The 230686-nt window shown below is 49.9% G+C and carries 208 protein-coding genes, 2 tRNA genes, 1 pseudogene and 1 riboswitch (2 of these 212 running past the window's edge); of the genes and pseudogenes, 92 read left to right on the top strand and 119 right to left on the bottom strand.

The genetic code is table 11. The annotated features are described in order from the left end of the window. Positions 1-337, bottom strand: partial view of a LytR/AlgR family response regulator transcription factor gene (locus ACJJIQ_RS21405; RefSeq protein WP_445362987.1) — the 5' portion only. It extends 410 nt beyond the left edge of the window; 337 of the gene's 747 nt are visible here — the first part of the coding sequence; its start codon is at positions 335-337; its stop codon lies beyond the left edge, outside the window. Beyond that, positions 334-1491 carry a sensor histidine kinase gene (locus tag ACJJIQ_RS21400; RefSeq protein WP_445362986.1) on the bottom strand — a complete coding sequence of 386 codons (1158 nt, stop codon included), beginning with the start codon at positions 1489-1491 and terminating at the stop codon, positions 334-336. Before ACJJIQ_RS21400 ends, ACJJIQ_RS21405 begins: the two co-directional genes overlap by 4 nt. Positions 1492-1580: 89 nt before the next feature. Here ACJJIQ_RS21400 and argH point away from each other — a divergent pair, with 89 nt between their 5' ends. Next, entirely contained in the window at positions 1581-3005 is a 1425-nt protein-coding gene (argH, locus tag ACJJIQ_RS21395; protein WP_445362985.1) for an argininosuccinate lyase, read from the top strand. Between the two features lie 7 nt (positions 3006-3012). On the opposite strand, the gene cyaY is transcribed toward argH, so the two are convergent. Then, positions 3013-3339, bottom strand: coding sequence for an iron donor protein CyaY (cyaY, locus tag ACJJIQ_RS21390; RefSeq protein ID WP_282930329.1), 327 nt, complete (start codon positions 3337-3339; stop codon positions 3013-3015). A 107-nt stretch (positions 3340-3446) separates the two neighbouring features. Between cyaY and lptM the strand changes: the two genes are divergently transcribed. From lptM to ACJJIQ_RS21370, 4 genes are all read left to right on the top strand, one after another. Then, the gene (gene lptM, locus ACJJIQ_RS21385) at positions 3447-3797 is read left to right on the top strand and encodes an LPS translocon maturation chaperone LptM (protein WP_282930330.1); all 351 of its coding nucleotides are present in this window, start codon (positions 3447-3449) and stop codon (positions 3795-3797) included. A gap of 11 nt (positions 3798-3808) precedes the next feature. Next, the gene (gene lysA, locus ACJJIQ_RS21380; RefSeq protein ID WP_445362984.1) at positions 3809-5062 is read left to right on the top strand and encodes a diaminopimelate decarboxylase; all 1254 of its coding nucleotides are present in this window, start codon (positions 3809-3811) and stop codon (positions 5060-5062) included. 93 nt (positions 5063-5155) lie between these two features. Continuing rightward, positions 5156-5986 carry a diaminopimelate epimerase gene (gene dapF, locus ACJJIQ_RS21375; protein WP_413664046.1) on the top strand — a complete coding sequence of 277 codons (831 nt, stop codon included), beginning with the start codon at positions 5156-5158 and terminating at the stop codon, positions 5984-5986. Positions 5987-6109: 123 nt separating this feature from the next. Next, positions 6110-6847 carry a DUF484 family protein gene (locus ACJJIQ_RS21370; RefSeq protein WP_444926434.1) on the top strand — a complete coding sequence of 246 codons (738 nt, stop codon included), beginning with the start codon at positions 6110-6112 and terminating at the stop codon, positions 6845-6847. 66 nt (positions 6848-6913) lie between these two features. On the opposite strand, the gene ACJJIQ_RS21365 is transcribed toward ACJJIQ_RS21370, so the two are convergent. The 5 genes from ACJJIQ_RS21365 to ACJJIQ_RS21345 form a co-directional block, all read right to left on the bottom strand. Continuing rightward, on the bottom strand, positions 6914-7138 hold the full coding sequence (locus ACJJIQ_RS21365; protein ID WP_108731384.1) for a hypothetical protein: 225 nt from the start codon (positions 7136-7138) through the stop codon (positions 6914-6916). A gap of 383 nt (positions 7139-7521) precedes the next feature. Further along, the gene (locus ACJJIQ_RS21360; protein WP_108731383.1) at positions 7522-7860 is read right to left on the bottom strand and encodes a P-II family nitrogen regulator; all 339 of its coding nucleotides are present in this window, start codon (positions 7858-7860) and stop codon (positions 7522-7524) included. A gap of 87 nt (positions 7861-7947) precedes the next feature. Then, complete coding sequence (amtB, locus tag ACJJIQ_RS21355) at positions 7948-9207, bottom strand: ammonium transporter AmtB (RefSeq protein ID WP_282930335.1); 1260 nt, start codon at positions 9205-9207, stop codon at positions 7948-7950. 54 nt (positions 9208-9261) lie between these two features. Beyond that, positions 9262-9600, bottom strand: a complete 339-nt coding sequence (locus tag ACJJIQ_RS21350; protein WP_282930336.1) for a P-II family nitrogen regulator — start codon at positions 9598-9600, stop codon at positions 9262-9264. 52 nt (positions 9601-9652) lie between these two features. Next, entirely contained in the window at positions 9653-10366 is a 714-nt protein-coding gene (locus ACJJIQ_RS21345; RefSeq protein WP_445362983.1) for a TorF family putative porin, read from the bottom strand. A 438-nt stretch (positions 10367-10804) separates the two neighbouring features. Between ACJJIQ_RS21345 and ACJJIQ_RS21340 the strand changes: the two genes are divergently transcribed. From ACJJIQ_RS21340 to ACJJIQ_RS21320, 5 genes are all read left to right on the top strand, one after another. Further along, positions 10805-11047, top strand: coding sequence for an accessory factor UbiK family protein (locus tag ACJJIQ_RS21340; protein WP_108735120.1), 243 nt, complete (start codon positions 10805-10807; stop codon positions 11045-11047). A 29-nt stretch (positions 11048-11076) separates the two neighbouring features. Continuing rightward, a complete protein-coding gene (locus ACJJIQ_RS21335; RefSeq protein WP_445362982.1) occupies positions 11077-12573 on the top strand; it encodes a YifB family Mg chelatase-like AAA ATPase in 1497 nt (498 codons plus the stop codon). 128 nt (positions 12574-12701) lie between these two features. Next, positions 12702-12989 carry a putative quinol monooxygenase gene (locus ACJJIQ_RS21330; RefSeq protein ID WP_445362981.1) on the top strand — a complete coding sequence of 96 codons (288 nt, stop codon included), beginning with the start codon at positions 12702-12704 and terminating at the stop codon, positions 12987-12989. A 7-nt stretch (positions 12990-12996) separates the two neighbouring features. Next, positions 12997-13440, top strand: a complete 444-nt coding sequence (locus tag ACJJIQ_RS21325) for a MarR family winged helix-turn-helix transcriptional regulator (RefSeq protein WP_445362980.1) — start codon at positions 12997-12999, stop codon at positions 13438-13440. Next, positions 13437-13634, top strand: a complete 198-nt coding sequence (locus tag ACJJIQ_RS21320; RefSeq protein ID WP_282930358.1) for a putative antibiotic biosynthesis monooxygenase — start codon at positions 13437-13439, stop codon at positions 13632-13634. Before ACJJIQ_RS21325 ends, ACJJIQ_RS21320 begins: the two co-directional genes overlap by 4 nt. A gap of 31 nt (positions 13635-13665) precedes the next feature. On the opposite strand, the gene bla is transcribed toward ACJJIQ_RS21320, so the two are convergent. The 6 genes from bla to ACJJIQ_RS21290 all read right to left on the bottom strand — a co-directional run bounded on the left by bla (position 13666) and on the right by ACJJIQ_RS21290 (position 17409). Next, on the bottom strand, positions 13666-14532 hold the full coding sequence (bla, locus tag ACJJIQ_RS21315) for a subclass B3 metallo-beta-lactamase (protein ID WP_445364838.1): 867 nt from the start codon (positions 14530-14532) through the stop codon (positions 13666-13668). 15 nt (positions 14533-14547) lie between these two features. Next, complete coding sequence (locus ACJJIQ_RS21310) at positions 14548-15498, bottom strand: alpha/beta hydrolase family protein (protein WP_445362979.1); 951 nt, start codon at positions 15496-15498, stop codon at positions 14548-14550. A 146-nt stretch (positions 15499-15644) separates the two neighbouring features. Continuing rightward, positions 15645-16202, bottom strand: a complete 558-nt coding sequence (locus ACJJIQ_RS21305; RefSeq protein WP_445362978.1) for a GNAT family N-acetyltransferase — start codon at positions 16200-16202, stop codon at positions 15645-15647. A gap of 12 nt (positions 16203-16214) precedes the next feature. After that, positions 16215-16718: a GNAT family N-acetyltransferase gene (locus tag ACJJIQ_RS21300; RefSeq protein ID WP_445362977.1), complete on the bottom strand. Its 504-nt coding sequence runs from the start codon at positions 16716-16718 to the stop codon at positions 16215-16217. Between the two features lie 17 nt (positions 16719-16735). After that, a complete protein-coding gene (locus ACJJIQ_RS21295) occupies positions 16736-17188 on the bottom strand; it encodes a YaiI/YqxD family protein (RefSeq protein ID WP_152450565.1) in 453 nt (150 codons plus the stop codon). Positions 17189-17190: 2 nt separating this feature from the next. Continuing rightward, positions 17191-17409: a DUF3565 domain-containing protein gene (locus ACJJIQ_RS21290; protein WP_444895489.1), complete on the bottom strand. Its 219-nt coding sequence runs from the start codon at positions 17407-17409 to the stop codon at positions 17191-17193. Between the two features lie 153 nt (positions 17410-17562). Between ACJJIQ_RS21290 and rep the strand changes: the two genes are divergently transcribed. Next, complete coding sequence (gene rep, locus ACJJIQ_RS21285; RefSeq protein ID WP_444926425.1) at positions 17563-19596, top strand: DNA helicase Rep; 2034 nt, start codon at positions 17563-17565, stop codon at positions 19594-19596. A gap of 92 nt (positions 19597-19688) precedes the next feature. Here the strand turns inward: rep and ACJJIQ_RS21280 are convergent, their stop codons facing one another. The 3 genes from ACJJIQ_RS21280 to ACJJIQ_RS21270 form a co-directional block, all read right to left on the bottom strand. Further along, positions 19689-20099, bottom strand: a complete 411-nt coding sequence (locus ACJJIQ_RS21280; protein ID WP_445362976.1) for a type II toxin-antitoxin system death-on-curing family toxin — start codon at positions 20097-20099, stop codon at positions 19689-19691. After that, positions 20099-20248, bottom strand: coding sequence for a hypothetical protein (locus tag ACJJIQ_RS21275; protein WP_445362975.1), 150 nt, complete (start codon positions 20246-20248; stop codon positions 20099-20101). Before ACJJIQ_RS21275 ends, ACJJIQ_RS21280 begins: the two co-directional genes overlap by 1 nt. 271 nt (positions 20249-20519) lie before the next feature. Continuing rightward, a complete protein-coding gene (locus ACJJIQ_RS21270) occupies positions 20520-20942 on the bottom strand; it encodes a c-type cytochrome (protein ID WP_413665824.1) in 423 nt (140 codons plus the stop codon). Between the two features lie 191 nt (positions 20943-21133). On the opposite strand from ACJJIQ_RS21270, the gene ACJJIQ_RS21265 reads away from it, so the two are divergent. Beyond that, positions 21134-21210 (top strand) — tRNA-Arg (locus ACJJIQ_RS21265). A gap of 814 nt (positions 21211-22024) precedes the next feature. Here the strand turns inward: ACJJIQ_RS21265 and ACJJIQ_RS21260 are convergent. The 7 genes from ACJJIQ_RS21260 to narL form a co-directional block, all read right to left on the bottom strand. Further along, the gene (locus ACJJIQ_RS21260) at positions 22025-22735 is read right to left on the bottom strand and encodes a M48 family metallopeptidase (RefSeq protein ID WP_445362974.1); all 711 of its coding nucleotides are present in this window, start codon (positions 22733-22735) and stop codon (positions 22025-22027) included. Continuing rightward, positions 22732-25995, bottom strand: a complete 3264-nt coding sequence (locus tag ACJJIQ_RS21255) for a type I restriction endonuclease subunit R (protein WP_445362973.1) — start codon at positions 25993-25995, stop codon at positions 22732-22734. The genes ACJJIQ_RS21260 and ACJJIQ_RS21255 overlap by 4 nt, the downstream gene beginning before the upstream one ends. Continuing rightward, the gene (locus ACJJIQ_RS21250; RefSeq protein ID WP_445362972.1) at positions 25988-27277 is read right to left on the bottom strand and encodes a restriction endonuclease subunit S; all 1290 of its coding nucleotides are present in this window, start codon (positions 27275-27277) and stop codon (positions 25988-25990) included. The genes ACJJIQ_RS21255 and ACJJIQ_RS21250 overlap by 8 nt, the downstream gene beginning before the upstream one ends. Beyond that, positions 27274-30018, bottom strand: coding sequence for a class I SAM-dependent DNA methyltransferase (locus tag ACJJIQ_RS21245; RefSeq protein ID WP_445362971.1), 2745 nt, complete (start codon positions 30016-30018; stop codon positions 27274-27276). Before ACJJIQ_RS21245 ends, ACJJIQ_RS21250 begins: the two co-directional genes overlap by 4 nt. Beyond that, positions 30015-30206 carry a methylation-associated defense system helix-turn-helix domain-containing protein MAD1 gene (gene mads1, locus ACJJIQ_RS21240; protein WP_108735118.1) on the bottom strand — a complete coding sequence of 64 codons (192 nt, stop codon included), beginning with the start codon at positions 30204-30206 and terminating at the stop codon, positions 30015-30017. Before mads1 ends, ACJJIQ_RS21245 begins: the two co-directional genes overlap by 4 nt. 637 nt (positions 30207-30843) lie before the next feature. Further along, positions 30844-32085, bottom strand: coding sequence for a molybdopterin molybdotransferase MoeA (moeA, locus tag ACJJIQ_RS21235; protein WP_445362970.1), 1242 nt, complete (start codon positions 32083-32085; stop codon positions 30844-30846). Between the two features lie 41 nt (positions 32086-32126). After that, positions 32127-32792, bottom strand: a complete 666-nt coding sequence (gene narL, locus ACJJIQ_RS21230) for a two-component system response regulator NarL (protein WP_108731363.1) — start codon at positions 32790-32792, stop codon at positions 32127-32129. A 198-nt stretch (positions 32793-32990) separates the two neighbouring features. Between narL and ACJJIQ_RS21225 the strand changes: the two genes are divergently transcribed. Further along, on the top strand, positions 32991-34604 hold the full coding sequence (locus ACJJIQ_RS21225) for an MFS transporter (protein WP_444918765.1): 1614 nt from the start codon (positions 32991-32993) through the stop codon (positions 34602-34604). 54 nt (positions 34605-34658) lie between these two features. Here the strand turns inward: ACJJIQ_RS21225 and ACJJIQ_RS21220 are convergent, their stop codons facing one another. From ACJJIQ_RS21220 to ACJJIQ_RS21165, 12 genes are all read right to left on the bottom strand, one after another. After that, complete coding sequence (locus tag ACJJIQ_RS21220; RefSeq protein ID WP_445362969.1) at positions 34659-35858, bottom strand: hypothetical protein; 1200 nt, start codon at positions 35856-35858, stop codon at positions 34659-34661. Between the two features lie 100 nt (positions 35859-35958). Next, positions 35959-37077, bottom strand: a complete 1119-nt coding sequence (locus tag ACJJIQ_RS21215) for an ATP-binding cassette domain-containing protein (protein ID WP_445362968.1) — start codon at positions 37075-37077, stop codon at positions 35959-35961. Beyond that, entirely contained in the window at positions 37077-37799 is a 723-nt protein-coding gene (gene modB, locus ACJJIQ_RS21210) for a molybdate ABC transporter permease subunit (RefSeq protein ID WP_445362967.1), read from the bottom strand. The genes ACJJIQ_RS21215 and modB overlap by 1 nt, the downstream gene beginning before the upstream one ends. Further along, positions 37796-38578, bottom strand: coding sequence for a molybdate ABC transporter substrate-binding protein (modA, locus tag ACJJIQ_RS21205; RefSeq protein ID WP_444918761.1), 783 nt, complete (start codon positions 38576-38578; stop codon positions 37796-37798). Before modA ends, modB begins: the two co-directional genes overlap by 4 nt. Then, complete coding sequence (gene moaE, locus ACJJIQ_RS21200; RefSeq protein WP_444919262.1) at positions 38563-39042, bottom strand: molybdopterin synthase catalytic subunit MoaE; 480 nt, start codon at positions 39040-39042, stop codon at positions 38563-38565. Before moaE ends, modA begins: the two co-directional genes overlap by 16 nt. 10 nt (positions 39043-39052) lie before the next feature. Next, positions 39053-39298, bottom strand: a complete 246-nt coding sequence (gene moaD / locus ACJJIQ_RS21195) for a molybdopterin converting factor subunit 1 (protein ID WP_444895498.1) — start codon at positions 39296-39298, stop codon at positions 39053-39055. A gap of 21 nt (positions 39299-39319) precedes the next feature. Beyond that, on the bottom strand, positions 39320-39811 hold the full coding sequence (moaC, locus tag ACJJIQ_RS21190; protein WP_444911912.1) for a cyclic pyranopterin monophosphate synthase MoaC: 492 nt from the start codon (positions 39809-39811) through the stop codon (positions 39320-39322). A 3-nt stretch (positions 39812-39814) separates the two neighbouring features. Beyond that, positions 39815-40357: a molybdenum cofactor biosynthesis protein B gene (gene moaB, locus ACJJIQ_RS21185; protein WP_108731355.1), complete on the bottom strand. Its 543-nt coding sequence runs from the start codon at positions 40355-40357 to the stop codon at positions 39815-39817. A gap of 2 nt (positions 40358-40359) precedes the next feature. Next, complete coding sequence (mobA, locus tag ACJJIQ_RS21180; protein ID WP_445362966.1) at positions 40360-40959, bottom strand: molybdenum cofactor guanylyltransferase; 600 nt, start codon at positions 40957-40959, stop codon at positions 40360-40362. A gap of 4 nt (positions 40960-40963) precedes the next feature. Next, complete coding sequence (moaA, locus tag ACJJIQ_RS21175; protein WP_413664021.1) at positions 40964-41941, bottom strand: GTP 3',8-cyclase MoaA; 978 nt, start codon at positions 41939-41941, stop codon at positions 40964-40966. Further along, positions 41930-42080: riboswitch (molybdenum cofactor riboswitch) on the bottom strand. Its footprint overlaps the gene before it by 12 nt. A gap of 195 nt (positions 42081-42275) precedes the next feature. Continuing rightward, positions 42276-43484 carry an alginate export family protein gene (locus ACJJIQ_RS21170; protein WP_445362965.1) on the bottom strand — a complete coding sequence of 403 codons (1209 nt, stop codon included), beginning with the start codon at positions 43482-43484 and terminating at the stop codon, positions 42276-42278. A 143-nt stretch (positions 43485-43627) separates the two neighbouring features. Beyond that, entirely contained in the window at positions 43628-44938 is a 1311-nt protein-coding gene (locus ACJJIQ_RS21165) for an MFS transporter (RefSeq protein ID WP_413664019.1), read from the bottom strand. 403 nt (positions 44939-45341) lie between these two features. Between ACJJIQ_RS21165 and ACJJIQ_RS21160 the strand changes: the two genes are divergently transcribed. The 5 genes from ACJJIQ_RS21160 (at position 45342) to ACJJIQ_RS21140 (ending at position 52215) form a co-directional block, all read left to right on the top strand. Further along, on the top strand, positions 45342-46817 hold the full coding sequence (locus ACJJIQ_RS21160) for a NarK family nitrate/nitrite MFS transporter (protein WP_444926413.1): 1476 nt from the start codon (positions 45342-45344) through the stop codon (positions 46815-46817). A 101-nt stretch (positions 46818-46918) separates the two neighbouring features. Next, on the top strand, positions 46919-48691 hold the full coding sequence (locus ACJJIQ_RS21155; protein ID WP_445362964.1) for a bifunctional protein-serine/threonine kinase/phosphatase: 1773 nt from the start codon (positions 46919-46921) through the stop codon (positions 48689-48691). A gap of 444 nt (positions 48692-49135) precedes the next feature. After that, on the top strand, positions 49136-50590 hold the full coding sequence (locus ACJJIQ_RS21150) for a caspase family protein (protein WP_445362963.1): 1455 nt from the start codon (positions 49136-49138) through the stop codon (positions 50588-50590). Positions 50591-50674: 84 nt separating this feature from the next. Then, entirely contained in the window at positions 50675-51412 is a 738-nt protein-coding gene (locus ACJJIQ_RS21145; protein WP_445362962.1) for a DUF4393 domain-containing protein, read from the top strand. A 95-nt stretch (positions 51413-51507) separates the two neighbouring features. Beyond that, positions 51508-52215 carry a hypothetical protein gene (locus tag ACJJIQ_RS21140; RefSeq protein ID WP_445362961.1) on the top strand — a complete coding sequence of 236 codons (708 nt, stop codon included), beginning with the start codon at positions 51508-51510 and terminating at the stop codon, positions 52213-52215. Between the two features lie 102 nt (positions 52216-52317). Here ACJJIQ_RS21140 and csrA read toward each other — a convergent pair whose 3' ends face one another. Then, positions 52318-52506 (bottom strand): carbon storage regulator CsrA, encoded by a 189-nt coding sequence (gene csrA, locus ACJJIQ_RS21135; protein ID WP_445362960.1) that lies wholly within the window; start codon positions 52504-52506, stop codon positions 52318-52320. 731 nt (positions 52507-53237) lie between these two features. Between csrA and ACJJIQ_RS21130 the strand changes: the two genes are divergently transcribed. Further along, positions 53238-54080 carry a hypothetical protein gene (locus ACJJIQ_RS21130; RefSeq protein ID WP_445362959.1) on the top strand — a complete coding sequence of 281 codons (843 nt, stop codon included), beginning with the start codon at positions 53238-53240 and terminating at the stop codon, positions 54078-54080. Between the two features lie 126 nt (positions 54081-54206). Continuing rightward, entirely contained in the window at positions 54207-54665 is a 459-nt protein-coding gene (locus ACJJIQ_RS21125; RefSeq protein ID WP_445362958.1) for a hypothetical protein, read from the top strand. Between the two features lie 215 nt (positions 54666-54880). Here ACJJIQ_RS21125 and ACJJIQ_RS21120 read toward each other — a convergent pair whose 3' ends face one another. Together ACJJIQ_RS21120 and ACJJIQ_RS21115 are read right to left on the bottom strand one after the other, a co-directional pair. Then, positions 54881-55456: a hypothetical protein gene (locus tag ACJJIQ_RS21120; protein ID WP_444915026.1), complete on the bottom strand. Its 576-nt coding sequence runs from the start codon at positions 55454-55456 to the stop codon at positions 54881-54883. Next, a complete protein-coding gene (locus ACJJIQ_RS21115) occupies positions 55453-56169 on the bottom strand; it encodes an AHH domain-containing protein (RefSeq protein WP_445362957.1) in 717 nt (238 codons plus the stop codon). Before ACJJIQ_RS21115 ends, ACJJIQ_RS21120 begins: the two co-directional genes overlap by 4 nt. 239 nt (positions 56170-56408) lie before the next feature. Between ACJJIQ_RS21115 and ACJJIQ_RS21110 the strand changes: the two genes are divergently transcribed. The 6 genes from ACJJIQ_RS21110 to ACJJIQ_RS21085 all read left to right on the top strand — a co-directional run bounded on the left by ACJJIQ_RS21110 (position 56409) and on the right by ACJJIQ_RS21085 (position 64786). Beyond that, positions 56409-56963 (top strand): hypothetical protein, encoded by a 555-nt coding sequence (locus tag ACJJIQ_RS21110; protein WP_445362956.1) that lies wholly within the window; start codon positions 56409-56411, stop codon positions 56961-56963. Between the two features lie 246 nt (positions 56964-57209). After that, positions 57210-57734, top strand: coding sequence for a hypothetical protein (locus ACJJIQ_RS21105; protein ID WP_445362955.1), 525 nt, complete (start codon positions 57210-57212; stop codon positions 57732-57734). A 1073-nt stretch (positions 57735-58807) separates the two neighbouring features. Further along, on the top strand, positions 58808-59347 hold the full coding sequence (locus ACJJIQ_RS21100; protein ID WP_445362954.1) for an SF0329 family protein: 540 nt from the start codon (positions 58808-58810) through the stop codon (positions 59345-59347). 526 nt (positions 59348-59873) lie between these two features. Beyond that, positions 59874-60566 carry a hypothetical protein gene (locus ACJJIQ_RS21095; RefSeq protein WP_445362953.1) on the top strand — a complete coding sequence of 231 codons (693 nt, stop codon included), beginning with the start codon at positions 59874-59876 and terminating at the stop codon, positions 60564-60566. Between the two features lie 8 nt (positions 60567-60574). Beyond that, on the top strand, positions 60575-60991 hold the full coding sequence (locus tag ACJJIQ_RS21090; RefSeq protein ID WP_445362952.1) for a hypothetical protein: 417 nt from the start codon (positions 60575-60577) through the stop codon (positions 60989-60991). Between the two features lie 708 nt (positions 60992-61699). Next, positions 61700-64786, top strand: coding sequence for a TonB-dependent receptor (locus ACJJIQ_RS21085; protein ID WP_445362951.1), 3087 nt, complete (start codon positions 61700-61702; stop codon positions 64784-64786). 521 nt (positions 64787-65307) lie between these two features. Here ACJJIQ_RS21085 and ACJJIQ_RS21080 read toward each other — a convergent pair. From ACJJIQ_RS21080 to ACJJIQ_RS21050, 7 genes are all read right to left on the bottom strand, one after another. Beyond that, positions 65308-65772 carry a PraA/PraB family alkane oxidation protein activator gene (locus tag ACJJIQ_RS21080; protein WP_413663995.1) on the bottom strand — a complete coding sequence of 155 codons (465 nt, stop codon included), beginning with the start codon at positions 65770-65772 and terminating at the stop codon, positions 65308-65310. 1135 nt (positions 65773-66907) lie between these two features. Further along, the gene (can, locus tag ACJJIQ_RS21075; protein WP_282930420.1) at positions 66908-67555 is read right to left on the bottom strand and encodes a carbonate dehydratase; all 648 of its coding nucleotides are present in this window, start codon (positions 67553-67555) and stop codon (positions 66908-66910) included. Position 67556: 1 nt separating this feature from the next. Next, the gene (locus tag ACJJIQ_RS21070; protein ID WP_282930421.1) at positions 67557-68381 is read right to left on the bottom strand and encodes a peptidylprolyl isomerase; all 825 of its coding nucleotides are present in this window, start codon (positions 68379-68381) and stop codon (positions 67557-67559) included. A 54-nt stretch (positions 68382-68435) separates the two neighbouring features. After that, on the bottom strand, positions 68436-69125 hold the full coding sequence (gene narI, locus ACJJIQ_RS21065) for a respiratory nitrate reductase subunit gamma (RefSeq protein WP_282930422.1): 690 nt from the start codon (positions 69123-69125) through the stop codon (positions 68436-68438). A gap of 4 nt (positions 69126-69129) precedes the next feature. Further along, complete coding sequence (narJ, locus tag ACJJIQ_RS21060) at positions 69130-69852, bottom strand: nitrate reductase molybdenum cofactor assembly chaperone (RefSeq protein ID WP_444906695.1); 723 nt, start codon at positions 69850-69852, stop codon at positions 69130-69132. Positions 69853-69871: 19 nt separating this feature from the next. Next, positions 69872-71419 carry a nitrate reductase subunit beta gene (narH, locus tag ACJJIQ_RS21055; RefSeq protein WP_444918740.1) on the bottom strand — a complete coding sequence of 516 codons (1548 nt, stop codon included), beginning with the start codon at positions 71417-71419 and terminating at the stop codon, positions 69872-69874. 2 nt (positions 71420-71421) lie between these two features. Continuing rightward, a complete protein-coding gene (locus tag ACJJIQ_RS21050) occupies positions 71422-75192 on the bottom strand; it encodes a nitrate reductase subunit alpha (protein WP_445362950.1) in 3771 nt (1256 codons plus the stop codon). A gap of 320 nt (positions 75193-75512) precedes the next feature. On the opposite strand from ACJJIQ_RS21050, the gene ACJJIQ_RS21045 reads away from it, so the two are divergent. Next, entirely contained in the window at positions 75513-77363 is a 1851-nt protein-coding gene (locus ACJJIQ_RS21045; RefSeq protein ID WP_445362949.1) for a histidine kinase, read from the top strand. Positions 77364-77843: 480 nt separating this feature from the next. Beyond that, positions 77844-78521, top strand: a complete 678-nt coding sequence (locus ACJJIQ_RS21040; protein WP_445362948.1) for a CHRD domain-containing protein — start codon at positions 77844-77846, stop codon at positions 78519-78521. Between the two features lie 97 nt (positions 78522-78618). On the opposite strand, the gene ACJJIQ_RS21035 is transcribed toward ACJJIQ_RS21040, so the two are convergent. Next, positions 78619-79818 carry an alginate export family protein gene (locus ACJJIQ_RS21035; RefSeq protein ID WP_445362947.1) on the bottom strand — a complete coding sequence of 400 codons (1200 nt, stop codon included), beginning with the start codon at positions 79816-79818 and terminating at the stop codon, positions 78619-78621. A 379-nt stretch (positions 79819-80197) separates the two neighbouring features. Between ACJJIQ_RS21035 and ACJJIQ_RS21030 the strand changes: the two genes are divergently transcribed. Then, a complete protein-coding gene (locus tag ACJJIQ_RS21030; protein WP_444892517.1) occupies positions 80198-80641 on the top strand; it encodes an SRPBCC family protein in 444 nt (147 codons plus the stop codon). Positions 80642-80842: 201 nt separating this feature from the next. On the opposite strand, the gene rtcA is transcribed toward ACJJIQ_RS21030, so the two are convergent. The 4 genes from rtcA to ACJJIQ_RS21010 all read right to left on the bottom strand — a co-directional run bounded on the left by rtcA (position 80843) and on the right by ACJJIQ_RS21010 (position 84929). Further along, the gene (gene rtcA / locus ACJJIQ_RS21025) at positions 80843-81862 is read right to left on the bottom strand and encodes an RNA 3'-terminal phosphate cyclase (RefSeq protein WP_445362946.1); all 1020 of its coding nucleotides are present in this window, start codon (positions 81860-81862) and stop codon (positions 80843-80845) included. Positions 81863-81908: 46 nt separating this feature from the next. Further along, positions 81909-83069: a slipin family protein gene (locus ACJJIQ_RS21020; RefSeq protein ID WP_445362945.1), complete on the bottom strand. Its 1161-nt coding sequence runs from the start codon at positions 83067-83069 to the stop codon at positions 81909-81911. A 369-nt stretch (positions 83070-83438) separates the two neighbouring features. After that, positions 83439-83510 (bottom strand) — tRNA-Ser (locus ACJJIQ_RS21015). A 189-nt stretch (positions 83511-83699) separates the two neighbouring features. Beyond that, entirely contained in the window at positions 83700-84929 is a 1230-nt protein-coding gene (locus ACJJIQ_RS21010) for an RtcB family protein (protein WP_445362944.1), read from the bottom strand. A 217-nt stretch (positions 84930-85146) separates the two neighbouring features. Here ACJJIQ_RS21010 and rtcR point away from each other — a divergent pair, with 217 nt between their 5' ends. From rtcR to ACJJIQ_RS20995, 3 genes are all read left to right on the top strand, one after another. After that, complete coding sequence (rtcR, locus tag ACJJIQ_RS21005) at positions 85147-86745, top strand: RNA repair transcriptional activator RtcR (protein WP_445362943.1); 1599 nt, start codon at positions 85147-85149, stop codon at positions 86743-86745. 60 nt (positions 86746-86805) lie between these two features. Then, positions 86806-88296, top strand: a complete 1491-nt coding sequence (locus tag ACJJIQ_RS21000; protein WP_444926385.1) for a C13 family peptidase — start codon at positions 86806-86808, stop codon at positions 88294-88296. An 88-nt stretch (positions 88297-88384) separates the two neighbouring features. Beyond that, positions 88385-89167 carry a TSUP family transporter gene (locus ACJJIQ_RS20995; protein ID WP_444906707.1) on the top strand — a complete coding sequence of 261 codons (783 nt, stop codon included), beginning with the start codon at positions 88385-88387 and terminating at the stop codon, positions 89165-89167. Positions 89168-89251: 84 nt separating this feature from the next. On the opposite strand, the gene ACJJIQ_RS20990 is transcribed toward ACJJIQ_RS20995, so the two are convergent. The 10 genes from ACJJIQ_RS20990 to ACJJIQ_RS20945 all read right to left on the bottom strand — a co-directional run bounded on the left by ACJJIQ_RS20990 (position 89252) and on the right by ACJJIQ_RS20945 (position 100916). Then, positions 89252-90478, bottom strand: a complete 1227-nt coding sequence (locus tag ACJJIQ_RS20990; RefSeq protein WP_445362942.1) for a glycosyltransferase family 2 protein — start codon at positions 90476-90478, stop codon at positions 89252-89254. Next, complete coding sequence (locus ACJJIQ_RS20985) at positions 90475-91458, bottom strand: glycosyltransferase family A protein (RefSeq protein ID WP_445362941.1); 984 nt, start codon at positions 91456-91458, stop codon at positions 90475-90477. The genes ACJJIQ_RS20990 and ACJJIQ_RS20985 overlap by 4 nt, the downstream gene beginning before the upstream one ends. Positions 91459-91717: 259 nt before the next feature. After that, a complete protein-coding gene (locus ACJJIQ_RS20980) occupies positions 91718-92761 on the bottom strand; it encodes a DUF5700 domain-containing putative Zn-dependent protease (RefSeq protein ID WP_445362940.1) in 1044 nt (347 codons plus the stop codon). Positions 92762-93008: 247 nt separating this feature from the next. Then, positions 93009-94793: a DUF885 domain-containing protein gene (locus tag ACJJIQ_RS20975; protein ID WP_445362939.1), complete on the bottom strand. Its 1785-nt coding sequence runs from the start codon at positions 94791-94793 to the stop codon at positions 93009-93011. Between the two features lie 205 nt (positions 94794-94998). Beyond that, entirely contained in the window at positions 94999-95736 is a 738-nt protein-coding gene (locus tag ACJJIQ_RS20970) for a YopT-type cysteine protease domain-containing protein (protein ID WP_413663975.1), read from the bottom strand. A gap of 615 nt (positions 95737-96351) precedes the next feature. Beyond that, positions 96352-97089, bottom strand: a complete 738-nt coding sequence (locus ACJJIQ_RS20965; protein ID WP_444915058.1) for a YopT-type cysteine protease domain-containing protein — start codon at positions 97087-97089, stop codon at positions 96352-96354. A 642-nt stretch (positions 97090-97731) separates the two neighbouring features. Next, complete coding sequence (locus ACJJIQ_RS20960; RefSeq protein WP_444911876.1) at positions 97732-98739, bottom strand: fumarylacetoacetate hydrolase family protein; 1008 nt, start codon at positions 98737-98739, stop codon at positions 97732-97734. Continuing rightward, positions 98736-99296 (bottom strand): VOC family protein, encoded by a 561-nt coding sequence (locus ACJJIQ_RS20955; RefSeq protein ID WP_252084079.1) that lies wholly within the window; start codon positions 99294-99296, stop codon positions 98736-98738. Before ACJJIQ_RS20955 ends, ACJJIQ_RS20960 begins: the two co-directional genes overlap by 4 nt. Positions 99297-99310: 14 nt before the next feature. Beyond that, complete coding sequence (gene hppD / locus ACJJIQ_RS20950; RefSeq protein ID WP_445362938.1) at positions 99311-100390, bottom strand: 4-hydroxyphenylpyruvate dioxygenase; 1080 nt, start codon at positions 100388-100390, stop codon at positions 99311-99313. A 274-nt stretch (positions 100391-100664) separates the two neighbouring features. Next, complete coding sequence (locus ACJJIQ_RS20945) at positions 100665-100916, bottom strand: hypothetical protein (protein ID WP_413663971.1); 252 nt, start codon at positions 100914-100916, stop codon at positions 100665-100667. A gap of 348 nt (positions 100917-101264) precedes the next feature. Here ACJJIQ_RS20945 and ACJJIQ_RS20940 point away from each other — a divergent pair, with 348 nt between their 5' ends. After that, positions 101265-102245 (top strand): calcium/sodium antiporter, encoded by a 981-nt coding sequence (locus tag ACJJIQ_RS20940; RefSeq protein WP_413663970.1) that lies wholly within the window; start codon positions 101265-101267, stop codon positions 102243-102245. A gap of 138 nt (positions 102246-102383) precedes the next feature. Next, positions 102384-103370 (top strand): glycerophosphodiester phosphodiesterase family protein, encoded by a 987-nt coding sequence (locus ACJJIQ_RS20935; RefSeq protein WP_445362937.1) that lies wholly within the window; start codon positions 102384-102386, stop codon positions 103368-103370. A 6-nt stretch (positions 103371-103376) separates the two neighbouring features. Here ACJJIQ_RS20935 and ACJJIQ_RS20930 read toward each other — a convergent pair whose 3' ends face one another. The 7 genes from ACJJIQ_RS20930 to ACJJIQ_RS20900 all read right to left on the bottom strand — a co-directional run bounded on the left by ACJJIQ_RS20930 (position 103377) and on the right by ACJJIQ_RS20900 (position 109289). After that, on the bottom strand, positions 103377-103697 hold the full coding sequence (locus ACJJIQ_RS20930) for a chaperone modulator CbpM (protein ID WP_445364837.1): 321 nt from the start codon (positions 103695-103697) through the stop codon (positions 103377-103379). A gap of 5 nt (positions 103698-103702) precedes the next feature. Beyond that, positions 103703-104656 carry a DnaJ C-terminal domain-containing protein gene (locus ACJJIQ_RS20925; protein ID WP_445362936.1) on the bottom strand — a complete coding sequence of 318 codons (954 nt, stop codon included), beginning with the start codon at positions 104654-104656 and terminating at the stop codon, positions 103703-103705. A 142-nt stretch (positions 104657-104798) separates the two neighbouring features. Further along, positions 104799-105167 (bottom strand): hypothetical protein, encoded by a 369-nt coding sequence (locus ACJJIQ_RS20920; RefSeq protein WP_445362935.1) that lies wholly within the window; start codon positions 105165-105167, stop codon positions 104799-104801. A 411-nt stretch (positions 105168-105578) separates the two neighbouring features. Next, positions 105579-106142 carry a TFIIB-type zinc ribbon-containing protein gene (locus tag ACJJIQ_RS20915; RefSeq protein WP_444926376.1) on the bottom strand — a complete coding sequence of 188 codons (564 nt, stop codon included), beginning with the start codon at positions 106140-106142 and terminating at the stop codon, positions 105579-105581. 121 nt (positions 106143-106263) lie between these two features. Next, positions 106264-107973, bottom strand: a complete 1710-nt coding sequence (locus tag ACJJIQ_RS20910; protein ID WP_445362934.1) for a flotillin family protein — start codon at positions 107971-107973, stop codon at positions 106264-106266. Beyond that, positions 107974-108627 carry a YqiJ family protein gene (locus ACJJIQ_RS20905; RefSeq protein WP_282930452.1) on the bottom strand — a complete coding sequence of 218 codons (654 nt, stop codon included), beginning with the start codon at positions 108625-108627 and terminating at the stop codon, positions 107974-107976. After that, positions 108627-109289, bottom strand: coding sequence for a PspA/IM30 family protein (locus tag ACJJIQ_RS20900; protein WP_445362933.1), 663 nt, complete (start codon positions 109287-109289; stop codon positions 108627-108629). Before ACJJIQ_RS20900 ends, ACJJIQ_RS20905 begins: the two co-directional genes overlap by 1 nt. Positions 109290-110025: 736 nt before the next feature. Here ACJJIQ_RS20900 and ACJJIQ_RS20895 point away from each other — a divergent pair. The 10 genes from ACJJIQ_RS20895 (at position 110026) to ACJJIQ_RS20850 (ending at position 124274) form a co-directional block, all read left to right on the top strand. Continuing rightward, a complete protein-coding gene (locus ACJJIQ_RS20895; RefSeq protein WP_445362932.1) occupies positions 110026-111438 on the top strand; it encodes a nicotinate phosphoribosyltransferase in 1413 nt (470 codons plus the stop codon). Between the two features lie 198 nt (positions 111439-111636). After that, positions 111637-113268 carry a TldD/PmbA family protein gene (locus tag ACJJIQ_RS20890; RefSeq protein WP_444892495.1) on the top strand — a complete coding sequence of 544 codons (1632 nt, stop codon included), beginning with the start codon at positions 111637-111639 and terminating at the stop codon, positions 113266-113268. A 35-nt stretch (positions 113269-113303) separates the two neighbouring features. Beyond that, positions 113304-114635 carry a TldD/PmbA family protein gene (locus ACJJIQ_RS20885; protein WP_445362931.1) on the top strand — a complete coding sequence of 444 codons (1332 nt, stop codon included), beginning with the start codon at positions 113304-113306 and terminating at the stop codon, positions 114633-114635. 27 nt (positions 114636-114662) lie between these two features. Next, positions 114663-116294, top strand: coding sequence for a TldD/PmbA family protein (locus ACJJIQ_RS20880; RefSeq protein ID WP_445362930.1), 1632 nt, complete (start codon positions 114663-114665; stop codon positions 116292-116294). 214 nt (positions 116295-116508) lie between these two features. After that, positions 116509-117234, top strand: coding sequence for a DUF4159 domain-containing protein (locus ACJJIQ_RS20875; protein WP_444915070.1), 726 nt, complete (start codon positions 116509-116511; stop codon positions 117232-117234). A gap of 2 nt (positions 117235-117236) precedes the next feature. Then, positions 117237-118235, top strand: coding sequence for an AAA family ATPase (locus ACJJIQ_RS20870; RefSeq protein ID WP_445362929.1), 999 nt, complete (start codon positions 117237-117239; stop codon positions 118233-118235). A 5-nt stretch (positions 118236-118240) separates the two neighbouring features. Beyond that, the gene (locus ACJJIQ_RS20865; RefSeq protein ID WP_445362928.1) at positions 118241-119143 is read left to right on the top strand and encodes a DUF58 domain-containing protein; all 903 of its coding nucleotides are present in this window, start codon (positions 118241-118243) and stop codon (positions 119141-119143) included. 1 nt (position 119144) lies between these two features. Beyond that, positions 119145-120365, top strand: coding sequence for an N-terminal double-transmembrane domain-containing protein (locus ACJJIQ_RS20860; protein ID WP_445362927.1), 1221 nt, complete (start codon positions 119145-119147; stop codon positions 120363-120365). Continuing rightward, the gene (locus ACJJIQ_RS20855) at positions 120358-122586 is read left to right on the top strand and encodes a hypothetical protein (protein WP_445362926.1); all 2229 of its coding nucleotides are present in this window, start codon (positions 120358-120360) and stop codon (positions 122584-122586) included. Before ACJJIQ_RS20860 ends, ACJJIQ_RS20855 begins: the two co-directional genes overlap by 8 nt. Further along, positions 122583-124274 carry a small ribosomal subunit protein cS23 gene (locus tag ACJJIQ_RS20850; protein WP_445362925.1) on the top strand — a complete coding sequence of 564 codons (1692 nt, stop codon included), beginning with the start codon at positions 122583-122585 and terminating at the stop codon, positions 124272-124274. Before ACJJIQ_RS20855 ends, ACJJIQ_RS20850 begins: the two co-directional genes overlap by 4 nt. Here ACJJIQ_RS20850 and ACJJIQ_RS20845 read toward each other — a convergent pair. Next, positions 124263-124826 (bottom strand): lipocalin family protein, encoded by a 564-nt coding sequence (locus tag ACJJIQ_RS20845; RefSeq protein WP_445362924.1) that lies wholly within the window; start codon positions 124824-124826, stop codon positions 124263-124265. The two genes, ACJJIQ_RS20850 and ACJJIQ_RS20845, sit on opposite strands and share 12 nt — an antisense overlap. Positions 124827-124966: 140 nt before the next feature. After that, positions 124967-125743 (bottom strand): ferredoxin--NADP reductase, encoded by a 777-nt coding sequence (locus tag ACJJIQ_RS20840; protein ID WP_413663957.1) that lies wholly within the window; start codon positions 125741-125743, stop codon positions 124967-124969. A 124-nt stretch (positions 125744-125867) separates the two neighbouring features. Here ACJJIQ_RS20840 and ACJJIQ_RS20835 point away from each other — a divergent pair, with 124 nt between their 5' ends. Continuing rightward, positions 125868-126746 carry a LysR family transcriptional regulator gene (locus tag ACJJIQ_RS20835; protein WP_444895550.1) on the top strand — a complete coding sequence of 293 codons (879 nt, stop codon included), beginning with the start codon at positions 125868-125870 and terminating at the stop codon, positions 126744-126746. Positions 126747-126795: 49 nt separating this feature from the next. Here ACJJIQ_RS20835 and ACJJIQ_RS20830 read toward each other — a convergent pair whose 3' ends face one another. The 10 genes from ACJJIQ_RS20830 to ACJJIQ_RS20785 form a co-directional block, all read right to left on the bottom strand. After that, a complete protein-coding gene (locus tag ACJJIQ_RS20830) occupies positions 126796-127290 on the bottom strand; it encodes a hypothetical protein (RefSeq protein ID WP_444895551.1) in 495 nt (164 codons plus the stop codon). 132 nt (positions 127291-127422) lie between these two features. Continuing rightward, positions 127423-129048, bottom strand: a complete 1626-nt coding sequence (locus ACJJIQ_RS20825) for a M28 family metallopeptidase (protein ID WP_445362923.1) — start codon at positions 129046-129048, stop codon at positions 127423-127425. Positions 129049-129224: 176 nt separating this feature from the next. Further along, the gene (locus tag ACJJIQ_RS20820) at positions 129225-129968 is read right to left on the bottom strand and encodes a hypothetical protein (RefSeq protein ID WP_445362922.1); all 744 of its coding nucleotides are present in this window, start codon (positions 129966-129968) and stop codon (positions 129225-129227) included. Positions 129969-129982: 14 nt separating this feature from the next. Continuing rightward, positions 129983-130393 carry an ACT domain-containing protein gene (locus ACJJIQ_RS20815; protein WP_444911866.1) on the bottom strand — a complete coding sequence of 137 codons (411 nt, stop codon included), beginning with the start codon at positions 130391-130393 and terminating at the stop codon, positions 129983-129985. 359 nt (positions 130394-130752) lie between these two features. Further along, positions 130753-131427 (bottom strand): hypothetical protein, encoded by a 675-nt coding sequence (locus tag ACJJIQ_RS20810; RefSeq protein ID WP_445362921.1) that lies wholly within the window; start codon positions 131425-131427, stop codon positions 130753-130755. A gap of 45 nt (positions 131428-131472) precedes the next feature. After that, positions 131473-131952, bottom strand: a complete 480-nt coding sequence (locus ACJJIQ_RS20805) for a hypothetical protein (RefSeq protein ID WP_445362920.1) — start codon at positions 131950-131952, stop codon at positions 131473-131475. Positions 131953-132217: 265 nt separating this feature from the next. Then, positions 132218-132682, bottom strand: a complete 465-nt coding sequence (locus tag ACJJIQ_RS20800; protein ID WP_444934569.1) for an ecotin family protein — start codon at positions 132680-132682, stop codon at positions 132218-132220. A gap of 44 nt (positions 132683-132726) precedes the next feature. Next, a complete protein-coding gene (locus ACJJIQ_RS20795) occupies positions 132727-133923 on the bottom strand; it encodes a biotin/lipoyl attachment domain-containing protein (protein ID WP_445362919.1) in 1197 nt (398 codons plus the stop codon). A gap of 123 nt (positions 133924-134046) precedes the next feature. Continuing rightward, a complete protein-coding gene (locus ACJJIQ_RS20790) occupies positions 134047-134733 on the bottom strand; it encodes a thiol:disulfide interchange protein DsbA/DsbL (protein ID WP_413663932.1) in 687 nt (228 codons plus the stop codon). Between the two features lie 229 nt (positions 134734-134962). Continuing rightward, positions 134963-135622, bottom strand: coding sequence for a c-type cytochrome (locus ACJJIQ_RS20785; protein WP_445362918.1), 660 nt, complete (start codon positions 135620-135622; stop codon positions 134963-134965). Between the two features lie 124 nt (positions 135623-135746). On the opposite strand from ACJJIQ_RS20785, the gene yihA reads away from it, so the two are divergent. After that, positions 135747-136406 (top strand): ribosome biogenesis GTP-binding protein YihA/YsxC, encoded by a 660-nt coding sequence (gene yihA, locus ACJJIQ_RS20780; RefSeq protein WP_445362917.1) that lies wholly within the window; start codon positions 135747-135749, stop codon positions 136404-136406. Between the two features lie 75 nt (positions 136407-136481). On the opposite strand, the gene ACJJIQ_RS20775 is transcribed toward yihA, so the two are convergent. The 4 genes from ACJJIQ_RS20775 to polA form a co-directional block, all read right to left on the bottom strand. Continuing rightward, on the bottom strand, positions 136482-136694 hold the full coding sequence (locus tag ACJJIQ_RS20775) for a hypothetical protein (RefSeq protein WP_444911863.1): 213 nt from the start codon (positions 136692-136694) through the stop codon (positions 136482-136484). A gap of 13 nt (positions 136695-136707) precedes the next feature. Beyond that, positions 136708-137166 carry a hypothetical protein gene (locus ACJJIQ_RS20770; RefSeq protein ID WP_413663928.1) on the bottom strand — a complete coding sequence of 153 codons (459 nt, stop codon included), beginning with the start codon at positions 137164-137166 and terminating at the stop codon, positions 136708-136710. A gap of 735 nt (positions 137167-137901) precedes the next feature. Further along, a complete protein-coding gene (locus tag ACJJIQ_RS20765; RefSeq protein WP_445362916.1) occupies positions 137902-138870 on the bottom strand; it encodes a ribose-phosphate diphosphokinase in 969 nt (322 codons plus the stop codon). A 410-nt stretch (positions 138871-139280) separates the two neighbouring features. Continuing rightward, on the bottom strand, positions 139281-142019 hold the full coding sequence (gene polA, locus ACJJIQ_RS20760; protein ID WP_445362915.1) for a DNA polymerase I: 2739 nt from the start codon (positions 142017-142019) through the stop codon (positions 139281-139283). 334 nt (positions 142020-142353) lie between these two features. Here polA and ACJJIQ_RS20755 point away from each other — a divergent pair, with 334 nt between their 5' ends. Then, on the top strand, positions 142354-142647 hold the full coding sequence (locus ACJJIQ_RS20755; RefSeq protein ID WP_444918683.1) for a hypothetical protein: 294 nt from the start codon (positions 142354-142356) through the stop codon (positions 142645-142647). 55 nt (positions 142648-142702) lie between these two features. Here ACJJIQ_RS20755 and ACJJIQ_RS20750 read toward each other — a convergent pair whose 3' ends face one another. After that, on the bottom strand, positions 142703-143605 hold the full coding sequence (locus ACJJIQ_RS20750) for a metal ABC transporter substrate-binding protein (protein WP_444906758.1): 903 nt from the start codon (positions 143603-143605) through the stop codon (positions 142703-142705). Positions 143606-143726: 121 nt separating this feature from the next. Between ACJJIQ_RS20750 and znuC the strand changes: the two genes are divergently transcribed. The 3 genes from znuC to ACJJIQ_RS20735 all read left to right on the top strand — a co-directional run bounded on the left by znuC (position 143727) and on the right by ACJJIQ_RS20735 (position 148183). Beyond that, the gene (gene znuC, locus ACJJIQ_RS20745) at positions 143727-144518 is read left to right on the top strand and encodes a zinc ABC transporter ATP-binding protein ZnuC (RefSeq protein ID WP_445362025.1); all 792 of its coding nucleotides are present in this window, start codon (positions 143727-143729) and stop codon (positions 144516-144518) included. Further along, entirely contained in the window at positions 144519-145319 is an 801-nt protein-coding gene (locus ACJJIQ_RS20740) for an iron chelate uptake ABC transporter family permease subunit (RefSeq protein ID WP_444895560.1), read from the top strand. Between the two features lie 230 nt (positions 145320-145549). Then, on the top strand, positions 145550-148183 hold the full coding sequence (locus tag ACJJIQ_RS20735) for a TonB-dependent receptor (protein ID WP_444895561.1): 2634 nt from the start codon (positions 145550-145552) through the stop codon (positions 148181-148183). 452 nt (positions 148184-148635) lie between these two features. Here ACJJIQ_RS20735 and ACJJIQ_RS20730 read toward each other — a convergent pair whose 3' ends face one another. The 8 genes from ACJJIQ_RS20730 to ACJJIQ_RS20695 form a co-directional block, all read right to left on the bottom strand. Next, a complete protein-coding gene (locus ACJJIQ_RS20730; RefSeq protein WP_444895563.1) occupies positions 148636-148872 on the bottom strand; it encodes a hypothetical protein in 237 nt (78 codons plus the stop codon). A gap of 85 nt (positions 148873-148957) precedes the next feature. Further along, positions 148958-150154, bottom strand: a complete 1197-nt coding sequence (locus ACJJIQ_RS20725) for a dipeptidase (RefSeq protein ID WP_445362914.1) — start codon at positions 150152-150154, stop codon at positions 148958-148960. Between the two features lie 197 nt (positions 150155-150351). After that, positions 150352-151143 carry a CPBP family intramembrane glutamic endopeptidase gene (locus ACJJIQ_RS20720; protein WP_445362913.1) on the bottom strand — a complete coding sequence of 264 codons (792 nt, stop codon included), beginning with the start codon at positions 151141-151143 and terminating at the stop codon, positions 150352-150354. Positions 151144-151199: 56 nt separating this feature from the next. Further along, positions 151200-151868 (bottom strand): SCO family protein, encoded by a 669-nt coding sequence (locus tag ACJJIQ_RS20715; RefSeq protein WP_445362912.1) that lies wholly within the window; start codon positions 151866-151868, stop codon positions 151200-151202. A gap of 7 nt (positions 151869-151875) precedes the next feature. Further along, positions 151876-152769, bottom strand: coding sequence for a heme o synthase (gene cyoE, locus ACJJIQ_RS20710; protein WP_444895567.1), 894 nt, complete (start codon positions 152767-152769; stop codon positions 151876-151878). Between the two features lie 37 nt (positions 152770-152806). Next, on the bottom strand, positions 152807-153898 hold the full coding sequence (locus ACJJIQ_RS20705; protein ID WP_445362911.1) for a COX15/CtaA family protein: 1092 nt from the start codon (positions 153896-153898) through the stop codon (positions 152807-152809). A gap of 25 nt (positions 153899-153923) precedes the next feature. Then, positions 153924-154562 carry a redox-active disulfide-containing membrane protein gene (locus ACJJIQ_RS20700; protein WP_445362910.1) on the bottom strand — a complete coding sequence of 213 codons (639 nt, stop codon included), beginning with the start codon at positions 154560-154562 and terminating at the stop codon, positions 153924-153926. Beyond that, entirely contained in the window at positions 154549-155325 is a 777-nt protein-coding gene (locus ACJJIQ_RS20695; RefSeq protein WP_445362909.1) for an SURF1 family protein, read from the bottom strand. Before ACJJIQ_RS20695 ends, ACJJIQ_RS20700 begins: the two co-directional genes overlap by 14 nt. A gap of 32 nt (positions 155326-155357) precedes the next feature. Here ACJJIQ_RS20695 and ACJJIQ_RS20690 point away from each other — a divergent pair, with 32 nt between their 5' ends. Then, positions 155358-155582, top strand: a complete 225-nt coding sequence (locus tag ACJJIQ_RS20690) for a DUF2909 domain-containing protein (protein ID WP_413663912.1) — start codon at positions 155358-155360, stop codon at positions 155580-155582. 45 nt (positions 155583-155627) lie between these two features. On the opposite strand, the gene ACJJIQ_RS20685 is transcribed toward ACJJIQ_RS20690, so the two are convergent. Genes ACJJIQ_RS20685 through coxB form a run of 4 tightly spaced genes read right to left on the bottom strand, consistent with a single transcriptional unit; the run spans position 155628 to position 159816 of the window. Further along, positions 155628-156518, bottom strand: coding sequence for a cytochrome c oxidase subunit 3 (locus ACJJIQ_RS20685; protein ID WP_445362908.1), 891 nt, complete (start codon positions 156516-156518; stop codon positions 155628-155630). A gap of 5 nt (positions 156519-156523) precedes the next feature. Next, complete coding sequence (locus tag ACJJIQ_RS20680; protein WP_445362907.1) at positions 156524-157096, bottom strand: cytochrome c oxidase assembly protein; 573 nt, start codon at positions 157094-157096, stop codon at positions 156524-156526. Positions 157097-157099: 3 nt separating this feature from the next. After that, positions 157100-158650, bottom strand: a complete 1551-nt coding sequence (gene ctaD, locus ACJJIQ_RS20675) for a cytochrome c oxidase subunit I (protein WP_445362906.1) — start codon at positions 158648-158650, stop codon at positions 157100-157102. Between the two features lie 20 nt (positions 158651-158670). Then, positions 158671-159816 (bottom strand): cytochrome c oxidase subunit II, encoded by a 1146-nt coding sequence (gene coxB / locus ACJJIQ_RS20670; protein WP_445362905.1) that lies wholly within the window; start codon positions 159814-159816, stop codon positions 158671-158673. 922 nt (positions 159817-160738) lie between these two features. Here coxB and ACJJIQ_RS20665 point away from each other — a divergent pair. Beyond that, the gene (locus tag ACJJIQ_RS20665; protein WP_445362904.1) at positions 160739-162055 is read left to right on the top strand and encodes an MATE family efflux transporter; all 1317 of its coding nucleotides are present in this window, start codon (positions 160739-160741) and stop codon (positions 162053-162055) included. A 208-nt stretch (positions 162056-162263) separates the two neighbouring features. On the opposite strand, the gene ACJJIQ_RS20660 is transcribed toward ACJJIQ_RS20665, so the two are convergent. Genes ACJJIQ_RS20660 through ACJJIQ_RS20650 form a run of 3 tightly spaced genes read right to left on the bottom strand, consistent with a single transcriptional unit; the run spans position 162264 to position 165453 of the window. After that, positions 162264-163094, bottom strand: coding sequence for a hypothetical protein (locus ACJJIQ_RS20660; RefSeq protein ID WP_445362903.1), 831 nt, complete (start codon positions 163092-163094; stop codon positions 162264-162266). Further along, complete coding sequence (locus ACJJIQ_RS20655) at positions 163091-163369, bottom strand: YheV family putative zinc ribbon protein (RefSeq protein ID WP_282930528.1); 279 nt, start codon at positions 163367-163369, stop codon at positions 163091-163093. Before ACJJIQ_RS20655 ends, ACJJIQ_RS20660 begins: the two co-directional genes overlap by 4 nt. Before the next feature lie 35 nt (positions 163370-163404). Further along, positions 163405-165453, bottom strand: coding sequence for a M3 family metallopeptidase (locus ACJJIQ_RS20650; RefSeq protein ID WP_445362902.1), 2049 nt, complete (start codon positions 165451-165453; stop codon positions 163405-163407). A gap of 65 nt (positions 165454-165518) precedes the next feature. Here ACJJIQ_RS20650 and ACJJIQ_RS20645 point away from each other — a divergent pair, with 65 nt between their 5' ends. From ACJJIQ_RS20645 to ACJJIQ_RS20635, 3 genes are all read left to right on the top strand, one after another. Further along, positions 165519-166073, top strand: a complete 555-nt coding sequence (locus ACJJIQ_RS20645; protein WP_444892455.1) for a gamma carbonic anhydrase family protein — start codon at positions 165519-165521, stop codon at positions 166071-166073. Between the two features lie 19 nt (positions 166074-166092). Continuing rightward, a complete protein-coding gene (locus tag ACJJIQ_RS20640) occupies positions 166093-167007 on the top strand; it encodes a LysR family transcriptional regulator (RefSeq protein WP_445362901.1) in 915 nt (304 codons plus the stop codon). A gap of 85 nt (positions 167008-167092) precedes the next feature. Then, the gene (locus tag ACJJIQ_RS20635; protein ID WP_413663903.1) at positions 167093-167611 is read left to right on the top strand and encodes a carboxymuconolactone decarboxylase family protein; all 519 of its coding nucleotides are present in this window, start codon (positions 167093-167095) and stop codon (positions 167609-167611) included. A 32-nt stretch (positions 167612-167643) separates the two neighbouring features. Here ACJJIQ_RS20635 and ACJJIQ_RS20630 read toward each other — a convergent pair whose 3' ends face one another. The 9 genes from ACJJIQ_RS20630 to ACJJIQ_RS20590 form a co-directional block, all read right to left on the bottom strand. Beyond that, on the bottom strand, positions 167644-168045 hold the full coding sequence (locus ACJJIQ_RS20630) for a hypothetical protein (protein WP_282930533.1): 402 nt from the start codon (positions 168043-168045) through the stop codon (positions 167644-167646). Positions 168046-168060: 15 nt separating this feature from the next. Then, complete coding sequence (gene aroE / locus ACJJIQ_RS20625) at positions 168061-168894, bottom strand: shikimate dehydrogenase (RefSeq protein WP_445362900.1); 834 nt, start codon at positions 168892-168894, stop codon at positions 168061-168063. Next, positions 168891-169340, bottom strand: a complete 450-nt coding sequence (locus ACJJIQ_RS20620; protein ID WP_445362899.1) for a DUF6841 family protein — start codon at positions 169338-169340, stop codon at positions 168891-168893. Before ACJJIQ_RS20620 ends, aroE begins: the two co-directional genes overlap by 4 nt. A gap of 30 nt (positions 169341-169370) precedes the next feature. Further along, complete coding sequence (gene hemF / locus ACJJIQ_RS20615; RefSeq protein WP_445355326.1) at positions 169371-170276, bottom strand: oxygen-dependent coproporphyrinogen oxidase; 906 nt, start codon at positions 170274-170276, stop codon at positions 169371-169373. Between the two features lie 28 nt (positions 170277-170304). Beyond that, positions 170305-170871 carry an L-threonylcarbamoyladenylate synthase type 1 TsaC gene (gene tsaC / locus ACJJIQ_RS20610; protein WP_444892450.1) on the bottom strand — a complete coding sequence of 189 codons (567 nt, stop codon included), beginning with the start codon at positions 170869-170871 and terminating at the stop codon, positions 170305-170307. A 307-nt stretch (positions 170872-171178) separates the two neighbouring features. Beyond that, entirely contained in the window at positions 171179-172387 is a 1209-nt protein-coding gene (locus tag ACJJIQ_RS20605; protein WP_445355328.1) for a hypothetical protein, read from the bottom strand. A gap of 95 nt (positions 172388-172482) precedes the next feature. Beyond that, the gene (locus tag ACJJIQ_RS20600; RefSeq protein ID WP_445362898.1) at positions 172483-173925 is read right to left on the bottom strand and encodes a catalase; all 1443 of its coding nucleotides are present in this window, start codon (positions 173923-173925) and stop codon (positions 172483-172485) included. A gap of 128 nt (positions 173926-174053) precedes the next feature. Further along, positions 174054-175220, bottom strand: coding sequence for a DNA-processing protein DprA (gene dprA / locus ACJJIQ_RS20595; protein ID WP_445362897.1), 1167 nt, complete (start codon positions 175218-175220; stop codon positions 174054-174056). A gap of 77 nt (positions 175221-175297) precedes the next feature. Next, positions 175298-176380 (bottom strand): LysM peptidoglycan-binding domain-containing protein, encoded by a 1083-nt coding sequence (locus tag ACJJIQ_RS20590; protein ID WP_445362896.1) that lies wholly within the window; start codon positions 176378-176380, stop codon positions 175298-175300. 183 nt (positions 176381-176563) lie between these two features. Between ACJJIQ_RS20590 and def the strand changes: the two genes are divergently transcribed. From def to ACJJIQ_RS20545, 9 genes are all read left to right on the top strand, one after another. Next, on the top strand, positions 176564-177070 hold the full coding sequence (gene def, locus ACJJIQ_RS20585) for a peptide deformylase (RefSeq protein ID WP_282930542.1): 507 nt from the start codon (positions 176564-176566) through the stop codon (positions 177068-177070). Positions 177071-177146: 76 nt separating this feature from the next. Continuing rightward, entirely contained in the window at positions 177147-178094 is a 948-nt protein-coding gene (gene fmt / locus ACJJIQ_RS20580; protein ID WP_445362895.1) for a methionyl-tRNA formyltransferase, read from the top strand. A gap of 2 nt (positions 178095-178096) precedes the next feature. Next, positions 178097-179404 (top strand): 16S rRNA (cytosine(967)-C(5))-methyltransferase RsmB, encoded by a 1308-nt coding sequence (rsmB, locus tag ACJJIQ_RS20575; protein WP_445355333.1) that lies wholly within the window; start codon positions 178097-178099, stop codon positions 179402-179404. A gap of 30 nt (positions 179405-179434) precedes the next feature. Then, entirely contained in the window at positions 179435-180820 is a 1386-nt protein-coding gene (gene trkA, locus ACJJIQ_RS20570; RefSeq protein WP_282930545.1) for a Trk system potassium transporter TrkA, read from the top strand. A gap of 86 nt (positions 180821-180906) precedes the next feature. Further along, the gene (locus ACJJIQ_RS20565) at positions 180907-182358 is read left to right on the top strand and encodes a TrkH family potassium uptake protein (RefSeq protein ID WP_282930546.1); all 1452 of its coding nucleotides are present in this window, start codon (positions 180907-180909) and stop codon (positions 182356-182358) included. A 97-nt stretch (positions 182359-182455) separates the two neighbouring features. Beyond that, positions 182456-183487 carry an efflux RND transporter periplasmic adaptor subunit gene (locus ACJJIQ_RS20560; protein WP_108731210.1) on the top strand — a complete coding sequence of 344 codons (1032 nt, stop codon included), beginning with the start codon at positions 182456-182458 and terminating at the stop codon, positions 183485-183487. A 46-nt stretch (positions 183488-183533) separates the two neighbouring features. Continuing rightward, on the top strand, positions 183534-184229 hold the full coding sequence (locus ACJJIQ_RS20555) for an ABC transporter ATP-binding protein (RefSeq protein WP_445362894.1): 696 nt from the start codon (positions 183534-183536) through the stop codon (positions 184227-184229). Further along, positions 184226-185386 carry an ABC transporter permease gene (locus tag ACJJIQ_RS20550; protein ID WP_445362893.1) on the top strand — a complete coding sequence of 387 codons (1161 nt, stop codon included), beginning with the start codon at positions 184226-184228 and terminating at the stop codon, positions 185384-185386. Before ACJJIQ_RS20555 ends, ACJJIQ_RS20550 begins: the two co-directional genes overlap by 4 nt. Before the next feature lie 62 nt (positions 185387-185448). Next, entirely contained in the window at positions 185449-186636 is a 1188-nt protein-coding gene (locus ACJJIQ_RS20545; RefSeq protein WP_445362892.1) for an ABC transporter permease, read from the top strand. 32 nt (positions 186637-186668) lie between these two features. Here the strand turns inward: ACJJIQ_RS20545 and ACJJIQ_RS20540 are convergent, their stop codons facing one another. Continuing rightward, positions 186669-187556: a lysophospholipid acyltransferase family protein gene (locus tag ACJJIQ_RS20540; RefSeq protein WP_445362891.1), complete on the bottom strand. Its 888-nt coding sequence runs from the start codon at positions 187554-187556 to the stop codon at positions 186669-186671. Positions 187557-187715: 159 nt separating this feature from the next. On the opposite strand from ACJJIQ_RS20540, the gene glyQ reads away from it, so the two are divergent. From glyQ to ACJJIQ_RS20520, 4 genes are all read left to right on the top strand, one after another. Then, the gene (gene glyQ / locus ACJJIQ_RS20535) at positions 187716-188672 is read left to right on the top strand and encodes a glycine--tRNA ligase subunit alpha (RefSeq protein ID WP_282930551.1); all 957 of its coding nucleotides are present in this window, start codon (positions 187716-187718) and stop codon (positions 188670-188672) included. Next, on the top strand, positions 188672-190753 hold the full coding sequence (gene glyS / locus ACJJIQ_RS20530) for a glycine--tRNA ligase subunit beta (protein WP_445362890.1): 2082 nt from the start codon (positions 188672-188674) through the stop codon (positions 190751-190753). Before glyQ ends, glyS begins: the two co-directional genes overlap by 1 nt. A 56-nt stretch (positions 190754-190809) precedes the next feature. Further along, positions 190810-191361, top strand: coding sequence for a D-glycero-beta-D-manno-heptose 1,7-bisphosphate 7-phosphatase (gene gmhB / locus ACJJIQ_RS20525; protein WP_444906790.1), 552 nt, complete (start codon positions 190810-190812; stop codon positions 191359-191361). A 303-nt stretch (positions 191362-191664) separates the two neighbouring features. Further along, positions 191665-194646, top strand: coding sequence for a S8 family serine peptidase (locus ACJJIQ_RS20520; RefSeq protein ID WP_445362889.1), 2982 nt, complete (start codon positions 191665-191667; stop codon positions 194644-194646). Positions 194647-195017: 371 nt separating this feature from the next. Here the strand turns inward: ACJJIQ_RS20520 and ACJJIQ_RS20515 are convergent, their stop codons facing one another. Beyond that, positions 195018-196013, bottom strand: a complete 996-nt coding sequence (locus ACJJIQ_RS20515; RefSeq protein WP_445362888.1) for a GlxA family transcriptional regulator — start codon at positions 196011-196013, stop codon at positions 195018-195020. Between the two features lie 272 nt (positions 196014-196285). On the opposite strand from ACJJIQ_RS20515, the gene ACJJIQ_RS20510 reads away from it, so the two are divergent. Further along, positions 196286-197473 carry a class I SAM-dependent rRNA methyltransferase gene (locus tag ACJJIQ_RS20510; protein ID WP_445362887.1) on the top strand — a complete coding sequence of 396 codons (1188 nt, stop codon included), beginning with the start codon at positions 196286-196288 and terminating at the stop codon, positions 197471-197473. A gap of 71 nt (positions 197474-197544) precedes the next feature. Here ACJJIQ_RS20510 and ACJJIQ_RS20505 read toward each other — a convergent pair whose 3' ends face one another. Next, positions 197545-199725 (bottom strand): TonB-dependent receptor family protein, encoded by a 2181-nt coding sequence (locus ACJJIQ_RS20505; RefSeq protein ID WP_445362886.1) that lies wholly within the window; start codon positions 199723-199725, stop codon positions 197545-197547. A 230-nt stretch (positions 199726-199955) separates the two neighbouring features. Here ACJJIQ_RS20505 and ACJJIQ_RS20500 point away from each other — a divergent pair, with 230 nt between their 5' ends. Together ACJJIQ_RS20500 and ACJJIQ_RS20495 are read left to right on the top strand one after the other, a co-directional pair. Continuing rightward, positions 199956-200402: a GNAT family N-acetyltransferase gene (locus ACJJIQ_RS20500; RefSeq protein ID WP_445362885.1), complete on the top strand. Its 447-nt coding sequence runs from the start codon at positions 199956-199958 to the stop codon at positions 200400-200402. A gap of 139 nt (positions 200403-200541) precedes the next feature. Then, positions 200542-201222 carry a phosphoadenosine phosphosulfate reductase domain-containing protein gene (locus tag ACJJIQ_RS20495; protein WP_445362884.1) on the top strand — a complete coding sequence of 227 codons (681 nt, stop codon included), beginning with the start codon at positions 200542-200544 and terminating at the stop codon, positions 201220-201222. 221 nt (positions 201223-201443) lie between these two features. On the opposite strand, the gene ACJJIQ_RS20490 is transcribed toward ACJJIQ_RS20495, so the two are convergent. After that, positions 201444-201950 (bottom strand): SRPBCC family protein, encoded by a 507-nt coding sequence (locus ACJJIQ_RS20490; protein WP_445362883.1) that lies wholly within the window; start codon positions 201948-201950, stop codon positions 201444-201446. A 96-nt stretch (positions 201951-202046) separates the two neighbouring features. Here ACJJIQ_RS20490 and ACJJIQ_RS20485 point away from each other — a divergent pair, with 96 nt between their 5' ends. After that, entirely contained in the window at positions 202047-202940 is an 894-nt protein-coding gene (locus ACJJIQ_RS20485; protein WP_445362882.1) for a LysR family transcriptional regulator, read from the top strand. A gap of 249 nt (positions 202941-203189) precedes the next feature. Here ACJJIQ_RS20485 and ACJJIQ_RS20480 read toward each other — a convergent pair whose 3' ends face one another. The 5 genes from ACJJIQ_RS20480 to dnaA form a co-directional block, all read right to left on the bottom strand. Continuing rightward, the gene (locus ACJJIQ_RS20480; protein WP_445362881.1) at positions 203190-204971 is read right to left on the bottom strand and encodes a hypothetical protein; all 1782 of its coding nucleotides are present in this window, start codon (positions 204969-204971) and stop codon (positions 203190-203192) included. 312 nt (positions 204972-205283) lie between these two features. Further along, positions 205284-207704 carry a DNA topoisomerase (ATP-hydrolyzing) subunit B gene (gene gyrB / locus ACJJIQ_RS20475; protein WP_445360808.1) on the bottom strand — a complete coding sequence of 807 codons (2421 nt, stop codon included), beginning with the start codon at positions 207702-207704 and terminating at the stop codon, positions 205284-205286. 18 nt (positions 207705-207722) lie between these two features. Then, a complete protein-coding gene (gene recF, locus ACJJIQ_RS20470) occupies positions 207723-208829 on the bottom strand; it encodes a DNA replication/repair protein RecF (RefSeq protein ID WP_444934532.1) in 1107 nt (368 codons plus the stop codon). Positions 208830-208946: 117 nt separating this feature from the next. Next, positions 208947-210053 carry a DNA polymerase III subunit beta gene (dnaN, locus tag ACJJIQ_RS20465; RefSeq protein ID WP_108731194.1) on the bottom strand — a complete coding sequence of 369 codons (1107 nt, stop codon included), beginning with the start codon at positions 210051-210053 and terminating at the stop codon, positions 208947-208949. A 33-nt stretch (positions 210054-210086) separates the two neighbouring features. Then, a complete protein-coding gene (gene dnaA, locus ACJJIQ_RS20460; RefSeq protein WP_444959779.1) occupies positions 210087-211718 on the bottom strand; it encodes a chromosomal replication initiator protein DnaA in 1632 nt (543 codons plus the stop codon). 511 nt (positions 211719-212229) lie between these two features. Here dnaA and rpmH point away from each other — a divergent pair. The 19 genes from rpmH to ACJJIQ_RS20365 all read left to right on the top strand — a co-directional run bounded on the left by rpmH (position 212230) and on the right by ACJJIQ_RS20365 (position 229432). Next, positions 212230-212364: a 50S ribosomal protein L34 gene (rpmH, locus tag ACJJIQ_RS20455; protein ID WP_020413885.1), complete on the top strand. Its 135-nt coding sequence runs from the start codon at positions 212230-212232 to the stop codon at positions 212362-212364. 29 nt (positions 212365-212393) lie between these two features. After that, complete coding sequence (gene rnpA, locus ACJJIQ_RS20450; protein WP_413663877.1) at positions 212394-212780, top strand: ribonuclease P protein component; 387 nt, start codon at positions 212394-212396, stop codon at positions 212778-212780. Continuing rightward, positions 212777-213010: a membrane protein insertion efficiency factor YidD gene (yidD, locus tag ACJJIQ_RS20445; RefSeq protein ID WP_108735100.1), complete on the top strand. Its 234-nt coding sequence runs from the start codon at positions 212777-212779 to the stop codon at positions 213008-213010. The genes rnpA and yidD overlap by 4 nt, the downstream gene beginning before the upstream one ends. 8 nt (positions 213011-213018) lie before the next feature. After that, positions 213019-214689: a membrane protein insertase YidC gene (gene yidC, locus ACJJIQ_RS20440; protein ID WP_444892426.1), complete on the top strand. Its 1671-nt coding sequence runs from the start codon at positions 213019-213021 to the stop codon at positions 214687-214689. 79 nt (positions 214690-214768) lie between these two features. Further along, the gene (gene mnmE, locus ACJJIQ_RS20435; RefSeq protein WP_444934531.1) at positions 214769-216145 is read left to right on the top strand and encodes a tRNA uridine-5-carboxymethylaminomethyl(34) synthesis GTPase MnmE; all 1377 of its coding nucleotides are present in this window, start codon (positions 214769-214771) and stop codon (positions 216143-216145) included. Positions 216146-217010: 865 nt separating this feature from the next. Continuing rightward, complete coding sequence (gene mnmG, locus ACJJIQ_RS20430; RefSeq protein WP_444934530.1) at positions 217011-218900, top strand: tRNA uridine-5-carboxymethylaminomethyl(34) synthesis enzyme MnmG; 1890 nt, start codon at positions 217011-217013, stop codon at positions 218898-218900. An 85-nt stretch (positions 218901-218985) separates the two neighbouring features. Continuing rightward, on the top strand, positions 218986-219615 hold the full coding sequence (gene rsmG / locus ACJJIQ_RS20425; RefSeq protein ID WP_445362880.1) for a 16S rRNA (guanine(527)-N(7))-methyltransferase RsmG: 630 nt from the start codon (positions 218986-218988) through the stop codon (positions 219613-219615). Between the two features lie 126 nt (positions 219616-219741). Then, a complete protein-coding gene (locus tag ACJJIQ_RS20420; RefSeq protein ID WP_020413891.1) occupies positions 219742-220551 on the top strand; it encodes a ParA family protein in 810 nt (269 codons plus the stop codon). Positions 220552-220563: 12 nt separating this feature from the next. Further along, entirely contained in the window at positions 220564-221466 is a 903-nt protein-coding gene (locus ACJJIQ_RS20415; protein ID WP_282930568.1) for a ParB/RepB/Spo0J family partition protein, read from the top strand. Positions 221467-221668: 202 nt separating this feature from the next. Beyond that, positions 221669-222031 carry an ATP synthase subunit I gene (locus ACJJIQ_RS20410; RefSeq protein WP_282930569.1) on the top strand — a complete coding sequence of 121 codons (363 nt, stop codon included), beginning with the start codon at positions 221669-221671 and terminating at the stop codon, positions 222029-222031. A 49-nt stretch (positions 222032-222080) separates the two neighbouring features. Continuing rightward, positions 222081-223007 (top strand): F0F1 ATP synthase subunit A, encoded by a 927-nt coding sequence (gene atpB, locus ACJJIQ_RS20405; RefSeq protein ID WP_282930570.1) that lies wholly within the window; start codon positions 222081-222083, stop codon positions 223005-223007. 59 nt (positions 223008-223066) lie between these two features. Further along, complete coding sequence (gene atpE, locus ACJJIQ_RS20400; protein WP_020413895.1) at positions 223067-223312, top strand: F0F1 ATP synthase subunit C; 246 nt, start codon at positions 223067-223069, stop codon at positions 223310-223312. Positions 223313-223364: 52 nt separating this feature from the next. After that, positions 223365-223835 carry a F0F1 ATP synthase subunit B gene (locus tag ACJJIQ_RS20395; RefSeq protein WP_282930571.1) on the top strand — a complete coding sequence of 157 codons (471 nt, stop codon included), beginning with the start codon at positions 223365-223367 and terminating at the stop codon, positions 223833-223835. A gap of 12 nt (positions 223836-223847) precedes the next feature. Next, a complete protein-coding gene (locus ACJJIQ_RS20390; protein ID WP_108735091.1) occupies positions 223848-224384 on the top strand; it encodes a F0F1 ATP synthase subunit delta in 537 nt (178 codons plus the stop codon). A 48-nt stretch (positions 224385-224432) separates the two neighbouring features. Then, complete coding sequence (atpA, locus tag ACJJIQ_RS20385; RefSeq protein ID WP_108735090.1) at positions 224433-225977, top strand: F0F1 ATP synthase subunit alpha; 1545 nt, start codon at positions 224433-224435, stop codon at positions 225975-225977. Positions 225978-226054: 77 nt separating this feature from the next. Then, on the top strand, positions 226055-226915 hold the full coding sequence (gene atpG, locus ACJJIQ_RS20380) for a F0F1 ATP synthase subunit gamma (RefSeq protein ID WP_282930573.1): 861 nt from the start codon (positions 226055-226057) through the stop codon (positions 226913-226915). A 53-nt stretch (positions 226916-226968) separates the two neighbouring features. Next, complete coding sequence (gene atpD / locus ACJJIQ_RS20375) at positions 226969-228372, top strand: F0F1 ATP synthase subunit beta (protein ID WP_282930574.1); 1404 nt, start codon at positions 226969-226971, stop codon at positions 228370-228372. Between the two features lie 18 nt (positions 228373-228390). Beyond that, entirely contained in the window at positions 228391-228810 is a 420-nt protein-coding gene (locus tag ACJJIQ_RS20370) for a F0F1 ATP synthase subunit epsilon (RefSeq protein WP_108735087.1), read from the top strand. A gap of 214 nt (positions 228811-229024) precedes the next feature. Next, complete coding sequence (locus ACJJIQ_RS20365) at positions 229025-229432, top strand: Ig-like domain-containing protein (RefSeq protein ID WP_445362879.1); 408 nt, start codon at positions 229025-229027, stop codon at positions 229430-229432. 139 nt (positions 229433-229571) lie between these two features. Here ACJJIQ_RS20365 and ACJJIQ_RS20360 read toward each other — a convergent pair. Then, positions 229572-230526: pseudogene (locus tag ACJJIQ_RS20360) on the bottom strand (IS5 family transposase). Positions 230527-230643: 117 nt separating this feature from the next. Here ACJJIQ_RS20360 and ACJJIQ_RS20355 point away from each other — a divergent pair. Then, positions 230644-230686, top strand: partial view of an NHL repeat-containing protein gene (locus ACJJIQ_RS20355; RefSeq protein ID WP_445362878.1) — the beginning only. 1055 nt of this gene lie beyond the right edge of the window; the window shows 43 of its 1098 coding nt (coding positions 1-43); the start codon lies at positions 230644-230646; its stop codon lies off the right edge, out of view.

The raw sequence follows: 230686 nt of genomic DNA, 5'->3' as shown, positions 1-230686 counted from the left end.
CGCGCAGCTGTTCGACATTCACAGGTTTTAATAGATACCCAACCGCTGAGGTGGCAAAAGCGGGTAAAGCAAACTCATCGTGGGCGGTGCAGAAAATTATTGCCGGCGGACACGCGAAGCTGGATAACTGCTGAGCCAATTCCAGGCCGCTACCACCGGGCATTTCAATATCCAGTAGCACAAGGTCCGGGTCGAGTTCGCGGATCTGTGATAGTCCGACGTCAATATCTGCCGCTTCTCCCACAGCAATACAATTATCGATCCTCTCCAACTGCCGGTGCAGACGGGCACGAGCTAAAGGCTCGTCATCAACAATTAGTACGCGCAATTGGGTCACTCCATCACCTCGATAGTCTTCTTGGAATTTGTGGTGGACTCTATTTCCCGCCGGTCCACTTCCCGGGGAGATAAGGGTAGCTGTAGTATGACCCGGTACCGGCCCTCCTCCCGACGGGCGGTAAATTTGAAGCGATCGCCGTAGTATGCAGTGAGACGCTGGCGAATATTCTCTGTCGCCATGCCATTACCAGTCTTAGCAGGAACTGCACTGTCCTGTGGCAATGGGTTTTCAATAACAACTTTGAACATGCCCCCCTCTTGCGAGAGTTGTACACTGATCTCTCCGCCTACCCGCAACTGTGCCACACCGTGCAACACCGCATTCTCCAATAGGGGTTGTAGCAACATACTGGGCAGCTGAACCTTATCCAGGCCCTCGTCTAGCTGCCAACTCTGGCGCAAACGCTCCCCCAGACGCAGGGCTTCAATCTCCAAATAGCGTTTGGCTAGAGTAATCTCCTGCGCTAAAGGCACCAGCTTTGGATCGGCGAGGCTTGCACGAAATAATGCACATAAATCCTCTACCAACCGCTCCGCGCGATCAGGATCAACAGCGATCAAACTAGCCAGGCTGTTCATACTGTTAAAAAGGAAGTGGGGGCGAATCCGCGATTGAAGTGCCTCGATTCGGGCGCCGAGCTCCGCCTGCTGCTGGTTGTAGAGTTGCTGTTGAAGATAGGCGTAGCGCAATACCACCCCCGCACAAATAGCCCCAAGCAGGCAGTCGCCCGCAAACCCCCAGCTATCAAAGCTGGTCTGCAACAACACCGCGCGCAGGGAGCGCTGCACTGCCATCACCAATATGAGCACCGACAGCACTGCAATAAAACTCAAGCCGCCAGCGAGTTTGTGGGGCATTTTCGCCAGGCTCGGCCGAAGCCGGCAAAGTAGCGCGGCCGAGGGCAATATCACCCATTGGATCACCAGAGAGATCAGCCCCAGGCGCTGCCAACTGAATTCCGGTAAACCATCCAGGGCCAGGACCAGCACCAATGCCAGCAATTCCCCCATCAACACCAGTACCGCCAGAGAGGTGACACTGCAGAGGTCTGGCAGAAACGGAAGCTGCCCAGATAGCGCAGAATCCTTATTTCCTGTGCGATATTTTCGAATTTTCTGCGTTATAATGCCCGACGGCCAGGGGAATGACATGCAGTTGTTATTCTTGATTGTCCCAAAGTTCCAAGCGCAAGATATCACCAAGCTCCCCAGCCTTTCATCTCACTGCAGCCAGGAAAACCATGAGTAACGAAAAATCCCCCTCCGAGTCCGCCAACAATCCTGCCGCCAAACTCTGGGGCGGCCGCTTTAGTGAAGCCACCGATGCCTTTGTCGAGCGATTTACCGCCTCGGTGACTTTTGACCAGCGCATGGCCATGGAAGACATCCAGGGATCACTTGCCCACGCGCAGATGTTGTCAGAAGTGGGGGTATTAAGTGCTGATGAATATCACAAGATAGCCGACGGCCTGAAAGGCATCGCCGAAGAGATAAAAGCGGGAGAATTTCCCTGGTCTGTGCAGCTCGAAGATGTCCATATGAATATCGAAGCGCGCCTAACCCAACGCATTGGTGCCACTGGCAAGAAACTGCATACCGGCCGCTCGCGCAACGATCAGGTGGCAACCGACATCCGCCTGTGGCTGCGTGGGCGCATCGATCTGATTGCTGCCGAACTGACCCGCCTGCAAAATGGCTTGGTCGATTTAGCCGAGCGCGAAGCCGATACCATTATGCCCGGCTTTACTCACTTACAGAGCGCGCAACCGGTGACCTTTGGCCACCACTTACTGGCCTGGAATGCCATGCTGAGCCGGGATTTCGAGCGCCTGATGGATTGTCGCAAACGGGTTAACCGTTCACCGTTGGGGGCCGCAGCACTGGCCGGCACTAGCTACCCGATCAATCGCGCACGCACGGCGGAGCTGCTGGGCTTCGATGCCCCCACAGAAAACTCCCTCGACTCAGTCAGCGACCGGGACTTCGCTATCGAGTTCTGTGCTTTCGCTGCGCTGCTGCTCACCCATCTGTCTAGGGCCAGTGAAGAGCTGGTGCTGTGGACCTCCAGCCAGTTCGACTTTATTGACCTGCCCGATCGCTTCTGCACCGGCTCCTCAATTATGCCGCAGAAGAAAAACCCCGATGTTCCGGAGCTGGTGCGCGGAAAAACCGGCCGGGTTAACGGCCACCTGATTGCGCTGCTCACACTGATGAAGAGCCAACCGCTGGCCTACAACAAGGACAACCAGGAAGATAAAGAGCCGCTATTCGATGCCGCCGATACCGCTCTGGATTGCCTGCGCGCGTTTGCCGATATGGCGCCGGCACTGAAGGCAAAAAAAGAAAATATGCTGGAAGCTGCGGCCAAGGGCTTCTCCACCGCGACGGACCTGGCTGATTACCTGGTACGCAAAGGGGTGGCCTTCCGCGATGCTCACGAAATTGTCGGGCAGTCCGTATCCTTTGCTATTGAACAGGATAAAGACTTATCCGAACTCAGCCTGGCCCAACTACAACAGTTCTCAACAGAAATTGGCGAAGATGTATTTGAGGTGCTGACTTTAGAGGGCTCGGTTGCGGCTCGCGATCATATTGGCGGTACCGCACCAAACCAAGTGCGCGCGGCCTGTAAACGCGCACGGAAAGAGATTTCGCAGCGCGCTTAAGTGCTGTTTAAGCGGATAATCCGAGGGAAACCTGTTCGCCTTGCTGCTCGCTCAATACGCGGTCGAGCAAAGTCGGCAGGTCCTCACCGGTCGTGGTGCACTTCCAACCGGGGTTTTCAAAAGAAAGATGGTAGCCACCGGATTTGGCGGCGACCCACAACTCCCGGTTGGCAGACTGGCGCGAGAGAATTACCTGGCTGCCATTGTCTTCCAGGGTCAGGGTCAGCACCGCATCACTGCGTTCGTAGTCGATATCCCAATCGCAGTGATCGAGTGCATCCTCAATACCGATTAGAGTCTGCTCCACAGCCGCATCATATTCCGCTTGGCTCATCTTTGGTTACTTCTGTTACCGTGTAATGTGTTGAATCAGGTGGGCCGCTATACTATCAGGCTTTTGCCGGTTGCCGCTGCGAATCTCCGACTCTCAGGATGTTATCGATGCTCAAAAAACGACTCTCTCTATTAACCATCACCATCGGTGCCACCGCACTGTTACTGGGCTGTGGCCAAAAAGGTCCTCTCTATCTTCCACAGGACCCCGCCATGCCCGCCTCCAATATTCCAGGTGGCCCGCCGGAGACAGTACCCACCAGCGGTGCGGCACAACCCGGCGAGCCCGGCTCCGCAGCAGAGCAAGCGGTGGAAACCGTTGATGAAATTGAATCTGAAGACGGCTATGGGCCCGACTTTGATATCGATGACACCATTGAGACCGGCCCGACTATCGAAGTCGACGACGAATCGGGCACAGCGGATGACTCCAATGTCGAGGAAGATTTAGAAGAGTAAGAACCGGTCATATGAGAGAGTTTAGTTATCGCGACGGTAGCCTGTGGGCTGAGCAGGTTTCACTGGAACAAATAGCTGAGAATTTCGGCACCCCCACTTATGTCTACAGCCGCGCACACTTTGAACGGCAATATCGGGATTACGCCGAGGCCCTCGGCAATCATCCCGGCCTAATCTGCTACGCAGTAAAAGCCAACAGTAACCTGGGCATTCTGTCAGTGCTGGCACAGCTGGGGGCGGGCTTTGATATTGTTTCCGGCGGGGAACTTGAGCGAGTGCTGCTCGCCGGCGGCGACCCATCGCGAATCGTATTTTCCGGAGTGGGTAAAACCTCAGAGGAAATGCGGCGCGCTCTGGAGGTTGGAGTGCACTGCTTCAATATTGAATCAGAAGCGGAAATTGACCGCCTTGAGCGCGTGGCCACAGAGTGTGGCAAGACCGCCCCAATTTCCATCAGGGTCAATCCCGATGTGGATGCCCAAACCCACCCCTATATTTCCACTGGCCTCAAAGAAAATAAATTTGGTATCGCCATAGACAAGGCGATCGAGGTTTATCAGCACGCAGCGGATTCTGAGCATCTGAAAATTACCGGTGTGGATTGCCATATCGGTTCCCAGCTCACCGAAGTCGCCCCCTTCCTAGATGCCCTCGATCGCCTGCTGGTCCTTATCGATCAGCTCGCCGAGCTGGGAATTACCCTGGAACACCTGGATCTGGGCGGAGGCCTCGGAGTGCGCTATCGGGGTGAGGAACCACCCCCTGTCGGGGATTACCTGGCGGAGGTCCACAAGCGTATCGGCGAACGCAATTTATCCCTGATTCTCGAACCCGGCCGCTCCATTGCCGCCAACGGCGGCGCCCTGCTGACCCGGGTCGAATACCTGAAGCGTACCGAAGAGCACAACTTCGCTATCGTCGATGCCGCCATGAATGACAACCTGCGTCCGGCCCTTTACCAGGCATGGCAGGATATTGTGCCAGTGACACCGGACGAGAGTGAAAGTACCCTGTGGGATATTGTTGGTCCGGTATGCGAAACGGGCGACTTCCTGGGTAAAAACCGCTCCCAATCTCTGCGAGAGGGGCAACTGTTAGCCATGTTGTCGACCGGTGCTTACGGTTTCACCATGAGTTCCAATTACAACAGCCGCTGTCGCGCTGCTGAAGTACTTGTGGATGGCGACAAAACTTACCTGGTGCGTGAGCGGGAGACTTTTGCCGACTTGGTTCGCGGTGAGACCACTGTCCCCAAAAAAGCCTGATCAGCTACTTGCATCGCAGTGGGGTCCATTTTTCAGCCCGGGCCCCAAACCGCAGCTAACGCCGCGGAAAATCAGTACGAACAGAGAAATGGAATGCGCGTTAAATTCAGCAAGATGCATGGGCTCGGCAACGATTTCGTGATGCTCGACGGCGTCAGCCAAAAAATTAAACTGACCCCGGAAAAAACTCGTCGCCTGGCAGACCGCTGCCTCGGCGTGGGCTGCGACCAGGTACTGCTGGTGGAGCCGCCCCGCACACCCGAGGCGGATTTTCGCTATCGCATATTTAACGCCGATGGCAGCGAAGTGGAAAATTGCGGCAATGGCGCCCGCTGCTTTGCCCGCTTTGTACGTGAACGCCGCCTTACCGGTAAGAAAAATATCCAAGTAGAAACTGCCGCCGGTTTACTGCACCTTAGAGTGCTGGACGGGGATCAGGTTAGTGTCGATATGGGAGCACCAGTCCTTGAGCCCCAAAAAGTACCTTTTTCCGCCGATCGCCGTGCAGAGTCCTATCCCCTGGAAGTGGACGGGGAGACCTTCACCATTGGTGCTGTATCCATGGGAAACCCCCACGCGGTTCTGCTGGTGGAAGATATCGCTTCCGCACCGGTAGAAAGACTCGGGCCCCTAATTGAACGCCACCCGCGGTTCCCACAAAAGGTCAACGCTGGCTTTCTGCAAGTGGATACACGCACCGAAGCCCGGCTCAGGGTATTTGAGCGCGGCGTTGGCGAAACTCGTGCCTGTGGCACCGGCGCCTGTGCTGCCATGGTATACGCTCGCCTGCGAAACCTGGTGGATGACAAAGTCCAAATTCAGCTCCCCGGCGGCACACTGACAATTCACTGGAGCGGACCCGGCCAGCCAGTTACTATGACCGGGCCCGCAACCACGGTTTTTCACGGGCAGATTATTCTCTAAACAATTGTCCGGGTATTTGGCAGTAAACCCGCCACAAGCGGGTACGGGATAACTCAGAGAGCAGAACGCTTCGCCACATCAGTTGTCCGATGCCCCATCCCCGTGCCAGAAAAAGCAAACACAATGGAACACACAGACGCCAATCAGCCCCCCGAAGAGATTGCCGGCGACACTCACAAGGAAACCCAGCGTGACGATAAACTGCTGGCACGGCAGGTAGCTCGCTACCTGATTCAAAACCCGGAGTTCTTTGAAGAGCGCATGGAACTGCTGGAAACCATCAAGTTGCCGCGGGAAAATGGCAAGACCGTGTCGCTGATGACCCACCAAACGAATTTGCTGCGTGAGCGCAATATCGAAATGCGCCAGCGCCTCGACCAGCTCTTGCACAACGCACGGGACAACGACCAGTTATTCTTCAATAGCCGCCGACTTATCCTGGCACTGCTGGAAGCTGAAAATATCGGTGAAGTCACAGAAGCTCTCTATGCCAGTTTCGCCGCTGACTTCAATGTTGAGTTCACCAGCCTGACTCTGTTCGAGCCACTATCTGTTCCCCGCCAAAGCCTGGGACAAGTTCAGACCAGCACATTTTCCGATGCCGAGACGGCAATTGGCGGAATAATTCGTAACGGCCGCCCCATCTGTGGTGTTTTGCGCCAGCGGGAAAAAGAATTCCTATTTGCGGAAAAAGCGCAATATATCGCTTCAGCTGCCGTAGTTCCTTTGGGCAATCAACTTGGCACCCTAGCGGTAGGCTCTGCTGATCCCCAGTACTACCGGTCTAGCCTGGGTACTTTATTCCTATCCTATATCGGCGAAGTCCTGGAGCGCCTGCTACCGAAACTGCTCAATCGGTAAAAGCTCTGAGAGGGGTTTGGCCAACTGTCACTCCTCCTGCTGGAGGAGCAACAGCGACCAGAGAGATTAGATAGGGCGGCTGCCGTATTTTGGCTGCGGTTTGCGCGGGGGGTCGGCGGTAACTTCTGGATCAACTTCACTAATCGCGCCGCCACCGGCGAGAAACTCCTCTACATCGGAACTTAACTGGCTTCTGGCGCGCTGGCGAGAGGTGATACTGCGTTCTTCTGCAAATTCCTCGGAGTCCTTGCTGCGAGAGTTCTTACCCTGATCTTCATAACCATCTTTCATAGCTAAAACCCTGTAACCTTTACTCCTGTTACAGAGGGAGTACCTCTGTGCCGCCCCTTTCCCGCGGCATCTACAAAACTGACAACCACTTTTCAGTGGCGATCCCCTACCGCGTCAATAGCGGCGATTAATTTATAGGCAGTTCTCCACCCCCGTGCCAGTAACACAAGGAGGAGGCTGTAGAGTTTTTTGTTGGGAAATGAAATGGGAATATTTCAGTTAGTTATGCAGATTTTTGCGCCTGCACCGATAGCAGGTATTTCAAACAAAATAGATAACAAAGATGGGAGGGAAGATAGCGGGACTTATCAGAAGTGCATATAAAGCCCCTTGCGGGGCTTATGATACTCAATCGCTACGTTATGAAAGAGTTATCAAACAGGTTACACAGCTTCGCTACCGGTTTCACCGGTACGGATACGAATGACTTCTTCGAGAGCCGTGATAAAGATTTTGCCGTCACCGATTTTGCCGGTTTGCGCCGCCTTGGTGATTGCCTCAACAGCGGAGTCCACCATCTCATCATCAACAGCAAGTTCCAATTTTACTTTCGGTAGGAAGTCCACCACATATTCGGCGCCACGATAAAGTTCTGTATGGCCCTTTTGACGCCCAAAACCTTTTACCTCGGTGACGGTCATTCCTTGCACGCCCACTTCAGACAGGGCAGTGCGTACATCATCCAATTTGAAGGGCTTTACTACAGCCGTAATCAATTTCATCTTGAGTATTTCCCCTGATTCGTCCTCGTCGAGAGAACCTTACCCAGGCCACTGCCCCGCCTATGGGGCAGCACCGACACTGTTAACTTACTTGTTCATAAATTCCGGGTAAGCTTCCATTCCGCATTCGGTCAAGTCAACACCCTCTTGCTCCTCATCTTCGCTCACACGGATACCAGTGACGAGCTTGAGCAGGTACCACACTGCGAATGAACTGACGAATACCCAGCCGAAGATGGTCAGTGCACCAATCAATTGCCCGCTGAAACTGGAATCATTGTTAGTCACAGGTACCAATAGCAAACCGAGCAAGCCGACAACGCCGTGTACAGAGATAGCGCCCACCGGATCATCAATTTTCAGCTTATCCAGGGTGATGATAGAGAAGACCACCAACACACCGGCGATCATACCGAAGAGGGTTGCCTGCAATGCAGTCGGGGTTGAAGGCTCCGCAGTAATTGCTACCAGACCGGCCAAGGCGCCATTGAGCAACATGGTCAGATCCGCTTTACCGAACAGGATACGGGCGGTGATCAGTGCAGCAATAGCACCACCGGCAGCAGCGGTATTGGTATTCACAAAGACCATGGCGACGGAGTGTGCACTGGCAGCATCGCCCAGCTTCAGTACGGAGCCACCATTGAAGCCAAACCAGCCCATCCACAGGATAAAGGTACCCAGGGTTGCCAACGGCAAGTTAGCACCGGGAATGGCATACACTTGGCCGTTGGGGCCGTATTTGCCTTTGCGCGCGCCCAGTAGCAGAACACCAGCAAGCGCAGCCGCTGCACCCGCCATATGCACGATACCGGAACCGGCAAAATCAGAGAAACCGAGATCGCCCAAGTTATACAGGCCGAAAACCTCTTTACTACCCCAAGTCCAGGCACCTTCCAGTGGATAGATGAAACCGGTCAAAACTACTGCAAAGGCCAGGAAGCTCCACAGCTTCATACGCTCGGCAACCGCACCGGATACAATGGACATAGCGGTAGCTACGAAAACCACCTGGAAGAAAAAGTCTGAAGCTCCGGAATAAACGGAGTCACCCTCAAAACCATTTTCTGCAGAATCGCTGAGTACGCCTTCCAGACTAAACGCCTCAATACCGGACAATGCCCAGCCACCATCGTACATAATGGCGTAGCCAGTCAGCAGATACATAATGCAGGCAATCGCAAACAGGGCCACATTCTTGGTGAGAATTTCCGTGGTGTTTTTGGAGCGCACCAAGCCGGCTTCCAGCATAGAAAAGCCGGCGGCCATCCACATTACCAAGGCGCCGCACATCAGAAAGTAAAAAGTATCAATTGCATACTGCAATTGAAAAATTTGGTTCTCCATATTCCTCTCCGTTCAAATCTGGATATTTATTAAAATTATGTTTTCGGTTTTTAATTAAATTGCTGCATTACCGGTTTCTCCGGTACGTATGCGCACGACCTGCTCAAGCTCTGCGACAAATATTTTTCCGTCACCGATCTTGCCACTCTGCGCGCTGGAACCAATTGCTTCGATAACCGCATCCAGTTGCGAATCTGCCACCGCTATTTGCAGCATGGTTTTCGGAAGAAAATCCACCACATACTCTGCGCCGCGATACAACTCCGTATGCCCTTTTTGGCGACCAAAGCCCTTCACTTCAGTGACCGTTACACCATTAACCCCCGACTCCCGCAGGGCATCTCTCACAGCATCCAGCTTGAAGGGTTTAATGATTGCAGTGATTAATTTCATGGTATTCCCCTAAAGAAAAACGAGCCCTCGCATTAACGAAGGCCCTTTTGTATTACCAGGTATAAGCCGCGCCGGCGAGCAATGTAGGTTCGCACCAGTCGGTCTCGTAGCACTCTTTATCGCTGACATCGGTGCCCACGAAAGAAGCGCTCAGGCTCAAGCCGCCAAATTCTTTACTGAGGGAAACGGAGTAATCGATATAGGAATCAGATCCATCGAGAAAACCTTCTTCTTCAAAAAGGTTTAATCCCAGATGTAGATCGAGAGAAAGATCTGAGGGAAGAGCGAAACTATATTCCGCATAAGGGTAATAAAACTCACCGGTATCCGCCCAATAATCATCGGAATAGGCAAACCCCAACGTTAAGTCTGAAAAACTCAGGCTGCCGTATATTTCCTGATAATCTTCATCTTCACTTCCGCCGTGATAGGCGTAATAAATGTAGCCAACATCAAAGCTAACGCTGTCATTGATATCCGCACTATAACCGCCGTAAAAATCCTGTTCGTAGTCGGTTTGATCAGTCTCGTAATCAAAATCCACTTGGGATGCCCAGGTGCCAATATAAATGCCGTTTCCAAAATCGACATCGACACCACCCTGTAATGCGGGGCCTCCATCAGTCTGGCTAATACCACGGAATCTATAGTCAGAAACTAGACCCACATTGGCACTAATGCTGGGACCGCCCTCGGCAGCCATCGATAAATTTGCAGCGCCCAGTGCGAGAACGGCACCGGTGACGAGAGTGGCAACTTTATACATTTTATTTTCCACTTTGATCCTCCAAGGCTTTTGAAGCTGTTTTTTCGAGTGCTTTTATGGCGCCGCCTGCAATCAGTCCTTCACTGTCGGGTGTGACAGAGGGTCGCTTGCGTCTCGTGAACTGCTACTTTCCCAGACTCCCAATGATCGTTAATGGGACACCTGCACAGATTGTTTGCAGACTTGATGCCAACACTGCAACCGCAAGCAAAATCAATAAGTTAGGAGTAATTGAATTAGTAAAATTCGTACGAATAGAAACTCGGAGGCAAAGTGCTGCACCAACATGGAACTGCCTTTCTTCCTTTGCACTGAAGTGGGGAGGTAAAGATTAAGGTGCGCTCAGAACGGTGCGCTGTTAGGCTGCTTTTTCCAAAAAATGCACTGGGTTACAATCCCGTGCTATTCAAATCCATCTTATTTAGCGAGGAAATGCCCGTGGCAGCAGATAAACTGCAACAGCTGCTGAAAGAGCTACAACAACAGGGCGCCGTGGTGACCAGTGACTTGCGCAGTGCTCTGGAGGTATCACTGGATAAATTGCCATTGGTCTCCCAGCGAGAGTTCGACACTCAGGTGGAGATACTGCGCCGGACCCGGGAAAAGCTGGCACGACTCGAAGATAAGGTCGAAATGCTGGAGCAAGCCCTGGCGCAGAGAGACAGCGCCGCCAAGGACTAAGCCCAGGGAGCCACTTCAAGGATGAAATCGTGAGCCTCTCAGTCACCTACTCCCGAGCTCAGCTCGGGGTCTCTGCACCTCTGGTTACCGTAGAAACCCACCTGGCAAATGGCCTCCCTGCTTTTCATATTGTGGGTTTACCGGAAGCGGCGGTGCGGGAGAGCCGCGATCGTGTCCGCAGCGCCCTAATCAACAGTCATTTCGACTTCCCCCAGCGCCGTATTACCGTGAACCTCGCCCCCGCCGACTTACCCAAGGAAGGTGGCCGCTACGATCTGGCCATCGCCATCGGCATTCTCAGCGCCTCGGGACAGGTTCCCACCGAAACTCTGGAACGTTATGAATTTATTGGCGAGCTAGCGCTCACTGGCGCCTTGCGGGAAGTGAGTGGTAGCTTACCGGCAGCCGTAGCCTGCACCAATGAAGACCGTAAACTCGTTGTGCCTACCGAGAACGGTGCGGAAGCCGCGCTGGCAACCGGCGAAGTCAGCATTGCCAACTCCCTACTGGAAGTTTGCGCCGAACTTCATGGGCGTGAATCTATGCCCAAAGCTGTTGCAGAGCCTATTGCCGAAGAGCGCCTGTGCGCAGACTTAGCCGATGTGCGCGGCCAACTGAAGGCCCGCCGCGCTCTCGAAGTGGCAGCAGCCGGGAGCCACAATCTGCTTTTTTACGGTCCGCCCGGCACCGGCAAAACCATGCTGGCCAGCCGCCTGCCAGGAATATTGCCCCCGCTGACAACTGAAGAGTCACTAGAGGTAGCGAGCGTTTACTCCAGCGCAGGCCTACCTCACCAGAGCCTGCGCCCTTTCAGGGCCCCACACCACAGCGCCTCCCCAACAGCGCTGGTCGGTGGGGGCAGTACTCCACGGCCCGGTGAGATATCCCTCGCGCACCGGGGAGTCCTATTCCTTGATGAGATGCCCGAATTTCCCAGGCACGCCCTGGAGATACTGCGGGAACCCCTGGAGAATGGTGAAGTGCGTATCTCCCGCGCCCGAGCCCAAGTCACCTACCCCGCCCACTTTCAACTGGTCGGGGCTATGAACCCCTGCCCTTGTGGCTATTTAGGCGAGCCCCGCTGTCGCTGTACCCCAGACCAGATAGATCGATACCGCAACAAGCTCTCAGGCCCACTTCTGGATCGTATTGATATGCAGGTAGAGGTAGGTGCGATGAATGCTGTGCAATTACAGGATTCAGCTCCCGGAGAAACTTCCGATACCGTGAGAGAGAGAGTTTGTGCCGCACGTCAGCAACAAATAGAGCGGCAAGGTAAGACAAATAACCTGTTAAAAGGCGCAGAGCTGGAAAAGCACTGTGCCTTGGGGGAAAAGGAAAAGCACCTCTTACGACAGTCGGTGGAAAAACTGGGGCTATCCGCGCGTAGTTACCATCGGGTCCTTAAAGTAGCCCGAACCTTGGCAGACCTATCTAATTTGGAAAGTATCAGTACTGCACAAATTGCTGAGGCACTGGCTTACCGCAATTTGGATAGACGTCAGGCGGTAATTTCTTCAAGTTAGAAACTATTTATTCAATCTTGCCATTAATCAAAACATTATCCTGATTTAGTACAGAAATCATTATTTTATTGACTATTGGAGCAATATGATTATCATGATAACTATATTATTATTGATGAGTAGTAATCATGAATCACAATCTCTTCATTATTGCCAAGATTTCCCCCAAGGCTGAATTCTTCATACAAGCCAAACAGGCCATCCTGTCCATAGTGGCTAATACATTGGAGGAAGAGGGCTGCCTGCAGTTTTCTGTGCACGAGGACGGGGAAAACCTGTTTTTATACGAGGAGTGGCGTAGTCAGGAAGACTTAGACAAGCATTACGCTATGCCCTATATCGCTCCGATATTCGATGCCTATAAAGAGTGGCTAAAAGAGCCTGTGGAGATCAATAAACTGGAGAGGTTAGCTTAATATCCTTATGTTTTTTCTCAAAGAACTTCCCTCACAACAGATGGTTGAGGGATATTCCAAGCGATTTTCTGTAAAAGATCCCGCTGCCGTTCAGGGCGCCCTTACCATGATGCGGGATGCGAGTCTGTTATTGCGGGAGCTGGAGGGGTATTTTTCTGAACACGGAACCTCCCAGCTGCGCTTCCTGGTAATGATCGTTATCGACCGGGAGCCTCAAAGAGACAGTTTGCTGGCTTCAGAAATCGCAGAGCGCATCGATGTTTCTCGCCCGGTAATGACACGAACCCTGAAAAGCATGATGGAAGATGAGCTCATCGTTATGGAAGCAGACTCCAGCGATGGCAGGGCAAAATGTGTAGCACTTACTGAGAATGGAAAACAATTTCTACAGAAAATCTTGCCCGGATATTTTAAGGCAATTTCTAAATTTATGAAGGAATTGAACAAATGAAGAAACCGATACTACATGCTCTGTGCATCTGGGCATTGGTTTACCCTATTGTTACTCTATTACTTCTAGGGATGCAGGCACTGGAATTGCAAATTGCAATTGGTTTAAAAGCGCTAATAATGACCGCTATTCTGGTCCCACTAATGTATTTCTATCTTGTGCCAAAGGTGCATCAATTTTTGGCCCGGCATTAATATGCCGAGCCATGTTTTGTAGCGCAAATATCTAGTCAGCTGGATCTTTCTCAGCTTCCAGCTTTTCACTTAATTTTTCTTCCGCTTTCTCTGCATATTGATGACAGCTTACTGATTTTTTCTGTATAGCTTTGTTTTTAAACTCCCAGCCGCTGGCAGGTGCATGAGGGGTAAGTAGTAAATCACAAGGTAAATCCCGCACACGGGCAAAGCTTGTGCGGAAGTCCTCGACGATATTTGGATAGCGGCGGTTATCAATCAGTTGATAACCGGGCGCTGTAAGGCTATCCACATAAGCTATATCTTTAGTTTTACCATCAACTTTGTCTTCCCAGGTCCAGGCCATACTGCCTGGTGTATGACCTGGGATAAAATGTACGCGTAGACGCAAATCCCCTAGAACCACTTGCTCGCCATCGTGCAGGATACGATCCGCCTTTATTGGCGGATATAAAAGTTCGTCGGCAAAGTGAATATCATTAGCACCACCGCGAGCCATTAACACCGCTGACTCGGCATTGGTTACTACCTGTGCACCAGTTACGCGCTTTAGCTCCGCTAAGGAACCTATGTGGTCTGCATGAGCCTGACTGTGCAAGATTAATTTGAGATCCGAGGGGGCGACTCCCAACCTGCGCATATTCTCCAATAAATGCTCGGCCGTCTGCTCCATGCCACCGTCAATTAGAATCGATCCCTCTTTGCCTTTTAATAACAGTGAGGTAATTCCCTCGGTACCTACTTGCCATGTGTTATCTGCAATCTTTAGAGGCGCTACTGGCTGACGCCAGGATTCTGGTACTTTGTAGGTTTCCAGTTGTGGTAATTCAGCAAAATTTTCCGCTGCCGAAAAACTGGAATAAGCGGCCATTACTATTGCGGCTAATTGGATTCTTATATTCATTGATCAGTCTCAACTTTTACCGGCATCAGGAATACACCCGGGAGCCCCATTTAGTGCAGCTTTGTTAATCCATCCTGCAATTCTTTCAAAAACTTCTCCCCGGTGATTTACACCATCCTTATCCGTCATATAGTGATCGTAACCGGGGTACTCCCAATAAGTCAGCTCACAACGTCCGGCTGATGCGTAGGCATCTCGTGCTGCTCGGCCGGAACTGACCGGGGCAGATTTATCTTCTGTACCCTGGATCAATAATACGGGGGCATGGCTGTTCAATAAATCGTTAACTGGTACCCGATCGACGACATCGGCCCACCAGCGCATAGAATTACCACCCCAGACTTCCGCGCTTTCTGGGTTAGCTCGGGCATAGGCGAGTTTGGCATCTACCTCTTTAGCTACGTGGGGCGGAACCAAACTCTTTAGCACTTGAGCAAAGGACTCCCCCAATCCACTTGAAAAGACCACTGCAGCATCGGGATTTAGCCTCGGCGCCAGTCGTGCAACAAGATCACCCCCCTCGGAACCGCCGAACAAGACCAGCTTGCCATTCCACCAATCAGCCCCGCGCAGTTCGTCGACAATCTGCTCTACATCTACCGCACGCTGCTCAACGGTATGGTTAGCTACATACGCTTTTGAACAATCCTTTAATTGCTCTTCCGGGCTGTCAGAGTGAGTTACACCATATTTTTCTACCAGCAAAACAGCATATCCTGCCGTCATCTCTTTAGCCTGTTGAATAGTAGTATTTTTAACAGCAGGTAGGCAGCCAGATCCCTGGGCTATCAGGAACAAGCCATATTTCCCTTTATTTGATGGTTGCTCTAAAGACCAGTAAAGCGCTGACCCATCTGGGCGTTTACTGACTTTAAGTAGTGGTTCGGCGGACACGCCGATATGCAAAGCCGCTAGCAGAAAACCAGTTGCCGTTATAAAGGCCGATTTAAGAAAACCCATAGCGAGAACTCCCTGCCCTCACCTGAAATTAATGATGGGGCGATATTTGCTTGGTTATTGTTGGTGAGGGGGTGAACCTCATATTCACCCCCCTATCCGACCCCAAGAAAAAGTAATGGTTCCCGAGCTAATTGAAGCTAATCACATCAAGATTTTTTCCAATCATCAGCACTTAAGCGATAAAGGCAGTGCCGCTGCAGATGGCTGTCGCTGGGGACCAGTGGATGTTCAAAGACGAGAGAATCCCGCCGCATACCCAGCCGCTCCATCACCCGCTGGGAACGAAGGTTTTGTAGTGCAGTAAAGGAAACGACTTCGCTGAGATTCAGGGTATTAAAAGCCACATCCAAAGATGCTTGTGCAGCTTCAGTGGCATAGCCTTTTCCCCAGTGGGGGAAGGCCAAGCGCCAGCCAATCTCTACCGCTGGAGTGAAGGGCAAATCTTCGGTCACATTTTTCATACCGACAAATCCGAGAAACTCGTTGGTGTCTCTCAGCTCCAAGGCCCAAAAGCCCCAGCCGTATTTCTCAATATGCGCAATACTGCGATCCACACCGGCATCACTCTGCTGTCGCGTCAGCAATGATGGGAAGAACTCCATCACCCTTGGGTCGGCATTCATTTCGGCGAATACAGGCTTATCGTCCTCTCGCCACTGGCGCAGCTGTAAGCGTTCGGTCGTGGGTTGTATTAATTCGGGCATGAAATATTCGCGCTATTCAATATTTTGTTTCTGCTGAAGATCTACAGACGGTGCGACCATAAAATCGCACTGATCCAGCCATTTTCGCTGCCCTGGATAAGCTGCTTCCTCAAAACCCAATTTCTGGTAGAGAGTCCGTGCCGCTAGATTAGTACGCAAGACAAATAAAGAGCACTCTATTGCATCCAGGGCTCTGGCTCCTGTTTGTGCAAGCTGTACTACTAGCGAACGTCCTAATCCGGCTCCGCGATGATTGGGGGAGACAATTAAGCGACTTAAGTGGCAGCGACCCAGGTGTTGGTAATACTGCCCAAAAGCCAGCACATCGCCGCTACTGTCCTGAAGTGCGTAGCTGGGCAACTCCGGCCAACGACAATCCTCCATGAAGGACTTCCCCTCGAACGGAAACCTGAAATCGGGACCACCCCACTGTTGGCACTGCTCCCTGTCAGGTAGCCAAGACATCAATGTTGGGAATTGCCACTCTTCCATTGGCTTCAGTCTCAAATTCTCCACAGCAATTCTCCTTAAAGTTACTTGCGACTCTTTGCCAGCCATCTATCTAACTGATCGGCAAAAGCTTTGCGGTCCGCCTGGCTAAGGGCCGGTGGTCCGCCGGTATGCACGCCGCTGGAGCGCAGGGTATCCATAAAGTCCCGCATATTCAGACGCGCGCGGATATTGGCCTTGGTATAGCGCTCCCCACGGGGGTTAAGGGCTTCAGCACCCTTGTCGATCACCTCTGCTGCCAGTGGGATATCGCTGGTAATAATCAGGTCCCCCGCCTCGCAGCGCTGCACTATCTCGTTATCCGCCACATCAAAACCGGCTGTCACTTGCACGGAGCGAATATAGCGCGACGGCGGCACCCGCACCGCTTGGTTAGCAACCAGTGTCAGTTCTGTGGCTGTGCGCTCAGCGGCGCGAAACAGGATTTCTTTGATGGCAACCGGGCAGGCGTCGGCATCGACCCAGAGTTTTGTCATGGCTATACAACCTTTTCGAGCGTATCGGGCGGTGCACCCTCATCGCATTTCTTGCAATTGAGCTGGAATCCCAGCATGGACTCGCGCCCTTGTTCAGTGACTACCCAGGGCCGGTTGGTCCAAGGGGGATTGTGGCGTACATGTTGGAAATGGCCACAGGCGAGCTCCGCCACCCAGTGATTCTCTTCATCCAGGTGGTAGCCGGCGATGGGTTGTTGCATGGGGTTACACAAGCAGGGAATAAGGCGCAGTTATAGCCAATCCCAAGGGCAAAGTATACGTGTGGCCGGTGGTTCGCACTGGTACTGGGATGATTCGAGCCAAGACTGCTAGAATCTCCCGCTTTTCCGCGACGCGAAGATGCAGCCCCATCTATGACCCAGCTCAATCCCCGCCAATCCGAAGCCGTGAAGTACGTCGATGGCCCTTGCCTGGTGCTGGCCGGTGCCGGCTCCGGCAAGACCAGCGTAATCACCCGCAAGATCGCCTACCTGATCGAGCAGTGTGGCTACGCCGCGCGCAATATCGCCGCCCTCACTTTCACCAACAAGGCGGCACGGGAGATGAAAGAGCGGGTCAGCAAACTGCTGGCGGGCCCGGATGGCAAGCGCTCCAAGGCGAGTCACGGTCTCACCGTATCCACCTTTCACAACCTTGGGCTGAATATCCTGCGCAAGGAATACCGCGCCGCCGGCTTCAAGCCCGGCTTCTCCATCTTCGATGCGGAAGACGCCCGCGCCCTGATCAAGGAACTGATGCTCAGGGATGGCGACCTGGATACAGACCTGTTGGATCGGGTACAGAACCAGATCTCCAACTGGAAGAACGATATGCTCACCCCGCGCCGTGCCCTGGAGCAGGCACAGAGCCCCGGTGAGCAGGCCATCGCGGTTGCCTACGATCGCTACTGTGAAGCCCTCAAGGCCTACAATGCCGTCGACTTCGACGACCTGATCCTGCTGCCGGTACAGCTGTTCGACAAAGATCCAGAGTTGCTGCAACGCTGGCGCAAGAAGATTCGCTACCTGCTGGTGGACGAATATCAGGACACCAACAACTCCCAGTACCTGCTGGTGAAGCTGCTGGTGGGCGGGCGCGGCGGCCTCACAGTGGTGGGAGACGATGACCAGTCTATCTACGCGTGGCGCGGCGCGCGCCCGGAAAATATGAGTGCGCTGAAGACCGACTTCCCCAATCTGCGTCTGATCAAACTGGAGCAGAACTACCGCTCCACCAGCCGCATCCTCAAAGTGGCCAACCACCTGATCGCCCACAATCCTCACGAATTCGACAAAGCATTATGGTCCGATCGCGGTCTGGGTGAGGAGATCCGCGTGCTCAAAGTGGCCAATGAAAATGAGGAAGCGGAGCGGGTCGCCAACGAGATCTTCCTGCAAAAGAGCCGTCGCGGCTGCAAGTTTATGGATTTTGCCGTGCTCTATCGCGGCAACCACCAGGCGCGCCTCCTTGAGATGAAGCTGCAGGAACATCAGGTTCCCTATCAAATGTCCGGCGGTACTTCCTTCTTCGCCCGCGCTGAAATCAAGGACGTGATGGCCTACTTGCGCCTGCTGGTGAATCCGGACGATGACAACGCATTCCTGCGCATTATCAATACCCCGCGCCGCCAAATAGGCACCAGCAGCCTGGAAGCCCTGGGCAACTACGCCAAGGGCCGCGAGATCTCCATGTTCAAAGCCTGCTCGGAACTGGGCTTTAAGGAGCATATCAACGAGCAGGGCTACGAGCGCCTGAATCGCTTCGCCCTGTGGCTCGAAGGGGTGCAGCGCAACTGTCGCGATACCACCGCCAATGGTGCGCTTCGCGAGATGCTGGAGGATATCGATTACGCCGGCTGGCTCTCGCAAAACGCCAGCAGCGAGAAGGTCGCCGAGAAGCGCATGGAAAATGTGTATTGGCTGTTGGAAAGCCTTAACAAGATTATGGAGGGCACCGACGATGAACTGGAGCAGGATATTCGCCTGGAACAGGCCATCTCCAAATTGATCCTGCGGGACATGCTGGAGCGCCAGGAAGAAGAGGAAGCCACCGACAAGGTCAGCCTCATGACCCTGCACGCCGCCAAGGGCCTGGAATTCCCGCACGTGTTTATGATCGGTATGGAAGAGAACTTACTTCCCCACCGCAACAGTATTGAAGACGACAACATCGAAGAGGAGCGCCGCCTCACCTACGTGGGTATTACCCGCGCCCAGCGCACCCTCACCATGACTTTGGCAGGCAAGCGCAAACAGTTCGGCGAAACCCAGGACACCACACCCAGCCGCTTTATTGACGAATTGCCGGAAGAAGATGTGTTGTTGGAAGGATTTGGTAAAGCGACGCCGGAGCAGAATCAGGCGAAGGGAGAGGAAACTTTGGGGTCTTTGTTGAGTATGTTTGATTAATTTCTTGTTGATTAAATATTTTCAAATATTGCCGTAACTGCAAAAAGCAGATATCCAAAACAAGAGAAGCCGCCTAATTAGCGGCCTTTCTTTTATGCTGTAAACGATTCCTTGGCACACTGTGCCAACCACCGAGACATCGCCTTAAAGTCAATTCTCCCTTCCGCCAAATCAACTATCTTGTCTGTGAGTAAGCTATTGTTTAACTCAACAGTTTCCCCATTCAATTCAAGAAAGTCCAGCATACAAACTGTAGCTGTCCGCTTATTTCCATCTGCGAATACATGCCCTCGAGAAATAGCTTCGGCATAGAATGCTGCAACATCAAAGATGTTAGAGAGGTCATTAGAATAAGCCAGTGTAAAATGCACCCGGTGTAAAGGAGCTTCAATAGACATATTTTCGCGGTTTCCTGGTAAACCGCCGATACTTTCTATGATCGCATCATGTGTTGCCTGAACATCCTTGGCATCAAGATGAACCAATCCATTGGAATCAAACATTAGCGGTCCTTTAGTGCTTCCAGTGTTTTACGATATTTAGAGAGTGTTTTACTAGTCGCTTTCTTAACTTCAGCAGATGTCGCAACCTTAACAACACGCCCTGCAATTACTTTATCCTGCACTTGAACAGATCCAGTCTTGGTTTTCACGGTATATGTCCTAGTCATTTAAAAACCTATAATCAGAAGCCACTGTATAAATCCAATAGTAGCTTCACTGCCAGATACAACTTTATTTATATTTTGCCTCATTAAAAACCGTTTGTACCACGTTGTAAGGAATCAATCTACATAAATAAAAACTATCAAAACCTTGCGATAGATAATATTTACAAAAAAAAGCCCATTAAGCTCTAGAAGCTAATACACGCAAACAAAAAAGGCCGCTCAATGAGCGGCCTTTTTCCAATAGTGAAACAGCTTACTTGCTGTTATCCACCATGTAATTCACAGCAGCTTTGATCTCGTCATCGCTACAATCCATACACAGGCCTTTGGCCGGCATGGCATTGATACCATTGATGGCATTGTTATAGAGAGTATCCATGCCCTTGGCGATACGCGGTGCCCAAGCTGCGGCATCACCGAATTTAGGCGCCCCAGCAACACCCATTGCGTGACAAGTCTGACAGCTTGCGTTGTAGATATCCTGGCCACTGCGAGCTGCACCGCCGCTAGCACCTTCAGGTGCTGCCGCTACTGCCGCCGCACACTCTTCACCTTTCATACAGGTTTCACCTGCCGGAGCAATTCGCTCTGCGATTTCTTCATTAACAGACTGCTGGGCCACTGCTGTAGCCGCACTGACGGCCAACGCCGCCACAATACCCAAAATACGCTTCATCATATTCCCCCAAAAGGACCGAAGTGAGTTGGCCCACAAACGTTCAAAATATCGTCGCAAACTCCTACGCCGCGCATTATAAGCACTGCACCGCCCCCTGCCAAAGACTATATATACCCGCACAATGTCCTTTAACCCACCCCCCGGCTTCTGTATAATCCGCCTCCCATTGGCACAGATAGCCAATTAAACCGCCCGTAGCTCAGCTGGATAGAGCGTCGCCCTCCGGAGGCGAAGGTCAGAGGTTCGAATCCTCTCGGGCGGGCCATATACAAAAAAAGCCCGCTTATGCGGGCTTTTTTTGTATATGGCTAACTCCCAGGGTTTTGTTCGAACTCAGGTTCGACTCGAAGGCAGCAAAGCTGCCGTAGAGCAGCGAGCCCAAAGGGCGAAGCTAATCCTCACGCACACCACCCGCTTATGCGGGCTTTTTTGTATATGGTTAACTCCCAGGGTTTTGTTCGAACTCAGGTTCGACTCGGAGGCAGCAAAGCTGCCGTAGAGCAGCGAGCCCAAAGGGCGAAGCTAATCCTCACGCATACCACCCGCTTATGCGGGCTTTCTTGTATATGGCTCACTCCCAGGCTTCGTTTTCGAACTCAGGTTCGACTCGGAGGCAGCAAAGCTGCCGTAGAGCAGCGAGCCCAAAGGGCGAAGCTCATCCTCCAGCACACTATCCGCCCGCTTTTGCGGGCTTTTTTGTATATGGCTCATTCCCAGCCTTCATTCGAACTCAGGTTCAACTCGGAGGCAGCCTAGCTGCCGCGGAGCAGCGAGCCCAAAGTGCGAAGCTAATCCTCACGCACGCTACGCGCTTATGCGGGCTTCTTTGTATATGGCCAACCCCCAGGCTTCATTCAAACTCAGGTTCGATTCGTACGTATTCGAGCTAAGACAGTACAAGAAGCCAAAATAGCGAAGCATACTTAAGCTCATGGAAGGCAAATAGAAAGCTTAAGTAGAGTAAAACGGAAGTAAATATGAATTATTAATTTGTAATTTTGAATGTACTGAAGAAGATATATAAAAAAAATCAACAGCTAATTCGCATGCAATGTGCAACAGAAAAATTAAAACACTCACTATAGGTCTAGACTAGCCCCATTATTTTTAAGCCAATTTTTTCGTGCTTTATAGTCTGGAATAACTTTATCCACCTCATTCCAAAAACTATCTGAATGATTTTTCACATGAATATGACAAAGTTCATGAACAACTATGTAATCGATTATCTTAAGTGGTGCCATCATACATTTCCAATGAAAAGAGAGAGCATTAGCTTTCGAACAACTAGCCCAGCGGTAGCCTAAATCCTTCACTCTTACTGAAGTTGGACTAACTCCTACTTTTGGAGCAAAAAGTTCCACTCTATCTTGAATTCGCTTCATGCCCTTTACCGTGTAGTACTGCTCGAAGGCTCGCTTGGCAGCTTCTATACCTCCAACATCGATAAGCGTACGATTTAGGCAAAATCTTCCTTCATGCAGCTTAATGTCACAGATTTGATCAGAAACAAGAGAGAGTCGATAAGACCTCCCCAGGTAGAGAAAAGTCTCGCCATTTACCCACTCTCGGACAACAGCTGTAGCATTCAAGTCTCGCCATTCGGCAAGATTGCGGTAGATCCACATTCGTTTGCTTTCGACAACGGCATCGACTTGTTCTTCGCTGAAGTTTTCAGGGGGGCGTACAACAACCGAGCCATTGCGCTCTATAACGATATCTGTGGTTGAGCGATTAGTGCCGGGCATTAATTGATAGTCGATATCTCGTACTCTTCTAGCGTTCATCATGCGTTGCCTCCGCTAGTGCCTTTGATGAGTTCATCATGTCTGTTTTTGGCCAGTTTCATGATTTCAATGGCAACCCGTTCTCTGTTCTTTTTCAGCTCTGCAATACCCGTTAAGGTTAGAGCGGTTTTTACTTTGCTGCGGGTTTGTTTTTGCTTGTCTGCATTATTCCAAAAGTCGATGCTGCCAATACTGTCTTGCAGGGTATCTACAATGGCCTCCATAAGAGCCTTCATTTTTTCTTTAGCATCAGAAGGTACCTTGCCACCTTTAAAGGCTTCATTGGCAATGTGCTCATAGAAGGTAGTAGCCTCTTTGCTCATGCCTTCTTCGCCAGTTTTACGCCCCTCTATCGCTTCGCCTCGTAGTTTTTCAAGCTCTTCGGCCAGCTTCTCCCAGTCATCCTGGTGCCGATCAATTAGGTTTTCGACTTTCTCCGAGAGGCTTTTATAGAAGGCTGGGTCTTCATCATTGTGGACGGTGCAGTGCTTTCTAATAGCATGTTCCATTTCGCTGGCTTTAGCCTCTGCGTTGCCGCCTGCGTGTCTGTTGAGGTTTTCGATAAAATCGTCGGCTAACAGTTCAACCGGAGCAACTTTAGGGTTGATGCCCAGGCTGATTAGGTGCTCATTAATTAAGTCCTTAACCTTCTCTCCCGCATCACCCAGGCTCAGGCTATTGTCTTTATAGCGTTCTTTGGCGACACGGAGAATATAACCGAATCGCTTGGCTGGAATTCGGTAAGGATGAGCCGCTTGATGAGGGAGGATAATGTCCATGCTCATCAGAAACTTTTTCAAATACACGTCAAAGTCAGCGCGAAGCTTTTCATCTTTGAGTAGTTTCACTGCGTCGTGCACGACAGCTGCATCAGCTTCAACATTGGCTAAATTTCCCTGAACGAATTCTTCGACCTGCTCAATGTTGTTTTCAGCGAACAGCTGCAATAGCCGTTGATAGCGCTCTTCCAGTACCGGCATTTCAGAGGTAATGCTTTTCAGGCCTTGGGCTAATTCCTGTTGCTCATCGGCGGCAGCATACAAGGTTAGGGCTTCGGTCAGGTTTTCTGTCAAGCCAATGTAGTCGACAATATAGCCGCGCTTTTTCCCTTTCTTGATGCGGTTGGTACGAGCGATGGCCTGTAGCAGTGTATGCTCTTTGATTTTCTTGTCGATATACATCACTTGCTCAATCGGCGCATCAAAGCCGGTGAGTAACATATCGCAGACGATTAAAAAGGCGATACCGCTGTAGGCCTTGTCAGGATCATCGTAATCAAACGAACGGCAAAAGTTGTCGACTGCATTCCAGGCTTTGGCTTGTTTTCTCGTTTCCGTGATATAGGCTGCTTCATTGGTTCCATCACCGGAAATCACTACAGCGGCTTTTAGAAAACGGATTTTACTGATCAGCTCTTCATTGGGTTCAGGCTCTGCCTTCAGTGCTTCTACTCGACTTTGTAGCTCATCCATAATCGCTTTTTGATAGCGAACGGCGGCTAACTTTGAGTGGCAAACCACTTGGGCCTTAAACCCATTGGGGAATATCTGCTCCAGATAATGATTGACCATATCTTTAGCGATGGCCTTAATGCGCTCCTCGGCTTCAAGAATATCCCCAGTAGCACCATACTTTTTCTTAATGGCTAACAGTTCTTCTTCTGAGCGGTCTTTAAAGAGGTTTTCGAACTCGGTTTCAAAGCCATGCTTATCATTCAGGGCGGAGTCTGCTGTGCGGCCTTCGTAGAGAATTTGCAGGGTAGCCCCGTCATTGACCGCATCCATTAAACGGTAAGTATCAATATACTCACCAAAGCGTTTATGTGTTTTCTTCTCACCATGGCGCTCGGTTATTAATGGTGTACCAGTAAAAGCAATGCGGGCGGCATTTGGGAAGGCTTCAAAAATGTTATCGCCGAGATCAGAGCCTTGAGTACGGTGTGCTTCGTCAATCATTAGCACGATACGTGCAGAATCGTTGACGACTCCAAAGGTTTGACCTGATGGCATTGCCTGATAGGTGCCCAGTGCTTCAGCGACTTTAAGGGGAAGATTTTCTTCCCGTTGCTGAAATTTATGCACCATGACCATATTAATGTCGGAGCTGTCGGTCGCCAGATCGCGGCGCAGCGTCTGAGTGCTTTCAATCGTATTAACTCTGCCACCAATAATCGTCGCCGTCTCGGCAAGCTGATCTTCAAGGTCTACCCGGTCATTGATGAGCAGAATTTTGTAGTCATTGAGATCTTTAGAGCTGCGTAACATGCGTGCCACAAACACCATGGTTAAGCTCTTACCGGAGCCTTGAGTATGCCAAACGACGCCGCTTTTATCGGCGGCTGTTTCGCCATGCCGTAAACGCTCAATGATCTTATTGGCGGCGCGGAATTGCTGGTAACGACAAATGACCTTAATGCGTGGGCCACCGTCAGTATCCATAAACACTGTGGAGCTGCGTAGTATGCTTAATAGATTGGTTTTGTTGAGCATGCCATTAATTAGCTGCTCTTGCTGATTCATTCCTTCGGCAGTGGTGTCGCCATTGGGCCACTGAGTTTTCCAAGGGAAGAAGTGTTCGATGCCTGAGGTAAAGGTGCCGTAATCTGCCTCTAATCCACAGGTGCGAATCAGCATCATGGAGGTATGGAATAGCTTGGGCTCGCCTTCTTTTAAGCCTTGTTGCTGAGTCGCCTTACGCTGATTCACGTAGCGCTGTAATTGCTCAAAGGCTTCCGGCATGGGGTTGGCGCAATTCGGCCCACCTTTTTTACATTCCACTACAATCAAGGGGATGCCGTTAACAAATAACACAATATCCGGAATGATAAATTGCTTTACGCAGCCCGGTGTATCGATACGGAATTGATTGATGGCATGAAAAGTGTTGTTTTCTGGGTTGGCGAAATCAATCAGCTTAACCACCGGGTCTTGTTCGCCGGTCACTTCGTTGACGTCAACCTGTGCCTTGAATAACAGCTTTTGAATAGCTTCATTCGCCTCTAGCAAGGTACGGTTTGGCTGGCGCGTGATCTGATCGTGCAAATCTTGCAGCTGTTTCTTGCTTAGCCATTCATCGCCAGTATTGGTTTTATTAATACTGGATACGGCGGTATTGAAGATCTCGGGCAGAATCCATTGACGAAAGTTTTGACGCAGACTTTTACTTGGATCTTGTGGGATTTCTTGACCTTGGTCGACACAAAGCCACTTCAGCCCTTCAAGCTGTTGTAGAAACGGCTGCTCAACTTCCGTGTATTCAGACATAGGCAGCCTCTGGTTCTTCTATCTTCACAGGTACTATTCCTGTAAGGAGGTCACGCATTAGCCCATGCTTTTCTTTAATTAACTTGTTTAGTTTGGAAGTTTCGCTGTTGATAACATCCTGCGCCTTATTAAGTCTCTCTACAACTAACTTCTGTTCATTCAGATCTGGCATAGGGGCGACAATTTTTTTCATGTTACCTAAATTGATTCTTGGTCGTGTAACACCTTGCTCATATTTTCTGATCTGGATCCTGGATGCTGATGTGTTAAGGAAATACATCATGTAGGGGTTGATCATTTTTTGTTGATTGCAACGCAGTCTAAAGCAGTCAGCTTTGTTTATCGCGGGGGGTAATGATTCTGGGTATAGACAAGCTCTGCCAACTGGGTACCTTTCTTCGCCAAGGCCTGCAATTAAAATATCGCCACTAGAAACCTTGTTTCTTAAAAGAGTATTTGCGTGTTTAAAGGATACAAATGCTTTATCACGATCGTTATATGCTGTAGCCTGAATGTTCTGAAGTCGGACTACTCTCGCTTCCGGGTCATTTATATAATGCTCTGTCTTCAAATTTGAACCGAATGGCCCATCGACTAGAGATTCTTTTAAAGATTCAATAGCTTCATGATTCCATGCTTTCGGAATCCAGCCAATCGGAGTTTCTTGATACAGTTCTGGCGCTTGTTCTCTGGTGGGGCGGAGTTTGCCATCGGCGGTGATGCCACGGGTAAATAGGTCGTGCATTAAGCCCGCTTTGATTTGTTGATACTTTTCAATTAGGGCTTCGGTTTTTTCGATGGTTTGGTCGAGCTTGCCTAGAATTTTCCCTATTCTGCGTTGGGGCAATATGTCAGGTACATTATCTTTTGCCCTAATGAGATCTTTTGTTGATAAGTGTTTTACTGTTGTTGCAGCAGTGAGATCATTGACTTTCTTAATATAGGGCTGAAGCCAATAGTATATAAATTCAAGATCCAATTGATCGCTATCTGTTACATCGATCTTTAGCACTCGCTGATTTAGAAGGGCGTCCTGATTTCGCCATTTGGCAATATTAAAGTCGCCATCCATTCCGATTAGAATATCTCCTTCCTTGATTATATAGGTTGGGAGAAACGGTCCTTGGTAGTAGGTCTCAACCCTTGAATCGACAATATCTCTAATTCTAATTAAAGGAAAACCCTCATCGTCAGAGAAGTTTTTTGATGGAAAAGGAAAGCCTGATAGAAGCTTTAGATAGCCGCCAATATGTTTAGTATTCCAGTTTTCAGCAATACTCATTGGGCTGCCTCTTCATAACCTAGCCCTACCATAAATGCCTGTAATTGTTCTGATGCAGTATCACGTTCAGCTTCAATAGTTTTTGCAGTTACTGCGTATTTACTCCATAGGTTTTCGATAGCTTTAATACAGGCGCGTTGATCTGCCCGCAAGTAAGCTTGATAGATATTCAGTAGCGTTTGTTTTAAGCGCTCAATAATGACGGTACGGGCTTCATCGTTAGTAATCTTCTCGCGGGCACTTTCTACCAATTCATCCCGCTTATTTTCGATGCCTTTAATAGTGGCTTTGAGGGCTTTGACTTCATCCTCCAACACTTTATGGCGTTCTAGGCTTTCGGTAATGGATTGGGCGCGTTCGAGGCTTAGCTTACCTTGGTTTGTTGCTTCGCTGAGTTGCTCCGAGTATTCAGATTGCAAGCCCACTTCAGTTGCTAAATCTAAAATCCTTTGACCATTATCGAACTGTGGGTCTTTCTGCGTAAGGCCTTCACTGCAATAAACGCCTTTCTTGGTGCCCTTGGGTAGTAACTCCGCTACTTTAATTTCGGCGAAAATATTGCCCGCTAGGTCTTTCACGGCTTTTAGCTGTGCTTTCCAATCGGCATTGGCAGCTTTGAGTTCGTCTTTCTTACTTTTGACGTCTTCACCGGGTAATACGCCAGTTTCTTCGGTGTCTTCAAAGTCTTCTCCGCTGGCGGCTGCAAAGAGCGCTTGCAGTTCCGCCAGTCTGGCTTGTGTCCTCTCTAGCTCTTCGAGTACATCAGGGTATTGGCTTAGCAGTATTTCATTATCTGGGATTAGCTCTGGCCCCCAACCGCTGGCGGCTATCGACTTAAAGTCTGCTTTTAGTATGGCGATATAATTGGCAAATGCACCACGCACTTGTGAGGGGGTAAGCAGGTGTTGCCCAGCAAGTTCCTTTTCGATGTTATCGAGCATGGCGCTGCGCATCATATACACATTGCCTGCATTTTCGTGCTGATTCTCAGGGTCTGCCGCAACGGCTTCAACTAAAGGCAAGCTGCCTTGCCACCAGGCTTCCAGCTGTTGCATCAACGCCTGGTGACGGTTCACCACGCCGGGATGATTGGCGACGAACTCCGCAATGGCTCGTTTTTCACTAATGGCTGGCGCGAGGTCTACGTAGATTTCATCCTTTGGAATAAAACAGTCGTCTCGCAGGCCGGGGTAGTTAGACCAAAAGTGCTCTAAGCTATCAACTTCGACCAAAGGCACGCCGCCGTGCAGGTGGGCGCGAACATCGTGGGGTTCAGGTGGTGGGGCGTTATCCACATAGCGGCGGATGTTGCAGTTGTAATCTTCAGCGGCTATTTCTGCCTTAGGTACTTTTCTCGCGTAAGCGGGAATGTCTTCACCAGAGCGGTAGGCATGGATGATTTTATCAATGTCTTCCGGGCGTAGGTGGTTTTGTGCCTTACCTTCTCGGTACTCACGATCGGCATTGATAAACAGTACATGATCACGTTCAGCCGCACCGGCCTTATTCATCACGAGAATACAGGCGGGGATGCCGGTGCCGTAAAATAAGTTGCTGGGTAAGCCGATAATGGCTTCTAAATAGCCGTGCTCGATAAAGTGCTTGCGGGCATCCCGCTCTTCACCACTGCGGAAGAGTACGCCGTGGGGCATAACAGAGGCCAGGCGGCCGTTATGTTTAAGTACCGATAACATGTGTTGCACAAACATCAAATCAGCTTTTTTGCCTTTCTCAGGCATCATCACCGGGAAGCGACCGGGGAATTTCAAGTCCTTCTTGATGTAGTTTTGGCTAAATGGTGGATTGGCCAGTACTCGGTCAAAGCGTTTTAGTTCATTGTCTTCGCCTAAGTGTTGCGGCTCACGAATAGTATCCTGTTGGCGAATATCGGCATGGGAAATGCCATGGAGCAGCATATTCATCTTACATATCGACCAGGTAGTGCCGATTTTTTCCTGGCCATTGAGAGATAGCTCGCTGGCATCTCCACCATTTTCACGTAAGTAGTCACGCATTTGGATTAGCATACCGCCCGAACCCACGGTGGGGTCATAGACGCTCATACCTTCCTCCGGGTCGCAGATTTCGACACAGATGCGCACCACTTCTTCGGGGGTATAGAACTCACCGGCTTTTTTACCGGCAGAGTCGGCAAAGTACTTAATCAGCCATTCGTAGGCCGCGCCCAGTAGGTCGGGGAATTCAAAGTCTTCATCTTTGAGGGGGATCTTTTCAAAGTTCAATACAAAGTCGGCTAGGGTGTCATCGTCTAAGGTGCGCTGACCGATCTTGCGGTTGAAGTTGATGCCTTTGAGTACATCTTGCAGGGCATCGGGGTTGGCATCTTCAATCGCTTCTAAGGCTTTGTTTAATGTGGTGCCGACGTTTTCTTTAACGTGTTTGAGTGCGGGGTGATGGACGGTTTTAGTTTCGCCATCTTCAATAACTTCTTCATCCCAGCCTTGGTTCCAGCGAGCACGTTCGGGTACGAAAAAGTACTTGCCTGAGTAGCGGTCTGAGTCATTCAGCTCAATTTCAATATCTTCCGCATCCATGCCTTCGGCGGCCAGTTCTGCCCGGATTTCTTCCTGACGTTGGTCAAACAGGTCGCTGGCACGTTTGAGAAACAGCATACCGAATATGTATTCTTTATATTCGGTAGCATCCATACTGCCACGCAGATCGTCACAAGCGGTGAGTAGTAGGTTCTCTAATTTGCCCAAGGTTAATTTAAAGCTCACTTATTGTCCTCGTTGATATTCTGCTTTTGTAGTTCGATCCACTTTTCTAGATCTGACTGCTTAAATCTCCAGCTTCCCCCTACCTTGAAGCCTGGGAGTTTTCCCTCCGCTGCAAGCCGGTATGCGGTCTTTTCCGCAAGCTGTAAATATTCTGCGACCTGCTTCAAGGTTAATATTTGATCAATCATGTCAGGTTCCGCCATTATTCTTGTTGAGAGAATAGGGGAAAATTGAGGAAGTGGCTATCCTGGCTGAGTCAGCGCCTTGCAGACCGTACCAAAAGCCAATTAATTGATATTCGATTGGAAAACTGACCTGCAATATTAGTCAGGTCAAGAGGGCTAAGGGAAGGCTGATAACCTAATAGACGTTCCTAGTTTTATAGGCGTGGCAACCATCATTAATTTAACTGATTGCTCCTGATACGAAATACTCTATGACTCTCTTAAGCTCTACTTGCAAGAGCCCCAATCCATAAGCTCATTCTAAGCCATGGCCGAGGAGATGCTGAACGAGCAAAGTGGCCTGATATAAAGCGCTGGGATTTTAGGGCTTCCAAACTAACGGTCGGCAACGGTTAAAAGCAATAAAAAGACTCCCCGTCCAGAAATTTGGTACAGATATCGACTATCTCATAGAGATAATTGGGCTTGATTGGCTAAGTTACTCCCTAAACTCACCCCTCTTAATATTTTACTATTGCTAATAGTCCAGGGAGCGTTTCCGAGAATATAATGCTGTAAAATAATCTAGACACAGGTAATTTGTGTCTACAGGTATACAGAAACTCCCATCAATCCGCAGTTTTGGGCAGGGGCCACTCCCCTACCCCAACGGCACCCTCAAAGGCTCAATCACCACCTGCTCCCCAGCCTCTACACTGCCACTCTCTCGCGCTAAAACGATAAAGCAGTTAGCAGCAGCCAGGCCGGAAAGAATATGGCTCCCCTGGGTACCAACCGGTTCTACTACCAATATCCCGTTTTCATCACTGCGATATACACCCCGCTGGAAATCGGTACGGCCGGGCTTTTTCTTCAGGGGTTTTAACAGTTTTGCCTGCAAGGTCTGCGGGCCAGTCCACTGATCGCCTTTCATCACATTCAAGGCGGGCACGGCCAGTTGGTAGAAAGTTACCAGGGCGGAAACCGGGTTGCCGGGTAGGCCGAAGAAGGGCGTTCCCTGTAGGAAACCAAATGCAAAAGGTTTGCCGGGCTTCATCGCCACTTTCCAGAAGCCGATCTCTCCCAGTTCTTCCAACACTTCACGGGTGTAATCCGCTTCGCCAACGGAGACTCCACCGGAGGTGATAATAGCATCGGCCTCTTCGGAAGCACGCTGCAAGGCATTGGTAATAGCCTGTTTGTTATCGGGCAATATACCCAAATCCAAAATATCCAGGTCCAGCTGGTCCAGGGCTGATAACAGGGCAATGCGATTGCTATCGTAGATATCGCCCTTACCCAGGGCGTCGCCAGGCTGGCGCAATTCATCGCCGGTGGAGAAAAGTGCGATTACCGGTTTGCGCACTACAGTCACTGTGCCCACACCGGCAGCGGCGAGCAGGGCAATATGTGGAACGCTGATGCTCTCTCCGTCCTTGAGCAGGCTAGCTCCTTCAGCCACGTCTTCACCGCAGCGGCGAACATGGTCGCCAGCGCGAACTTCACAATTTATTCGTATCGACTCCCCCTGGGCATCGACATTTTCCTGCATCACTACCGTATCTGCACCGGCCGGTACTGCGGCTCCTGTCATAATGCGCACGCAAGTGCCGGGGTTCACCACACCGTCAAAAGGTGCACCGGCAAAAGATTTGCCGATCAGTTCCAGCGGCAAGCCACTGGCCAGGTCTTCAAAGCGCAGGGCGTAACCGTCCATTGCGGAATTGTCGCAGGGCGGTAGGTTTACTGTGGAGATAACATCCTCAGCCAATACTCGACCGGCGGCTTGTGCCAGGGGCAAAGTCTCAGTGCCACTGATTGGGCTCAGTGCCTCAAGAAGTTTTTCGCGGGCGCTTTCGATGGGCATCAGGCCCGGTTGGCTACAGCAGTCGATAGTGGGCATGGACAATATCTCTTACTTCATTCCTTTGTAGTTGGGAAAAATCAGTGGCTGCGGTTTTGCGATTCCGGTCGCTTTTGATTAACCATCCACACAGCGGCTTCCACCCGGGAGCGCATACCCAACTTTTTCAATAAGTGTTTAACGTGAACCTTTACAGTGGCATCACTGATATCCAATTCACGGGCGATTAACTTGTTACTGAGGCCATCGGCGATCAATTGCAAGATCTGATATTCGCGACTGGTGAGCGTCGACAGGGTATCCGCACCGGAATTGTCCGGCTTACGCAGAGCGGAGGCGAGGATCTCGGTAAGGCGCTGGCTGATAGCGAGCTTGCCGTGTGTGGCCTGGATAACCTGATCGAGAATATCTTCCGGTTCCATATCCTTGAGCAGGTAACCATCGGCACCGGCACGAATACAGGAAACTACGTCCGCGTTGTTATCGGAAACAGTGAGTATCACGATACGTGAGGCTACATCGGCTGCACGCATTGCCCGCAGGGTATCCAGCCCGTCCATACCGCGCATATTCAGGTCCAATAGAATAAGGTCCGGCTCGTGCTGTTTGGCCAGCTCCAGCGCTTCCTCCCCGCTACTGGCCTCGGCTACCAACTCCAAGCTGGGCTCCATAGCAAACAATTGCTTGAGACCTTTACGAAACAGAGGATGGTCATCAACCATCATTACCGTGGCAGAAGAAGTCATGGGGTGTCCTGCTTCATTGCTGTAAGTTGTACTAATTCTGAACAGTGACTTTAACACAGGGCTCAGTGCCTGCGCTTACCCCCAAATGGGTAGCTATTACGCGCGGGGGCAAAGGGGTTACTTACTGTTGGTAATTGAGCAGGGATAAGCCCCGGCCCATAGTGGCCGGACGAATCATTTCGAGGAGGAGTGGCCGCCGTGTCTGACATCTACGAGTGGGCCCCAGAGGACAGCAAGTTCTGGCAGTCCAAGGGCAAAAAAATCGCAAACCGGAATTTGTGGATATCCATTCCCAGTTTGCTGTGCGGCTTCGCCGTGTGGCTCTACTGGGGCATTATTACCGTTCAAATGCTCAACCTTGGCTTCCCCATTGCCAAAGCCGATCTGTTTACCCTGATGGCAATTGCCGGCCTCACCGGTGCTACTCTTCGAATACCCAGTAGTTTCTTTATTCGATTGTTCGGTGGGCGCAACACCATTGTCTTTACCACGGCCCTATTGATGGTCCCTGCCCTGGGCACGGGTATCGCCTTGCAAAATCCTGAGACCCCATTGTGGGTATTCCAGCTGCTGGCTCTGCTGTCAGGTATTGGCGGTGGTAACTTCGCCTCTTCCATGTCCAATATCAGCTTCTTTTTCCCCAAGGAAAAACAAGGGTTGGCGCTTGGCCTGAATGCGGGCTTGGGTAACTTCGGTGTTACCACCATGCAGATCCTGGTACCGCTGTTTATGACCTTCGGTGCCTTCGGCGCTGCCGGCGGCGACCCCATGACCCTGGTGAGCAGCTCTGGCTCCCTGATTGGCAAAGTACCAGCCGGTTCTGAAGCGTGGATTCAAAATGCCGGTTTTGTATGGCTGCTGTTCCTGATTCCACTGGCCTTTGTAGGTTGGTTCGGTATGAACAACCTGCGCACCGACGAAGTCACCCCGGATGTGGGCAGCTCTATCGGCGCGATGTTGAAGATGACCATGATGTTGGGAATCGGCCTCTTCACCGCAATCACAGGTCTGTGGCTGTTGCTTCCCGAAGCGGCTAACGGTTCAGGCTGGGGTGTGCCCAAGGAAATCGTTCTGGTACTGGTAATCGCCGCTACCGTGTTCGGCTTGAAGCTGCTGCCCGGTGAGATTAAAACCAGCTTGCAGCGTCAGTACCGTATCTTCAACAACAAGCACACCTGGGTGATGAGTGTCATTTACACCATGACCTTCGGCAGCTTTATCGGTTTCGCAGCGGCCTTCCCCCTGGCTATCAAGGTGATCTTCGGATACAGCCACGTGATGGTGGACGGGGTTATGACTCACGATACCATCAACAACAATGGCCCCAGCGCCCTGATGTACGCCTGGATGGGTCCGTTTATCGGCGCCCTGATTCGCCCGGTAGGTGGTTGGATCTCCGACCGCATCGGCGGAGCCCTGGTTACCCAAATCTGTGCTGCAATCATGGTGGGTAGTGCCCTGGGTGTGGCTTACTACATGAAGGCCGCCTACGGCTCAGCCACTCCGGAAGAGTTCTTCCTGCCCTTCTTCCTGCTGTTCCTGGTGCTGTTCGCCGCTACCGGTATCGGCAATGGCTCTACCTTCCGCACCATCGCCATGGTGTTCCCGAAAGAGCAGGCAGGCCCGGTATTGGGATGGACTTCAGCAGTTGCCGCCTACGGTGCCTTCTATATTCCCAAGGTCTTCGGCGAGCAGATCAAAGCCACCACCCCGGAATACGCTCTGGCAGGCATTGCTATCTTCTACGCGGTTTGCCTGGTGGTTAACTACTGGTTCTACCTGCGCAAGAACGGCGAATTCTACAATCCATAATTTGGTCTCACGGGCGGGAAACCGCAGTTGCGGGGAGGTTTAACCTCCCCTTTTTTATTTCACCTGAACCAATATCGGCGTTATATCCGAACCTTCAAGCAGGCTGGAAATCAGCTGTCTATCGGTGTCCCTGCGATAGTAGATCGTCACTTCATCCAAGTCTTCAACGGTTGGCATCGTCGGGCATAGATGCCTGGCAATAGCTATACACATCTGCTCATAAAAATCTAAATCGTGCAGCTTATCCAAATAGATATGGCACCCTGCGATATCCTCAGCACTAATCGTATAGTTGTAACCTATGGGCGGCTGAAAATAGTAGGCCTGCACAGTAATAGACCCATCTGCATTTTCAGTGACTTCGTATTGGACAGGTCTGCCGCAGATACTCTGTTGGTACCCAACAAGATCCTCCGCAACTGAGGCAAGACTGTCATCCGTCTCAATGGTGCTCTCAATTTCACTGTAGGCTTGATGGATAGCTTCAAAGCAGCTCAAGCAAGACTTAACACCCGCTTCTTGCAGCTCTGGCAGCAGTTCTGTCGCCATATCTTCAAGTAATTGCACCAGCTTTTCTGCCGAGATAGCGTCACGAAAATAGTAAGAGCCTTCTCTCTCAAGCGCCGACTGGAAGATTTTTAGCTTGCGCTCCGGGCAATAGAAATCGAGGTGGTAGAGAGGCTGTTCTGGATCGGAAGTGTGGTTATTCAGCTCTACCTTGCCCAAATACGGGATAAAGAAGGTAAAAGACCAGTACTCCGGGCAGTGAATAAATCGCCGGCAGTGCTCTTCGATATAACCGGGCAAATATTGAAGGTCAAAGAAATTGGCCAGATGGTAGTTACCACCCTGGTATTCCGCTATGGAGTCATAGTTATAAAACGGGTGCTCGCCGTGGAAATCTATCTTAACTCTCTGCCCACTGGCTGCACGGCAAGCCAGATGAAAGTACAAGGAATCGTCTTTGTAAGTAGAGCGGATAACGATAGCGTCGCCCTTTCGGCGAAGCTGATAACGGAAAGCATCGATCCGGTAGGGCTCACAATCCTCAAGTAGCTCGGCAATTTCCAGCTCACCCGATTCCAGGCGGTTTACTCGATAGTTGTGCCCGCCTTCTTCTATGCAGCGAGTAAGTACTGGGTGTAGATCCTCAATGGTCACAGCTTTCGCTACAGGTAAGCCCTCGACCTGTGCTTTTTCCCGGTAAAACTTATCGCCCTCGTTAAAGAGGGAAATTCCCAACACAACGCCCATAGGAGCACCACTAAGTTAGCTGATGTTCAAACTTAGCAAAAAAATTGCTGGGGTTTTAGGGATCGAAGCAATGCACTTTCAGAAATTGCCCTGGAACTACCTACAAACCGGCAAGACTACCGGCCTTAAACTGGGCAAAGTAGGTAGTGCCTTCACGCAGTTCTAGGCGCTCGCAGGAGAGACGGGAAATATCTGCGTAGAACACCTGATCAGCAGCGGCTAACTGTAAACGAATGCGGCCGTCGGTAAGGTTCTGCTTAGCAACTAAAGTTACCGGCAGGCAATTGAGGATACTGGACAAGCCCGGCTTCTCTACACTGAGGCTAATATCTCCAGCTTCCAGCAGAAAAGCTGCGGTATCGCCTTTGCGATAATGGCCTGCCACCCTATCTGCAAAGATAGAAATCCCCCCCAAATCCAAAGTCAGCAGACCATCGTTTAGGGATTCCACTCGCGCTTCAATCCGGCTGCGACAGCTATCCCCTACGCCGTGGCTATCCAGGCGCTGGGCAACTTCAGGTAAGGGAAGTGGCGCGGACAAATTGGTAGAACCCATCCACAAACAGCGCTGGGCTAGCAGCTGGATTTCATCAAAGTCGTGACTGGTCCAGATTACCAGCGCCGGATATCGGGCCCAGAAATCCCGCAGGGTCGGCAATAGGCGCCGAAGTACCTGGGCGCGGTCAACCGCTGAAAGCGGCTCATCAAATAATTGCAGCGGCGCGTTGTTATAAAGCTGTCGTAATACAGCCACTCGCTGGGCTTCTCCACCAGACAATAGCTCCACCGGCTGATGGAGTAGCGGTTCAATACCAAAAGCCTTTAACAGCCGATCACACTCCTCCATAGGCAGTGGCCTGCGGCTGTAACGGCGGGCCAGTGCCAGGTTATCTGCCACTGACTGGCCGGCAAACAAGCGGCTGTCCTGAAAGCCCAAAGAAAGCGTTCTTTTGTGGGTAGCCAGGGCGCGGCGTCCGCGCTGCCAAACCGTATTGGCAAAAGTGATATTGCCACGGCAATGGCGCTGGCCAGCCAAAGCAGCCAGTAATGTGCTCTTGCCGCTGCCGGAGGGGCCGGTAAGGCCAAAAACTCCAGAGGCAGGTAGCTCTAATTGCCAGGGAGTCGCAGCGTTAAGCGGAGTCACCAGCCCTGTAACACTCAATCCGGTGGAATCAGAAGTGGTAGACGCAGTACCGAAAAGGGGTAAGGTGATTTCCATTAGCCCAGCACCCCCATTACCGGTTTAACGCGCTCGCTATTTGATCCACGCGGGGCCAAACTATGTCCCAGCCAACGGGCAGCGAGTAGCAGTACCGTAGTAATTCCCATCAACATCAAAGCCAGCCGGTGCGCGGCACCGTATTCCATCGCCTCCACATGTTGATAAAGAGCGATAGAAACCACCTGGGTCTCACCGGGAATAGCGCCACCAATCATCAGCACTACCCCGAACTCACCCAGGGTATGGGCAAAAGTTAAAGCGCAGGCACTCACAATAGCGGTGCGACTCGCCGGCAAAAGAACTTTTAACAATGCCGCCCAGGGCGGTATACCCAGTGCTGCGGCAGCCTGGGTCAAACGCTGACCATTGGCATTAAACGCGGCCAACAGAGGTTGCACCATAAACGGCAGGGAATAAATTACTGACGCAAATACCAGGCCGGTAAAGGAAAACACCAAAGGGCCATCAAAAAGTTGTGACAGCCACTGCCCGGGCGCATAGTTGGGGGAAAATAAAAGCAGTAAATAAAAGCCCAACACCGTGGGTGGCAGTACCAGCGGCAGGGTAATTAATACCTCGATACCGTGGCGCCAGCGGCTCTGCCATTGGCTCAATTTCCAGGCCAGGGGCACGCCGATAATAAACAGGAGTAAGGTGGTTAAGCCGGCCAATTTTAAAGTTAACCACAGGGCCTGCCAGTCGGCAGCGGCGATATTCATAAGCCACTCCCTCCATCTCTACTTCGATCTTGAGTCGGCAAAATACCGTAACCCAAGTGCTGTAGTTGCGCCTGCACTTCCCCTGAACGCAAATAGTTAGCGAGGGATTGTGCCTCTTTAGGTCGGCGACTCTGGGTGGGAATCAGCAGCTGCTGTTCAATGGGTTTGTACAAATGCTGCGGCAGCAACCAGTAGTTATCGCGGCTAGCTGCTTGCATCTGGCTGGCGGCGACAAAGCCCAGCTGCGCATTGCCGGAATCCAGCATTAAATAGGCTTGGCCTGCATTGTGGGCCCGGGCCAATTGAGTTTGTTTTTTCTTCCACAAACCCAGGCTTTGCAGCGCTTGCCGTGCGGCACTGCCGAACGGCGCTACTTTCGGATCGGCTAATACAATTTTATCGGGCCAGGTTTGCAGTAACTGCTCGATATTCGATTCCGATTTTGGGTGCCAGAGGGCCAGTAAACCCAGGGCGTAAGTCTGGCGACTGCTACCCAGTGCCCCACCCTGCTTTTCCAACAGTTCGGGGCGCTCGCGATCCGCAGACAGGAATAAATCGAAGGGCGCGCGGTGCGCTATTTGTTGGTAAAGCACCCCGGAGCTGCCACTGCTGATTTGCACCACACAAGCATGGCGACGCTCAAATTCTGGCAGTACCTCTTCCAGTGCCGGGCGGAAGCTGGCCGCTACCGCCACCCGCAAGGTGCAGTTATCCGCGTTAACCGGCTGCGCGATGGCCACCAGTAAAGCGGATAGCAGCAGGCTCAGCCGGCGGACCACTTTTCCATCTCCGCAGCATCACTGGCCCGGGCTTCGACCCAACGCTCTGAAGGCTTACCGGATTTATCCGCAACCGCTTCGCGCTTCCAGAAAGGCGCCTCAGTTTTGAGGCGATCCATGATGTATTGGCAGGCGGCAAAGGCGGCCTGACGGTGGGGGCTGGTGACGCCGACAAAAACAATCTCATCGTTGATCTGCATGGGGCCAACACGGTGGACGATAGTCACACGCCCCAGGGACCAGCGATCGCGGGCATCATTGATAATCCGTTGCAGGCTTTTTTCGGTCATGCCCGGATAGTGCTCCAGGGCCAGGCCGCAGACATCACTACCGGCATTGAAGTCCCGCACCGAACCCACAAACAGCGCGCAGGCACCATCACCACTGTTGCCTTGCAGCGCAGTATATTCAGCCGCTACGTCGAGGGGCGTTTCACAGACTTCAATACGATCAACGGCTTTCATATTGGCACCACTAACCGCCGGTAACCGGCGGGAAAAATGCAACTTCATCCCCAGCCTTCACCTGGGCTCCGGTTTCTGCCAGCTCCTGGTTCAGGGCCATACGGACATCGTCTCTTTGCAGATGTGAGCTCCAATCCGGGTGCTGTTCACATAGGGTATTGCGCAACTCGCTGAGACTGCCGGAAAAGTCCTCCAGGGTAGTCTCGCCCATGCCCAATTGCTGGCGCAGACGCGCGAAAAACAGAACCTTTACCATCGCTTTACACCTCTGAAATTTTTACGCCTTGTCCGCAGCATCGCCGCGCCAGTGGCCGCGCTTACCGCCGGTTTTTTGCAGCAGGCGGGTCGGGCCGATTTCCATCGCCGGGTCCACGGCTTTACACATATCGTAAATAGTCAGAGCCGCTACCGAAGCTGCGGTTAACGCTTCCATCTCTACTCCGGTGCGCCCGGCCAAGCGGCAGAAAGCAGTGATATGCACATTATGCTTTTCCGGCTGTAATTCGAAATCCACCGCTACTTTGGTCAATGCCAGTGGATGGCACAGGGGAATTAAATCCGATGTTTTCTTGGCGGCCTGGATGCCGGCGATACGAGCTACAGAGAGCACGTCGCCTTTTTTGTGCGCCCCTTGGCTCAGCAGTGCAAAAGCCTCTGCACTCATACAGATGCTGCTCTCGGCCAGGGCACTGCGGTCAGTGATGTCCTTCTCGGTAACATCCACCATGCTGGCTTCGCCGCGCTGGTTTAAATGGGTTAATTGGCTCACAAATTACCCCCGGCTCTCACAGGGCGCGCTGGCAAAGCGCACATGGGGGATAAAGTTACAGGGCTTGTGGCGGGCATCCAGCTGCTCCAGCAATATGCCTTCCCAAGCAGTGCGACATGCTCCGGTGGAACCGGGCATACAACATATCAGTGTGCGATTAGCCAGGCCGGCGAGCGCGCGGGACTGCACGGTGGAGCTGCCGATATCCCCCAGGGAAATATGGCGGAACAGCTCGCCAAAGCCGTCGACGGTTTTATCGAACAACGGGCTCAGGGCCTCCGGCGTGGAGTCGCGATCGGTAAAACCAGTACCGCCGGTCACCAATACCACCTGCACTTTCGGATCGGCAATCCAGGCGGAGACCACCGCGCGCATCTGGTAAACATCGTCCGGGGTAATGCGCTTATCTGCGAGCTGATGGCCGGCAGTTTTGAGGGCTTCCACCAGATACTGGCCAGAGGTATCAGTCTGCTCGTTGCGGGTATCGGATACGGTAAGTACCGCGATATTGAGCGGTACAAATTCTTTGCTTGCGTGTGCGGACATAATCAGTGGTCTCTCAAAAAACTGTTTTCTGGAGTTTTATCCGGCGTACTCAAGCCGAGATAATCTGCCGGCGTATTGATATTGCGATGCCAATCGCCAGCACTTTTTATGGGTATGGATTTGGCCCCCAGGTGACGCAGCAGCGCGCCGACAGAATTGCGCGCACTGCCTTCGACGGCACGGCGCAAATAATCCAGGCAGTCGCCATTTAAAGGCAGCCACAGGGGAAAAAAGAAGTTTTTAAAATAACAGGGCCGGCCACTTGCCTGCCCCTCCGCCAATAACTCTGCGAGGTGCTCCCGCCCGAGCAGGGGCATATCTACCGGGATCACCAGGGCTGCATCGGCACCGGTTGCCAGGGCTACCGAATAAAGGCCGCCCAGTGGACCCCGCTCTGGCACCAGGTCTTCAATCGCTCCGGGGCGGGCGCCGCTGGTGACGACTTTTTCCAGCGGAAGCTCACTCAGCAATGCCTCAGCATGCTGCAAGAAATTGCCCTGCTGGGGGTGGGCCAGCAGGGCCTTGTCTCGGCCCATCCGACTGGAGCGGCCGCCGGCCAGCACCACGCCGATTGTCGATTTACTAACAATAGCCCTGGCCATAACCCTAGCCCCCCAGCATCGCCAGGTTGCGGGTGGCGCCGGTAAAACCTTCGTGCAGCTGGTGGCCTGCGGTCTTATCCACAATCAACTCGCGGATATGAGCTGCCAGCGCCTCGCTATCGCCATCGGCGATGATTTCGCGCATATCAAAGCCCTGGTCGGCGAACAGGCACAGGTGCAACTTGCCCTGGGCCGATACCCGCAGGCGATTGCAGCTTGCACAGAAGTCTTTGCCGTAAGGGGTAATCAGGCCGATACGACCGGCGTAATCCGGGTGGAAATACTCCCGCGCCGGACCAGCATCGCGGGTGCGGATAACCTGCTCCCAGCCTTCCCGCAGCAGCAGGGTTTCTATATCGCCACCGGAGACATGGTTGCTGGCGAAGAACTCGCGGTTATCGCCGGTGCGCATCAATTCAATAAAACGCAGGGTCACCGGAGTCTCGCGAACCCAGGCGAGGAAGTTATCCAGCTCGGCCAGGTTGTACTGACGCATCAGCACTGCATTGACCTTGGTATCGATACCCAAGGCCAGGGCGCGATCCAGGCCTGCTAAGGCTTTATCCAGGCGATTGTGGCCGGTGATATGGTGGAATTGAGCCGGGTCGAGGCTGTCGATACTGACATTCACCTGATCCAAGCCCGCACGGTGCCAGTCGTCAATCTGACTGGGCAGGCGGTAACCGTTGGTGGTGATGGCTAAGCGCCGAATCTTATCGCTAGCGCGCACAGCTTCGAGCAGCGGCACCAGGTCTTTGCGCAGGGAGGGCTCTCCGCCAGTAAGGCGTACCTTTTCCGTACCCAGTGAAGCGAAAGCGCGCACCAATGTGCCCACCTCAGCGACTGAGAGAGGGTTTTCCCCTTCCAGGGAACGCCCGCAACCGATGCCCTCAGGCAGGCAATAGTTGCAGCGGTAGTTGCAGATGTCCGTCACGGACAGGCGCAGGTAGTAAAACCTACGGCCAAAATTGTCTTGTAACATTAAACGCCTTTCCAATGTCGGGAGGCCGCGCAGTTTCCCGCTAGACCCTGGTGGCCGGTACGGCCACGGTCCCGGCACCTTGCAACGTCAATAAAAAACGGCGCTGTTTAGGTAGCGGGACTCGGTGTTTAAACTGATGTCAGTGTATCAAGCTGGTTAATTTATGCTTGGGGCAAAGGTGGTACTCCCTTGGCGCTCGAATTGATGTCCCTCTAGGGACATCAAAATGTGGAGCTTCAGTCGATTATAATTTATAGATCAGAAAATCAGGTTCAAGGTGCGGGGAAAACCCCGGCCGAAGCCGGGGGCCTCGCTAAGGAGTTCTTTCAACCGCTTAGAAATTAGCGGTTACCATGATCCAAAGCTTGTCGGTGTCAGTGCTGTACTCATCAGCACGATAAGTTGCGTACTTAACGAGTGCAGAAATGTCGTCGGTAATTTTGTGCCCGTAGCTCAGGTTCCATTCGTCACCATAACTAACGGAGCCCTCGGCCGCTTCAAAATTGTGATAGGTCAAACCCAGCTTGCCGCCGGCCACTTTCATGGAACCGCCAACATACAGATCTTCGACACCATCAGCAGGGGTTCCCAGGAATTTATCAGTGAAGCCCTGGAATTTATGCAAGGTTGCCAGCGGGGTTTTAAAACCAACGTCATTGTCGGAACCCAAAACTTCATAACCGAGTTTTGCCGCAACTGGACCCAAATCAGCGCCAAGCTCTGCCAGGTAATAATTGGCACTATAGTCATACTGGTTGTCACCAATATCTGACTGGTGCGCATAACTCAGGTTGGCTTTTACCGGACCAAATTTACCTTTGTAATCTACCCCATAAGTGCGGCTGGCATTATCGGTGAGATCTTCCAGGTCCAGATTGTAAACAAAAGCGCTGATTTTATGGTTTTCAGCTACTGGATAAATTGCGTGTAGCAGTTGGATATCGCCGCCCATATCGGAACCAGCACTGTCTTCACCGAAAATACGGTTAACGTTGTAGACGTAGCTATAATCCAACTGGAAGCTATCAGCACTGCCGTACTGATAACGAACACCATCGTAGGTCTGCTCGTTTTGTCTCCAGCCAACACCGCCGACAAATCGCTGCCCGTCCAGGTTAATGCGCTGGCGACCGGCGGTAATTATGGAATTTCCACCACTGTAGCGAATATAGGCCTGGTTAATTTCAGTTCCTTCCGGATCAGCCACTACCGGGTATTCGCCTTCACCATTAACGGTGGAGTTGTAGCTGTCATTGCCAACTGCCGTAACATCATCCATTTCCAGGAAACTGGTAAAGCCACGGTAGCTGCCACTGCGCCAGTTGAGGCGGGTTCTTAAAGTGGATGCAACTGCTTCATCATCAATACCATCCTGATCAACAGCCTCTACGCGGTAACGCAGATTCAATCCGACTTCACCGGATTTCAACGCATCCACCAGAGTGGCATTTTCACTTTCCTGCGCAGCGGCCTGCAATGCGACAGTGCTGCATGCCCCCAACAGTAAGGCACCGAGAATTTTTGGGAATTTGGAAACGGTCATGACGCTTTTCCTTTGCAACAACGGAGTGAACAGTGACAAATTACAATTTTTCAGACTCGACTGAAACCATAGATTTTTTCCTGCTTAATTAATCTTTACTCCCTAGCCTTTACTCAGGCGTAATCCCTTATTGGTAGTGGGCACTACCTATCCGGCAAAGCCTCGGTCTCGCTGGTTTCCTCAAGCAGGAAATTATTTTGCTGTGCGTACTGTAAACGTTGCATATAATTTTCTCTTTGAATCGCCAAATACATAACCAACATACAAATAGCGAGCACACCGTAGAGCAGCATAAAGGCCGCACTGTGGATACCTACTAAGTCCTGAGCGATACCAAAAAGAACAGGCAGGGTAAAACCACCGAGGGCACCAATAGTGGCTACGGTACCGCCAACACTCCCCATATGCGCGGGGAAATTATCGTGCAGCGCTTTGTAAACAGACGCGCGGCCAAATCCCTGGGCGATACCGATAACCAGTAGCAGTAAAGTGAACAGCTCAATACCCACTTCAATATTTAAATGCACATCCCGTTCCACCCCGTGAATTGTCATGCTGGTGGGCGGGTAACTGAGGAAGAAAAGACAGACCAGGCAGGTCCAGAAAACACTCCAATTGACGGTGCGCGCACCGTAGCGATCGGCAAACCAACCCCCTAAAGCGCGCAGTGAACTGGAAAGGGCCACAAACAGCAGGGTGAGTGCCATTGCTACTGGTGTGCTGACTTGGTACACCGACAGATAGTAATTCGGCAACCATAATAAAAGCGCGAGAAAACTGCCAAAAACAAAGTAATAGTAGAGCCCATAACGCCAAACCCGGATTTGCGTTAACGGCTTTAAATGACTGCGCAGATCCGGTTTTCCCCGGCTGCGCATATAGCGGGTTTCCTCTGGTGCAAAAAATTCGAATAAAACCATCATCAGGATAATCCCGGCTCCATAAGCCGGCCCTATCCACTCGCGCCCAAACCAATTTTGAATGGCTGGAGCCAATGCCAGGGTAATTGCAGCTCCGGCATTTCCTGCACCAAAAATGCCCATCGCAGTACCCTGCCGCCCTCTTTCGAACCACGGGCTGATATAGCGAATCCCCAAAACAAAAGACACCCCGGAAATACCCAACCACAGCCCCGCCAGCAAATGGGCCCCGTAGCTATCGATAAAGGGCAACAAAAATAGCACCGGCAGCAACAGCAGCATCTGCAATAAAATCAGCTTTTTCGCAGAAAAATATTCCACCAGTAATCCCACCGGAAAACGCAACAGCGCCCCGCTCAAAATCGGCGCAGCCAGTAGAACCCCGTATTCAGTTGCAGACAGATCCAACTGCCCACGAATCTCTACCCCCAATACCGCGTAGAGCGTCCAAACAGAAAAGTTAGCGGCGAACATGGCCGAGGCAAATATCAGCGCGCGCCCGGCGAGTTGCTGTGTATATTGCACGGCAGGCATCTCCAAAATATTGGCTGTCGAAAATTAATTACCACCCCGGTTATGCACCGCATTGAGCCCCCGCCCTAGAAAAGTGATCACAGAAATACAGCTGGGGCGATAAATCTACAGAGGCAAGCTATTGGCAAGATGCACAAAAAATCGGCTAGCGACAATTACTCCCAAAAACCCTTTTTAATCATTATCAATTTCCGCCAACTACCCCCACAGGGGTAGAAACGCACTAAAAACCGCCCCTACCCACTCCGAGCTACTAACCCCAAGGGGTTACTCCCTTCCATATACAAATCGATTTCCCTTCCACTTACCCCTTTTGCGCACTTTCCCTCTGGCGCTGCTCAAATACTATCGGTCATGACCCTATCCACCTCTAAAAATTTCTGAGAAGCCGGAGAAAATAGTCATGAGTCAATCCAGCGGCCTCAATTTATTTAATTGGGGCGATCCCAAAATAAAGACGCTGCACGTTACTTGGTTTGCGTTTTTCCTGACTTTCGTGGTGTGGTTCTCCCACGCTCCGCTGATGGTCTTTATCAAGGAAGCGTTCGACCTCACCAGCCAGCAAGTAAAAGCCCTGTTAATCCTCAATGTGGCACTCACCATCCCCGCCCGTATCATTATCGGTATGCTGGTGGATAAATTGGGGCCGCGCCTGGTGTACAGCGGGCTGCTGATGACCTCATCTTTAATCTGTTTGGGCTTCGCCACCGCAGACAGTTATGAATCCCTGGCCCTGTTCCGCTTCCTGCTGGGATTTGTGGGTGCCGGCTTTGTAATTGGTATCCGCATGGTGGGTGAATGGTTCCCGGCCAAACAAGTCGGCTTGGCAGAAGGTGTTTACGGCGGCTGGGGGAACTTTGGTTCTGCTGCCGGTGCCATGACCCTGCCCACCATCGCCCTGCTGTTCGGCGGTGAAGACGGCTGGCGCTATGCCCTGGGCCTCACCGGCATCATCGCCGGCCTCTACGGCATCATCTACTACCGCGTTGCCCGCAACACTCCGAAAGGTTCCACTTACTTCAAACCGAAAAAGAGCGGCGGCCTGGAAGTGACCAGCAAGCGGGATTTCTACTTCTACCTGCTGATGAATGTGCCCATGTACCTGGCACTCGCAGCGCTGGCTTACAAACTGTCTCCCAGTGGCGTAGCCCTGCTGAGCCAAAATGCCACCTACGTGATGTGGGGACTGCTGGTAGCACTGTTTGCCTTCCAGACCCGCATGATCTGGAATGTAAACAAAGACCACCTGCGCGAAGGTGTGCCCGAGCTGGAGAAATACAATTTCAAGCAGGTAGCCATCCTCGACCTGGCCTACTTCGTCACCTTCGGCTCAGAGCTGGCCGTGGTTTCTATGCTGCCCCTGTTCTTCCTGGAAACCTTTGAAGGATTGAGCCCGGTGAAGGCCGGCCTGCTCGCCTCTGGCTTCGCCTTTATGAACCTGGTGGCTCGCCCAACCGGTGGATACTTCTCTGACAAACTGGGGCGCCGCCGCAGCCTGATGTTCCTGATCGGCGGCCTGGCAGTGGGTTACTTTGTACTGAGCCAGATCAACGGCGGCTGGTGGATTCCCGCTGCGGTAGTTGCCACCATGTGCTGCTCTTTCTTCGTGCAGGCCGGTGAGGGTGCCGTATTCGCCGTCGTACCCCTGGTGAAGCGTCGCATGACCGGGCAGATCGCCGGTATGGCCGGAGCCTACGGCAACGTGGGTGCGGTTACTTTCCTTACCGCCCTGTCCTACGTCAGCTACAGCCAGTTCTTCCTGATTATCTGCGGCGCAGCAGCGGTGATCTTCTTCGCCTGCCTGTTCCTGGAAGAGCCCAAAGGCAATATCGCCGAAGTGCTACCGGATGGCACGGTGCAGCTGATCAGCGTGGAGTGATCGGAAAGCTATTATCCAGCAACAAACGCAAAGGAGGGCCAATGGCCCTTCTTTGTTTTTCGCCGTTGGTCTGAGGGGACGAAAAGAGATAGGAGAAAGCTGTGAGCGAAACCAATTCCGGGGTGCAAACAGAAACCGAGGCAAACCCCGAAGCCCAGACACCGCGATTGAGCCACGGCCTCTGCACTAGTGCCGGCATCAAACCGCAGAACGAAGACGCGGCAATCTATCACTGGCCAGCCAGCCCGCACTTACAGGAATACCTGGGTGCAGTAGCCGCGCTGGCAGATGGTGTCAGCTCCGCCGAAGCTGGTGCCCAAGCCAGCCACACCGCCACCGAGCAGTTTGTGCGGGACTATTACAAGGTGCCGGATACCTGGTCTGTCGCCCACGCCGGACAGAAAATCCTCGCCTCCATTAACAGCAAGCTATACCGCAAGAGCCATGACTTTCCCCAACAGGAAAAGGGCTTCCTCTGCACCTTCTCTGCCCTGATTTTTAAATCCCGCACTGCCCACTATTTCCATATTGGCGACAGCCGTATCTATCACCTGCGCGGTGACAACCTTAAATGCCTCACCCGAGACCACAACATCACCCTGGCCCACCGCCAGCAGATGCTATCCCGCGCGCTGGGAATGGATACCGGCCTGCAAGTGGATTACGGCCAGCTCAGCCTGGCTAAGGACGATGTACTGCTGATTACCAGCGACGGCGTGCACGACTTTATCAAACAGGATCTGCTACGCGAGCTGCTGGCAGATACCCAAATAAGCGAACAGGAAACAGCGGAAACCCTGGTGCGCCTCGCCGAGGAAAACGGCAGTGACGATAACCTCTCCGCATTAGTGGTAAAGGTAAAAGCATTGCCACAAACCACCCTGGACGACTACAGCCGCCAGCTTACCCGCCTACCCTTCCCTCCGGAGTTGGAACCGGGCATGGTATTGGATGGTTACCAGGTGGAACGGGAGCTGTTCTCCTCCCAGCGCAGCCAGCTGTACTTGGTGCGCGACAGTGCCACCGGGGAAATCCTGGTAATGAAAACCCCCTCGGTAAATTACGAGGACGATATCCACTATATCGACCGTTTTATTCAGGAGGAGTGGATAGGCCTGCGTATTCGCAGCCCCCAGGTAGTGCGCCTACACCGGCAGACCCGGCCGCGCACCGCGCTCTATTACCTGATGGAGTATGTGCAGGGCAGCACCCTGGAGCAGTGGATCACCAACAACCGCTTTCCCAAACCGGCGGAGGCGTTTCGTATCCTTAAGGAAATTGCCACCGGGCTACAGGCCTTCCACGATCAGGAAACCATTCACCAGGATTTACGCCCGGCCAATATCATGATTGACGGCGACGGGCGGGTAAAAATTATCGACTTCGGTTCAGTGTATGTAGCCGGCAGTGCCGAGATTTTCCGCCCCCTGGAACACCCGGAAGCGCTAGGCACCGCCAGCTATTCCGACCCCCATTATATCCTTGGGCACAACAGCGGTATTCGCGGCGATATCTACGCCCTCGCCACCATTGCCTATGAGATGTTTACCGGAGAACTGCCCTACGGCGAGGAGATCGAAAACAGCCGCTCCCACGCCGACTTCGAACGCCTGCGCTACCGCACAGCCAGCCAGTTTAATCCGGTAGTCCCCATCTGGTTCGACCGCGCCCTGGAACGCGGATGCAGTATCGACCTGGAACAGCGCTACTCCACGCTAACAGAGTTTATGCGCGATCTCGCCAACCCAAACCCCGATTACCTAAGGGAAGATCCTACCGAGAAAGGGGATGCGTCTTTGTTTTGGAAGATTCTTTGTGGGATTTGGGTGGCTACTTTGTTGGCGGTGGCGGCGTTGTTTTCGTCTAGTGGTTGAGGCAAGTCTAACGGTACGATAGTACACGTTCAAAAATGAAATGACTCAGGATACCCAAAAAGCGTACTACAGCTGGAGGCAATTTTAGGTTGATATCATCTATCATGTTTTAGTTTGTAATCTCTGCAGACCGCAAAGAATTTGATAAGCTTTTATATCGTGCATGCTAAGGATCAAATGTAACCTCCCATATCTATTGCAACAGATTAAATTCTTCATTTATTCTTAATATCTCAAATCATTAACCAAGATAATTAAACTAAGATTTATTCCATCTGACCTATATACACTAGAGTATTTTTTCACCAATACTGATTTATGTTTTTCTATTCAGCATGCCTTATCATTCTTTGGACATATCCAAAAAAGATATAATGCAGTATATTTTTCCAAATACGCTGTTACGAATCTGAGCCAGAATCTTTAACCTAGGAAGTAATTAAAATGAATTTAGGAATTGTAGTTGGTGTTAGTGACTATATGAATGCATCCAAACTACCAGGATGTGAAGCAGACGCCAGAGCAGTAAAAAAATTATGCGGCCTGACAAACAAATGCAATGATATTTTGTACATTACAGAAAACACAGAAAGCCAAAACGTTAAATCAAAAATCGCTGCATTTATAAAAAAGTATGAAGATGAAGAAGTTGAGGAAGTAATATTCTATTTTAGCGGTCACGGATTATTTACAGATAATGAATTCTTTTATGTGTTAACGGATTATTCAGAAAATAGAATTAGACAAACATCATTAGAAAATAGTGAACTTGACAATCTTTTAAGGAGCCTGAATGCAGAAGTCACCGTAAAAATTGTTGATGCGTGCCAATCCGGAACAAGGTATGTCAAAGATCCTGATGTTTTCAGAAAATATCTTCAAGATTCAGAAAGCGGCTTTAAAAAGTGTTATTTTTTCTACTCATCTCAGAATAATCAGTATTCATATCAAACCTCCGAGATAAGTGATTTCACTCACAGCTTTTTAAATGCATTTATTGATCGTCCAGAGCAAGAGGTTAGATACAAAGATGTTATGGACTCATTAGCGGATGAATTTTCAGGAAACAATAAACAAACACCCTTTTTTGTAATGCAAGGTAATTACACTGAAATTTTTAGCTATATTAGCCAAGAGGTTGCCAATGAACTCATTAAAACAACTAAAATCAATAATTACTCTGAAGATATAAAAGATACACAAAAAACGTTGGTGCAACTAGTTGAGGAAGAAGCTAATCTTTATTGCGAGAAAGATGAAGCAATTTCTTGCGTAGAAAAAATAGAGAAGGTTGTACAAAGTTATAGCTTTAATACTGATATAGACGATCTATTTGAAATAATTATATCTAAAGAAGTTGATGCCCAATTCCCTGTACCAACTGAACATATTGGAAAATCGCTAGAAAACAACACTATTGATTATATGGCTAAGATCAATAAAGAAAGCCGAGTTCGTAAAGTTCCTAAAACCGGAAGACTTGCAGGCCTAATAGCTGCAGGTGCACTTTTAAATTCACAAGAGGTACCTATGGAAGATGAATACTATCAAGTAGCTATTGGAGCCGAGTCTACCGTAGAGCTACCGTTTAAATTTTTAACGGTTAGATTTAAAGCAAAGTACCCTAATGTGAATGATACAGGCTGTATTATTTCCCCTTTCGTATCACAAACAAAGATTAATTTATTTTCAGCTTTCTATACATATAGAAATCGCGAGTGGGATGTAAAAACAATAAACCAAAAATCAGTAAAATGGATTGATTTTGAAGAATTCATTAAGAAGCCTGAAGAGTTGAAAGATAGCATTGAAGTATTACTTGAGGAATTTTCTTCTTTTTCAATTAGACCAATAAAAAAATCATTTAATCTATTAGAAGTTGCACAGGAAGATGAGTAATAGCAAAAGTGGAGAACCTGAGAATTATTTTCACATTGATTCCTACCCGCATAGCACGATCAAATACCAAATGAATTTTAGATTATGAATGACGAAATAAAAAAAATAATTACTGACATTATAGACAGTAAAACAGCTAGCAAAATTTATGATGATGGACTAAAAAATTCAGTATCTGAAACAGGAAATGTCTTAAATGATACTATTAAAACATTGAGATTGTTTTCTGCGCCGTTACAACTAGCAGCAGCTTATCAAGACAGGCTATCTGTATGGATTGATCGAACCATTAGAAAGGTACCGGAGGAAAATAGAATACAAGCAGCACCAGGCATAGCTGGACCAATATTTGATGAGCTTAGATATTTAGAAGATGGAAACATAATATCAGAAATGTATCTAAGCCTATTAGCAAAAGCTATTGATAAAGAAAATATTAATTTAGCTCACCCTGCATTCGTGAAAATAATTGGCCATCTTTCTCCAGATGAAGCCCTGATTCTTCACCATCTGAGGAAGAAACCGTATGAAGAGCACTACCATTCTGTTTATGACAGAGAAAGTAACAGGTTTCATGGCAAAGAAATTATCTATCAAGAATTTCCTACTGATGAGCTAATTTATCCAAGCAATTTTTATGTTTACACATCTCATCTTATGTCATTAGATTTGGTTAAATTTCCAGTTTATAAACAGGAACCGACATTTGAGGATACGGAGCAAAAGCTTCAAAATGGTGAAACTGGCTATGCTTACCTTCACCTAACGGATTTTGGGCACATGTTTGTTCATGCCTGTGAACATTCAGTAAATTCTGGATGAACTCTATATTATAAGGTGCCCCAGCGCAGCTCTGATGCTTTACCTAGCCAGCAAATTGCAAATCATCACACTTTTTATATAAAAAGACTTTAATTATGATTAAGATAGATAAAGACTTAGTTGATCCAGTTGTTGAACCTAGTTCTGAAAAAGCACATCGGATTACCAGAGCAGCCGTCTCTGGAATACCGGTTCTTGGAGGCGCTATGGTAGAAGCTTTCAATGCGCTTATAGAACCACCAATGGCACGTCGAAGAAGCATATGGATGGCTCAGGTCACGGAAGCTATTAACGACCTTTACGAGAAGGGAATTATTACAGAAGAAAACCTTCAAACAAATGAACAATTCTTTACTACTTTAGTACAAGCAAGCAATGCAGCTATGAGAAATCACCAAGAGGAAAAGATAAGTGCTTATAGAAATATAGTACTTAACTCAGCTTTGCCTGGAGCGCCAAGTGATACTCTGCAGCAGCTATTTCTTAATCTTATAGATTCTTGCACTTTATTGCATATCGTACTACTTAAGCTATTTCAAGGGCCACAGGAGTGGGCTGCGGCCAATAGCCATCAATTTCCTAATTGGACTATGGGGAGCATTTCACATGTAATTGAGAATGCTTATCCTCAGCTAAAAAATCAGAAAGCCATATATGAACTTGTTTGGAGTGAGCTTTATCGTAGTGGATTATTTAATACAGAGGGCTTAAACACTACTATGAGCGAAAATGATATGTTTGGAAAACGTACTACAGCGTTAGGCGATCAGTTTATAAGTTTTATCTCAAGTCCAAATCTTTGATATCATACTTAGTAACAAGTAAAGACACCGGAAGTAAAAACCGGTGCTTCACTGCGGTTTTGTCGTAGATGCTTTAAGCCTTCTATATCTGCAATCAATTTTTCAATAATTTCGACCTCCCAAAACTCGTTCCTTTTGCAAACGTATAAATATTTCTTCACGGTGAACAGGTAAAGATTTGGGAGCACGTATTCCTATCTTCACCTGATTGCCCTTAACTTCCAATACAGTGATTGAAACATTGGTTCCAATCCTTAAGTTTTCACCAGTCCGGCGCTTTAAGATCAACATATTTATTTCCTACTGATAGTCAAACCATGGGTAAACCTTCTCTGGTAGAAGGCTGAGAAAGTAACGTTGTGAGGAAATACGGGGTGGTGCGCGGGAACGGTAGGCATAGAAGAAGAAAAGGCAGGCACAACGCCTCTGGAGCTTTGGGAGTCGCTCCAAGCCGCTGAATGTACTCCACTTTATTGAAGACGAGCGGGTTTCTAGCGTATGATCCATATAGCCACTTTGATAGTGATGTTATCAATTTGGTTAGCTGGCCCCTGGTGTTGCTGCACCTTGGGTCAGCGCCTTTTACTTACTGTTACGTCACGCTACCGTTCTCCTGTGAGAAGATGGTTCTTTAGAAAACTCTTAGATGTCTTGATTCTCTCGAATCCCTTTGGTCCTTGGTCATCGGCCTACAAAAGGCCACCCTATTCCGGCCAAAATACCAATAAATATCAATCGATTTTACGCAGCTTTGACACTAAAACAAACTGAATAAAATCCAATAAGATCATTTTTGTGCCTATATTTTTAATGGCGATGCCCGTTCTATTAAGTGCTTCAGGCCTGAATATCCAGTACGTAAGTCCCTTTCTACTCATAAGTAGTTTTTCCAACCCGGACGATCCTATCGATAGATAGTTTTTTTCTGGATAGATAATTTTCCGATTTTTGGAATTAGTGGACCAAATGATATGATGCGATTTCTTTTGAGCATTCTGATTTACCTTCGGTAGGGTGTAAAAGTGTATAAGTACTTCGGGTTATTAGCGTTAATATTTGTATCTGCCTGCGCTACAAATATACCGGTAGAAAAGTTAAGTGGTTTAGTAGCAAGAACACACCTTGATCATGAATACTGGAGCGTCTCACTGCCAGGCAAGTGGAGCTATGAGGATAGTGAGGGTATGATCATCGCCACATCTCCAGAAGGTCAATATGCGCTCTATATCACGGTTTATACCGCCTCAGAATCTGCATCCAGCATAGCCTGGGGCAACGAGGAGATTAAGCATCTTAAGTCTGGAAAATATTCAAGGCCGGGGTATCTTTTTGACTTTCAAAAAGAGCAGAGTTATGAAAAAAACGGCAATGCTTATTACGAGCTTGATGGTATAGACCTAAAGAATGAAATGAGGCTATATAGCAAAGGAGTACATCTGGGCAGTAAATTCTACACGGTATCATTTCATGATTACTATTATACCGACTCACTAGAATCAAACAGTATATTGGAATTGATTCTGAACTTGTTTGAGACAAAAGAAGATGAAATTAAGTGGGAAGGTATAGAAAGCCTAGTCCAAGACAGTACAGCAAGTATAAGTTTTCAGCACAGCAACATTAACTGGCCTCAAATTTCCACCTGGTTGAAAGTAACTTTTGATGATCCCGACCAAAATGGGTTTTATGGCCAAATAAACGAGCTATGGATTAACTGTGAAAAAGATACTGGAACGGTAGTTACTACACGCTACTACGATAATCCAGTGTTTGGCATAAGCGACTGGAAAAAGTTAAGGCACCCCAACAGACCTGTTCAGCCTGAATTAGTATACGAAATATGCAATTCATACAAAAAGGTTTAAACCAAACGCATACAAGACTTATAAATGGGGCGCTTCACTACCCAATCTCCCTTTCTGTAACAAGCTTCAACTGAATTGGTTGTAGGGTAAGCATGATCCTCTCGAATCGACCATAGAAGTAATTAAATGAAGAAAATCATCCCGATATCTGAACAGCAAGCAAAAGCAAGGTTAGCAGAACTTCAGGAAGCAAAGATATCTCATGCCTGGATAGGGCATGGAAGTGCGATCTTTTTAGAATTGGGAGAGCTCACACCACCGAAACGAGGGAATAACCCTTCCGGTGAACAAACAATAATGATCGAATGGTCATGGAGACTAGAAGACAAGCAATCAATAGTACTGGGGAGTTGGAGTGATCAGACTGAAATTAACCAGCTTCCAGCATTATTAGTCGGGAGAAAGATAGAAACGATTAAACTCTTTGGCCGAATACCCGAGTTAGAAATATCCTTGAGCAAAGACCTTTGGTTACTGACATTTATGACAGATAAGAAGTATCCTGAGTGGTCAATTAGGTTTATAAATGGGCAATGGCTGGATTATGATAATGGTTCGTTTAACATTGAAATCACAAAAACTTAATAAAAGTATGAAGCCAAATTTTAGCTCCAAAAACTAGTATTTACTAACACTTATTTAGCACTCTTCTATTCTAATAGAAACACCTTCAGGATAAAGCGTTAATTATAAGACTTCCCAAATTTAGGAGACTCCCTGTAACCAAAGATATTGTGGGGCTTCTTATTAGCCCCACTAGGTTATATTGCTATAAAAGAGCAACGTCGTTTTAACCCAAGTTAGAATGCTGCTACGAGATTCTCCGAGAAGTTCAACCCTTTCAGCTCAGCCTCTTCTACAAGAGACTTGAAGCGGTCTCCACAATAGAGATTCGCACAGCGGTCAAATCGAGTCTTGAAAATTAAATTTGAAGCAACATCTTCATCGGTGAAGCCGATGTTTTTAATTCCCATCCAAAGATCATCTTGAATATCAGCCTCACTTACGGACTTGTCAGCGGAAACCGCATTCAAGCAGTTAAAGATTACATAGGGCTCACCATCCAGGGTAATAGGCAGGAACTCCCCGTACGGCGCAAGCTCTTTAGAAAGCACCGAGTGGGCTTTGGATGAGAGCACCAAGTGTGCTCCATTCCAAGTAGTGATATCAGGTTTAACGCTCTGATCTAAACCTTCTACCTGGATAAAAGCCCCTCCATGATCCTCCCAAATATCCTTGATAGACTTATTGTCCCAAGGATAATTCTTAAAGGCTTTCATACCGCCCATTCGTTTACCCACGGTGAACATTAGCTTCTTGAGGTCAATACTGAGATTCAAAAAGTCTTCGTGGTTAAAACTGATCCTATAAGTCATTGCCCATTCCAATTCTTATCAGAAGGCGCTGTCACCTTCTCCGGTTGAGTACCACTCTTCAGGTGTGTACGAATAATGGTCAACTTAGCGCGTATTTCAGATTCACTATTAAGGTTATTGATTTGGCCGTAAACCCAACGTTCATAATTGTGCGTGTGGATCTTACTATGAGGAGTTGCTTTAGGCATTGCCCAATGACCGTTCTGCTCGCTTGAGCGCGGCATCCACACACCGTTATCAGGATCATTTATCCTAACATCGTGCATGAAAAGTGTCAGTCGGACATCGGCGGTAGCAGGTAGCTTGCCTTTCCCTTCAACAATATGGTGAGCTGTGTACTCTTTACTAGGCTTGGCCCTACCAACTAGACGTAGGTTTGTTTCAAGAACTTCAGTAGGGTGGTGCCTCTCCTGCTCATAGGCTTCTATACGCTCTTCATCGTCCTCTATACCCCGAAACTCATCTCGGTACTGCTGAAGCTGGCTCTGAACCGAAACCATTGACATGATGGTTCGGCGTTCATGCTTTAATTGTTCCATTTCCACCTTGAGACCTGCCAAGCGCTCCTTCCGCTGCTCTTCGGTTTCACCCGCCACTTTCAGCTTACGATAGTGATAGTTCTTACAACGATTCTCATATTGTTGAATGCAAAGGTCTAGTGGGGAGAGCTCCCAAACATGGGGAGTCACACGTCTACCGTGGTCGTATTCCATCAGTCTTCTCGGTAAGGTGGTTTTAACTATGGCTAAATTGTCGATGGACACGACAAGTGAGTCCAGGGACTTAATAGCTTAGTAAGCTCGATATGAGACCCAATTATCAAAAATATCATTATTAGAATAATGTGAAACTAGAAGTATCAGATATGTATAGAATTCGGTGAAAAAATCAGGCTGATTCTTGCACGCTTGTACCGCATAGATAATACACTTTCAAAATGGAGTCATTAGTTATGAGTTATTTAGTTGATAGTGACTTTGAAAAGTATTATTCACTTGCGCTAGATGTCTCAGATCTTGCAGAGAAAATGCCATCCTATAGTCAGCGATTTCGTGCAAAACCGAGGCTAGATAAATGGATAGCTCCCAAAGCGCACTTCTACGCTAGTGATAATTACACAGGTAAAGAAGAATCTATACCAGACATTACTACATGGGCTTTAGGAAATATAGTTCTAAGCCCTAGAGCATTTTCAGCCCTAAAAGATATTCTAAATTCATCTGGTGAGTTCTTACCACTTCTAATTGGTGATGAAACATATTACATGTTTAATACACTATATGTGATTTCAGAGGAGTATGTTGACTCAACTAATACTATTGAAGTGGTGAACTCAGGAGTTCACATGGGGCAAGATTCTGTTAAGTTCATTGACTCAGAATTAGAGGGGCAATGTATATTTAAATCTTATACAAATAAACTGACTTTTAGTTTTGTAACTGAAGAATTTAAAACTGCATATGAGGCGAACTCTTTTACAGGTTTGAAATTTCAAGAAGTAAGTTAGCACACAGATTTGAGAACAATTTAGTACACTCATAGATTGTTCGATTATACAAATATCTTCCAAGTATGGAAACATTACTGGATAACCATATACCAGTAAATGCTTAGCTACATGAATACCTCTTATATTTGGTACAAATTATCTAGTATGACAATCAATATCGCACTATTCAGGCAGCTTTTAAACTCTTGATATTTGCCAGTAAGTGATATGATATGCTTAGTTTGAATACTCTGTGAACTTCAAATGGAAAAGCGCAAGAAATTACTTTGGTTCAGCCTTCTTACTGTCTCTCTAATTGGAATCGGATTCCTACTTGGCATGTTTGGCAGTGCTCTAAAGCCTCCAGCAAATGCTGGTGAACTATCCCCTAGTATAGATATAGCTAACCTGGAGCCGGGTGAAATACTTACTCGGGATGTAAATTATGAGGCGGGAGGGAAGTGGGGCTTTAGATACATAATTTATAAAAACTATGAGTCCGAAATCACAGTTTTTGGCGTTCCCCTCAGAGAAGGCATGGTAAATATGCCAGATATAAAGTGGTGGAGGTGGGGCACAGAATGTAGGAATTTTGGGCCGACCATGAAAAATGGTAAGGTAGTCCCACAAAGCCAGTTCAAATGTCATGATCACGAATTAAATACGTGGTTCGCCAAAGAAAATGTCTGGGATCTTGATGGAAATAACCTCGGCAAATATACAGAAGAAATGGAAAGAGTAAAATTTTCAATAAAAGGTTTTGACCTTATACTACATATGTATTATTAGAAAATAAATCTACCCAGTCTGTCATAGAGCTTTTTAATGTCGGACCCACTTCATGATGCGAGAAGTGAAATTAAAAACTAATATGGGAAGAACAAATTATTTAGTATGTAGACTTAGTATCGCGATGCTATGTGGGTTCATCTCATATTTGCTGGTAGCGATATTTCCAGCTCTTATTACCCTGGAACTAGCAAATTTTTATAGAACACTAGGGTTGTATTTCCTTTATACAGCCGTTGCTCAATTAGCAGGATTGTTATTTCTGATATTTGGGAGAAGGCGATTACTGAATATCGCAAACTTGGTTTTAACCTTGATCTGTTTTATACCTGTAATAATTTACTTTATAAAAATAGCTCCAGATGGCCTAAGCTAACAAAATTGGTGCCATCGAACCTTTTCTGCAGAAATACTAACACTTTTGTTTACAAAGGCCTTGCCGTAAATTTTGGCATTCCATTGGACTGATAAAGATATTATTATGCAAATAAATCCTGTTAACGGTTGTAAGTAATGAGAGCAAAATTACAAGAATTAATTAATGATAAACCCATAGAGCAAAGCCCTCATTATCTTTTGAGTCAAGAATTGGAGTTCGATTTTTTAAGTCCATTTCTACATTCGCTATGGCATTTATAGGCGGTATTGTTACTCTCAAAACTGCTCTTGGTATTGATACACCCATTAGTGAAGGATTCACTTTCTCTTTGGTCGTCGCCATGATATCAGATCTATGTGCCTTTCACGCACAACATGAATTAATTAGCGACCTACGTAATGGTCGAACCCCCAGTAAAATAAAGCAGCTATTCAGATTTTTTCCCGGACCTATCCTCCTTGGGGTGGCTATTGGGTCGGCCTTTACCTATTTCGAAAGCTCATTGCACTAACAGTATTATCTTTATAATTTGTTTAATCACTCTGGTGTAAACGAATAATTAGAATAGGAGGTGCGGAGAATCTGCTGTTTTCTCATCCCCTGAATTTGTGGTAGCTGCTATATTGGAACGAAACAATCAATTACACAACAGCCGTGAACTGATGAATTTATATGTGAGTAGGAATTTCCCCCAATGAAATGGAGCAAGCTGAAATCTCTAGTTGAAGAAAAATTTTCCCCATCCCTGGATGGCCGTATCTCTATCAACAGTACCAGTTATGGAAACTGTTCATGTGGACATGCCTGGTTGACACTTGATAAGGAAGTCATAGCAAATTTCTGTACAAGGGCCTTTTGGAATAGAGCGAGTGGCGATTACTATCGAAAGGATAATCGCTGGGTTACTGATTCCGAAGTGCCTAAGTATGTAAGTAAAAAGCAGAAAATATCCTATGGTGAGATGGAATATGGAGAGTTATCTCGGCAAGATGCCTATCAAGCCTGCTGGGAATTCGTTCATACCCTCAAAATTGATGAAGCTCTAAACTCCGAGAACCCATTGATTCAGTCCCTAGCCACACTGGATAAGCGTTTAGGTAAGCGCAGACTCAAGGAGATTGATACAGCAATTTTACATCCATTAGCAAAGAAATTATTGAGCATAAGATTGGAGTCTGAAGGTATTAAAGCCCCAGCAATCACAGAACAAACCTCTTCAACGCAACACCCGTAGATTATTTAATTATCTAAGTATCCAGCAAGCCATCAAGATAATATTACAAGGTTTAGATAGCAGGGCTGTTTACTACAACACTTAATACCAGGTATATCCGGTACGATAGTCCACTTTGCAGAAGTGTAGTTCCAAATATGGATCACGCGCTATGATTTAACAGAAAACTTTGGGCGAAGATTATCTATCACACCCCACTTTTGTATTTCTTATACTCGGTGTAATGCTTTGTTATTTCTTGCGTTAGTAGCATCAAGGTTAAAAGGCTTCCAAGTGTATACCTACTATTCACCGTACTAACTTTCTGATTCTTAATGATTTATGTCGGTGATTGATAAATATCAAAAATAGAATATGTGAAGTAGCTCCGTTTTTAGAGCGATATTATCAGCCAAAAATACACTATAACAAACTCAGCAGTACAGGATCTCTATTTTCACTTCCTTGACCCTAATTGGCTATTGTCATCTAATCAAATCGTTCTCGATAAGGAAATTACACAATAATAACAACTGGGAAGTTAGGTATGACAAAGACATTTTCACAGCATGCTGTAGACAAGATTAATTCTATTATGAATGATCACAGCAATCATGTTGGTAGCCAGCTTAAAATTGGTAACCCCACAAAATATAAAAATCATATTTCTAGCGATTGTATAACAATGGCAATTTGGGTTCTTAAATATAGTTTTGAGAAACTTGGAAAACTTAATTCCAGCAAGCGAGTGGGTGGACTTGGAGAAAAAGGTACCGAGTTAGCAAAATACTTGATTAATACTCATAACTGGAAAGGAGTATATTATAATCCTGATATTAACCACCCAAGCGATGGTCTGGGTGAACATATTGCAAGCTACTACAACCAGGTAAAGAAAAGCTGTACTTATAGTGTCAGTCGTGTGCCTATAAGCAATACTCTTATTAACTATAATCCGAGTAAAAATAAAGTAACTACCTATTTGAATCTAACAAAGAAAAAAGACGCAGATTACAACACGTTTGCAAATATTCCATTTGGACTGGGAATGTCAAGTGGCGGTAGGCATGTATGGCTTTATTCAAAAGAGTTTGTATACGAATCACACTGGGAAAAAGAAGCTGGCGATGGATTATATACCAAGACACAATTAAAAATGTTTCCCTGGCTCTCAGGAATTATTGTTGTGCCGCCAGACACGCACAACCTTTTAACTATTACTTCCACCAACTGTAAGTAATTATACTTATGCTAAAACCTATAAAAATCCTACTACTATTTTTAATGACATTGTCATCCTTCACCTGTGCTAGCACGGAAACGGATGATGTTAAACTGGACAAAGCTCAAGTTGATGTTGTTTTACGAGAGTGGAACAAAAAAGGATTCGGCGATAAGATTGAAACAACTACATTAACGATAATAACAGCTCCAGATTACAAGGGTGATATCGTTATTTTACGTGAAAATGAACCAAAACGTGGTTTCACTGCGGAAGTTTACAAACCAAAGCCAAATGCACTGAACCCTGAGCTATGGGAATTTGTATCTGGTGATATTGAAAAATCCATAGTGAAACAACCTAATGGCAAATTCCATTTATCCGAGATGGTTGATAAAGGGGTAAGAATAGAAGTTATCGACCTAAGTCATAAAAATAATTAGCTATGTAATTTAGAGTAGCAACCCAGAGCCCCATAGATTTGTCATTTGCATTACTACTTCTATAGAATCTGGATAGCTACTCTATTCATCAGAGCAAGACTATATTCATCCAGCTTAAAATAAGCTCTATTAAAAATCCCAGCATGCCTCTATGGGTATAGTGTTAATAATTCCTATAAATGTATCAGCCGATCAGCCACCTTATTGGGAGGACTATGTTGTTACCTCAAAAAATCAGAAATGGACCGCATTAATAACTAGAGACCATTTCTTATATTCATAGCCTTTCGCTTACCTGTTAGCCGTTTAGATTCACAACACAACTCTTATTATTTTTTATAGAATCTATGTATTAACAGTACCAGAACTTAATTCTGAGACTGAATTAAATGGAATTTTGTATAAATATACGTATAGATATTCCGGTAATATCTTAATCGTTATACATTTATTATGCGGCCCCTTTTCCGGTGCATTCTTCTTTTTTTGTCTTGTTATGAGTTTCACCTCTAGTCAATTTCTATAACTAATTATGTAGATACTGACTAACCATTCAGGCACGGTTTTCAACGCTCAGACTTCAATTGTGCCCAATTCTTGTGCGTTACTTAGAAAAAGTAAAATTTTTAAACTTTTAACCTCTTTTTCATCCCCCCTAATATCATTTTTTTACGTCTTCAATCTAGTTGGGCCCCAAGGAAGGCAGTTTTGGCCTTGAAAAAAAATAATAGTGAGCATAAGAGAGAGAAACTCAGTATGATGATGCGCCTTCGTAAACAAAAAAATTTGATTGCTCAAGCAATCCCCGCCGCAAACCCAAACGACTATTCAACCCCCTGGTACAGTGTGGCAATTGCCTGTTTGGTAATAAATACTGCATCTGTGGCAGCATTTGCCCAGGAGGGGCAAGGGGACAAGCCCAGTAACTATTCTGGTTCGGCTATTGAAGAAGTTACGGTTACAGCACAGAAAATTGAGGAAAGCATTCAAGATGTGCCTATTGCAGTCTCTGCGCTATCTGGGGATAACATGGATGCTTTAAAGATCGAAGGAGGCAATGAACTGTTGCGAGCCGTTCCCAATGTTAATTTCTCCAAAACAAACTTTAGCTCATACAATTTCTCTATTCGAGGAGTGGGAACTCAGTCAATTTCTGCCAGTAGTGATCCTGCCGTTGCAGTAAGCTTTAATAATGCTTCTTTAATCAGGAATCGTCTGTTTGAGCAGGAATTTTTTGATGTACAGCGGGTAGAAGTTCTGCGTGGCCCTCAGGGCACATTATATGGCCGTAACGCCACCGCTGGTGTGGTTAATATGTTACCAATCATGCCGGAAGATGAATTCGCCTCAGAGATTGAGGTTGAAGTGGGCAATTATAATAGTAAGCGTACCAAGGGTATGTTGAATATACCGCTGGGTGAAACCATGGCTTTCCGCTTTTCTGGAGCCATGACCAAGCGGGATGGCTTTGATTACAATACTTATACCAAGAATGATGTTAACGACCGAGATCTCTACTCCACGCGTGCCATTTTTGAATGGACTCCCAGTGATAAGTTTAATGCTAATTTGATTTGGCAACACTTTGATGAAGATGACAAGCGATCCCGCACTGGTAAGCAGCTTTGTACTACTGACCCCGGTGATGACATGGTCGGGAACACAGAGACAACAAGTCTATCAAAAGGTATGACAAGTCAGGGCTGTTTGCCTGGTTCGCTATACAGCGCAGATGCTTTTGATGCACCCAATGGAACGGGGCTCGCCTATATACTTTCAGCAGCGGGGCTGATTGACCCATACCTTTTTGGAGGTAGTTTATCAGACTGGAAAGATCCCTACAGCGGTGTAGAGCAGTCGCGAGATTTACGTGAAATATCTACTAGTTTTGACCCAGTATTTCGTGCGGAAAATGACTTGGTACAGCTGAATTTTGAATGGGCTTTATCTGATACCCTCACCTTTTACTCCCAGTCTACCTATGCTAAGGATGATTACTATTCTTCACAGGATTATAATCGGTTTACCACTGGCGCGGTCTTTAATGACCTAGCAGAAATAGGTGATCAGTGGTCATTGGGCCCCACCCCCGGAGGCATTTATACTGACCCACAACTTGGTCCTTCTGACGGTATTTTGGGAGTTGATATCAGCCGTTCCGATAATGAACAGTGGAGCCAGGAATTCCGGTTGCAGACTGCATTTGATGGGCCCTGGAATTTTTCTTTCGGTGCGAACTACCTGAATTTTGAAACCCAGGATGACTACTTTGTCTTTAATAATATGTTCACCATGATTGCTGAATATGTTTACAGCCGGGGAACAGATGAGGATGGCAATAATATTCCGATCAATTGCGTTGACCCCACCACAGATTTAGTTGGGTCAGACTGTATATATATCGACCCTAATTCCCTGGAAAATATTGATGAAATGGGACACAACTACTTTCTCAGTCGTAACTTAGTAGATACCCGTTCCTGGGCTGTATTTGGGGAGGCATATTGGCAAATCACGGACGATGTAAAACTTACCACAGGCCTCCGGTATACTGATGACGAAAAAACTACCACCCCTATATCCAGCCAGTTATTACTTGGTACGTATCATGAAGATGGTATTACTGTTCCAGGTAACAGCTCAGGTGGCTATACGCATATGGGATATCCTGAAGGGGAGAAGTTTTCTCAAAGCTGGAAGGAGTATACCGGACGAGCGGTGCTGGACTGGCGAACAGATACCCCCTTTACCGATGATACAATGTTCTATGTTTCTTTTGCTCACGGTTATAAAGGAGGCGGCTCCAACCCACCACGGGCGGAGATTGACCCTGCGCGGGTTCAATATCAGCCACTAGACAACACTTTTGAGCCGGAATTCGTAAATTCCCTTGAATTCGGCACCAAGAATGTTTTGCTGGATGGCCGCCTAAACTTAAACGCAACTGCCTTCTATTACGACTATACCGACTACCAGGTTTCCCAGATTGTTGACCGTATCGCATTAAACGAAAACTTTGATGCAGAAAGTATGGGACTGGAGTTAGAGCTGGCATGGCAAATGACAGAGAGTACCAGGATGAATATGAATGTGGGTTACTTAAGAACCCGCATAGCGGAAGGGGAGGAATCCATAGATGTCATGGATCGTACCCAGGGGAATGAAGATTGGACCGTACTGCGGCCCTCCTTGCAGGTACCTTCCAACTGTATTGCCCCAGTCGAGTATGTTGAAGCTGCTATTGCTTTGGAGCCTATGTTTTTCATGACACCCTTATGGGCATTATGTGCAGGCTCAAAGCAGTGGGGCTCATACTCTGATGCGATTGAAGCTCCCCTAAGATATGATCAAATTTTAGCTCTTTTCGGTTACGATCTGCCCCAATATAACCCGCTAACAGATGCCCCAAATGGCGGGCGTGGTTTTTCTGCTGACCTAAGTGGCAATGAATTACCAAATGCTCCTAAGTTAACGTTTAACTTAGCAGTGGAGCATGTTATTCCCCTTTCGGATTGGGAATTAGCTTTACGTGCAGATTACTATCGACAGTCTGAGAGTTATGCGCGGGTTTATAATACCGAGTATGACCGCTTAAAAGCCTGGGATAACTTCAATGCATCAGCGACCCTTACTCATCCGGAATCAGAATTGCAAATGCAGTTGTATGTGAAGAATATCTTTGATGATACGCCTATCACAAGCGCCTTTACCAATAGCGATGACTCCGGCCTTACCACCAATGTATTTACCCTGGATCCGCGTATTATAGGCTTTAGTCTAAATAAGCGTTTCTAATTTTTATATTTCCAGTAAGACACTAATGGTTCTATAGTGTCTTACTGGTATTTCAGACTGGCTATGCTTGAAAATACCTCCATTTCTAATTTTCTTTTCACTCATATAAATCATCGATCAATCGTATAGCGGGCGGTTGGTGATTGTTTGCTAGGGCTAGCCACACACCTCCCAATTGTACTTTATTTTGGGAATACCCTAGTCTCCCTACATTGTCTTCTTATTTAGACCTAAAGTAACTTTGAGGCGAAATGCAAGTTTATACAATCTATAGACAAATAGTTTGGCAAAAACTATATATCTGTACATTTGGTACATTATTAACGTGCAGAGTTAATGAAGCGAACGGGTAAACTAATGGCAGGCATATTAAAAAAAGAGGATGAGAATTTTTTTGCAGATAATGATTGATATTTAGAAACAAATATCTTGTTTTTTTATGAATATACCGCCGGGGAAAAAGTAGAGTAGCCAGTACTTTCTGACTACTCTACTTTAGATATTGGCCTTTTAAAGGTTACTTATGGCACGAAAGATGCCTGGGGATTTGTGGAGATAGTACCGGTTATTTTGCAGTCGCTACCAAAACCTACGCTTGGGAGTACCGCGGCATTAAAAGTAATTTCTCCGGTAGATTGGTTAAAACTACCGGTAATATCACCAAAACAATTGCCGGTAATAGCTGCAACAGTTACATCTTTTAGGGTAACGGTATTCCCTGCATTACCTACCAATGTATAGGGCAGATTGGTAAAGCTAACTGACCCACAAAGGAAACCAGTATTCAATGACAAGCTGCCCACAGAGGCGTTACCTGCTGAATTTGTAGTAGAACTACCAGATAGACCACAAGTAAGGTTTATACCCTTAGATACTTTTATATCACCGACATTGGCCAGGCCAATGGTACCTTGGGGAGACCAGGTGTCAGCGGCTGCGCCGGTGCTAACAATTGCCAGGGCGAGCGCGGTAAGGATCTTTTTCATGTTCATTATTTCCTATTTTTAGTAATTAGAATAGGTAGAAGCATGAATACGCTGGGTATTCATCCCTTACGGGTAATGCATCTACATTAATCATCGCTGGAGAAGCAAAAAATTGGGCCCACTTAAACTGCAGTAATATTCAACTTCCAAGTCCTCTTATCTCCACTCCTATAAGACGCTTTTCTTCGTCAGTTCGGAGGGATACAAATTTTGATAAACATGGTATTTGATGCCAGTTTTAGTTATATTTTTTCGTGAGGATAAATATCGGGAGTGTTTATTAATTTTATGAATTTATAAATTACTTAATGATTTTCATTTATTCGCGAATATATTTATTTATAATAAGTAAGCCACAATCTGGGGGCGCAAAACTCTTTATCTTTGTCTGCTTATCCTTAATTTCTTGTTACTAAATTTGAATAATTTTTAAATATCGAGTCTTCAGTAATCGAAGGTTTTAAGATAAATCTTTTTGTCTCCTATCGATGTTCGAAAATCAGATAGAACTCAGACGATAAAGTGGCATATAAGGTAGCGTTTTAGGAAAAACAGAGTGCTACGGGGAGCAGCAAGCGCAGAATAGGAGAAAGAGAGATTTTAGCGTATAACTCACATATCTAAATTGATGTTCAAATGATCAATTTGATTTTGTACTTCTAAAAGTTGTTCAGCTCGTTCTAGGGTTTAGCCTTCTTTTTTTGCCAACTGATTATCTCCTCACCAAAATCTATCTCTAGCTCTTATTACGCCAGTATCCCGCGATCTTGAGTGCATTGGCTTTATTTCGCAGCTTAAGTAATTCAGGTATTTGAGGGCCCTATCAGTAATAAACCGCTATTTATTTATCATATTAGGGATTTAATCACTGTGTCTTGCACTCAGTGCAGTATTGGGAGTTAGAAGAAATAGAGATAAGCATGGGGCGAACATGTGATTGAGGATAACGGTATTTATGGTTACCTTCTTTGCAGTTTGGAAAGAGACGGCGGTATCGCTCCGCCCCACCTGATGCTGATAGCCGTCTGCTTTAGCAGAAGCCAAGTAGAATCGAACGTAGTATTACTAAAAAATATTTAAACGCAACTGCGCTATTTATACTTATGGTCTCGAAGGGGGTAAAGCAGTTATAAACTCACCCCTCCTCCTGCACCTCACCATAAACATGATAAATCTCTGGCACCTGGCCGCGGTCGTCCATCCGCATTCCCAGATCTCTAATCAGGCCGTCGCGAATATCGTAGATCCAGCCGTGCAGGCTGAGGCGTTGGCCTCGGTCCCAGGCGTGTTGGACTATCTTGGTCATGGCCAGATTTTGTACCTGTGCCATCACATTTAATTCACAAAGGCGCGCTGAGCGGGATTCTTTATCGAGGGATTCCAGCTCTTGCCGGTGGCGAGCGTAAACATCCTTGATATGGCGCAGCCAGTTATCCACCAGGCCACATTCGCTGTGGCCCATGGCGGCCTGTACGCCGCCACAACCGTAATGGCCACACACCACCACGTGTTCCACCTTGAGTACTTCTACGGCGTATTGCAGCACCGAGAGGCAATTAAAGTCTGTGTGTACCACCACGTTGGCGATATTGCGGTGAACGAACAGCTCCCCCGGTGCCATGCCCACAATCTCGTTGGCGGGCACGCGGGAATCGGAGCAGCCGATCCATAAATACTTGGGTACTTGCAGGCGGCTCAGGCGTTGGAAAAACTCCGGGTCCTGTGCCGTCCTATCTTCCGCCCAAGCGCGATTACGCGCGAACAGTTGGCGAATCTCTGCCACCTCAGTGGGCCTCCCCCGATAAGTCCAGGCCGGATATTTGCGCGGCCTGCACCATTTTTTGCAGGTAGTCGCTGGTCATTTGGCGGCGGCGTTTTTCGGTCAGGTATTCCTCGATACGCTCCGAGACATATTCGTATTCCAGTGGGCGGCCCGGTTCGCATTGCTCCACATAAATCAGGTGCACACCGTATGGAGTCTCCACGGGTTCCGCTACCAATCCGGTGCCCTGCTCGAACACTGCGCGCTCAAAGGAGGCGACGGTATCACCGCGCCCTACTTGGCCGAGGCTACCACCGGCTTCGGAGGAGGAGCAGGCTGAGTGGGATTGGGCCAAACGAGCGAAAGATTGCAGCGGATTGGAGTCGGCGCGAATCTGTTCCAGCATATTCTCGGCAGCGGTGCGAGCCTTGGCGCAGGCCTCGGAGTCATCCGGTGCGGCCGGGATCAGGATATGGCGTACTTCTGCGAGGGGATCGGAGCGGAACTTATACGGGTGGGCTTCGAAGTAAGCGCGGCACTCAGCGTCGGTTGCCGGGTTCACCTGTAGCTCGCCTTTTAATAGATCTGAGACTGCGCGATCGAAAGCCTCACTGTGCAAGTCTTCGTCGGCAGCGCAGAGACCCTGCCCTGCAGCTCGATCTCGTAACAGCCAGCCGATAACCAGAGCACGTGCGGCGCAGTAGATCGCCTGACGCGGAGAATCGGCAGGCTGGTACTGCATTTCTTGGTAGATCAGGTCGGCGGGGATTTCAGTTCCGTTAACGGCCACTACCTCGGCCATCTCAAATTCGCCGCCTGCAGCATCAGTGGCCAGTAATGTATTCATGACTCAACTCCACACTGGGCCCGCTCATGGCGGGCCATTTAATAGTTACAGGGATTAGCGCGCGGCTTTGGCGCGAACTACCTGGTAATTGCGGCGGAAGTACTGCACCGGAACACTCCATACGTGTACCAGGCGGCTGAAGGGGAACAGCAGGAACAGGGTCATGCCGAGGAAAATATGCAGCTTGTAAATGATGTTCACTCCGCTGATTGCAGCAGCTGCACCGGCACCATCTAGCGTGACAATGGACTGAGCCCAAGCCATCAGTTTGAGCATTTCAGCACCGTCCATATGGCCAGCAGATACCACAATACTGATCAGGCCGAGGATCAATTGCGCGTAGAGCATCAGCAGTATGGCCAAGTCCATTTTGGAGGTGGTGGCGCGTACGCGCTTATTGGTGAGGCGGCGTTTAACCAGAATGGTGAGACCGATAAAGCAGATTACCCCAAAGAAACCACCGATTCCCATTGCCATCATCTGCTTGGTGGAAGCTTCAATGCCGAGGAAGTGCCACACTGCCTTGGGTGTGAGTAGGCCGACAAAGTGGCCCGCGAGAATGGCGATCACGCCGATATGGAACAGGTAACTGCCGATGCGTAATTGCTTGCGCTCCAACAACTGACTGGAGCCGGTACGCCAGGTGTACTGATCCCGGTCGTAGCGGATCAGGCTACCCACCAGAAATACCGTGAGGGCGACAAAGGGATAAATGGCGAAGAGCAGCGTATTCAGATAGTTCATCTTGTTACTCCTGTGGTGCGGGCTGGGCAGAATTCTGCGCGGCGTTGGCCCAGTTAAGGGGCTGGCCGTCGCGCAGCTGCGCATTGCTGGGCCGCGTTATTGACTGGTCGCAACTGTTGGCGCCGCTAAAGCTAACGGCCTCTTCCTCCCAGATCTTGTCCAGCGCCTCGGGGGTATCGTCACGTTCTTCGTTGGCGACTTCTTCTTTGAGTGCTGTCAGATCGACATATACCCCTGCCATCTGCAAGAGCGCATCCATCAACAGGTGGTAGGGACTCTCACGCTTGGACAAGCGCGCGCTCAACAGGGCAATCACATGGGTAATATCGTGAACCCAGCCGTAGGCTGCTTCCCCCTGGGTGGCACAGAACTCCAAGTAGGTGGGCAAGTAATCCGGCAGTTCGCGCTCATTCAGCTCAAGGCCGGCGCTGCGATAGCGCGCGGTCAGGTCTACCATGGCTTGGCCACGATCACGGGATTCGCCGTGGATATGCTCGAAGATATGCAGGGATACAGCGCGGCCGCGCTCAAACAGACCGTCGTATTCGCTCTGCCAATCGAGCGCATCCATACGCTCGTAATGGGAGATAAATGCCAGCAGCTTGTCGCGCAACGGAGCATCCAGATCCTCGGATTCAGCCAACCAGCTGGTCAGCTCATCCAGGTGCGCCACCAGCTCATCGGACGGGTAATCCAGCAGGCGGGCGATCAGGTTTAGTACTTTCATCGGTATTCTCCGCTCGACCTTAGTCGACTACTTTGGCGGGTATTACTTCGCGCACCGCTTGTTGCTTGCCACCGAAAATATTGGTGCTGTCGTTGCCGGTGCTACAGCCGTTGCCGAAGCTGAAACCACAAGAGGACTTCATGTCGTAGGCGTTTTCGGCGTAGGCTTTATGGCTTGAGGGCACCACGAAGCGATCCTCGTAATTGGCCAGTGCCATGTAGCGATACATCTCTTCTACCTGGGCTACGGTCAGGCCAGCCTCTTCCAGCAATTCGCGCTCCTGAATGCCGTCCACATGGATGCCGCGCATATAGGCGCGCATCACAATCATGCGTTCCAGGGCACGGGCCACTGGCTTCTCGTCGCCGGCGGTGAGCAGGTTGGCCAGGTATTGCAGCGGGATACGCAGGGTGGAGAGATCGGGGATCTCGGCGCCGCGACCCACGGTAACGGTTTCCACTTGGCCGGCCTGTACTGCGTTCTGGATCGGAGACAGGGGTGGCACGTACCAAACCATGGGCAAGGTGCGGTATTCCGGGTGCAGCGGCAGGGCGATCTGCCAGTCGATAGCCATCTTGTACACCGGAGATTTCTGCGCAGCTTCGAGCCAGGCTTCGGGGATACCTTCGGCGCGGGCAGCTTCCTGGACCTTGGGATCGCTGGGGTCTAGGAAGATATCGCACTGGGCCTGGTAGAGCGCTTTTTCGTCTTCTACAGAAGCGGCTTCCTCGATGCGGTCTGCGTCATAGAGCAGTACGCCCAGGTAGCGGATACGGCCCACACAGGTCTCGGAGCAGATGGTTGGCTGACCCGCCTCGATACGTGGGTAACAGAAGATACACTTCTCAGATTTACCGGTTTTCCAGTTGTAGTAGATCTTCTTGTAGGGGCAGGCGGATACGCACATGCGCCAGCCGCGACATTTGTCCTGATCGATCAGAACAATGCCGTCCTCTTCGCGCTTGTAGATGGCGCCGCTGGGGCATGCAGAAACACAGGCCGGGTTGAGGCAGTGTTCGCACAGGCGCGGCAGGTACATCATGAAGGTGTTTTCAAATTCACCGTAAATGTCGGCCTGCACCTGCTCGAAGTTTTTGTCCTTTTTACGCTTCTCGAATTCGGTGCCGAGAATCTCTTCCCAGTTGGGGCCCCATTCGATTTTTTCCATACGCTCACCAGTAATCAGCGAGCGCGGGCGGGCTACCGGCTGGTGCTTCTGCTCCGGTGCCTTGTGCAGATTCTGGTAGTCGAAATCGAACGGCTCGTAGTAGTCGTCGATCTCCGGCATATCCGGGTTGCCAAACAGGTTGGCTAGTACCCGGTGCTTGCCACCAATCTTCGGCTGCAATTTACCGTTCTTCTTGCGGGTCCAGCCGCCGTTCCATTTGTCCTGGTTCTCCCACTCTTTGGGGTAGCCAACACCGGGTTTGGTCTCGACGTTATTGAACCAGGCGTATTCAACCCCCTCGCGGGAGGTCCACACATTTTTACAGGTCACCGAGCAGGTGTGACAGCCGATACATTTATCGAGGTTCAGCACCATGCCTATCTGGGCTCTAACTTTCATTGCTACACCTCCTCTCGCGTCGGCTCTTTGACGTCTTCGCCATCCAGCCAATCGACCTTGTTCATTTTCCTGACCACCACAAATTCATCCCGGTTACAGCCCACAGTGCCGTAGTAGTTGAAGCCGTAGGACTGCTGGGCGTAGCCACCGATCATATGGGTGGGTTTCATCACCGCGCGGGTTACGGAGTTGTGGATACCGCCCCGGGTGCCGGTAGTTTCCGCTCCCGGTGTATTCACGATGCGCTCCTGGGCGTGATACATCATGGCCATACCGTCGGGCACTCGTTGAGATACCACTGCGCGGGCAGCAATGGCGCCGTTGACGTTGAAGATTTCGATCCAGTCGTTGTCTTCAATACCTGCCAACTTGGCGTCGTACTCACTCATCCAAACGATGGGTCCACCACGAGACAGGGTGAGCATCAGCAGGTTGTCGGAGTAGGTGCTGTGGATGCCCCACTTTTGGTGCGGCGTGATCCAGTTCAGCAGGATCTCCTTGTTACCGTTGGGCTTCTGGTTCAACACCGGTTGCACGGTTTTCAGGTTAATGGGCGGCTTGTACACACACATGTTCTCGCCGAAGTCACGCATCCACTCGTGATCCTGGTAGAACTGCTGGCGGCCGGTGATGGTGCGCCAGGGGATCAACTCGTGCACATTGGTGTAGCCGGCGTTGTAGCTCACATGCTCATCTTCCAGGCCAGACCAGGTGGGCGAGGAGATAATTTTGCGGGGCTGCGCCACGATATCGGCGAAGCGAATTTTTTCGTCTTCCTTGGGCTTGGCCAAATGGGTGTGATCGCGACCGGTAATCTCACCGAGGGCTTCCCAGGCCTTCACGGCTACCTGGCCGTTGGTTTCAGGGGCCAGTGACAGGATCATCTCCGCAGCATCTACCGCACTGTCGATACGGGCGCGGCCATCGCGGCTTGAATCCTCAGACCAGGTTCGGTTGAGCTTCTTGAGGAAGTCCACCTCGTCATCGGTATTCCAGTTGATGCCCTTACCGCCGTTGCCGAGTTTCTCCAGCAGCGGGCCGATTGAGGTAAAGCGGTTGTAGGTCTCGGGGTAGTTGCGTTCCACCTCGATCATGCTCGGCGCGGTTACGCCGGGGATCAGGTCGCACTCGCCTTTCCACCAAGCCTGTACACCGAACGGCTGGGCGATTTCTCCGGGGGTATCGTGGTGGATCGGCAGAGTCACCAGATCCTTTTCCACCCCCAGGTGGCCATCGGTCAGGTTGGAGAATTCCTTCGCTATGCCTTTGAAAATTTCCCAGTCACTTCGCGCTTCCCAGGCCGGGTCCACCGCCTTGGTGAGCGGGTGGATGAAGGGGTGCATATCCGAGGTGTTGAGGTCGTCCTTCTCATACCAGGTGGCCGTCGGCAGCACTATGTCGGAGTAGAGACAGGTGGTGGACATACGGAAGTCCAGTGTCACCAACAGGTCCAACTTGCCTTCACTGGGCGTATCATGCCAGGCCACGTCTTCTGGTTTTTTGCCGCCTTCTTCACCCAGGTCTTTGCCCATCAAACCGTGCTTGGTACCGAGCAGATGGCGCAGCATGTACTCGTGGCCCTTACCAGAGGAGCCGAGCAGGTTGGAGCGCCAGATAAACATATTGCGCGGGAAATTCTGCGGGTTATCCGGGTCTTGATTGGCGAATTTGAGCGCACCGCGCTTGAGCTGCTGCACCGTGTAGTCTTTGGCAGTCATACCGGCGGCGGCAGCATCTTTGGTGAGCTGCAGCGGGTTCATACCCAGCTGCGGCGCAGAGGGCAGCCAGCCCATACGCTCGGCGCGGCTGTTGTAGTCGATAATGGACGCCTGCCACTTGCTCTTGTCGGCCAGCGGCGAAACCACCTCGTCCATCTCCAGTTTCTCATAGCGCCATTGGCTGGCGTGGTTATAGAAGAAGGAGGTACCGTTCATATGGCGCGGTGGACGCTGCCAGTCGAGGGCAAAGGTAAGCGGGGTCCAGCCGGTTTGCGGGCGCAGTTTTTCCTGCCCCACATAGTGGGCCCAACCACCGCCGCTCTGGCCAATACAACCGCACATCATCAGCATATTGATGATCCCGCGGTAGTTCATATCCATGTGGTACCAGTGGTTGAGTCCGGCACCCAGAATTACCATGGAACGTCCACGGGTCTTGTCGGCGGTGTTGGCAAACTCACGGGCTACCTGGATGACATTCTCACGACGACAACCGGTCACCTTTTCCTGCCAGGCGGGAGTGTAGGGCTTGTCTTCGTCGTAGCTCTGAGCACAGTTGGGGTCGTCGAGACCGTGCTCGACACCGTAGTTAGCCAGGGTCAGGTCGTAGACACTGGCTACTTTGAGAATCTCACCGTCTTTGTTTTGAACAAGCTTCACCGGCACCTTGTAGTCGATCACTTCATCGTGATCAGTGTGCTGGAAGTAATTGTGCTCGTGGGTCTGGCCGCCGAAATAGGGGAAGGCGACCTGTGCAATTTCATCGGCGCAGTCTTTGAGGCTGAGCTTCAGCTCCAACTCTTCGCCACTGCGACCATCGCGCTGCTCAATATTCCACTTGCCACGGCCTTCTTTCGCTGAGGGCTCTCCCCAGCGATAACCCATGGAGCCCTGAGGGGAAACCAGCAGGCCATCGTGATTAACACCGATGGTTTTCCATTCCGGGTTGTTATCCTGGCCGAGGTTGTCCGCCAGGTCAGAGGCGCGCAGGAATCGGCCCTGTACCAGCTTGCCGTCGCGCTCTTCCAGGGTCACCAACATCGGCATATCGGTGGTGGTGCGCACATACTCGGTGAAGTAGGCGCTGGGTTTGTCGACGTGGAATTCTTTCAGGATCACATGGCCGAAGGCCATCGCCAGAGCCGCATCGGTACCCTGGCGCGGTGCCAGCCAGGTGTCGCCAAACTTGGAGCACTCTGAATAGTCAGGAGTGACCACACAGGTTTTGGCGCCCTTGTAACGTACTTCACTGAGGAAATGCGCGTCCGGGGTACGGGTCTGAGGCACATTGGAGCCCCATACGATCAGGTAGTTGGAGTTGTACCAGTCGGCGGACTCCGGCACGTCGGTTTGCTCACCCCAGACCTGCGGTGAGGCGGGCGGCAGGTCACAATACCAATCGTAGAAACTCAGGCAGTTGCCGCCGATCAGAGACAGATAGCGGGCACCAGCGGCGTAGGACACCATGGACATGGCGGGAATCGGCGAGAAGCCGGTCACTCGGTCGGGACCGTATTTCTTGGTGGTGTAGACGTTGGAAGCGGCAATCAGCTCGTTAACTTCATCCCACTTGATCCTCACAAAGCCGCCCATACCGCGGCGCTCTTTGTAGGACTGCGCCTTGGCCGGGTCTTCGACAATACTGGCCCAGGCCTCCACCGGATCGCTGTGTCTCAACTTGGCTTCGCGCCAGAGTTTTACCAGACGTTTGCGGATCTTCGGGTACTTGAGGCGGTTGGCCGAGTACATATACCAGGAGTAGCTGGCACCACGGGGGCAGCCACGAGGCTCGTGATTGGGCAGGTCCGGACGGGTGCGCGGGTAGTCGGTCTGCTGGGTTTCCCATGTGACCAGGCCGTCTTTGACGTAGATCTTCCAGCTGCAAGAGCCGGTACAGTTCACCCCGTGGGTGGAGCGCACAATCTTGTCGAACTGCCAGCGACGACGGTAGCCATCTTCCCAGCTGCGGTCGTCATTCGTCTTTTCCCCGTGTCCTCCGGAAAAGGGCTCTTTTTGTTTCTTCAGATATTTCAGTCGGTCCAGGAAATGGCTCATGCGGTACTCCCAGGGCATCGGCATGCGGTTAAAGCATCGGTTTACCGGGAATATAAAAGGGAGGGACGGCAGGATCACCTGACCAAAAAGGGGTAGAAAAGCGACGAACTACCCCCGAATGGGTAGGGAAACGACGCCAGGGGGCCGCTATGGTGGAGCCCTATCCCAGCAATAACAGGGCCTCTGTGCAAAAAACAGGCGTCAGGTTAAATTATGTGCAAAACTGGCGATCTTTAGTGGTACCCACAACTTTGTGCGCCAATGGACGGCACAATAGAGATCAGCCATCCACAACCGCCCCAGGGCGAAGTGAATCCGATATGCTGAACCGAATTCGACAGTCCATCGTCTACCGCATCGGCACCCTGATGCTGCTCACTGTGCTGGTAGCACTGAGCTCTATGGTGGCGTCCTATATTATCTCCGATGCCGCCGAAAACGATGCCGCCGCCGTTAACCTGGCCGGCTCATTGCGGGCTATGAGCTACCGGCTCGCGGCCACTGCACCCTCTGGGGATGTCGAAGCCACAGCTGAGTTGGCAGACGAGGTGACCGCACGCCTGACCCGGGTACTCAGTATTTCCGACTTCACCGCCGGCGATAACCTGCCCGCAGCGCGCAATTACCGCAAGGTAATCGAAAGCTGGGAGGGAGAAATCCGCCCACTGCTGGAGTCCATTGCCACCGAGCGCACCTCCATGGACTCCTTGCAGTTGGCCAACCGCCTGGAGCCCTTTATCGGTGATGTGGATACACTGGTGTTCGATTATCAGACCATTGCCGAGGAAAAAATAAGCCTACTGCGTTTGGTGCAGGTGGGTTCACTGTTTGCCATTGTGACCCTGGTGTATCTCTCTTTGTGCATTCTGCACCGCTCTGTGGAGCAGCCTCTCAAGCAGCTGACCAACCGCTCCCTGAGTATCGCCCAGGGAGACTTCAACCAAAACCGCCTGGAGATTAACAGCGAGGACGAGCTGGGGGTTTTAGCACGCACCATCAATTATATGAGCGATGAAATTCATGCGACTCACCGGGATCTTGCCCATCGCGTGGAGTTGAAAACCTCACAGTTACAGAAGAGCCATGAGGCATTGGACTTCCAGTACCGCTTGGCTCGACGGATCAGCGAGGGGCCGCTCTCGGGAGCGGAATTGGGCCAGTGGCTGGGAGAGTTCGCCAATGTCGCCAGCCTGGACAACCTGGATCTGTGCCTGATGACCCCGGAGGGCGAAGCACCCTATGAGCATCTGGTACAGGGGCTCGGCAACACTCAGTGCACGGGTAGTGAATGCCACATCTGCGTAAACACCTGCGGCCCCTCTGATGAAGACCAACAGCGCGTGTACCGATTCCCGCTGGAAGTGGACAAACGCAATTACGGCGTACTCACCTGCACCCTGCCCCGAGGTGAAAGCCTTGATGAAGAACAGCAGCAGCGCCTGGCAACCTTTGCCGACAGTGTCACTGCGGCCATCGCCATTAATGAGCGGGAGGCTCAGGAGCGCCGTGTTGCCCTACTGGACGAGCGCGCGATTATCGCCCGGGAGCTACACGATTCCCTGGCCCAATCCCTGTCCTATCTGAAAATTCAGGTTACCCGACTCAACCGCGCCAATCGCAGTGAGCAGGTGGACAAGTCGAAGGTAGAGGAGATTATTACCGAGCTGAAAGAGGGGCTGGATTCCTCTTACCGTCAGCTACGCGAACTGCTCACCACCTTCCGCCTGCAAATAGGACCCGGCGGCCTGCGCAGTATCCTGGAGCAATCTATCCTCGCTTACCGGGAGCAGCACCCGCAAATTAATGTGCTGCTGGATTACCATCTGGACGAGGTGCCCCTCACTCCCCACGAGGAAATTCACCTGTTACAACTGGTGCGCGAAGCCTCGCAAAACGCTGTGTACCACTCCCAGGGCGATATGGTGCAGATCAGCCTGACCCAGGCCGACAACCACTCCCTCAATGTACGCATCCTCGACAACGGCATCGGTATCAGCAACGCGCCGGAGAAACGCAATCACTTCGGTATGTCGATCATGCAAGAGCGCGCCAGCAACCTGAATGGCAATCTGAATATCCGCCGCCGCGACGAAGGGGGCACCGAAGTGCGCTTCAACTTTATTCCCCTCTACGCCCGCGAGCGGGAATTGGTATGGAAAGACGTGGGGTGATAACTCTCTACCTTTATGAAAGGTCACTTGGGGCGAACACATAAGTGCCGCCCCTATCATTCGAAGTCCGCCAGTATCTTTATTACTAAAAAGGGAGAAGGAGAGAATACACCGCGCTCGGGACCCTATGAGGCATGGATGCCGACTAGGAGCTTACAGGGATGTATTCACTGCGTGTCTCGAGTGCGGTGTATTCTTTCCTTCCACCCCAGTAGTAACTATCTTCAACGACCTTATTACCTATCCAAGCGCTCTTCCATCCTGAAGCTCCTCCGACACCCAAGTAGCTATCGTCAAAAAACTGACTCTTAAATTGACCCCCAAGGGCCAATAGCGAGCCCATATGCTACAAGTACTTATCGCTAGCCTATCCCGTGATTCACACCGATGACATTGGTGAATATCAGCCTCCTCGATGGCCTGGCATCCAACCATTCCATCAAGCAATGACTATATCGATTTAATAGAGAGGAGAGGTTTATGAAACTGAGTTCATTGCCCAGAGCCACTTTCTTAATGTTGGCAGTATTTCTGCTGGCTTATTCTGCATTCACGGTTTCCGATAGCCATAACAAAAAAGAGAAAGATCCATCAGCTGCCAAGCATGGGGCTAGTGGTGAGAAAGCCTGGTCCAAAGCGGGCAATGACAAGATGTTCACCATCTTTAAATCTGACTTAACCACCGCTAATGAGAATATGCTCGGCAAGAAGGTGAATCCGCAAACACCCAAAAATGCCGATGGCTTCTTTATTGGCGCCTACGACAAACAGTCACATATGCTGCACTTTATGGTGGGTTACAGCGATCTATCAAAGGGCGGAGTGGCAATGTCGCACTTCCATATGCAATGTGCAGGCGATGGCAAAGAGCCCCCTATTTGCAAGCCGGGCAAACCCAGTGGCCCAATTATTCAAACTATCTGCGGAATGCCCAATCACCCGGGTATGGTTCCCGACTGGCCAGAGACTAAAACTGACAAGGGCAAGCACGGCCTGGCAAAAAAATGTGCTGAAGGCACCAGTGGATATATCATGGGCAAGTGGATGGTGGAGGAGCCCTATCGCAAGGCGCTAATGGATGGGAAGGTCTTTGTTAACTTGCATACCCAGCTGGACCCCAAAGGTGAGGTTTCCGGCCTGTTAACAATGGATAAGTAGATTGCAAATTTACTGCTGAGACAAGAAAAAGTTGGGCTTCCTTATTTATGGAGCCCAGCTTTTTTATATCTACCTGAAAATTGTTAATTAACAAAAATCAGAATTTTGCTGTAAGCATCAACCAGAGCTTATCGGTATCCTCACTGTAGTCATCTGCATCGTAAGCGGCGTATTTTATTAACGCTGAGAAATATTCATTAAACTCATGACCGTAACTGATATTCCATTCAGTCCCGTAATCTGCTGAACCTTCATTGGCCTCAAAACTGTGGTAAGTAATTCCCAAATCTCCCCCGGCAAGCGCCAGGCTGGCACCGATATATAAATCTTCAACACCATCTGCTGGAGTTTCTATGAACTTATCTGTGTAGCCCTGGAATTTGTGTAGTGTCGCCAGTGGTGTGCTAAAACCCACGCCGTCGTCAGAACCCAGAACTTCATAACCCAACTTGCCTTTTACTGGCCCCAATGGCGCGGCAACTTCAGCAAGGTAATAATCCGCCGCAAAATTACTGGGATTATTGCCGATATCCTCCTGGCGAGCATAACTCAGCTGAGTTTCGAACAGGCCAAAATCTCCCCGGTAAGCGGCACCGAAAGTACGGGATGAAAAGTTCTCAGCGTTATCCAGGTCCAGGTTGTAGAAGAAGGCAGTTAACTTATGCGCTTCTACCAATGGATAGCTGGCATGAAACAGTTGAATATCCCCATCCAGGTCCGACAGGTTACTGTCTTCACCAAAAATACGGTTTACGTTGTAGATATAGCTGTAATCCAGCTGCAACTCCCCTTCCCCGCCAAATTGGTAACGCAGGCCGTCATACGTCTGTTCATTCTGGCGCCAACCCACGCCACCGATAAAGCGCTGATCATCCAGGTTAATGCGCTGTCGACCAGCAATCACCATAGAGTTAAAACCACTGTACTTTAAGTAAGCTTGATTAACCTCTGTGCCCTGGGGGTCGGCAACCACGGGGTGCTCGGTATTGCCATTCACGGTGGAATTGTAATTGTCGTTGCCAATTTCACTAATGTTATCCACTTCAAAAAACGCATCAAAACCACGGTAACTGCCACTGGTCCAATTCAGTCGGGTTCTCAAGGTTGAGGCGATAGCAACATCGTCCATATTGTCCTGATCAACATTTTCTACCCGGTAACGAAGATTTACCCCCGCCTGCCCTGAAGTCAGTGCATCAGTGAGTGTGGCGCTTTCATTCTCTGCTGCAATTCCCTGAGAGCCGGAAATGCCAAGGATGATGGCCGCAATTACGGTAGATAATTTCTGTTGTTTCATTCGCCGTTCCTTTGCAAAAATATTTTGGGTGGAAGGCAACTGCACAAATATGATCGAAACTATTACCGATCACAGCAGTTATCCCTGTGCGAGTGAATTATGCAGGCGGAGTACCCAGCGATTTATTGATGTATATCAGATTGATGCCTCGCTTTTAGAAAGATTCACCGGAGGTTTATGAATAAAAATTTCTTACGGGAAAGAATATTGATTAAGCGCATTTTAAAACACAAAGCTGGCGGCTACTAACAAAAAACGTAATAGGTTTCATATTTACCAGAAAAATTAATGGGCTTAAAAAACTTGTGAAAGTAATGCCAGCTGCTAAAAGTTATATTCAAATTCGCTCCAGCACTGAAAACAAAAGGGAAAGACAATCATGCCTGACTACACCACCTCTTTCTTAAGCCCTGTCACTCAGGAAGAAGCTTACCGGGCAGTTGCTGAAAAGATGTCCCAATGGTGGACGCCAACTAGCGGCCCTTTCCTGGCAGTGGGTGATACCGCCAAGACCGGATTTGGCGGTGAGTCCTACTGGGTGTTTCGCGCCAAAGCTTTGGTGCCGCAGAAGTTAATCGAACTTGAGTGTGTAGAGTCTTATATGGTTTCTGAGCAGGTTGATGATCCCCAAGAGTGGCAAGGCAGTACTCTTCGCTTTGAATTTGCTAGCGAACCCGGTGGTACCCGCCTCACCTTTACCCATATCGGTCTCTCGCCGGAGATGAAATGCTGGAAGATGTGCAAAAGCGGATGGGATTACTATTTGCCAGGAAGTCTTCAGGATTACCTCAAAGATGGGACTGGCAAACCAAATAGCTATTAGTGAGGTAAACGTGCCCCGCAAATGCGGGGAACAAAAGGTGTGAAAGCAGGGCTTTTAATCGCCTTCCGGTTTACCGCTGCATCTACAGAGAACACTAAAACTCTAACCTATTGTTTTTAAACAATTTTTCGACGACTTTGGCAATATCTCAGGGCTGGGGCAACCCAGCCCCTTGTACCTAACATCGGGCTTTCTTTTCTCTTAGCAGTTCTCAACCACTACTCGCCACTGATCCTCTCCCACTTGGTTCAAATCGATGGTCACTCCTGTTATCTGACGCACAACTTCGATATTGGTCAAGAGATGGAGGCTCGGCTTCAGGCTAGTGAAGCTTCCACCGGCCCCCAGCACCAATGGGAGTATCAATTGGTCGGCCAGGTGTTCGCCCACAGGTACGCCGGCGTGCATATAGCGTTGCATCTGCCGAATCGCGCGATCGGCAACTCGCTCAGCGCTAACACCTTGCTGCCCCATAGCCTCGAACACCTCAGTCACTTGCTGGGATTGCAGACGCAGGGACAGCACATTACCAGGCCCTTGGGACTTCACCTGCCTTTGATGCAGACGCTCCGATCGCCATTCACACTTCTTACGTACCTGCGCCAGCTCCCGCTGGGCCACATGAGCAGGAATATGGGCCGAGGTCGCCACAGCTTCAGCATCCAGAAGTTCACCCCGTTCTGTCAGCTCCAGTTTTGACCACTGCGATAGCGGCTGGATACGTGTGCGCCATGAGCCACCCCCAGCAGGGTAGAAACCATAATCATCCAGGACCACTTCCACGCCGGCGCCTATACGAGCCAATAGGGGCAAATATGCCTGGGCTATAAAATCAAAGCTGGGAGCCTTTTTATTGTGAGTGCCGCCTTCAAGACACAGCTCACTGACACCATCGGACAATAACAGCGGTAGCAAGACGGTTTGAAACACCAAACTGGTACTACCGGCCGAGCCAATAGGAAAGTGGTATTTACCGGGACGCACTTTTCCCGGTGCAAAAGTTATTTCCGAAGCACCCAATTGTTCGCCGCTAACTTCGGCATGGCTAATTGCTTTGGCTGCTCGCAAGCAGGCTAGGTGCTGGCGCAACAAACCGGGTTTTTTACGACCCGCTCGAATATTCTTAATTCGAACCGGTACCCCTAAACAAACAGACAAAGTGAGGGAAGTCCGCAAAATCTGTCCGCCGCCCTCCCCCTGGGCGCCGTCTATCTCAATCACTGTTTAATTCCTTAAAATTTACATCTTTTTTTGGTGAATGGCGCCTTTAAGCCGTAGGGCGTAACTTCACCAACTCATTCATCACCCCATCGAGACCGCCATATACGGAAATTTTATCGATGCGGGTACTGACTCTCTCCAGAGCTTCCAGTTCTTTCAAGCGCAACAGTACCGGGTTGTTATCCATCAGCTTGGCGGTATTGTGCAGAGATCTCATTGCTTGGGTTTCTTCTCTGCGCTTAATCAGATTTGCCTCAGATTCCTTCTGTGCTTCTACAACCTGATTAAGGATCATCTTCATGTCGCCGGGCAAAATAATATCCTTGACTCCGACACTAGTAAGCTCGATACCATATTTCACCAGCTTGTCGCGGATGCCGGTCGCAATCACAATGTTCAGCCTGTCCTTATCGGCCAGAAGGCTATCCAGGGTTTGAGTGCCTACCGCCTCGCGCAAGTGCAGCTGCAATTCGCGATAAATAAAACCTGTACTATCGCTGAGCTTTAGCGCTACTTTTTTTGCATCTGCAATTTTGTAAGCACCAGTCAAGTTGATACGCAGGCTGACCCGATCCTTGGTCAGAATTTCCTGGCCGCTGACTTCGATGGTTTTTAACCGCAAGTCCAGTACCTTGACCTCGATAGAGCGGTTGTATTTCCAGTAGCCATAACAGCCGGGCTGTAACACCTTTTCCAACTTACCGTTGACCATTAACAGGCCCACGTGCTCATCGGGAATCTCGTTGTAGCTTACCGCCTGAAGGGCGGTGCGCATTTGTCCAGCACGTACACCTCGCCCCAGTAAGCCCAGGACTTTTTTATCGATGGCGTATTCCTCAGAAATGTCCACGATTTCCACCCGCACGGATTCACTGCCCTTCCACACAGCACGAAAAGTACCCGGTGGCAAAATATCGACCAAGTGATTATCCCGGTAAAACAATCCCACCTGATGGTCTGACAATTCATAGGATTGCAGGTATTCACCAAGGATCTCACCATAGGTGTTTAACAAAAATTTGGCTTTGATTTCACCGAATACCACATCGGTAATATCGTAAGTTTCTGCCCGTACATCACCGGACAATAGGGATATACGATGGCTGCCAGGTGGCAGCACCCCTTCAAAACGGTTGCGGCGAAATAGCAACACTCGCTCGCTATCCGCAACATCCACGTTCTTCCATATTTTGAACAGAGATATCATGGTTCTTATCTTTTATTCCATTTCCATACTGCGCTACCCCAATGGGCCGCAAGGGTGGGGCCCGTCCAGCGACAGGTGGTAAACCGTTTGTGCCGAGCGAGGCCCAGCGGCAGAGGAATTACGATTTTCCCCACTTGGCTCCCCCTGAGCCTGCAGCCAAAATCCTTGGCCTGGAGACACAATCATAAATCTTGCCGCTGGATCGCACAGGGCAGACCCACGATTAACGACACAGTTGCCAGAATGCCTCCGCAGTAAATCGCTAAATCCTATTTACCGTATTGGGAGGCTATCGGACCCCAGGTAGATTTTTAATGGGGAGTCGAACCCCAGGCTCTCGCCTCTTTCCAGGTCGTTTGGAAAACGATGGGACTTTGGCAGGAATCGAACCTGCTACCAATCGATAAGTTATCGACTGCTCTACCAAATGAGCTACAAAGTAAATGTTTGAACTTCTATCCCGTGGGTACACCTGCCGCCATAGGCGGTGATGCCAGGCCGGGATTCAGAACCGGCTCCGCTGACGGGCTAAAGAACTCAAACTCAGTTGCGGCAACCCGGCAAATTCGCCCGGCAACCTGCATGCTTTGGCAATTGCTTTAGTTCGGCCGATCCCTGGCCTAAAACGCGTCAGCCTTTGACGCAAACCACTTGCTTGAGGGTGTAGACGATTTCCACCAGGTCTTTCTGTGCTGCCATAACCTTTTCGATAGATTTGTAGGCAGATGGGGTTTCATCGATCACACCCTCGTCTTTTCGGCATTCCACATCGGCGGTGGCCGCGCGATGCTCATCCAAGGAGACCAGCTTTTTGGCCTTGGTGCGGGACATCACTCGCCCGGCCCCATGGCTACAACTACAGAAGCTTTCCTCATTACCCAGCCCCCGCACAATAAATGACTTGGCGCCCATACTACCGGGAATAATGCCCATTTCGCCGGTACGCGCTCTTACAGCGCCTTTCCGGGTCACCAATACATCCTTGCCGTAATGATGCTCGCGGGAGACATAATTGTGGTGACAATTCACCGCTTCCATACGCGCCTCAAAATCCATCCCCAGGGCCTGCTTCACCGCGTTAATAGTGCGCGCCATCATCACTTCGCGATTGATACGGGCAAACTCCTGCGCCCACTCCACCGCTTGCACATAGTCGTCAAAGTGCTCGGTACCTTCCGGGAAATAGGCCAGGTCATTGTCCGGCAAGTGGATATGCCAGCGCTCCATATCCCGCTTGGCTTTCTCAATAAAGTAAGTACCTATTCGATTTCCCACTCCCCGAGAACCACTATGCAGCATCAACCACACGCTACCCTGTTCATCCAGGCACATCTCGATAAAGTGATTGCCTGTGCCAAGTGTTCCCAAGTGATTGATATTATTAGTATTTTTTAATACCGGATGCCTCTCTTTGAGCAGTTCAAACTGGGCGGCCAGAGGCGCCCAACCGGCAAGTGCATCGTCCGGTGGATTCTCCCAGGCCCCCTTGTCCCGCCCTCTCCCCCGGTGTCGGCCAGTACGTCCGTGGGGCACGGCTCGTTCGATGGCGCTGCGCACTCCAGCCAGGTTGTCCGGCAGTTGCGCCGCCGTCAGGCTGGTGCGAACCGCCATCATGCCGCAGCCAATGTCCACCCCTACGGCAGCGGGAATTACTGCCCCCAGAGTTGGGACTACGCTGCCAATGGTGGCGCCTTTGCCCAGATGTACATCGGGCATCGCCGCGACCCATTTATGGACGAATGGCATCTGCGAGATATTTTTGAGCTGCGCTTTGGCCTCATCTTCAAAAGGCACACCCAGGGTCCAGGACTTAATCGGTACCCCACCTGCCTGCATTACTTCATATGGCATTGGTTTCATCTTCCACTCCTTTTGAAACCGCGCTTGGTATTCATACGTTTCGTTTAGTTATTGATATAGCGAATTGAGTGCCAACTTTTGCGGACAGTTGAAAAATACTTGTAACTTATTGTTTTTAAACGATTTATTTTTTCTCAGGAATTTTTAGGAGATTTTTTAAGATAAGGAATTCATAAATTTCTATCTTTTCTGATAGTTAAATCATATTTTAGATAGCATGAAGACAATCGCTATCAGTATTCTCGGTACCAGCAAGGACCGGCGCGGCAAAGGCGACAAGCGCTGGGATAAGTGGCGCCCAAACATTTCCATGTGCCAGCACGATGACCTATTGATCGATCGGCTGGAGCTCCTTTTCGACAACCACTCAAAAAACCTGGCTGACCAGGTCACAGAAGATATTGCGCGGGTGTCTCCAGAGACCGAGGTGGTCCACCACCGGGTGAACTTCAATGACCCCTGGGATTTCGAGAGCGTGTATAGCAATCTGCTGGATTTCGCCCGCGCCTATAGCTTCAAGCCGGATGACGAGCAGTACCTGGTGCATATCACCACCGGTACCCATGTAGCGCAGATCTGCTTGTACCTGCTAACAGAGGCGGGGTATTTCCCCGGACGTCTGCTGCAAACTTCCCCGGCGAGAAAGAACAGTAGCTTGCCGGGCGAATACCAAATCATCGATTTGGATCTGTCCAAATACGACCAGATTGCCTCGCGCTTCCAGAGGGAACACCAGGAGGGCACCACCTATCTGAAGGGGGGAATCGAGACCAACAATCTCGCTTTTAACCAGATGATCGAGCAGCTGGAGCAGGTATCGATTCGCTCCGACGCCCCCATACTAATTACCGGTCCCACAGGGGCAGGTAAATCCCAGCTGGCCCAGCGTGTCTTTGAACTACGAAAGCAGCGGGGCAAGCTGGAAGGTGGCCTGGTAGCCGTTAACTGCGCCACCCTGCGCGGCGAAAATGCCATGTCCGCCCTGTTCGGCCATCGTAAAGGCGCCTATACCGGTGCCACCACCCACCGGCCAGGCTTGCTTATGGAAGCAGATAAGGGCCTGCTGTTTCTCGATGAAATCGGTGAGTTGGGATTGGATGAGCAGGCCATGTTATTGCGTGCGATTGAGCACAAACGCTTTATGCCTTTCGGCTCTGATAAGGAAGTAAGCAGTCACTTCCAGCTGATCGCCGGTACCAACCGGGATCTGGTACAGCTCTGCCAAGAAGGTAAATTTCGCGCGGACCTGCTCGCCCGTATCGATCTATGGACCTACCGACTGCCCTCTCTACGAGAGCGTATTGAAGACCTGGAACCCAATATAGATTTTGAGCTGGAGGCTTTCTCCAGGAAATCCGGGCATCTTGTCAGCTTTAATAAAGCAGCACGGGAAAAGTACCTGAGTTTTGGGCGCTCCCGCGAGGCCAGCTGGTCTGCGAACTTTCGCGACCTTAACGCCAGTATCCTGCGTATGGGTACCCTCGCCGACGGTGGGCGTATCACGACTCAGGTAGTGGAAGAGGAAATCCATAGGTTGCGAATTAAATGGCAAAACCCACTCACAGATTCATCACTATCCCTTGCCCGTATCGAAGCACTGTTGGGTCGTGACCACATCGAGCAGATGGATTACTACGAGCAAATCAAACTAGCTGGGCTAATTCAGGTTTGTGCAGAGTCCAATTCGATGGCAGAGGCCGGACGCAAGTTATTTCAAGTGAGCCGCACCTCAAAAAAATCCAACAACGACTCACACCGGGTACGCCAACTTTTAGATAAATACGGTCTTAAATTCGACCAGTTGAATAAAACATAGAGGCCCTCTGGCATCTTTTTTTGTTAGTCTGATTCCAAAAGCCGGACGCTGGATCATGGAATGAGATACACCTATTTAACCCCGTTTATTTTCTTACTCAGCGCCTGTGAGCCAACCCAGTTCGCAGGTGGTACCGCCTTGCCAGATGGCTCTGTTTACAAAGGCGAGATGCTTAACGGTCTGTTTCATGGGCAGGGTCAGCTCGAATGGCCCAATGGCAGCCATTATCGTGGCGACTTTCGAGAAGGTCGCATGACAGGTGAAGGTGTATTAACTGGAAGTGATGGCTGTAGCTATGAAGGGGAATTCCTCAATGGGGAGCCCCACGGCAAAGGTCGCTATAGTTGCGATGAAACTGAGTGGGCGGGAGAGTTCCATGAAGGGGAGTTGCAAAGCGGTACTTTAAATTGGGATGAAGGTGGTAGTTATCATGGTGAGTTTTTAAACTTTGATCCCCACGGCGAAGGCAAACTCTCTGCAGAAGATGGCAGCTTTTATCAGGGCAGCTTTGAAAACGGTTTTTTAATACAAGGTAGCTACTCGGATAGCGATGGTCATCGTTATACCGGCAATTTCGAATACGGCTCCTATTCCGGCGAAGGTGAACTCACACAGCCCGACGGTACGATTATCCGTGCTACTTTCCGCTATGGAGAAGCAGAAGGTGAAGGCGTACGAATAAGTACGGATGCTGAAGGAAACACTGTCGAGGAATCTGCCTATTTCTCCGGGGGTACCTATTACCCCAGCGAAGACGCCTGGCGCGCACAGACGGATATTCCCGGTGCCCAAGCAGAAGCCAGGCTCTACAGTGAGAGTGAGCGCTTACAAAGTGCCATAGCCGCCCTCCCCTCACAGCGGCCCGGCGTACGCGATATTTACACCCTACTGATAGGTGGTGATGGCACCTCTCCGGTATTTGCCAGGGAGCTGGACTGGGTGGCAGAGCGCCTCGATGAAGCCTTTAGCATTGACCAACGTATGCTGCGCCTCAGTAACGGCGGCGGATACGGTTTCCCCCTGGCTACCCGCACCAGTATCCAGGAAAGCCTCAATGCTATTGATCAATTAATGGACCCCAAAGAAGATTTACTTCTCATACACCTGGTCAGCCATGGTGCTCGAAATGGAGATTTCAAAATTGCCGAAGGGGAGATTCCCCTAAATGATTTCTCACTGAAAGATGGGCAACGATTGCTGGACAATATTAACGCCCAGTACCAATGGATCGTTGTTTCAGCCTGCTTTTCCGGTCAATGGGTAGAAGCCCTACATAGCCCCAATCGGGTCATCTTTACTTCGGCCGCTGCGGATCGCAGCTCCTTTGGATGTAGCGATGATTCCGAGCGCACCTGGTTTAGTTCCGCGCTTTACGGTGAAGCCCTCAATCAGGGAGTGAATAATCCTGAGGCATGGTTTGAAGCCGCCAAGTTAAAAGTAACCGAGATGGAACAGGAACAGGGGATTAAAAGAAGCCGCCACTCCCTGCCCCAATATTCAGTGGGAGAGAATTTCCTAATGTGGTGGCATGGAAAAAAATCGATTTATTAATTTTGGAATTCCGGTGCAAACCGACTAAAAAATTATTTTTGGTACTAATCACTATCTACCATAATACCAGGCGAAAGGAGATACCTTCTTGGAGTTCGCTAGCCTCTCTGTAGAGTTATTGTTTATATTGTTTTTCGTCGCCGTTATTGCGGGCCTACTTGATACACTAGCAGGTGGGGGCGGCCTGATAACTGTACCGGCCCTTATTCTTAGTGGCGTCCCGCCACTAGCTGCCTTGGGCACCAATAAATTACAAGGCAGTATTGGTACTGCAACTGCCACCTACATGATGCTTAAAAATAACAAGATCAGTTGGGATGGGATTAAAAATCTAATGCTATTTGCCTTTATCGGCGCAGCCATGGGCACAATAGCAGTACAGTTCATTAATACTGATGTTTTGTCATTTATTATCCCTGCTGTTCTTTTATTCATCGCTATTTATTTTATAGTTTCTCCATCCCTTACTCATAGTAGTACTAAACCCAAGGTCTCAAGAAAGAAATACCAATATGGCGTAATCCCATTTATTGGTTACTATGATGGTATGTTTGGCCCCGGAACTGGATCATTTTTTGCCTTATCAGGCGTTGCCTGTAGAGGACAGGATTTACTAACCTCCACGGCCAATGCAAAACCTCTCAATTTTTCCACTAATATCGCATCTTTAATCGTATTCTTATTTGCCGGTCAAATTTTATGGGTTGCGGGAATCTTAATGATGATTGGACAAGTTATAGGTGCCTGGCTGGGATCTCATTTTCTATTTAAAATTAATCCTGGTTATTTACGGGGAATGGTAGTTCTTATGTGTGGTGGAATGTTAATAAAATATATCCACTCTATGGGATGGATAGATTATATCTTCTGAAGGATATGGAGGTGGCTGGAACTCAGAAAAATCAGATTAAACATTAAGACTTTGGATTGTTTTATGGAGCATCTAAAAAGATCTTTAATGAACTTCTTTTTTAAGCTCCATCAACTCCTTCTTGATCTCGGTGATTTGATTCGATAGCTTGTTCTCAAAATCCTCATTGATTATCGACATATACTGCTCAAACCGGCTCTGTTTTATTAGATATTCTAATCTCTCTAGCAATTCATCATTGGAAACTCTTCTCCTGGCTCGTTTCCTGGTAAATTTTATCAGTGGCTTTACCCAGTCAGGCAGTCGATAATAAGTATTTTGAAAACCTCTGCTCATGGAGTATCTAAAACCATTTTGCCGTATATAGCTAGATAGCTTTGATGGTAGCAACCTATAAAATAGATTTAAATATTTACCTATCTTATTGCAGTCAGAATACCACTCTTTCACCAAACTCTGCTTATCTCTGTCCAACTTCAGATTGCCCAAAGCTTCATTAAATTCTCTTTCTGTATATTTTTCGACTAATTTTGATTTGGTTAATAGAGAAATTACTTTTTTATCACCATAAATCGGTCGTAATTCTATCAAATACAGTAACCAACATCCCAAAAGATCATTCTTATAATCCGTATCACTAGCATTTTTTGTTAAGTAGTCAAATACAAAATGGTATTGATTCACCAATCGCTGAACCATTAGATCACTTTTCTTTTCATCCATGTTGACTAAACTATACGACCCAATTTCTGGCAAAACTAATATTGATTTAGCCTTGACGGTTGTTATCCAATGTAGAGAGTGACCATTAACGCAGGAACCCAAAATAAATTCGGATATTTTATTTCCACAAACAAAGTCCCTGCGATAAAACCTCCTGACATTTATAGAATTTATTTTTAAAACAAACCTGGATTTATCACCAATGGATTCTGAGAATTTTTGTAGGGGTGTATTATGGCTAAAAAATACTACATCTGGATTCTCACTATTGACTATATCCTGTAATTTAGGGATCAATGTAGGGTACCAACAATCTCCCTCATCGATAAATCCAACATACTCACCAAAAGTATTTTTTATCCCAAATTCAAAAATTAGCTGGTCATCAATCTGTGAAGTACTCGGAATATGAATACTTCGAATTCTGGGCATTGAACCTGTAAAATTATTAATCCGACTGCACTCATCATTTTCGCAAAAATGAAGAACAAGAATCTCTATATCCTTGTATTGCTGTCGAATAATACTCTGCAGACAGGTGTTGAGATAGACACCGCTAGACTTTGAAATAACGACAATCGAAATCATGCGCATACCACTGAAGTTCGGTAATCTAATACAGAATTAGCAGTATCTGGATCTTTGTCAAAAAGCATTCTCAAATCCGCATTACTCAAAGATAGAAAAGATCTTGTAAACTGAGATTGAAAGCTCCCCCTATACTCTTCGTCAAGATTACGCCAGCACCAGTTAAACAATGCTAACTTGCTTTTAACATACAAGTGGTAAAATCTATCTCTAAGGTTAATATTCTTATTAAAGAAGTCTTCAACCTCATCAAAAACCTGTAATACAGCTATACGCCGTGCATCTGAAATATTTGACAGCCTATTTCCTGTGGAATCTACATTATGAGTACAAAAAGGGGATTCAAATAATGCAATATCTTTAGCATTTGTGAGCAAATTCCAATGTGCTAACACATCATTATGTACAGGCGTTTGTGAAAATCTAAGGGAAACCCTTTTTGCATAACTGGTTTTAATCAATCTATTCCAAGGAAAGGATGTTAAACATAGAATGCTATCATGATCAAAAGTGGAAAAAGTTCTGCTACCAAAGGTTCTAAGCGCTCTGTAGAAAATGAAATTGTCATCACCTGCCATACCGAGATTAATAGTGCTTCCCGGAAATCTACACTGATAGGCCATCAACAAAACATCACTGTTAACTTTTGTAGCAATTGAAACAGCTCGATCCAACATATTTGGGAGGATTAGATCATCGGCATCAAAAAATAAAGTCAGCGGTTCAGCTATTTGATCGAGAGCACTATTCCTACAATAGCCTGCCCCATTGTTACCATCGTTTAAAATAATTTTATGTGGGATTCTATTTTTCTGAAGAAAATCAGCGGCCAACCCAACCGTGGTATCTGAGGAATTATCGTCAGATAAGTAAATTTTTACATCAGTCGTATTATTATGAACAATAGAGTTCAACGTATTAACAATATTATTTTTTTCATTGTATGTTGGTATCACCACCCCAACTTTACTGTTAGGCATACAAATTCTCTTTATAATTCTCTCAAAGCAGCAGAATTAAATACAAACACAATAAGTAAATTAATTTGAATATAATCAAGTCTGATAAAGGCTGTACCACTTAAAGTAGACAGCTATACACCTTTTTTCAAACTTATTAATCGATAATTTGCTTAAGCTAGATGCTTTCGGGAAGGCTAGGGTATGTAACAAGAGAATTAGACGCCTACTCAAGGCGCCTAGATTTTCCAGAACCAACTCTTAGAGTTTTGATTAGGTGTTATATGGCAAGAATAATATCTTCAATCGGTTTATCAAATTTTATTAAATCTTTATTTTTCTCATCTTTATAAAGCTTGATATAAGCTTTAAACATAGCTGAAGGTGATTCCTGCAAAAGTGAAATCAGATAATCCCTACCCTTTAACTCTTCGACTCTATTGCCGATATAGAAACCTACAAAATACAGCGGGCTATCCCATACTGCAGAAAAACCCAAATGATAGATTTTGTCAAAGTCTAAACTTGAGTCAATGCATGCACGAAAAAGCATTGTTTCAAATAAAACAAAGTTACTATCTATTCGCTGTAAATTTCTTTTAAATTTTTTCTTAAACCATTCCGTGTACTCTTTTCCGTCTGTATCATTTAATGGAGAACCCACAATAGAGGCTATACCCTCCAGACGGGTTTGATTTAAGATTTTCTCACAATTAGAGTCTGGATTTTCTCCCTTTCCATAAAAATTGGACTGAGCAACATGATATAACTCATGCGTTGAAAGTGTCAGTAAACCTTCATAATCTCCTTTAAAATACTGCAGCGCAATATAAAAGTTATCATCTTTGGCCCAACCGTCAGAAGTTCCCCCGACTACCATAAAAATATTGGTATCAAAGGAAATATCTTTAGGAGAATAATCACTAATTCCCCTCTTTACACTATTTAAGTATTGCTGAGGATTGCGCTTTATTATCTTGAGTATATCTTCAACTTCGGACAATCGTTCATTTAACTGTTGAAATCTAAAGGGATCATTTTTAACTGGATTACCTTCAACAACATCGATCAAACTAGACCGAAATGACTCAGCATTGGCTTTAATGTCAAATCTTGAGGTTTGATGGATCGTTGCTTGTATACCCTGCAAACTCATCAGCTTATCTAATTGATTATCAGATACTTTGTCTCCAGATAAAATATCAACTAATCTATCCGCGCTTTCAAAATCAATTGTTATATTATCAGTTACTTTCGATGAAGAAAAAGCTGTATAGCTTACCAATGACAAGACTAAAAAAATTACCCACTTAAATATATTCATATTACCTCTCTGAGAAATATATAAGAAGAACAACTAGATATTCAATGTGATAAGAATATTTATTGTGTGATCATTAGACCTTTAAACCTGTACAACCTCCACTTCAAATATGAGACAAATATAGTGTTTTTTGCGCCAAAAAAGGCTTGTATTTTCAACTGTCGATAAGATAGTTTTGCTTACGACAGAGGACATATTGAAAAGGTTGAATCCCACCCACAGGTAGTGAATGGGATTCAGGGTAGGCTTAGGCAGACTTCTGTTCTTCAATAAAGCGCTGCATCTGCTCTTCCAGCATCGAAAGAGGCAAAGCACCATTACTTAGCAGTGCATCGTGAAACGATCGCAAATCAAACTTATCGCCAAGCTCTTTTTCCGCAAGAGCTCGCAGCTGTCGAATTTTAATTTCCCCCATCTTGTAAGATAGCGCCTGCCCCGGCCAGGATATATAGCGATCTACTTCTGCACGTACATTAGCCGGAGAGAGGGATGTATTATTGGAAAGAAAGTTTAATGCCTGCTGTCGTGACCACCCCTGAGAATGAATTCCAGTATCAATCACAAGGCGTGCGGCACGCCACATTTCATAGCTGAGTCGCCCAAAGTGCTCGTAGGGAGTGGTGTACAGTCCCATCTCTTTACCCAGTCGCTCTGAATAAAGGGCCCAACCTTCTCCATAAGCACTCAGGTAAAGATTGCGACGAAAGTCCGGTACATTCTCAAGCTCTTGCGAGAGAGCATTTTGTAAATGATGGCCCGGTACTGCTTCATGCAAGGTAAGAGCAGGTAGCTCATACAAGGGACGCTGGTCCAGCCCGTGAGTATTCAACCAGTAGGCACCACCGCGAGTACCGCCAATGGCGGCTGGATTATAGGAGGCCGTAGTGTAGTTAGGTGCTATTTCACTGGGAACTGGTACCACGCCATAGGGAGTACGCGGCAGTAAGTTAAAGAACTCCGGCAATACATAGTCAATACGCTTGGATATATAGGCCGTTTCCTTGAGCAGCTGTTCCGGCGTTTTAGCGTAAAACTGTGGGTCTGTGCGCAGGAATTGGGTGAATTCTGTAAAGCTGCCCTTAAAGCCTGACTCCTTGATCAGGGCTTTCATTTCCGCACGGATTCTCTTCACTTCGGCAAGGCCCGTGCGATGAATCTCCGCAGGGTCCAGATCCAGGGTCACGTAGTAGCGGATGTTGTGGCGATAGTAGTCACTACCACCAGGCATCTGTTCAGCACCCAAAGTCTTTGTGGCCGCCTTCAGGTAGTCGCCCTCAAGGAAATCCGCTACCCGTCCAAATGCGGGAATAGCTACTTGCTTAATCACAGCTAAACCCTGCTCTCGCAGACGCTTCTGCTCATCGGGCGCGATGATTTGCGGCATCTCAGCAAAAGGCTTATACAAGCTGCTTTTACTGGGATCTTTATATACTTGAGCGCGTACCGTTGGCGCTATACCTTCTACAACGATTTTGGGCAACACAAAGCCAGAGCGAATACCTTCGCGCATATTGGCAATGTTCTCATCGAAGTAGCGACCAAATTCACCGATACGGGCAGTATAGTCCTCGTAATCGGCGATATCCCTCATCGCCAAACCACTATTTGCCTCAAGCGCATTTGCGTAAAAACTTGAGAAGGTGTTTAGGGGAATTCGGTCGAGAAACAGTTCCTCTTCCTCAACCGAGCTGGCAAGAACCCAAGAGAGAAGCTCACTATTGACGCGGTCTGAAGCACTTAACTTACTTTGATCGATAGCCTCAAGGCGCCGGATAAAGGCCTGCTCAGCCTCTATACGACGTTGACGATCCTCTGCAGTTACCCCGGGCAGTTCTCGATTGTAATCGGAAACGCCAACTCGCCCGGCAGTAATTGGGTCTTCTCTCAGCGTGTATTGCCAGTGATCCTTAAGAACACTTTGAAGTTCTTCTGTAGCAGTTGCTGCCCAGGCTGAGGGCATCAATATGCTAGTAGCAATAACCGGTCCTGTTAAGGACTTGAGGTAGTAGGTAAGTGATCTCTTGAATTTCACCCTTGGCTCCGTAGTGCTGTTGGTATCTAAAAAGAACAACAGAGCTTGCTCTCTTAGTTACCCTACAGAGTGGGCGTGGCAAGCTTGTACCAGCACTATACACGAAGGATGGATAATAGTGACTCGGCGGAATAAACATACCGCCACAAGTGAGGTGGAGGAGTATAATTTCCTCCACCAAGTGGTAAAACAGTTGACTAGCAACTTAGGTGGCATGCGCATAACAGCGCACGTCATAGCTCCCACTCAGACCAATGGCATACATAGATGTATTCCAGAAAGAGTTTACAAACCAGTTGCGGAATGCGTTCTTGGTTGGGAACCAGAATTCTCCAAAATTTGGGTCGAAAAACAACACATCTTCCGCAACCCAAGCTGCCATGGCGTGGGCACCCACCTTACCTGAAATACCGATTTTCTTGTAAGAGCCAGCGCTTCTCGTCGGCTCCCTAATAATTTCATCGGCAAGCGCTGCAGAGTTGCGCATAGTAGTTTGCCCACGATCTAACCGAGGGCCTGTGACCACGTGAATTTGGCGCTGACCATTTGGCCCAGCGATACCCACACCGCCATTATTCTGAAGAGGCAGAATATTGTGAGATTGCAGCCACGTCTCTGAGACCTGATCCTGGTTTGGTGCATTTCCACCAATCTGGTGCAAGGTCATCACATGGAAAAGATGCTGCTCACTCAATGTATTATTGGGAAAGAGCCAATTCCAAAGGCTTCCATCCTCTGCGTGAAATTTGATCCAGTGGGCACTCAGGGATTCACAGACTCCGCCAGCAGTATCCTGGTGTATGGTGATCTGTGCCTTCACCGGATCCAAACACTGACTGAAATTATATTGAAGTGTGCCACCGTGCTGGGCCACAGATCTCTGAACAGGACCTACCCTTGTCCCGGTAAGTGCAAGTACTGTTTTATCAAACCAAATCGGCATGTCCATCTCCCCTGTATTCACAATGTAGAAACACTTATTCAGCGAATAGTTAACTGCTTCTGAGAAGTGCTTTCCGGTATATGCATTAGATTGAAACAGAAAATTTACAGGGCAGATAGGTGTCCATTTTTTTTTAAAATCGACTCTGGCACTCTTTTCTCAGGCCATAGATAGCAGTTCGAAATAGATTGAAGCGCTGGTATTTATTTGACTCTGGCACTATTTTTTATGGATAAGAATGTCGTAGCTATTTACGATTAATTGCATGTTAGAACAGACCCAACTACGCTTGCCAGTCAGATTACACGGGTCCTTTAATTCGACTCTGGTACTATTTTTGGTACAAAAAAACTGACCTATGACAAGGAAACTATCTAAATGGAAATATTTTTTGTAGTTGGCGACAATTGGTTTTATCTTTTTAGAGATAGAACTTGTTACCTCCAGATAATTACGACTTGAAAATGAGTCAATGAAAAGAAGTGAAATAGGTAGAAGTGGTAACAACTAAAAAAGGCAGCCGGGTGAACCCGGCTGCCGAGCGCCCATGGGGGAAGGGCTAAGAGGAAAAAATTGGTAGTGGATTGCTAACCACTAAAAACAGCTACTGCCAATTTATGTGCGGCGAGCGTAAGAGCGAACTTCATAGCCACCGCTTAGCCCTACTGAATACATAGAGTTATGCCAAAATGATTGGGTAAACCAATTAAAGAAGGAATTTCTGGATTCAAACCAGAATTCACCAAAGTTGGGGTCAAAAAAAGTAATGTCCTGCGCAACCCAGGCAGCCATTGCATGACCTGCAAAAGTGCCATCAAGGCCTATCTTCTTATAGCATCCAGCACCACCCGTCTGATCCAAAATAATCTCCCTGGCCAAAGCATTGGGAGAGAAAACGCCACTCTGGCCTTGCGCTCTACGGGGATTGTGAATACCCCGGATAGTATTTCCTCCCCGGCCATTCGGGAAAGCTCCACCAAATACATTTTGACTGGTAGGGAAGATATTTTGTGTGCTCAGCCAGGCTTCTGTAGTTCTGTCCTGGTTATTCTGTGTGCCCGCCTGTTGCAGGGTCATTACGTGAAATAAGTGTTGCTCATCCAGTACACCCGCTGGCATTAACCAATCCCACAAGCTCCCTCCATCAGAGTGATGCTTGATCCAAAAGGCGGAAAGCGCTTCACAAACACCGCCAGAAGTATCTTCGTGAATAGTGATTTGTGCTTTTACCGGATCCTTACACTGGCTGAAGTTGTATGTCAGTTGACCCCGATGATTGGCTACAGATTGTTGTACGGGGTTTACGCGTGTTCCAGTTACAGCGAGAACGGTTTTATCGACCCAAATAGGCATATTCGATCCCTCATTTTATGAGATAAAAACGCTGCACAAATCCTTTTTTAAAAACTGAAAATTTGTAGCGCCTGTGAATTGGGCGGGCATTGAACCAGAAAAGTTCCAGGGCCAACAGAGTATAAAAGCGCTTTTTAAATCGACTCTGGCACTATTTTTTTATCCAGCGTTAATCTTGCCTGAATCCTACTTTGTTGAAATCTACTAGCCAAAAATAATCTGGCAACAAACAATATTTAGCCGTTTCTAACTGCGAAGACAAAATAGAGATAAGAAGATATTTTTACTTATAAATATTTATCATTCTTAATCTCAAATAGGACGCATAGCAATTTATAGAAAGTATACTTTTACAAAACTCATCAGTTTAAAAAAGTGGCTTGTAACAACAAACTGCTAGAGTAGGTGTGCAAGTAAAAAGCTATGCAATAAATTGCATAGAAAACTACACAACAACGCCTGTGCCAGTCTCTTTGCCAGCACACTTTTAGCCACTCAATACAGCACTACTAAGTTGGTTGTGAAAAATTTAGGCAGGAATGATTCAACAGCAAAGTGGTAGGTAAGATGCCTCGACCAAATTCTGTCCCTAGGTCGTTAACTCCAGGGGATAAAATTCGGTCGAGGTTTGGCTAAGCGGTGTTAAACCTGCTCTACAGTCTGCTCAATACGTCCAAAGATAGATTGCCCTTGATCATCGAGCATTTCGATGGAAATGGTATTTCCAAAGTCCATAAATGGCGTGCTTGCAGAGCCATTCTGGATGGTCTCAATCATGCGAATCTCGGCAATACAGCTGTAACCAACACCGCCTTCTGCTACAGGCTTACCGGGGCCGCCATCCAACTTATTGGATACCGTTCCAGAGCCAATAATGGTGCCTGCGCAAAGTGGACGAGTTCTGGCCGCGTGGGCGACCAGTTGCCCGAAGTGGAAGGTCATATCCACACCGGCATTGGGCTCGCCAAACTTCTCACCATTCAGATGGGAAACCAGTGGCAGATGCAATTTACCCTCGCTCCAGTTTTCACCCAGCTGTTCAGGGGTTACGCAAACAGGGGAGAAAGCACTAGAGGGTTTGGACTGGTAGAAACCAAATCCTTTGGCCAGTTCCGCAGGTATCAATCCGCGCAGGGATACATCATTGACCAACATTACCAACTTGATATGTGACAGCGCATCCTCAGCGGACACCCCCATAGGAACATCGTCGGTGATCACGGCAATTTCTGCCTCGAAGTCGATGCCAAAGCCATTGCTTTGCGGCATCTTTACCGGCTCGCGTGGATCCAGGAATGTATCGGAACCACCTTGATACATGAGCGGATCGCTGTAGAAGCTCTCCGGCACCTCGGCACCGCGGGCTTTGCGCACCAGCTCAACATGATTCACGTAAGCACTACCGTCGGCCCAGTGATATGCGCGCGGTAAAGGCGAAGCACACAGAGTTTGGTCAAAGGCTTCCCCTTGAATCTCGCCACTTTGCAGGCGCTCGTGTAGCTTCTCCAACTCGCTGCTGACTGATGCCCAATTGTCCAACGCACTCTGCATGGTGGGGGCAATATCGCCAGCTGGCACCATACGGGTAAGATCGTCGCTAACAACAACCAATTGGCCATCGCGGCCGGATTTAAGGCTGGCTAACTTCACTGTGCCTCCCCTTCAGTTTTTTCCACAAATTCTTCTTCCCCATGCATCCAGGCGGCGTGCCTTGGGGCTTTTTTAGTACGTGACCACTCTTCCAACATATCCTCAGCAACCCGCTTCAGCTCTTTATGCATTCCGGGCTTGGCGGTATTGGCGGCCAGCTCGATACGATGGCCGTTGGGGTCGAAGAAGTAGATCGACTGGAAGATAGTGTGATTGGTAGGGCCGAGTACGTCGACCCCGGCCGCTTCCAGTCGCGCTTTGGTCTCAAGCATTTCTTCCATGGACTCTACTTCGAAAGCGATATGCTGCACCCATTTGGGTGTGTTCTCATCGCGCCCCATCTCCGGGGAGTTGGGGATTTCGAAGAAGGCAAGCACATTCCCCATACCCGCATCCATAAAGACGTGCATGTAAGGGTCCGGCTCACCGGTTGAGGGTACCTCGTTTTCGGCAATGGCCAGCTGGAAGTCCATGCCGAGAAGATCGCGGTAGAATTCCACTGTCTCCTTGGCGTCCCTACAGCGATACGCCACGTGGTGAATGCGCTTAATGCCCATTGAAGCCTCCGTTATTATTCCTTTTCTTTAATGACGCCACGCTTGAGCTGGTCGCGCTCAATGGATTCGAACAGGGCCTTAAAGTTACCCTCACCAAACCCTTCATCTTCCTTGCGCTGGATAAACTCAAAGAATACCGGGCCGAGCATATTAGCGGAGAAAATCTGTAGCAGCAGGCGTGGTTGGCCGCCCTCAGTGGTGCCATCCAGCAGGATGCCACGGCTCTGGAATTCTTCAGTAGGTTCACCGTGCCCAGGCAGGCGCTCTTCCAGCATTTCGTAGTAGGTGTCCGGCGGCGGGGTCATAAACTCCATGCCGCGCTCTTTCAGGCGATCCCAACAGGCAATTAAGTCATCACAAGCAAAGGCGATATGCTGGATACCTTCGCCGTTGTACTTCATCAGGAACTCTTCGATCTGGCCGCCGCCACCAGCTGCTTCTTCGTTCAGCGGAATACGGATCTTGCCATCCGGTGCAGTCATCGCCTTGGACAGCAGGCCGGTGTATTCGCCTTTGATATCGAAGTAACGAATCTCGCGGAAGTTGAACAGGTCTTCGTAATACTTGGCCCAGTAATCCATACGGCCGCGATACACGTTGTGGGTAAGATGATCCAGAGTGTGGAAACCACAACCTTCAGGGCGACGCTCTACGCCCTCTTCCCAGATAAAGTCGATATCGTAGATGGACTCACCATCTTCGTAGCGATCAATCATGTACAGGGTCGCACCGCCAATACCTTTGATTGCCGGCAGGTGCAGTTCCATCGGGCCAGTATTCACGTGAATAGGCTGTGCACCTTTACGCAGGGCCTCTTCGTAGGCGAACTTGGCATCTTTTACGCGGAAGGCAAGGCCACAAGCGGAGGGACCGTGCTCTTGGGCGTAGTAATAGGCGTGACTGTTGGGCTCGTAGTTGGTGATGAAGTTGATATCACCCTGGCGCCACAACTCTACTGCCTTGGAGCGGTGACGGGCGATTTTCTCAAAGCCCATGGCGGTAAAAACGGTTTCAAGGATGCCTTTTTCCGGCGCTGTAAACTCTACGAATTCGAAGCCGTTAAGTCCCATCGGGTTTTCAAATAAGTCGGCCATGCGGTCCTCCATTTCTTATCATCGCAGCACTTCAAAGCGTGGCTGCGGATTGTGGATTTAAAGCGCAAACGAAGTTAGTTGCAGATGTAACTAATGTCAAGAAACTCTGGATCAGCTAACAAATGAGTACTTGAAGTGTGCTTTTAGTCACCAGCCTCCAAAGCTAGCGCCTGGGAGAATAACCAGCTGGCAACGGGTCCTTGAACAGGACCGGGAGAGTAATCGGGAGCCGGGTGCGACACAGTTGTTGCGTCACACCCATGCACAGCCGACCTTATTTACGCGTGCATTTTCCGGTATCAGTACGACACATATGATCCTTGTGAAACTTGCCGGTCATCTGGTCGCACTGGGATTTGCTCACATCTCCGGCACAGGCATTTTCGGCATGCTGGCAGCAACCGGTTTCAGCGGTGCCCATCCCTTTATTGCCGTCCATCCCTTCATCTTTCTTGCGCTGTTCGCAGGCAGACAGGGTCAAAACCATCGCCGCGGCCAGTATCCCAATTGAAGCTTTGAGTCTCATAAAGGCCTCCTAAATACCCGGCTTAGCGGCCGGTGACATGGATATCGCGGAATCTGCCGCGCATTGCTTTGTGCGACCCGCGTAGATTTACCCGACATCTCCACCAGCTCAGGGATTTTGCGATTAGGCGCGCCATCCCATTATCACCCTGCAGATTTACCGGGCCATGCATTGACTGTAGCCCACACTGGCAGCGAAACCATCTGACTGACGGGACATTTACGTTAATTTGCCCCTGACAGCCCATCCAAATAACTGAATACCTTTTTGTATTTGTCAGAGCCGGTACAATCGGCCCCCGTTTGTCGGGTAAAAACCCCGCCTGAATGTATTTATTGAGGACCCCCTATGCTTCTCGCCGCTGCTGCCATCATTGCTGGCTTTATTGTGCTGGTCTGGAGTGCCGATCGTTTTGTGGATGGAGCTGCCGCCACTGCTAAACATTGCGGCATGCCCACACTGTTAATAGGCATGGTGATTGTCGGCTTCGGTACTTCCGCTCCGGAGATGGTGGTCTCAGCCATTGCCGCCTTGAATGGCAACCCCGGCCTCGCCCTGGGTAATGCCTACGGTTCCAATATTGCCAATACCGGTTTGATTCTCGGTTTCAGTGCCCTGCTGATCCCACTATCGGTACACTCAAAGATTGTGCGTAAAGAGCTGCCACTGCTGCTGGCAATCACCCTGCTCAGTGGTGCCTTCCTGTGGAATGACCGCTTGGAGCGCTGGGAGGGTATTGTTCTGTTATTCGGTTTCTTCGCCTTGATCGGCTGGAGTATCTTTTCTGCCATGCGCAATAAAGGTGACCAGCTTGAGGGAGAAGTAGAAACTGAGCTGGAAGACAACCCTATGCCACTCGGAACTGCCATATTTTGGTTGGTAGCGGGGCTGGTACTATTGATTGTCAGCTCCCGAATCCTCGTATGGGGAGCAGTAACCATTGCCGAATCTTTGGGGGTCAGTGACCTGGTGATAGGCCTGACTATTGTTGCCCTGGGAACCTCACTGCCGGAACTGGCCGCAACTTTAGTGGCCGCACGAAAAGGTGAGCACGATATCGCCATCGGTAACGTTGTCGGCTCCAATATGTTCAATCTGCTGGCGGTGGTTGGCATTGCCGGCACCATTGCTCCCATGAACAACGTACCCCACGAGGTGCTGTCCCGGGACTGGCCGATGGTTCTGGGCCTCACAATTGCCCTGTTTATTTTTGCCTACGGCTTCAAAGGCCAGGGCCGAATCAATCGCTGGGAAGGCTCCGCGCTGCTAATGGCTTACCTCGTATATACCGGCTACCTGGTGGGAACCATTACCAAAGCTGCACTCTGATAATATTCGGGGTGGTGCCGCACCACCCCATAGTTACTGCCTGAATTCACCATAATTCGCCACCTCTGCGCCCATTTCTCTTCCCAAAAACTGACTAATATCTGCAACACCTTCCAAGGAAAAGTGCAGAGCAGCTTGATGAAGAGAAGCACCATTGGCAAAACCGTAGCGCTAACAGCCCTATTTGGACTCGGTGCAATTTACCTACTCAATGCCTCTTGGCTGGCGACAGCCCAGCAAGGGGAACCGATCCTGATTGCCCATCGCGGCGTCTACCAAACTTACAACCGGGATAATTTGACCCGTGACGAATGCACCGCAGTCCGTATCTATACCCCGGAACACCGCTATCTGGAAAACACGATTCCCTCTATGGAAGCTGCCTTTTCTCATGGCGCGGACATTGTCGAAATCGATGTCCATCCCACCACTGATGGCGACTTCGCGGTATTTCACGACTGGACCATAGACTGCCGCACGGATGGAACAGGTGTCACCCGGGAACAGTCCATAAAGGACTTAAAGAAGCTGGATATTGGTTACGGCTATACCTTTGATGGCGGCAAGACATTTCCCTTTCGTGGCCAGGGGGTGGGTTTACTTCCCACTTTAAAAGAGGTCTTGCTGCACTTTCCCGGCAAGCAGTTTCTGATCAATATTAAGAGTAATGATCCAACAGAAGCAGAACGATTGGATAACTATCTTCGGCAACACCAATTGCCTATTAATTCCCGGCTCATGGTCTACGGTGGCGATCGCCCAATTAAAAGGATACGGCAGTTGCGGCCAAATGCATTGGCCTTCAGCAAGACAAGCGCCAAACAATGTGCTTTGCAATATGCACTGTTCGGTTGGAGTGGCTACTTTCCCGAGTCTTGCCGGAACAGTATTGTTGTTGCACCCAATACCTGGCGATGGGCTTTGTGGGGTTGGCCCAATCGCTACTCTGAACGAGTGGCCAAAGCCAATAGCTTGGTGATGGCAGTGGACCATAAAAATGGCAAGCGGGGCTTGCCCGGTATTTACACACCGGAAGAGCTCAGTTTTCTACCCGAAGAATATAGCGGAGCTATTTGGATTGAGAAGATCGAGCTGATTGGCCCATATCTAAAATCAAGACAATAGATAACCTTAGCGTTTTCGACCTTTCTCCAGCCGTGCCAGATGCGCCTGAAGACGCTCTATTTCTTCCAGCAGCTCTATCGCTAATGCAGCGCCGGCAAGATTTACCCCCAGATCTCGCTCCAGGCTGTAAACCCGGCGCACCCGGCGCACACAAATTCCGCTAAAGCGCCACTGCACTTCCCTGCTACGCGGCTCAATAATTCCCTCCTCAACCAAGGCAATGATGCGCTCCGCCGGCACACCACAAGCCCGACACAGTTCACTCAAAGTTAACTCACTCTCTTCATTCAGGAGAACACCGCTAAGCTGCTCAACCTTTTTAGGCATCACAATTATCCTCCCATGGACTGACGCGGATTGAAGTTGAATGCGTCGCCAAACTGACGGTATGCCTCGCGTTCATTATCAGTAGTGGCTGGCGGCGTAACAGTTTGCATCACTATATACATATCCCCCGGCTGCTTTGCCGGGATACCGCGGCCCTTGAGGCGCAGTTTTTTACCGTTGGTGCTGTTTGCAGGAATGGTCACTTTAATGGGACCATCGGGAGTGGGTACCTGAACCTTGGCTCCAAGCATTATCTCCCAGGGAGCCAAAGGCAAATCCAGGTAAACCGTTTTACCTTCTGTATGGAAAAGGGGATGAGAGTTGAAAGCAATTTCCAGGTAGAGATCACCTGGTTTACCTTCTCCAATGCCAGGCTCACCCTGTCCAGCCAAGCGAATCTGTTGCCCTTCAGTGATCCCCTTGGGAATTTTTATATTAAGAGTGCGCTCACGCAGTTGCGGTCGCCCATCTGCACCCAATACCGAGTGCTTTAAGGTTACTTGGCGTGTACCGCCACGATAACTATCTTCTAGATCTACTGTGATGCGGGCATAGGTATTTTCACCCTGGGCACTGTAAGAGCGGCGCTGCCCCTGCCCATAAGCCCGACGAAACCCGCCACGGCCAAACAAGCTTTCAAAGAAGTCACTAAAAGCTTCAGGATCAGCTTCGGTATATCCACCACCGTGAAACTCAAAACCCTGGTCCCAATTGGGGGGCGGTCGGAAATCCTGGCCAGACTGAAAACCACTACCGAGCTGATCGTAAGCAGCTCGCTTCTCTGGGTCCTTCAATACTTCATAGGCCTCATTTACTTCCTTAAAGTGTTCTTCGGCGCCCTCCTCTTTACTGACATCCGGATGATATTTACGTGCTAATTTTCGATAGGCACGCTTAACCTGTGCCTGATCCGCACTCCGATCCAGGCCAAGTATTTTGTAATAGTCCTTGTATTCCATGGCTTTAATAAAAGCCGATGGTGACGGGATTCGCCATATATTTATGATATAAAATCGGTAAGAAGGTTAGTTGAGATCCTCCCCCTTCAACTAAGATTTAATAATATGGCGCCGATTAGATAAACGACGCCAAGCTGCAGTATTAATAACCAGTCTCGTAAAACATTGATCCATCTAGATACTCGATAGACCCATCGGTATAGTGAATATAGACCTCAGCAGGGTTTGAGGCATAAGCTCGCACTGTCACAGAACAGTACAAACCAGAGCTACAACCTTTAATCCAATTCACAGAATCTATAGATTTTGTAATATTTACTATTTCCCAGCTTCCTGAAGTCGAGGTTCCAAAACTAAAATCCAAACCACCACAACGATTTGTTCCGTTGCCAATTACTTGCCCCCCAGCTTTGACGTTAAGGTTGCATTTAAGATCAGTAGAAAATGCAGGCAATGCAACGGCGGAGCCAACCAGCAAAGACAGTACTATTAATATTTTTTTGACATTCATTTGTAGAACCTTAAGATTATTTATTATTAATTGATAAACCAAAAACAACAAACCTCGTTAATGATGCTATCACCGCCAATAAACACTTCCCATAACAACAAAAATACAAATTAGATAAACAATATGAACTGGCTATCAATATAATTAAACTAATATCCAATAGCATGAAATTTCAAAGGAGACACTTGTTCCGGATACTTGGAATCAATGAACAGCCAAAAAAACTGAGATCCAAAGCCACTTTATAACTAACATTATTCGAATAAGGCAAGAATAAAGAGGATAGATATATAGATAAGTTAAAGGAATTTAACTACAACTACTCAACTTCTACTTATAAAAAATATATTAATGTATTTAACAGAGAACCAAATTTTCTTTGGTTCCTCAAAAAACAACCTCTATCGGAGACTATCGTTCAGCCGAGTAAGGATCTTCCGCATTTAAATAGGCCAAAACATCTGCTTTCTGTTCGGTTGAATTCAGCCACTTGCGAACTTCTTTAGCTTTATCATATAAGTCATCTCCAAATTTACTCCGATACATTTCAGAAAAAGTATCTTGGGCCTTGTTCTCCCTGATCTTTTTCTGCCATTCATGAGTAACTAAAAAGTTAAGTGAGCCAGCAAGCCCTTCAGCTTTTAGTAAATCCCATTCGCCTTTATCTAACCAGACTCCACCGACAACAGTACTGTAATCAATACGATGTTCACTACTAGCTATAATTTTTATCTTTTGCATTATGGAGCCAGACACCGGGCACAAGATAGCTCGCTTAGTATCTTCGGAAACTACATCATTCAGATTACTAATATCTTCTGAAAATTTGTATTCAGGATTTTGTCTTTTCCAGCTTAAGTAATCTTCAATAAGAATCCAGTTACCCTCACAGGAAGAACAAGTATATCCACGAAATAACTCTTCGATAAATCCTGGTTTAAGAACGCCATCTTTACAGCTGGTACAGCGCTTCATATTTTGCACCTTAATAAAAAATAACCCGGATCTACCTATTTAGATCCGGGCTATAAGAATCATTTATTTCCAAAATAATAGTGAGTTTTGTACTATATAATTTAAAAAAATGTACGTTGCTCTAACTATCAATCTCAGTGGTCTTATTCAGGTCACCAACTCCAGCTTCTTTTAAGAGTGAGTCTACCAGTGGAGCCATAGCCCGATGTTTTAGAGCACTACCAACCAAAGCTTCAGGCAAGCTTTGTCCTTTGGATTCAGCATCACCATCTAAAATTCCGCTGCTTGCTCTACCATCAATACCATTTAAGCCCTCAACAGAGATAATTTTCATTCCCTCAATACTTTCCATCGGCTTAACGCTTTCACGGATAATATTGGGCAGATTTTCGTGCAGACTGAGGACCTTCTTAAGTGCAATCTGGGCCTCATTAAGGCTATTAAAAGCCTCATTCATTAGGCGCTGCCCCTCAGCGTCCACCGCATATTTTTCACGATCAGCTTCAACTTTAATACGAATAGCCTCAGCTTCAGCAGCAGCCTGTAAGCGCAATGCTTCGGCCTTATCCTCTGCAGCTGCTTTTTCCGCATCGGCCATTACTTTAATACCCGTGGCCTGACGTTCCGCTACTTTTTGAGCTTCAATAATTTCAATGCGCTTATCACGCTCTGCAACTTCAACATCCTGAGCCGTGCGAACTTGCTCTTCGGCTTTTACTGCTTCAGCTCGAGCTACGTTGGCCTGTTGGTCCGCAAGAGATTGCTCTTTGGACTTTTCTGCAACAGCAATTGCACGTTCCTGCTTGGCAATTTCCACTGATTTCTCTTTGGAAATACGCTGCTCATCGAGAATACGCTCACCTTCAATCTCTTGTTCTTTCAAGCGACGCTCTTTCTCGATTTCCAGCAACTTAGTTGCCTGTTCCGCAGCAATTTGGGATTGACTCACTTCACGCTGGGCTTCAATTTCAGCCTTGCGTGCTGCGCGTTCCTGCTCTGCTTGTTCACGGGCAATATCCGCCTTCTGAGCAGCTTCACGATTTTCCAGCTCGCGCTGCTGCTCCAGATGTGCGTAACGTTTTTCTTTATCAATTTCTAACTTTTGGCGTTCAGCTTCGAGGTTTTTCTTCTCGATCTGTACCATAGTTTCTTGCTCGACATCATTGACCTCTTTACGACGCGTCTCAATAGAGCGGGTCATGCTGGCGAGGCCCTCAGCATCAAACACATTATCCTGATTGAAGAATTCTTTATGGGTTTGATCCAAACCGGTCAAAGATACAGCCTCGAGTTCCAATCCATTTTTTAATAGATCTTCGGAAACTACCTGCTGAACTTTTTGTACAAACTGACTGCGCTGCTCATGCAATTCAGCCATTTCCATTTCAGCTGCTACAGAGCGTAACGCATCAACAAATTTACCCTCGATCATTTCTTTTAATGCTTCGGGGTCTAAAGTACGCAGCCCCAAAGTCTGTGCAGCATTGGCTATCGCATCTACATCCGGTTTTACCCGCAGATAAAATTCAGCAAGTACATCAACACGCATACGATCCTTGGTGATCAGCGCTTGATGCTCTTTACGGGAAACCGCCAAGCGTAAAGTATTCATGTTCACAGGAATAATTTCATGTAGAACCGGTAGTACCAATGCACCTCCATTCATTATGACTTTTTGACCACCCATACCAGTACGCACAAATGAGCGCTCTTTTGAGGCTCTTGTATACAGGCGCGCAAAAATAGTTCCAATAACAATTAAGGCCACTAGTACAGCCCCGGCAATAAATACCATAACCGGTAGGTTTCCTATCACTTCTAGATTCTCCATTTAGTTATTCTCCATAAGATGTATACTGCTGGGGCGAGTTACTCGAAAATGTGCTCCCAGCTCTTCAACCAGTAACACCTTATCCCCCTGATTAAATGTTTCACTTTCATCCGGTTCCACCATTACATAGTGTGTGGTTCCGTATTCATCACTAAAACGCGCTTCTGCTGGTGAACCGATTTCTGCTTTACCGATCGTAATAATCGCTACACGGCCAATAAAGGAATTTCTCTCAACTGCCTCGGATTCATCACCCACAGCAAAGCGCCGCATAATGTTGCCAACAAAACGTACCTGAGGTAGCGCAAGAAAAAATACTGCCACAGCAAGTAAACCGCCTGGCAATAAATATCCAACAAGAGATTCTATGAGCATTTGGGCTACTAGGCCGGTCACTCCAAAGCTAACCAGAAAAGTTACTAACAGTATAAGTGCAGGAACTTCACCGAAACGCAACCACCCAAGCATCTTAGTCATCCCGCCAGACAACCCTGTATCTGGCACGTCAACATCAAAATCTGGTAATAAATTATCCAGTAAATCTGAAATACCAACACCAATCAATGTCATGACGCCTTCAAGAAGCGCTATCATAAACATTAAAATCAGCGCACCGGTAAAGATCAGGTTTTGGTCTTGCAATAAAAATATCATCAGCCCCCCGATTTAATCTTGGCTAAACGTTCTTTCACACGATTATTTCGCGCGAACTCCTCAAGTTCTGCTAATTTGCTGGTATCTATCCCAGAGTCGAATGTCGATATAGCTGTATTACCTACTGCTCGATTAAATGCATCGGTAGCTTGTTCTACCTGGGCTTTTGGCTTTCTATCCCTGCCATATTCATCCGCAGCAACTCTACTATCTATCTTTTTATTGATTGCAATAAATTCTTGTAATTGTTCACGCATTTCACGTTTCTTACCTTGCAGGGCAAGAATATAGGAACCTAGTTCCTTTATTTCTATCTCATTTTCATTGATCGCTTTTTCTAAGATTGGAAGTTGCGCCTCAATATCCATTTGTTTGGCAATGGCGACTTCAGCCAAATCATCACGACCTTCATTTATAGCAATATCAATTTGTTCAGCTAAACGCTTATGACGAGCATTTTCATCGCTTAACGCTCTACTGTTTAGATACTTGGATGCCTCAACTTTCCCTAGCTGATCTCGCACATCTGCAATTGCATCATCCACCTCCCGAATTGCCTGCTCCATCACTGACTCTGGTGCAGTGGCTTCAACCGAGTCCACGACAGCATTGGCGGACACAGAGATTAAACGTGATATGCGCTTTATAAACCCTTCACTCATAACTTATCTCCTGCTCCCAAATACAAGAATCCACCTTATCATTAGCTACAAATTTCAAGTGATGTCGAAACAGTATCCAATCTCTCACCATGGATACTGTTTATGTTTTCCTGCTGTGACGACAAGACAATTTTTCTGCAAAGTATTACGAGTCTGCAGCAGAGTTTTTATAAGTAGCTCAATAGAATTGGAATCAATACTAAATTATATCAATGCCGTATTCTCTACGAGCAATTCCAATATCATTCAAATTAGTAAACTGCGATGACTTTTTCCCAAACGACAAGTCATTAATGGAAGGAACGCTTCTACATAGGAAAGTTATGACCGGGCAGATTTTTTTTGCTCTGTCGAACCTCTCTCTACAGCAACCAATTTACGCATTTTTTACTTTGTGTGACAGCGCTACTGTGATCGATCGACACCATGGTAGGCATAGTCATCCGCCGGTAAACACGCCGAAATTTACTGGAGTCCATTGAGCATGACGTTCCTTTGCCTCACATGCATATAAATGTACACATACCAATAGAGTAGGTCAATCAATAGGAGATAAAATGAGTGGATGACAAGTTTTTAAACGTGGGGCGCTTGCTTTTATGCTTTGCTAAAGTAGCAGCTATTAGCGCTGTAAAACTGAACATTGTGGTTGGCATATAATTCAAAAATCAATTACACGCTATAACAGCAGGCAAATAGTGACATAAAATCGACGCCAACTTATGGTTTTGAAAATATGAACGCGCCCGGCTCTAATTCATCCTTTGAGTGCTTGGGAAATCCTATTCTCAATGTCGATAGCTATAAAACTAGTCATTATCTGCAGTACCCCCCAGGAACATCACATATTAGTAGTTATGTAGAGTGTCGTGGTGGTGAATTTGCGTCGACGGTATTCTTTGGCTTGCAGGCGTTTATCAAGCAGTACCTGAGCACCCCCATCAGTTCTCATCACATTGATGAAGCTGAAAATATTTTAAACCCCCATGGACTACCATTTAACCGTGATGGATGGAATCATATTTTAAATGACCATAATGGTTTAATGCCTCTTGAAATTGCAGCGATAGAAGAAGGACAAGTCATTCCAGTAACCAATGTTTTAGCTCAGGTTGTAAATACCTGCCCCTCCTGCTTTTGGCTCACCACTTATATTGAAACTGCACTTTTACGAAGTATCTGGTATCCATCAACCGTAGCTACCCAGAGCCGCGAAATAAAGAAAATTATCTCACAGTATTTATTTGAAACAGCGGAAAATCTGGATACGCTGGAATTTCGTTTACATGATTTTGGGGCTCGGGGAGCCAGCAGTCTCGAAACAGCCATGCTGGGAGGCATGGCTCACTTAGTTAATTTTAAGGGGACTGATACGATATCCGGAATATTAGCCGCAAAAAGATTTTACAACGCCGTTGTACCTGGAGCTTCCATTCCCGCCGCTGAACACAGCACAATTATCGCTTGGGGACAGCAGCATGAGGAAGATGCTTACCGTAATATACTTGAGCAATTTTCTGGGGAAGGAAAAACTGTGGCTGTTGTCAGCGATAGCTATGATTTCTGGAATGCTATAGAAAAAATCTGGGGAAAAAAATTAAAGGATAAAGTTACTCACGGTGGCGGCACATTAGTAATAAGGCCTGACTCCGGCAACCCAGAAGAAATCGTGATAGAAGCAATAGAAAGGTTGATGCGGATATTTGGCTCGCAGAAGAATAAAAAAGGGTATCGATTACTCCCCCCCTTTATTCGCGTTATACAAGGAGACGGTATCACCCGCTTTGTAATCCCGAAAATTCTCCAAGCAATGAAAGAAAACAAGCAAAGCACAGAAAATCTGACCTTTGGTATGGGTGGAGGATTACTACAAAAAGTTGACCGCGATATGATGGGGTTTGCAATGAAAGCCAGCGCTATCTGTATCAATGGCAGTTGGTACGATATTTTTAAGAATCCGAGAACCGGACCCGAGAAAAGGTCCAAGGGTGGCCGCCTTGCCTTGATTCGCGGCGATGATGGTATACTTCGAACTATTGTGCAGAGCGACCTAAAATCAGAGGCTAACCTGCTGAGGCCCGTTTACCGCAACGGTATCCTGCTTAAGGATATTACTTTCGACAAAGTTCGAAGAAATGCTGCCCTCTGATTCCCGTTCCACCCTCACAACGTCTTACCCCTACGAAACTTCACTTTACCGAGCGAGTACTTTACAACTTTAGGTTGGTCCTGTTAGTTGTGCGTATCCAAAGTCTGACCTCCGCGCACACAAGGCCTCCAGCGTCAGTCGTAATAACAATAAGTACCCGCAGAGAGTGCTCGTGCTCTCGTGGGGTAAAGGTAGCCAATGGAAAGAAGAAAATTCCTCAAGATCGCCGGCGTCGGCTCCAGTGGTATTTTGTTGCCTCTACAGGGCATTCAGGTCAGCGCAGAGCAGCTGCTCAATGAGGGCATGCACAGCTCCCATAAAAGACACCTGGCGGATGTAGTCCTGAATACGGCGCGCAAGGCCGGGGCCAGTTATACCGATGTGCGTATCGGCCGCTATCTGAACCAGTACGTTATGACCCGCGAAACCAACGTGGAGAATATCGTCAACACAGAATCCCTTGGCGCAGGTATTCGTGTGATTGCCAATGGTACCTGGGGCTTCGCCGCCACCAACGACCTTACAGCGGATGGCGTTGCCCTTGCCGCGCGCCAAGCAGTTGCCGTAGCTAAGGCCAATGCGAAGTACCAAACTGAGCCCGTGCGTTTGGCACCAGTAAAAGGGGTGGGCGAGGTTTCCTGGCAGACACCTATCGAACAAAATGCCCTGCAGGTCCCCATCAGTGAAAAAGTCGATTTCCTGATGGATGTTAACAATGGGGCACTCAAAGCCGGAGCCAGCTATATCCGCTCTTCCCTGTATTTGGTGAATGAGCAGAAGTACTTTGCTTCTAGCGACGGCTCCTATATTGACCAGGATGTCCATCGCCTATGGGCACCTATGCAGGTAACCGCTGTTGATAAGCAGAGCGGTGCTTTCAAGACTCGTAACGGTCTCAGTGATCCAGTGGGAAGAGGCTATGAATACCTGGCCGGTCACGACAAAGACAAGATTCGCGGTCAGACCACGCTCTACAAAGCTTCCTATGATATGGCCGAGGATGCAGTGCTTGCAGCCGAGCAAGCCCAAGCCAAGCTGTCAGCCAAGTCCATCGATCCGGGCAAGTACGATTTGGTACTGGAACCCTCACATCTGTGCCTGACCATCCACGAATCTGTGGGCCATCCTCTTGAGCTGGACCGCGTGCTGGGTTACGAGGCCAACTATGCGGGAACTTCCTTCGCCACCCTGGATAAGTGGCGCAGCGGTAAATTCCAGTACGGCAGCGATAAGGTCACCCTGTTTGCCGACAAGGTGCAACCGGGCTCCCTCGGTGCCGTCGCCTATGACGATGAAGGGGTAAAAACCAAGCGTTGGGACTTGGTAAAAGATGGCATCCTGGTGAACTACCAGGCTACCCGCGATCAGGTGCATATGATCGACCAAAAGGAATCCCACGGTTGTAGCTATGGCGATAGCTGGTCCAGTGTGCAGTTCCAGCGTATGCCCAATGTCTCTTTGGCGCCAAGCGAAAAAGAATACTCGGCAAAATCCATGATCCGCGATGTGGAAAAAGGCATTTACATTGTCGGACGCGGCTCTTATTCCATCGATCAGCAGCGCTACAACTTCCAGTTCGGCGGGCAGCTGTTCTACGAGATCAAAAACGGCGAAATCGTCGGCCAGGTTGAGGACGTCGCCTACCAGTCCAACACCCAGGAATTCTGGAATTCCTGCTCGGCGATATGCGACAGCAGCGATTACCGCTTGGGCGGAACCTTCTTCGATGGCAAGGGCCAGCCGAGCCAGGTGAGTGCTGTCTCCCACGGCTGTTCCACCACCCGTTTTGACCAAATTAATGTAATCAATACCAAGCGCAAGATTTCCTGAGCGGCGCACAAGAATAAGTAATTGGAGAAAAGGCAATGGCCATTCTGAGTAGAAGTGAAGCGAAGCGTATTCTCGACAAGGTTTTAAAGTACAGCCGCGCCGATGAAGCCAGCGCGCAGCTGGCCGGCAGCGAAACCGGCAATATTCGCTACGCGCGCAACAGCGTTTCCACCAGTGGTATCGTCAATGATATCGAGCTGGCCGTAGAAGCCCGTTTCGGCAAGAAATCCGGTGTGGCCACTATCAATGAATTCAGTGATGCCTCCCTGGAAAAAGTGATGCGTCGCGCCGAAGAGTTGGCCAAGCTATCTCCGGAAAACCCGGAAGCCATGCCGATGCTGGGACCGCAGAAATATGTCAGCGTAGACGGCTTCGCCAAGTCCACTGCAGATATCACTCCAGACCAGCGCGCCAAGGCTGCGGCAGATTCCATTATTGCAGCCAAGGAAAAGAAAGTGGTTGCCGCAGGTTACCTGGAAGACCAGCGTTCTTTTGCTGCAGTCGCCACCAGTAAAGGCTTGTTCGGCTACCACGCTTCTACCTCTGCCAATTTCACTGTAACTATGCGCACCGAGAATGGCCTGGGTTCTGGTTGGGCCGAAAGTGACGTTACCGATTTCGGTGCAATGAATACCGGCAGCACCTCCTCTGTCGCCATCGACAAAGCGGTCCTGTCCCAGGAAGCCCGTGCCCTGGAACCGGGCAAGTACACCGTGATCCTGGAGCCCAATGCAGTGTCCGGCCTAGTGGGTTACATGATGAGCGGCTTCGATGCGCGCAGTGCCGACGAAGGCCGCAGCTTTATGAGCAAAAAGGGCGGCGGCAACCGTACCGGCGAGAAAATGTTCGACAAGCGAGTAAATTTCTACTCCGACCCCACCAGCCTCGATGTGCCGGCTCAACCCTGGACCGACGGTGATTTTATACAGCTGGGACGCACCGAATGGGTGAAAGACGGGGTAGTGAAAAACCTGGCGCGCAGTCGCTACTGGGCGGAGCAAAGCAAAGGCGAAGTGGTCCCTGAGCCCAACAACCTGATTATGGTCGGCGGTGATAAATCCACCGAAGAACTGATCAAAAATACCCGCCGCGGTATTTTGGTATCCCGCACCTGGTATATCCGTATGGTCGATCCGCAGTCCATGCTCCTGACCGGCCTCACCCGCGACGGCACCTTCTATATCGAAAACGGCAAGATCAAATACCCGGTGAAGAACTTCCGCTTCAACGAGAGCCCGGTAATCATGCTCAACAATATCGAAGATATGGGTGTACCCCAGCGAGTGGGTATGTGGGGCATGTCCGCCATGATTCCCGCGTTGAAAGTGCGCGACTTCACCTTCAGCAGCCTTTCCGACGCCGTATAACAGCCAGCACCCATCGAGGATAACGAAATGGAAAGAAGAAAATTTCTCCAGCTCAGCGGTGCCGGCCTGGGTGTTTCCATGTTGCCGCTGTCCGGCAATCTGGTCGCCGAGAGCAAACTGACGCAAAGCGGTATTGATCTCTCTGTAAAAAAAGAATTTGCCGATGTCGCCCTGAATACCGCCACTAAACTCGGCGCCACTTATGCCGATGTGCGTATTGGTCGCTACCTGAACCAATACGTAATCACCCGCGAGATGAAAGTGCAGGACGTGGTGAACACCGAATCTATCGGCATGGGGGTTCGGGTTATTGCTAACGGCACCTGGGGCTTTGCTGCCACCAATGACCTGACAGCCGATGGCGTCGCCCGCGCCACCCGTCAGGCAGTAGCTACCGCCAAGGCCAACTCCAAGTACCAGCAGGAGCCAGTACAGCTGGCTCCGGTAAAAGGCCACGACGAGGTGAGCTGGCAGACACCCATCCAGAAAAACGCTATGCAGATCCCACTGGCCGACAAGGTGGACCTGTTAATGGACGTGAACAAGTCCGCTATGGATGCCGGCGCCAGCTATATCAACTCCATGTTGTACCTGGTGAATGAACAAAAGTATTTTGCCTCTACCGACGGCTCCTATATCGACCAGGATGTTCACCGTTTGTGGGCGCCCTTCTCGGTCACCGCAGTGGACAAGAAAACTGGTGGCTTCCGTACCCGCCAGGGCCTCAGCCAGCCAGTAGGACGCGGATTTGAATACCTGGATGGCCGCGCCGAAGACAAGATCCAAGCGCAGACAGTGCTCTACCGCGATTCCTACGATATGGCCGAAGACGCGCGACTGGCGGCGCAACAAGCCAAGGAAAAGCTCACGGCTAAATCAGTCAAACCAGGCAAGTACGACCTGGTGCTAGACCCCAGCCACCTTTGGCTCACCATCCATGAATCCGTCGGCCATCCATTGGAGCTGGACCGCGTACTCGGCTACGAGGCCAATTTTGCCGGTACCTCTTTCGCCACTATCGATAAATGGCGCAGCGGCAAATTCCAATACGGCAGTGACAAGGTCAACCTGTTTGCCGATAAGGTTCAACCCGGTTCACTCGGTGCCGTCGGCTACGACGATGAAGGCGTGAAGACCCGCAACTGGGATCTGGTAAAAGACGGTGTGCTGGTGAACTACCAGGCCACCCGCGACCAGGTACATATGCTGGGGCAAAAGAAATCCCACGGCTGCTGCTACGCCGACAGCTGGTCCAGCGTGCAATTCCAGCGCATGTCCAACGTTTCGCTGTTGCCTGGCAAGGAGGAGCTGAGCGTCGACGATATGATCAAGGATGTGGAGAAAGGCATTTATATTGTGGGTGCCGGTTCCTTCTCCATTGACCAGCAACGCTACAACTTCCAGTTTGGTGGACAGCTGTTCTACGAGATTGAAGACGGCAAGATTACCGGCATGGTGGAGGACGTCGCCTACCAGTCCAACACCCAAGAATTCTGGAATGCCTGTTCGCAAGTCTGCGACAAAGATGATTACCGCCTGGGTGGTTCCTTCTTTGACGGTAAGGGACAGCCGATGCAAACCAGTGCGGTATCCCACGGTAGTTCCACTGCACGCTTCGACGGTATCAATGTGATCAACACCAAGCGCAAGCTGGGCTAACCATTGATCCAGGCGGGAGCTGGCCAGCAAACCAGTCAGCTCCCAGCATTGAAAATAAATGGGTAGAAGGAAAGAAGGTGCTCCGTTCGAGACCGTTTGAGGCATGGATGCCGATTACGAGCGTACAGGGATGTATTTACAGCATGTCTCGAACGGAGCACCTTCTTTCCTTTGCTCTCAACAATAAAAACCAACGCAGTAACAGAGTTATCCCGTGTCCCTCACCCGCAAGGCTTTTCTCCAGCGCCTGATCCTGGGTAGCTGCGCCGCAGCGCTGCCGCTGGGCACACGCGCACAAAATACCGCACCGGGTAGTGCGCAGGAGCACTACGATTTTTATTTCACCCGCTTGATGTACGAGTCCGGTGACTGGGATGTGGATCAGCGCATGCCTTCCAACCTGCTCAATTCACTGGTGGAATACACCAATCTCAGGGTTGATCCCAAAGAGCACATAGTGCCGCTGGCCGATAAGAAAATGCTGCTGGCGCCTTTCTGCTACCTGGCCGGACACAAGCTGGTGCAATTCACCACGGAAGAGGCAAAGAATTTTCGCGACTACGTCAATCGCGGTGGCTTTGTATTTGTCGACGACTGCAACCACGATATCGACGGTCTCTTTGCCAAATCCTTCGAAGCACAAATGGCCGAGCTGTTTGGCGAAGACTGCCTGCAAAAGCTCCCAGACGATCACGACCTCTACCGCTGTTTCTTTCAATTCGATGAATTGCCGGTAACCAGCTTTGAATTAAATGGCTGGGGTGATGATCTGGTACATGACTACCTGAAAGCCATTATTGTTAACGGCCGTATCGCCGTGCTCTACAGCAACAAAGATTTCGGCTGCGAATGGGACTACGACTACCGCAACAAACGCTGGCTCGCCATCGATAACACAAAATTTGCGGTGAACATTGTTATTTACGCACTGACGAGCTGATTATGCTGACCACCCTGGAAAATAGTATCGAAGAACAACTGCACAGCCTCGACAATCTTCAACAGGAAATTGCGCGGGTGATTGTCGGCCAAAAACCCGTAGTGGAACAGATGCTGATCTGTCTGTTGGCCGGCGGCCACGCCCTACTCGAAGGGGTGCCGGGGCTGGGTAAAACCCTGCTGGTAAAAACTCTCGCCGATGCCAGTGCGCTGGATTTTAAGCGGGTGCAGTTCACCCCGGATTTAATGCCCGGAGATATTCTCGGCAGTGAGATCCTCGAAGAGGATCACAGCACCGGCAAGCGCTTTTTTAAATTCCAGCAGGGCCCGGTTTTCACCAATATCCTGCTCGCCGATGAAATTAACCGCACACCGCCGAAAACCCAGGCAGCCCTATTGGAGTCCATGCAGGAAGGCTCGGTAACCGTGGGCGGTAAAACACTGAAATTGCCCGATCCCTATTTCGTACTGGCCACACAAAACCCCATCGAGCAGGCGGGCACCTATCCCCTGCCGGAAGCTCAGCTGGACCGCTTCCTGTTAAATATTCATATCGACTATCCCGATGAGCGGGATGAAGTTGAAATCCTGCGCTCCACCACCGGTGCCAGCAGGGTCAAACCCAGTCCCAGCCTGGATGCGGAGCAACTGCGCGAAATGCAGCAACTGGTGCGGGAAATTCATGTCAGCGACGATTTGTACCGCTACGTGGCGGCACTGGTGCGCGCTACCCGTATGGAAACCAGCGACAGCGATACCCTGCAACAGTGGATCAAGTGGGGCGCCGGCCCCCGCGCGGGGCAGGCTCTGATTCTCGCCGCCAAGGCACGGGCCCTTTTGCAACGACGCCTCGCCGTCACCCGCGAGGATATCCGCAGCTTGTTACTGCCGGTACTGCGCCACCGGGTGCTGCTCAGCTTCCAGGCACAGGCCGATGGCGTGCAGATGCCACAGCTGATTGAAGAATTACTGGCAGCGGTGCCGGAACCGGGCCGGGACTGATCAGCGTGGAATACCTGTCCCCCAAAACCCTGGCCAGCTGTCGCGATCTGGTATGGCTATCGCGGCATATTGCCGAGGGCGTGATGCTCGGTGTGCAACACAGCCAGCGCCGTGGCACCGGCTTGGAATTTCACCAATACCGAGGCTATCAAGCGGGTGATTCCATCCGCCATATCGACTGGAAACTGTTTGCACGCAGTGATCGCTACTATGTGCGCGAGACCGAGCAGGAGAGCCGTATGCACGTGTGCTTTGTGCTCGATAGCAGCGCCTCCCTGGGCCAGACGAGCTTTGTCGAGCCCAGTCTGAATAAACTGCATTACGCCAAGTGCTGGATTGCCAGCCTATGCTGGCTGCTCAACGCCCAGGGGGACAGCTTTTCCCTATTGGCATTTAACAGTAGCCGGACGGTTTATGTGCCCGAAGGCCAGGGCGAGAGCCACCAGCGTCAAATCGCTCTTCAGCTACAACAACTCGACGCCAGCGACCACTGGCCAGATCACACTCAACTGGCGCCGCTGTGGCAATACTTTGAGCGGCCCTGTCAGGTGGTGTTACTGAGTGATTTTTTTGAACAGGGTAATGAGATCGGCGATTTTGCCGCACGCCTGCATGCCGCCGGCCGCCCCTGCCTGCCACTGCAATTGTTAATTGAGGCAGAACAGACTTTTCCTTTTGGCGGAGAGCTAAAGCTGCTCAATCCAGAAGTAAGCGCCGGTACGCCCGCAACTTTAGAAGTAGACGCCGAGCGGCAACGCCAGTCTTACCTGGATGCTTTTGCTCAAGCACAGAGGGAGTTAAAAGCACGCTTTGCCGCACAGGAGTGTTCACTACAGACCGACCTTATCGAGCAGCCTGTGGAAAAGTCACTTCGGCAATTTATTCAGCTGCACGGCAGGTTGTGCTGAGATGTTGTGGATAAATAACTTATTTCAATCCCCACAATGGCTATGGCTATTCACAGCCCTGATTATCCCTGTCGCCATTCATTTGCTGCGCCGAAGTAATCCACAACAGGTCTCCTTTGCTGCGCTGCAATGGGTACAAAGATATTCACAGAGTCGCGCGCGCCGCCCTATTGTGGATAACAAGTGGTTGCTGCTATTGCGCCTGCTAATCGTCGCCCTGCTGGCAAGTTTATTGGCAAAGCCGCTGATTAAACGGGAAATTTATCCCCAAGAGGGCGTGATACTGGTAGACCACAGAATTGGGGCGGGCGAAGCGAATACATTTATCCACAATTCACTGCCACAGCTTGTGGGGGAAGGTAATAAAGTACTGTGGTTATCCCCAGAAACGCCTTCCGTAACCTCACCCCCACCACAAAATGTGGACCTGTGGAAAACTCTATCAGTACTATCACGCCGGGCGGATTTGCGCAGGGCTCATATCCTGTTGATAAACAACGGGGTTCCAGCATCCCACCAGGCACTAAGAGTCAGTCCCCATTGGCAGTGGCACGGCCTCAACAAAGCATCCACAGCTCCGAGCCAGGCATTACCGAGTATTGCTTTAATGGGCAAAGCGCCCAGCTGGTGGGCGCCTGTGCTGGAAGACTGGCAAGGCAATATGCCGGGACTATCGGTGCATATTCAGGAACAAGAAGAGACACCCGATGCCGAGCAGGCAGATTGGTTGATCTACACGGGCCCCGCGCCCCTGCCACAAGCCGTGCTGGAATTTGTTTCAGATGGCGGCCTGTTAATCACCGACAACAGTATCCCCCCTGCCGATAATCTCAACTTCGTTGCTGTGGATAACAGCCAGTCAGCTCAAGCGGCCTCAATGGGACGGGGAAGTTGGCTGCGCTACGAAAGTGACTGGTACAGCGAGGCCTTTTATCGCCGCGCAGATTTACCTGAACGTTTATGGCTGCACTGGTCTGGGCAGGACTGGGCTCTGCAACACCAAAATCGTGGCCACTGGTCTGCCAATAAAGTAGTGGCAGACATAGCTGGGGCAGGCCTTCCTGTAGAAGACAGCGAGGTAGAAAACCGCCGTATTGAACAACTGCAACCCTGGTTAATAGCCGCCCTACTGTTACTTCTGGCTTTTGAACGCCTAATTGCCCTATCGCGACCTCCAGCCATCATGGCAACCGATAGTAACGGGGAGGCCGACCATGGATAAGCGTGAGTCCACCCTTAACGCTGTGCGCAGGCACTGGCAACTGACAGCCCTGCGGCCCTATCTCTGGCTTGCCACTGGCCTCAGCCTTCTGGCTGGCTTGGGCATTTTTGTATTCGGCTGGCCACAGTGGCTATTGCTCGCCTGGCTCGGAATTATTGTTGTAGCAATTCTATTGGATCGCAGCTGGCGCCCAAGCCCTGAAAGCCTATGTCGACAGTTGGATGGACAATATCCACAGCTGCAAGACAGCAGCCAGTTGCTTAGCCAACAGAAAACCAACCTAAGTCCATTGCAGCAATTACAGCGCACGCGTATCGAAACAGAGCTGCAACAACTGCTGGAAAGTGGCGACCGGTCGTTTTTCGGTCCAAAAAAACTCCGCAGTACCCTGACAAATGCCTTCGGTGCCTGCCTGGGACTATTGTTATTTGTACTGAGCGATTCTCACTTGATTGGAGATAAAGCTGAGACCACGCAACAAAATACAGCTATTCCCGTTGCCGAAAAACTTGCCATAACGCGCGCGGCAACCCATATCCAGCCGCCCGCCTACACTGGGCTCGCAGCCGATAGCCAATCCCTACAAGTCGATGTGCCGGAGCAGTCTGCGGTCGAGTGGCAACTTGAATTGAATCAACCGGTGCAAGGGCTGGAAATGCTGGCCGAAACTGAGCGCTTCGCCTTTTCTCCACTAGGTGATCTACCCAGTAAAAAATGGCAATTACAACGCACGATCGCTAAAGCAGACTTTTACCAGCTCTCAGTGCAACTCGCGGAGAGCCAAATGCTATTGCCGGAAATTCATAATGTTCGGGTGCAAAAAGACAATGCTCCGGAGTTTACCTTTGAGGCACCCAGCCTGCGCGTCGATACCATTCAAGGGAGCACCCAAGGTATTCCCGTGAAAGTAATCATTAATGATGATTACCAGGTGAGTTCTGCGGATTTATTGGTCACCCTCGCCAGCGGCACCGGGGAAAATTTACGCTTTCGCGAAGAGCGTATTCCACTCACCAGTTTGCAATCCACTGCTTTATCAACAAGCCTCTCGGAAGATAAGAAAGCAGCTCGCTACGATTTCCTCCTGCCCATCCACCAGTTTTCCATGGAAGCGGGAGATGAACTCTACTGGTATCTGGAGGCCAGGGATAACCGCGAGCCCAGCGCCAACGTTGCCAAGAGCCAACACTTTATCTTGCGCTGGCCGCAAGAAGAGATTTTCGGGCTGAGTGACAGCGAGGGGATGGCGATTAAGATATTGCCGGAATACTTCCGCAGCCAACGCCAGCTGATTATTGACACCGAGGCCTTGCTAGCCGAGCGAGAGCAGCTGTATCCGCAGGAGTTTCGCAAACGCTCCGAGGGTTTGGCCTATGAACAGAATTTGCTGCGCATGCGCTACGGCCGCTTTCTCGGCGAAGAGGATTCGGAAGCGGAGCATTCTGGAGCAGAGAGCGAGAAGCACGATGATAAAGAAGAATCCGAACACGGCCATAGCCACGATCATGCAGAACAAGGTGAGCACCAGTCACATGGCGAAGAAAATGCCACTCCCTTTGCACAGCGAGACTCCCATTTCCAACAGGCAGAGCGCATAGCTGCTTCTGCCGGACACCGGCATGACAGCTCAGAGCATGCCACCCTGTTCGACCCCCAAACCAAGGAGCTACTGCGCAACGCGCTGAATGCCATGTGGAGTTCCTGGCGCGACCTGTCGGTTATAGAGCCCCAAGCCTCCCTGCCCCACCAGCACCGGGCTCTGCGCTTTATCAAGGAAGTACAGCAGGCTTCGCGTATTTACTTACAAAGAGTCGGGTTCGAGGCGCCCCCCATAGACGAAAGCCGCCGGCTTAGCGGTGAACGGGAAGACGTAACGCCAGGAACTGTCGACAGTGCCTTTGAACAAAAACAAAGAGCACAGGTACTCGCCCTAATGGCCCAAGTAGACTCTGGCGCCGAACTCGATACCGATCTGCTGGTGCAGATAAATGAGCTAGCTGCAGAGCAATCAATAGATCTCGGCCTGGAACTGTCCAAACAGCTGCGTTTATACCAGCAGCGCCACCAGCAACCGAATTGCATTGATTGCACGAACTCCCTGAATCAGCTGCTCTATCAGCTACTGCCAGCACCGGAGTCTGCGCCTTCACTGCCTTTGCAAACTGAGGCCGACGGCCATTTCAGCCGTTGGCTACACCAGCAAGGGGAGAAATCATTGTGATTGATTTCTTGATACCCGGCCTGTGCCTGTTGGCCTGTTTAATATCACTCGTACTGTTGCGCCGCCGAGGTACCAAGCCGTTCGACTATGGCTTGCAATTGGCGATTTGGCTGAGTGCCTGGATGCTCTGGCAGCCGCCGGCGATCATTCCCACCGAGCGCAATATCTCTATCAACAGCAAACAGCTGGCGAGCTCACATCCAATGAATCTCAATGGTGTGAAAAATATCTCTCTCAGTGGGGAGCCACTCGGCCGCGACAAACTTCGGGACCTGGCACCGGTGCGTCTGGAGTTATCGAAGATCCTGGAATCTGATGGCCGCTGGGAATTGGACTGGCAGCGGCAAATTACCTTGGGTGATTCTTTAAAGTTAAAGGTTCACAACAACCAGCCACTGACTGAAAACGTAAAAATTAGCCTGCTCAATCCCTACGGCCATATTGAAGACAGTCTTGAGCTGAAAGTGGGAGAAACAATTCAGGCACAACTCACTGCCACTCCAAAACTCGCGGGCCCCCAGCTATACCGGGTACGGACGGAAAGCGAAGCCGGCGAAACCCATACAGATCCTTTACCCATCCTGGTGCGAGAACCGCTCCAACCCAAATTATTACTGTGGCTGGCACGCCCCTCTTTTGAGACGGCAGCCCTCTCTCGCTGGCTGCGCCAATCCGGTGTAACAGCACAAGTGATGACCCAGTTGGCACCTGAAATCATAAGAAAAGAAACTCTCAACGGCCTTCCACTTACCGGGTCTGCAGATTTATTCACGAATGAAAGTCCCTTCGATTTAGTGATACTCGACAGCAGTTTGTGGCCACAATTTTCTGCTCTGCAAAAGCGTCAGCTCAACGAGCTGGCCACTACAAAGTCACTGTTGTGGTTAGTCAGTGACGATAGCTCTGAAGAGTTTCTCCAATACGCTGCTGCCCAATCCATGCCTCTACAAAAGGAAGAAGCCACCCACTTACATTCCGGCTTTGGCTACCAAAAAGCGGACAATCCGGAGATTCCCCCACTGCGTAATCTTGGCTTCAAAGTCACACAGCCCGGCTCCTACGACTTTTTACTGGGCAATGGAGAGTCCCCACTTTTCTGGGGGCGTTCGACTGAGACACAACACCTGGGGTTTATCCTATTTAGTGACAGCCATCGCTGGCTAACCGGTGGGTTTGCTACTGAATTCGCCAGCCTGTGGAAGTCCATTATTGATTACCAACTCAAGCATTTGGGTAGTCAGCAGCCAGTAATCCTCTCCAGTGAGTTACCGCGTACACAAGAACGCATCACCCTATGCAGCCCCCTTTTTTCTGATCAGAGTCCATTCTTATCAGAGTTTCAAAATAGCTCCCGTTCTACCAGAGGAATCGCCACAGGCAATAGTTCCCAGGGTCAGTGCTACAGCTTCTGGCCCCAAAATTCAGGTTGGCACCAGCTTTGGACTGAATTGGAAGGGGAGTCGGTACTAGACTTCTATATCTTTGCCAAAGAGGACTGGCCCCTATGGCAGCAGTCCCTGAATGCCAGGGAAACCCAACTGATGGCTGCCGCACGTTTGGGGCCAGAAGCAAATAATCACGCAAACAGAGTACTGCTGGGGCGCCAATGGCCGGCTCTTATATTGTTGTTACTAGTGTGTTTAAGTTGGTGGCGGGAACGCAGGCTTTTGAACAGATCACAACCCTGAGGGCTGTGCCGAGGGTTTATTTCCGGGCTTAGCCTTTTGCTTGGGAAATATCATCTGGTCGACGGGATACCCCAAAGCTTTGGCCTTCTGTAAAAACTGCTCCAACACATCCTTGGGCATGGTTGGGGTGCGGGACAATATCCACAGATAGGATTTATCGTAGCCAGATACCATCGCGTATTGGTAGTCATCCGATAGAGCAATCACGATATAGGATGAGTAAAAGGGGCCAAGAAAAGAGACTTTTAAATGGCCCACATTTTTCGGGCCGACAAACTCGGCCCTCCCCTCCGCCATTTGCCAGGCATCACGCGCTTTTGAATAGCCGGTATTGATCACCGCGACAGAGCCATCATGGTTGAGACTGTAGTCGGCAGTTACCTGGGTCAGGCCGCGCTCAAATGAGTGATCCAATCGAGCAATCTCATACCAGTGACCTAAATATCGCTGTAGCTGGAAGTTTTGGACAGGCTCAACCCCCTCCGGCACCCGTGTACAGGCACCCAGACAGAAAAAGGAAAGCAGTAATACACCCAGTGAAAACAGCTTCATCTAGCCACTCCCAGCAAGCTCCCCCTCAAGTCAGAATAGAAGGCAGGGGTTTCACAAGATCAGGATAGTTTCGGGAATCTGTATTTCACCCATAAAAAAACCACCGCGAGGGTGGTTTTTTTATCGCTGGACTGACCAACTTATTTTTCGACGAAAGCGCGCTCAATCACATACTCGTGAGGTACACCTGCGCGGGTCTCCTTGAATCCCCAGTCATCGAGGATATTGGTGAGATCCTTCAGCATTGCCGGGCTGCCGCACAGCATAAAGCGATCTTCCTCAACACTCGGCTTGGGCACACCCAGATCGGTGAAAAGCTTTCCGGACAGCATTAGATCAGTCAGGCGACCAGTATTCCGATAGGGCTCACGGGTCACGGTTGGGTAGTAAAGCAGTTGCTCGCGTACCATCTCGCCAAAGTACTCGTGTTCCGGCAATTCGTTCTCGATCTGCTCCTGGTAAGCCAGCTCAGAAACATAGCGAACACCGTGAGTAAGGATTACCTGGTCAAAACGCTCGTAGACCGTGGGATCTTTGATGATGCTCATGAAAGGTGCCAAGCCAGTACCCGTGGACAGCAACCACAGGCGTTTGCCCGGCAGCAGGTGGTCCGCCACCAGAGTACCGGTGGGTTTTTGGCTCACGTAGATCTCATCGCCCGGCTTAATCTTCTGCAGGCGGGAGGTCAGGGGGCCATCGGGAACCTTGATACTGAAGAATTCCAACTCGTCTTCGTAGTTGGCACTAGCAATAGAGTAGGCGCGCAGCAGTGGACGGCCATTGTCCTGCTGCAAACCGATCATCGTGAAATGTCCGTTCTCAAAGCGAAAACCCGAATCCCGGGTGGTCTTGAAGCTAAACAGTGTGTCGTTCCAGTGATGGACTTCCAACACCTTCTCTATATTCAATTTGGACATAAACTTAAAACCGGTTATTCCACGAGTCTCTTGATAGTTGAATTTTAGCCCTAGAAGATCTATTGGCAAAGTGGGATATTTCGATATTCCTTATCTATTTTAACGATCAACTGGAGATATCCCTTTGCGCTACACGCTCCGCCAGTTAGAGGTGTTCCTTGCCTGTGCCCATCACGAGAATGTCAGTCGTGCTGCGGAGAGCCTGAGTATGTCCCAGTCCGCAGCCTCCACAGCGCTGAAAGAGTTTGAACAGCAGTTTGAGTTGCGTCTGTTCGAGCGCACCGGTAAGCGATTGCGTCTCAATGAACTGGGACGGCAATTGTGGCCAAGGGCGGAAGAACTCCTGGAGCGAGCCCAGGAACTTGAGCAGACACTGGCCACTCACCGGGAACTGGGAAGCCTGAAGATCGGAGCCACCCTGACCATTGGCAACTACCTGACTGCCAGCGTGATGGCTCGTTATATGGAAGAGCAGCCCGGTACTCAAGTACAACTGGAAGTTGCCAATACCGCAGCGATTGCCGAGAGGGTGCTCAATTTTGAATTGGACCTGGGATTAATTGAAGGAGAGATCAATCACCCGGATCTGGAAATCATCCCCTGGCGCCATGATGAGCTGGTTGTTTTCTGTGCACCAAACCACCCTTTGGCAGGCCGCAAGCGCCTCGCCGATAAAGACCTGATCGGTGCGACCTGGATCACCCGGGAATCGGGCTCTGGAACGCGACAGACTTTTGAACGGGCAATGGCTGGCATACTCCCCAAGCTTCACATTTTACTTGAGTTACAACATACGGAAGCCATAAAACGAGCTGTAGAGACCGGACTTGGTATTAGCTGCTTATCCAGGGTTTCATTAGCTGAGGCGTTTAAGAGAAACTCCTTAATTGAGCTCCCTGTACCACAGAGAAATTTTCAGCGAGAGTTTTATTTTGCCCTACAGCGGCAAAAATATAGAAGTGCAGGAATTGAACGATGGATTGAGCTGTGTAAACAAGCTTAATTAAAAAAAAGCCACCTCAAAGGTGGCTTCCTAACAACTGGCAACGATATTACTTAATTCGTACCAACTGTGATTTAGCCTCTTCCGGCACTTCGTCAATAGAAGCTATATTTAACCCACCGATCGGAGCAACAGCGGTATTTGACTGCAGAGTAACATGCGCAGATTCTGGCAGTTTCCACATTGCACCAGTTGCTGGGTCAACGATCAACCAGCCAATTAAACCACCAAAAAGAATATTACCGATGTACCAGCCATCCATACCCGCTTCAATCAAAAAGCTCTGTTCATTGTAACCAGCCATTTGGTATTTCACCGTATAGCTTGCAGAAGAAAAGAACCCATTAGATGCAGGCAGGGTAATTGTGTCAGGGGTTACACCACTATGAACATCCAAGCCCGCTTCATTAATGATAGTGAAGTTTGCACCGTTCGGAGTGCTGTTGATAGTTACCGGGTAGGAACTTTCACTCACGATACTTGCACAGCCAGTTACTGTCACCAATCCAGCAACAACAGCCCCCAAAGCGTATTTCTTAAACATATTTACTCCTAGTGTTATATATTTTAATTATCGGTAACTAGCCGATAGGTTGCGCAATTTAACATAGACCTATATTCATCTTACAAAAATTACGCACAATTCTTTCACAATTGAACTGTTAGTCGCTAATATCTAATTAGTAGCAAATAGCTCTCCAAAAAAATCCCCTTCATACCAATATGGCCTAGCTTCAGAGTCAGCCACTTCCCTGGCAATCAGGTAGTTCACCTCGGTAAACTGTTTGGCCGCTTCATAGCTAATCTGCTCGTCAGCAGCATCTCCTGGCTTGTGGTATCGCTCACGTAAGAAAGCCATCTGTGCAGCAGTACCATCGATGCTGGAATCTTTGGCCTCCCTTCCAGTAATCAAGTAAATAGAAGGAACTCCGCGACGAACAAAATTATAGTGGTCACTGCGCACGAAGATAACTTCCTCAGGCATGGGGTCGGGACTGAGTTTTAGCCCGGAGCGATTTGCAGCCTGCTCCGCAATTTTCCCCAAAGATGAATGTTCAGCACCGAAAGCAATAATGTCTCGGAATGGATAGAGTAACATGGGCATGTCAAGGTTGATGTTGGCTACGATAGACGCCCGTGGCACTGTGGGGTACTCAGCGAAGTAATCCGATCCCAGCAAACCTTTCTCTTCAGCGGTAACAGCAACGAACAGCAGTGATCTGCGAGGACTCTGACCAGATTCAACAAATAAGCGTGCAGTTTCCAACATAACGGCAATACCGGCCGCATTATCCTGAGCGCCGTAATGAATTTTGCCATCTTCTTTTTTTCCAACATGATCCAGATGTGCGGAGAAAACAACATATTCATCTTTAAGGTGTGGATCACTCCCTGGCAACACCGCCACCACATTGGGGCTGGTTAGGTGCTCATGCTTAGAGCTGCTGATTAATTCTGCACGGTACTCAAGCGTGAAGCCTTTCGGGATCTTTCCTTGCTCAATATCGCTAAAAATACTTTCTAAGCTGCGCTCTGCGCCGTTAAACAGCTTGCTGCCCGCAGCGATACTCAGCATAACTCCCGGGTGCATGCCCGGGATTGCACTACCCGGTATATTGTTCTTTCTCACCCAGTCAAAAGTATCATCAAGGCGATGCTTAGCGTAGTAATCAAATGGGCGGCGCTTCTCCCGCTCAGGCGTATACAGGCGAACATAACCTACAGCACCATGTTTTGCTGCGACTTGACGCTTGGTGCGCGGAGAGGAGTAGTGAGCCCCCACTTCACTGGGCAAGCTCTGCGGGCGCCCGGCAAGTGCAACCACAATCTTTCCCTGCACATCTAGATCGGCATAATCATTAACATCGTAGTCAGGGGCCTCGATACCGTAACCGACAAATACCAACTCGGCATTAATCTGCGAGCGCTCACTCAGTGCGGAGGGCGATGCTAGAAAGTCCTTGCCAAATTGCATGGCGATTTCATCGTTCTGGCCCTCTAAGACAAATTCAGGATCACTCCCATCCCAACTGGCACTGCGAAAAGGCACTTCCTGGAAGTAACCTTGCTCCCCTGCTGGAATCAGTCCCATCTTTTTAAATTGGCCAGCCACATACTGTGCCGCTTGGCGATAACCCTTGCTACCGGTATCGCGACCCTCTAGTTCCGCTGATGCGAGGAAATTGATATCTCTACGGATGTAATCACTATCTGCAATGGGGCCAGTGCTGTTAATGCTGGAGGTGGTACAAGCCACCAATAGTGCCATAGCCAGGGCACCCAATAGACTTTTAACTCTCATGGGGAGTGCTACTTCTCAGGAATACAAAGCGTGATTGTTGATACGGACAGGTCATTTGAAATCGCACCACTACAGGTGCTTGTGGACCGTCGAGCAATTGCGCATCTTACCACGATTTAGGGCAATCTAAGCTGAGGCCCAGTGAGCTGCGCCCTGACTGTGCTCGCTAAACTCATCTATGCAGCCTTCCCCAAACCGGGGAACGCTTGTCCAACCGCATAAGCTACTTTCTCGTAGGCATTATCCGCACAAAAATCTCCATGAGCCGCAAGAAAGTGCAAAAACGGCTGCCTAAGGATTTGTTCGAAGTCGTACTTCAACCACAGCCTGGGATTTTTATCACTTGGTGTCACCCTTGCTCTCCAGGAGGGAGCAATCTGCATACCTCGGCGGATACCAGAAAACCTCAGCAGGTTTTTCCCAAACCAGGTACATCCATTCCATGATTGCCAGTACTGCAGGGCATCACAACTGACCAGTAGTCCGCCACTAAACGGGAGCCATAATACGGCCTCTGGAAACTGACTTTGGGAAAAGACAATAAAGCGCCCCCCCGGTATTGGACAAACATCCTCCTGCCGCAACACCTTATCTGCTTTTGGCGGATAAAAATCTGAGCCACGCTGTGCCCAAAAAGTAAGATCAAAGTGATCTCTGTAGTAGAGATCATCACGTCCATGGTGATAGCCGAGCCGTATCGCGTGACTCACACGCCCAAGATCTTTTAGCTTTTCCTCCTGCTGTGGACGCAATCTGATGGGATTAATCAAGGTAAGGTGATCCTGCCAGCGAGCGATTCCCATATTGCGATTGATAGTGACCCCCGGCGCTAGTTTGATAGTTCCGGGAACATAAAAAAAATTAGGCAACAGTTGGCGAATCTCACCATGAGGCTCTGTGGGGGGGTAGTTGATACGCACTGGCAGGCTACATATCAGCTATATTGAACTCGATTTCGAATACCGCGCAGAATTTTTACTGCAAATTCCGCGCGCTCATCAGGGACAAAAATGTGGTCACGGTGTAGTGTGGATACCACGCTGGTATCTATTCCAGCCTCCATTAATTCCTGGGCGACCACAGGAATAACCCGCACCGCATCAAGACCAGCCAGGATCTGCAAAGTGATTTGGCGAAAGGGGGCGCTTGCGGCAATATCTAATTGCCGAGCCGAACGTTGAGGCAGTATCACACTCATTCCCTCACCTTCTCGGAAGAAACACAAACTCTCTGACAAAATATCTGTAAACCGACTATCTGAAACCTGACAAAATACATAGATTTCATCGTGCAGCTTGGGATACAAAGTTCTCAATGCTCTCACTACGGATAGATCAGCTTTCATGCTTTCTTTGCCGTCTGGAAGTTTTCTCCAACCTGATTAATACGACCGGTTTCTACACGGTCGCACTGCTTTTGGATCAATCTTTCTGATTAATACCTGTTTTCAGGTGAAAATAGTCCAACTCTAAAACTACTTTTTGTGGGCTCTCTATTACCCGGCAGAGTATTTTAATTTGGAAAAAATAAGATCACGCATTTTTTTAGAATTATTTTCCTAACAGAGCTGGCAGTTTAATAACTAAATATTTTTAAGAGTTTTCCTGAAGCTTAGAGAAGTCGGATTTTAGCTGGTGGAAAGTTAAAAATATATTGATGGGATTAATTGTTATTGAGAGAAGTTGACCCAATGACTGTGAGAAGTTACGGATTTCTCAGCTCTTCACCATCAAATTCCGGTTCATTGGGTGCCGGAGTTGTATCCACTTCCGACGAATCCTGTTCAACCTCCCAGCTCTTCAGCACCGCATCAATATCCTTTTCCAGTCGCACACGGGGAAATTTGGGGCAGGGTGAATCTCTATCTGGATCATGCCATGCGGATAGGGGGGCTACAAAAACTACGTAGGATTTATGCAGGCGATTTCGCCCAATACTCACTTCTGTCCATGTTGTTTGCCAGGCAAACTTTCCCCTTACCGCATAGTCGCTTTCGTAGGATTTTAAAGTGAGAAAATAGGGGTAAATCTTCCCTCGCTTGCAAATAATTCTGCGTCCGGTCTTTATATTGGCCATTTGAGTAAATGGATCAAAATACCAATTAATATCGTATCCAAATACGAATTGCATCTCTCCATTTTGCCTTAAAAAAGCGTAGGATCTCCCAGTGCCATCGGGCTTGAGACTCCAGACATGCCGCGCTTCACCATCGCGGGAAATCAGCCAGGCCCCAACCCATTGACTGGCATCGTAGCGTGATTTTGCATGCCAGCCTTCATTGAGTGTTTTTCGTTTCTCTTCACTGGCATTTGCACTTACGGCAAAAATTAGCAGTGGCAGGAAGAGATAGAATTTTATCCATTCCCACCCACTACTCATCTTTTCCACGCACGGATTAAACAGCGTTCGCACGGAAGTAAACTGCTAGCGACTGACAATATCCGGGCAACTTGCACCGGCCTTGGGGGTTCGCCAATCAGCCAACCGACGCTGAAAGCTCAGAAGTCCACCGCCCGCCTGCAGCCAATGACGGCCATCAATCACTGCAAATAGGAGGGTGGCACGGCTCCAATCTCGAAATGCGACAGAAACAACCCCGCCCTTACAGCGCACCGAGGTTCCCGTTTTAACTCGCACCCGGTCACCATCCAATTGCCAGTTAATGGCAAAACCATGGGTCAATAGGCCTTTGGCATTAAATCCATAGGCATATCCGGAGCCATCGGCATGCAGTTGCCACACTAATTGATTATCGCCTTCACTTACAACCAGCCAATTTCCCGCCCACTTTTGCTGGGCGGACTCCGCCGAGGCCCACATTGGTATCGCTAGGAAAATTGCTGTGACAAATGGAACAACCGGCTTGATAAAATGCCGCTTTGGTAAAAGACGCAAAAACTTCATGCGCTGCCCTACGGTATCGGCCCCAGTGCATTACAGGGGGCGGGTTATTCAAAAGACGACTGGGGAAGTCGCCAATTTTCCTTTCCGATTACGGGGCTAAAGCCTCACTTATCGGCATGAAAAAACGCTTCGGCGCTATTTTTCACATCCCTCGAAAAGTAAGGCTAGACGCAATTTACAACGGTGGCAGGTTAAACGTTAAAAATATTCAAATTTACGACAAATTCACAAAAAGAATGCCAAGTCATTTTTACCGGTAGTCCAACTATCTGGATTTTGCTTCGGAAAAATTCTTGTCTGCTCTCCACACCCGATACTTTAACTGCACGCCCTGTGGCAGATATATAACCATTGGCAACTTACTGCTATAAGGCAGCATCAAGCCATCACCGCGCACGGTGATAAATCGCCGGGATTCACTGCCTTGGGCACAGACCTTTTGCGTATCTGTGGTCGGGGTCAAATCGGACAGGACATAAAAGGGGTAACCCCAGCCTGGGAGTATGTCCTTACGCAATGGGGCGCTAAAGCTTTGCAAGTTGCATTCCGCGACTTGGCTTTTTCCCGGTATCAACTCAACCCTGAAGCGACTTTCATCGACAACCTTGGGCAGCTTGATAACGTGACGTAACTTGCCTTCAACCTCCTCTGGAAATGCATCCAGAGGCTCAGAACCGTGGCAATCCAGGGCCAGTAACAACATGAAGGCAGTGGCAACTAATTTTGACATGGTATGGCCTCACTACTGCGCCGGGAAATGGCGGACAAAACTTTTTAAAGTCTAGTTCGCTTTTGTCTTCGCAGTCCCCACCAGAGCAGCGCCCCCAAACCGATTGCCAAAGCAAACAGAGCGGCAGTCCATAGGTATCGCCCCTCCCCCATCGCAGGTGGCTCCAACTTGGAGTGGGCCAGATTGAGATCCGCCCGCAGATTTTGAAATGCTGCAATAACTTCTGTAGAACTGGCACCACCAATCAAGTCACCCCGCAATTGCTGCCATTGGACCTGAAGCTGCTCCACCAGTACCTTGTCACGAATCAGCAGCTCCTGTCGTAACGGCCTATACCCATCACGATAAGCCAGCATTAACTTACCGTATGCCGCTGTTATATCTCCTCCTCGATAGTCCGTCTCCGCCAGCTGCAGCAAGCCAATTGCGCTGATAAGAGGGGGGATCAGAGTGCGTACAAGGTGGGGGTTTCCGCGCCACCACATCAATGCTTGTTGCAGAGTTGGCTCAAGTTCCGCCGGTTTAGTGGTCGCCATTCCCGGCAGTCCCAGTAAGCCGGGGTAACGGGTCGCCAAGTCGGAAGAGGGTGGCAACTGATTTGCCACTGGAAAAGCAGCGACAGTCACCGCTAATGCCCAGCGCTGTAGGCCGGTCAAGTCTCCATCAATGTCGACTGTGTGAATAGAGTCAGTTTCTGGGTCCAGAGTGTTATAAAGATCATAGAGACTGAACCCCGCCATTCTCTCGAGATCATTGAGGGCTGGGCCTTCATTACTACCCTCACCGTCGACACCGTGGCAGATGGCACACCGCTGCTGATAAACAGGCATCATAAAACCCGGCGAGGGCAAAGAGTAACTGGGTGACCGCTGCAGCTGATACAAAGCAGCAAGGCGGTCGGCGATTGCATTGGCTCGACGGCGCACCTCTGCGCCGGAATCCTTATTCTCAATCGCCTTACGCAAGTCCGAGAGGCTTTTCTGCAAACCCTGCCGACCAGGCCGATCGGGGAGTTGAGTGACCAGACGCAGTACTTCTTCTACCTGTTGCTTCTGTAGTTCATACAGAGGAGTGTCCAATCGCTGCCCGTTCTCTACGGCGTCGCCGTAGTCTACCGCTATATAGGAGAGAAGATTGCTAGCCTGAGCGGCCACAGTATTGCTGCTTGAAGTGTCCTGGGCTGAAACAGGTGCGATTAAGCCAGCTAGGAGGGTAAACAGTAAAATCCATTTGAATCCCATTAGTGGCTTCCGGATCGGGCAAGTTTGATCGATGTTAGGAGCCTCTCGACAGATTGCGGGGCACCTTTCTTAGGGTAGAAATAAAAAACCCCGCTCGAGGCGGGGTTTCTCCAATCGGAAAGCTTAGCCGCGATCCGCTCGCTCTTTGGCAATTAGGTAATCCGCCACTTGCAGCATCAGCTCCTGGCCATTGCTCTTACCTTTATATCCGGGGAAAGAGGAACTGATGCGGTATTTACCCGCAACAACAACTTCCGGGGTACCAGTCATTTTGTAAGCGCGCTGATTGGCCATACCTTGCTTAACTTTGCTGTTGATAGCGAAGGAATTCATCAGCTTCGCAGCTTTGGCACCATCTTCACCATGCTTGTTAAACAGAGCCTCGATAGCCTTTAAGTCAGGCACCCAGTTGCGACCTTCGCGGACAGCCAGCATCTGGCGCTGAGTGTAGATGGTGTTAAAGATAGGCGTGTGCATCTTTTCCAGAACACCCATGGAATCTGCTACGTAGTAAAGACGAGCGTGTACATCCATAACCGGCTGCCAAATTGCTGGCAATTTCAGCAGCGCAACATCGCTGGGCATCTTTTCTTTCCAGCGCTCCAGAGTTGGCTCAAAAGTGAAGCAGTGGGCACAGCCGTACCAGAACATCTCAGTCACTTCGATCTTGTCGTTGCTCTTTTGTGGTACAGCCTGCGGCAATACTTCATAGTGCTGGCCCGCTTTGAACTCGCCACTTTCCTGGGCGCAGGCAACGAGGCTGAACATTACAGCAAAAACCATCGTGATCGGGGCGAGAAATGCTCTCATAAGTCTTCTCCAACTTTTATTTAGTGGTGCGAACGCCATCTAGCGGCGGGCTGTCGAGCCACTGAGGACACAATAGACAACGCAGATTATTTAAGTTCCCGGACCCTCGTGCAAGGAAACACTGCAAAAACTGCCTAGTACGTCTATGGAAAGCGGCTTTATGCTCAGGCGACAGGCACAAAAAAGGCCGGTTACAGACCGGCCTCAGTGTACTCAAACCCTGTGACTATTAGTCAGTCAGGCCTGCGATATAGTTGGCCAGCGCCTTGATCTCTGCATCGGAGAGTTGCTTGGCCACGGTGCGCATAGTGCGAACTTCACCGTCATTGTTGCGGGTACCCGCACGGAATGCTTTCAGCTGGGCTTCGATGTACTCTGGATACTGACCGCCCAGACGAGGGTAACCGGCCGGTGCATTGCCCAATCCAGAAGGTGAGTGGCATCCCATACAGGCGGGAACACCAGTCTCCATATTGCCACCACGGTAGATTTTACGTCCAAGCATCAGGCCGTCGACGTTCTCACCGTTGTTTAACATCACGGAAATAGCCTCAGATCCGGTCAGCTGCATTGGCTGCGAGGCAAAGTAAGCGGCGATATCCTGCAGGTCCTGATCGTTGAAATTGTCCAACTGACCAATCATTTGCGGCACATCGCGAGTTTTGCTTTTGATATCCTGTAACTGCTTAAACAGGTATTTTTCACCCAGTCCGGCAATCTTTGGAAAAGCCGGAGCAATACTGTTACCGTCTGCACCGTGGCAGGCTGCACATTGAGCGGCCTTTGCCTTGCCCGCAGCAGCGTCGCCCGCAGCCAGCGCCAAGGGCACGGCGCCCAAGCCGAAAACTAAACCGAGTGCCAGAGCAGTGTTCTTGATAATGCTGTTCATACGTCGTCCCGTTGCGCGCTGAGAGATGGCGTTTCGCACCGCCCCCGATAGTCCTGCGACGCGAAAACGGCGGCATTATATACTTGCGCGCCAAGCGAGTGTACCGAATAAACAGACTTATACGATGTCAAATTCAGAATTTAAAGCCCAACCACCAAAACTGAACTACCGTTCCATACAATTTCTCACCAGTGCCCCCACCCTGACTGAGTGTCCGGAGGACTTTGGTGCCGAGGTGGCCTTTGCCGGTCGCTCCAATGCGGGGAAGTCCAGTGCCATCAATGCGCTCACGGAAAACAACAAGTTGGCGCGTACCTCTAAAACACCGGGACGCACCCAGTTGATCAACTTCTTTCGCCTCTCCGACCAGCAGCGCCTGGTGGATCTGCCCGGCTATGGCTTTGCCAAGGTCGCCCGCAGTATGAAAGATGAGTGGCAGCGCCATCTGGCCACCTACCTTGAGAAGCGAGAGTGCCTGCGTGGACTCGTGTTACTAATGGACATTCGCCAACCCCTCAAGGAGTTCGATCTGCATATGCTCACCTGGGCAGTAGAGGCCGAGCTCCAAGTGCACATCCTGCTAACCAAGGCCGACAAGTTGAAGAACGGTCCAGCCAACAACACTCGCTTTGCCGTAGAGAAGACCCTCAAGGAGCAGGGACTCAATCACGGGGTCACTCTGCAGATCTTCTCATCGACCAAAAAAACAGGCCTGGACAAACTCGAGCGCAAGCTCAATGAGTGGCTGGAAATCCCAGAGGAAGCCGCACCCACCGACGATTGAACGAGCTGGGAGCCCGGGGGCAGCGCCCCCCGAGCAACACAAGCACTTCAATTTTTCTCACACCGGAGAAAATTCCTAAAAGTGAACTCCGGGCACACCAGTTGCCGCTGCTTTGCGCTTCTGTTCGGGGATCAGGGAGCGAAGCAGTACCCGGTGCAGCCGTCGGCGTGCCCCCGGAGTTAAACAATGCAATTCCTCTGCATGTAAGTACCTCTGCGCGAGAAGAGCGGCAAGGGTTTCTTCGTGTATGGCAATCGTCAGCAGACGGGAATTGCCATTGGCATTCATCTTTTCATTCCCCTCAGTGCACTCTGTTTCCGCCATTGATACAGGCGGATATTCTGGCTGTGGAGAACTCGCGTACCTGCTGCTGTGTCTCTCCGGGGTAGAGTGAACTGATGCAATCCGCCGCAACCCTTTGCTTATGGCTATCGCCCAACTCGCGGGCGAGTACTGAGCTGGCGCCGGCAAGTATGTAGTTTCGAAGTTTTTCATCACCCAGCTCCCGGTAGGCAGCCATTAACCAGATAGCGCTTTCACTAAAACGCGTTGCCGAAATGGCATAAGTTGGCCACTGCTTTTCCAGAAGAAAGCTGGCCAGATCGAAGGCGCATCCCAAATAAGGTATTGCTTCGGCGTAATTGCACTCTTCAAGCAAAAGCTTGCCGCGCTCAATCCAATCGAGCCACGCCTTTTCCGCACGATCCGTGTCAGCGGTCAACCATTGGCGATGGTTGGCACACAAGTAACGTAAATTCACCGATAACCCCCCATATTTGATTTAACTTAAAGATAATGCGAACAATTATCATTTGCAAGCGCATTTACGAGCAACTTTTGCTTTCTGCTGTGATGGCGTCATTTACTGAAATAAAAAAAGCCGGCAGATGGGGGCTGCCGGCTAGGGGACAGTGCCCTTGGGGTGGGGCACTTGTCAGACGCACCCAGGGGGACGGGTACGCCTGAGGGTTCTTTTCATCCCAATATTTCTTTACCTGCTTCGATAGTAGGCTGAACTTTCATGCTTCCCAAGCGCAGGTTTAAACCTTTAGGTTAGACCTATGCCATGCCCCCAAAATCGATTATGCCGAAAGTGGATAACAGGTAATGTAACCGTGGAACCCAAGGGTAACTGTGAAAAACCTCTGCGGGAGTCTTGGGGAAAGCCAATCTAAGGACCTGCTCGCCACATACGAAAACTAAAAGTAGCTGAGCGGCTCACCAAACGATTTAAGCGCTTAATTCAAAAAGGAAAGGACAGGTGCCCCGATGGATGAAATTACAGAAATTCACGAAAGACATAAAAAAACCCCGGAGTTGGGGACCATCCGGGGTAGAAAAAGCTAAACGCTTTGGGGTTAGGGAGCAACAATGAACTGATTACTTGGATAGGCTCTCAAGCCCGATGGTTCCCGCCCCTTTGGTAAATAAGTGTAAACAAAATACGTGTTTTGGCGCCTCATACGTTCTTCTATGTAAAGGCGGTCGATTTTTATCAAATTGTTAACTCAGCCACTGGCCCATTGCTGTGCAGGCGGCGAATACAATCTGCAATCAACGGCGCACAATCTATCCACTCACAATTTCCTCGCAGCTGCGACTGAGGAAGAGAATTAGTCACCACAATTGATTCCACCGGCAAGCGCTCCATTGCTGTATGGGCATCGCGACTAAATTGTCCGTGGACACAAAACACCAAAATCCGCCTCGCTCCCGCTTTTATCACCGCGTCCACTGCCCGTGTAACTGTGTGGCCAGTAGCAAGTAAGTCATCGACGATAATGACCGTGGCATCCTTAACTTCCCCAATCAAAGTTCCCCCACTCAACAAAGCACCGCTGCGATACTTCTCCACAAATGCGCTAGCCACCGGCACCCCCAACTGATCCCCAAGGGCCAAACGGAATTTTTCCGCACGCTTTATCCCTCCTTCATCTGGAGACAAAACAACCAGGGGACCCGGGTCTCCGGATAGGCGCATTCGCGCTACTTCAATCAACAGGGGGTTGGAAACCAGGTGAACGGTGCGGCAGCGGAATGCGTTCTCAAAGGCCGCCAGGGAGTGAACATCCATAGTCACGACTACATCCACTCCGGCGGCTTCCAGGAAACTGGCCAGATAGCGACTCGGCAGGGGGTCGCGCAATTTGGTTCGCCGCTCTTTTCGTGCATAGCAAAGGTAGGGGATGACCGCAGTCACTCTCGCGGCACCGGCATCACGAAGCGCCCCAATAAAAAACAGGCAGCGCATAAGTTTCTGGTCAACACAGCTGCTGGTATCGGTGTAAAGGGATTGGACCAGAAAAACATCCGCCCCTTCCACGTCATCCAGTGGCCGAACTTTGTGTTCGCCATCATCGAATTGACGCTCTTCATGGCGAGATACCGGTTCACCGAGACTCGCGGCGACACGTCCTGCGAAGTCTGCTCCCACATCGAGACTGAATAACTTAATGCGGCTCATAAGCTCAGTACCCTGCCTGGCGCCTCACACTCGCTGAGCGCCTTGCCCACGTTTTAATAGAAGTATGGACAGTGGAATTTAGGATCTGGAGTACTGCGGGTGTTGCAGTTGTTGCGGCTTGCGTAGATAGGGAGGATCAGGGCTGAAAGACAGGCAAAAAAATGCCCCGGACTTGGGGGAGTACCGGGGCAAACATCTGACTTCCTTGGGGGATGATGACGCATTCCAACGATCTTGCCTTTTTAGAGGGGCTGTCGCCGGAACAGTTCCACGGAATTTCAAAAAGATTGTAAAAACGCCTAACAAAACACAAAAATTGGCATTTTATTCATCCGTACCAACAAGAGCGCGCCAAATCATTCCGAGCAGCGCGCCCTACCCTCAATTCTTAGATGGTTTCTTCAGTCAAATTAGTGCGCCTGATCCCAATCTCGGCCCTGTCCCAGATCCACAATCAGGGGAACGTGGAGTTCTGCCGCGCCTTGCATCAATTCAACAATGACATCGGCCACAATTTCGACCTCATCCTTGGGTACTTCAAGAACCAATTCATCGTGTACTTGCATAATCATCCGGGTCGCCAGCTTCTTCTCCCTGAGCCAGCTGTCTACAGCGATCATGGCCCGCTTGATAATATCGGCGGCAGTACCCTGCATTGGCGCATTAATTGCGGTCCGCTCTGCTGCTTGGCGCTGCATGCCATTGCGTGAGTTAATTTCCGGCAGATAGAGACGGCGCCCAAACAGGGTTTCCACATAGCCCTTTTCTGCGGCCTGTGCACGGGTATCCTCCATATAGCGCAATACACCCGGGTAGCGCTCAAAGTAACGGTCGATATAAGTTTGGGCGTCAGCCCGGGGGATATCCAACTGCTTGGCCAGGCCAAAAGCCGACATGCCGTAAATCAAACCAAAGTTGATCGCTTTGGCCCGCCGGCGCTGCTCATCAGTTACCTCATCCTGAGCCACTTCAAAGACTTCTGCCGCCGTCGCGCGGTGAATATCTGCGCCTTGAGCAAATGCATCCACCAAACCTTTGTCCCCAGACAGGTGAGCCATAATACGCAGCTCAATTTGGGAGTAGTCCGCAGCGATGATCTCACTGCCACCATTGATTCTTGGGTCAACGGTGAAGGCCCGACGAATACGGCGCCCCTCCTCTGTACGAATAGGAATATTCTGCAAGTTAGGGTCACTGGAGGACAGGCGCCCGGTAGCAGCTACTGCCTGGTGATAAGAGGTATGTACACGACCGCTACCCGGGTCGATCATCTTTGGCAGTTTATCGGTGTAGGTATTCTTCAGTTTGGCCAGGCCGCGATACTGCATTATCAGTGCGGGCAGCTCGTGGTTGTGGGCCAATTCCTGCAATACAGCTTCAGCGGTAGAGGGCGCACCTTTGGGGGTCTTCTTGATCACTGGAATCTGCAGCTTTTCAAACAGGATCGCCCCCAGCTGCTTGGTGGAGCCCAGATTGAACTCTTCGCCGGCTACTTCGTAAGCCTGCTGTTCCAGCTCTCGCATTCGCTGCTCAAGTTCAGCACTCTGCTCCGCCAACATCTTGGCATCGATATAAGCACCGTTACGCTCCATACGTGCCAGAACTGGTAGCAGGGGCATCTCAATTTCATCGAGTACCTTTACCAGAGTTGGCTCTCGCTCCAGACGCGCACTCAACTCATTGTGGAGACGCAGGGTGATATCTGCATCTTCTGCCGCATAGGGGCCCGCTTTGTCCAGCTCGATCTGGTTAAACGTCAGCTGTTTGGCGCCTTTACCGGCAATATCCTCGAAGTGAACCGTGTTCTCCCCCAGGTACTTGAGTGCGAGACTGTCCATATCGTGACGGCTGCCAGTGCTGTCCAGAACATAGGACTCCAACATGGTATCCCGTGCGATGCCGCGCAATTCAATATCGTAGTTGGCCAGGATATGACTGTCGTACTTCAGGTTCTGCCCCACCTTCTTCTGCTGTGGATCTTCCAGCAGGGGTTTGAGTTTGGCCAGTACTTCGTCAAACGGCAGTTGCTCTGGTGCACCCATATAGTCGTGGGCCAGGGGAACATAGGCTGCACGATAGGGCTCCACCGCGAAGGACACCCCCACTAATTTTGCCTGCATATAATTGAGGCTGGTGGTTTCCGTGTCGAAGGCAAAGATGTCTGAACCCTTCAGTTGTTCCAGCCAGGCATCGAACTCCGACATTTCTGTGACGATGACGTAATCGCGCTCAACGGCTTCCGCCATGGCTTCTTCAGCCTCTTCACTGGTTAGCTCTTCTAACCAGCCGCGAAATTCATTCTGCGTGAATAGCTCAACCAGTGCCTCTGTATTGGGCTCTGAATTGTGCAGTTCCTGGGGGTGATAAGGCATCTCCACATCGGTTTTGATAGTGGCGAGCTTATAGGAGAGTTCTGCCGCCTCGCGGTGCTCCGCCATCTTTTTGCCGAGGGTTTTTGAGCCACGGAACCCCAGCGGTGCAATGGCATCCAGGTCGGAATAAATAGTCTCCAAGCCTCCCAGATTCTGTAACAGTGCCAGAGCAGTTTTCTCGCCCACACCAGGAACTCCGGGGATATTGTCTGATTTATCTCCCATCAGGGCGAGAAAATCGATAATCAGTTCTGGACCTACACCAAATTTCTTAGTCACGCCCTCGCTGTCCATTTCGGTATTGGACATGGTGTTAACCAAGGTAACGCCCGGACGCACCAGCTGCGCCATGTCTTTGTCGCCGGTGGAGATTATGACTTGCTGCCCCTGACTCTGGGCCTCCAACGCCAGGGTGCCGATCACATCATCAGCTTCAACACCGTCGACCACCAAGCGCGGCAATCCCATAGCGTCGATGATGTCGTGAATGGGCTGAATCTGCTCACGCAAGTCATCTGGCATAGGAGGGCGGTGGGATTTGTATTCGTCAAACATCTCATCGCGAAAAGTCTTGCCCTTTGCATCAAAAACAACCACTACAGGACTGCCTGGGTGCTCCTTGAGGTGGCGGCGTAGCATACTGATTACACCGCGCACCGCACCAGTAGGCTTACCCTGGCTGGTGGTCAATGGCGGCAGCGCGTGAAAAGCGCGATAAAGGTAGGAGGAACCATCCACCAAAATCAACGGGGCGGCTGAGGTGTTTTGTTTACTCATAGACGATGAATTCTTGCTTGCTTAGTTTGGCGTTCAGGACGCGCGGCAGGCCGATAGGATAACGCCCTTCGCTCTGTTTTTCCGCTTACTGATTCTTTCCAGCCAGACACCGTAGGCAACCTCTGCACAAAAGCCCACTCGACTTACCCCGCCGATTAAAACTATCGGCGCATCGATCTCACCAAATCTCCAGGCTTGGCTAGTCTTGCCGGTAGCGACCTTATGCGTTCGCTACTCCCCGGAAATCAAATTGTCACAGGCTGCCCCCAGGCAGTCAGGGATCTTTTATTTCCAAAAAACTGTGCCACCCGATGTTGAAGGAAGGATTCGAAAGATGAGAGGAGTGATGCGTGCCACCCTGTTGTTTGCCGCAAGTATCTTTGCCATTTCGGCAAGTGCCGGCTCGGATTGCAGTGGAGAGCATACCGCTGAAGCCGAGGCGACTGATGAAACACACTCACAGCAGTCTGAGGTAGAAGGCCATGAATTAATACTCAGGCAAGCTATCCGTGAAAGAGAGAATGATTTGCTGGAGAGACAAAAACAGCAGCTGGAGAAACTGCAAAAACAAGCGGAAAGAGATGCTGCCCGAGTAGAGAAACTACAGCAAATAACCAATCGTTCCTAAAAGCCACCCTACCAGGTCCCGCCCCCTCCCTGGGTAGGCGGGATACATGGTGCCCTCAAGGAGCCTCTGATTTATCCTTGTTGCGGTCGGGAACCTGACTCAAGCAAGTGCGGGCTTGAGACAAGAGGGACTCTATCAATTCCCTGTAATCAGCATTTTCATTCAACTGATCTCCCAGCAGATCCAAAGCGGCGTAACGCAGCCCCAAGTTTTCTGCCAACTGTTGATCTCGTTCATTAGCCGGCATATCTCCAAATAGACAGCCGTCGCCAATCTGTGACAAATCCAGCATTGCCTTGGCACCATAGCCCCCGCCACTGCCATCGCCCAGAGCGTGGGTTTTCACTCCTGCGGAACCAAAAAAGTGACCATAGGCATCGTGCGTAACAACGATGGGAACTTCGCGATATCCGTACAAGGCCCGATCGAGAACTTTCTGCAAGTTGGCCATCGAACTGGAAAACTGCCGTGCACGCCCCATAAACAGCTCCGCCTGCTGTGGCTGTAATTGCGCCAGGCGCTCAGCGATCTGCGCCGCAGCTATTGCCGCATTGCGGGGGCGCAACCAGAGGTGGGGGTCGGTAGCACTGGCTCCCTCATATTCAAGGGTCTCTATATCCAGAAGCTGCATTTGCCGGCCCGCTGGTAACAGCGCTGCCTGTTTTGCCAATACCCCCTCCATTTGCGGTCCCAACCACACCAATAGTAGGGCGCGCTCAAGTGCAGCCCGATCGGAAACCGAAGGGGCATAATGGTGAGGATCTGCTCCCTCAACTAGCACCCGAACCGGAATATCCTCACCGGTTATTTCCCGGGCGATCAAGGCTAAAGGGCGCACGCTGACGACCAGCTCTCCACCACTGTCGGATTCCGGTTTGCTACAAGCCGGGAGAAAGAGCCCGAATAGAAGCACCGTGGAGATTGTAAAAAGACGTTTGAAGGGATACATCAGAGACATTAGGCGGCGAAAAATTGCGATATAATCACAACCAGCGCCAAGCTGCCAGCCTGGTTGTCCATATCCGGTAAAGAAGGTATGGAAGCAAACATCTTAAAGACTTCCCTGCGGAGATTGAATTCTGAATCCACCCCAGCCGCTTATCACAGCTGACAATATCGCCCTTCAGGTGGGCGGCAGGCAGTTACTTAAAGATATTACAGTCGAATTGTCCCAGGGGGAGATTGTCACCTTAATAGGCCCAAATGGAGCCGGCAAAACCACTCTCCTGCGCCTTCTGCTGGGGCTCAGCCAGCCGACCCAGGGCCGCGTGTGGCGACAAACTGGGTTACGTATTGGCTATATGCCCCAGCGGCTTCATATCGATAGCTCAATGCCCATGTCAGTTGAACGCTTCTTGCAACTTGGCCAACCGGCCATAAAGCCCGAGCAAGCGCAGTCGGCATTGGACAGGGTGGGCGCAGGGCAGCTTAGAGGCGCCTCTCTGGCAAATCTATCCGGTGGAGAAATGCAGCGGGTCTTACTCGCTCGTGCCGCATCGCGCAAACCTCAGCTGCTGGTCCTCGATGAACCCACTCAGGGAGTCGATATCGGTGGTCAAAGTGAGTTGTACCAGTTAATTGCCACTCTGCGCGACGAGCTCGGCTGCGGTGTGTTACTGGTTTCCCACGACCTTCATTTAGTTATGGCTGCAACCGACCGGGTCCTTTGTTTGAACCAGCATATCTGTTGTCACGGACACCCGGAGCAAGTAAGCCGCCACCCTGCCTATCTGGAATTATTTGGGGACAAGGTCGCCCCCTATACCCACCAACATAACCACCAACATAAATTAAGTGGAGATATTGCGCCCGCAAGCAGCTGCAATCATCAACACACTCACACAAATACTAAAAACAAAGAGCAAAAATAAGTGGTTGATTTCGGCGAATTACTGCACAGCCAATTTCTCTGGTACGCCCTCGCCGCCGGCCTTATGGTCGCTATTGTCAGCGGCCCTTTGGGCTGCTTCGCCGTGTGGCGACGCATGGCCTATTTCGGCGACACCCTGGCTCACTCAGCCCTTCTTGGAGTGACGCTGGGTTTTGTACTACAGATTATGCCAACGGTGGCCGTCGGTATTACTTGCTGTGTACTGGCACTGCTGCTGATGTATTTACAGCAGCGCCAAAAGCTCGCTGTAGATACGCTGCTGGGCATATTGTCCCACTCCATGCTGGCACTGGGGATTGTCACCGTCAGTTTCTTTAAGATTAAGGTGGATCTCTTATCTCTGTTGCTGGGAGATTTACTCGCGGTCAGTGGCCAGGATCTGGTACTAATGGCCATTGCCGCCGCCACAATCCTGGGACTGCTTTATTTCCTGTGGGAACAGTTACTGGCTTTCACCCTGCATGAGGAATTAGCTTCAGTGGAAGGTGTCCCTATCGAGCGATTACGAATCGCTCTGATGTTGATGCTGGCAATACTGATCGCGATTGCAATGAAAGTTGTCGGGGTTCTGTTAATTACCGCCCTGCTGATTATTCCCGCAGCTACCGCGCGAAAACTGTCGCATACTCCGGAGCGTATGGCAGTACTGGCCTCATTGCTGGGATGCTTAGCGGTAGTACTCGGCCTTCTTGCCTCTATCTTGTGGAATACACCCGCGGGTCCGTCCATTGTTCTGGCCGCAGCACTGTTTTTCCTCACTTCACAACTGCGAGCCAGCTAAAGGTGGGCCGCAGGTTAATTTCATCCTAATTTGTTGTTCGATACCTACATTTGTCGCAAAATGTCGCTTAAATACACCTATTAATGGGATTTCTGTCACCGTTCATCGCAATAAGCTGATGGTTAGCCTCTAGCCAATTGTGTCAGTTTTCTGTCGTTGCTAGTGTTGCCCGACGACCAGCCGTATTAGGCCAGTCACGGATAATGACAAGAAAATGGACGCACAACGATATGGAAAAATTCACTCTCCGTCGCAATCTGTTGGCCTCTGCCATTTTGGCCGCGGCCGCTTCAACAACTCCACAGGCTCTCTTCGCTGCCGAGGAAGGTGCTATTGAAGAGATCACCGTTGTCGGCTCCCGCATTAGCCGCAACTCTGAATTTGAAAATGCTACCCCGATCCAGGTAATGGACCGCGAAAGCATCGAGAGATCCGGTTATACCAATCTGCAGCAGTTGTTTGAGAAAAATCCCGCCGCCGGTAACGGCACCTTCTCCACCCGCGGCAACAACCAGGATTCCACCGCCAACGGCGCAGCTGCGGTGAGTTTGCGCGGTATGGGTGCCGATGCCACGCTGGTATTGGTTAATGGCCGCCGTGTTGCTATCAGTTCCTTTGCCGAGGGGGTAACCACCAACTTCGTGGATATCAACAGTGTTCCGTTGGCCGCTGTTGAACGTGTGGAAGTTTTGAAGGATGGTGCCTCCGCCATTTACGGCTCTGATGCGGTAGCCGGTGTGGTCAACCTGGTACTGCGCAAAGATTTCGAAGGCACTGAAGTTTCTATGGACTACGGCAGTGCAGATGGCTATGACGAGCAGTCTTTCTCGGCTGTTTGGGGCATCAATGGGGAAAACTCCAATTTCACCGTTATTTTTGATCATCATAAAAATAGCCGCCTAGCAAGCACCGAACGTAGCGGCTTGGGTACGGCCAACCAGTCCGGTAATGGCGGCCTGGACCTTCGTTCAGGTCGTGGTTTTCCGGGAAGTTTCATCCTGCCAGGGGCCTCTAAAACAATTGAAGATCCTAACTGTCCAGAAGATCGCATAAAAGTAACCGATAATGGCAATGTATGTGTTTACGATTACGGTCCTTGGACACTACTTACTCCCGAAGCGGAACGTACCGGGTTAATTATGCTTGGTCATAAGCAGTTAAATGAGGACATAGAGTTTTTCAGTGAGATCGCTGTGCAACATAATACTTCTGTAGCCCAAGGTGCCCCAACACCCCTAGATGCTGATGCAGGGCTTTATGTACTGGCCGATCACCCCAACAATCCCTTTGGCGAAGATGTCGATATCGCCTTTTACCGCACTGTAGATGCTGGGGCACGCCAATGGGATATAGAAACCGACAACCTACGTGGTGTTTTCGGCCTGCGAGGTTCTATCGCCGATTGGGATTGGGAGACATCCATTCAACGCTCACGTAGCGAATCAGAACAAACCGGCAATAAATCCCAAGGTTGGGTACGCACCGACCTATTGCAAGAACAGATTAATGCTGGCAATTACAATCCCTTTGGCGGCGTACAAAATCCGGACTCTGTGATTGATGCCATCACCACCAATCTGGTCCGCCAGGGTAAGTCTGATCTAACAAGCTACAATTTCTCAATCAATGGTGATTTATTTGATACCTCCAATGGCACCATTGCTATGGCTGCTGGCTTGGAATACCGTGAGGAAAAAGCCTCCGATATCCCCGACGATCAATTCCAGCGTGGCCTCATTTTTGGTACTGAGTCTGTATCAGCCAGCGCCAGCCGTGATATCTCTTCGGCTTATGTCGAAGTAGCCATCCCTCTTCCCGCTAAGTTCGACCTCACATTGGCCGCTCGCTACGACGATTACAGCGATTTTGGCAGCACCACTAATCCCATGGCCAAGCTGTTGTGGACTGCCACTGAGCAACTATCCTTACGCGCCTCCTGGGGCACCGGTTTTCGTGCGCCATCATTGGCGCAAATAGGGCTTGGCGACTCACAAGAATCAAAATTTTTGACAGACTATTATGGCTGTGAAGCCAATGGCATAGATATTAAAGATTGCACTAAGCTCGATTACACAATTATTTACTCTCAAAACCCGGATTTAGAGGCAGAGGAATCTGAGTCCTTCAACGTAGGTGCCGTTTACGAGCCTATTGAGAACCTGCGTCTTTCCCTCGACTACTGGAATATCACCCAGGAAGGAAAGATCGATGACATTCCATATACCGGCATCTATAGTCTTCATTGTAACGATCAAGACAGCACCGTCTGCCGACGCAATGAACCACTTGCAGGCCAATCTTTAGGACAGCTGCAATCCCTGCTTAGTAGCTACACCAATATTGGCGAACAAGACGTGTCTGGTGTCGACCTTAGCGCTGTATACAGTGGGTTGGAACTAGCCAGTGGAGAGTTAAACCTACGTTTGGATTATTCCTATTTAACTGAGTTTGAGCGTGTGGAACTCAACTTAAACGGTGATGCACTTATGACCCATGATTTAGCAGGGAAATACGAGTATCCACAGCACCGTTGGAATGCCACAGCTGATTGGAACTTTGATACCTTCGGTATAAGTGCCTTGCTCAGCTATATCGGTGAATTTGAGGATACCCCAAATATCTATGGAAACCTCGATTATGGTGATAATGCTTATCGCACAGTGGATTCATTCCTCACTTTAGGTATACAGGCTCGATATACCGGCTTTGAAAATATGGTTTTAAGTCTCGGCGCCGACAATGTCTTCGACGAAGAGCCACCTTTCGCTGTCGGTGACCAGGATGGAGACCTTTATGGTTATGTTCAGTCACAACACGACCCTCGTGGTCGCTTTATCTATGGCAAGATGACTTATAGCTTCTAATCACTATAAGTAGATCAGCACATAAAAAAGGGGAAGCGGTAAGCTTCCCCTTTTCAATTTTCGCCGCTTTGCTTTTTCAGCCGCTATTTATTTGTTCTCTATATTCTGTCTAGCCTTCTTTGCAGCAGCCTCTAGGGAAATTCTCTGTTTAGCCAATTCCAGTCCCGCTTTACGAAACTCATGGATACCCAGCATAATACCGATCAATTCAAACAGTGAGACTGCTATCCCAATAAAAAGCAAGTAAGACTCTGGCACAGTTAGTTCCTGCGGGCCAATAGAGCCGTCACTTTGAAATAGATACCCAAAGTGAGCACGGTTGGAACCCAAAGGGCGGTAAATATGCCCTGCTCCTTATAGCCGCTAAACCATAAACCGGCGGATAATACCAGTGAAACTAAAACTGCCAACAAGATAAAGAAATCTGACGCCTTCAACACCTAGCAAGCCCTCTAATCTTCATCGAACTCCCAAAATCCTATTGCAGCCATCAGTAATCCAAGCACGGTGAGGGCCGCAGGAATTCGCAATCCCAATACGCCAAAAATATCTAACATTGAGGGAATAAAGGGAATAAAACCCAAAATTCCCCACAGAAAGAATACACCGGCAATCGACAACCCAGTCCAACCCACCATCAATCGTACTTTCTTAGATCGAAAATAACCGGCCAAAAGCATTTTCTGCATTAATAATACAAAACAAACGGGCTTTGCCCGTTTGAACATTATTGACAGAATAGTGCAGCCTCAGCTGGTTAGAGGAGTGTGAGTCTCATCCTTTATTGCGCTTGGCGTAATCTTCATTAGCTTGCCAAACTCTAACTAAATTTCCGCCTAGAATTTTTTTAATGTCCTGCTTGCTATACCCACGCTTTAGCAGGCCTTCAACCAAATTAGGATATTGAGAGACGTCTTTTAAGCCGACGGGCAAGCTATCTCCGACACCGTCAAAATCCGATCCAATGCCTATATGATCCACTCCCACTAAATCACGAATATGGTCGAAATGATCAAGAACATCTTCCAAATCTGCATAAATGAACTTCTCAGTTGAAAGCTTATCGGAGTACTCCTCAACTTCTTTACTATCTTTGGATAGACCCTTTTCTTTAGCAAATTTCTCAACCTGATCAGTTATTTCACGATATGAATTCAGTGAATCACCACTAATAAAAGTAGAGCCAAAATTCACCATGATGATACCGCCGTTGTCAGCCAACGCCTTTATCATTTCATCATTCATATTTCGTTCAAATCCCGGCGTAAAATGCCTTGCCGAAGAGTGTGAAGCGATAACAGGAACAGCGGATAAATCAACAACTTGCCAAAAAGCTGCATCTGATACGTGGGAAATATCGATCATTACTCCCATCCGATTCATCTCTCGTACCAAGCGCTTTCCGAATGCACTCAAGCCTTCCCAGGGCCTGTTTTTATCATACGAGGAATCAGAGATATGATTGCTCTTTGAGTGGGCTAAGGTAATGTACTTCACCCCTCTATCAGAGAAATACTTTAAATTGGCAAGGTCTCCCTCAATAGGAGCCCCATTCTCTATACCCAAAGGTAAGGAAATTAAGCCGGCATCGACTTGCTTTTGTAGATCATTTATTGACTTAGGTATTGCAAACTTATCCGGGTGCTGTTTGACCATTGCCTCCACTTTATCAATCAAAGTATCTGCATACGATTTGGCAATACCCTCGTCCTCCTTTTCTGCAGGGACATAAATAGACATAAAGGGGGCATTTAGTCCACCATCTTTAGCTCGAGGGTAATCAAAGTCTCCCTTATCCGTGCTAAGTCCAACATCTTCTTCAGCTTGTTCGAGACGATAGGGAACATCTACATGTCCATCAACAATCAAATACTCTTGAACCAGCTCTTGAGCTAGATCTTTATCTTCACCTGCAAATACAGGGTTGCAAGTTAGTGCACATAATGTCCCAACTAAAAAATAATTTTTCAAATGACAATCTCCCTATTTGTATGAATATATCTAGAAAATTTACCGTAGATGATGCTCATCTAGAATCACATTTCTTAAATACATTACTTTGATTTGTTAATCTACAAAGATTAAATCGTTGTCTTTCTTATAACTGCAGATTGGCTGAATATTAGGGGTAACAATAAAACAATGATCCAAAGCAGATGATATATGGCCTAGCCGGGTAACGGGTAAGGCAACAAGAGCATATGCAAAAGATTTACCCCCCAATGCGTCATTACGCATATCCAAAAATTCTGCCGCAATGTCCAAATCAATGCATAACAGATTGAGGCAACTATCAATAATAGAACTGCGGAGATATCTGTTGACCATCCTCCATGTAGAAGCACAAACACCGTAGCTACAACTGGTACGGATAACCAGCGCCAGCGCCCTAATAGTTCTTCGGTACCCCGCTGTAATATCCACCGGAAGAACCCCTCTTCAGAAATGCAAACAATTACCAAGTTTATCATTACCGCAACCGCGATAGTGCCAGTAAATTTTATCGAAGGCGTATACAGGAGTAGACCCAATGCAACGGGGGTAAATATAGCCAATAAAAGATAGGGTAAGTCCGTAACACGGAAAGTCTGCTTCATGCGCAACATAAAAGCCAATAAGGCAATAGCAATAACTGCTTTACCGCTGTTTATACTGGCATAGATAAGATTACCACTTGCATCTGTATAGGGAGGCAATACCTGGATATGTTCACTACCGGGAAGCAAATTTAACCCCGATACCAGCATTAAAACTGCTACAGAAAGAAAAGACAGCGCTCTCGGCCAACCGCTAGTAGACTCTATTGCTCGCAGGAAAATCCAGATTAAAGGAGCTATAAGCCCACTCCAGCCAAAAGGAATTATACAAAGTGATAGCAAGATAGGTGCAGCCCAAGGACTCACCATACCAGATGGTGTCTGATCTCCTCTTCTCCTTAAGGCAGCAACTTCATTTTGCATCGATTGACCCAGAATTAATATATTATTTGATAACAATAACTCATGCGATTCCTTCACTATCCATTAAAGGTCGCTCGTATTGAACGATAGGTCAACTTCATTTTTGCAGGATCTAAAGGTGCCTTAAAAAAAGCGTGATAATGCCCTCTAGGATTAATTAATACAACTTGAGACCCATGATCGATAGTATAACCGCCCTCAGCAAGAGAAACTTTATTAAAAGGTACATTTAGCTGAGTGGCAAATTTCTTCAGCTTAAAAAAATCACCGGTAATACCACGGAATTCAGAATTAAAATAACGGACATACTGCCCTAACTGCTCCGGCTTGTCCCTGCTTGGGTCAACCGATACGAGTACTACGTCTGTAGATGCTCTGGTACTTTCGTCTAAAGTTTTATAAAAATTATTAAGTGTAGATAGAGTTGTTGGACAGATATCTGGACAGTGGGTAAACCCAAAAAATACCAAAGTCCACTTACCTTGAAAGTCTTTGGTATAGAAATATCTACTGTCATCAGACAATAATTGTATATCTTCTATGATTCTTGGTCTCTGCAGTTTTACAGTGCCGTTAATTCTAAGTTCCTCATCAGTAATAATACGAGGCTGTCCGAGCTTATGTATAAATCCTGCAAGCACAGCAAGAATCAATACTAAAAGAACAATAACCGTAATTCTAATTCCACGTTTCTGTTTATCGATGGCAGAATATTTATTTTCCACTTTTCCCTCACACCTCAATTAAATAATGATCTAATAGCATGATAAAAAATAGTGCCATTAAATAAATTATTGAATATTTGAAAGTCTCCATACCAGCATTGGGGGTTTTTCCAATGAGCATTACAAAGCTCCAATAAACAAAACCAAATCCAAGTACGACAGCTCCCAGCAAATATAACCACCCAAACATCGCGGTGGCAAAGGGCAATAGGCTAACGGCCAGTAAAATAAAGGTATACAAAACTATATTTAGGTTTGTATAGGGTATTCCATGTGTAACCGGCAACATGGGAACATCAGCTTTTGCATACTCTTCTTTTCTATGTACGGCAAGGGCCCAAAAGTGTGGAGGAGTCCAAGCAAAAATAATCAATACTAACAACAATGCATGTCCATGCACTTCCCCAGTAACCGCAGTCCATCCCAGTAGGGGCGGAGCGGCTCCTGCAAGCCCGCCAATAACAATGTTTTGTGGTGTGGCGCGTTTCAGGAACATGGTGTAAATCACCGCATATCCGAGAAGAGATATTAAGGTTAGCCAAGCGGTAAGGGCATTTACAAAAATCAACAGGATAAACATTCCTGTCACACCCAAGATAAGAGCAAAAGCAACCGCTTTAACTGGCTCAACTCGTCCTTTCGCAATCGGGCGATTACTGGTACGAGCCATTTTTGTATCAATATGACGATCAACTAAATGATTTACTGCCGCAGCACTACCCGCACAAAATGCAATTCCCAAATTACCAAATACTAAAATATCTAGCGGCACCATTCCTGGAACAGCTAAAAACATTCCAATAACAGAAGTTAACAGCATAAGCATAACTACTCGAGGCTTAGTAAGCTCATAGTAGTCCCGCCATTGAATTTGATGTATTCCCGTGGAGTTTATGGCCATATTCTCACCTATTTTTATATTTATATACGCTTAGTATCTAATTAAGATTGGATACGGTAGTTAAACCTTCTCCCCGCTCTATTACTTCCACATCGACTACCTCTTGTTTACTTATAATGACGGCATTCATTGTGTATATTCGATAACAAAAAGTTAGCAAACTAAGAAGTAAAAGAGCTGCACTAGCATTGTGTGCCACAGCAATCCCTAATGGTAGAGACATAACAACATTTGCTATTCCCAAGCTGACTTGAAGAAGTAGTACTCCGGTAAGCCATAATGACCAACTTCTAAATCCATATCTCCAAGCTAAAACTGAAAGAATAAGTACAATTGCTGTTGTAATCAGTGCTCCAATACGATGGGCAAGATGTATGGCTGTACGTGCATCATTCTCTAATGCACCACCTAAATAATTTGGGCCAATTTGTTGAAAAATATTAAAGCCTTCCACAAAGTTTGCCTGTGGCCACCATTGGTTATGACAAGTTGGAAAATCTGGACAGGCTAAAGCTGCGTAATTAGAGCTGGTCCAACCGCCGAGTCCAATCTGTAGAATTACTATTGCAACTGCAGTCAGAGCAAGTAGCCGTAATCGCCTTATTCCTGGTAAATACCTCCCATGTAATTGTCTAGGTTTATCAGCCAACCTTTCACAGAGAATCCACAACATAGATAATGTTGCCATTCCACCTAATAGATGAGCAGTAACTACCTGCGGCCAAAGCTTCAAGGTTACCGTCCACATCCCAAAAGCAGCTTGCAGTATAATAATAATTAAAAGAATATGTGTTTGCTTAAAGGTTGGAGCTTGTCGATCTCTCCAAGCAAGATAAGTGAGTAATACAACGAATAAAAGTAAAGTTCCCGCAAAGTATCGATGGACCATTTCCGGCCAAGTTTTACTAACATCTACCGGAGAGTCCGGAAAAATCATATTGGCCGTTTTAATTTCTTTTATATCGTTCGGCCAGGTGAAATGGCCATAACAACCAGGCCAGTCTGGACATCCCAAACCGGCATCCACCAGTCTAGTAAATGCACCTAGAACAACAACTACGACAGCTAGTATACAGGCCGCCCAGGTAATGATATGTCGCCAATTCTTAGGGGTTTCTTGTTTAGACATTACTGAAAATCTCCGAATACTAATCTTATTGCTCGTAGGAGTACTTCAATAATCTTTTAATATCTTTAAGTAATTGGTTTCCGCTATGATGCCGATCATAGGCCATCATTGCATAACCCTCCTGATCAACCAGCAACGCCTTGGTTGAAGTCACACTGTCATGATTAGTTTTCTGTACCAATTGATTAAAGTTTTCATCATCCAAATTAACTATTTTTAGTTTTGGATGCTCAATTTGTATTTGTTCTTGTCGTTTTTCATCCAAACTATCACCAACCACGAGTAGCCTCTCAACCCTATGAGCTTTTTCCCCCAGCCGAATATGAACCTGCCTACTTATATACAAAAGATCTTCACAATCTTTACCACAATCACTGTCACTTAATATTAGATAGCGCCATTTTGATTCTCCCTCTTGTGCCAGGGACTGCTGTTGTCCTTGAAAGGTGATTTTTATTTCAGTGATATCAAATGGGGGCTGTAATAATTCACCTTGATTAATCGTCTCTTTAGGCATGCCTAAGCCCGTATAGTAAACGATATAGGCAGCCGTAATTGGGAGTACGACGGATGCTAGCACTGAGAGTCCTTGAATGAGCTTATTCCCTGGCTTCCTTTTACTCAGATCTCTTTTAGGTGAAACTGGCTGACTATTTGATTTCATTTTGAAACTCCTTTTTCAAACTTCTACTCAACCTACGACGTAATCTAAAAACAATATTTGTGGCTGAATAACCCCATAAAAGCCAGACGGCTATTGCCATCGTGAACCACTGGAAAGCATACGCTTGGTGTTTTTCTGGGCCACTATTGAACAAATTCCAATCAGTAATTAAAGCTGCACCTGAATCCGCAAACAAACGGATCGACCATCTATTGTTGACTAAACCGATAGCCTCAATGAAATTTGAATTTATTTGTTGAATTCTATTTTTAAAAACCGGGTCTATACTAACATTCGAGTAGGATTCAGTATCGATAGGGTATAAGTAGCCCTGAAGTGATTTCACATCAAGTAAAGCTGTTACTTCAGGTAAGCTATCTCGGTCGCCAGCAGAGGGAATCCAACCTCTATTGACAAGCCAATCAGTATTTTCTGTTGAAAATACTTGTAGTACTTCATAGCCCACACGACCGTTTCTGGTCCGGTTATCCAGAAAATATATTTCCTTCTGAAAAACTCCCTCTAAAGTTACAGACGCATACTCTTGATAAGAACTTAGATTTGAAATTTCCTGCGGTTGCAGAGAGAGCCTACTCTCTACCTTTTGCATAAGTTCGATTTTCTGCTTTGCCCTATCAAGCTGCCACAATCCCAGAAAAATAAAAAGGATGAATGCACCCAGAGAAAATATCGTGATGGGCCAATTGCGAATCAGTGGTAAACTGATATCTTTCGCAGAAGCTGATGGAATATCTACTATCATGCGCAACTACATAAATAATGGAAAATAATAAAATGTGGCTGAAGATTGTTATTGTTGTCCTATTCCTTTCCGTACTTGCCAGTCTTTCAAGTGCACTTTTTTTTCTACTTAGAGATATGGGAACACCTCAATCCAAGCGCACACTCTACGCATTAGGTATTAGAATACTCCTAGCGTCACTCTTACTTCTTGCCATTTGGTACGGCTTTGAAAGTGGCATTTTGGCAAAAACGGCACCTTGGGCTGATAAATATTAAGAAAACAAAGGCTTTCTATTAATACGATAGAAAGCCTTGCTCACATTAAGCACCTAGAACATATACAAATATAAACAGCCCGACCCAAACTACATCGACAAAATGCCAATACCAACTTGCTGCTTCAAAGCCAAAGTGATCATCAGGTCTAAAATGATTGGCTATCACAGACCTTAACAACATGATCAACAACATAATTGTACCGAGTGTGACATGGGCACCATGAAATCCGGTCAGCATAAAGAATGTTGTACCATAGATTCCTGACTCAAGTGTTAACCCCAAGTGTTGATAGGCTTCGTAGTATTCTTTACCTTGTAGAAAAATAAACGCCCCACCCAATGCCACAGTGATTGCCAGTAATATATTGAAATTTTTTCTTTGATTCTTTTTCAGGAAAACATGTGCGAAGTGTACAGTTACACTGGAGGTGAGAAGTATGATGGTGTTCCATAGTGGCAAGTGCCATGGGTCTATCACATCTTTAGGCCCCATAAATTTTGCCGTTTCTCCGTTTGCTGCGACGTCAGGAGTCACATATAGAGGCCAGCTACTTTCGAATCCCTCCCAAAGCATATTGGAAATTCCACGATCACCTTCACCACCTAGCCAGGGAACTGTAAAATTGCGTATGTAATAAAGTGCTCCAAAGAATGCAGCAAAAAACATCACCTCAGAAAATATAAACCAGCCCATCCCCCAAACATATGATCTCTTTAACTGTTCACTGTTGAGCCCTGCCATATTCTCCTTGATTACGGCAGCAAACCAAAACCACAAAACTGCGGCCATCGCTAACGCACCGGTGAAGAAAATATAAGAGCTTCCTCCATTAATCCAATTTGCTGCGCCGAACGCTATTAGGAATAGACCTATCGTTGCAAAAATTGGCAGCCTGGATTGTTCGGGCACGTAATAACTGCTTTCACTAGCCATAATTTTTATCCCTCTCGCTCGGGGTCGATATCATTCTTATCGGTTTTATTGGCAAACCTTTCCGTTACATCAAACAACGTATAGGAAAGCGTTACAGTATTAACACTTGCGGGAAGATCTGGATCCACAATAAAACGTAGTGGTAATTCTGCAGTCTCTCCCGCTTTTAATTCTTGCTGGTTGAAGCAAAAACACTCTGTTTTATGAAAGTACTCAGCAGCTTTGAAAGGAACCATACTGGGAATTGCCTGACCAACCATATCCCTAGATGTCTTATTTTCTGCAATAAAAACAGTATCTTTAATTTCTCCAGGGTGTACTTTCAAAGACATCACACTCGGGCGAAACTCCCATGGCATATTTTCATTATTGTTTGCCACAAATTGCACTGTGACCAGCCTATTTTTATCAACCTCAGCTGGCACAGCTTCATAACGACCACCGGTTTTACCATTGAGTCCTGTGATTTCACAGAAGACATCGTAGATAGGCGGCATAATGAAAATTGCAAATACCAGCATGCTGGTCGCCACGGCCAGCAGCTTGATAGTTACCTTTGCATTTGCTCCAACTTTCATAGGTCAACGTACAACCGGTGGCGTACTAAACGTGTGATATGGGGCAGGGGAAGCAACCGTCCATTCCAGTCCCTCAGGATCATCCCAAACCTGATCGGATGCTTTTTTCCCGCCCATTACAGTTCGTACCACATTAAACAAAAATACTATTTGTGCAGCGCCAAACAGGAAGGCACCGATACTGGATATTTGATTGAAATCCGCAAATTGCAGTGCGTAATCAGGTATCCGACGTGGCATGCCGGCCAGGCCAACAAAGTGCATTGGGAAGAAAGTTACATTGAGACCAATAAATGCCAGCCAGAAATGTACCTTGCCCATGACTTCGCTATACATATGGCCAGTCCATTTGGGCAACCAATAGTAAACACCAGCAGTAATTGAGAAGATTGCACCAGGAACCAGCACATAGTGGAAATGGGCAACCACAAAGTACGTATCATGATATTGGAAGTCTGCAGGCGCGATCGCTAGCATCAGACCAGAGAATCCACCGATGGCGAAAAGAATGATGAATGCAATTGCAAAAAGCATCGGGGTTTCAAACGTCATGGATCCCCGGAACATAGTGGAAACCCAGTTAAAGATTTTCACTCCTGTAGGTACAGCGATCAGCATTGTGGCATACATAAAGAACAGCTCACCAGCAATCGGCATTCCCACGGTAAACATATGGTGCGCCCATACGATAAAGCTCAGGAATGCAATTGCTGCGGTGGCATATACCATGGAGCTGTATCCAAAAAGAGGCTTACGAGCGAAAGTGGGAATAATCGCAGAGATAATGCCAAAGGCCGGCAAAATCATGATGTAGACTTCCGGGTGTCCAAAGAACCAGAACACATGCTGGAATAAAACCGGATCACCGCCACCGGCCGCACTGAAGAAACTTGTGCCAAAATGAATGTCCATCAACATCATAGTCACTACTCCGGCTAACACCGGCATTACAGCAATCAAAAGGTAAGCAGTGATCAGCCAGGTCCATACAAACAACGGCATTTTCATCAAGGTCATACCAGGAGCACGCATATTCAAAATGGTAGCGATAATGTTGATCGCACCCATGATGGACGAGGCACCCATAATATGAATGGCAAAAATGAAGAAGGTTACGCTGGGTGGCGCATATTCCGTTGAAAGTGGCGCATAAAATGTCCACCCGAAATTTGGCGCTCCCCCTTCCATAAATAAGGTTGATGCCAACATTGCGAAAGCAAAGGGCAAAATCCAAAAACTCCAGTTATTCATTCTTGGTAATGCCATATCTGGCGCACCAATCATCATTGGTATCATCCAGTTAGCCAATCCCACAAAAGCCGGCATAACTGCACCAAATACCATGATCAGACCATGCATAGTGGTCATTTGATTGAAAAATTCCGGCTGTACAATTTGCAAACCGGGCTCGAATAATTCAGCGCGTATAACCAATGCCATACATCCGCCGAGCAGGAACATCGCAAAACTAAACCACAAATACATAGAGCCTATATCTTTGTGGTTGGTCGTATAGAGCCAACGCTTTATACCGGGCTGAGGAGCATGTGCCATTCTTAAATTCCTCCGGGCGTTTACTGCTTATTCTTAAAGTTGAGGATATCTACGGGTTGGACCGTATCACCCATCTCGTTGCCGAAAGCGTTTCGCTGGTAAGTAATTACCGCAGCCAGATCCACTTCTGATAGCTGCTCACCAAAAGCCTGCATTGCGGGGTTTACCGTAGAACCATCGATAACGATATCTAAGTGGCCATTGAGGGGACCGGTAGCAATTTTTGAGCCAGCAATTGCCGGGAATACTCCGGGTACTCCCTGCCCGTTCGGCTGGTGGCAGGCGGCACATGTGCGTGTATAGACTTTTTCACCCTGAGCAAAAAGCTCTTCGAAGGTAAATGTCTTCGCTGTAAGTTCACGCATTTTTATGGCTTCTGCTGCACGAGAACTCAACCAGTCATCGTATTCAGCCTGTGGTACTGCTTTCACAACAATAGGCATAAATCCATGGTCTTTTCCGCACAATTCAGCACACTGTCCGCGATATATTCCCGGCTCCTCAATACGCGTCCAGGCATCATTGATAAAACCGGGGATAGCATCTTTTTTAACGGCTAGATCTGGGACCCACCACGCATGTATTACATCATTGGCAGTAATCAGGAAGCGGATTTTTTTCTTGATAGGAACAACCAGCGGCTCATCGACTTCTAGGAGGTAGTTAGCACCCTTAGGCTGGAGGTTATCAATTTGAGCTTTGGGAGTGGACAAGCTGGAAAAGAATGAAACATCAGTGCCCCGATATTCATATTTCCACTTCCACTGATAACCGGTGATTACGATATTGAGATCTTCTTCCTCAGTATCGTAAATATCATAGAGCGTTTTGGTGGCCGGAATCGCCATCAGAATCAGGATGACGGTGGGAATAATAGTCCACACCAACTCCACAACCGTGCTCTCATGAAATTGGGCCGCTTGGTATCCCTTACTTTTGCGGTGCCGCCACATGCTGTAGAACATGATGCTGAACACCAATGCCCCTATAGCCACACAAATCCAAAAGATCAGCATGTGTAGCTCGTAGGTGGTCTGGGCGACTTCTGTCACCCCCTGGGGCATATTAACCCCCCAGCGCTCAACGTCCTGCTCATTCGCTAACACCGCTTGTGCAGATAGCGAAGTAGCCAGCAAGGCGAACAGCCGATCAAAGCCTTTCAACATCGCCTACAGATCTCCGTGGTTGCGGGTCTCTCAGGGAAACCCGTAATTTTTATTTTGGCCACTGGCCTTCACGGATAAGCGAATTTTACCTGTATCAACTGCCTAACAGGATTAATTCCACACAAAATTTGTGGACATACTGTAGTAACACAAGACTACATACACTGGGCGAGGAGACCACCTCGCGTTACTGCCGTCAGTGCAACTTGTTATTCTTAGTAAAAGATTTTTTACTCCAGATGCCGTCGTCCGGAAAGGTACAACCAACAACCAGTTTCTTTATTTGTCGCAACTACTGCAGGTACAAAAGGAACACATCGACAAGAAAAAGTCAATCGGGATCATTTTTGAATAACGTTGTCGCTTTGTGAAAAAATTCGGTGATTAACAAATAAATTTAACCACTTCGATAGGATACTTTTCCACAAGTAGAAAAAAGTCGCTCCAAATAGAGACATGGCAATTTATTTGGTGAAAGATGACAACTAATCAAGCATTAATAATGCTGCCACGAGAAGTATAAATCCTCGGGTTCAAGTGCCCCTGATTGCTTTTACACAGATTGACAACGATTTTTAATCTCTAATACTAAATTCTGACTGCTTCACACAACCAAGACAGATTAGTTTCAATAAGCTTGAGGATTGTCAGGCAGATCAATACAGAATCCTGTACTATTTACACTCAATCAAAATGATTTTTCCGCCAAATATTTCGTTTCGATTTTGTAAGCGTTATGAAATGAATTGCTAATAGCAGTATTGGGAGACCGATTTAGGAAAAGTAACTTATCAGCTCTGTACTGACACCATTGGTAGAATCCACCTGCACAGCTTTTCTTTTTCCGATTTCGGCTAGAAGCCAATCTATCCGTTAGTTGTTATGACTTATGCCTTCTTCTACAAAACTTGAATCCCAACCTATGTCTCGCGTCTGGAATCTGGCTTGGCCAATGATACTGAGTAATATTTCAGTGCCCTTACTCGGGATAGTAGATACCGCAATTCTTGGTCACCTCCCATCTGCAGAGTACCTATCCGGTGTAGCTATCGGGGCTAGCGTAATGTCGATGCTTCTATGGGCATTTGGGTTTCTGCGCATGGGTACTACCGGACTGGTGGCTCGGAGTACAGATCTTGGGATTCAATGGTTAGTACGTGCACTAGTATTAGCCATGGGGTTGGGAATCACTCTGTTTATTGTTGCCTCTCCTTTAATCTACTATATCGTTGAGTGGATGAATGCCAGTCAGGAAGCACAACCCCACGCACTGGCCTACCTACAAATACGTCTGTTATCTGCCCCCCTGGCTCTGGCAAACTTTGCCATTCTGGGTTTTTTTATTGGTCGACAAGATAGCCGTGCGCCTCTATATATACTTTTCGCTGCCAATCTTCTGAACATAGCCCTCGATTTCCTATTTATCCTTGGCCTGGGCCTAGGGGCAAAAGGTGCAGCAGCGGCAACCGTACTCGCTGATATTTTTGCATTTCTACTGGGTCTATATCTTCTTACCTGGGTTCATGTTGATATCTGGTCTTATATACACAAAGAAATTGGGCAGAAGAAACTTCTCCCCTGGATCGATTCATCCCCATGGATCAATCTTTTAAAGATAAATACAGACTTATTTATAAGAACCTGTTTGCTCTTGCTAACACTCACTTTTTTTACTGCACAAGGGGCAGCCCAAGGTGATAATGTACTTGCTGCAAATGCTATTCTTATACAGTTATTAATGATGACTTCCTATGCCCTGGATGGTTTTGCTCATGCTACCGAGGCCTTGGTTGGGGAATCCATGGCAAAGAGATCAACGGCTTTATTCAGAAATACCGTTCGCAGTGCAGGTTTGTGGGCCCTGGGAAGCGCTGTCCTGATTACGCTGGTACTAGTTTCAGGGAAACCCTTGATTCTATCCTTATTTACAGATATCAAACCAGTAATCCACCAAGCGGAACAGGTATATTGGTGGCTCTGTGCACTACCTTTATTAGCGGTTTGGAGTTATCAGCTCGATGGTGTTTTTATCGGTGCTGGGAAAAGTCGCGATATGCGTAATACTATGTTTATAGCCTCAGTACTGGTTTTCTTTCCCGCCTGGTGGTTTACAAGGGATTGGGGGAATACAGGCATATGGTTCAGCTTGTTTTTGTGGATCGGAGCACGATCTTTAGGACTCATAGTATATTTTCAATACTACACTGTAACCAATTCCTGGATACGTAAATTACAGTAAAACGTGGCAGGATATTTATAGTTATTTTTAATGTATAAATAACAAATATGACACATTTTGCGATTAAGAAATTAACTATTTCAGTCAGGATTACTCACTATCAAAATAGTAAATCTCTTACGATGCTATAAACGCATTTAAAACTATCGTCTCAGGATGGCAAATACTGAGCGGGCTCAGCAACAAACAAAAAAGCCCACTCACATTTTTAATAGCTTGAAGACTGCACCTGTTTTTGCACTAAAATTTTCTTAAAATTTCCATAAAACGCTCCCTCTCCCTGGATGACAGCATTATATAAGTCTTCAACCTTTTGCTTTAATTCTTGGCTATAAAAATATAGGCTGCCGTTTCGGACACTGTAGGACTTTGGGTTCTCGGCCATGGTTTTGTAAAAAAGGGATACCCTTTCCAGATAAGTATCTGCCTGCTTTTTGGAAAAATTACCTTGTTGGTAATTATCTAAGACCTGAGAACTGATTCTTTGAAGAGTTAATTCGCGCTCTTCATCTGAAAAACGAAAGGCTTTTAATTGCGTGTTGATATCACGCTTTAGGTCTTTCATATAGCGAGCAGCAGCTTCTGCTGATTCATATAGTGCGTGAATAGTCTTTTCCCGCTTCCGCAGAGCACCGCGATCTTTCAAGGTATATATATTGGAGATCTCCTTTTCGGAGAAATCGCCCAGGGGGCGAAAAATAGTGACATGTTGCAAATTGCTATTCCTTGTGAGCTTGTCACAAATCTTTATTGCATGTCTCCACTTTTCAAAAGATTCTCCTTTAAGGATTTGATCAGGTAAAGCTTTTACAGCCACTCCCAACCTATTTTCCTCTTCAATGTAAAAATCTGGATGGGCTTTCCAATCATTAGCTTGTAAACGGAATAACGTAAGTATCCCCTGATTCACACAGCTCGCCAATAGGTAGGCAACTTGTTCTCTCTGCTGCTCTGTTTTTTTTCGATGGCGATCAAGGCCATAGAGACCTATGATCGCAACCGCAATAAAAACCACCAGTATAAAAAATATTTTTTTCACTTTTTACGGCTACTTGTGGGTTGGATAAGTTTCACTGGCTCCTCGTGAATATCTTTCTCTGTATCTTGGTTAACACGAGTAGACAGTTCTGTTGGCGCTGACTGCAATCGAATTTCATCCTTAAACCCACAGGCAACACATTCCCTATAATTTTTCCCATCCTTGTGATAGTTAATAATTTTATCCATTTCGCTACAGCGGGGGCACACAGCCCCTGCAATAAAGCGTTTTTTAACGATCTTACCAGACTCAGCCGAATCTTCTTTCTTCATCATGACTACTACTCAATATTTCATGATTGACTTATCCGTTACACAGGACTGATATTCAGCTCTTGCTGCTCGATACCAGAGTGACGCAATAGGGCATCAATTTGCGGCTCTCGTCCACGGAATTGAACAAACAGCTCCAACGCATCACGGCTACCACCCTGTTCCAAAATACTGTGCAGAAATTTATTTCCCGTCTCTCTATTAAAGATACCATCTTCTTCAAATAGAGAAAAAGCATCTGCCGAAAGCACTTCTGCCCATTTATAGCTGTAATATCCTGCGGCATAACCACCAGCAAAAATATGGCTAAAAGCATTTTGGAAGCGGTTTTCTGCGGCGATAGGCACAACAGCAACCTCTGCTCGTACCTGATCCAGTAAAACCTGAACTTTATCGGCGGTCAATGCCTCTTCGCTGGCATGGAGGCGAAAATCAAAAAGTGCAAACTCCAACTGGCGTACTGTAAACATGGCAGACTGGAAATTTTTCGCTGCCAGCATTTTATTCAGTAAAGCTTCGGGAAGAGCCTCTCCAGTTTCGAAATGTGTAGAAATTATGGAAATAGCCTGGGGTTGCCAACACCAATTTTCCAGAAATTGGCTGGGCATTTCCACCGCATCCCAAGCAACACCATTAATACCAGAAACTGCTGCCACATCAATCTGTGTCAGCATATGGTGGAGGCCATGGCCGAATTCATGGAATAAAGTGGTTACTTCCGTGTGGGTTAAAAGTGAGGGGATATCACCTGCAGCCGGACTGAAATTACACACCAGATAAGCTATAGGCAACTGGAGTCCGTTGAGCGTGTGGCGACGACTACTTACTGTATCCATCCAGGCCCCGCCACGCTTTTTCTCACGTGCGAACGCATCCAAATAGAAACCAGCTATCTTTTCGCCATCTCTCAGCAGCCAAAAGAACTGCACGTCGGCATGCCAAGTAGCAACGCTGGTATCTTCTTCAACTGTGATTCCGAATAATTTGTCCACCACAGTAAAGAGGCCGTCAACGACTTTGGCGTAAGGGAAATAGGGCCTCAATTCCTCTTGGCTGATGGCGTATCGCTGCTGTTTGAGCTTTTCTGCGGCCCAGGCCACATCCCATGGTTGCAACTCTTCAATACTGAGTTGGTCTGCAGCAAACGCTTTCAGCTCAGCCATTTCTCGTTGGGCAGCTGGCCTGGCTCGTTCTGCCAGATCCTGTAGAAATTCCAAAACCCGCTCTGTATTTGGAGCCATTTTGCTGGCCAATGACAACTCCGCATAGCTGTTCATTCCCAGTAAACTGGCCTGTTCAGCGCGCAATGCGAGAATTGCCTCCATCACTTCGGAGTTATCGTATTCACCTGCCTGGGGACCAACTTCGGAAGCGCGACTAATAAAAGCCAAATGGACATCCCGACGCAGAGATCTATTTTCAGCGTGGGTCATAACAGCGAGAAAGCTGGGCCCCTCTAAGGTAATCAGCCACCCATCCAGGCCTTTTGCCTCAGCTGCATTCCGTGCAGCGGCGAGAGCAGTTTGAGGAAGCCCCTGAAGCTGAGCTTCATCATTCGTATGCCAGGTCCAGGCATTAGTTGCATCGAGGACATTGTTGGCAAATTGGCTGGATAACTCAGCCAAACGCTGACTGTTAACGGCAAACTTTTCACGGGCCTCTCCTTCGAGGCCAACACCACCGAGTTCAAAGTCTCTGACTCCCAGCTCCAAAGACTTCTTGCGTGCCTGTGACCAGTTTGCAAATTCGGGCGACTGCATTAATTGGAGATACAGGTCGTAAAGCTCGCGATTTTGCCCCTGCTTTGTCCAGTAAGCCGTCACTTTGGCTAAAGCGGCCTCATAGGGCGCCCGCCAGGGGCCACTTAGAACGCTATTCAGGTGACTGACTGGGGAGAAGGCTCGATTTAGCTGGTCTTCCGCCTGCTCCAGAGGCACCAGCGTATTATCCCAGCTGGGGGTCTCCAATCCCTGTTGAAGGGTTTGCTCACACGTTTTAATCAGTTCGGCGATGGCGGGTTCCACCTGCTCGGGCTCGAGATTATCAAAAGGCGGCAGCAGCGGGATATTCAACAGTGGATTGGACATATAAGACTCTGTGCTCGAATTAGGATAAAGCTATGATAGAGGATTCATTGTACAGGAGCTTATTTATGTCCCCACTGCGCAGCCACGATGATTCCCACGGCGAGAAGTTTCCAGAACTTGGCGACAGCGTATATATCGATCCGCAATCCGCAGTCATTGGTGACGTTACCCTGGGGGATGATTGCTCCGTATGGCCCATGGCCGTTGTGCGCGGTGATATGCATAAGATCCGAATCGGCGCGCGAACCAGTGTACAGGATGGGGCTGTTCTCCATATCACCCATGCGGGACCATTCAACGCCGACGGTTGGCCGCTGACTATTGGCGAAGATGTCACTATCGGTCATAAAGCCTGCCTGCACGGTTGTACCATCGGCAACCGGATCTTAATTGGTATCGGATCTATTGTTCTCGACGGAGCCATTATTGAGGACGATGTCGTACTGGCAGCCGGAGCACTGGTTCCGCCCGGTAAAACCCTGGAGAGTGGTTATCTCTATGTAGGCGCCCCCTGCAAAAAGGCGCGCCCCCTGTCTGACAAGGAAAAGGCTTTCTTTAAGTATTCCGCTGAAAACTACGTGAAACTGAAAGATCAGTATCTCCTTAAACAGCAACCATAGTGACAGCCGGCTCCCCGCTATGCTTAACCTGAATATGGACCAGCTGCATATTTTTGTGCGCTCCTGTGAAGTCGGATCTTTTTCGGCGGTTGCTCGCGAAGTGGGCCGGGCTCAGTCTTCTGTAAGCAGCTTGATTCAAAATCTTGAACTCGACCTGGGGCTGACTCTCTTTAACCGCGAAGGGAAATATCCCCAACCCACCGACGCCGCTTTGGCATTACTGCCATTAGCACGTCAATCGTTGGGGCAGTTGCAGCGCTTCCAACAGGCGGCAAATTCCTTCCAGCGGGGAGAAGAGCCCCAGCTCAATATATTATTTGAAGAGCTGGTAATGCCGGATCGACTCAACGATATGCTGGTAACTTTCAGCGAGCGCTTCCCGCATACTGAGCTTCAGCTCGGCAGTGTTACTGGGGAGGAAGCGGTCCAGCAGGTGACACAGGGTGAAGCCGATTTTGCCTTTGTCACCTCAAGGGATTCCTATCCCAGCTCGCTGGATACCAGTAACCTGGGACAACAGCGGGTACTTAGCCTGGCCTGTCCGGAACATCCCCTGGCCCAGAAAAAACAATCCTCATTGAGTGAAGCGGCCCAGCACCGACAGATCACCACAGCACCAGAATCCCAAAGGTACCGTTGGCAGCTCTCTGCACAGACTTGGCGAAGTGATTCTCTGCTACAGGCCCTAGATCTGGCATGTAAGGGGGTTGGGTGGGTCAATGCGCCCTACGAACTGGCCCGCCCCTTTTTAAAAAGCGGCAGGTTGGTTGAGCTCAACTTAACCGGCTCTCTCAATACCTGGAGCCTCGGTGTGGATCTGCTCTGGTCCAAGCAGACGCCACAAGGCTTAGCTGCGCAATGGTTCGCCCGAGAGGCCCGGCGACTCTACGGTAACTTTTACAGCCCACCTATCGAAATATCCGATAGAAACTAATTTTTACCTATCAGGCTTTTACATAAGACTTGGCGTTGTAGGCCGATGGTCTGTGACTCAATCCGACTTGATTAGGAGCCAAAATATGTCCAAACAGCAATATCTCCAAGAAATGGAGGCCTTCTCCCAAAAGTACCGCTATGACATGGACTACTTGCGCGAGTTTCTTCAGGGCTCTCCTGAAGGCTTTGAAAAATTTAGAAATTTTCAGCCCCTATCCATGCACAGGGAGTTTTTACCTATTGATGTTTTTTGGGTGAGTAAGATAGCGGCAATGCAAGTAGCTGATTGCGGCATGTGCCTGCAACTGAATGTGCGTATGGCCCTAGAGGCTGGTGTTGAACCCCACTTGGTGAAAGCTTGTATCCAAGGCGGCAGCGGCCTGCCTGAGAACTTGCAGGACATTTTTGATTTTGCAACAGCCGTGGCCAGCTACAAAACAATCGACCCTGTTCTCAACGAACGGATAGGTGCACAACTGGATAACCGGCAGAGAATCGAGCTGGGGGTCAGCGTCGCTACCGCGTCAGTCTTCCCCACGATCAAGCGGGCTATGGGATATACCCAAAGCTGCAGCTTGGTTGAGATCGAATTTAAACAGTAATGTGGCAGGCCTTGGCAACCAAGGCCTCCTCACTATTTACCCTGTAGACGCAGCAGTGCCGATGCACCTATGCCGCCAATGGCACAAGCCAAAACGATAACCAGGGGCGTCATTTGTCCCAGTACCAGAGCACCGTAGTCATAACCTCTCTGCGGCAGAAGATACAACAACATCAACCCTGCCGGCACCAGGGATAAGAGGAAGCCCCGTATTAACCAGGCGTTGCGCAAAGGCAACAAAAACAGCAACCCGAAAACTCCACCCCAAACTACGCGCTGGTACAGGTAGGCATTGCTCAGGGATGGCGCCAAATCTACCCCTAGAAACTGGGTGAAGCCATACCGCCCCATGGCCCATAGCCCCACGGCATAGCAGAGCCCACCGAAACACCCCACAGCAAAACAAATCGACAGGTTTCGCACAATATCACGCACAACGCTTTCTCTCTTTTAATTTTCGGTTGTCTGATTGAGGTCCCGGCGCAACTTGGCCATGATCGGCGCTGTTTCAGGACGTACACCGCGCCACAGTAAAAATGACTCAGCGGCCTGCTCTACCAACATCCCAAGGCCATCAGTACTCTCTGCGCCCTGTCCACGCGCCCATTGTAAAAAAGGCGTTGGCTCGGCGGCGTACATCATGTCGTAAGCTTTACCATGACTGGCGACACAGCCTTCAGGAAGCGGCGGCAGCACACCGCCAAGGCTTGCGGAACTCGCATTGATAATCAGGTCGTAGCAGCCTCTCAATTCCTCCAGGCCGCCACCACTTAATTCGCCCAACTGGGAAAATTCTGCCGCAAGCTGTACCGCTTTTTCTGCGGTGCGGTTGGCAATATGTAAATGCGCGGGTTGCTTTGCCAGAATTGGCAGCAGTGCTCCCCGGGCGGCTCCGCCGGATCCCAGCAAGAGAACTTTCCGATCCTTGATTTCCCAGCCCAAGTTGGTGCAAATATCAAATACCAGGCCGGTCCCGTCGGTGTTGTCGCCGAGAATTTTTCCGTTTTTCGCCAGAGTCAGAGTGTTAACTGCGCCAGCGGAAGCTCCCCGTTCAGTCAGGGTGTCTGCCAATTCGAAGGCCTGTAGTTTAAAGGGCACCGTCACATTGAGGCCACAGCCACCCCCAGCAAAGAAAGCCCGTACGAAGCCGCTAAAGCCATCCAGGGGAGCAAGCTGCTTACTGTACTCAACCCCCTCTCCCGTTTGTGCCGCAAAAGCGCTGTGTATCTCCGGTGATAGAGAGTGTTTTATGGGATTGCCCACTACTGCATAGCGATCACTCATGACCCCACCCTCTTACGCGCTCTGACCGCCTCTCGAATTTTGGCACTTTCATCGACAATTATCAGGCCATCTATTTTGAGACCGTCGGCAGCTTCAGCAACCAAATAGCGGGTGTGAGAACTGTACAGCTCTACCGCCTTTTCCTCCCCCTGTGAATGAAGCAGGGTCCAACGCAAGCTCGCAAGGGTGCTGTATTCGTTTAACTCTATCACTTCAGTGACAGTGCCAAGAATCTGACAGACTCCCAGCCGGCGGTAAGCGTTGAGTAATTTAACCACTTGCTGGATAAACTCATCCCTCGCCACAGCGAGCTTTACGCCATCCTCCCGATAGTAATGCAGAGGGAAACGATAAAAGTCGGCAATCTGCTCCACATCTCCCGTTTCAAAATGCCGCCTGTAATCGAGAAACAGGGAGTTGATTCCTTCCAATCGCGATGGGTGCACAACAAACCTCCATTGTGACAAATTGCTTGGCTATACCCAGTCTCTGTGCGGCAGAAAATCAGTGTATAGCTTCTCTTCCGCAGATCCCGGCTCTGGTTGCCAGTCATACTTCCAGCTCACCAGTGACGGCAAGGACATCAGAATGGATTCTGTACGCCCACCACTTTGCAATCCGAACAGAGTGCCACGATCAAAGACCAGGTTGAATTCCACATAGCGCCCACGGCGGTAGAGTTGGAATTCACGCTCGCGCTCACCGTAAGCAGTCTCTTTGCGCTTCTGCACAATGGGTAGATAAGCCTCCAAGTAACTATCGCCAACAGCGCGCATAAGCGCAAAAGCGTTGTCGTAGCCACCTTCGTTAAAATCATCGAAAAAGAGCCCGCCGACTCCCCGAGCTTCATCCCGATGCTTCAGGTAGAAATATTTGTCACACCACTGCTTAAAGCGAGGGTATACCTCGCTGCCAAAAGGCTCACAGGCCTGCTTGGCCGTTTGGTGCCAATGTACGACATCCTCGTGATAGCCGTAATACGGGGTCAAATCATAGCCACCACCAAACCACCAGATGGGCTCAGCTCCTGGCTTTTTCGCCACAAATAGACGCACGTTTGCATGGCTAGTAGGCACGTAGGGATTGCGCGGATGAATTACGAGGGAGACGCCCATCGCCTCAAAAGAGCAACCGGCCAGTTCGGGGCGATTAGCTGTGGCTGACGGAGGAAGTCCATCCCCATAGACATGGGAAAAGTTCACGCCCCCCTTTTCAATCAGGTTGCCCTCTTCCAATACCCGGGTTCGACCACCACCGCCACCGGGCCTTTCCCAATTATCTTCGCGAAATGGTTGGCCGTCTTGTTCACTCAGGGCATCACAAATACGGTCTTGTAGGCCGAGGAGATAGGCCTTTACTTCCTTGGTATCGATATCACTCATAGGCGAAAACTACGTCACTGTTTTGAAATTAAGCACCCGCCCTCAGTACGCGGCCACTTTGCAGATCGCGTATTTCACTGGGGGCGCTGCGGCCACCGGTTGAGCCGCCACCGACAAAGTCGAGATCGCGGCCGAAATAGCGCAGTACCTGGTATTTATTGCGGGCGGGTTGAGACCCGGCCGGGTTTGCTGAAGTGGATACGATAGCACCGCCAAAGGCGCGTGTTAACGCAGCGGTAAACGGATGATCGGTGCAGCGCAGGGCTACAGATTTATGCACCCCACAGACCCAGGAAGGAATCAGGTCCCGATGGGGTACAAGCCAGGTAACCGGGCCCGGCCAGCTGCGATCCAACTGTTCCTTTTGTCCATCACTGAGATCGCTGAGGAGGGGGGCAAAATGTGTTCTATCACCGGAGACCAGGATCAAACCCTTCTCAAGTGGGCGATGCTTGAGTTGTAGCAAGCGTCTGACAGCCAGCAGGTTATTGGGGTCGCAAGCCAAGCCCCATACAGATTCAGTGGGATGGGCAATAACACCACCCGCTGCCAGGGCGCGGGCAGCCTGTTTTACGGAAAGCGGTGAGTACTTCATTTTAACGCTAGTCTTACTTCCCTTTACGCAATTGCAAATCTTGTTGATAGGGAATGTCGAATGTCTCCAGAGCAACTTCCACTACAGGCAGATGGGAGTCCGAATCCATTGAAGTCGCAACACAAGGCTCACTCAATTCAACTCTCTTTACTATCGAAGCGGAAGGATGCTGGCAATCTAGCGGATTGCATTGATTGACACAAGATATTGCTTTATGCCCTAGCCAAGTTGCTCAAAAAACATCCATTCGCTTTTTTTCCAAGCTTAAGTACTTCATGGTTCTCGCTGGCATATTGGCGCCTAACCCTCAATTCAGCCACCACCAGCTTCCCAGCACTATCAGTCGCCGACGTTCCCGAAATCTAGTCCTCTCCAGCTCGGGGATACCTAACGATTTTAGCTTCCTCCTATACTGGTCTTGATCTCGACTATTCTCAGATAGCGCCAAAGCCTTCTTAAAACTACGCTGATAACCCTTGGCTCCGGACTTTAGACGCGCCATTCCCAGTAGAAAATGAAAACGATGGTCTTCCTTCTTTATCGAAATTGCATCTTCAGCCTTATTGGCCGCCAATTCATACAACTCATCTTCGTAAGCTGTAAGCGCTTGACCGTACCAATAGTAGGGGTCCTCCTGTCTATAATCATGTAGTTTTACTGACAGAACATTTGCCATTTGAAGGTCACCCTGAGCCCGGAGAACTTTCTCCAGATTGCTCAACGAAACCAAGTTTGCTCCATCAAGCTTCAACGCTATAGCGTAAGAACTAATTGCTTGTTTGACCAAACTCGCTGAACGATATATGGCCCCCAAATTATTCCAAAGATCGGCTTCCTCTGGCGCCAGTAAAATTGACTTTCGAATATAAAGAAAGGCATTTTTAAAATCTCGATCTACAAGAAACTCCATAGCCAGGTTACTATAGAACTTTGCAAAAGCTTCCTTATCTTCCAACTCTTTTTGATGATATTCTGGATTGTAATCCGTAAAGTTAAAATCCAATATGCGTTGTCTACTACCAGTATCAGCTACAACATTAATGTGCTGGTAAATAAAGGTCTGTTGGCTCTCCAAATATCTCACTTCTGGAACAAAAACCTCATTGAATTTAGCATCCACTCCAAGTCCACGAATCATTGCAACTAAAAAGGCACTAAAGGCCATGCAATTTCCTCTCTGCTGATCAAAAACTTGTGCAGCATTGAGCGTGGCATCTGCATCGTAGAGAATTGAAAAATATTGACTCTGCAATTTATTTATCAGAGCATCCAACCTATCACTTTTTTTTCTGGTACTTATCGATTTTAAAAACAACCTCATATCATTATTCAATGCCAGGATATCAATATCAGGCAAATCAGAGTTACTTATAGAGGAACGCCAAAAATATGTCCCACTAAGCAACTGTTCTTCTGAAAATTCTTGAGAAATAGATATATCTGTTTTTTTTATTTGTGTAGAGCAGCCTCCCAAAACTAGAAAAATAAGGGATAAAGCTACTATGATCTTTTTCATAAGCATGCCTTTAATACATTATTAAATACCAATCCATCAGGATATATTTTTAACACAAAAGACAAGCAAATTAATTACGTATCAAAACACCAGATTCAATTGCTGACCATCGCTAACTTGACGCCCGCGGCATAGTCCGGATGCACCTTGGAAAAGTGTGCCAATTGTCGCTGAATTATTTCATCCGGTACACCCGCCATCGCTTCTGCAATATTGTTATATAAGCGCTGTTTTTGTTCATCGTTGAACAAGTCAAAGAGCGCTCGAACCTGACTGTAATCATCATTGCCTTTGCGGTGGTCATATCTATCTGCCGCACCGGATATTGGTAACGGGGGTTCTTTCGCTTTTGGGTCCTCCTTTGCTCCAGAAAAACTATTCGGCTCATAAAAGGCATCCGGATTGCCACTGCGGATACCCGTGCTATTCATTTCACCATCCCGATAGTAATTATGGACAGGACAGCGCGGTGCATTCACTGGAAGACTCTCATAGTGAGTTCCCAAGCGGTGACGATGTGCATCGGCATAAGAGAATATACGCGCCTGCAGCATCTTATCTGGTGAGAAGCTGATACCCGGTACGATATTGGATGGGGAGAAAGCTGCCTGCTCAATTTCTGCAAAGTAGTCTTGTGGGTTGCGATTCAACTCCATGGTTCCCACCTCGATGGGAGGGTAATCCCCGTGGGGCCATACCTTGGTGAGATCAAAGGGGTTGTAATTTGTTTTGCCGAGGTCTGCTGCAGGCATGACTTGAATCTGGAATGTCCACTTCGGGCATTCCCCGTTTTCTATTGCGCTGTACATCGCCTCCTGGTAACTCTCCCGGGAGCGCCCAATCACAGTTTCAGCTTCCGAATTGGTGAAGTACTTATGCCCCTGCTGGGTCTTGAAATGGAATTTCACCCAGAAACGCTCCCCATTGTGATTCCACAGGGAGAAGGTATGTGAGCCATAACCATTCATATGCACCGGAGATATGGGCAAACCGCGATCGGAGAACAGTATGGTCACTTGGTGAAGACTCTCGGGACTCAGCGACCAGAAATCCCACATGGCCGTGGGGGAGCGCAAGTGAGTACGGGGGTGGCGTTTTTGCGTGTGGATAAAATCCGGGAACTTGTAAGGGTCTCGTACAAAAAAGACCGGCGTATTGTTGCCGACCAAATCCCAATTGCCCTCCTCCGTATAAAACTTCAGTGCAAAACCACGAACATCCCGTTCCGCATCAGCTGCACCTAACTCGCCAGCAACAGTTGAAAAGCGAGCCAGCAGCGGGGTCTCTGCTCCCGGCTGCAGCACCCGGGCACAGGTGTAGTTTGAGATATCACCGGTAACCCTCAAAATCCCATAGGCGCCCCAACCTTTGGCATGTACCGCCCGCTCGGGTATACGCTCACGATTTTGGTGAGCCAGTTTTTCAATAAGCTGATAGTCCTGAATCAACAGGGGGCCATCTGGCCCCGCTGTAAAACTGTTTTGGTTATCGGGAACCGGAGCGCCGGCATCAGTGGTGAGTTTGGGTTTATCCGCCATAATCAGACTCCAGTTTTGGAATCCACTGAGTATTAACGCTGCCATAGAACTGCGCGAATTGATCGGCGGCTACACCAACAACCAAGATGTTTCTGACTGAATAATTTTATAACTTCCTTCTAAGACCTTTAGGGACTCACTAACTCCTCAGGGGTTTTAGCCAGTACCCTCCCGTCCGTGTAGCGGCTTCCCTTCAGAGTTAGCTGGTAAGACCCTGTGAGTTGCTCCACCAAGCCCTCTAGCTCCAATTCCATCAATACAGCCATTAAATCACCCGGCTCAATTCCGGTATCCCGCGATAAAAGTTCGATACTTCGAGGCCCACCGGCAAGCGCCCTGATGACTTGTTGCTGAAGCTCTGGCAGCGGTTTAGCGGGGGGGAGATCAGTAGGTGTGGGGTCTGCCAGTAAACCGCCGAGCTGGCCGGCTACATCTGCGCTGGTTTCAACCAGTGTCGCACCTTCTTTAATCAGGTGGTGGCAACCCCTGGCCATTGGGTTGTGAATGGAACCTGGAATCGCAAAAACCTCACGATTTTGCTCCAGCGCTAAACGCGCCGTGATCAGAGAACCTGAGCGCATCGCTGCTTCTACCAGTAATACCCCCATTGAAAGGCCACTGATAATCCGGTTCCGCCGCGGGAAGTTCTTCGCCTCAGCACTGCTGCCTATAGGCAATTCACTGACCAGAGCACCGCCTGCAGCGAGAATGTCTTCCGCCAAGGGGCGGTTGTGTTTTGGATAAATGCGGTCAACTCCACTACCCAAAACTGCGACCGTGGAGCCCGCTCCCTGCAGCGCCCCTCTGTGAGCAGCGGCATCCACGCCCAGAGCCAGCCCGGAAGTGATAGCAAATCCGGAACCGGCCAATTCCGCAGCGAAGGCCCGGGCATTATCTAGACCCGCCACTGTGGCCTTACGGGCACCCACCATCGCTACCTGCGGTAGATTTAGAGCGCTTCTTTCACCACGAATATAGAGCACAGGCGGGGGGCGTGAAGTCTCAGATAACAGGGCGGGATAATCGGGATCGCTGTGACAAATCAGCTGCACGCCCAGGTCTGCACAGCGGGCCCGCTCGCGCTTAACCCAATCGATGAGTTCACTGGCGGCAGATCGACTAGAAACCCCCCGCCACTGGGTTTGGGCCCGCGGTGATAACTTTTGCAGAAGAGGTTGAGGAAACTGCTGGAGAGCCTCTTCAGCAGTGGCAAAGTGCTCCAGTAATTGCCAGTAGCGAGCCGGGCCAATTCCCTCGAGACGCAGCAACGCCATAGTAGCGGTCAATGCATCCATGCAATTTACCATTTCTGTTTTGAAAGTTGTGCGGCAGGGCAAACAGCAACACCTGCCGCGAGATTTTCTGGGATCGCTTAGGGGTTGCGCACCATATCCATCACTGCCAGCGGGCGACGGGCATCCAGTACCAGGGCTAGGCTCATTTTTTCAAAGGTGCGGAATACCATCAACTCACCAGCGCGGGTATCAGGGAGCTTCACCACGTCACCAGCAATACGGTCGCGTACTGTTGAACCCGCTTTGTATATCGCCAGGACATTACCGGGTTGCAAGCCGTCTCTGTCTCCCGAATTCAAGATAACAACATCAAACTTACCAATTTGGCTTACCCCTTCATCAACACCTACAATCACCCCATCAACCGTGACAACCGGTGCGCTAGGGTGGAACAGCGCATCAATTGAGCGCTCTTCTACGGGCATCAACCGATCTTCAAGACGAACCTCACGAGAAGTGTTGCGCACGCCCATCGTCGCTATAGAAAAATTCGAGTTGTTATCCGGATTGCTATCTGGGTCCAGCTGCAACAGGTCTAAAGTACCTATGCCAAGTGCTTGGCGTCCAAGGACTTCACCAGATACTGGATCAGAATAAATGGGGCCAGGGCGATAGAGCCCGTACGAAGGTAATGGCGCCGCAAAATCACCACGAGCGTAGAGAATATCTCCAGCACCCATCAAAATATGATTTTCTGACCCAGAAACTACATAGGGAGTCCCCTCAAAAGCATCTGGCTCAACGATACGAGTGCGCGATAAAAAAGCGTTGATTGCATCCAGCGGAATCGCCGGAATTGCGTCCTCAACAGCCTGACGGCGGATCGAGGGTGACAAACGGTTGCCATCAACCCCCGGGGACAGTTGATAGGCTCGGGGGCCGCGCTGCAGCTGTAATTGTGGCTGGCCATCAATGTAAACAAGGCGCAGGCTATCTCCTGGATAAATCAGGTGGGGGTTTTCCACCTGTGGGTTCACTTGCCAAATCTCCGGCCAGTACCAGGGTTGCACCAGGAACTGACTGGAAATATCCCAGAGCGTATCGCCCTTTTGCACCACATAAGCGTCGGGGTGACTGGGGTTCAGGCGAACCTGATCCTGTGCTTCGACACCAAGGGCAACCGCTAACATCGAGATCGCGGCCAGGATAATTTTTTTCATGGAAGCATTCCTATGCTCTTTATCGCTATAATTCTCAGCGCCGGGCCACTCCCGTGAAGGGAGCGAGACCGGACCCGGGCGCATAGCGCCAGCAAAAACAGGGGTCCACTCGGTAAATTTTGAGCGCGATCATAATGTTATCAGCGCACGTTCAACGAATACTAGAAGTTTGTCACAGGTGTTATGGCTAAACTCGAGATACTGGAATTTCCCGATCCGCGCCTGCGCGAGGTCGCTAAACCCGTCGCTGAAGTGACCGACGCCCACCGCCAATTGCTCGACGACATGTTTGAAACCATGTACGCCGCGCCCGGCATCGGCCTCGCCGCCATCCAAGTCAATGTGCAGGAGCGCATTGTGGTGGTGGATATCTCTGAAGACGGCAATGAACCGCTCGGGTTTATCAACCCCGAGATCGAAGTGCTGGACCCGGAGATCCACCAGTACGACGAGGGCTGCCTGTCAGTTCCCGGTTTCTACGAAACGGTGGAGCGCCCGCGCAAAGTGCGTGTTAAAGCCCTGGACCGCAATGGCGAACCTTTTGCCCTTGAGGCCGAGGGATTGCTGGCGGTCTGTATCCAACATGAAGTCGATCATTTGGACGGCAAGCTGTTCGTGGATTACGTCTCGCCACTGAAGCGCAACCGCATCCGCTCTAAGCTGGAAAAATCCCAGCGCCGCCGCGCCTGATCTGCGCCAGCCGCAGGAGCTCGGAGCTGCCGACTGACGGCAGCTCTCCCACCCCCCATTACCTGAGAGCAAGTCAGTGAATATTATTTTTGCCGGCACGCCGGACTTTGCCGCTGTGCACCTGCAAGCGCTGCTCGACAGCGAGCACAATGTCATTGCCGTTTACACCCAACCGGATAGGCCGGCTGGGCGCGGTAAGAAATTGCTCGCCAGCCCAGTGAAACAGCTGGCACTCTCCCACAATATCCCGGTGTACCAACCCCTGAGCCTGCGCGATGAGACGGCCCAGGCTGAACTCGCTGCCCTTGAAGCGGATATTATGGTGGTGGTGGCCTACGGCCTGATACTGCCGCAGGTAGTGCTGGATACCCCGCGTCTGGGCTGTATCAATGTGCATGCCTCCCTGTTGCCGCGCTGGCGCGGTGCCGCACCGATCCAACGCGCGGTGGAAGCGGGTGACAATGAAAGTGGCGTCGCCATTATGCAAATGGAGGCGGGCCTGGATACTGGCCCTGTTTTAGTCGAGAGCCGCTGCGCCATTACCGAGTCCGATAGCGGTGGCAGTTTGCACGACAAGCTGGCGGAACTCGGCGGCCCATCCCTCCTCCAGGCCTTGGCTCTACTGGAAAGTGGCAGTGCCAACCCTCAGGTACAAGACGATACGCAGGCTAACTACGCCAACAAAATTACCAAGGAAGAGGCGCAGATTGACTGGCAGCGCCCCGCTGCTGAACTGCATCGATTGATACGCGCTTTTAACCCCTTCCCAGTGTGCTGGAGCACTTATCGGGACAAGAAGGGCGAGCAGCGCCTGCGTATCTATAGCGCAGCCATCGAACAGGGCTGCCACAGTGATCAGCCCGGTACCATTCTCTCCAGTGACGACGAAGGTATTTTAGTGGCCTGCGGCCGCGAGGCCCTGCGCCTCCAATTAATACAGCTACCGGGTAAAAAAGCGCTTCCCGCAGCAGAAATTTTGAAAGGCTACCGGGAGCAGTTCGCCCCGGGTACCAAACTGGGATAATTATGAGCAGAGATGTACGCGCCGAGGCCGCCCGAGTTATCGCCTCACTGCTGGAAGAACGTGGCTCGTTGGCAAGACTTCTGCCTGCCGCCGAGGACAAAGTCGAGGAGCGCGACCGCCCTCTGTTGCGGGAGCTCTGTTACGGCAGTGCCCGCACGGCACCGCGCCTGCAATTGATCGCCGCCAAGTTGCTGCGTAAAAAAGTCTCGGATATTGAGATCAATGCACTGATCCTGCTGGGCATTTACCAGCTCGAGTACACTCGCATACCCGATCACGCCGCCATATCTGCAACCGTCAATGCCGCACGCAGCCTCGGTCTGGACAGAGCGACCGGGCTGATCAATGGGGTGCTGCGCAACGCCCTGCGCAACAGTGAGCAGCTTCAGCGCAAACTGTCCGGCAATCCACAGTTCAGCTCTATGCACCCGGCCTGGTTACAGCAGCGGATTAAAGCCGCCTGGCCTGAGAAGGCGTCAGACATCTTCCGCGCCAACAATGCCAACCCACCCATGACCTTGCGGGTAAATACTGCCAAGATCTCGCGCGCGGACTATTTACAACAGCTCGATGAAGCCGGCCTCTCCGCCGAGCCCTGTACTATTTCCCCGGTCGGTATCACGCTGGTTGAGCCGGTTTCAGTCACAGTGCTACCGGGCTTTGCCGAGGGCTTGGCCAGTGTGCAAGATGAGTCCGCGCAACTAGCGGCGCTGCTGTTACAGCCGAAGGAAAATGCCCGGGTGTTGGACGCGTGTGCGGCACCTGGAGGCAAGAGTTGCCACTTATTGGAGCAGGAATCCAGCATTCAGTTGAGCGCGTTGGATATTGAGGAGGACCGCCTGGTGCGGGTCGAGGAAAACCTCGAGCGCAACGGGCAGAGTGCCGAGCTTATCTGTGCCGATGCCACGTCTCCGAATGAGTGGTGGGACGGGCAGCAATACGACCAGATACTACTGGACGCACCCTGTTCGGCAACCGGGGTAATTCGCCGCAACCCGGATATCAAACTTTTGCGCCGGGAAGAAGACATTGCCGAGTTAGTGGCTTTGCAGGGCAAGATCCTGCGCGCTCTGTGGCCCCTGGTTAAACCGGGTGGGCAGTTGCTTTACGCCACCTGTTCCAGCCTGCCGACGGAAAACAGCGAAGTCGTCGCAGCGTTCATTGCGGAGACAGAGGATGCGAGCGACAATACCCCTGAACTGCTAAACGATAAGCCCTGGGGCGAGAAACAAGTTGCCGGTATGCAGCTTCTACCCCAAACCGGCGGCGGTGACGGTTTCTACTACGCTCTGCTGAGCAAAGCTGAATAACGACGTCGCTAGTCGCGAGTCTCATCCGATATGAAAATTGTCATTCTCGGCGCCGGCCAGGTGGGCGGCTCTCTAGCGGAGGCCCTGGCCTCCGAGCGCAATGATATTGTCCTGGTGGACAGCGACGAGAAAACCCTGCGCGAACTGCGCGACCGCATCGATATCGGCGTGGTACTGGGCCACGCCTCTCACCCGGATATTCTGATGGAAGCCGGGATTGAGGATGCGGATATCCTGGTTGCAGTCACCAATAACGATGAGACCAATATGGCGGCCTGCCAGATTGCGCACTCTCTTTTTCGCGTACCCACCAAAATCGCCCGGGTACGGGCCTCTTCCTACCTGCAATACCCGGAATTATTCGATACCCAGGCCATCCCTATCGATGTACTGATCAGCCCGGAGCAACTGGTTTCAGAGTATATCTCCCGCCTGATGGAACACCCCGGAGCCTTGCAGGTGTTGGATTTTGCCGGTGGTCGGGTACAGCTGGTAACGGTTTTAGCCGTTCAGGGCGGGCCTCTGGTTGGGCACCAACTGCGCTATTTGCGCGAGCATATGCCCAAGGTAGATACCCGGGTTGCTGCGATTTATCGTCGCAACCGGCCAATTATTCCCCAGGGTGATACGGTGATTGAAGCCGGCGATGAGGTGTTCTTTATTGCCGCACGAGCAGATATTCGCGCGGTAATGAGCGAACTGCGTCGACTGGAACACGGTTATAAACGAGTAGTGATCGCCGGCGGTGGCAATATTGGTTTGCGCCTGGCCACTCGGCTTGAGAATCGCTATTCGGTAAAAATTATTGAGCAGAGCCACGAGCGCTGTGTCTTTCTATCCGAGGAGCTGTCTCACACCATTATCCTGCACGGCAGCGCCTCCGATCAGGAGCTGCTGCTGGAAGAGAGCATCGAAGATACCGATGTTTTTCTTGCCCTTACCAATGACGACGAGGCTAATATCATGTCGTCACTATTGGCCAAACGTCTGGGCGCACGCAAAGTGATGACCCTGATCAATAACCGCGCTTATGTGGACCTGGTACAGGGCGGTGAAATCGATATTGCCATCTCACCGCAGCAAAATACGATTGGCAGCCTGCTCACCCATGTGCGCCGAGGAGATATGGTCAACGTCCACTCCCTGCGTCGAGGTGCAGCTGAAGCCATTGAGGTTATCGCCCACGGTGACGAGCGCACTTCCAAGGTAGTGGGGCGCAAGATCGAAGATATCGACTTGCCCGAGGGCGCCTCGATTGGCGCCATCGTACGGGAAACGGAAAATGGCAGCGAAGTTTTGATGGCACACGATGATGTCATTGTGCAGAGCGATGACCACGTGATTGTCTTCCTTATCGACCGCCGCCAGACTCGCCATGTTGAACAACTGTTCCAAGTTGGTTTTGGCTTTTTCTGAGCAAATAATATTTTCGTTTTCCGGCGATAACGGTCTCCGCCGTCCAGATAACATTGCAACAAATAACGATAGGCTGATAGGCGCCAATGCGAATTGCGGTAATTGCGCGAGTTTTTGGAATTCTCTTGACGGTGTTCAGCCTGACTCTGCTGCCGCCGATTGGCGTATCCCTGTGGTATGAAGATGGTACTCACAGCGCATTTGTCGCAGCCTTTGTCATCACTCTGATCACCGGCCTGTTCATGTGGCTGCCAGTGCACGATTTGCGCGAAGACCTGCGCACCCGGGACGGGTTCGTAGTGACATCTTTGTTCTGGCTGGTACTGGGCAGCTTCGGTGCCCTGCCCTTTATTATCAGCCCACAGCCTGACTTGAGTATCACCGACTCTATTTTTGAATCCATCTCAGGGCTAACAACCACCGGCGCCACGGTGATTACCGGGTTGGACTCACTGCCTCCTGCCATTCTCTACTACCGCCAGCAGTTGCAGTGGTTTGGCGGTATCGGCGTAATTGTTATCGCCCTGGCCATCCTGCCGATGCTGGGTATCGGTGGTATGCAGCTGTATAAGGCAGAAATTCCCGGCCCGGTAAAAGATACCAAATTGACTCCGCGTATTGCCGAGACAGCGCGGGCACTAATTGTTATTTATGTAATTCTTACAATCCTCTGCGGCATCGGCTACTGGTGGGCCGGCATGACGGTATTCGACGCCGTTGGCCATGCGTTTTCTACTGTGGCCAATGGAGGCTTCTCCACCCACGATGCCAGTATGGGGTTCTACGCCCACAACCGCGCGATCATGATTATTTGTATCGTGTTTATGTTTACTGCTGCCATTAACTTCGGTCTGCATTTCTTCGCATTTCGCAACAGGACCCTCAGCCACTATTGGCGCGACTCAGAATTCCGCTTCTACGTTATGCTGATTCTCGGTGCCGGCCTGTTGATCAGCTGTTACCTGTGGATATTGAATATCTTCTCCCCCGGTAACAGCCTGCTACACGGTTTCTTCCAGGTGGTCTCGATCAGCACCACTGCCGGCTTCGCCTCGGAAAATTTCTCAGCCTGGCCAGTATTCTTACCCTACGTCCTCTTGCTGTTAGGTATTCTCGGTGCCTGCGCCGGCTCAACCTCGGGGGGCATTAAGGCGGTGCGCGGTATGCTGATTATGAAGTCCGGTATGCGCGAGCTGAATCGCCTGGTACATCCCAATGCGGTTATCCCTATCAAGATCAACCGCAAAATTGTCCCCGATCGAGTTACCGACGCGGTGTGGGGCTTCTTTGCGGTCTATGTTTCATCCTTTTTTATCCTCGCCATTATCGTCATCGCCACCGGTGAGGACTTTGTCACCTCCGTTACTACAGTAGCCTCCTGCCTGAGTAATATCGGACCCGCCCTCGGCGAAGCCGCTGCCCACTATGGTGCGGTTAATGAAGTCGCCAAATGGTTTCTTATCCTGGCGATGCTGATGGGACGCCTGGAAATTTTTACCCTGCTAGTACTACTTACCCCGGCTTTTTGGCGCCACTAACGACACAAGATGTCATGGCCACGCTAACGCGTGGCAATATTTTTTAATTTCTGCCACAGTTGCTGTTTACAGGAAGTAACTAATAAAAACAGGCTGTATGAGCAGAGATACTAGTGCGCTGCTCGGTCAACTCAAAATTGATCGGGAAACAGCGCCCGAACCCAGTTCCCCATCGCGCAAAGTTATATTGGCGGCATCTGTCGGCCTAGTTACTGGCATAGTTATAGGCCTTGCCGGCGCTTCTCTATTTGCAGAAGACAGTACACCAGTGCTCCCCCAAAGTAGCGAACCTCAAGCCAAGACTCTCAGCTTGATTCCCAGGGAGGAAAAATTTCACGAGACCATTCTCAATGCTTCCGGCTATATCACACCGAGGCGCATGGCTACGGTCTCCGCTGAAGTAATGGGCCTGATCAGTAGTGTGGATGTCGAAGAGGGAATGCAGGTCGAGGAGGGGCAGGTTCTGGCCCGCTTGGATGATGCCAAAGCGCGGGTCGCGCTGGATTTTGCCCAGGCACAAATTCAAGTGCTTCAAGCCAAGGAAGCGAGTATTCACGCGAAGTTAAAAGAGGCTGAACGCCAATATCGGCGTTTTGCCGGACTTCGAGACAAAAATTATTCCAGCAAAGCGCAGCTCACCCAAAGTGAATCCTCGGTAGAGGGGTTACGGGCAGACTTAAAAAGTGCCCGCGCCAATATTCAAGTCGCCATTCTTGAAGCTGAGAGGCAGCGCGAACGCCTGGCAGATCATATTATCCGCGCGCCTTTTGCCGGCGTAGTCACGACAAAAAATGCACAACCTGGCGAGATAGTTGCCCCCAGCTCTGCCGGCGGAGGTTTTACCCGCACTGGAATCTGTACCATCGTGGATATGAATTCACTCGAAATCGAAGTGGATGTGAACGAGGCCTTTATCGGCCGGGTTGCCAAGGGACAGAAAGTTAACGCCAACCTGGATGCCTACCCGAACTGGGACATTCCAGCTACCGTTATCGCCATCATTCCAACGGCCGATCGAGCCAAGGCAACTGTTCGAGTGCGAATCGCTATCGATGACAAAGATGCTCGAATCCTGCCGGATATGGGCGTTAAGGTGGGCTTCCTCGCAGGCGAGGCCGCAGCTCCTTAGCAAACACCAATAAAAACACAACAGTATTTATAAGAGGGAATTTGAGATGTCAGAGGAAGTGTTGTTTCAACTGAAGGATGTCAGCAAAAGTTTTACCAAGGGCAAAGAGACCATTTCCATTTTTGAATCCCTGAATATGGAAATTGATCACGGTGATTTCGTTGCCATTATGGGGCCTTCGGGCTCCGGTAAAACAACGCTGTTAAACATGTTGGGCGGCGTCGATCAACCCAGCGGTGGAGAGATATGGTTTGACAGCGAGCGCATTGACTCCCTCAATGAAGGCGCCCTAACCCGCTGGCGAGCGAGAAATATTGGTTTCATTTTCCAATTTTACAATTTAATGCCGATGCTAAATGCCCAGCGCAATGTAGAGCTGCCGCTACTGCTGACAACTCTCTCCAAATCTCAACGCCGCCACAATGTGGAAACCGCACTGGCCCTGGTGGGATTAAGTGATCGGGCAAAACATATGCCCAGTGAAATGTCCGGCGGGCAACAACAGCGTGTTGCCATCGCTCGCGCCATCGTTTCCGATCCAAAACTGATTCTGTGTGATGAGCCCACTGGTGACCTGGATCGGGCCACAGCAGATGAAATACTGGAAATGCTGCAATTGTTAAACCGCGATCACGGCAAAACCATCGTGATGGTTACCCATGATCCCGCGGCTGCAAGATACGCCAAGCGCACCCTGCATCTGGATAAAGGACAATTTGTGCAGAGGGAAATAGTGGCATGAGTGATTTTTATTTGGTTTTTAAAAATATGACAAGGAAGCCCTTGCGGCTATTCCTTACTTGCTTTGCTATTTTTATCGCCTTCTTGATTTTCGGTGCGGTTACCAGCCTCAAATCCGCATTAAATTCCAGCGTGGAACTATCCGCTGATAATCGTCTGGTGGTATTCAATAGAATTAACTTTACCCAGTCACTACCCATTGCCTATGTGCAAAAGGTTGCAGCCGTCGAGGGAGTGAAACATGTAACTCATCTCAACTGGTTTGGCGGTTATTTTCAGGAACCCAGCCGGCAGGTCGTTTCAATGGCTGTGGATCCAGAATCCTATTTAAAAGTCTATGAAGAAATTGTTATTCCCGAGGAACAAAAGCAGGCCTGGTTTAACAATCGGCAAGGGGCTTTGGTTGGGGAAAAACTCGCGCAGATTTACGGCTGGAAAGTGGGCGATAGAATTCCTTTATCCTCCAATATTTTTTCACACAAAGATGGTGGCTACACCTGGGAATTTGTGATTTCCGGGATTTTTAAAGGGGATACGGAACAGTACGATACACGCCAATTATTGTTTCATTATAAATATTTTATGGAGACACAGACTTTCGGTGGCGACTGGATTGGCTGGATGGCACTAACAACCGATGACCCCGCCATCAATGAAAACGTCGCAAAAACTATCGATGACAATTTTGCCAACTCGCAGAACGAAACCGATACCAGTACCGAGAAAGCCTTTAATAAAGCCTTTATTGAACAAATCGGAGATATTGGCTTAATTATTTTTTCTGTGGTGTTTACTGCCTTTTTCACCATATTGGTAGTGGTTGGCAACACTATGGCGCTGGCGATTCGCGAGCGTACCGGGGAAATCGCCGTATTAAAAACCCTGGGTTTTTCCAGCACTCGTATTTTCCGAATGGTGCTGTCGGAGTCCCTGTTAATTGCCTTTGTCGGCGGCCTTTCTGGCCTGGCCGCAGCCTGGCTGCTGGTCGAAGGGGTAAAAACCTTCCTCGCGCGCTTTTTGCCCAACTTGATTTTGGATGGGGATATCGCCCTGCAAGCCATTTTATTTATGTTGCTACTAGGTCTGATTACCGGGCTAATGCCAGCCTTTCAGGCTCTGCGACTTAACATAGTAACTGCATTTAACCGACAACAATAAACTGGTGCCCCGCTGAAACCACGCATGGTTTTCACTGGGGAAGCCTTAAAGGAGAAGAAATTATGGGTTCTCTTATTGCACAAATTGTTTCGGTAACCCTGATGAATCTGGGCAGCCTGCGTCGGCGCCTGTGGATGTCACTGGCCATGGTATTTGCCTCGGCAGTTGTCGTCGCAATCCTACTGGCGTTTCTCGCTATGGCCAAGGGCTTTGAGGCGACCATGAGTGGGGCCGGCTCCAGCCAGATCGCTATCCTGATGCGAGAGGGGTCTGCCAGTGAAATCAACTCTGTAATCCTGCAGGACCAGGTCAACCTGATTGCGGAATCGGCCGGTGTTGCCAGGGATACGAATGGCCCGCTGGTATCACCGGAGCTCTACGTTATTGTCGATGGCCTGAAGAAATCCACCGGTACCGAAGCCAATATCCCCTTGCGCGGTCTCAATGAAACCGGCATGGCCATGCGCAATAACATACGTATGGTGGAGGGGCGTATGTTTACTCCCGGCACTAACGAAATGATTGTTGGTGAAGGGGTATTGCGTGAATTCAATGGTTTCGAAATCGGTAAAGAAGTGCGCTTTGGCAAAAACCTGTGGACAGTTGTTGGGGTCTTTTCCACAGGGGGTAATATATTTGAGAGCGAGCTGTGGGCAGATATCAAAATTATCCAAAGTCACTACAACCGGGGTAACAGCTATCAGTCAGTCCGTTTGCAATTGGAGAATAACGGCGATCTCACGCCCATTCAGGAAACCATTCAGCGCGAGCCCCGTCTGAACCTGGAAGCGCAAACCGAACAGGAGTACTTCGCCAGCCAGGGTAAACAACTGCAATATATCGCTACTTTTGGCTGGATTATCAGCTCTGTGATGGCGCTAGGCGCACTGGCCGGAGCTCTCAACACCATGTATACCTCGGTAGCGGACCGGGCTCGTGAAATCGCTACTTTGCGCGCATTGGGATTCAGTAACTTCTCCGCGTTCTGCGGCACTATTGCTGAGGCAATGGTTTTAGCCGTTGCCGGTGGGCTTTTGGGTTCCCTGGCTGCTTACCTGTTTTTCGACGGTCTCAACACCTCAACTCTGGGAGGCAGTTTTACCCAGGTGGTGTTCAGTTTTGAGATGTCCCCAGACCTGTTTGTGCAGGGCGCCGTATTGGCGCTGGTGATCGGTTTTATCAGCGGCTTCTTCCCAGCCTGGCGCGCGGCACGCATGCCGGTTGTGGTCGCTTTCCGGCACGCGACTTAAATAATTTTATGGGGGGCTTCTATGAAGAGCCCCTACTTTTTCTTGCGGTAAATTTTACTCTTGCCTTCCGGCTGTTTCCTGAAGCGCTTGTATTCCCACTGATACTGCTCTGGTGCCTGGGCAATACAGGCCTCCACTCCCCGATTCATCGCCGCCAGGGAAACTTTCTGCTCATCGCTATAAATGGCCTTTTCCGCAGGAACAAATACCAGCTCAAATCCACCTTCAACGCGCTTGCCGAAACCAAACACCACATGGCAGTTGGTGCGCTGAATCAAGTTGTGGGCTAGGGTCATCGTCAGGGCCGGGCGGCCAAAGAAAGGAGCAAAATCACCGCCCATATCCGGCTCCTGATCGGGAAGTATCAGGGCAAAATTACCGGCTTTGAGAGCCTTAAGTAGCGAGCGAACCCCATGTACGTTGGTGGGAACCATCTTGCCACCGGTCACTTCCCGCCCATTGCGAATAACCGGGTCCAAAGCTTCAATTTTGGGAGGCTGGTATAGCACTGTGCAGGGAGCCAGGGTGCCTACATGCAAGCCAAAAATTTCCCAATTGCCCGTATGCGGCATCAGTACAATTGTGCCGGTCCTGCCTTCTTCACTCCCGTCGAGCAAGTGCTGGTTGCGCACTCCCACAATCGCATTCTTACTTTTGGCCCAGGGGGTGTTCCATAGGGCCGCCATCTCAAAGCCGGTCATTGCAGTACTGATCACGCTCTCTCTGGCGAGCCGTTCGCGCTGCATTGGGTCCATGGCCGGATAGCACAACTCCAGGTTTATACGGCTCAGACGCAGCCCCTCGGAGCGAGTCCACACAGCAATTTTGCCAACGAGTAAACCGAGGCGTCGCGACCAAGATAACGGCAGTTTGCCAATAATTTTCAGTGCCCCTACTGCAAGGCGCCCTTTAATATCCACTGAATTACTTCCTATCCACAAAAGCCATTTTGAGACGGCTATCTAGTTCGAGAATGAACATTGACACCTCCGAAGCGGCTATAGCGCTTTAAGCACAGGAGCCGCTGCCGCTATAATTGCGTCCCTTTGCCCACAGCAGATACTGATCCGGAGATAGCGGTGTCCAAGCAATACGATCTCAGTACCTTTCAGGGACTCATTTTTGCCCTGCAGGATTATTGGGCGCGCCAAGGGTGCGTCATTCTACAGCCTCTGGATATGGAAGTGGGCGCCGGCACCTTTCATCCAGCGACCTTCCTCCGTGCCATAGGCCCGGAAAACTGGAATGCGGCCTATGTACAGCCCTGCCGCCGCCCTACCGATGGCCGCTACGGTGAGAACCCCAACCGCCTTCAGCACTACTACCAATACCAGGTAGTAATGAAACCATCCCCGGACAATATCCAGGAATTGTACCTCGATAGCCTTCGCGCCATGGGCGTAGATCCCGCTGTCCACGATATTCGCTTTGTTGAGGACAACTGGGAATCCCCAACCCTGGGCGCCTGGGGCCTCGGCTGGGAAGTTTGGCTGAATGGTATGGAAGTTACCCAGTTCACCTACTTCCAGCAGGTTGGCGGCCTCGAGTGCTACCCAGTTACCGGCGAGATCACCTACGGTCTTGAGCGTATCGCCATGTATCTGCAAGGTGTCGAGTCTATCTACGATTTAGTGTGGACCCGCAACCCGGATGGCAGCCCCGTCACCTACGGCGACGTTTTCCATCAGAACGAAGTGGAAATGTCCCACTACAACTTTGAACACGCCGATGTGGAGTTCCTGTTCGCGACCTTCGATCACTGCGAGCGCGAGAGCACACGCCTGATTGAGCTGGGCCTGCCGCTCCCCGCTTACGAGCAAGTTATGAAGGCCTCCCACGCCTTCAACCTTCTGGATGCGCGCCACGCCATCTCAGTGACTGAGCGCCAGCGCTATATCCTGCGCGTACGAACCCTGGCCCGCGCCGTGGCACAGGCTTATTACGATGCGCGCCGCGCCTTAGGCTTCCCCATGGCAGATGAAGCACTGCGGGCAGATATTTTGGCGGAAGACATCGAGCAAGAGGAGAAGCAGTAATGGCTCAGGATTTTCTGGTAGAGCTGGGCACCGAAGAGCTGCCGCCCAAGGCGTTACACAAATTAATGAGCGCTTTCGCCGATGGTATTACCCAGGGCCTCAAAGGCGCCGAGTTGTCTTTTGGCGAAGTTAAAGCCTACGCAGCCCCCCGTCGCCTGGCCGTAGCAGTATTCGCTTTGGCAGATAAGCAGCAGGACAAACAAATTGAAAAGCTGGGCCCGGCTGTCAAAGCCGCTTTCGATAAAGAGGGTAAGCCCAGTAAAGCCGCTGAGGGGTTCGCCCGCAGCAACGGCGTAACTGTTGAAGAGCTGGGACGCAAAGAGACCGACAAAGGCGAGCGCCTGGCCTTTATCAGCGAGCAAAAAGGCGCTGAAACCGAATCCCTGTTAGCGGGCATTGTCGAGAAGGCATTGGCGCAACTTCCAATTCCCAAGCGAATGCGCTGGGGTGCGCGCCGCGAGGAGTTCGTGCGCCCGGTGCACTGGCTCGTCATGCTGTTTGGCAACAGGGTAGTCAACGGTGAAGTACTCGGCTTAAAAGCCGGTAACACCAGCCGCGGCCACCGCTTCCACTGCAATCGCGAGCTGGAGATCCACTCCGCCCACGACTATGCACAGGTTCTGCGCGAACCCGGCTACGTAATGGCTGACTTCGCCGAGCGCCGCGAAGCCATTCGCGCCCAGGTGATCGCCGAAGCCAACAACGTCAATGGTGAAGCGGTCATCGATGACGATCTGCTCGACGAAGTGACTGCACTGGTTGAATGGCCTGTCGCCCTCACCGGCCGCTTCGAAGAGCGCTTCCTGGAAGTACCCGCTGAAGCCCTGATCTCCTCCATGAAGGAGCACCAGAAATATTTCCATGTGGTAGATGAAGATGGCCAATTGCTGCCTTTCTTTATCACCGTGTCCAATATCGAGAGCCAGGATGCCGCCCAGGTTATCCACGGCAATGAGCGCGTAATCCGTCCGCGCCTGGCAGATGCTGCCTTCTTCTTTGAGACTGACAAAAAGACCAGCCTGGAATCACGCCGCGAGAAACTGCGCCAAATCGTGTTCCAGCAGCACCTGGGTAGCGTCTACGACAAGACTGAACGGGTAGCCGCCCTGGCCCGCACCATCGCTGAGAAAACCGGAAGCAACGGCGACTGGGCCGAGCGCGCCGGCCGCCTGTGCAAGTCGGACCTGGTTACCGAGATGGTGTTCGAGTTTGCCGATATGCAGGGCATCGCCGGCTACTACTACGCCGAAAATGACGGCGAGCCGTTGGATGTGGCCAAGGCCATGTACGAGCAGTATATGCCCAAGTTTGCCGGTGACGAGCTGCCCGCCAGCGACACGGGTACTGTAATTGCCCTGGCAGATCGCCTGGATACTTTGGTCGGCATCTTCGGCATAGGCCAACCCCCCAGCGGCTCTCGCGACCCCTTCGCCCTGCGCCGCGCCAGTCTGGGTATCATCCGCATCCTCGTAGAAAAGCGTCTCGATCTGGACCTGCGCGAGTTGCTGGAATTGGCCCGCGACAACTACCCGCGCACCGCCCTGGGTGAATATGACAAGGTGGTGGAACAGACTCTGCAATATGTACTGGAGCGCTTCCGCGCCCGCTACGAAGACCAGGGTATCGCCACCGAAGTATTTATGTCCGTTGCCGCGCGCAAACTGTCCCGCCCGCTGGATATCGACAACCGCGTGCACGCGGTCAACGCGTTTAGCCAGCTGCCGGAGTCCGGTGCTTTGGCCGCCGCCAACAAACGCGTTTCCAATATCCTCGCCAAGTTAGACAGTGCTGTACCCAGCAGTGTGGATGAGGCTCTGTTGCAGGAGGAGGCGGAAAAGGCTCTGTTCGCCGCAGTACAGGTTGCCCGCACAGAAGTTGAACCACTGTATAGCGATGCGCTCTTCGCCGAGGGTCTGGCCGGTCTGGCAGGCCTGCGTGAAACCGTAGACAGCTTCTTCGACCACGTGATGGTAATGAGTGATGACGAGAAACTGCGCAACAACCGCCTGGCCCTATTGGCCCAGCTGCGCGCACTGTTCCTCGAAGTTGCCGATATTTCCCTGCTGGTTCCTGCCAAGTAATGACTTGCAGAGGCGGGGCATTAAACCCCCGCCTCGCAAATCAGGGAGATACTAATATGGCAATTATCATTCTCGGCCGCGACGGGGTGATCAACGAAAACCCCGATAAATTCGTCAAATCCGCCGACGAATGGCAACCCCTGCCCGGCAGTATTGAAGCGCTGGCAGCGCTCAGTCAGGCCGGCCATCAACTGGTGATAGCCACCAATCAGAGCGGCCTGGCGCTGGGCCAATTTGATCTGGATGACCTGGAAGAAATGCACGCTAAAATGCGTGCTCAGGTGGAAGATGCCGGTGGCGAAATCGCCGCTATTTTCTACTGTCCCCACGGCCCTGAAGATAATTGCCGCTGCCGCAAACCCCTGGCGGGTCTACTAGATGCCATCGAGGCTGAATTTGATACCAGCCTGCACGACTGTTATTTGGTCGGAGACAAGCTGGCAGATCTTTATCTGGCGTTGGAGAAGGGGTGTAAACCCGTTCTGGTAAAAACCGGTGCAGGTGATCAGACGTTACAGCACCTGATCGAGCAGCCCGATCCCCGCCTGGCTAACACTTCAGTATTTGTTGATCTTTCGCATTTTTCTCAGTTTTTATTATCCCCCTAAACCGCTCCCTCTCTCTTTTCGCTAGATGATTCGAGCGTCCAATATCTAACCTGGCGCACTATTTTTGCGATCAGTTGTTCACCCAGGCGCCAACTTATTGAGCTGTATGGCGCATTCCTTTAAAAGCAACTAGCGGGAGGGCGAGCCCATTGTTGTACCAGCGATTCGTGCCAAGCCAGGGATGGGTGAGGCTTGAATGACGCTCTGAACATTCCTGTCGGGGAAAAGGAGTAATGCCCCCAGCGACGAGCTCTTTTAAGCCTTTTGTTGCCGCCTGCACAAAACAATAAAAGGGATACTCCAATGAAAAGTCAAATTCTTACTGCCCTGACAGCCGGTATGTTGTTATCCAACAGCCTATTTGCTGAGTCAGCCACAAGTAAGTTTGCCCCCAGTCAGGAAAAACCAAAAAAAGTTTATATTGTTCAATTAGACAGCGAGCCTCTGTCTTCCTATAGCGGTACCATCCCCGGTTTGTCGGCCACCAAACCGTCCAACCGTGGCAAACTCGATCCCCAAAGCAGCAGCTACCGGCACTATTCCAATTTCCTTCGGTCGCGGCGGGAACAAGTTCTATCCACCGTTCCCAGCGCACGCACTGTTCATGAATACGACACCGCTTTTAATGGCTTCGCCGCCGTAATGAGCGAAAAGGAAGCGGCTGCTCTGCGCGGTCGCGCCGACGTTAAAGGTGTTTGGGAAGATGAATTACTAAAGCCCCATACTGACTCCACTGCGGACTTCCTCGGCATCACAGATATGCCCAGCCCATGGCTCTGGGGGATTACGGGTGAGGATATTGTTGTAGGTGTTATAGACACAGGGATCCACCCTGAACACCAGAGTGTCGCAGACATAGCTACACCGTTACAGGGCAACCTGGGGCCCCAAGTTCCCTACGGTTCAATACCCGAGAGCTTTACTGGTGACGGTTGCGAATTTGGTAACAGTGACCAAAACCCCAACGACACTGCGTTTACCTGTAACAATAAGCTGATCAAGGCCAAGTCATTTTCCGATGCCTTCCTGACCAACAACGAATTGGCAGATTACGAATTCCTGTCAGCCAGGGATGCAGACGGGCACGGTACCCACACCGCGACCACTGCCGCCGGTAACTATGGCGTTATTACCCCGGATGGAAAAACCCTTACCGGAATGGCGCCACGAGCCCGCATCGCGGTGTATAAAGTCTGCTGGGACGCCCCAGATCCCGACGATAGTGGTTGTTCGTCGGCCGACTCCATGGCGGCTATTGATGAAGCCGTGGCCGATGGTGTGGATGTTATTAACTTCTCGATAGGTGGCGCCAGCACCACCTTTAGTGGTGCCGATGACATCGCATTTTTATTTGCCGCCGATGCCGGCGTTTTTGTCGCCACATCTGCAGGTAACAACGGACCCGGACCCGAGACTATGGGCACTCCTTCGGGAGTACCCTGGATAACCGCAGTCGGCGCCTCAGAGGATGACCAAAGCTTCGGTTTAGCCCTACAGATATCCTCGCCAGAATCCATTTCCGGAATTTATGAGGGGCGTGAGGGCAACAGCACCGTAAGCCTTGAAGAGGTTGGAGCAGTCTCTGCTGAGGTTGTTCTCAGCGAGCCGTTAGAAGCCTGTAGCGAAGTCACTAACAGTGAGTCTTTGGAAGGCGGTATTGCTCTGGTAAGACGTGGAGGTTGTTCTTTTTCCGATAAGTATAATAATGCTGCCGATGCCGGCGCCTTGGCTATCGTCGTTTACAACGACGGTACTGCAGACGATCGCATCAACCCGATTACCATGTCAGCCCCTGATACCCGCATCCCCGGAATGATGATCTCGTACTACGAGGGTGAAACTCTCGCAGCCAGCAGCGAAGTTTCTGGAGTTATCGATCCGTCTCAATTGATCCCCAGGGAAGACCGCGTCGCAAACTTTTCATCTCGCGGTCAAAATGGTGGTGCGCCGGATATTATCAAGCCGGATATCAGTGCCCCGGGGGTTGGCATTATCGCGGGGATTTCTCCAGTGTTAAGCGGAGGAGAAGTATTCGGAGCCCTCAGTGGAACTTCTATGGCCAGTCCCCATGTCGCCGGTGTGATGGCGCTGCTAAAGCAGGCTAACCCGCACTGGAGCCCGGCAATGGCCAAGTCCGCATTGATGACGAGTGCGCGCAATGACCTGCGCAAGTCTTACGGACCAGCGGATGCAACACCATTTGATATTGGTGCCGGTGCCATAGTGCCCCGTGACGCCTTCAAACCAGGTCTGGTTTACGATGCGGGCTTCAATGATTATCTCGCCTTCCTATGTGGCGCTGAACTCCAACCCGAGATGGTTGATAGCGCAACCTGTGATGCGTTGACGTCCCTGGGATACTCTAGCGATTCGAGCGACCTGAACCTCGCTTCTATGGGGGTCGCCGACCTCCTCGGCAGCCAGACCATCAAACGCCGGGTTACTAGCGTCGCCCCCGGCCAGCGTTGGTATTGGGCATCCATCAACGCGCCACTCGGTATCGATGTAGATATCAACCCGAAAGTGCTACGCCTCAGGGAGGGAGAGAGTGCTGAGTTTGAGGTGACCTTCACCGCCACAGAGTCCGCCGAAATGAATACTTGGGTCTTTGGTGATCTCACCTGGCAATCCGTAGGCTCCCAGATCAGTGTGCGCAGCCCAATTGCTATTCGGCCTGTTCCTCTAGCTGCACCACAGCAATTAACTGGCAGCGGCACCGATGGCAACCTCGAACTCAATGTGGGCTTCGGCTACAACGGTGATTTCCAGGTGAATGTCACTGGCCTGGCGGAGGGTGAGGCCACTACAACCACTGTTGAAGATGGCGATGTTCAAGTAATTTTCTTTGATATACCTGAGGGAACAGAGCTTGCGCATATCGCTATGTATGATGCCGATGTGGGCGACGGTAGCGGAAGTGATGACCTGGACCTGGAAGTTTATGGCCCAGCGCCAAACTATCCCGAAGTCGGTACCAGCGGCAGCGCCACTTCCGCAGAGTCAGTTTCCCTGGCTAACCCTTCTCCGGGCCAATATGCAGCTGTTGTTGTCGATTATGCGACATCCGCCGGCCCCACCAACTTCAGCTTATTCAACTTTAATCTGAATGGGGACAACGGGAATATCGCAGTGGAGGCGCCGGCTCAAGCACAGATTGGTGGAGCTGGGGTAGTTTCTTTAGAGTGGATGAACATTACTCCCAATACCCGCCATCTTGGTATTTTGACTCATGGTGACGGAGAAAAAGATTTTTCCGAAACCCAGGTCATGATTAATACTCAATAGGCCTCACACGCTGATAATTGATGGTAGGAAGTGAAAGTCAAAACCGGCCAGAGTTTGGCCGGTTTTTTTATTCGCAATTGAGTGCATTCTGCTGATGAATAAAAGCGCTCGCTATGTCTGGGGATAATCGACCAAAGTGCCAAAAATATTTTGTCTTTCGATTGATATTCAAAGCAGCAGAAAGCTTGTACTCCGGTAGTATCATCAATCCAGAAAATTCTTCCTAAGCTAAAAAATAAGCTTCGGTAAAAAAGAATGAGTAAGTTCAGTTGATATGCGACTTAAAACATCAATTACGTTTTACTGCACTAAATATAAATTTTCTAAATTAAATATTAACAATTGGCTGCAAGTAATTAATAAATATATTTTTAGTGAAAACGCTTTCGATATTCACTAGGCAAAATACCCTTGTGCTTTTTAAAGGCTCTTCTCAATTGCTCTTGGGATTGAAATCCACAGAGTTTTGCCACTTTATCCTGTGACTGATTTTGTTCGGAAAATAATTGGCAAGCTCGTTCCACTCTTATTTGCTCTAGGAAACGAGCAGGCGTTACACCAAGCTCTCGCACAAAGCTTCGGGCAAAATTCCGTGGGCTCATAGCCGCTTCCTGAGCCAGCCTCTCCACCGTTATAGGTTTCTTAATATTCTGGTACATCCATTCAATCAAAGTTGCAAAACGATCGCTGTTTATCTGATTTTCCAATCGCACACTAAATTGCTGCTGTCCTCCATCTCTCTTTAAGTAGAGAACAAGAATTCGAGCCAGGTTGAGTGCCAAGCCCCTCCCATGGTCCTCCTCGATCATCGATAGAGCCAAATCAATTCCAGCAGTAATTCCGGCCGACGTATAAACATTACCGTCGCGGACAAAGATGGCATCCGGATCCACTTCTACCTGGGGGAACCCCTGCAACTCAGGAACATCCGCCCAATGCGTTGTAGCACGCCGTCCATTGAGAATGCCTGCGTTGGCGAGCATCAAGGCCCCACTACAGATTGAACCAATACGAGCAACTTTTTTCTGCTGCTCAGCCAGCCACTCCAGAACAGAACTATTGGTACAAGCGCGCTGACAGGAGTCCGGTGGCATGCCGCTCACTAACAGGGTATGAATCCTCTCAGCTTCATGAAACGGGAGGTCTATAAAAACCTTAACCCCTGTCGAAGTCGTAACCGGACCAGACTCAAGTCCCACCAACTGAATATCATAGAAATCCTGGTTGAAACGCCCTTGTTTGCGCAACTGGTCATTTGCCAAGGCAAAAACCTCTAGGGGACCTGTGATATCCAGGCTAGTAGCACCCGGGCAGACCACCATGGCGACTTTCCTAGCTCCATTTTGTGTTTGTTGGTGCTTATTCATCTCGGCAGTTTTCCACAACGGCTGGGGATAAGAATGATTTACAGGCGCCAGATTCTGCCAGTTATAGCCAGCTTAGACACCCTGTTACCCCAAATTGATAGTCATTTTCTCCGGTACTGACGTATAAACTTTGACGGATATGAGTAACCCTCGGGTGACTATTGGTTCTTAAAGCTCCGAACGAGCCATACATCAGCTTGAGGCTTGACCTTCACTTAGCTGTCCGCACAATTGGCCCCTAATTTGTACACATCAACGGAGATCCCCTTTTGGTGGAGTTAATACTGAATCGAGGCGCAGAGCGCCGACTCAAGCGTGGCCACCTATGGATTTACAGCAATGAGGTGGACACTAAGCGCTCTCCATTAAAGGGAATTGATGCGGGTAGTCAGTGCCAAGTTCACGATAGCCAGGGCAAGCTGCTCGGCACAGCCTTTGTAAATCCGAGCCAACTTATTTGTGGACGAATAGTCAGCCGTAATTCTGACTTTTCCACAGATACTGTTTGTGAGCGCATACAAACTGCATTTGAACAGCGCCAACGGTACTTTTCTCACCCCAGCTACCGGATGGTATACGGGGACTCTGACTGGCTTCCGGGCTTGGTAGTGGATAGGTTTGGGGATTATTTAGTAGTCCAGGTCAGCAATTGGGGAATGGAGCGCTACCAACAAACGATTGTGGATAAGTTGGTGGAGATGGTTAACCCCAAAGGCATCCTGCTGCGCAATGATCATCAGGGTCGCGCAGTTGAAGATATGCCGCTGGTACACACCGTAGCCTTTGGAGATGTACCCGAGATGGTCCCGTTCGAGGAGAACGGCGTTCCACTTCTGGCCCCGGTACACCAGGGGCAGAAAACCGGTTGGTTTTACGATCACCGGGAAAACCGCAGGCTGTTGAATCGCTGGGTCAACGGCAAAAAAGTATTAGATCTGTTTTCCTACGCGGGCGGTTGGGGTATTCAGGCACTGGCCAATGGTGCGGCAGAGGTAGTGTGCGTAGACGCCTCTCGGCAGGCCTTGGACTGGTGTTTGCTCAATGCGGATCACAATGGATTCGCCGACAAGCTCAAAACCATCCAGGGTAAAGCACTGGATGTCCTCAAAGGGTTGGTCGCAGAGGGGGAGAGGTTTGATGCGATTGTGCTCGACCCACCCGCTTTTATTAAGCGGAGGAAAGATCATAAAGCCGGCTTGGCGGCCTATCGCCATATCAATGAACTCGCAATGCGTTTGTTGGCGAAGGATGGGCTGTTAGTAAGCGCTTCCTGCTCTATGCATCTGCAATCCGGTGAGCTTCTCGACTGTATCCGTGGCGCCGCTCACCGCTTGGGGCGCCCAGCCTCAATGCTGGCCAGTGGTGGTCAAGGGGCCGATCACCCTGTGCATCCAGCAATTCCGGAAACCAACTACCTAAAAGCTCATTTTGTACATCTAGGGGGAAACACCAATAAGTAGGTGCTCATGAACCCCACAAGGCCCCGGTAATGACCGGGGCCTTGTTCTCAGATCGATGAGCCTACTTCAGGTCAAAAGACATACTTCATGCCTAAAGTGGCAGTGCGGGGCCGATTTGCACGGGCGCCATCTGGACTGCGACTAATAATAACCTGCTCATCCAACAGATTATCCACTTTCAGGTAACCGGTCAGGTCAGCCATGAAATCATAATGCGCAGCAGCATCTACAACCCAAAGTGACTCGGTATAATCAAATTGGTCGGTATCTCCCCGGTTGCATTGGGTATTAACACACATCTCGTCCTGATAGGCTGCAGTCAGGTTCAAACGCCAAGCAGCGCCGCTATCCAGGCCCGCAGATATCGCAAAGACATTTTCTGGGAGGTATTCGAGGTTGTCGCCGGCAAGCAGGTCATTACCGTCACTATCTTCACTGATTTCTGCATCAGTAAAGGTATAGGTTGCCCGCACCGGTAGTATCCAACCGTTTGTGAGCACCCACTCACTTCCAAGCGTAGCTTCCAGCCCTTTGATTTCTGCTTCACCCAACTGGTAGGTACCACTCTCGGCACCATTGGGACATTTCACCGCCACCGAGCAGTTTTGCACAGCATTTTCATAGTCACTGTAGAAGGCGATCAACTCAGCATTCAGGCTTCCGTTATCGAAGCGAGCACCCCATTCATAGTTTGTGGATAACTCCGGCCCCTGGCCATCGGCTGCACCTGCGCCGGGAGGGGCGAAGCCACGGTGCACACCTGCCAGCAGGCTCCACTGTTCGCTTGCCTGGTAAACAAGTCCCAAACCTGGCAGCCATTCATCCACCTGATTGGTGCGATAACTGCCCTTCTCGGTACGCTCGGCGTCGTTATAACGCTGCTGCTCGGTCTCTATATCCTCGTAGCGAAGAACAGCAGTGAGAGTCAGCTTATCGTTCAGCTGGATATCGTCGTAGATAAAGAACGAAGTTGCATCCGCTTCTTCAACACGGTTATTGCTGCTTTCTTCAGCGGTATCGGGAATATCTGTGCTCAGATACACCAATTTGCCATCAACCTGCTCATAGTTTTCCACAGGCTGGAATCTATCCACCTCATCTCGATGCTGGCGCACTCCAAAGGACAGCTCATGACTAACTGAAGCAGTATTAAAGCGCCAATCGGCACTGATCTGCAGGCCCTTGGCCTCGTACTCACGATTGTTGTGCTTAACACCGAAGGTGTAATCTTCAGTACCATCCAAAACCGCTTGAGGGTCTAAAACTCCATCAACACTGCCGCCGGTATTAACAGCATCTATCAAGTCACCCTCGCTGACCTTAAACCAGTCGCGTTTAAATTTGTTGTAGTAAGCCTGGGTATGCAGGGTAAAACTGTCACTCAGTTCGATACTGTGGTTCAGCTGGATAGTGCTGTGGCGATTCTGCATTTCATCCAGGGCGCTGATACCGTATCGACGGTTCGGATCTTTCTTAAAGTCGGCATCCGTTAGACCCAGATAACTCATGCCAGACTCCTCTTCGGAGTACTGCAGCTTGATGTCCAACTGCTGGCGATACGTTGCGTCTCTATCGGAACTGATACGACCCTTTAACAGATAGTCTTCTTTAGCAATATCTGCGCTGCCGGCACTATCGATTTGTCTGAATCCATCTGCATACTGCTGCTGTGTTTCCAACAACCAGCCAGTATTTTCTGTACTGGCGCCATAATGAGCATGCAAACGGGTCTCACCGAATTCTCCAGCCTCTAGTTGCACCATACCTTCACTGGCGGTGGGAATAGGTGTGCTCAACATATTGACTGCACCACCCACGGTGAATGGGCCATATTGCAGAGAGCCGGGGCCTTTCAACACCTCAATTGCATTCATGCGGCCCGCACTGGGGAAATAGTAAGCTTCTGGTGCAGAGTAAGGAGCCGGAGCCACTAACACTCCATCTTCCATCAAGGAAATTTTGGCGGAGCGTCCCCCTTGGGCACCTCGAATCCCGATATTCGGACGCAATCCGTAGCCATCTTCTTCAAGAATGTAGACCCCAGGAACTGAGCGCATCATGCGATTGATATCTACAAACTCGAACTCGGCTAACTCATCAGCATCAACCAAATGTGCAGAGCCAGGCAACTTGGAAATAGATGAGGAGTCGCCGATTACTGTTACGCTCTCCAGCTGTTGCTCGGCTAAAGTCGGCGCAGCAATAAGAGTGGCTATCGTAAAGGCCAGGGGTGTAAATGGAATGTGCTTCATGAACCCTCCAAGGATTATTAGTAACCTCGAGTCATTGTTTTTATAAATACGAATGATTGTATTTTAACATTCCCATTACACTTTATTTACACTCTTATTTTTGTTGTTTAGCGCCACGAACTTCGTTGGAGTGCCTGCAACTTTAAGGTTTTCTTATAAGCAGATGTTTTCTAGGATCTACTCTTCGATCTGACTAGCATTGGGCTCACGTATCCGCTTCGGGTGTGCCCATGATTAGAAAGGCAAAACTCAAAGAGCTGGACAGGTTGGAGCAACTTTGGCTACATGCATCAGCGAACTCCCACCCCTCCATACCCCGCCAGTTTTGGGTGGACCGTATAGCTCAATTTCGTAAAGACTGCCGTAGTGCCACTCAATGCCTGGTTTATACCGATCGCAACAACGCTGTCGCGGAAGCCTTTATCACGCTGCTTGGTGACGGTATCGTCACTCACCTCTGTGTCAGTCCTTTATTTACCGGTTGCGGAATCGGCACAAACCTCATTTCTGCAATTCGTGACCGGCGTTATCCACTAAAGGCTGAGGTACTTCGTGAGAATCTTCGCACTCGATACTTTCTACAAAACCATGGTTTTGTAGAGGTGGAGCGCAGCTATAACGTGGAGTATGGCCAGCATTCAATCTCCATGCAGTGCCCGAGGGCATCTGCAAGATAAAATTTGCAGCATTATGCCCATTGAATAAGCTTTCCCTTATAACTGAAGCTTATTGAATCACTTCTTTTTATTGTTTCTACGCGACTCTTGAACCGGGTAGCATGCCTCCCATCATAATTTTCCTGAGCGCTGAATTTTTATGGGACCCAACGCTTCCAGCCAAACTTTACAGCCTATTCCAGAACGCACCTTTCATCACGATGCGGATCTGGAGTCCATGAACCTACGTTTCGCTGGCGCCAAGCCTAGTGAAATTATGAAGTTCACCATGGAACACGCTCAGAACCCGGTGGTTTTTACTAATTTCCGCCCATTGGCGATAGCCTTTCTCCACTTGGTTACCCGCGCCAAACCGGATATCCCGGTAATTTGGGTGGATCATGGATATAACACCCCGGAAACCTATCGCCATATCGAAAACGTGGTCAAATCTCTCGATTTGAACCTGCGCACCTACTCACCGAAGATGTCCGCGGCCCACTACAACGCTGTGTACGGGGGAATCCCGCAGCTGGACACCCCAGAGCATGACTTCTTCTCCAGGACCGTTAAATTGGAGCCGTTTAACCGCGCTATGCAGGAATTACAGCCGGATGTATGGCTAAACGGTATCCGCCACGATCAGAATTCGCACCGCAAAAACCTGGATATTTTCACCCAGGGCAACCACGGTACTATTCGAGTGGCACCGATGTTCCACCTGAAGGAAATCGATGTGGAAGAGTATGTTTACGAGAATGATCTTCCCGATAACGATATTTACTTTGATCCAACTAAAGGTGAGGAGCACCGGGAGTGCGGATTGCTGTTGGAAAAATAGAGTGGAATATTCGGCGAGGACTAGCGTACTTCGCCTATCTCTTTAACAAGGCCTTCTATCCCAGCCGTTTATAAAGTAAATACTTTTTACGTATTTACCGAATAATAAAATCTATTAAAAAAGGCGAGTCTCGACTCGCTGTATCTTTTCAAAAAGGAGACTCTTCTATTTACTTCCGCGTAAATCCAGAAGAGTCCTTAAATTACTTATCATGCGATAGGCTAGGCAACTGCCCCTTTTGCAAGATGACCTCCTTTTTCCATGTAAATTTTCAGGTCCTTCAGCATTTGCTCAAATTGAGAGCCAGTCATCTTCTTCACCACAGGACTCAACACGCCTCCTAAAGCATTTAACTCCATATTTGCAGTGAAATTCACTGTTGTGCCTCCACCAACAGAGGGGCTTAATTTAAATTGAGATAAACTCTTTTTAACGGGGAATCCCGGTGGCGTATTTTTAGTTTCAACCGAGATATCCAGTTCATAGTTTTTCTCATCAAACCTTGTAATAGTTTCATCTGCGACAAGACCCGACGGTCCCTTATTTGTCAGCACACAAACCCGGCCTTCTACACTCGCATTTTCAACAGGTTTTCCCTCCTTAGCGAAGGAGTGAGGGATTAACGTCATCCACTCGTAAGCTGTATCAAAATCAACGGCGAGGACTTTCCAGACCTCATCAATTGGGCGGTTAATAGCGATTTCTCGGTTTACTTGGGCTTCTTTCATCTCTGATCTCCTGGGTTTCTCTACGGAGTGCTATTGACGGGAGACAGATTAACTGGACACTATATGCAACGGAATACAGCAAAATAGGACAGTGTGTTGCATAAAGAGTCCATCGATTGGGGAGATATCCAGTTCTTTATCGCGGTAGCCAGGAGTAAGAGCGCTCGCAGCGTTGCTGACAACTTTAAAGTCAGCCATTCCACAGTTTCTCGCCGTATTGATGCCCTGGAGGAAAAGCTCCAGGCCAAGCTGTTTTATCGCAGCTCCAAAGGCTATCAGCTGACGGAGGATGGCAAAGCGATGCTCGACTACGCCCAATCGGCAGAGCAGTATCTAAATGCCGCGCAGAAGCATTTACAGGGCGGGAGTAACCAGCTCTCCGGGGAAGTTCGCATCACTATGCCGGATGTAGTCGCATCGCACTTAATTATCCCCTACCTAAATGACTTCTCACGTACGTATCCAGAGATCAACGTACAGCTACTGGTTACTAGCCACGTTCTCGATTTGGAAAGTCACCAAGCCGACATAGCACTTCGTATTCTCCCCAAAGGCGACGTCGATGTTTCGGATCGACTTGTTGCTCGCAAGCTCGCCGACCTACCCAGTTGCTGTTACGGTTCTCCGGGGTATATCGAGAAATCTGTACCTGACGATGGCCACTGGCTCGGCTGGAGTGGCGATGACGCCACATTGAATTGGGCCAAAGACACGCCCTATCCACAGATGCCTTATCAGCACCAGATTAATCATGGCTTGATACAGCTAGAGGCAGTTAAGAGTGGACTGGGGCTGGCCAGGCTGCCCTGCTTTCTTGCAGATGGTGCTGAAGGAGTCGTTCGGGTCCCTGGGGCAGCTCCATCCAGCCTGCATGAACTGTGGCTAGTCTCCAACCCAGAGCACCGCAATGTTATGCGTTTTAAGGTTTTTAGGGAGTTTATCGTGAAGTTGTTTAGCCGCCTGAATGATAAGTTAATAGGCAAGGCTTAACTGCATCGACTGATATTTTTCTAAAAGTGATGGGATGTATTGTGACTTTAGTGATAACTCAATACTGATTTACACGCTTTTTGGCCATAATTTTTGCCGACCAATACCCAATTTTTGGGAGCTGATTGTCAGAGTGGATACTTGGTAATGGGGTAATCGGCTCATCCACTCTCATCACCAGTTTAATATTGTCGCAAAGCAAGCTCTATTACAGCCTACTTTGCGCCTTACCTAACGCCCATTGGATAATTACATCCTCGTAGTTGAATTCAGCAATACTTCACCTTCCGCGTAGAGTTCACAGCGATCCCTTATCTGGTACTGCTTTCGCTGTTCCTCACAGGCCTGAAGAGCACTTTGACTCGCCTCAGCTTGGGTGCTTCCACCATCTTCGTTAAAACCGGCCACAAATGCGCCACGATAGTCCACAGCCATTGCCAGGGCCTTGTTTCCTGAGTACTTCCTGTAAGTTGACATTAGTTGGCCCAAACCACTGACCTCAGGCTCGAACTCCAATCCCTCTTCCTCCTCCAACTCATCCAGCATCGACTGCAACTGTGCCCGCGAGCCCTCTTCTGCAATTTGCATGAATAGCGGTTGGGAGACTTTTGCGAAAAGATCTTTATCTCGGTCCAGGTAAAGCTCCAGCACATACCACCAAGCAATTCCTGTTTCTCTCGGTGCACGTAAATACGCCTGCTCTAGTATTTCCGTATACTTCTGGCGGGGATACCCTAAAACTTGCATTGTGATCGCCAGTTCATGCCAGTACGCGGGTACTTCCCCACTGGCATTAACTAGTTGAACATATTTATCCCGGATACGTTTCATATTTCCAGGGTTGGGGAACCCCTCCTCCGCCAAGGCAGCCGATAGATCATTTTTTGCCTGGGCTTCAAGATACCAGGTTTCTTCGTGGTACTCCGCCGGAATAGAGTTCAAGACTTCCTCAGCTTGGGAATAATTTCCTTCGCCTGTCAGAGCAATGGCCAGTGCCGAATTTAACGATGGGCTAGAAGCCTGCTTTTCATCTGCATAGGCAATATATTTCTCTAGTACTTCGGAACCCTGCTCTGAAATTGCCATAAAGTAGGCCAGCTCTGCGACTGCGGTACTACTGTCCATCAGGTTTACGGAGGGGGATTTAACGATACCTTTATCAGAAAGCTCCCCCTCGTAATAATTGAAATGACTTCTCGACAGTTTCTTATACTGCTCATTGAGTTCTTCAAAAGTCATTCCCAGAGCTTCAGGTAGGCTCGCAATTGGATCACCGCCGGCGTTGTAAGCCTCCAAATATTCATTTAAGGCTTTATTTCTATCCGTGTCGAAAATCATCCAGTGAGCTAACATCCATCCACTGGCATAAAGTGCCTCGGTATCTCTTACATTCAGAGAGCCAGGTGTGGCTGAAAGGAGTTTATCCAGAGACAACTCTCTCGCTCGATTAAGACTAATCGCTCGATCAACCGGTATTTTCCCAAAGCTGTACTTTGCATTTTCATCAAAATCTACAGTGGAAAATACCTCAGCAATACCTTCACTGAACCAGTAGGGGTAGAGGTACTGGCTTCCGCTGTAGGTCAAAAAATGCGTATATTCATGAAACAACGTCTGACGGGCCGGGTTGTCAGGAAGGACGCGATTTCCGTTTAGGTTTAATAATGCAAAACTCCCATACGCAGTATTATGGAATTGTCCAATGACAGTTCTAGACGACTCACTACCGCTGACTCCTTTAAAGCTGAGCCGGTCATCCAGGGCGTATATCGTCAACTTCTGTTGATCTGCTGAATACCTGATATATCGTTTTGCGAAAATTCGAAATCGTTCCAAGTCTATTGCCAGTTTTTCAACTTGCTTGGGGTTGTCATTGGTAACGATCCGAAAATGCTCGGTTTCGATCTCATACCATTCGGAATTCACTAATTTCTGCGTGCTTGTGCAACCGTATAAAGCCAGTGCAATCACACCACTAGTAACTATCAAACGACGAGCATCGCCGAGAATAGAAGAGATTAGGTTCCCCATAAGCCTTATGGTCCGTTTAATTTTATTTTTTCGTGGAAATAGATAAGTAGAAAGGTTACCTATAATTTTTTTCTTTTTAAAAATACAACAATATTATTGCTTGGCCAGAATTTACTAAAAATTTTACTGTTTACTTTAATGGTTTGTCAGTAATTTCAGGCTTTAAAGGAAGGATAGGTGCCCGATCAGCGTGGCGTTTTTGATAGGGGAGAAAAAAGACCGAATTTGTCGCAAGTTATTTTTAAGCGGAAAAAATATCCACAGTAATTCCCCTTTTGGGAAATTACTGTGGGATTTTCGGAAAAATGGCAATTAGACGTCGAGGTTTTCTACTGCCAAGGCGTTGGTCTCGATAAAGTCTCGGCGTGGCTCTACCTGATCACCCATTAGAGTTGTAAAGATCTGGTCCGCGGCAATGGCATCTTCAACGGTTACCTGCAGCATACGGCGGCTCTCCGGGTCCATGGTCGTTTCCCAAAGCTGCTCAGGGTTCATTTCTCCCAGTCCTTTATAGCGCTGGATACCGTAGCCTCTGCGGCTCTCGCCCATCAGCCAGTCCATCACTTCAGGGAAGCTGCCAACAGGGTGCTGCTTCTCGCCGCGCTGGATAAAGGCACCCTCTTCCAACAGACCTACCATTTTCTCACCTAGTGCGCAGATAGATGCGTACTCAGCGGAATCGAAGAACTCGTGGTTAATCAGGTAGTCACTGCCAACACCGTGGGCCACGATATGGATATGGGGCAGGAATAGGCCGCGCTCGGTGTTCTCCTGAACCGTCACTTCGTGACGACGGGTTCCACCACTTTCTTCGTCACCAAGTTTCTCCTGGAGCTTCTCACTCCAAGCTGCGACTTTCTCCTGGGACTGGAGGTCTTCCTGAGACAAGCTGGGCAGGTAGATCATGCTGCGCAGCACTTCCTCAGGGTACAGACGCGACAGGCGATCGATTGTCGCCAGTACGCTGCGGTACTCACCTACCAGGCTCTCCAGGGAGGCGCCAGAAAGTCCAGGGGCGTCCGGGTTCACAAACAGAGTGGCGCCTTCTAGGGCGGCGTTGGTGAGGAACTGGGTTAGAGCACCCTCATCCTTCAGGTACTGTTCCTGTTTGCCCTTGGAGATCTTATACAGCGGCGGCTGGGCGATGTAGATGTGGCCCCGCTCGATCAGCTCCGGCATCTGACGGAAGAAGAATGTGAGCAACAGGGTGCGGATATGGGCTCCATCCACGTCAGCATCAGTCATGATGATGATGCTGTGATAACGCAGCTTGTCCGGGTTAAACTCGCTCTTGCCGATGCCACAGCCCAGTGCGGTAATCAGGGTACCCACTTCGGCACTTGAGAGCATCTTGTCGAAGCGCGCTTTTTCCACATTGAGGATCTTACCCTTCAGCGGCAGGATCGCCTGGGTGCGGCGATCCCGGCCCTGCTTGGCAGAACCACCGGCGGAGTCACCCTCCACCAGGTAAATTTCAGATAGTGCCGGGTCTTTTTGCTGGCAGTCTGCCAGTTTCCCGGGCAGGCCGGCAATATCCAACGCTCCCTTGCGGCGAGTCATTTCGCGGGCCTTGCGGGCCGCCTCACGGGCTTTGGCCGCGTCGATCATCTTGGTGACGACAGATTTGGCTTCCTGTGGGTTCTCCATCAGGTAGTCTGTGAAGTGGTGGCCCATCTCCTGCTCTACTGCGGGTTTCACTTCGGATGAAACCAGCTTGTCTTTGGTCTGGGAGGAGAATTTCGGGTCCGGAACCTTCACAGAGATAATCGCGGTGAGACCTTCCCTGGCGTCATCGCCAGTGGTGTTCACCTTGTCTTTCTTGCCCAGGCCTTCCCGCTCGATATAGCTGTTCAGGCCACGGGTTAGGGCTGCACGAAAGCCCGCCAGGTGGGTACCGCCGTCGCGTTGGGGAATATTGTTGGTGTAGCAGAAGATGCTTTCCTGGAAGCTATCGTTCCACTGTAATGCCACCTCTACTGCAATGCCGTCTTCACGCTGGCTCTGGAAGTGCAGAACCTTGTTAATCGGGGTTTTGTTCTGGTTGAGGAACTCCACAAAGGCACTCAAACCACCTTCGTATTCATAGACCTCTTCCTTACCACTGCGCTCGTCCTTCAAGACAATACGCACACCAGAGTTCAGGAAGGACAGCTCGCGCAGGCGCTTGGCCAGCACGTCGAAATGGAATTCGATATTGCTGAAGGTGTTCTCTGAGGGTTTGAAGTGCACCGTGGTGCCGGTGGTATCGCTGTCACCCACGACTTCCAGGGGTGCCTGGGGCACACCGTGGTGGTAGGTCTGCTCGTGAATCTTGCCACCGCGACGGATAGTCAGCTTCAGCTCCTTGGACAGAGCGTTTACCACCGATACCCCTACCCCGTGCAGACCGCCGGAGACCTTGTAGGTGTTGTCATCAAATTTACCGCCCGCGTGAAGGACGGTCATAATCACTTCTGCTGCAGAAACCCCCTCTTCCGGGTGAATCTCTGTCGGGATACCACGGCCATTGTCCGATACGGAAATGGACTCATCCGGATGGATGGTTACACGGATCTCATCACAGTGGCCGGCCAGCGCTTCATCGATGGAGTTGTCGACCACCTCGAATACCATGTGGTGCAGACCGGTGCCATCGTCGGTATCACCAATATACATTCCGGGGCGCTTGCGCACCGCATCCAGGCCTTTTAATACCTTGATACTGCTTGAGTCATAGCTTTGCTGCTCTGACATTTATTCGCTCCATTAAACTTATTGTGCGGCCGAAGCTTCGGCACTGATCTTCCCATGTTCCACGTGGAACACTTTCGGGCAATTCCAAGGGGCATCTAGTTGCCGCCAGGGGCGACTTGTAGTGCCCTCCTCAATTCCGGTTACAAGCACCTGGCAGGCACAACGCCCAACCCAATGCGCAAAAATCTGTTGGTTACTGTCATCCAACTCTGCCGGCAAGTCATCTACCAGGAATACTGGCATATCCCCCTGCCTACAGACTACCTCCGCCATGGCCGTGCGCACTGCACACACCAACATCTTCTGTTGGCCTCGAGATAGGATATTGTGGGCCGACTCACCGGCTACGGTAAAACGAATATCTGCCCTATGGGGACCAATACGCGTATGCCCCTGTGAAACATCTGATTCCCGTGATTCAGATAGAGCGCTACGCAGGTCAACTTCTTTACGCCAACCGCGACGGTAACTCATATCGACACGGCTCAATAGGCTCTGTGGTAACTCATCGAGAAGTTGCGAAACAGCGGTCTGCAATTGAGAAAACTGAGCTAATCGCAGATCGTTTACACGCTCGCCACTAAGGGCCAACTGCTCTTCCCATACGCCGATGCTGGCCTCATCGATTTTACCACGACGCAGGAGAGCATTTCGCTGCCGCAGTGCGATTTGATAATTTTTCCACTCCTGGGCAAATAAATGTTCCACGTGGAACACTGTCCAATCCAGCAACCGGCGCCGAACGCCGGGGCCACCATCAAGTGCGGAAAAACTTTCACTGTTTATCAATTGAAGTGGCAGGCAACTAGCAAGCTGTGAGCTGGATTCCGCTGGAGCCTGGTTAACCCTGATTCGGCCCGAGCCATCTGCGAGGCGCTCTACCCCCAAGTTAAGACCTGTATCGAGCTGGGCAAAAACCGTAAGCCCACCAGTATCATGCTGAATAACCGATTTGTGCTGACGAGAGCGAAAGGAACGACCGGTTGCCAGCATATGTACCGCCTCTAGCAGTGAAGTCTTGCCACTGCCATTCGCACCACAAAACACATTAACACCAGGACCCAGTTTGAGATCGGCAGAGCAGATATTTCGAAAATTAGATAAGAGAAGACGGGTCAGCGCCACAGACACCTCCCCCAGAGCGAAGAGCGCGATGCACAGGCATCGCTTTGTTTATCGGCTACCCCACCGAGCGGGGAGGTAGCCTCAATCCATTCAGAAAAGAGCAATGGGTGGGCTGCCTTACAGGCGCATAGGCATAATCACGTACAGCGCATCACCTTCTTCAGGTTGCTGCAGCAGAGCACTGCTATTGGCATCCGCCAAACTGATACGGATCTGGTCACTGTGAATAGCACCAGTGACGTCCAGCAGATAGGAAACGTTAAAGCCAATTTCCATTGGCTCACCTACGTAATCCACCATCATCTGCTCTTCCGCCTCTTCTTGCTCCGGGTTGTTGGCAACAATTTGCAGCAGCCCCTCAGAAACCTGAAGGCGCACCCCACGGTATTTCTCGTTGGAGAGAATCGCCGCTCGGGAGAAGGCCTGGCGCAACCCCTGGCGATCCGCATAGACCACATTGCCCGCGCCTCGCGGCAACACGCGCTCGTAGTCAGGGAATTTGCCGTCTACCAATTTAGAGGTGAAAGTAAACTGACCACTAACCACACGAATATGGTTGTTACCCAGCACGACCTGTGCCTGTGCATCGCTGTCTTCAAGCAAACGACCCAGCTCGAGTACGCCTTTGCGCGGCACAATAGCCTGGATAGGCGTGGCGACATCCAGGCCGGGAGCATCACGATCGCAGAGTGCCAAGCGGTGGCCATCAGTAGCAACCGCGCGCAGCTGCTGCGGGCGACACTCTAGCAGTAAACCATTCAGGTAATAGCGCACATCCTGCTGAGCCATAGCAAAACTGGTGGCTTCTATCAGGCGGCGGATCTCGCGCTGGGAGATATCGAAACGAGTCTGTGCACTGGCCTCTTCCTGGTTCGGGAAGTCCGCTGCGGGCAGAGTCGACAGCTGAAAACGGCTGCGGCCACTGCGCAGAATCAGGCGTTCGCCATCGCGCTCAAACTTTAGTTCAGCACCATCGGGCAAAGAGCGACAGATATCCAGCAGCTTGCGTGCGGGAACGGTCACCTCGCCCTCCATTTCTACACCGTCTACACCGAGACGGCCGACAATTTCCACTTCCAGGTCAGTACCGGTCAGGGAGAGTTCCTGGCCCTGTAACTGCATCAACACATTGGCCAGGACTGGCAGTGTTTGGCGTTTTTCAACAACACCGGCCACCAGTTGTAACGGCTTCAGAAGGGCGTCCCGGCTCACATTGAATTTCATCGGTAGTTTCGCCTTGTTTTGTCAGTTATTCGATTAAGTGGTCAGCGACCGTGTCAGCAATTTAACGTCCTCGCGAATATCCGCGTCGGACTCCTGCAACTCACGTATTTTACGGCAGGCATGCAGTACTGTTGTGTGGTCGCGACCACCGAAGGCATCGCCGATCTCCGGCAAGCTGTGATTGGTCAGCTCCTTGGCCAGGGACATAGCGACTTGGCGGGGACGGGCCACCGAGCGACTGCGCCGCTTGGAGAGCAAATCCGCCACCTTAATTTTGTAGTATTCAGCGACAACCCGCTGGATATTATCCACACTGACCAGTCGATCCTGTAGGGCCAACAGGTCTTTTAGTGCTTCGCGCACAAGGACATCGTCAATAGCGCGGCCGGTAAATTGCGAATTGGCAATTACGCGGCGCAGTGCACCCTCGAGCTCCCGCACATTGGAGCGAATACGCTGCGCAATAAAGAAAGCGGAGTCGTGAGGTAAATCCACACCCACCTGCTCGGCCTTCTTCATCAAAATAGCTACCCGGGTCTCGAGCTCCGGAGGCTCTACAGCCACCGTTAATCCCCAGCCAAAGCGGGATTTCAAGCGCTCTTCCAAGCCGTCGATCTCTTTCGGATAGCGATCACAGGTTAGGATAATCTGTTGCCCCCCCTCCAGCAGGGCATTGAAGGTATGGAAAAACTCCTCCTGAGAGCGCTCCTTACCGGCAAAAAACTGGATATCATCAATCAGAAGGGCATCAACAGACCGGTAGTAGCGCTTAAAGTCGCTGATCGCATTCAGCTGTAGCGCTTTCACCATATCTGCAACAAAGCGCTCGGAGTGCAAATACACCACCTTAGCATTGGGGTTGCGCTCCAACAGTGCGTTGCCAACCGCGTGCATCAAGTGAGTTTTCCCCAGACCCACGCCCCCATATATAAAGAGGGGATTGTAGGCGCCACCCGGATTGTCAGAAATCTGTTGTGCCGCAGCGAGGCCCAGCTGGTTGGACTTACCTTCAACAAAGGATTTGAAAGTAAAGTTGCGATTGAGTGAGCTGCCGTGCTTGATAGCCCCCTCCACCTCAACCTGCCTGGCCTGCTGCTCCGGTACGGAGCGAGCCATACCATTCATAGCCGGTGGTCGCAGATCTGTCAGGGCCAGTTCGCCTGTCGTCATCTGTTCGGCAGTCACCTCCTCAGCCATAGCGGGATGAGGCACCGGCCTGCTGGCACCAAACCCAGATCCCAGCGGTGAAGTCACCGGAGGTGGCGCAGTGGCAACAGGTGGTACAGATACCTGTGGCGGCACTACTGCCGGCTGGACTGGAGGTGGTGGCGGAGTTGGCGCCGATGGCGCGGGTGTCGGTACCGGTGTCGGAGGGGCATTATTTGTTACATGGCCGCGCTGGAAGCGAGCCGGCCGGCGAGCGGTAATCTCGAGCGCCACTTGCAGAGGGCGTCCCGGTGCAAACTGTTGCACCAACTCGCGAATGCGGTTCAGGAATTTATTGCCAACCCAGTCCAGCACAAAGCGGTTCGGTGCGATCAGGCGCAACTCGCCCTCCGCACTGACGGGATTGACGCGCAACGGTCTGATCCAGGTATTGAACTGCTGAGACGGCAGCTCGTCCTGTAAACAGCTCGCGCACTGCTTCCATACGGATTCAGTCAAGAAACCCCCCAAAAAACCCCAAAATGGTAAGACCAAGGAGAGACGGCAAGGCCGGATTAGAAATCACCCGGGGCCGTCAAATAAGATCGGCGCAGTATACCTTTCCACCTTTAGGTTATCCACAAGAAAGACTGCATCTGTTGAAAAAACTGCGCAAAAAGATCCACACAATCAAGGATTTGCACAACAATTAGACAATTGGGGTGGGAATCTCTCGAAAGTTATCCACAGAAAGCTGTGAATAACTTGGGGTCAATCAGTGGGCATTCAGAGATACCCCTGATGACTCAACGACTTGTCTAGTTGGCGTAAAAAATTACAGTAAACTCGCGCACCAATAAAAAGAATTTCCCTGATTAGCGCGTTGCTTTCGCTGCTGGCTTTCTATACAATCCGCGGCCTTCGCAGGGCGTAGCTCCGTCTGCACCGGCTTTGTGCCGGACCGGAGTCCAGGCCGCGGCCGGGAAAGGTCCCGAGAAATTTTGAACACAAAGTCTCAGGTAGCAAGACTATGAAACGCACATTTCAACCAAGCAACTTGAAGCGCAAGCGCACTCACGGTTTCCGCGCTCGCATGGCAACCAAAAACGGCCGTAAGATTCTGGCCCGCCGTCGCGCTAAAGGCCGCAAAGTACTGTCTGCATAAGATCTCTTCCCTTTTAGAGATATCTCTTTATGCAGCAGGTGCGCAGCAGCTTCGGATTTGCCAAGACGCTGCGCCTGCTCAATGCGGCGCAGTATCGCTTGGTATTCAACGAAAACCAGGTGCGCGCCGCACACCCTCATCTGTTGATCCTCGCCCGTCCCAACTCCTTGGAACACCCGCGTCTCGGTCTCGTTATTGCTAAAAAGCATGTACGCAACGCCTCCGACCGCAACCAAATCAAGCGTATAACCCGGGAAACCTTCCGTCTGCAGCAATACGATTTGCCGCCGCTGGATGCCGTGGTGCTCGCACGCCCTGGGGTCGCAGATCTGGATAAGGCCGAGTTGGCGAAACTACTGAATAAACTCTGGCGTAAACTGGCCAAGCGGGCTCGACAGCCGCAACCCCGACCATGAAGTGGATACTGATCAAGCTGATCCATGTATACCGCTACCTGGCCAGCCCCTGGGTAGGCAACCAATGTCGCTTCTACCCCACCTGCTCCCGGTACTCTGAAGAGGCCATTGAAACTCATGGAGCGATAAAAGGGGGTTATTTAACTCTGCGCCGCCTTATAAAATGCCACCCCTGGCACCCTGGTGGATTGGACCCGGTTCCCCCCACCAGACACAAGAACACGCTCTAGGTAATAAGATGGATTGGCAACGCTATACGCTGCTCGGCGGAATTCTCGCGGTTCTCCTGGCACTTATCTTCCAGTGGAACGCATTTCAAGAGCAACACACTCCTGAACTCGACCGCGAAACCGTCGTGCAGACTGGCGGCGAGACTGTCAGCCAAATACCCGCCGAAACACCCGCGAGCACCGGCGACAGTGATGTTCCCCAACTTCGCTCCCAGGTGCCCGCTTCCGATGAGGGCAGCAGTACTGAGAGCAAGCTGATCAGTGTCACCACCGACGTTTTTGATCTGCTCATCAATCCTCGTGGCGGCGATATCGTCAAAGTGGCGCTGCGCAAACAACAAGAGAAGTTGGATACCCCGGACCAACCCCTGATCCTGTTGAACCAGACCCGCAACCATACCTATATTGCCCAAAGTGGCCTTATCGGTAAAAACGGGACCGACAGCGCCGCTGGCCGCCCGGTTTTCAAGGTGGCAAAAACCGAATATGCGATGGTTGAGGGCGACGATACCCTGATAGTAGACCTGACTCTGCAACAGGAAGGAGCCAATATCACCAAGCGCTTCACCTTCAAGCGTGGAGACTACCTGATCCAAGTGGCCTACCTGGTGGATAACACCAGTGACAAGCCCTGGTCCGCGGCCATGTTTGGTCAGATTAAGCGCGATGCCAGTGAACCCGCAACCGACACCGGTTTCGGCATGTCGCCTTTCCTCGGCGCCGCCATCCGCACCAACGAAAAGAACTACTTCAAGCAGGACTTCGAGGAGATTGCTGAAAGCCCCACCCGCGAAACCATCGAAGGTGGTTGGGTAGCTATGGTTCAGCACTACTTTATCAGTGCCTGGATTCCCCCCCAGGACGAGCGCAATACCTTTGAATTGAAGGAGCTATCCAACGGCCTCTTCCGCATGGGCTTTACCGCACCTCAAGTGCAAATCCCCGCTGCCACCCAAGGCGAGCTGAGCGCTTCTTTCTACGCTGGCCCGAAAGATGTTTACCGTTTGGAAGAAATCTCCCCCGGCCTCGACCTGACCGTCGACTACGGCTGGCTCTGGTGGATCGCAAAACCGCTGTTCGGTGTCCTGCACTTTATCCAGGAGCATATTGTCAGCAACTGGGGCTGGGCGATCATCCTGCTCACCGTATTTATCAAGACGCTGCTTCTGCCTCTGTCCGCCGCTGGCACCAAATCCATGGCGCGTATGCGCAAGTTTGCGCCGCAGATGAAAAAGCTGCAGGAACAGTACAAGGATAACCGGCAAAAGCTGGCGGAAGAGACCATGAAGCTCTACCGCCGCGAGAAGATCAATCCGATGGGTGGCTGCCTGCCGATCCTGTTGCAGATGCCGGTATTTATCGCGCTCTACTGGATGCTCACCGAAACCGTTGAGCTGCGCCACGCGCCCTGGATTTTCTGGATTCACGATCTGTCGGCGAAGGACCCCTACTTTATCCTGCCGGTATTGATGGGCCTGTCTATGTGGTTTATGCAAAAGCTGAACCCGGCGCCGACTGATCCAACCCAAGCCCGCATCATGCAGCTGATGCCGGTAATGATGACTGTATTCTTCCTGTGGTTCCCAGCGGGTCTGGTTCTGTACTGGATCGCCAACAACCTGATTACCATTGCGCAAACCTGGTATATCAATAAACAGGTGGATGCCGGTAAGTACTAACCAGTACCGATCTGCAGCAACACAATAAACAAGGGCCGCTAATGCGGCCCTTTTCCGTTCTGTCGAGTAAACTCAGCCGATGACACAAGAAAGCCTCAATCGCGACACTATTGCCGCTGTTGCCACCGCGCCCGGGCGCGGCGGCATCGGCGTTATCCGACTGTCGGGCGCAAGAGCCCTGCAAATTGCCCAACAAATCTGCGGGGAAAAATCCCTCCAGCCCCGCTCTGCCCACTACCGGAACTTTACCCACAAAGAGCAGTTAATCGATCAGGGATTGGCACTCTTTTTCCCCGGTCCCAACTCCTTTACCGGGGAAGATGTGGTGGAACTCCAGGGACACGGCGGCCCAGTGATTCTCGATCAGTTACTTCAAGCAACTATCGAGTTGGGCGCTCGACAAGCCCGACCCGGAGAATTTTCCGAGAGGGCTTTCCTCAACGACAAAATGGATTTAACTCAGGCCGAAGCGATCGCCGATTTAATCGACGCCGGCAGTGCCCAGGCAGCGCGTAATGCCATGCGTTCACTGCAGGGCGCGTTTTCCGAGAAAATCGAAGACCTGGTGGAAAACCTTACCCACTTGCGTATCTACGTGGAGGCCGCCATTGATTTCCCCGAAGAGGAAATCGACTTCCTCGCCGATGGCAAAGTGGCAGCTGATATAGAAACCCTACTGGCACAAATGGTGGGTGTGGAAACCCAGGCGCGTCAGGGCGCGATAATGCGCGAGGGAATGCGAGTTGCTATCGCAGGACGCCCCAATGCAGGGAAATCCAGCCTGCTCAACACACTGGCCGGACACGACGCCGCTATTGTCACCGATATCGCCGGTACCACTCGGGATATCCTGCGCGAACATATTCATATCGACGGTATGCCCCTCCAGTTTGCCGATACTGCGGGATTAAGGGATGCCCCGGATAGAGTCGAGCAAATTGGTATCGAACGCGCCTGGGAGGAAATCCACGGCGCAGATAGGGTACTTCTAGTCATGGATGCAGAGCAACTCCACTCCCTGGACCCCACACAAGTTTGGCCAGAATTTACCAGTCAGCTAAAAGATCTCAACAAACTGACATTGGTACTGAACAAGATCGACCTCACCGACTACAGCGCTGGCCTTCAGGCACACACTGAAGGCGTGCCAGTGATTGCCATCAGTGCAAAAACAGGTGCCGGGCTCGATGCGTTAAAAGAACATTTAAAACAGAGTATGGGTTTCAGCGGCGCTGGAGAGGGAACATTCAGTGCCAGGCGCCGACACCTGGACGCACTGGGCCGGGCACAAGCTTTTATACATCAGGGCCAGCGGCAACTTCACACTAGCGGTGCAGGCGAACTGCTCGCCGAAGACTTACGCCAAGCCCAGCAGGCTCTGGGAGAAATTACTGGCACCGTCAGTGCCGATGAATTACTCGGCAAGATCTTCGGCAGTTTTTGTATCGGTAAGTAAACACCCCATCCCAACTTCCAAGTTATCCCAAGGGGGAGGCTACTTTATCCTCCCCCGCTTTTCTCCTTCCAGCTTCCCAACATATTTCTCACTTCTTTTACACAGGCTTAACCCCGACTTTCAGGGCGGGTAAATTAAATCCCCAATTTTTCCCGATCTTATTAAATAGATTCGCGAAAAAATCCGGCAAACAACTCTGCAAAATAAGATATGGCGCCGATCGAGTTATACATGTCCACGGGGATTTCCCGTGGATATCTTTTCACTTGCTCCAATCACCTATAAATCACATAGATACAGCAACAAAACTCACAGACTTATACAATATTCACTCTTACGCACAATTAACCCCCAAGTCTTATCACCATCTACGCACAAGCTAAAACCTGAAATTGCCAGGTGTGAGTAAAAAAGGGGATAAACACCTGCGTAAGCAACGAATGCTATGATGATAACTTTCCCGCCAGCACGAGGCGCGCAAAGTTGTCCCGGCTTTCCACAATCGTCTACCGGGGTTGCCCCCCCTTCAGCCAAGGGGTTATTGCCCATGTTTTCATTAATGTAACATGTTGATTTATAAGACTTTTTTTTGCTTATACATGATTTGCCGGGCACTAATAAAAACAACTAAATCAAAAACCTCTCTCTAAGAAATACATTTATTCATTTATATAAACTTGAGAGAGTCCAAAAAATGATTTCCTTAGAGAAAGAGCTCGATATGCATGGAACTGAATAGTCTCCGTTTTTACAGCTTTACATGCGTCTACCAACTAGAGTGCAGGAATATGCTTGTAGCCAATTGCTGACTCACACCTACTGCCTATAAAATGTGCGCCCCCAGTTGTAACCAGTAGCAGCCACTATGGAATTCCCTAAGACCTATGATGTGATCGTGATCGGCGGAGGCCACGCAGGTACCGAAGCCTCACTGGCAGCGGCACGTATGGGAGCTTCCACTCTGCTGCTGACCCACAATATCGAGACCCTTGGACAAATGTCCTGCAACCCGGCGATCGGCGGTATCGGCAAGAGTCATCTCGTGAAGGAAGTCGATGCCCTCGGTGGCGCTATGGCAACGGCAACAGACCTGGGCGGAATTCAGTTCCGGGTCCTCAATGCCCGCAAAGGCCCCGCAGTAAGGGCAACTCGCGCCCAGGCCGATAGAGCCCTGTATCGCGCCGCTATCCGTTCAATCCTGGAAGCACAGGAAAACCTGGAGATCTTCCAACAAGCGGCGGATGACCTGATTGTCGAAGGTGAACGGGTTGTGGGCGTTGTCACCAATGCGGGGGTGCGCTTTCGCGCCAAGACAGTGGTACTGACCGCAGGGACTTTCCTCGGTGGGCGTATACACATCGGCTTGGATAACCACGCCGGCGGCCGCGCTGGAGACCCGCCCTCGATTGCCCTTGCAGATCGTCTGCGCGAACTGCCTTTCCGCGTCGATCGCCTCAAAACTGGCACCCCTCCCCGTATTGATGCCCGCTCGGTAGATTTCAGCGAGCTGGAGGAACAGTGGGGGGATAGCCCCACACCGGTGATGTCCTATTTGGGCAGCCGCGATCAGCACCCGCGCCAGGTCTGCTGCTGGATTACCCACACCAATGCCCGCACCCATGAAATTATCCAGGGGGGGCTCGATCGCTCGCCCATGTATTCCGGCGTGATTGAAGGGATTGGCCCGCGCTACTGTCCCTCCATCGAAGACAAGGTGCACCGCTTTGCGGACAAAGATAGCCACCAGGTGTTTATCGAGCCTGAAGGGTTGACCACCAACGAGCTGTACCCCAATGGTATTTCCACCAGCCTGCCCTTCGATGTACAGATTGAGCTGGTGCACTCCATCAAAGGCTTTGAAAAGGCGCATATCACCCGCCCGGGCTATGCAATTGAGTACGATTTCTTCGACCCGCGCGACCTTTTGCCGTCCCTGCAAACCAAATTTATCCAGGGGCTCTACTTTGCCGGCCAGATCAATGGCACCACCGGCTACGAGGAAGCGGCTGCCCAGGGACTCCTGGCTGGCGCCAATGCCGCCCTACAGGCCCAGGAGCGCGAAGCCTGGGCCCCGCGTCGGGATGAAGCCTACCTGGGCGTGCTTGTGGATGATTTGATCACCAGCGGCACTAAAGAGCCCTACCGCATGTTTACCAGCCGCGCGGAATATCGCTTGCTGCTCCGTGAGGACAATGCTGACCTGCGCCTGACCGAAAAAGGTCGCGAATTGGGCCTGGTCGACGATACCCGCTGGGCAGCGTTCAGTGAAAAGCGCGAGGAGATCGCTCGGGAGACCCAGCGACTACAAGATACCTGGGTGCACCCAAAGACGCCCCAGGCCGCCTCTGTAGAAACCAAATTGCCGCAGCCATTGGCGCGGGAATATAGCCTGATGGACCTGTTGCGCCGTCCGGAACTGGGCTATCAGGATGTGGCGGGCCTCAAAGGGGAAGCGGTAACCGACGAGCAGGTTGCCGAACAGGTGGAAATTTCGGCCAAGTACGCCGGTTATATCGATCGCCAGCGCGAGGAAATTGAGCGTTTGCAGGCCTACGAAGATACCCCGATCCCGGCGGACTTCGACTACAGCGGTATTTCTGGTCTGTCCAATGAGGTTAAGCAAAAGCTGGGAGAGACCCGCCCAGATACCCTGGCGCGGGCCTCGCGAATACCGGGCGTGACGCCCGCATCCATATCCCTGCTGTTGATCCAGTTGAAAAAGCGCGGGCTGCTGAAGCGCAAAAAAGCGGTATAAATCGGTTTTCCACAGGGTATCCCGCGAGGCCCTGCGGGGTTTGAATTTCGCGGGACTACTGGGGGATAGACCCATTTCTCACTCAATGGAACAGTTTCGTCCGCGCCTGTTAGAGGCGGCGGCACAGATGTCGGTGGCACTCAGTGACCGGCAGCAGGATCAGCTACTGGAATACCTGGCACTTTTTGCCCGCTGGAACAGTGCCTACAACCTGTCCGCCATACGCGACCCAGAGCAGATGCTGGAGCGCCATATTATCGACAGCCTCAGTGTGGTAAATCTCTGTGGCGAAGGCTCTTTAATCGATGTGGGTAGCGGTGGCGGCCTGCCTGGAATTCCCCTGGCAATTGTGTATCCGGAGCGCTCCATCACCCTGCTCGACAGCAATGGCAAGAAGACCCGCTTCCTGTTCCAAGTGGCCAGCACCCTGCCCCTGCCCAATATCACGGTAGTCAATGAGCGGGTAGAAGCCTTTGTGCCAGAACAGCCTTTTGCCGGTGTGGTGTCCCGCGCCTTTGCCTCCATCGAAGATATGGTCAATGGCAGTGAGCATATGTTGGCACCCAAGGGTCGTTTTTATGCCATGAAGGGCAAGCTGCCTGAGGATGAGTTGAGCGCTCTGCCAAAAGGCATTAAGGTCGAGCAGGTGCACCGGTTGTCGGTGCCCGGCTGCGACGGTGAGCGACATATGATTCAGCTCTGTCGCACAGAATAAGATGATAGTTTGGCGGGTTTGTCGCCCGCCCAATCCTGCTCCCCTATCGTGGGGCACAACAGCCGCCGCCCGAAGCCGAGCCGGCGTCGGGGCAAACGCACCCGGAAACAACAAAGGACAAGAATCTTGAGCAAGATATTTGCTGTGGCCAACCAGAAAGGCGGGGTTGGCAAGACCACTACCTGCGTCAACCTGGCCGCATCTTTGGTTGCCAACAAGCGGCGCGTATTGCTGATCGACCTGGACCCCCAGGGCAATGCCACCATGGGCAGTGGTGTGGATAAAAGTGACCTTGAGGTGTCCGGTTACGATGTACTGGCCGCTGAATTACCCGTTGAGCAGGCCATTGTATCTACAGAGAGCGGTTTTGATTTGATCCCGGGCAACGGTGACCTATCTGCGGCAGAGGTGGAGTTGCTGAATCTGGAGGGGCGCGAATCCCGCCTGCGCCGCGCCCTGGCTGCGGTGAGTAATCGTTACGACTACGTGATTATCGACTGTCCGCCATCGTTGAATATGCTGACCGTAAACGCCCTCTGTGCAGCTCACGGCGTATTGATTCCCATGCAGTGTGAATACTATGCCCTGGAGGGGTTATCAGCACTGGTGGATACTATCACCCAGATCCAGCAGGCCGCCAATCCAGACCTGAAAATCGAGGGCATCTTGCGCACTATGTACGATCCGCGCAACAGCCTCACCAGCGAAGTGTCGGCGCAGTTGCAGGAGTTTTTCGGCGATCGCCTGTATCGAACCTGTATCCCGCGCAATGTCCGTTTGGCAGAGGCTCCCAGCTTCGGCAAGCCGGCGCTGGATTACGACCGCCATTCGAAAGGGGCTATTGCCTATCTGGCACTGGCTTGCGAAATCAATCGCCGCCATCCCGCCAATCAATCTTCCAATAAGAAAAGCCGCCCTGTGGCGGAAGCCGTATAAGGGGTAATTACTATGGCCGCCAAACGCAAAGGACTGGGCCGGGGTTTATCCCACCTGATCAGCAATAAAAACAGCACCGCGATCGCCGAGGCTACCGGTGAAGCTGAAACCGAAACCGCCGTGGTCGACGGTGAGCTGAAGGAGTTGCCGATAGAGTTTTTGCAGCGCGGCCGCTACCAGCCACGCCGGGATTTTCCACAGGAATCCTTGCAGGAGCTGGCGGACTCGATACGCGCCCAGGGCATTATGCAGCCGATCGTCGTGCGCGGTATCGGTGAGCAGAGCTATGAAATCATCGCCGGTGAACGGCGCTGGCGCGCGGCCCAATTGGCGGGACTGGAGAAAGTGCCGGCACTGGTGCGCAGCGTTTCCGATGAAGCTGCCATCGCTATGGCGCTGATTGAAAATATCCAGCGTGAAGACCTGAATCCGGTAGAGGAAGCTGTAGCCCTCAAGCGTTTACAGGATGAGTTCAAGCTGACCCAGCAGGAAGTGGCCGATGCGGTGGGCAAATCCCGTACCGCAGTAACCAACCTTTTGCGACTGTTGAGTCTCAGTGAAGAGGTACGGACTTTCCTGGAGCGTGGCGATCTGGAGTTGGGGCACGCCAAAGCCCTGCTCGGTCTATCCGGTGCCACCCAGCGCTCTGCTGCGCGCCAAGTGGTCGAGCGCAGCCTTACCGTGCGCCAGACAGAGGCGCTGGTACGCCGTTTACAACAGCCGGCTGCCCCGGCACCGGAAAAACCGAAGCCCGACCCCAATATCCGTCGCCTAACTGAGCGCCTGGCAGAAAAAGTCGGAGTGCCCGTATCTATCGATCACAACGATAAAGGCAACGGCCGCCTGGTACTCAAATACACCACTCTGGAAGAGCTGGATGGAATCCTCGCCCACCTGGGTTACGCCGAGGACTGAGGCCACAGGGAAATGCGCGTCCTAGTGGCGCGCGCAATAACTGTTGGCAAATACTCACTGCGGCGAGTAATTCCGTGCAAAACCTCCTGAAAATCAAATAAGTTGACGACATTTGCCGGTTGAATCGGCGATGCTGTTGCCGCATAATTCGCACGCCCAAATTTTGGGCGGACAGCGCAAAAAAAGTCGGCTTATCCCGTCTATGACAAAACCCCCGGTATTACGAATAGCCGCAGTACAGCTTCTGCTGATATCGGTGGCCAGTGCGGCACTGCACTTGAGCGGTAAACCGGTGACTGCGCTCTCCGTATTTATCGGCGGTGCCCTGTGTGCACTGCCCGGAGCATATTTTGGCAGGCGCGCCTTTCGCGATAGCGGTGCGCGCGCGGCCCATCGCGTGGTAGGCAATTTCTACCGCGCGGAAACCGGCAAATTTATATTGACCATGGCAGGTTTTGCAGCGGTGTTTGCCACCGTCAAACCACTGAATGCTGCGGCGCTTTTTATCAGCTACGTCCTCTGTGTAATCGTGCAGTGGATTTTGGTAGCGCGCATGGTCCGCTAGCCGGTGGATAAGAAAAAAGAATTCTTACTTTTACGATTGTTGAGGAACTATGGCAGGCGAAGCTCAAACCGCGACGGGGTATATCCAACACCACCTGCAAAACATGACTTACGGCAAGCTGCCGGCCGGGTATACCCGCGCCGACGGTACTGTGCTGAATGAGTCTACTTGGACTATGGCGCATTCCTCCCAGGAAGCTGCGGATATGGGCTTTTGGGCCCTGCACGTAGATACACTGGGCTGGTCTATCGGCCTCGGTCTGATTTTTTGCTTCCTGTTTGCCCGCGCAGCCAAGAAGGCCAGTGTGGACAAGCCCACAGGCTTCCAGAGCTTTGTGGAGCTGGTTACCGACTTTATCGACAAGCTGGTTAAGGAAACCTTCCCCCACCGCAACACTATGGTTGCCCCGATGGCTCTGACCATCTTTGTGTGGGTGTTCCTGATGAACCTGATGGACCTGGTACCGGTAGACTGGCTGCCGATGGCTGCCGCCAAGATCTCCGGCAACGATCACCTCTTCTTTAAAGTGGTCCCGACTACCGACCCGAACGCCACCCTGGGTATGGCCCTGGCGGTGTTTGCGCTGATGATTTTCTTCAGTATTCGCGAAAAAGGTGCCATCGGCTTCCTTAAAGAGCTGACTCTGCACCCTTTCCATACTGGCAAGTTGTTCTTTGACATCCTGCTGATCCCGGTGAACTTCCTGCTGGAAGCAGTATCCCTGATCGCCAAGCCGATCTCCCTGGGCCTGCGTCTGTTCGGAAACCTCTACGCCGGTGAAATGATCTTTATCCTGATCGCGATTGTCTTTGGCGTTGGCGTTCTCGGCTTTATTGGTGCGGGCCTCCTGCACATGGGCTGGGCGATCTTCCACGTACTGGTAATCGTGCTGCAGGCGTTCGTATTTATGGTATTGAGCACCGTGTACATGGCGATGGCACACCATCGCGATGATGAGCACGAGCACGATCAATAAGTTTTTAACCCTTTTTTCGACCTTTACAACAACTCTTTAACTTTGATTTGGAGAACACAATGGAAGCATTAGGTCTGGTTTACATCGCAAGTGCACTGCTGATCGGTCTGGGCGCCCTGGGCACCGCTATCGGTTTCGGTACTCTGGGTGGCAAGCTGCTGGAAGGTTCCGCTCGTCAGCCTGAACAGGCTCCGGCTCTGCAGGGCAAGATGTTCCTGATGGCTGGTCTGCTTGACGCGGTTCCGATGATCGGTGTTGGTATCGCTATGTACCTGATCTTCGCCGTAGCTCCTGGTCTGGTTTAATTACGCCGTTCCAATTGCCCTTAACCCTATTTAAAGAGCAAGAGGTGTCGGAGTGAATATCAACCTGACTCTAATCGGCCAGTCGATTACTTTCCTGTTTTTCGTCTGGTTTTGCTGGAAGTTTGTTTGGCCGCCGCTTTTGGGCGTGATGAAAGAGCGTGAGCAGAAGATCGCAGATGGTCTCGCTGACGCCGAACACGCACAGAAAGATCTGGAACTGGCCAAGCGTAAAGCTGCCGAGCAGTTGAAGGAAGCCAAAGATCAGGCTAACGAGATCATTGATGGTGCCAACAAGCGCGCCAACCAGATTCTCGATGAAGCCAAGCAAGCGGCTCAGTCTGAAGGCGATCGCCTGAAAACTGCGGCCAAAGCTGAGATCGACCAGGAAGTGAATCGCGCTAAAGAGCAACTGCGCAGCCGTGTGGCAGACCTGTCTGTCCTGGGTGCGGAGAAGATTCTCGCGGTCAATATCGACGCTAAGGCGCACGACGACCTGATCGATAAACTGGCAGCCGAGCTGTAAGCGAGGAACCCAATGGCGGAACTCAGCACACTGGCCCGGCCCTACGCTAAAGCTGCATTCTCTTATGCGCAGGAAGCCTCCCACTTAGGTGGTTGGAGCACTGCGCTGAGCACTGCGGCAGCGGTCAGCCAGAACGAAAAAGTGCGTGAGCTGCTGGATAATCCCCAGCTCACCAGTGAAGAGCGCGCAGATAAATTCCTGTCGATCTGTTCAGACGAACTCGGCGAGCACGGAAGGAACTTCATCCGGTTGCTGGCGGAAAACAACCGCCTGCAGCTGCTGCCGGAAATTTCCGAACTGTTCGAAGAGCTGAAAGCGCAAGCGGAAGCCACCCTTGAGGTGGAAGTTGTTTCCGCGCACGCCTTGAGCGATGCACAGGCGCAAGCACTGGGCCAAAAGCTCAGCGCGAAGTTTGAACGCGAAATACATCTGCACAGCTCGGTGGACGAGAGCCTGCTGGGCGGCGCGATCATCCGCGCCGGTGATACAGTCATCGACGGTACCGTACGCGGCCGTCTGGCCAAGCTCGCCGAGGCGATGAACTCCTAAATTACTCTCCTCGTTGGCGTTAGCCGGCGGGGACTTGAGGAACAGAGCATGCAGCAACTGAATCCCTCTGAGATCAGTGAAATCATCAAGAGCCGCATCGAAAATCTCGATGTGAGCACTGAAGCCCAAAATGAGGGCACCATTGTTTCCGTATCCGACGGCATCATCCGCATCCACGGCCTGGCCGATGTGATGTACGGCGAGATGATCGAGTTCGAAGGCGGCGTTTACGGTATGGCGCTGAACCTGGAGCGCGACTCCGTTGGTGCTGTAATCCTGGGCGACTACAAGGCGCTGGCTGAAGGCCAGAAGTGCCGTTGTACCGGCCGCATCCTGGAAACCCCCGTTGGCCCGGAATTGCTCGGCCGCGTTGTAGACGCGCTGGGTAACCCGATCGACGGCAAAGGCCCGCTGAACAACAAGCTGACCGATGCGGTAGAAAAAGTAGCGCCTGGCGTTATTGCCCGTCAGTCCGTTGACCAGCCTGTACAAACCGGTTTGAAAGCGGTTGATACCATGATCCCGATTGGCCGTGGCCAGCGTGAGCTGATCATCGGTGACCGTCAGATCGGTAAGACTGCTGTGGCGATCGACGCCATCATCAACCAGAAAGGTACCGGCGTTAAGTGTGTCTACGTTGCCGTGGGCCAGAAGCAGTCCTCTATTGCCAACGTAGTGCGCAAGCTCGAAGAGCACGGCGCTATGGATCACACCATCGTAGTAGCCGCTGGCGCCGCCGATCCGGCAGCGATGCAGTTCCTGGCTCCCTACGTCGGTTGTACCATGGGTGAGTACTTCCGCGACCGCGGTGAAGACGCCCTGATCGTATACGATGACCTGACCAAGCAGGCTTGGGCCTACCGTCAGATCTCCCTGTTGCTGAAGCGTCCGCCTGGACGTGAAGCCTACCCCGGTGACGTTTTCTACTTGCACTCCCGTCTGCTGGAGCGCGCAGCGCGTGTAAACGCCGACTACGTAGAGAAGTTCACCAACGGTGAAGTGAAAGGCAAGACCGGCTCTCTGACCGCCCTGCCGATCATCGAAACCCAGGCCGGTGACGTATCTGCGTTCGTACCGACCAACGTGATTTCCATTACCGACGGCCAGATCTTCCTCGAGACCGATCTGTTCAACTCCGGTATCCGCCCAGCGATCAACCCGGGTATCTCTGTATCCCGTGTAGGTGGTGCAGCGCAGACCAAGGTGATCAAGAAGCTGTCCGGTGGTATCCGTACCGCTCTGGCTCAGTACCGCGAACTGGCGGCATTCTCCCAGTTTGCCTCTGACCTGGACGAAGCTACCAAAGCCCAGCTGGATCACGGTGAGCGCGTAACCGAGCTGATGAAGCAGAAACAGTACTCTCCGCTGTCTATCGCGGACATGGCTGTTTCCGTTTACGCCGCCGACAAGGGTTACCTGAAAGAAGTAGAAGTTGCCAAGGTTCTCGATTTCGAAGCCGCCCTGCTCGCTTACATGAACAGCGAACACGCAGAGCTGATGGAGAAAGTGAACAGCACTGGTAACTACAACGACGAAATCGACGCAGCTTTTAAAGCCGCTATCGAGAAGTTCGTCGCTACTAGCAGCTGGTAAGAACTCCCTGGAGAGCGCGAGAGAGCGGCGTGTCCGCTCTTTCGGAATCTAACTTCCAGCGAACAAGGTAAATCACTATGGCAGGCGGAAAAGAAGTACGCACAAAAATTGCCAGCATCAAGAGCACGCAGAAAATTACTGCCGCAATGGAAATGGTTGCAGCCAGTAAGATGCGCAGGGCTCAGGATCGCATGGCACTGGGGCGTCCCTACGCCCAGCGCATACGCGCAGTGATCGGCCACGTCGCCAACGCTTCGGCCGAGTACCAGCATATTTACCTGCAAGAGCGCGAGGCCAAGCGGGTCGGTTTTATCCTGGTATCCACTGACCGCGGACTCTGTGGTGGCTTGAACGTCAATATGTTCAAAGCCGCTATTCGCGAGATGCAGGCGTGGTCCGAGAAGGGTGTCGACGTCGAAGTCTGCGCGGTAGGTAACAAGGCGGCCAGTTTCTTTAATGCCATCGGCAGCAAGGTTGTCGCAGCGGTGCGCGATCTGGGCGATGCGCCCCAGGCCAACCAGCTGATTGGCTCAGTTAAGGTAATGCTGGACCGTTACGCAGAAGGCGATATCGATCGCCTGTTCCTGGTATCCAATGAGTTTATCAACACCATGTCCCAGAAGCCGCAGGTTGAGCAATTGCTGCCGCTGCCGAAGGACGAAGATGAAAAACTCATGCACGAGTGGGACTACCTCTACGAGCCGGATCCGGTTGAATTGCTGGATGGATTGCTGGCTCGCTACATCGAGTCCCAGGTATACCAGGCAGTAGTTGAAAACAAAGCCTGTGAACAGGCAGCGCGTATGATCGCGATGAAGAGCGCCACCGATAACGCCGGTGAGCTGATCGATCAGTTGCAGCTTGTCTACAACAAGGCGCGCCAGGCGGCCATTACCCAGGAACTGTCCGAAATTGTCGGCGGTGCGGCGGCGGTTTAATCCGCTGCCAGTAATGGTCAGCCTAGAAAGAATTTAAAGCTGAGGATCCGGAAATGAGTAACGGGCAAATTGTGCAAGTGATCGGAGCGGTCATCGACGTGGAATTCCCACGCGATTCTGTTCCGAATGTATACGACGCACTGGTGGTTGAGGACAAGAACCTCACCATGGAAGTGCAGCAGCAGTTGGGTGACGGCGTGGTACGCGCTATTGCCATGGGTTCATCCGAAGGTGTCAGCCGCGGTCTGTCCGTGCGCAATACCGGCGCTCCGGTTTCTGTACCGGTTGGCCTGGAAACCCTCGGTCGCATCATGGACGTGCTCGGCAACCCGATTGACGAGTGTGGCCCTATCGGTGAGAAAGAGCGCTCCTCTATCCACCGCGCTGCACCGACCTACGAAGAGCAGTCCAGCTCTACCGAACTGCTGGAAACCGGCATCAAGGTAATCGACCTGGTTTGCCCGTTCGCCAAGGGTGGTAAGGTTGGTCTGTTCGGTGGTGCCGGTGTAGGTAAAACCGTAAACATGATGGAACTGATCAACAACATCGCTACCGAGCACTCCGGTCTGTCCGTGTTCGCAGGTGTTGGTGAGCGTACCCGTGAAGGTAACGACTTCTACTACGAGATGGCTGAATCCGGCGTTGTTGACCTGGAAAACAAAGCCAACTCCAAAGTGGCGATGGTTTACGGCCAGATGAATGAGCCGCCCGGCAACCGTCTGCGCGTAGCCCTGACCGGCCTGACCATGGCGGAGAAATTCCGTGATGAAGGCAAAGACGTACTGTTGTTCGTCGACAACATCTACCGCTACACCCTGGCCGGTACCGAAGTATCCGCACTGCTGGGCCGTATGCCTTCTGCGGTAGGTTACCAGCCGACCCTGGCGGAAGAGATGGGCGTTCTGCAGGAGCGTATTACCTCCACCAAGACTGGCTCTATCACCTCTATCCAGGCGGTATACGTACCGGCGGATGACTTGACTGACCCATCTCCGGCGACCACCTTCGCGCACTTGGACTCCACTGTAGTACTGAGCCGTGATATCGCCGCTAAAGGTATCTACCCGGCTGTTGACCCGCTGGACTCCACCTCTCGTCAGCTGGACCCACAGGTAATTGGTCAGGAGCACTACGAAGTGGCTCGCGGCGTACAGTCTGTACTGCAGCGCTACAAAGAGCTGAAGGACATCATCGCGATCCTGGGTATGGACGAGCTGTCTGAAGAAGACAAGCAGACCGTAGCCCGCGCCCGTAAGATCGAGCGTTTCCTGTCCCAGCCGTTCCACGTTGCGGAAATCTTCACCGGTGCACCAGGTAAATACGTTTCCCTGAAAGAAACCATTCGTGGCTTCCAGGGCATCCTGAATGGTGAATATGACCACATGCCGGAACAGGCCTTCTACATGGTGGGAACCATCGACGAAGCTGTGGAAAAAGCCAACAAAGCCAAGGGCTAATCGAGAGAGGCATATACTATGGCCATGACAGTACATTGTGACATTGTCAGCGCCGAGCAGTCTCTCTTCTCCGGGCTGGTAGAGATGGTGATTGTGAGTGGTATCGAAGGTGAGCTGGGTCTCTCCTACGGTCACGCCCAGTTGCTCACCGCTCTGAAAGCCGGTCCGGTGCGCATCATCAAGCCCGGTGGTGAAGAGGAAGTACTGTTCGTCAGCGGTGGCTACGCCGAGGTACAACCTAATATGGTGACTATCCTCGCCGATGTAGCCGAACGTGAGATCGATGAAGACGCCGCGCAGAAGGCCCGCGAAGAAGCGGAACACGCCCTGCACAAGGCGCCGTCTGAAGTCGACTACGCGCGCATCTCAGCCCAGCTGGCCGAAGCCGAAGCGCGTCTGCGTACCCTGCAGGCAATTCGCAAGGCGGCCGGTAAGTAAACAGTTCTTACCTACTCGTAAGGCCTGTTTTCAGGCGACAAAAAAGCAGCTTCGGCTGCTTTTTTTATATCTATTTTTTCAAGTGGCTCTTATTAAGTGAAGGGGAATTAGCTTTCCCGCCTATATATGTGCCGTTACTCCTCTACATCAAAGAGCATTTATGTTGAAAACCTCTTTTAGAAACTACTTATAAATAACCTTCCTGATGTACTTAATGGTTGGATGCGGAGGGGGTTCTTCTTCAGGGGGCAACGACTCTTCGATACCGAAAGAGGAAACCGATAGTGAATACCCAAGCGCAAGTATCATCTTTCCCGCTAGCGACGGGCTATGGAGTGATAAAGAGCAGCTGGTTGTGCGTGGTAGTGCAAGTGATAATGTTGGTGTTGCCAGGGTATCTGTAAATGGAATTGACGCAACATCGGATGATGATTTTGCAACCTGGCAGGCTGAAATAACGCTTGAGGAAGGCACTACGACTAGCATTAACATTGAGGTAACAGATATTAATGGGAATACCTCCCCGGCTGCCGCCTCAGTGAGTGTTAATAGCTATGACGGATTTAATGGCTACAGATTTTGTGGTCCGTTGGCGTTTGATGGCGATAGAAGGACCCTCTGATCAACGAAGCATTTTTCTAGAATTAAGCTGAACTGCTTGAAAAATTCACTTTATTACGCTCAAGCGCGTAATTTTCGCGTAATAGCCCGCTAATTTTTCATCTGAAACCCTAAATAGGCGGGTTTCAGGCGAACCACCCCTAGGTGGCCAAATATTTTCTCCCTATTAGTAAGTTGGTAAAGCCTGCTAGCAAGCACAGCCGCTCAGTATTTTTTAACAGTCCCCGATAGCGGACCTTGTCATAACCAAATACCCGTTTAATGTAGCGAAAGGGGTGCTCAACCTTCGCTCTTATCTGCGCCTTGATCTTTTCCGCCTTACGGAGTGCATCACGCCCAGGAAGAGTTTTCAGCTTGCTCGGCTTCATTGCTATGTACCAATCCACCTCCCGCTCCTTCAACTCTTCTCGCTTCTCCGCACCAATGTACCCAGAGTCACCCCAGACTCTTCCTTCCTCCCTCCCCATGGAGGACTCGCTCTGTGGCTGTGACATCATGCGAATTCGCTGCTGTTGTATCTACGCTATGTATTACTCCGAGCACATCATCAACCCCGATATGCATCTTCATTCCAAAGTGCCACTGATTGCCTTTCTTTGTTTGATGCATTTCTGGATCACGTTCTTTCTTTTTATTCTTAGTTGAAGTTGGCGCAGAGATAATAGTGGCATCTACAATCGTGCCTTCACGCAGTACCATGCCATTCTCAGCAAGATGCTTGTTGATTTCATCAAAAAGCGCTGCACCAATCTGATTGAGCTCCAATAAGTGGCGAAAGTTAAGAATCGTTGTTTCATCGGGAATTGGGCCGCTCAAAGTCAATCCAGCAAAACTACGCATGGATTCAATTTCATACAGTGCATCCTCCATAGCGGGATCACTGAGATTATAAAATAGCTGCATGCAATGAATACGGAGCATGACACTTAATGGATATGGCTGTCGGCCACGTTTGCCTTGTGGATAGCAAGGAGTGATCTGAGCCTCTAGTCGCTGCCATGGGATGAGGGCTTCCATTTGAGAAAGAAACTTCTCTCGGCGAGTTATACGGCGCTTTAGCTTATATTCTGCTTCGGCAAAGGTGACTTGGTGCATAATCTATCGTAGTCTTGACGGATAACTGAATACTACCAAACTGGCTCGGAATTATTCAGAGGTTCCAGAAATCTAGCATATACCTTTAACCCTACTAGGGTATTAAATCTGGAAAGCATGCAGGAAGATTATATCTCCTCAGAGTTCTCCGATGTGGTAG

This window comes from Microbulbifer maximicatervae (SeqCode) (assembly GCF_052468295.1).
The sequence above is the reverse complement of the archived record's forward strand: the minus strand, read 5'-3'. Positions and strand labels throughout refer to the sequence as shown.

Bases quoted from the DNA above. Each gene is read 5' to 3' on its own strand.
- ACJJIQ_RS20705 (WP_445362911.1), bottom strand. From the start codon at position 153,898: ATGTCTAAACAAGAAACCCCTAAGAATTGGCGACATATCATTACCTGG.
- ACJJIQ_RS20495 (WP_445362884.1), top strand. From the start codon at position 200,542: ATGGGACCCAACGCTTCCAGCCAAACTTTACAGCCTATTCCAGAACGC.
- ACJJIQ_RS20885 (WP_445362931.1), top strand. From the start codon at position 113,304: ATGGCCATTCTGAGTAGAAGTGAAGCGAAGCGTATTCTCGACAAGGTT.
- ACJJIQ_RS20775 (WP_444911863.1), bottom strand. From the start codon at position 136,694: ATGAATGCCAATGGCAATTCCCGTCTGCTGACGATTGCCATACACGAA.
- ACJJIQ_RS20925 (WP_445362936.1), bottom strand. From the start codon at position 104,656: ATGGAATACAAGGACTATTACAAAATACTTGGCCTGGATCGGAGTGCG.
- ACJJIQ_RS20795 (WP_445362919.1), bottom strand. From the start codon at position 133,923: ATGGGATTCAAATGGATTTTACTGTTTACCCTCCTAGCTGGCTTAATC.
- ACJJIQ_RS20555 (WP_445362894.1), top strand. From the start codon at position 183,534: ATGTCAGAGGAAGTGTTGTTTCAACTGAAGGATGTCAGCAAAAGTTTT.
- ACJJIQ_RS21360 (WP_108731383.1), bottom strand. From the start codon at position 7,860: ATGAAATTGATTACGGCTGTAGTAAAGCCCTTCAAATTGGATGATGTA.
- cyoE (WP_444895567.1), bottom strand. From the start codon at position 152,769: ATGGCCATAAACTCCACGGGAATACATCAAATTCAATGGCGGGACTAC.
- ACJJIQ_RS21330 (WP_445362981.1), top strand. From the start codon at position 12,702: ATGAATCACAATCTCTTCATTATTGCCAAGATTTCCCCCAAGGCTGAA.
- ACJJIQ_RS21030 (WP_444892517.1), top strand. From the start codon at position 80,198: ATGCCTGACTACACCACCTCTTTCTTAAGCCCTGTCACTCAGGAAGAA.
- ACJJIQ_RS20490 (WP_445362883.1), bottom strand. From the start codon at position 201,950: ATGAAAGAAGCCCAAGTAAACCGAGAAATCGCTATTAACCGCCCAATT.
- ACJJIQ_RS20765 (WP_445362916.1), bottom strand. From the start codon at position 138,870: ATGAGCCGCATTAAGTTATTCAGTCTCGATGTGGGAGCAGACTTCGCA.
- ACJJIQ_RS21365 (WP_108731384.1), bottom strand. From the start codon at position 7,138: ATGAAAGATGGTTATGAAGATCAGGGTAAGAACTCTCGCAGCAAGGAC.
- ACJJIQ_RS20890 (WP_444892495.1), top strand. From the start codon at position 111,637: ATGGAAAGAAGAAAATTCCTCAAGATCGCCGGCGTCGGCTCCAGTGGT.
- ACJJIQ_RS20945 (WP_413663971.1), bottom strand. From the start codon at position 100,916: ATGAGACTCAAAGCTTCAATTGGGATACTGGCCGCGGCGATGGTTTTG.
- ACJJIQ_RS21345 (WP_445362983.1), bottom strand. From the start codon at position 10,366: ATGTATAAAGTTGCCACTCTCGTCACCGGTGCCGTTCTCGCACTGGGC.
- ACJJIQ_RS21370 (WP_444926434.1), top strand. From the start codon at position 6,110: ATGGAACACACAGACGCCAATCAGCCCCCCGAAGAGATTGCCGGCGAC.
- ACJJIQ_RS21310 (WP_445362979.1), bottom strand. From the start codon at position 15,498: ATGGGTTTTCTTAAATCGGCCTTTATAACGGCAACTGGTTTTCTGCTA.
- argH (WP_445362985.1), top strand. From the start codon at position 1,581: ATGAGTAACGAAAAATCCCCCTCCGAGTCCGCCAACAATCCTGCCGCC.
- def (WP_282930542.1), top strand. From the start codon at position 176,564: ATGGCTAAACTCGAGATACTGGAATTTCCCGATCCGCGCCTGCGCGAG.
- hemF (WP_445355326.1), bottom strand. From the start codon at position 170,276: ATGAGTGATATCGATACCAAGGAAGTAAAGGCCTATCTCCTCGGCCTA.
- ACJJIQ_RS20410 (WP_282930569.1), top strand. From the start codon at position 221,669: ATGACAAAACCCCCGGTATTACGAATAGCCGCAGTACAGCTTCTGCTG.
- ACJJIQ_RS20955 (WP_252084079.1), bottom strand. From the start codon at position 99,296: ATGGGCATTAAGCGCATTCACCACGTGGCGTATCGCTGTAGGGACGCC.
- ACJJIQ_RS20415 (WP_282930568.1), top strand. From the start codon at position 220,564: ATGGCCGCCAAACGCAAAGGACTGGGCCGGGGTTTATCCCACCTGATC.
- coxB (WP_445362905.1), bottom strand. From the start codon at position 159,816: ATGTTGAAAGGCTTTGATCGGCTGTTCGCCTTGCTGGCTACTTCGCTA.
- ACJJIQ_RS20825 (WP_445362923.1), bottom strand. From the start codon at position 129,048: ATGAGAGTTAAAAGTCTATTGGGTGCCCTGGCTATGGCACTATTGGTG.
- amtB (WP_282930335.1), bottom strand. From the start codon at position 9,207: ATGGAGAACCAAATTTTTCAATTGCAGTATGCAATTGATACTTTTTAC.
- ACJJIQ_RS21220 (WP_445362969.1), bottom strand. From the start codon at position 35,858: ATGGGCGTTGTGTTGGGAATTTCCCTCTTTAACGAGGGCGATAAGTTT.
- ACJJIQ_RS20990 (WP_445362942.1), bottom strand. From the start codon at position 90,478: ATGATTTCGATTGTCGTTATTTCAAAGTCTAGCGGTGTCTATCTCAAC.
- ACJJIQ_RS21170 (WP_445362965.1), bottom strand. From the start codon at position 43,484: ATGACCGTTTCCAAATTCCCAAAAATTCTCGGTGCCTTACTGTTGGGG.
- ACJJIQ_RS21000 (WP_444926385.1), top strand. From the start codon at position 86,806: ATGAGATACACCTATTTAACCCCGTTTATTTTCTTACTCAGCGCCTGT.
- narH (WP_444918740.1), bottom strand. From the start codon at position 71,419: ATGAAAGTTAGAGCCCAGATAGGCATGGTGCTGAACCTCGATAAATGT.
- ACJJIQ_RS21290 (WP_444895489.1), bottom strand. From the start codon at position 17,409: ATGCAACAACCCATCGCCGGCTACCACCTGGATGAAGAGAATCACTGG.
- ACJJIQ_RS20700 (WP_445362910.1), bottom strand. From the start codon at position 154,562: ATGAAATCAAATAGTCAGCCAGTTTCACCTAAAAGAGATCTGAGTAAA.
- ACJJIQ_RS21090 (WP_445362952.1), top strand. From the start codon at position 60,575: ATGCTAAAACCTATAAAAATCCTACTACTATTTTTAATGACATTGTCA.
- ACJJIQ_RS20370 (WP_108735087.1), top strand. From the start codon at position 228,391: ATGGCCATGACAGTACATTGTGACATTGTCAGCGCCGAGCAGTCTCTC.
- modB (WP_445362967.1), bottom strand. From the start codon at position 37,799: ATGAATATCGCCGCTGCCGACTGGCAGGCCCTGTGGTTAACTTTAAAA.
- ACJJIQ_RS21080 (WP_413663995.1), bottom strand. From the start codon at position 65,772: ATGAAAAAGATCCTTACCGCGCTCGCCCTGGCAATTGTTAGCACCGGC.
- ACJJIQ_RS21070 (WP_282930421.1), bottom strand. From the start codon at position 68,381: ATGAATACATTACTGGCCACTGATGCTGCAGGCGGCGAATTTGAGATG.
- ACJJIQ_RS20650 (WP_445362902.1), bottom strand. From the start codon at position 165,453: ATGTCCAATCCACTGTTGAATATCCCGCTGCTGCCGCCTTTTGATAAT.
- ACJJIQ_RS20365 (WP_445362879.1), top strand. From the start codon at position 229,025: ATGGTTGGATGCGGAGGGGGTTCTTCTTCAGGGGGCAACGACTCTTCG.
- moaA (WP_413664021.1), bottom strand. From the start codon at position 41,941: ATGTTACAAGACAATTTTGGCCGTAGGTTTTACTACCTGCGCCTGTCC.
- moaB (WP_108731355.1), bottom strand. From the start codon at position 40,357: ATGTCCGCACACGCAAGCAAAGAATTTGTACCGCTCAATATCGCGGTA.
- ACJJIQ_RS21325 (WP_445362980.1), top strand. From the start codon at position 12,997: ATGTTTTTTCTCAAAGAACTTCCCTCACAACAGATGGTTGAGGGATAT.
- ACJJIQ_RS20900 (WP_445362933.1), bottom strand. From the start codon at position 109,289: ATGAGTGAAGGGTTTATAAAGCGCATATCACGTTTAATCTCTGTGTCC.
- narI (WP_282930422.1), bottom strand. From the start codon at position 69,125: ATGAACTATCTGAATACGCTGCTCTTCGCCATTTATCCCTTTGTCGCC.
- ctaD (WP_445362906.1), bottom strand. From the start codon at position 158,650: ATGGCACATGCTCCTCAGCCCGGTATAAAGCGTTGGCTCTATACGACC.
- csrA (WP_445362960.1), bottom strand. From the start codon at position 52,506: ATGTTGATCTTAAAGCGCCGGACTGGTGAAAACTTAAGGATTGGAACC.
- moaE (WP_444919262.1), bottom strand. From the start codon at position 39,042: ATGAAAGCCGTTGATCGTATTGAAGTCTGTGAAACGCCCCTCGACGTA.
- ACJJIQ_RS21350 (WP_282930336.1), bottom strand. From the start codon at position 9,600: ATGAAATTAATCACTGCAATCATTAAACCCTTCAAGCTGGATGCTGTG.
- ACJJIQ_RS21110 (WP_445362956.1), top strand. From the start codon at position 56,409: ATGAGTTATTTAGTTGATAGTGACTTTGAAAAGTATTATTCACTTGCG.
- ACJJIQ_RS20840 (WP_413663957.1), bottom strand. From the start codon at position 125,743: ATGTCCAAATTGAATATAGAGAAGGTGTTGGAAGTCCATCACTGGAAC.
- ACJJIQ_RS20685 (WP_445362908.1), bottom strand. From the start codon at position 156,518: ATGGCTAGTGAAAGCAGTTATTACGTGCCCGAACAATCCAGGCTGCCA.
- ACJJIQ_RS21295 (WP_152450565.1), bottom strand. From the start codon at position 17,188: ATGACAAAACTCTGGGTCGATGCCGACGCCTGCCCGGTTGCCATCAAA.
- ACJJIQ_RS20645 (WP_444892455.1), top strand. From the start codon at position 165,519: ATGTCCCCACTGCGCAGCCACGATGATTCCCACGGCGAGAAGTTTCCA.
- ACJJIQ_RS20855 (WP_445362926.1), top strand. From the start codon at position 120,358: ATGGATAAGCGTGAGTCCACCCTTAACGCTGTGCGCAGGCACTGGCAA.
- ACJJIQ_RS20755 (WP_444918683.1), top strand. From the start codon at position 142,354: ATGAGAGGAGTGATGCGTGCCACCCTGTTGTTTGCCGCAAGTATCTTT.
- ACJJIQ_RS21150 (WP_445362963.1), top strand. From the start codon at position 49,136: ATGAATTTAGGAATTGTAGTTGGTGTTAGTGACTATATGAATGCATCC.
- ACJJIQ_RS20590 (WP_445362896.1), bottom strand. From the start codon at position 176,380: ATGAAAAAAATTATCCTGGCCGCGATCTCGATGTTAGCGGTTGCCCTT.
- rnpA (WP_413663877.1), top strand. From the start codon at position 212,394: ATGCAGCAGGTGCGCAGCAGCTTCGGATTTGCCAAGACGCTGCGCCTG.
- dapF (WP_413664046.1), top strand. From the start codon at position 5,156: ATGCGCGTTAAATTCAGCAAGATGCATGGGCTCGGCAACGATTTCGTG.
- cyaY (WP_282930329.1), bottom strand. From the start codon at position 3,339: ATGAGCCAAGCGGAATATGATGCGGCTGTGGAGCAGACTCTAATCGGT.
- ACJJIQ_RS20730 (WP_444895563.1), bottom strand. From the start codon at position 148,872: ATGCAGAAAATGCTTTTGGCCGGTTATTTTCGATCTAAGAAAGTACGA.
- ACJJIQ_RS20680 (WP_445362907.1), bottom strand. From the start codon at position 157,096: ATGAAAGTTGGAGCAAATGCAAAGGTAACTATCAAGCTGCTGGCCGTG.
- ACJJIQ_RS20800 (WP_444934569.1), bottom strand. From the start codon at position 132,682: ATGTCAAAATTAGTTGCCACTGCCTTCATGTTGTTACTGGCCCTGGAT.
- ACJJIQ_RS20940 (WP_413663970.1), top strand. From the start codon at position 101,265: ATGCTTCTCGCCGCTGCTGCCATCATTGCTGGCTTTATTGTGCTGGTC.
- ACJJIQ_RS20980 (WP_445362940.1), bottom strand. From the start codon at position 92,761: ATGAATATATTTAAGTGGGTAATTTTTTTAGTCTTGTCATTGGTAAGC.
- ACJJIQ_RS20505 (WP_445362886.1), bottom strand. From the start codon at position 199,725: ATGAAGCACATTCCATTTACACCCCTGGCCTTTACGATAGCCACTCTT.
- yihA (WP_445362917.1), top strand. From the start codon at position 135,747: ATGTCAAATTCAGAATTTAAAGCCCAACCACCAAAACTGAACTACCGT.
- moaD (WP_444895498.1), bottom strand. From the start codon at position 39,298: ATGGTAAAGGTTCTGTTTTTCGCGCGTCTGCGCCAGCAATTGGGCATG.
- ACJJIQ_RS21255 (WP_445362973.1), bottom strand. From the start codon at position 25,995: ATGTCTGAATACACGGAAGTTGAGCAGCCGTTTCTACAACAGCTTGAA.
- ACJJIQ_RS20735 (WP_444895561.1), top strand. From the start codon at position 145,550: ATGGAAAAATTCACTCTCCGTCGCAATCTGTTGGCCTCTGCCATTTTG.
- ACJJIQ_RS20905 (WP_282930452.1), bottom strand. From the start codon at position 108,627: ATGATATTTTTATTGCAAGACCAAAACCTGATCTTTACCGGTGCGCTG.
- ACJJIQ_RS21105 (WP_445362955.1), top strand. From the start codon at position 57,210: ATGGAAAAGCGCAAGAAATTACTTTGGTTCAGCCTTCTTACTGTCTCT.
- mnmE (WP_444934531.1), top strand. From the start codon at position 214,769: ATGACACAAGAAAGCCTCAATCGCGACACTATTGCCGCTGTTGCCACC.
- ACJJIQ_RS20810 (WP_445362921.1), bottom strand. From the start codon at position 131,427: ATGAGTAGTGGGTGGGAATGGATAAAATTCTATCTCTTCCTGCCACTG.
- ACJJIQ_RS20935 (WP_445362937.1), top strand. From the start codon at position 102,384: ATGAAGAGAAGCACCATTGGCAAAACCGTAGCGCTAACAGCCCTATTT.
- ACJJIQ_RS21250 (WP_445362972.1), bottom strand. From the start codon at position 27,277: ATGAGTATTGCTGAAAACTGGAATACTAAACATATTGGCGGCTATCTA.
- gmhB (WP_444906790.1), top strand. From the start codon at position 190,810: ATGGCAATTATCATTCTCGGCCGCGACGGGGTGATCAACGAAAACCCC.
- ACJJIQ_RS20920 (WP_445362935.1), bottom strand. From the start codon at position 105,167: ATGAATGTCAAAAAAATATTAATAGTACTGTCTTTGCTGGTTGGCTCC.
- ACJJIQ_RS21320 (WP_282930358.1), top strand. From the start codon at position 13,437: ATGAAGAAACCGATACTACATGCTCTGTGCATCTGGGCATTGGTTTAC.
- ACJJIQ_RS21215 (WP_445362968.1), bottom strand. From the start codon at position 37,077: ATGGAAATCACCTTACCCCTTTTCGGTACTGCGTCTACCACTTCTGAT.
- ACJJIQ_RS20655 (WP_282930528.1), bottom strand. From the start codon at position 163,369: ATGATGAAGAAAGAAGATTCGGCTGAGTCTGGTAAGATCGTTAAAAAA.
- ACJJIQ_RS20870 (WP_445362929.1), top strand. From the start codon at position 117,237: ATGCTGACCACCCTGGAAAATAGTATCGAAGAACAACTGCACAGCCTC.
- ACJJIQ_RS20690 (WP_413663912.1), top strand. From the start codon at position 155,358: ATGTGGCTGAAGATTGTTATTGTTGTCCTATTCCTTTCCGTACTTGCC.
- rtcR (WP_445362943.1), top strand. From the start codon at position 85,147: ATGAAGACAATCGCTATCAGTATTCTCGGTACCAGCAAGGACCGGCGC.
- trkA (WP_282930545.1), top strand. From the start codon at position 179,435: ATGAAAATTGTCATTCTCGGCGCCGGCCAGGTGGGCGGCTCTCTAGCG.
- ACJJIQ_RS20985 (WP_445362941.1), bottom strand. From the start codon at position 91,458: ATGCCTAACAGTAAAGTTGGGGTGGTGATACCAACATACAATGAAAAA.
- ACJJIQ_RS20545 (WP_445362892.1), top strand. From the start codon at position 185,449: ATGGGTTCTCTTATTGCACAAATTGTTTCGGTAACCCTGATGAATCTG.
- rpmH (WP_020413885.1), top strand. From the start codon at position 212,230: ATGAAACGCACATTTCAACCAAGCAACTTGAAGCGCAAGCGCACTCAC.
- atpD (WP_282930574.1), top strand. From the start codon at position 226,969: ATGAGTAACGGGCAAATTGTGCAAGTGATCGGAGCGGTCATCGACGTG.
- atpE (WP_020413895.1), top strand. From the start codon at position 223,067: ATGGAAGCATTAGGTCTGGTTTACATCGCAAGTGCACTGCTGATCGGT.
- dprA (WP_445362897.1), bottom strand. From the start codon at position 175,220: ATGGATGCATTGACCGCTACTATGGCGTTGCTGCGTCTCGAGGGAATT.
- hppD (WP_445362938.1), bottom strand. From the start codon at position 100,390: ATGGCCGACTTATTTGAAAACCCGATGGGACTTAACGGCTTCGAATTC.
- ACJJIQ_RS21270 (WP_413665824.1), bottom strand. From the start codon at position 20,942: ATGAAGCGTATTTTGGGTATTGTGGCGGCGTTGGCCGTCAGTGCGGCT.
- ACJJIQ_RS21125 (WP_445362958.1), top strand. From the start codon at position 54,207: ATGAAGAAAATCATCCCGATATCTGAACAGCAAGCAAAAGCAAGGTTA.
- ACJJIQ_RS21280 (WP_445362976.1), bottom strand. From the start codon at position 20,099: ATGTTTGATTCCAATGGATTGGTTCATCTTGATGCCAAGGATGTTCAG.
- ACJJIQ_RS20605 (WP_445355328.1), bottom strand. From the start codon at position 172,387: ATGAAAAAGATCATAGTAGCTTTATCCCTTATTTTTCTAGTTTTGGGA.
- lysA (WP_445362984.1), top strand. From the start codon at position 3,809: ATGAGAGAGTTTAGTTATCGCGACGGTAGCCTGTGGGCTGAGCAGGTT.
- glyS (WP_445362890.1), top strand. From the start codon at position 188,672: ATGGCTCAGGATTTTCTGGTAGAGCTGGGCACCGAAGAGCTGCCGCCC.
- ACJJIQ_RS21145 (WP_445362962.1), top strand. From the start codon at position 50,675: ATGAATGACGAAATAAAAAAAATAATTACTGACATTATAGACAGTAAA.
- mads1 (WP_108735118.1), bottom strand. From the start codon at position 30,206: ATGATTGATCAAATATTAACCTTGAAGCAGGTCGCAGAATATTTACAG.
- ACJJIQ_RS20720 (WP_445362913.1), bottom strand. From the start codon at position 151,143: ATGCAAAATGAAGTTGCTGCCTTAAGGAGAAGAGGAGATCAGACACCA.
- ACJJIQ_RS21035 (WP_445362947.1), bottom strand. From the start codon at position 79,818: ATGAAACAACAGAAATTATCTACCGTAATTGCGGCCATCATCCTTGGC.
- tsaC (WP_444892450.1), bottom strand. From the start codon at position 170,871: ATGAAGTACTCACCGCTTTCCGTAAAACAGGCTGCCCGCGCCCTGGCA.
- ACJJIQ_RS21400 (WP_445362986.1), bottom strand. From the start codon at position 1,491: ATGTCATTCCCCTGGCCGTCGGGCATTATAACGCAGAAAATTCGAAAA.
- ACJJIQ_RS21140 (WP_445362961.1), top strand. From the start codon at position 51,508: ATGATTAAGATAGATAAAGACTTAGTTGATCCAGTTGTTGAACCTAGT.
- atpB (WP_282930570.1), top strand. From the start codon at position 222,081: ATGGCAGGCGAAGCTCAAACCGCGACGGGGTATATCCAACACCACCTG.
- mobA (WP_445362966.1), bottom strand. From the start codon at position 40,959: ATGGCCAGGGCTATTGTTAGTAAATCGACAATCGGCGTGGTGCTGGCC.
- ACJJIQ_RS20550 (WP_445362893.1), top strand. From the start codon at position 184,226: ATGAGTGATTTTTATTTGGTTTTTAAAAATATGACAAGGAAGCCCTTG.
- ACJJIQ_RS20500 (WP_445362885.1), top strand. From the start codon at position 199,956: ATGATTAGAAAGGCAAAACTCAAAGAGCTGGACAGGTTGGAGCAACTT.
- ACJJIQ_RS20635 (WP_413663903.1), top strand. From the start codon at position 167,093: ATGTCCAAACAGCAATATCTCCAAGAAATGGAGGCCTTCTCCCAAAAG.
- ACJJIQ_RS20815 (WP_444911866.1), bottom strand. From the start codon at position 130,393: ATGAAAGCTGATCTATCCGTAGTGAGAGCATTGAGAACTTTGTATCCC.
- ACJJIQ_RS21160 (WP_444926413.1), top strand. From the start codon at position 45,342: ATGAGTCAATCCAGCGGCCTCAATTTATTTAATTGGGGCGATCCCAAA.
- ACJJIQ_RS21165 (WP_413664019.1), bottom strand. From the start codon at position 44,938: ATGCCTGCCGTGCAATATACACAGCAACTCGCCGGGCGCGCGCTGATA.
- ACJJIQ_RS21305 (WP_445362978.1), bottom strand. From the start codon at position 16,202: ATGCCCGAATTAATACAACCCACGACCGAACGCTTACAGCTGCGCCAG.
- ACJJIQ_RS20480 (WP_445362881.1), bottom strand. From the start codon at position 204,971: ATGGGGAACCTAATCTCTTCTATTCTCGGCGATGCTCGTCGTTTGATA.
- narL (WP_108731363.1), bottom strand. From the start codon at position 32,792: ATGACTTCTTCTGCCACGGTAATGATGGTTGATGACCATCCTCTGTTT.
- ACJJIQ_RS20915 (WP_444926376.1), bottom strand. From the start codon at position 106,142: ATGAAGCGCTGTACCAGCTGTAAAGATGGCGTTCTTAAACCAGGATTT.
- ACJJIQ_RS20565 (WP_282930546.1), top strand. From the start codon at position 180,907: ATGCGAATTGCGGTAATTGCGCGAGTTTTTGGAATTCTCTTGACGGTG.
- ACJJIQ_RS20640 (WP_445362901.1), top strand. From the start codon at position 166,093: ATGCTTAACCTGAATATGGACCAGCTGCATATTTTTGTGCGCTCCTGT.
- ACJJIQ_RS20830 (WP_444895551.1), bottom strand. From the start codon at position 127,290: ATGTTTAAGAAATACGCTTTGGGGGCTGTTGTTGCTGGATTGGTGACA.
- atpG (WP_282930573.1), top strand. From the start codon at position 226,055: ATGGCAGGCGGAAAAGAAGTACGCACAAAAATTGCCAGCATCAAGAGC.
- mnmG (WP_444934530.1), top strand. From the start codon at position 217,011: ATGGAATTCCCTAAGACCTATGATGTGATCGTGATCGGCGGAGGCCAC.
- ACJJIQ_RS21095 (WP_445362953.1), top strand. From the start codon at position 59,874: ATGACAAAGACATTTTCACAGCATGCTGTAGACAAGATTAATTCTATT.
- ACJJIQ_RS20600 (WP_445362898.1), bottom strand. From the start codon at position 173,925: ATGGCGGATAAACCCAAACTCACCACTGATGCCGGCGCTCCGGTTCCC.
- ACJJIQ_RS21260 (WP_445362974.1), bottom strand. From the start codon at position 22,735: ATGATGAACGCTAGAAGAGTACGAGATATCGACTATCAATTAATGCCC.
- atpA (WP_108735090.1), top strand. From the start codon at position 224,433: ATGCAGCAACTGAATCCCTCTGAGATCAGTGAAATCATCAAGAGCCGC.
- ACJJIQ_RS20520 (WP_445362889.1), top strand. From the start codon at position 191,665: ATGAAAAGTCAAATTCTTACTGCCCTGACAGCCGGTATGTTGTTATCC.
- lptM (WP_282930330.1), top strand. From the start codon at position 3,447: ATGCTCAAAAAACGACTCTCTCTATTAACCATCACCATCGGTGCCACC.
- ACJJIQ_RS20560 (WP_108731210.1), top strand. From the start codon at position 182,456: ATGAGCAGAGATACTAGTGCGCTGCTCGGTCAACTCAAAATTGATCGG.
- ACJJIQ_RS20880 (WP_445362930.1), top strand. From the start codon at position 114,663: ATGGAAAGAAGAAAATTTCTCCAGCTCAGCGGTGCCGGCCTGGGTGTT.
- ACJJIQ_RS20695 (WP_445362909.1), bottom strand. From the start codon at position 155,325: ATGATAGTAGATATTCCATCAGCTTCTGCGAAAGATATCAGTTTACCA.
- ACJJIQ_RS21040 (WP_445362948.1), top strand. From the start codon at position 77,844: ATGAAACTGAGTTCATTGCCCAGAGCCACTTTCTTAATGTTGGCAGTA.
- yidD (WP_108735100.1), top strand. From the start codon at position 212,777: ATGAAGTGGATACTGATCAAGCTGATCCATGTATACCGCTACCTGGCC.
- ACJJIQ_RS21115 (WP_445362957.1), bottom strand. From the start codon at position 56,169: ATGGAATACGACCACGGTAGACGTGTGACTCCCCATGTTTGGGAGCTC.
- gyrB (WP_445360808.1), bottom strand. From the start codon at position 207,704: ATGTCAGAGCAGCAAAGCTATGACTCAAGCAGTATCAAGGTATTAAAA.
- rsmG (WP_445362880.1), top strand. From the start codon at position 218,986: ATGGAACAGTTTCGTCCGCGCCTGTTAGAGGCGGCGGCACAGATGTCG.
- yidC (WP_444892426.1), top strand. From the start codon at position 213,019: ATGGATTGGCAACGCTATACGCTGCTCGGCGGAATTCTCGCGGTTCTC.
- aroE (WP_445362900.1), bottom strand. From the start codon at position 168,894: ATGAGTGATCGCTATGCAGTAGTGGGCAATCCCATAAAACACTCTCTA.
- moeA (WP_445362970.1), bottom strand. From the start codon at position 32,085: ATGCCCACTATCGACTGCTGTAGCCAACCGGGCCTGATGCCCATCGAA.
- dnaN (WP_108731194.1), bottom strand. From the start codon at position 210,053: ATGAAATTCAATGTGAGCCGGGACGCCCTTCTGAAGCCGTTACAACTG.
- ACJJIQ_RS21020 (WP_445362945.1), bottom strand. From the start codon at position 83,069: ATGATATCTCTGTTCAAAATATGGAAGAACGTGGATGTTGCGGATAGC.
- ACJJIQ_RS20910 (WP_445362934.1), bottom strand. From the start codon at position 107,973: ATGGAGAATCTAGAAGTGATAGGAAACCTACCGGTTATGGTATTTATT.
- ACJJIQ_RS20965 (WP_444915058.1), bottom strand. From the start codon at position 97,089: ATGCCTATTTGGGTCGATAAAACCGTTCTCGCTGTAACTGGAACACGC.
- ACJJIQ_RS20860 (WP_445362927.1), top strand. From the start codon at position 119,145: ATGTTGTGGATAAATAACTTATTTCAATCCCCACAATGGCTATGGCTA.
- ACJJIQ_RS20785 (WP_445362918.1), bottom strand. From the start codon at position 135,622: ATGAACAGCATTATCAAGAACACTGCTCTGGCACTCGGTTTAGTTTTC.
- ACJJIQ_RS20515 (WP_445362888.1), bottom strand. From the start codon at position 196,013: ATGAATAAGCACCAACAAACACAAAATGGAGCTAGGAAAGTCGCCATG.
- ACJJIQ_RS21050 (WP_445362950.1), bottom strand. From the start codon at position 75,192: ATGAGCCATTTCCTGGACCGACTGAAATATCTGAAGAAACAAAAAGAG.
- rsmB (WP_445355333.1), top strand. From the start codon at position 178,097: ATGAGCAGAGATGTACGCGCCGAGGCCGCCCGAGTTATCGCCTCACTG.
- narJ (WP_444906695.1), bottom strand. From the start codon at position 69,852: ATGAAAGTACTAAACCTGATCGCCCGCCTGCTGGATTACCCGTCCGAT.
- polA (WP_445362915.1), bottom strand. From the start codon at position 142,019: ATGAGTAAACAAAACACCTCAGCCGCCCCGTTGATTTTGGTGGATGGT.
- ACJJIQ_RS20845 (WP_445362924.1), bottom strand. From the start codon at position 124,826: ATGAAGCTGTTTTCACTGGGTGTATTACTGCTTTCCTTTTTCTGTCTG.
- ACJJIQ_RS20390 (WP_108735091.1), top strand. From the start codon at position 223,848: ATGGCGGAACTCAGCACACTGGCCCGGCCCTACGCTAAAGCTGCATTC.
- ACJJIQ_RS21010 (WP_445362944.1), bottom strand. From the start codon at position 84,929: ATGAAACCAATGCCATATGAAGTAATGCAGGCAGGTGGGGTACCGATT.
- rep (WP_444926425.1), top strand. From the start codon at position 17,563: ATGACCCAGCTCAATCCCCGCCAATCCGAAGCCGTGAAGTACGTCGAT.
- ACJJIQ_RS20750 (WP_444906758.1), bottom strand. From the start codon at position 143,605: ATGTCTCTGATGTATCCCTTCAAACGTCTTTTTACAATCTCCACGGTG.
- ACJJIQ_RS20970 (WP_413663975.1), bottom strand. From the start codon at position 95,736: ATGCCGATTTGGTTTGATAAAACAGTACTTGCACTTACCGGGACAAGG.
- ACJJIQ_RS21120 (WP_444915026.1), bottom strand. From the start codon at position 55,456: ATGACTTATAGGATCAGTTTTAACCACGAAGACTTTTTGAATCTCAGT.
- ACJJIQ_RS20790 (WP_413663932.1), bottom strand. From the start codon at position 134,733: ATGAGAGCATTTCTCGCCCCGATCACGATGGTTTTTGCTGTAATGTTC.
- ACJJIQ_RS20665 (WP_445362904.1), top strand. From the start codon at position 160,739: ATGTCTCGCGTCTGGAATCTGGCTTGGCCAATGATACTGAGTAATATT.
- ACJJIQ_RS21100 (WP_445362954.1), top strand. From the start codon at position 58,808: ATGAAATGGAGCAAGCTGAAATCTCTAGTTGAAGAAAAATTTTCCCCA.
- ACJJIQ_RS20805 (WP_445362920.1), bottom strand. From the start codon at position 131,952: ATGAAGTTTTTGCGTCTTTTACCAAAGCGGCATTTTATCAAGCCGGTT.
- ACJJIQ_RS20930 (WP_445364837.1), bottom strand. From the start codon at position 103,697: ATGCCTAAAAAGGTTGAGCAGCTTAGCGGTGTTCTCCTGAATGAAGAG.
- ACJJIQ_RS20895 (WP_445362932.1), top strand. From the start codon at position 110,026: ATGAACGCGCCCGGCTCTAATTCATCCTTTGAGTGCTTGGGAAATCCT.
- ACJJIQ_RS21045 (WP_445362949.1), top strand. From the start codon at position 75,513: ATGCTGAACCGAATTCGACAGTCCATCGTCTACCGCATCGGCACCCTG.